We start from the raw sequence: 230,686 nt of genomic DNA, 5'->3' as shown, positions 1-230,686 counted from the left end.
TATATAACTGCATAAAAAAGCTAAACAAATTATTATGAAAGACCTAGAATATAGTATGGTTTAAAAGATGAGATTTTAATATGAATGTATTGGAAATGGCATGATAACATTGTGGGAATGATAAGTTTTCAGTAGTATAGAAGAATAAGTTTAAGGTTTGAAAAGAGGTCTTTTTATGATAACTAATTCCATTTATGGATTAACATTTGAACAGCTTGCGGCATGGCTTTTAGAACATGGACATAAACAATACCGGGCATCACAAGTATGGGATTATCTTTACAGGAAGAGGGTAACAGATTTCTCTCAGATGATTGACGTAAATAAAGATTGTATAGATCTTTTAAAAAAGAGTTTTGTCATTCATACGTTATCGCACCATGTTAAACAAGAAGCATCTGATGGTACGGTTAAATTCCTATTTAAGCTTAAGGACGGCAACTTAATTGAAACAGTCTTGATGAGGCATAAATATGGTTTATCTGTTTGTGTAACAACTCAAGTAGGCTGCAACATTGGCTGCAGTTTTTGTGCAAGCGGCTTATTAACGAAAACTCGTGATTTAACGAGCGGTGAAATCGTAGAACAAATCATGAATGTTCAGCATCATTTGGACGATGCAGGAAAAGGTGAGAAGGTAAGTCATATCGTAGTAATGGGAATAGGTGAACCATTTGATAATTTTGAGAACATGGTAGACTTTTTACAGATTATCATCGATCAAAAGGGTCTTGCTATCGGATCCAGACACATCACTGTCTCGACTAGCGGGATTGTTAACAAAATTTATGAATTTGCCGATACAAAACTCCCTGTTAACTTAGCTATATCCTTGCATGCACCAAACAATGAACTGCGTACTAAGATCATGAAAATTAATCGTGCGTACCCTCTTGAAAAACTCATGGATTCAATCAATTATTACATTGAGAAAACAAACCGCCGTATAACGATTGAATATATCTTGCTTAAAGATGTGAATGATCATATAGAAGAAGCAAATGAACTTGCAGCACTTTTTCAGGATAAAAAGAAAAAAGTTTATATTAACTTAATCCCATATAACCCGGTTGATGAGCACAGTCAGTATCAGAGAAGTGCACAAGAATCCGTTTTAGCTTTCTATGACACACTCAAAAAGAACGGAATCAACTGTAAAATTCGCCAAGAGCACGGAACAGATATTGATGCTGCTTGCGGACAGTTAAGGAGTAAGCAGATAAAAAAGGAAAAAGACAAGTCAATAAATCTTTAATCATGATGAGGATGTCTCTTTTAACGAGGCATCCTCTTTTTATATGTAAAATTTGATTGGCTCGTAGAAGGGTAAGTTTGGCTCATAGAACGTTTATTTAGGCTCATAGAAAAACGAATGACCCATAGAGTTCTCGATTCGGCTCATTGGGAGTCTGGTTTGGCTTATAGACTTACGGTTTTGGCTCATAGGGTATAGCTTTTGGTTCATAGTACCCTTTTCTTTATTGACAGTTTGTAAATTAATTACATATAATGGAGGTATCAATGGAAAGGATGGTGTGTTTGTGAGCGTGAGCGTTCTTAACTAAAACAATTTGGATAAAGGCAAGCGAAAGAAAAATAAGCGGTTTTTACGTTTATTTGTTATGCTCTTTTGTTGCCGCCATTAGTTAAGAACAGCGGTCAGATACAAGCCATCATACACAAATCCTTGATGCTGCCGGACTCTTCTTAGGAGCCGATTTTTTTATGCATTTTTTCAGGGTGAAGTCTATCTATGAGGCAGAAATGACATGTTCATTTCTGTCTTTTTTTATTGGCATGTTCCTGGCCTCTGTTAGAGGAGGGGATTTTTGCTCAAACAGATGAATTTATGTTTTTAAAAATTTTATCATAAAGAAATTGGAGGCAGTTCCATTGAATACACAAACAATAAACATGCTTGAATATAAAAAAATTAAAGAAATTCTAGGTGGTTATGCTGTTAATGCTATAACAAGACGAGTGATTGAAACGTTAGAACCTTCTACAAACCTCTCCATCATTCAATCCTGGATGGTCGACACAACAGAGGCGCGACTTATATTAGAAAAAAGTGCAAGTGTTCCAATAGCAAACTTGAATGGTCTGGAGCACATACTTGAAATTCCGAAAAAAGGACTAAACCTGTCACCTGAACAGCTGACACTAGTTTATGGCCTTCTTGATAATGTCAGCAGAATGCAGCGGTATATGAAGGATAAGCAGTTTCTGGCACCTGCTGTATCTAGTTATGCGTACTCTATGTTTGATCTTCCAGAGGTAAAGGATGAAATCTACCGTTGTATACGAAATGGAAGAGTAGATGATCATGCCAGTAAATCTCTTTTAAAAACGAGAAAGAAGATTGCAGTCATAGAGGAACGAATTAAATCAAAGCTTGATAACATATTAAAATCCGCAGCCTACCGGGATATGATGCAGGAGCAAATCATTTCTATGAGGGATGGCCGTTATGTAATTCCGGTAAAAAGTAAATTCAAAAGAAATATAGATGGACAGATTCTCGATAGTTCATCGAGTGGTGCTACAGTTTACATGGAGCCAAATGATATCCGCAAGCTTCAAACAGAGATTAGTATGCTGCGAGCAGAAGAGGAGATTGAAATCTCTAAAGTTTTAAGTATTTTAACTGGTATGGTAGCGGGATATGAACGTGAACTTGGAATAAACATTGAAGGTATGGCCCATTATGATTTTATCTTTGCTAAAGCGAAGTACAGCAGGTCTTTAGATGCCACAAATGTTGAGCTAAATGCAGATAATAAGATTAAGATCGTAAACGGCAGACATCCTTTATTGGGAGAAAAATGTGTACCTTTACATTTTAGCCTTGGTGAAACTTATCAGGCACTTGTTATAACAGGACCGAATACTGGGGGGAAAACTGTTGCAATCAAGACTGTAGGTCTTTTAACAATGATGGTTCAATCTGGACTTCATGTTCCCGTAGGTGAAGGAAGTGAATTTGCAGTATTTCGTGAGATCTTCGCAGACATTGGTGACGGGCAAAGTATTGAACAATCGTTAAGTACTTTCTCTTCGCACATAACAAATATTATTTCAATAATGAAGCAAGCGGGACCTCAAGATTTAGTCATACTCGACGAGCTTGGAGCTGGAACAGACCCTGCAGAAGGAATGGGGCTGGCAGTAGCTATACTTGAGAAATTATACAGTCAAGGAAGTATGATTTTAGCAACCACTCACTATAGTGAGATCAAAGAGTTTGCAAATGTAACAAAAGGCTTCGAAAACGGATCAATGGAATTTGATTTAGAAACATTGCAGCCGCTTTATCGATTGATAATCGGAAAAGCGGGTAAAAGTCAGGCTCTATCAATAGCACTTAAGTTAGGAATGGAAAACGAGGTTATTAACCGTGCAAAAGAGGTCTCGTACAGCGATGAAGTTTATCCACATGTGGATAAAAATTCGATTCCCTTATCCACAGCAAACAATGAAATGCTTCAGATTTCGAGAGAAAAAGCTCAATCCACAGTAAAAAAGCCGCAAGAAAAACGGATTCCTGTTCAAAAAGAACAAGAAGCAACGTACAAAATTGGAGACCGAGTATATGTAACAAGTTTAAAAACTGCAGGAATCATTTGTGAGTTAGAGAATACACAAGGAGAATATGGAGTGATTGCCGGCGAAACAAAGCATCATATACACAAAAAACGCTTAATTCTTCATATTCGAAGTGAGATGCTATATCCAGAGGACTATGATATGGATATTGTGTTTGAAACAAAAGAGAATCGAAAAAAAGATAAAATGATGAACAAGCGTCACATTGATGGAATGACGATAGAAAGAGAGAACAGTTAAAGCGGGGATCATGCATGCAAAACACGATTATCTGTAAAGTTTTAAGTTTAAATGACTTAACTGATACTTTTTTAAGTGAATTTAATCGTTATCAAGTAACCAATCAGGTTTTGTTTAAGGAAAATCATCAATATAAAATGAAGTCCGATCATTTTATTGATGACTGGGATGAAAACAAAAAAGCTCAAGTCATTCATGATCTGCGTATCTGTTTGGATCAAGGTGGCAGGGCTATAGGAGCTTTTGACGAAGCGGGTCTAGCTGGTTTTGCAAATATAGATGGCTGCTTTTTCGGGTCAAAAATGCAATATTTAGAGCTTCCCTATATTCATATTTCTTCAGAGCGAAGATGCTCTGGGATAGGAAAAATACTCTTTAAAAAATGCTGTGAAGAGGCAAAAAAACTAGGGGCAGGAAAGCTTTATATTGCTGCACATCCATCCGTTGAATCACAGGAATTTTATAAAGCAATGGGATGTGATGAGGCTGTTGAGATTAACGATGTTATATTAAGTAGAGAACCACTTGATATTCAGTTAGAAAAAATTTTATAAACAAGAATAAAAAGAGGCTCCTGTCACTGACAGGAGCCTTTCTCACGCAAAAACTCTAACTTTATCAATCACTGCATTTTTTACATCTGTACCTACTTCGATAGGTGTTGAAAAGTACTTATCGCAGCTTATATTTTGAATCACTATATCATCGGCACGGTGGCTGCCTCCATAGACTTTAATCGCAGGACCGGCCGTCTTAAAGTCTTTTATTGTTACATGATTCAACAAAACGTTGCGTGCGCGATATTGGATAGCGATCACAGGGTTATTCTTATAATCATAAGAAGGATCGCCAATAAGGGTAAAATGATTGATCAATACGTGATTGTATCCTGAAACGACAAGTCCTCGGGGAGTTGAATCCTTGTAAAGATCAGTAAAAACCGGTGCAACAGCACATATATTAGTAGCAGAGATATGAAAAGCAGTTTTCGATTCTGGATCGATATCCTTGTGGTGGCCAATGTGTCTGAAATTATATGATCTATTATCATTCACAGACAAGTGGCCAACGATATGGACATTGGAAGCTGCAGAAGCATTATGATGCGCTTTAATCTCTAGACCTCCAAAGCATCGTGTTGTTGAGTTGTTCAAAAGCCACACGTTCTGGGATCCATCATCGATCTCAATCCCATTGGAGTTAGAAAATCCTTTTTTATGCGATCTTCCGCTAGGATCACACATGTGGGAGTTAGATATTAAAATATGTGAGCTGTGATGAGTTGTTATCCCATCATCTCCGAAGCCATATCCGTTAAGATTATCTAGCCAGATGTATTTACTTCCTCCTCTTGAAAGTGTGCCATCCCCTAAATAGGTATAGATAGAGGAAGATACGTCAAAACAGTGCAGTCCAGGGTTAATGGCTTCTATATCATGCATCCACCCATATATTACGTTTGCAAAAGTAAGACAGCTAGAACGATTGTTTCCTGCACTTGTTTTTTCTTCGTGTCCAAGTCTTTCGATGTTCCAGTCTAGACTCACTCCTTGTACTAAAATGTTGCGGTTGCCCCAAAAATGGTTTTTATTCGTTACAAGCCATTCACTCTTGGGGGAATGATCATGCAATTTTAATACTGATTTTCCCTTTCCTTCCCCTATTATGCATGTCCATGAAGGCAGTTTTATTCCTTTTGTGAGATATGTGCCCTTAGGGATGCGTACTATTACTTTCCCTCTTCCTATAGCTTTCTTAAAAGCTTCTGTATCATCTGCGATTCCATCACCAATTGCTCCATAATCTTTTACGTTTACTTCCTCTTTTACTTCTTTTAATAGTTTCGTATATTGATGATCCAGCTCGTTTTTCCAATTTGGATAGATGGTTTCTTCTGAATCACAGCATATTTGTGTTGTTGATACTTTTTGATAACCGATGTTTTTAACCAGCGTTCTTTTTGTAATTAATTTCATCCAATTAAATAGAGCTTTCTTGTTTTCGTTTCTCTTTATACTGTGGCTGCTCTCATTAAATAAAGCTTCCGTTTCAGATAGAGCTTCCTTAAGTGAAAAATTCTCTTGCTGATGATCTTTTATAAGCTTTGCATTTTTATTAGGATTATGTTTTTTATCTAAATAAATCAATATATTCTCACCTCAGCCTCAAATGAAGAATTTATGCTAATGATTCCCGTTCAGTTAATTTGTAATCAGAAAAGAAAATCGGGGTAGGGTAGGGCATGCAAACAAAAACATTTACTTGTAAACAAATTCGTTTGCATGTTTACGAAAATGTTTGCGGTTGTTTGCAATAAAGTTTGCATGTTTGCGAATATGTTTACACGTTGGTGTGTGAGGGTTTATAGGTAAAACAGTATTTCGTTTACAACAATGTTTGCATGTTTACATTTTTGTTAAAAGAAAAAATAGGCATTGTTTAATTTGCCAATACATTCTAATCTATTAATATAGCAACAAAATAACAATTGAAATATGAAAGGATGAATGCCCGTGAGTAAATCTAGAATTGCAGCAATCGATGTAGGCAATGATTCATTAAAAGGGATATTTGGAAAATTAGATTATGAGCTGAACATACCAAACGTTATCGCAAGAGATATTGAAGACCGTCCTGTTATCGGGATTGAAGAATTAGACAGCAAAGATCCTTTAGAAGGAATACATATTAAAGTCCACTCCCCTGCTCTTAAAGAAAACAATGTAATTTACCGTGTTGGAGAATTGGCAGCTAAAAGTGACAACTCTACAGAATTAGATCCAGGAAGCAGCAAGTCTGAAGAAGATCAGACATTGATCATGCTTTTTGCAGCTCTTGCCCTCGACGCTGTTAGAGACGAAAACGCAAAAACTTTCACTAAAAACAATAATGTACTTGATACAAGCTACATTTTAGGTACAGGATTGCCTCTTCGTGAAGTAAAAGAAGGTAAAGATGCTGGATACCGCTCTAAGTTGTTAGGCTCTGTTCACCAGGTAGAGTTTTTAGTTACACCAAAATATCAGGGGTTAAAAGTAAATATAAAGTTTGAAGAAGTAAAGGTTTATCCAGAAGGATTTGCTGCGTTCATTAACCTTGTAATGGATAACGATTTGAATATCATTAACAAGGATTTAATCGACAAGCCTATTCTTATTCAGGATATTGGCGGATTATCAACTGATATCGCAGTAATCAAAAATAGAAATGTTGATGATGATAAAGCACAAGGCTTTAACCTCGGAGTTTCTGAAGCATTAGAACAGATTAGAGAAGAAATCCGTTCAAAACATGGTGTTGAACTCGACAGCCGACGTGATGTTGTTGACATTATTACGAAGAAGACAAACCGAAACCATATAATGGTGCGCGGAAGCCGTACAAGCGTACACGATATTACAGACCGTATTTTGGTAGACTTAGCTAAAAAGCAATACCGTCTGCTTCGCAATGTGTGGCAAAAGAATTCTCAGACTGAGATCTGCTACTTTGTAGGCGGAGGTTCTGCAGTCTTAAAGGATTATATTAAGACGCTAAATAATAACCTTGATGGATATAACATTGACTTTTTTGAGGATGAAAAAGAGAGCATCTGGATGATGGCGAATGCTTATTATAAGCTGATTTCTGATCACCTTAAGAGGATGACGAAAGACCAAAAGAGTGAGGACAAAGAGAAAAAAGCCGTTAAAGCTTAAGTAGGGTGATGAAATGGATAAAAAAGCTGCCAATGAAATAACCAGAGGCAAAACGATTGCTTTTCGTATACCCTCTGATACCCCTGATCACGTCTTAAAGCAGCTTCAAAAGCTTAAAGAGACGGAGAGACGTAACTTTTCGAGCAGGATTTCAGAGTTCGTCATGCAGGGTGTTGGACAAACCATTCAAAAAGATAGAGAGACAATCACCATCCCGCTCCCAAAAAATCTTAGTAAAATGCAAAGGGATTGGCTTAAGCATGAACATTCTGAAGCCTTATTAGGCAATATTATGTATCAGCTTATATCAAATCCTGTTAGAACCGCTTCATTACTCGCAGCTTTAAACAGCAATTCTACGGATATTGATCAAGCTTTATATCTGCAAGAAGAAGAGCAGAATGATGAAGTTACTATAGACGTTTATGATGATGAAACAGTTAATCTTGATACAATTGATGATTTAGATGATGATGATTTAAGTCAATTTGATTGGGATAACGCTAAACGTGAGGAAGACGAACCAAAAGAGGAACCGAAAGATCCTGAAAAAGAAATGGAAGATTTATTAGGAGATTTCCTCGCACATATGAATAAGTAATGGAAAGCGCAGCTGAGCTTATAGCTGCGCTTTTTTTGCGGAAAATTTCAGTTTGTTAACTGTCTTCGAAGGGAAGGGTTCTTATGTGAAGTTAAAAAACCTACAGAGAGGAACAGTTGAATGAGCGAAAAGAGTAAAATGAGTGGAAACACTAAAGACGAACAACTGGAACAATTTCGTGTAGATGATGAAGGCAAGAAGCTGACGACAAATCAAGGTGTAAAAGTATCGGAGGATGAGTTTTCTCTTAAAGCGGGTGAACGTGGACCAACTTTAATGGAGGATTTTCACTTCCGGGAGAAAATGACACACTTTGACCATGAACGAATCCCGGAAAGAATTGTACATGCCCGGGGCTTTGCAGCTCATGGTGAATTTGAATTATATGAGTCTTTAAAGGAATTTACGAAAGCGGATTTTTTGCAGGATACTTCTAAAAAGACACCAACTTTTGTACGTTTTTCAACTGTTGCTGGGTCACGCGGCTCTGCAGAAACAGTGCGTGATGCACGCGGCTTCGCAACAAAATTTTATACAGAAGAAGGGAATTATGATCTAGTCGGCAATAATATCCCGGTCTTTTTTATACAGGATGCTATTAAGTTTCCAGATTTGGTTCATGCGTTAAAACCAGAGCCTCATAATGAGATGCCGCAAGCAGCAAGTGCTCATGATACGTTCTGGGATTTTGTTGCGAACAATCAAGAATCTGCACATATGGTTATGTGGGCAATGTCTGATCGTGCTATTCCAAGAAGTTTCCGCATGATGGAAGGGTTCGGTGTACATACGTTCCGTCTTGTTAACGACGAGGGTAAAGCACATTTTGTTAAATTCCACTGGAAGCCTGTACTAGGCACACATTCTCTTGTATGGGATGAAGCTCAAAAAATATCAGGAAAGGATCCTGACTTCCACCGCCGTGACCTTTGGGAATCGATTGAAAACGGTGATTATCCGGAGTATGAATTAGGACTCCAAATTATCGCTGAAGAAGATGAGTTTAAGTTTGATTTTGATATTCTTGATCCTACGAAATTATGGCCGGAAGAAGATGTTCCTGTAAAAATAGTTGGGAAAATGACGTTAAACCGAAACGTGGATAATGTATTTGCGGAAACGGAACAGGTCGCTTTCCATCCTGGTCATGTAGTGCCGGGTATCGATTTTTCAAATGATCCTCTGCTTCAGGGGCGTTTATTTTCCTATACAGATACTCAATTACTTCGTCTTGGCGGTCCAAATTTTCATGAACTTCCGATTAACCGTCCAGTTTGTCCGTTTCATAACAATCAAAGGGATGGCTTCGGACGTCAGACCATTAATAGAGGGCAAGTAAGCTACCACAAAAACTCCCTTGCCGTTAACACGCCGTCACCAGCATCCGAAGAAGAAGGCGGCTATGTTCATTACCAGGAAAAAGTAGAAGGCAGAAAGGTCCGCAGCAGAAGTGAAAGCTTTAAAGATTACTTCTCTCAAGCGACTCTTTTCTGGAACAGTATGAGTGAACCAGAGAAACAGCATTTAAAAAATGCGTTTAGCTTTGAACTAGGGAAAGTAAAGAGCAAATCCGTTCAGCAGCAAGTTGTTGATATGTTTGCGAATGTCAGCGTAGAGCTTGCAGCAACGTTTGCTGAAGCAATTGGAGCTGAACCTCCTGCAGGTAAGGAATCCGAAGTTACGAAATCTTCCCCTGCGTTAAGCCAGCTAAATACAAAGAAAAACCCAAGCACACGTAAAGTTGGAGTTATCGTTGGCAATGAAATAAATGGGAAAGAAGTCTCTGCTATACTAAAAACTCTAAAAGCTAAAGGGATTCAGGCAGAAGTTATTAGTGATAAGTTAGGTAAACCAATGGCTGGTGATGGCACTGAATTGGAAGTCATGCATACATTTTTGACAGCATCCTCGGTATTGTTTGACGCGATTTATCTTGCAGGCGGCAGTACGGATGCCAAATTCAAGAAGAATGCATTGCACTTTATAAACGAAGCATACGCGCACTATAAGCCGATCGGCGCTACGCACGAGGGTGCTTTCTTGCTGAAAGAAGCCGAAATAATGGATGATACAGGTGTCGTAAGCAGTGATGACATAAATGATTTTACAGAGCGGTTTACCGATGCTATTGCAGCTCATCGTCATTGGGACAGACAAATTATATAGTTAACAAAAAGTTGCAGCTTCATTTATGAAGTTGCATTTTTTATGTCAAAAGAATGAAATGAAAAGTTTTATCCAAACTACCTATGTAGGATTAAATTTTAAGGAGAGATTTTATGAGGAAAAAAATCATATCTATAATTATGGTGTTAGCAATAGCATTCCCTGTATTTTCAGCACCGCTTCAAGCAGAAGCAAAAGCAAAACGCGACCAGGGACCTTGTTATAGCCAGAATGCGATAAACCTGTATTCGACCCAAAGAAGACTTTGGAAAGATCATGTTTATTGGACAAGAAGCTATATTGAAAGTGCTTTGTCAGGACTTCCAAATAAAGATGCCGTTTTGAAAAGATTATTGCAAAACCAAGCTGACATCGGTAATTCAATTAAACCTTATTATGGCGATGCCGCAGGCAACCAGCTGACTAAATTGCTGACAGAACACATTGTTATCGCAGGACAACTGGTAGATGCTTTAAGTAAAGGCGATAAAGTTAATGCAGAAAAATACAATAAAGAATGGTACCGAAACGCTGATGACATCGCTAAATTTTTAAGTAAGGCAAACCCAAACTGGGCAGAGCAAGAAATGAAAGATTTGCTGTATATACATTTACAGCTTTTAACGGATGAGGTTGCAGCCTTTCTAAATAAAGACTGGGCTGGAGAAATTGTAGCTTTTGATAAAGGGAAAAATCATATCGTAATGCTCGGAGATGAAATTACTAACGGTATTATGAAGCAATTTCCTCATCAATTTAGAAACTAAATCAATAAAAGAAGCCTCTCTTTACAAAGAGAGGCTTTTAAAATTAGGTGAAATAGGTTTTCAAATTAAAATGACCCGCTTAACGATCAAGCGGGTCATTTTATAGTTCGATCAATCTTTTTTCTTTTCTTGTTTTTTCTTTTCATCAATTGTTCCTTGATTAAAGGTGTCATTGATTTGTTCATGGACAGTTTCTAAGTTTTTCTCGGTGTCTGATTTGTTTTTCTTATTAGGCTCATAATTTTCTTCAGCTACTTTTTCGGATTGTTTATTTTTATCACTCATAACATTTTAGCCTCCTTTATAAATAACAAAAAACTCGTGATGATCAGCCGGAAATGGCCGTTATATTTCAATTCCCTATAGTATTAACCTGAAACATAGCAAATATGAAAAAGCCCCATCCTATTCTCGAGGATGAGGCGTGGAAATTATTAAAAGAAATCAATAAAGGCTGCAGGAAGCTTTGTGATGCTCTGTTCGAGTTGGATAACGTCTTCCTTTTTACCTTTAATCTTACCGCATTCATGTAAAAAGGCAGGTTTTTGAGATCCTAGAAAGACTGCAGTCAGCGTTTGTACATCCATGCTGAGCTTACCTTTCTCGCTTGCTGGTTTTGACACAATCCCATTTTGAGAAATGAAATAGGTTCTGTTATTCCACTCCGCTTTTTCATCGATAACCGAAATAGATAGAGAGGACTCTATTGCTTTAAAAGGATACTGTTTTAAAAATCCTTCAACATCCACAATTCGAGCCATAAAATAAGGATAATGCTCTTGATGAATCCTTGGGTTATTCAATAAATAAGGAAGCTGGTCATGTGCTGGTTCAACGATTTTCACTTTATCAACCATTGAATCATGCTGACAGATAAAGTTCCATAGTGCTCGTCTGGCGTCTTCAGTTACATACACAAACTCTTGAACATCCAGCAGTTTGTCTGCAGCCTTACAGCATAAATAGCCTTGAGGCACTCCCTTTTCATCTTTGTAAACGATTCGGTTGTATCCATCTGTAAATACGTGATTATTCCACCAATAGTCAGTACGAATCAATAAATGATTGTATTTCGCAAACCATTTTTCATAAACCGAATTTAAAAGGGAGTTCCCGTCTTCTTGTTTAAGCCTGAATACACTGCCTGGAATATCTTCATAACGATATAAATCATTTTTTTCGATTGTGTACTTATTAACTGAAGCTGTCAGTTCCCACCCGAACCTGCGATAAAACGAAATGTTAAAGGGGTGCAGCAAGCTGATTGTCTGACCTTTATCCTTCATCGCCAATAGTGTTTTATTAAGCAGGCGTGTTACAGAACCTTTTCGTCTATGCTCAGGCCATGTAGCAACTCCCGCTAATCCTCCCATGGCAAATCGACAATTTTCTATGATTATTTCCAGGGAAAGAATATGCACCTTCGATATTAATTCTTCGTTTTCAAATTCTCCCCAAATTTCATGCCGCTTCAGCATCTCATATCGTTTAGGCAGATCCTCTTTTTTTACTTTGTATTGAAATGCGTATTCAGAGAGTTGGATAGCTTTATCAAATTCTTCTTCTTTTATTTTTCGTAATTGCATACTGTACAGCCTCCCATTCACTCTATATTTTACAAGTTTAAGAAGATACTTGGAAAGTTATTTATAGTAATATTCTGATAACAAGTGCTATCCGTAATAGGATATTATAATTAGAGAAAAATATTGGATATTTATAAAAAGTATCGAAAATATATTCAAATACAGTTATAATTATAAACTGTTGTGCATAAAGCAACGACAAAGTGAGGACATTCATGCGAATTCATAAATATATAAGTTTGACAGGATATTGTTCCAGGCGGGAAGTTAAGCGTCTTTTAGAAAACGGCCGTATTACGGTGAATGGCGTTGTTTGCAATAAAGATTCAGAAGTAGATGAAGGCGATACGGTACTAATCGATCATAAGCCAATTCCTAGAAAAAAAATTTCTATATATCTCGCTTTTAATAAACCAGTTGGCATTACATGTACAGCTAACCCTGAGATAAAAGGAAATATTCTGGAGTATGTAAATGTGTCTGAACGTGTTTTTCCGGTTGGACGGTTAGATAAAGCCTCTCAAGGATTGATTCTGCTTACAAATGACGGGGAGCTTGCAAATCGTATCTCCCAATCTGACTTTGGGCATGAAAAAGAGTATGAAGTGACTCTAAATCAGCCTGTAACGGAGCTTTTTCTTCAAAAAATGGCAGAGGGTGTTCCTGTTCTTAACACAATAACAAGTCCGGCAAAAACAAAGTTTGTCAGTAAATATGTGTTTCGAATAACTCTGACTCAAGGGTTGAATCGTCAGATCAGAAGAATGTGCAAGGCACTTGGATATGAAGTAGAGAAACTGGAACGCATACGCATAATGAATATACATCTTCATACATTGGCAGCTGGAAAGTGGAGAGAACTTAAGTCTGACGAGCTTCTAGTGTTAAAAGAGGGCTTAGATCTTCTATAATAACGGGAAATATTCTACGTTTATCGTATACATTTCTATAGTCTTTAGATTATTTATAAATTTGCGAAAACTATTAAAATCTCATATACTTGGTGACGGAAAGTATGTGAAAGCGCTTTACATTTTAGAAAGAGAGGCACTGCATCATGGAATTACAAAAACAGCAAGCTTACAACCAGATGAGACAGAAGAGCTATAGCAAGTTTATCGTTCCATCTTTAATTGGTATCTTCCTATTTATGATCCCCATCTCTTATCAAGGGGAAATTACGATCCCAGTAGCTATACTTGCAGGAATCTTACAAGATGCTATTGGTGAATTTATTCCTCAAATCATGACTGCTATTATTGCAATAACAGTTTTAGGTTCGTTGATTACTTACTTTGCAAAACCAAAAGTGATCGTCAGCAACCCCTTTTTAAACACATTATTTAATGTTAATATCGCATGGCAATTGATCCGTGTTCTTGGACTGATTTTTGCGGTGATGACATTGTTTAAGCTTGGACCGGAAGCAATTTGGTCAGAAAATACAGGACAATTATTGCTGTATGATCTGATCCCTGTGTTATTTTCCGTGTTCTTGTTTGCAGGGTTATTCTTGCCATTATTATTTAACTTTGGATTACTAGAATTTTGCGGAGCATTGCTCGTGAAAATTATGCGCCCCGTGTTTAAGCTTCCTGGCCGTTCGTCTATTGATTGTTTGGCATCTTGGCTTGGAGACGGAACGATTGGTGTTCTTTTAACGAACAAGCAGTATGAAGAAGGGTATTATACGAAGCGTGAGGCAGCGGTAATCGGAACGACCTTTTCGGTTGTATCTATTACTTTTGCGATTGTTGTACTTGCACAGGTAGATTTGGCTCATATGATCGTTCCTTATTATTTAACGGTAGTTTTGGCTGGGTTAGCATGTGCGATTATAATCCCCCGCATCCCTCCGCTATCAAGAAAAGCGGATACGTACTATGAAGGTGCGAAGGAAAACGTTGTAGATGAAGTGATTCCCCACGGGGAAACCCCGTTTAGCTTTGGTCTTAAAAAAGCACTAGATCGTGCACATCAAAACAAAAAAGCAGCACCTTTAGTAAAAGAAGGCATTCAAAACGTTCTCGATATGTGGATGGGAGTTGTTCCGATTGTAATGGCAATTGGTACATCAGCACTGATCGTTGCTGAGTTCACACCATTCTTTTCATATCTTGGAGCTCCTTTCGTACCGATTCTAGAACTTCTGCAAGTTCCGCAAGCATCTGAGGCAGCTCAGACGATTGTTATTGGATTTGCAGACATGTTCCTTCCGTCCATTATTGGTGCGGGTATCGAAAGTGAGTTAACGCGTTTTGTTATTGCGGCAATGTCAGTCGTACAGTTAATCTATATGTCTGAAGTAGGCGGACTGCTATTAGCATCTAAAGTGCCTGTTAACTTTAAAGATCTAGTAATTATCTTTTTCTTGCGTACTTTCGTTTCCCTGCCGATTGTTGTTGGAATAGCACATTTATTGTTTTAAACATAGAAAAGCTGTTCAGAGGAGTTTCCTTTGAACAGCTTTTTCTAACCTCTCTTCATTGGAAAATTGGTTGGAGCGGAAGGTGCGAGACTCCTGCGGGACGAGCGGTCAGGTGGAGACTCCTAATGGCGCAATGCGGCAGGAGGCTCACCGCACGCCCCGCGGAAAGCGGGCAGCCTGGAGCGGAAATCAACCCACTTACAAGAGCAACAAAGATTGCGAAAACAGCCTTTTCTTAAAGCAGCTCTTGTATATCTTTTTCAATAGTTTCAGGTTTGTCAGTGGGTGCATACCGTTTTACCACACGGCCTTCGCGATCTACAAGGAACTTTGTGAAATTCCACTTTATTGCTTTGGAACCTAGAATGCCTGGTGCTTCTGTCGATAAATGTTTAAAAAGAGGATGTGCATCGTCTCCATTCACGTTCACTTTCGCAAACATTGGGAAGTTTACTCCGTAGTTCAACTCACAAAACTCTTGTATTTCATCGCTTGTCCCAGGCTCTTGTGCACCAAATTGGTTACAAGGAAATCCAAGAATAGTGAATCCCTTATCTTTATTTGCCTCATAGATTGATTGAAGCCCTTGATATTGGGGCGTAAATCCGCACTTGCTTGCCGTATTTACAATCAATATAACGTTGCCTTTATAAGGCTCGAGACTTGTTTGATCACCTTTTATCGTTTCAACAGGAAAACCATAGATTGACATTTTAATGTCTCCTTTTCGTTTCATTTCTTATAGTTTAACGGTATTTGTAATGGCTTTCATGAAAAATGCTCTTAATGGTAGAATAAGGATACTTAAAAGGGGGATGCAAAAAATGGATGCAGTGTTTCATGTGGAACATCAGGTTTTTAACTACCGTGTAGCAGGGGTTTTAATTCAAGATGGACATGTATTAATTCACCGTTCAAAGGTAGAAACACACTGGTCATTGCCAGGTGGCAGGGTAAAGCTGGGAGAAGATGCGAGGACTAGCTTGAAGCGTGAGATGGCAGAGGAATTAGCATTAGATGTCGATACTCTTAAACACCTTTGTACAATTGAAAACTTTTTTACATACAACGAAAAAAATATTCATGAAGTTGGACTATACTTTGAAATACTTGCACGCGATCCATTATCTCTTCATAACGGGGAAGAATTTACGGTCGAAGAGGCAGAAAGACTTGTATTTAAATGGGTGCCTTTGAAAGATCTCACAGCTTATCAATTGTATCCAGAAGTATTAGAAAACAAATTAATGACGGGTTCTCTTGAGTCAGATTATTTTTTTGTAAATGATCTGCAGAATGTATAGGTGCATAAAAAGGGTGAAACGAACAGAGAAGGAGAAGCGGCTAAATAAGCTGCTTCTCTTTTTTTGTTTTGTGGGATGGGACAGACCCGGGTCTGTCCCCATCTACGCCTCAAGTCTTATTGGAAAATACAGCCAAGGTCAGTTTTGGGAAATCTTGCAGCGAGGTAAGCTAAAGATACGAAAGGAGGCAGCCGCTATGAAAAAATTAGGCTTGCTTGTTGTAGGAGGAATTGCTGCTATCGTATTGATGGCTAACTTGGGTCCGATGGTTGGACTCGCGATCGGTCTTGCTGTTATGTACTACGCATATAAGAAATGCATAACTGCAGAAACCGGCGGTAAGAAATTTTGGTGGGGAACACTTTCCGTTATTGGACTTTGTGTATCCGTAGCAAACATCCCAGCGATCTTAGGTGCAGTTGCCATTTATGTACTCTATGTGGTGTACAAAAAATGGAACGAAAAAGAATCTATGGAAGAGCACACAGAAAATGATCCATTCACTAACTTTGAAAAAGAATGGGCAAAACTTAAAAACAGCTAAAAAAACAAGTAAACATTATTGCGATTAGTAGATGTTGATTTCCGCTCCAGGATGTTCGCTTTCCGCGGGGCATGCGGTGAGACTCCTCGCGCTTTGCGCCTTTAGGAGTCTCACCTGTCCCGCTGATCCCGCAGGAGTCTCGCACCTTGCTCTCCAATCAACTAGTCAAAGAAGCCTACTGAACAAAAAATGTTAAAAAGCAACAATCTTTTAGAATTGAGCTAAAAACAAAACAAAAAGGAGCTAACAAAAATGAACTTATTTGAAAGAATCAAAAACTCTATCTCAGCAGATGTTCACGAACTTTTAGATCAAAAGGAGAAAAAGAATCCTCTTTCTCTCTTGAATCAATATTTAAGACAATGCGAGCAAGAGGTGAACAAGGCGCGTAAGCTTGTTGAGCGCCAGCAGCTTTTAAAAGATCAATTTGCACGTGAAATTCAAGAAGCAGAGGCAAAAGCAGCTAAGCGCAGTCACCAGGCAGAATTAGCTCAACAAGCTAATGAACAAGAGCTTTACCAGTTTGCTATTCAAGAAAAAGAGCAGCATGAAGCACGTGCGGGCAAGCTGAAAGAATCCGCAGCACAAACGGAAAAAGATCTTACAGAGCTGGAGCAAAAATATGAACAAATGAAACATAAGCTGAAGGATATGCAAATTAAGCGTATGGAATTAATGGGCCGTGAGAATGTAGCTAGAGCTCACCGAAAGATGGATCGTGTAATTGAGCCTGCTAATGTGTTGAAGAATACAGCTTTCAAATTTGATGAGCTTGAAAATTACATGGACCGACTTGAGCAGAAAGTAAACGCTGATTATTATGCGAGCTCTATGGAAGCAAAACTCGCAAAGTTAGAAAAAGATTGGAAAAAAGAAGAAACTCCTACTACCGTTTAATGCAGTATATGATACGATTATGAAAGACAGAGGCGCATATTTCCTGCGCCTTTTACGCCGTTTAATGACAGACAGAAAGTGAGTGAATGCAGATGCCGATTAGGAAGAAAAATGATTTTATCAGCTGGATGCTTTTAATTGCATGTGTCATGGTGCTTTTAGAAGCAACTATTAATGGAGAGGGTATTGTATTCACTCTTATCATCTGTGCAGCCCTTATGTATTTTGGCCGTAAAAGAATGCCGAAACGTTCAGGGAAATTCATGTTCTGGGCTGGAGTAGTCATAGCCATCATTACGATCTTAAGCATGTATACGTTTAAATTATTTTTAGTTGCACTAGTGGTCTATATCATTGTGCAATTCTATCAATCTAAACAGAATCCGTTTGTTATTAAACCGCAAGTGAATGATGAAGTAACGCATTCATCAGAAGATTTATATAAGAAAGAATCTCTTTTGAAAAATATCGCTTTTGGAACGCAGCAGACACCTGATCATGTCTATGAATGGAACGATATTAACATTCAATGCGGTGCAGGGGATACAATCATAGATTTGAGTGAAACTCTTTTGCCTTCAGGGGAATCTGTTATTTTTATTCGTGGACTCATTGGCAATATTACGATTTATGTTCCTTATGAGATAGAAGTTTCCGTAAAACATTCTGTTATTGCAGGCAATACGGTGATCTTTGATTATCAGGATTCCAAGATGTTTAATCAGGCGGTATCGTATCGAACAAAGAACTACAATGAAACTGAGAAAAAAGTAAAAATCATGACAAGCTTATTTGCTGGAAGCTTGGAGGTGAAGCGGGTATGAGTACCGTTTTGCGCCATATGTTTTCTGGTATCTCATTAGCATTTGCTGTAACCATACTTTTAGGCTCTGTCGTGTTTACACTTTTTCCTATCAGCGATTGGAATTTTTTGCTGGAAGAACAATTGCTAGACTTTCCAATAGCGTTTGTTGTTCCATTTCTCGTCTTTATCATGGGAGCATTTTTTGGATTGAACTCTGGCATCACGGCTCGAAAGCAATTAAATCTCATAGACCGGACGTTAAAGTCGATTGAAGACGGCAGGCAAGTCAATATGAAAGAAGTTTCGAACCTGGAGTTAAAAGCGATCACGAAACGCATGGAGGGTATACAGCAGCAATTAGGTGAAAAGATCCGCCAGTCACAAAAAATGGCGACAGAGAAGGCGGTTGATCAGGAGAAACGCATTCAGGAGATCATTTCTCAAGAAAGAAACCGTTTGGCTAGAGAGCTGCATGATTCTGTTTCACAGCAGCTTTTTGCGGCAAGTATGATCATGTCTGCTGTAAATGAAGTGCGGGAAGAATCAGAGACGCGTGAATCGAAGCAATTAAAGCTCGTTGAGGAGACGATTCACCAGACACAGCTAGAGATGAGAGCTCTTCTCTTGCATCTGCGCCCTGCTGCACTAAACGGAAAATCACTCCAAAAAGGGATGGAAGAACTGCTGCAAGAGCTTCTGCAAAAAGTTCCTATCGAACTGAAATGGAAGATCGAAACCATTCCTCTTGATAAAGGAGTAGAAGATCATCTGTTTCGTATTTTACAAGAGTCTGTGTCTAATATACTCAGGCATGCACAGGCAAATAAAGCGCAAATCCTGCTTGTCCAGCGCGATGATCTAATCATTCTGCGCATAGAGGATGATGGTATTGGCTTTAAAATGGAACAGGAAAAAACCGGTTCGTATGGACTGCAGAATATGCATGAACGGGCTGCTGAGATTGGCGGCACGCTTAAAATAGTGAGTTTGCCAGGCGAGGGGACGCGTCTTGAAGTTAAAGTTCCGATTTTATCAGCGGGAGAGGAAAAAGCATGATAAAAGTATTGTTAGTTGATGATCACGAAATGGTCCGAATTGGGGTTTCTGCTTATCTTTCTGCTCAGCCGGATATAGAAGTAACTGCTGAGGCTGAAAATGGGAAGGTTGCAGTTGAGAAAGCTTTAGAAATGAAACCGGATATCATTTTAATGGATCTTGTGATGGACGAAATGGACGGAATTGAAGCAACTCGTTTGATTACACAATCTTGGCCAGAAGCGAGGATTATTGTGGTAACGAGCTTTTTAGATGATGAAAAAGTGTATCCTGCACTCGAAGCGGGTGCCTCAAGCTATATGCTGAAAACGTCCAAGGCAAGTGATATCGCGCAGGCCGTTCGCGACACCTATCACGGAAAGTCTGTATTAGAACCTGAAGTAACAGGCAAGATGATGAGCAAGATGAGGCAAAAACAAACGCGCGAGCCACATGAAGAACTGGCTGCGCGCGAGATGGAAATATTATTACTCATGACAAAAGGAAAAACTAATCAGGAAATCGCTGATGATCTGTTTATCGCTTTAAAGACTGTAAAAGTTCACGTGAGTAATATTTTAAGCAAACTAGACGTACAGGACCGTACGCAAGCTGTTATCTACGCGTTTAATCACTCGCTCGTATAATAGAATCTAATTCGCTTTTACAGAGATATGCTGAAACGTTTTTAAATCAAAAAGTCCTAAGTCGGTGAGTTTAATTTCCGGGATAACAGGCAGTGTCAAAAATGACAGTGTTAGGAACGGATCAAAATCCCCTTTAAAATCAAGTTCTTTCAGCTTATCCTTTAAGAGTATGATCTCTTCATTTACTTTTTCAAAAGGGCGGTCTGCCATTAATCCTGAGATTGGAAGCGGTACTGAAGCAAGTACCTTTCCATCTTTAACGATGACATAACCGCCTTGCATATTTTTGATTGCATCTATTGCACATAGCATATCGTGGTCATTCGTTCCTGCCACAACAAGGTTGTGAGAATCATGGGCAACCGTTGAAGCGATCGCACCACTTTTTAATAAAAGTCCTTTTACAACACCGAGGCCAGTATTTCCAGTTTGATTGTGGCGTTCAATGACTGCCATTTTTAACAGGTCGTCTTCAGATGATGATTTAAACTCTCCGTTTTCCACTTTTGCTCGAAGTATTTTCTTTTTTGTAACAAGCTGGTTTGGTATTAGCTCGATCACATGAATATGATCGCCTTCTTCAAGTTTAATAGACAGTTCTTCACCTTGTATCTCATGAAGATTTACCGACTTCATTAAGTGTTCTGGAGGAGAGGGAGGAACATCTATTTGGCCAGTGAACGTGCCTTTAGAAGCTACTGAAATCCCCTCCACAAAAACCTCTGAAATAGTAATTTCATCTAAATCATCCAGCAAAATAAAATTCGCTTGATATCCAGGTGAAATAGCCCCTTTTTCATGCAGTCCATAGCACTCAGCTGCGTTTATTGTAGCCATTTGAATGGCTTGAAGCGGAGAAATCCCTTCGGAAATCGCGAGTCTTACATTATGGTCAACGCTTCCTTCAGCTATAAGTTCATCTAGATGTTTATCGTCTGTGCAAAATAAGAAGCGGCGGGCATTTACAGGTGTAACAGCCTTAATGAGTGCTTTTAAATCTTTTGCAACAGATCCCTCGCGTATTAAAACGTACATTCCCCGGCGAATGCGATCGAGTGCTTCCTCTGCCGTCGTGCACTCATGATCTGTTGTGATGAGAGCAGACCTATATACATTAATGCCATTTGCGTCGATTCCAGCTGCGTGTCCGTCAATAATAGCGTGATGTCTATCGGCAGAAGCTATCTTCTTAAGCATATCTTCATCCCCTTTAAAAACGGCGGGAAAATCCATAACTTCAGCTAATCCTTTAACACGGGGGTGCTTGTAAAACGCTTCAAGGTCCCGAGCGGTAAGAACAGCTCCTGCATTCTCAAAAGGTGTGGCAGGAACAGAGGAGGGGAGCATGACACGAACATCTAACGGCAAACCTTCTGACTGCTCCAGCATAAATGTGAGCCCATCTTTTCCTGAAACGTTCCCGATCTCATGCGGATCTGCGATAACGGTCGTCACTCCATGAGCGAGAAGGACTTTGCTGAATTCAGCAGGAGTTACCATCGATGATTCAATGTGAACATGACCATCTATAAAAGCAGGGCAAATATAGCGGCCGGCAGCATCGATCGTTTCACGCCCTTCATATTTCCCGATGCCAGCAAAAAAGCCGTCAATAACAGCAACATCTCCACTGATGATTTCAAGATTAAATACATCAATGATCTTGCCGTTCTTGATGACGATATCTGCCGGAACTCTTTTCGTGCTCACATCAATTCGTCGTTTTAGAGAATCTTGGTCCATGATCTGATCTCCTTAAGAGCAAAATATACCAACTAGTATACGAAAATTAGCCGTTTCTTATTTAGTCATGTATCTTATTCATTATAGAAACCAAAAGAAAAACGGTCCCTATTATAAGAGACCGTTTTTGCATTTTATTCACTTAGTATGTCGATCACACGGCCAACCTGACCGTCCTCTAGTCTTACTTTAATGCCGTGCGGATGATTGGGCGAGTTCGTCAGGATATCTTTAACGATTCCTTTTGTTTTCTTCCCGGAACGCTGATCGGCTTTTAAAATAACATTAACTGGAAGTCCCGGAGTGATGTTAGAGCGTTTGCGATGCATTATACGCCTGTTCTCCGTGCCTGATTGTTCGCCTTTTTCGTTTGCTGATTCTTAAGCTGATTTGCTACTTTAACAGGACCTTTATTGAATGATCCGCCTGATTGCTGTGCTTTCTTTTCAGCAAGACGCTGCTTAGCAATTTCTTGAAAGCTTAATTTCTTTTTCTCCTCTGCCATTTTTGTCACCTCTATAATTTATTTTCTCTTTTTAAAGTCTGCTTCTTTTAAATAGCCTTCTGCTTCTGCGTATGTTTCAAATGCTGCCTCAAGTGCATCATCCTCATCAAAGATAAACCACATACCATCTTCACCAACAAGTCTAATTTTTTCATGACTGTGGCTAAACCAGTGTTCTTCTTTGCGTTCACCATCATCTGTACGGTCTTTCTTCGGCTGCTGCCATCCGTGTGTTTTTGAAAGGAACTCCATAGATTCTTTAATAAGCGCGATTAGCTCATCCGCTTCATAGTCACGAATATTTACGTAGCCCTTATCGTTCTTTACGCTTTGCGGAAGATGTCCGCCATATACAAAACCATTGCCGTTTGGGTGAAGGTGGTATACGACGATTTTTTTGTCCTGTACACTTTCCTCATAGTGAAAATTCAAACGGCCAAGTGACACTTCGTGCATGTCCAGCTCTGGGAAATTCTCTTGAATTAAAGCAATTTTATCTTCAAATGAAAGCATATTTTATACTCTCCGTTTCTTTTATTGTGATTGGTTGATTATATCATACCCATTAAGTAAAAAGAAAAGGTGCTTACCCTTTGAATTTAAGGCTATTGCGTTAAAATGCTGTTGCTGTGCGTGGAACGCTGTACATTTGGCGTGAAACTATAGAGTTTTTGCGTGAAAGTCAAGGGAAGTCGCGTGGTACACCCCTCCTTCTGCGTGAACGTGTAATAAAAATAAGAACACGTACCGTAAAAGTATCCTAATGCAGACTGTACATATAAAAAAGGCAAAACGTAAATAAGTTCAGCCTTTTTTTACAAATTTTATAGAGCAGATGCTTCTTTTTTGATGGATCTCTCCAGCTCAAACCAATAATCAGCGAGTGTTTCCATTCCTTTATCGAAGTTTTCCAGATGGAAGTGTTCGTTCGGTGCATGGAAGTTCTCTGTTGAAAGACCGAAGCCCATCAGAACAACAGGGATGTTTAACATTTGATCGAATGTTGCAACGATTGGAATGGATCCTCCGCCGCGAGTGAAGGCTGTCGGAACGCCGTACACTTTTTCATAAGAACGTGCAGCTGCCTGAATTGCAGGGTGGTCAAATGGTGTTACATAAGGTGCTCCTTTATCAAAAAGAGTAACCTTAACATCAATGCCAACAGGCTTATGCTTTTCAATATGTGCTTTTACTTTTTCAATGATCTCGTCTGGCTCTTGGTTTGGCACAAGGCGGCAGCTGATTTTCGCATGGGCTTCTGCAGGGATGACCGTCTTGATGCCCTCACCCTGGAAGCCTCCCCAAACACCGTTAAGCTCCAACGTCGGGCGAGCCCATGTGCGTTCGATGTGAGAATAGCCTTCCTCACCTGTAAGCTCTGTTACGCCAAGCTGCTGTTTAAGCGCTTCTTCTGTTAACGGAAGAGCACGGAACGCTTCTCTTTCTTCCTCTGTTAGCTCTTGAACGTTATCGTAAAAGCCATCAACTAAAATACGTCCGTTATCATCACGGAATGATTGCAGAAGCTCTGTTATCGCATGCAATGGATTTTGAACCGCTCCGCCATAAAGACCTGAGTGAAGGTCGCTGTTTGGTCCTGTTACGTCAACCTGCATCGCACACATGCCGCGCAGTCCGTAGCAGATCGCAGGCTTTCCGCGGTCAAGCATCCCTGTATCGGAGATCACGATCACATCCGCTGCTAAAAGTTCTTTGTTGTTTTCGATGAACTTCGGAAGGCTCGGACTGCCGATTTCTTCTTCTCCTTCAATACAAAACTTAAAGTTAAGAGGAAGTTTCCCTTCTGTTTCTAAAATAGCCTGCAAAACTTTTAAATGCATAAACGTTTGGCCTTTATCGTCAGATGCACCGCGCGCATACAGTTTGTTGTCACGAATCGTTGCTTCATAAGGAGGCGTCTCCCAAAGCTCAAGCGGATCAACAGGCTGAACGTCATAATGTCCATAAACGAGCACAGTCGGTTTTCCTTCTGCTTTCAGCCAGTCCGCATAAACAACAGGGTGTCCGTCTGTCTCGTAAATTTTCACGTTATCCATGCCGATTTTTGATAGTTCGTCTGCGATCCACTCAGCGCCTTTTCGAACGTCTTCTTTATGCTCAGGCAGTGCGCTAACACTTGGTACAGCAAGCCAGTCCGTTAACTCTTTTAAATGGGTATCACGGTTTTCTTTTAAATAACTCTTAATCTGTTCTGTCATCTAAAGTCCTCCTTATGTATGGTTACGCTTTACTTCTTAGTTTAATAGAGTTCAGCTCGGAAATGAAATATTCTTTATCGTCTTTTTTGGCGATGTTTTCAGCGAATTTAGACGCAAGTGAAAAGTACTCCTCCATCTTCGCCTCTTCACCTTTAACCATATACGCCCTGGCAACCGATTCATAAGCAAAAGCTAAGTCAAAATCTCCGAAGTTGTTCTGAAGACAGAGTTCCAGGGATCGTTCACCATGAAGCAAAGCTGAATCACCCATTTTTAAGAGGGAATAGACTCTAGAAATCTGCCATTCGCCGCGTGCGCAGTTCAGCGTGGTTCCGGCTATGCCCCAATGAAAACGGGAAGCGTGTGCAGTATGGATCATTTCGAGGTCTTCCTCTTTCGAACGTTCCTTCTTTTCTATGAGATCCCATGTTTTATTAAAATTTTCCACCGCTTGTTTGCGATGCCATTCATCTTTTGTAAACTTATCCATCCATTTCACACACCTTATGTATTTGTGGTTTACTAAAGGTAAAGCTAACGATAAAGGTATTCTGTATAAGTGAACATTTCCCTCTTAAAAGTTTAGATAGAAAGAAGTGTAGGCGCATTGAATAAAAAAATAGGTTTCATTGGTTTTGGAAAAATGGCACAGGCGATGGCAGGCGGCATGATTCATTCTGGATTAGTCCAAGCGGATCAGATTATGGCGAGCATGCGTACGGAGAAATCAAGAACGCTTGCAGCTGAACAATTTGGAATAGAAGTATCAGCGGTTAACCGTGATGTAGCGGCATTCGCAGATGTTTTGTTCCTAGCGGTTGCTCCTTATACTTATTTTGAAGTGATAGAAGAAATAAAAGAATACATCAAACCTGATGTGATTATAATTACCGTTGCAGCTGGTATTACGACGTCAGATGTAGAGAACGCGTGCGGTAAAAAGGTAAAAGTGGTACGTACGATGCCGAATACGCCTTCCCTTGTAGGAGCGGGTATGACCGCTGTTTCGGTGAACAGTGAAATTACAGATGAAGATCTGGTATCAGCCGAAAAATTATTAAGCAGCTTTGGAAAAGTAGAGATTATTGCCGAATCGCAAATGGATGCGATCCCGGCGATCAGCGGTTCTTCGCCTGCGTATGTTTATATGATGATTGAAGCGATGGCAGATGGCGGGGTAAGGCAGGGTCTCTCGCGTGATCAGTCCTATCGTTTAGCCGCTCAAGCCGTCCTGGGAGCAGCACAAATGGTTCTTGAGACAGGAAAGCACCCTGGCGAGTTAAAGGATCAAGTGACATCACCAGGCGGGGCAACGATCGCAGCGGTTTCGACGCTGGAACAAGAACGCTTCCGAGGGGCAATATTAGCTGCAATGGACAGCTGTACAGCGAAAGTAAAAGAATTGGGGAAAAAATAATGAGCTTTAAAGAATTAGGCATATCAGATGCTCTTGTAGATGTTTTATTACAGAACGGAATAGGGGAACCGACACCGATTCAAAAAGAGACGATCCCCATTATTTTAGATGGAAAAGATGTTGTTGGGCAGGCACAGACAGGAACGGGGAAAACTCTTGCCTTTGTGCTGCCGATACTTCAAAAAATAGATAGTGAGAATTCATACATTCAATGTTTGATTGTAGCTCCGACAAGAGAGCTTGCCATCCAGATTACAGCGGAAGTTAGAAAACTTACTGAGCCTTTAAATGAGATTAACGTCCTTGCCGTTTATGGTGGACAGGATGTTATCGCACAGATGCACAAGCTGGAAGGGAAGGTGCATCTTGTAGTAGGGACGCCTGGCAGACTGCTTGATCATATTCGCCGTGAAACGATCGATTTATCTGAAGTCTCAACATTTGTGCTTGATGAAGCCGATCAGATGCTGCATATCGGTTTCTTAACAGACATTGAAGACATCATGGAACAAGTACCAGAATCTCGCCAGACCTTGCTTTTTTCAGCAACGATGCCAGATGAAGTGAAGAAGCTCGCTCAGACCTACACAAAAAATCCGTTGGATATTCACATTAAAACGAAACAGATTACGCTGAAGGAAATCCGGCAGCGTATTGTTGAAACGACGGATCGAGGAAAGCAGAACGATCTCGTTCAAACCATCCGATTATTGCGTCCTTATTTGGCTATTATATTTTGCAGGACAAAGCGGAGGGTAAGTAAATTAAATGAGGCGCTGCAAAATATGGGGTATAACGCTGATGAACTTCATGGCGACCTTTCACAAGCGAAAAGAGAAGATGTCATGAAACGTTTCCGAGAAGGAGAGATTCAGTTTCTTGTGGCAACAGACGTAGCAGCTCGCGGTTTGGACGTAGAAGGTGTTACACATGTTTTTAACTATGATATCGCCCTTGATACGGAAAGCTACATTCATAGAATCGGCAGAACCGGACGTGCTGGCGGAAAAGGATTAGCTGTAACGTTTGTGGCACAAAAGGATCGCAGAATGCTTCAGATGATCGAACGAGAGACGGATCAGAGATTAAAAGCTCTGAAACTCGAATATTTATAGAATTATTTTTAATGAATTTTTAAAGAGAAAATGATGTAAAAAAGTAATATTTTTTACAAAAACGGGTAATCCTTCAGGGGGGCCCGTTTTTTTGTGGGTATATAATACCAACTATTATTACCTGGTAATAAAAATAGTTGCTTCATAAAATAAACCTTGTTACGATGATGAAGTACATGAATTCAAAAGAGTCAGATTTAGAGGAGTTGAGCAAATGAAAGATCTACAATCGTTTGGCTGGTATGCAGCAAAAATCGCTCCCAAGCTGCCGAAAGAGGCTTTCAAACCGGTACCATCACGGTTATGGGGAGGACTTGTCTACTTATTGATTGCAATCGCCGGTATTTTGGTTATCGGTTTATTAAATAATCTGCATCCTTGGTTAGGAATTGGTATTGCCATAATTTTGGGTACATGTTTCGCAGGGATGGGCTTTTTAGGACATGAAATCTTGCACGGAACTGTAATTCGCAAGCCTTGGCTTCGTGACTTTTTAGGAGCGGTGGCATTCTGGCCGTTAAGTGTTGGACCAAAGCTTTGGCGTAAATGGCATAACACAACACATCATGTTCATACACAAGAAGACGGGGAAGACCCTGATGCGTGGCCGACATTAGAAAACTTGTCACATAAGCCACTCTTACAAAAAGTGTACAAGCTTCCAATGTGGATGCGTTCCATTGTAAGTTTTGCTTTTCTATCGATTTCATTTACAACGCATGGACTTTTCATGTTCAAGCGCTTTATTAAGGAATTTAAACCAAGCAAACGTCCGTCTGTGTGGCTTCAGCTATTACTGCCTTGGGCAACGTGGCTAGGACTCTTAGTATGGCTTGGCCCTGTTAAATGGTTATTTGCGGTATTGCTTCCGCTATTAATTGCGAATGCGATTGTAATGAGCTATATTTCAACAAACCATCGTCTTAATCCAATGACTGACGTGAACGATCCGCTGGCAAACAGCTTAACCGTTACCGTTCCGAAATGGGTGGACGTGCTTCATTTTAATTTCTCTTATCATACGGAACATCATTTGTTCCCGGGTATGAGTCCAAAATATTATCCGCTCGTTAAAAAGCATATTAAAGAAATGTGGCCAGAACGCTATCACGAAATGCCGCATTGGAAAGCATTAGTGACGTTATGGAAAACGCCGCGTGTATACTTCAATCAGCATCAATTCGTAGATCCTGCACCAGGCAATTTATATCAATCGCTTGGACATGGTCTGGATCCTGACCATATATCTTATCAAAAAGGCGAAGCATCAGATCGAGAAATGAATTCTCCAAAAGGAACTCCGAAAAGCATCCATTAATTTGGGTGCTTTTTCTTTTTCCAATTAACTGTAAAACTCATTTATAATGAATGCAGGGGGGAAAGATGTTGAAAAATTTACAGGAAAATATTCGAGAGTTTTTAGAATTTTACAAGGAACTCTTATTAGAAGTTCTGCCTGCTGAACGTGTCCATGGCGTTTATTTGTACGGTTCGTTAGCACTTGATACCTTTGATCCAGACACGAGTGATATTGATTTCGTTACGGTGATTAAAGGGCGGATTGGAAAGAAGACAGAGGAGTTATTGAAACTTGTTCATTTAAGAAGTAATGCACATCCTTTTGGTTCTAAGATGGATGGCTGCTATGTCACAATTGATCAAGCAGGAAAGGTATATCGAGAAATAGAGGAATATCCGTTTTTTGCTGATGGCAAACTTCACAAAGGACACTATGATTTAAACTACATAACTTGGTGGACACTTCAAAATAAAGGTGTCGTCGTTTACGGTGAACCTATTTCTTCTCTAAATTTAGATATTAAGTGGGAAGATGTCCAAAAGACTTTGAACTATAATGTAAATACATATTGGAATGAAAAATTAGATCGTGACATGTGTTTCTTTTATGACGACTGGATTGAATTTGGTATCATTACGTTATGCAGAATTTTATTATCGCTGGAATATCGAAAAATTTTTAGCAAGAAAGAAGCTGTTGGTAAAGCAAGGTCGTTATTACCTGCAAGGTATCATCCGATTTTGCTGGAGGGACTTAGAATAAAAACAAATCCGCAATCCGAATCTTACTATCATTCCAAAGAAGTCCGGAAAGAGGATATGAAGCGGTTTGTTGGGTATGTCATCACGTATTGCAATGAGACCTATCAGCTTCAAAGAGCGTAATAACTAGAGGTTGTTTTCGTAGACAAAGTTGCTGTTCTTGGAAGAAGTTGATTTCCGTTCCAGGTTGCTCGCTTTCCGCGGGGCGGGCGGTGAGCCTCCTGGCGCTTTGCGCCTTCAGAAGTCTCACCTGTCCCACTCGTCCCGCAGGACAAGGAAGGCTTCGACAGCGGTACATCGCACGAAGAAAATGTGATTTTCATTTTCGAGGAGTCTCGCACCTTCCACTCCAATCAACTAGCAAAGAAGCTTTCTCAACAAAAAGTTCATAAGCAATAATCTTTTAGAAATGCCTAACTAGAAATATAGAGTAAGATTGAGGGGATTATTTTTGAAAAAAGAAATGCATTGCGAGAGCTGTTTGATGCCGATTAAGACAAGGGATGATTTAATAACTGTTTGGGCATTTTTTAAAGTTCGGCCCTATCATAGATCCTGTTATGAGAATTCGTTAAAAGGGGCTGCTCTTTTCGTAGGTAACCAGCCGATAAACGGGTTTTCGGGAAATTTCACAGCACTTGTTGCTTTTATATTAGCGTGGATTCCATTGTTTAAGGATGTTACTTGGGAATTAACGGTTGTTTGTGTATTTATTGTACTTATGCGTTTATATTCGTTTATTCGTTTTGAAAAACGGCTGCCCCTGTAAAAAAAGCGTGCTCTCCGCATTCGGAAAGCACGCTTTCTTTATATTAAGCCTTCACTCGGTAAACGCGAGCTTCATAAGGATTTAGTGAAATACTAGTCACATCGCCATGTGCTGCGACTTCTTCATTTGCCAGAAGCAGATTTTCGGAGTTTAATGAAAGCTCTGTTTCAAACTCTGCTTCCACTTTAGAAAGGTTTGTAATGACAACTACTTGTTCTTCACCTAAAGTGCGTGTGTATGCGTAGATTTGCTTGTCGTCTTCGAGCAATAAATCATACGTTCCATACGTAAAGATCTCGTTCTCTTTCTTTAGTGAGATCATCTTTTTGTAGAAGTTCAGGATCGAATTTTTGTCTTGTTCCTGTTTTTCTACGTTAATCTCTGTATAGTTAGGATTTACTTTCATCCAAGGTGTTCCGTTTGTAAATCCAGCATTTTCAGCGCTGTTCCATTGCATTGGTGTACGGCTGTTATCACGGGAAGATGCCCAGATTACGGCCATGATGTCCTCGTGTGAAACACCTTCCTCACGTTTAATACGGTACATGTTTTTAACCGCTACATCATCATAATCGTCAATTGAATCAAACTGAACGTTCGTCATCCCGATTTCCTGGCCTTGATAGATAAACGGTGTTCCTTGCATAAGGAAGTACATCGCACCCATGCTTGTTGCACTTTGATACCAAAATTCTTCGTCGTTGCCCCAAGTGGAAACGACACGAGGCTTATCATGGTTCTCAATGAATAGAGCGTTCCAGCCTTCTTTTTCAAGACCTTTCTGCCAGCGCGTCAGCACTTTCTTCAACTCCACAATATCAAGCTCCGGATTCGTTTCAGCATCCCAAAGACCAAGGTGTTCGAATTGGAAGATCATGTCCATCTTTCCTTGTTCTTTACCAACCCAAAGGTCTGCTTCATCGATTTTTACTCCGTTTGCTTCACCAACTGTCATTACATCGTAGTTCGCGTATGTGCGGTCTTTGAATTCTTGAAGGAACGTATGGATGCCTTTTTGGTTCATATGCATATCGAACGAAGATACATACTTTTCGTTCTTCGGATTCGGCATATCGGGGAAGCCTTCGCGTTTCTTAATATGGCTGATCGCATCGATTCGGAAACCATCGATTCCTTTATCAAGCCACCAGTTTACTGTATCGTAAAGAGCTTCACGAACTTCAGGATTTTCCCAGTTCACGTCAGGCTGTTTTGTTGAGAAAACATGAAGGTAATATTGGTCTGTTTTTTCGTCATATTCCCAAGCAGAACCTGAGAAAATACTTTCCCAGTTGTTTGGCTCTTTACCGTCTTTGCCGTCTCTCCAAATGTACCAATCACGCTTCGGATTATCCTTTGATGAGCGGGACTCGATGAACCATTGATGCTCATCACTTGTATGGTTAAGAACGAGGTCAATGATCAGCTTCATATCACGCTTATGCACTTCGTTTAAAAGCGCATCAAAATCTTCCATTGTTCCGAAGTCTTCCATAATGTCCTGATAGTCTGAGATGTCATACCCATTATCATCATTAGGAGATTTGTACATCGGACAGATCCAGATGACATCAATCCCTAAATCTTTAATGTAATCCAAGCGCTGGATGATTCCTTTTAAATCACCGATTCCATCTCCATTTGAATCTTGGAAGCTGCGAGGGTAAATTTGATAGCCAACGGCTTCTTTCCACCAAACTTTTTCCATAATGTTACCTCCATCATCTCTTAACAACAGGGCAGGGGATACCGAAAAAACGGCTCCCCATAGTCTGTTAGTTTTCTAATTCTAAAGTTACTGTTACACCAGCGTGATCTGAAACCACCGGAGTTTCTTTTCCGTTAAAACGAACGCAAGAACTTTTTACATTAACCGGTTTGCTGCATAAAATATAATCGATTCTTCTTCCGTCTTCTTTACCGTTTTGGTTCCAGCCGGCGATTGCGCCTTTGATGGTTATTCCATCATCTTTTTCTTTAGCCAATTCATACGTATCGTAAAAGCCGTTTGATTTTACATAATCAAACCCTTCATCTCTTACGTTAGCATCATTGTTTAAATCGCCCATTAAGAAGGATAATCCGCTTTCTGGTACATGCTTAAAGAAAGCATCAATTTGTTCTTTAAACGGTGCTGTTTCATCGTTCCACCAGCCAAAGTGGCCAGAGAAGAAGTTAAGTTCACTTCCTTGATAAGAAATCACAGCTGAAATGATTTTTCTTGTTTTCCAGTTATTCATGTCCTGAAGTTCTGTAACAAAAAAGCTATCGTTTGACTTGATCGGATGACGGCTTAAAATGGCCAGACCTTCTTCATACGTTTCAAAACCATAGTGAGCCATGTCCCAAACAAAATCATAATCGTTAACGCCAAGTTCCTGTAACAGCTGAATTAACACCAAAGCATAATTATTTTGTTTAACGTTGCCATTCACAACAGGGGAATCGATTGATTGCATGACTTCCTGAAGCGCGATTACATCATAATGCTCACTCGCAATATCGCGAGCAAGCATCTTTAACTTTTCCATCTGGTTCTCTTCTTGCCAGCCATGGACATTCAACGTAAGAAGTTTCATTGATTACATCCCCAAACGATCTTGAATATCAGATTTCAATACGTCCGCTTTTGGTCCGTAAATCGCTTGAACACCTTTATCTTTGATAATGAGACCAAGTGCGCCGTTATCTTTCCATTCTTTTTCCGTTGCAACACCAGCAGTGTCTTTAACCGTTACACGAAGACGAGTCATACATGCGTCAACGTCTTCAATGTTATCTGCTCCGCCTAACAGTCCGATGATTGCAGATGCTTGAGAGTTGTCTGATCCTGTTGCTGCATCATTTTTAGCAGGTGCAGCAGATTCAGCTTCAGTTGTTTCGATATAATTACCTGCACGGCCTGGAGTAGGCAGGTTGAACTTTTTAATCAATACATAAAAGATTGAGAAATTAAGTCCAAAGAATACGATACAAGTTAGTGCAAAGTTGATTAAGTCTCGAGTTAACCCTGCTTTTACAAGCAATGGTGTACGTGTTAATAACTCAATAAAACCGAATGCATGAACACGCACGTGAATTAAGTCAGCTACTGCAAATGCAAGACCTGTTGTAATCGCGTACACAACATATAGCAATGGTGCAGCGAACATGAACATGAATTCAATTGGTTCTGTAACACCTGTTAAAAATACAGCAAGTGCTGCAGATAAGAACATAGACTTGTACTTCTTGCGCTTGTCTTTATCAACGTTCATGTACATCGCGAGTGCGATTGCAACTAGAGAAGCTGTTGAAAGAACAACTTGTCCCATTTTAAAGCGGGCAGGTACAACATCGTTTAATAGTGCTTGGTACGCTTTTGTATCTCCAGCTTGCAAGAAATTGTTCAAGTCATTGATCCATGCAAGCCATAGAGGATCTTGTCCGGCTACAGAAGAGCCTGCACCAGAACCAGTCATGATTTGGTACGTTCCGCCAAGCTCTGTATAGTTGATCGGCACCGTTAACATGTGATGAAGACCAAATGGCAATAATAGGCGCTCAAGTGTACCGAAAACAAACGGTGCGATAACTGGAGCAGTATTTCGTGATGTTGCGATCCATTTACCAAAGTCATTCAAAAGACCTTGGATAAACGGCCAAACCAATGCAAGAATCAGTGCCGTAATGACAGACCATAAAATAACGGCAAAAGGCACAAAACGCTTTCCGTTAAAGAATGCTAAAGCATTTGGAAGCTTGTTGTAGTTGTAATACTTATTAAATAGAACGGCACCTAGGAAACCGGATATGATACCAATAAAAACACCCATGTTAAGAGCAGGAGCTCCTAGAACAGATGTGAAGTAATCTCCAACGATCAGTTCACTGCCAAAAAGGGATTTTACTTTAGCCCCTTCTTCAAGCATCATTGCACTGTTTACACCAAAGATAGCACCAGTAATACGGTTAATGAGGATAAAAGCGATGACAGCTGCAAATGCACCGCCAGCCCTTTCTTTAGCCCAAGAACCACCAATGGCTACTGCAAATAATATGTGCAGGTTCGTGATGATTGCCCATCCGATGTCTTCCATTACTCGGGCAATCGTTTGCACCAAAGTGATGTCGCCACCTGACATAGCAATAACCTTACCTAGTGATATCATTAAACCGGCAGCTGGCATAACGGCTACTACTACGAGCAGTGCTTTACCAAGCTTTTGCCAGAAATCAAACGAAATGAGTTTTCCACGTTGTTTCAAAACGATTTCCTCCTTTAAGTATATATCTTTCGCTGCGTTTTTGAAATCGCATTCATTAGATTGCAAAAATTATTTATTAATCGCTTACAAATTTGTATATGCAAGTAGGTGCAATCGTTTGCATAAATGGATTGTAAAATAAAACGGTTACATTTACAAGCTATTCATCTAAAAAAGTGGATAAAAGTTTTTCCAGTGAGGATTATAGGGTGATTATAGGAGGGGGGAAGTGGTTTTGAGTTACTTTTGAGCGTAAATAAAGGCTTCTGAGCGTAAGTAGACATAGTTTGAGCGTAGCTAGGTAATCTTGAGCGAAACGGAAAGCATTTTGAGCTTAAACTAAATTTTTTGAGCGAACGTGTAACAAATAAAAGAACACGTACCGTAAAAGTGAAAGAGCAAGCTCAATATTTTGAGCCTGCGCCTTCTTTGAATAAAGAGATGTTTCGTTTTACCGTTTCTAACCTACGCATACCAATCATCGTAGAAAGTATGGTGGGAGTATCCAGAACAAAACGAATCCGTTCATTTAGATTTTGTTCATTTTTTAATCTCCCGCAATCAAGCGGTGCACTCGTGGTTACGTATACTTCTAGTTCATCAGCTGCTTGGAATAAAGTGCGCCATTTGCCTTGAACTTGCTGATTTTGATCGGTTAATACCTTCTGATTATAAAAGTTGAAAGGAGTTTGGATAAAACGGAAATGGTGAGATGAACCCGCTACTTTCTTCGCGGTATTTATCACTTTTCCAAGTGAAATGTAACCAGAAGCACCAGGGTTTTCAGTGAATGCGGTCCAGACTGCCATCCCATAGAAACGAATCGTGCCACGCTCGACTTGGTCTTCATAAAACCTGAATAACCTTTCTAATTCTTTATAAAAATTTTCTTCCCCCAGTACGTGTTTGGAGATTTCAGGGTTATGTATATAGTGGATGTCAATCGTATCGAGATTCAAATGGTTCAAACTTTGTTCAATGGCAAATTCATAATAGGAAGGCTTTAACACATGTTTATGATTATCTATAATTTGTAGGTCTTTTTCTTGAAGTATTCCGGGAGCAATTAGTTTTTCTTTTAAGTAGTTTTCAGGGCGCAGCTGCAGATCGATATCTCCTGGGATGATACCGGCTTTCGTCGAAATAACAATATCATCTCTATTCATTCTATCTTCCTTAAATAATTTAGATAAAACAACTCCAACATCTCTTTCCGATCTCATTCCCCGGTAGTTTAATGCGGTATCAATAAAGTTTATGCCATTGCATAAAGCGAATTCAATAGACTCCTGATATAACGCTGAATCAGCTTCATTCATTTCACCTAGATGTGTTCCAACTGCTATGCGTGAAACGTCAAACCAAGGCGTACTTCGTTTCAAGATACTCAACTCCCTTCAAAATGAACCCACCTGAATTATAACATTTTCGGATTCTGTGATTAAAGAACTATGAGTATTTTCTTATTTTTATACATTATTCAAATTGGCGGAGGCTTTTGGTGAGTGGTTATTGAATAAAGGTGTCTAGAAACAAATGTGTAAAAGAGGATAAACAACAATTGAATAAATATGCATAAATTAGTATAATTACTTTCGAATTGAAGGAAGGGGAGAAAGAAATAAATGAAAAAGCAATGGTTTGCCGGAGTGTTAAGTGTAAGTTTACTAGCTTCGACACCTTATACAGTTACAGCGGAAGCACCGCAGAAACATTGGAAGAATGTAAATGTAAGTGAAGAGGCAGATGGAAGTCCTTTTAACTCCGAGCATTATGATTTTGTAAAGTATTCTAAGTTTGATGAAATACTTAAGAAGATTGATAAGGAAAGTGAACGTGTATCGTTAGAAGTTACAGGGCATTCAGCAGATGGACATCCATTATATGCGATCACCATTTCAAATCCTGAAGACAAAGGAAAGTATGGTCATTATAAAAAACTGCGCAAGCAAATGATCAAAAATCCTGAAAAAGCACAGAAATGGGTAGCGGAGAATTCAGATTTTAAAGTGCCGGTTATGATTAATGGTTCCATTCATGGAACAGAATACATAGGCTCTGATGCTGTTCTTCAGCTGATCGAACGTTTTGCGTTTGAGAACGATGAAACAACAAAAGAAATTCTAGCTAGCAATATATTAATCTTTAATGTTTCTGCAAATCCTGATGGACGTGTGGACGGCACTCGTTTTAACGGTGAGGGAATCGACTTGAACCGTGATTTCATTACGCAATCTCAGCCTGAAACAAAGCAAACAGTAGATCTAATTACAGAATGGAACCCGATGGTCTTCTTAGATCTTCATGGGTACGTAAACTGGATGGAAAATAAGCCAGGCTTGATCGAGCCTTGTACACCGCCGCATAACCCTAACTATGAGTATGATCTTTTTTCAAAGTGGGCGTTAGATCAAGCGGAAGCGATGGAAGCTGAGATCGTAGGAAATAAAGCAGAATATGAAAGTGAAACCTATCAAAATATGAGCGGTACATACATTCCTCAGCGTGATGATAGCTTTGGCTGGGACGATTATCCGCCAATCTTTACCCCTATGTATGCCATGTATCATGGGGCATATGGCTATACACTAGAAGCGCCGACAAATACGTGGGATGGAGTGAAATGGGCGAATGATGCGGTAATGGGAGCTCTTAAGTTTTCAACAGAAAATAAACAGGGTATGCTTACGGATCAGATTGAAATTTTTAAACGCGGAATTAATTTTTACCACCCTTACCATGAAGAAGGGTTCTTCCCGAATGCTTATGTGCTTCCTGTAGATGAAAATGACCCGACAGTTACAGAGAAGGCGGTCAACCATCTCCTTGATAACGACATTTCTGTTGAAAAAGCGAATAAGCCTTTCACAGCAGAAGGAGTAACTTACCCTGCAGGAACTTTTGTTGTACCGATGGATCAGGCTAAAGCAGGACTTGCGAACACGATGCTTTGGAACGGTGAAGACATCACGAATGATACACCTGCAATGTATGACATTTCAGCTTGGAGCTTGCCAGAACTTTGGGGCTTTGAAGCAGTTGAAGTGAAGTCTGAATTAAACGCTAAAACCTCACCAGTAAAGAGCGCTGATTTCCATGGCTCTTTGAATGGAAACGGTCCTTATATGATTGAAAACAGCTCAGTGGAAGCGGTAGAGTTAGTGAATGACTTGCTTCAAGCTGACGCGACAATTTATAAAGGCGAAGACGGCAACTTTTATCTGGAGAACATTCCAGTAAAGAGTAAATCTCTTGTAAAAGAATCAGGATTAAAGGTGGAAACGGCAGCGATCCCGGCAGAAAAAGAAAAGATTTCTTCCATTGAGGTTGCGGTTTTAAAAGATGGCGGTATTAATAAAGCACAAACACATGCTGGCACAAAGCTTGCCTTAGAACGCCTTGGTTTTTCTGTGACGGAAGTAACACCAAAAGAGGTGGCTGAAAACGGCATTTTAAACTTTGATGCGTTTATTTACAGCGGAACAGAAATGATGCTTCAATATGAAAAAGTTAGAGAAGCGAACAAGCCTTTTGTTGTAGGAACAAAAGAAGCGTATGACAAGTTTGCAGAGAATGTTCAAGCTTTTGTAGACGGCGGGGGTAAATTTATCGCTGTAGGTGCAGGCGGTGCAAAGGCATCCAACATGCTTGGACTGACGGATGTTAAAGTAAATACCGGCGGATCTGACAGCAATGGAATCGTGGAAGTTGCATACGGTGAAGACGAGCTAAGCAAAGGCTATAAAGAAAATGATCTAGGTTTTGTCTACAAGCCGGTTTGGTTCACAGAGCTTGGTGACGCTAAAGTCGTTGCTTCCTTTAAATCTGGAGACTTCTTTCTAGCAGGACATTGGAAAAATAATGAGCTTGCAGCAGGACAAGCGGTTATCGTAGAAGAAACAGATGAAGATGTGACACTGATCGGGCTTGAAGCAGGCTTCCGTGACCATACGGACTACTTATTCCGTCTATTATCCAACGCGCTTTATCAATAAAGTGAAACCTTTCTAATTGACATTCATGCAAATGCTGCATTATTTTTATATGTAAAGTTTGCTGAGAGAACTAACAATCAAGAGACCTGAAGAACATCGAAACATTGCTTTCCTTGTTCTATGGTCTTCTTTTATATCGTTATTTTTAAAGTCGAATGTTTTAAAGCGTTCCCACAAGTGTAAATTATAAGATAAGCAGACGGAAAGGTGAGTGAAGTGATATGTTTAATAAATTGTTCGGAAAAAAAGAAGTGAAAAAAGAAGAGACGATTGTTGCTCCTTTAACGGGTAAAATCGTATCAATAGAAGAAGTACCAGACCCAACATTCTCTCAAAAAATGATGGGAGACGGGATTGCGATAGAGCCAACAGAAGGTGTAGTCGTAGCACCTGTTGACGGAGAAATTGTGCAGTTTTTCCACACAAAACACGCGATTGGTATTCAGTCTGAATCTGGCGCTGAAATCTTAATCCATGTGGGGCTTGAGACGGTGAACATGAACGGTGAAGGCTTTGAAGGACACGTCAATGTTGGAGATAAAGTAAAAGCAGGCGATAAACTACTGACTTTTGACTTAGATCTTATTAAAGAGAAAGCAGCAAGCACGGTGACACCGATTGTCATCACAAATGGAGATGCCGTTGAATCTCTGGATAAGCGCGCTGCTTCAGAAGCAACAAAAGGTGAAACGTCTCTGCTGCAGATTAAAATGAAATAGAGAAAAAGATCAGGCTTCTTTTGCCTGATTTTTTTAAAAGGCTCTATTCTGAAAGATTGTTGCTTTTGGTATTTTACGCTCCATTGCCAGGTTGATTGGAGTGGAAGGTGCGAGACTCCTGCGGGCTCACCGCACGCCCCGCGGAAAGCGAGCATCCTGAAACGGAGATCAACTACTTTCCAAAACAACAATGACTGCGCAAACAGCCTTTATCAAATAAGAAAAAGGGGGAGGCAATGATGAAAAAAGGAATTATCTCTTTAGGTGAAGCGCTTGTTGATTTTATTCCAACCGATGAAACGAATTCATTGTATTATAAGCGTCCCGGTGGTGCTCCCGCTAATGTAGCAGTGGGTGTCGCACGCCTTGGGTCAGATGCAGTTTTTTTAGGTAAAGTTGGGGAAGATGTACTCGGTGATTTTTTAATTGATACTTTGAAAAGTTACGGTGTAAATGCGTTTCATGTGTATAAAACCGATGCTGTGCGGACGGGAGCTGTTTTTGTAACCTTATCTGAAAAAGGAGAAAGGTCTTTTGACTTTTACATTGATCCGAGTGCCGATCGCTTCTTAGAAGAAAAGAATATACAGCCTAGTCTTTTCAAAGATAAAAAAATCTTTCATTTCGGCTCTATTTCCTTGATTGCTGAACCATCCAAAAGTGCGACTGAAAAAGCCGTTAAACTCGCAAAAGAGAACGACATGTGGGTTTCCTTTGATCCGAACTTAAGGCTTTCGCTATGGAAGACACCTGCTTTGGCACGTGAAACCATTCTTTCCATGCTCCCTCATGCAGATATTGTTAAACTTTCAGAAGAGGAACTAGAATTTATTACAGGATTAAAAAAGGTTGAGGAAGGTATTAAAGTCCTTCAGCAATACGATATACCCTTACTTTTTATCACCCTCGGAGATGACGGCAGCTATGTGGTAACAAAAGATGGCGGTGAGTATATTCCGGCAAAAGGTGTTGCAGCTATTGATACGACGGGAGCGGGAGATGCATACGTTTCAGGTGTATTGCATCTGTTAAATGAATACCAGGGGACACTTGAAGAACTTACGCTCGACGAAGCAGCAGATATGGCGGTTTTCGGCAGTATTTCAGGTGCGCTTACGGTATCGAGTAAAGGTGCAATGACATCTCTTCCAACATTGGAACAAGTTAAAGAGGAACTTGCACAATTGAAGTAACAAATGCATATAATAGGAAAATATTTTGACTAATGTTTTTGTTTTTTGGTAATATTACTTTATTATAAAACATGATATGCAGCCGTGAAGGATGAATAGTAGCTAATCTGACACTCTTTTAAAGCGAGCCGGGGGCGGTGGAAGCCCGGTAAGAGTCATTAGTGAAACGGCAATCCGGAGCTGTTTTTGAAAAGAGGATTCGTTTTACATACAACGGATCAACTAGGGTGGAACCGCGGGAGATACAACTCTCGTCCCTGGGCATAGCGCCTTGGGACGGGAGTTTTTTATTTTTATAAAAGACGAACTAATCCATAAGGCCAAATCCGAATGGGAGGAATTACAATGTCAAAAAACATGGAAACCATCACAAATCATGCGAAACATCGCGGTTTTGTATTTCCGGGATCTGAAATTTATGGAGGTCTTGCAAACACGTGGGATTACGGTCCGCTTGGTGTTGAACTGAAAAACAACGTGAAAAAAGCATGGTGGAAAAAGTTTGTTCAAGAGTCCCCATATAACGTAGGTTTGGATGCTGCAATCCTTATGAACCCTCGTACGTGGGAAGCATCAGGACATATCGGTAACTTCAACGATCCGATGATGGACTGCAAAAACTGTAAAGCGCGTCACCGTGCTGATAAGCTGATTGAAGATGCAGCAGATCAAGCAGGAAAAGAGATCATCGTAGACGGTCTTCCGTTTGAAAAGATGGAAGAATTAGTGAAAGAGTACAACATTGCGTGTCCTGAGTGTGGAAGTCACGACTTTACAAACATCCGCCAGTTCAACTTGATGTTCAAAACTCACCAAGGTGTAACAGAATCAAGTTCAAACGAAATATACATGCGTCCGGAAACAGCACAAGGGATTTTCGTTAACTTTAAAAATGTTCAGCGCACAATGCGTAAAAAACTTCCCTTCGGTATCGCACAGATCGGTAAGAGTTTCCGTAACGAGATCACGCCAGGTAACTTCACGTTCCGTACGCGTGAGTTTGAGCAAATGGAGCTTGAGTTCTTCTGTAAGCCAGGAAGTGAGATCGAGTGGTTCAATTACTGGAAAGACACTGCTGAAAACTGGCTGAAGTCATTAGGTATGACTGAAGAGAACCTTCGTCTTCGCGATCATAATGAAGATGAGCTTTCTCACTACTCTAACGCGACGACTGACTTTGAATATAAGTTCCCGTTCGGATGGGGCGAACTTTGGGGTGTTGCATCCCGTACAGACTTTGACTTAAAGCGTCACATGGAGTTCTCCGGTGAAGATTTTAACTACATTGACCAAGAAACAAACGAACGTTACATTCCGTATTGCATCGAGCCATCTTTAGGTGCTGACCGCGTAACGCTAGCATTCTTAATCGATGCTTATGAGGATGAGGAATTAGAAGATGGCACAAGCAGAACGGTTATGCACTTGCATCCTGCATTGGCGCCTTATAAAGCGGCAATCCTGCCATTGTCTAAGAAACTATCTGAAGAAGCAACTGAAGTGTTCAGCTCATTAGCTAAAGATTTCAATGTAGATTATGACGAAACAGGATCAATCGGTAAACGTTATCGCCGTCAAGATGAGATTGGTACACCGTTCTGTATCACATACGATTTTGATTCTAAAGAAGATGGCATGGTGACTGTTCGTGACCGCGACACGATGGAACAAACACGTGTAAAGATTGCAGACCTTAAGAGCTTTATTGAGGAAAAAGTACAGTTTTAACAAAAAACTCGTAAATCTTGTTGCTTTTAGATGTAGTTGATTTCCGCTCTAGGATGCTCGCTTTCCGCGGGGCGTGCGGTGAGCCCACTCGTCGCTTTGCGACATTGAATGGTCTCACCTGTCCCGCTGATCCCGCAGGAGTCTCGCATCTTCCGCTACAATCAACTTTCAAAGAAGCATATTCACTAAAATGTTCTAGAGCAACAACCTTTTAGAAATGAGCTTAACAGTAAAATAGAGCACACATTTGCGGAAGTAGATGTGTGCTTCTGTTTTTTTATTGAGGTTTCTACTACAATAGATAGTGAGAGATAATTTCATGCCTATGAGGCTTTTATTGGAGGTATACATATGAACGAAGGACGTATTCAAAAGGTTAAAGATTGGTTAAAAGAAGAAGGTCATTCGTTAGCTTTTATCCATACGACGGCGAATGTATTCTATTTGTCTGGACTCTACACGGATCCGCATGAGCGTGTGCTTGGTGTGGTTGTACTGCCAGAAGGTGAACCGTTCATGGTTTGCCCTGGAATGGAGCGTTCACAAGCAAAAGGCGCAGGCTGGACTTATGAGATCGTGGGATACAGTGATTCTGAAGATCCGTGGGCGAAGGTGCAGGAGACTTTGGCTGGGCGCGGTGTGACAGCAGCAACTTCTATTGCGGTGGAAAAAGAAACACTCCCATATGCACGCGGTGAAAAACTTCTTGGTATGTTTGAAGGTGCTAAATTAGTTGGGGCTGAAGAACTGCTGAACGAGCTTCGTTTAATTAAAGAAGAAGGCGAGCTTGAGACTTTGCGAGAAGCTGCACGTTTGGCGGACTACGGAGTAGAAGTTGGTGTTGCGGCGCTTAAAGAAGGCGTAACAGAAATGGAAGTGCTCGCGAAGATCGAGTACGAACTGAAGAAAAAAGGTATCAGCCAAATGTCGTTTTCGACAATGGTGCTATTTGGCGAGAAAGCAGGACAGCCTCATGGTAAGCCAGGCTTAAGAAAACTGCAGCATGGTGATTTTGTGTTGTTTGACTTAGGTGTTGTTCTGGATGGCTATTGCTCTGACATCACGCGTACGGTAGCGTTTGGTGATCTGGATGAAAAGCGCCGTGAGATTTATGATACAGTGCTTCAGGCACAGTTGAAGGCTTTGGAAGCTTCAAAGCCAGGAACGCGCATCGGCGATCTTGATGTGATCGCGCGCAACCATATTACAGAAGCGGGCTATGGAGATAACTTCCCGCACCGCATCGGACATGGCCTCGGAATCGATGTCCATGAATTCCCGTCCATGAGTGATAACAATGACGGCGTGCTGCGTGAAGGTATGACGTACACGATCGAGCCAGGAATCTATATCGATGACATCGGCGGCGTTCGTATTGAAGATGATGTGGTTGTAACCGCTGATGGGTATGAAACATTGACAAAATACCCGAAAGAACTGCAGATTATAAAATAAAATAGATGAAATAAAGGAGGATGACTCGTGATTGAGTCATCCTTTCCTTTTTAGTGGGTCTTGAGAGGGGCATTTGGCTGTGTGGTAGCTGTTTTCGGCAGTGCTGGGAGATTCAATCCAAAAGTTTTGGACGTGAATCCACAAAAAAGGGTGTTGGATCCACGAGTTTTGCCCCTGAATCCAAAAGTTTTACCCGTTTATCCACGAGTTTACATTCTTAGACATAGTTCGACATTGGTCATGCATGCTAAATCATGTTTTTAAAATTTGTACTTCAATCTGCTCATCTAAATCAGCATCCCACACTCTCTGTACTTCAAAAGTGCCTGCTACAAAGAACAAAGGGAACCTTTCTTTAAACCAGCTTTGCATAGGCAGTTCAGGAGCTTCAGAGATTGGTTCCCACACAAGCTCTCCTTCAGGTGGATCTTCCATCAATTCGCCATAAAACGTATCAGTCCAATAGTTAAACACCATGTACCGTACGTTTTTTTTCGGGTTAACATACTCATCGATTCCTTTAAAAACGAGATTGGAGACATCGAGTCCAGTTTCTTCTTTTACCTCCCTAATCGCTCCATCTACTAAACTTTCAGGAAAATCAATTTTTCCTCCAGGAGCTAGGTAACCAGGAAAACCTCGTTCGTCCGGACGTTTAATCAATAGAACTTTGTCTCCATTTTGGATCATACACATAGTAAAAAGCCGGTGTTCGACACTCATTATAATGTACTCCTTAAAAAGTTGTTTACTAATTTTAACATATCACATATAATAATGATTGATTAACCAATCATTTATAAAAGGGAGATCGTTATTTTGCCTTTATCAGACAAACAAATAAAAACGATGGAACAAAAACGGGAAAAAATTCTGCAACAGGCAATCATCTTATTTGCTGAACAAGGCTATGAAAGTACAACGATTGCAAAAGTCGCTAAAGCATCTGGTGTGAGTTTCGGGAGTGTTTTTACATACTTCGAAAACAAAGACCAACTATTTTACCATGCTGTTACAGAGCCGCTAAATACAGTTTTTAAAGTGGATCTTTTAGAATTTGATCCTGATGCTGAGGATTTATTGGCAGAAATTAAAAGTATGATAGACAAACATATTCGTATTTTTATTGAGATGCGTACGTATCTACAATTAGTAGTACAAGTAATTGGACAGCATACTAAGTTTCCTGAACCATTTAAAGAGCTTGATGATTTTAGCATCGAGTTTATTCAAAAGCTTATTCTAATTATTACAAATGCTCAAAGAAGAGGTATCCTTGAAGAATCTGATGCTGATTTAACAGCAACTGCTTATTTGGGCTTTTTATTAGGAATCAGATTAACTTTTACTGACTATGCTGTGTCACGCATCTGGGAAAAGCTTAAGATTCCGGCTTTTCAATTGCTATATCCGAAACGCTAAATGTGTTTCGGATTACTTTTAATCTAATAATGATTGATTAATCAATCGTAAAAAGGAGATACTTATATGAATTATTTTACGTTTCATCGCAACATTCAATTAAGGCTAGCTCTTCAATTTTTTACAACACTTGCTTCCTCAGCTGTAATCCCGTTCTTAGCGATTTTCTTTTCAAATCAGGTGGGTGAATTTGCAACAGGGCTCATGTACATCGGTGTGATTTTATCAGGAATTTCAGGAGCTTTGTTAGGAGGAAGACGTGCTGATCGGAAAGGACGAAAAAATACAATCTTATTATGTGAAGGAATGATAGGGATAGGTTATCTATTAGCAGGAATTAGTAATCTTATATTTTCGATATCGCCTAACACTAACTTTGTATTATTTATCATTATTTTGTTTTTTACTGGGATGGCAGGACCTGCCTATGGTGCCGTCATTATTGATTCGAGTACAAAGGAAAACAGGAAGGCTGTTTATACGGTCTCCTATTGGCTAAATAATCTTGCTGTCGCAGCAGGAGGTATAATTGGAGCTTTTCTATTTAAAAAATTTCCATATGAAATGTTTATTGGAATTGCACTTGTAGCTTTTCTCTCGTGGATTGTAACGAAAATATTGCTGCAGGACATCCATGTATCCGTAGCTGATACTAAAATCAATCAACAAGAAACTAAAAGTTGGCTTGAGAACTATAAGGAAATTTTATCAAATAAACAATTTATATTTTTCACTGTAGCGGGCTTGTTCCTTGTTTCCTTAGAAGAGAGCCTGACGACGTATATGGGAATTAAGCTTGTTGAAGAAATAAAAGATCCTGTTTCCCTATTTCCACTCACTGCTTTTTTTGAAGTAGATGGCTTCCAGCTGATTGGATTATTGAGAGCAGAAAACACGATTTTAGTCGTTTTGCTAAGCTTAGTGATAGCAGTTTTTTTGAAAAAGTATCAAGATCGTTTATTAATGCTTGGCGGAGGATTTTGTTATGCGTTTGGCTATATTGTCATCAGTTACAGCAGTTTTCCAGTTGTTCTCATAATAGCGATGTTTGTTGCAACAATTGGGGAGCTTGCACATATTCCGGCTAAGCAAGCTTATGTGGCTTCTTTAATACCTGATGATGCAAGAGGGTCGTATATGGCTGTTTATGGTTTATCCTTTCATTTCTCAGGGATTATTGCTGCATTATTCGTGATGTTAAGCGGGTTCCTGTCATCAGGTATGATTACCTTCCTCTTTACCATTATGGGTTCAATTAGTTTAATCATCTATTATGTTTTATTTCAATCTGAACAAGAAGAACAAAGGATCGAAAAAACAACAGCATAAAAAAAGAGCAGAGGTCATCTCTGCTCTTACGATAGTCTCTTCTTTAGCCATTTATAAACTACAAACAATGCAGCAAATATCAATAAAACAACAATCAACGTCAGCGTCCGTTCACCAGGCATCCCGTCTGCCATAAGCACGGGACCAAGACCGAAAAAGGCTACTAGCAAAAAGGCTAAACCAAAAACAATCCTCAGTACGATTTTCATTTTTGTCACCCCTTATCTATTCTATGACAGAGGCAGCACATAAAACATCATAAGAAAATGTAATACACTGCCAGCTAAAACGAACAGATGCCAAACCGCGTGGTGGAAAGGAAAGCTGCGCCATACATAAAAGATACTTCCGAGCGTATAGATGATTCCGCCTGCGACAAGAAGCTGAATTCCTTCAGAAGGCATGTTAGCCGAAATATCTTGAAGTGCAAATGTGATCAGCCAGCCCATTGCTACGTACCCAAGCGTAGACAATACAACAAACTTTTTTGTGAAAAAGACTTTAAAAACAACACCAAAGGCTGCTAGACCCCAGACGACTCCAAACAATGTCCAGCCTAGAGCACCGCCGACAACGATCAGCACGATAGGCGTATACGTACCAGCGATAAACAAATAAATCGCCGCATGGTCCATGATCTCAAATATATCTTTTACCCGTCCTTTAGGAAAAGCGTGTACGAGAGTGGATGCTGTATAAAGCGCCAGCATGGTTCCACCAAATACAGCAAAGCTTACAATATGAACAGCTGTTCCTTTCCAAACTGCAAACACAAGCAGGATGGAAGTTACGGCAACACTAAGCAGGACCCCTATACCATGCGTGATGGCGTTCGCTATTTCTTCACGTTTTGTAAATACATGTGTACTCATTCCGTTCACCTTCCTTTATGTTGTAGTAAGTATAACAGAATTCAATACCCTTTAATCAAATAAAGACTTTAAGATTTTATGAAAAAGAGGGAATCGATTTGTAAAAATTGAAATATATAGGATTACAGACTTTATATATAAAGAGAGGGTCATGGTCATGGAAGTAACACGTTATGAATCTATTCCTGCATTTTATGATGAAGTGGAAACGTTCTTGCTTGATCAGGAAGACCGAGCGCAGATTATGCTGGGGAATTGCCTGCGAAACAGAGATAGAGTGTGGGAGGCAGAAAAGCCATTCTTAGCGACAGTAAAGAAAGACGGAAAGATCATGCTCGCAGCTATGCTGATTCCTCCGTATGCCATCTTGCTTTTAGAAAAAGAAGAAGCAGACGGCGTTGCAGCTGCACCCCATTTAGCCGAATATCTAATAAAAGAAAATTATGCGATTCATAAAGTACATGCACCAAAGGCAGTTGGGAAAGCTTTTTCAAAGCATTGGACAGCAGCACATCAATTGGAAGAAAAAGTGCTTATGGATGTGCGCTTGTATACGCTGCAGTCTGTTATACAGCCGGCGGTACGTCCCGGGAAATTACGGCCAGCAACCGAAAGTGACTTAACGTTTTTACCGCAGTGGATCGTTGAGATGACGGGTGAAATTAATCAGCTGATGACACATGATGAAGCAGAAGAATATGCGAATACAAGAGTACAAGATGGCTTCCTTTTTATTTGGGAAGACGAAGGGAAAGCCGTATCAATGGCTTCTAAAACAAGACCCAATATTAAAGGTGTAGCGGTAAATCTTGTGTATACGCCAAAAGAGTTGAGAGGAAAAGGCTACGCCAGTGCCTGTGTTGCCGCATTAAGCGAATATCTTTTACAAGAGGGATATGAATTTTGCTCTTTATTTACTGATTTAGCGAATCCAACTTCAAATAAAATCTATCAAAATATTGGATATCAACCTGTATGTGATTTTGTTGAATTTAAGTTTAACGAAAAAAGAGCAGAGACACCGGCTTAACTACCGGTACTCTCTGTTCTTTTCTTTTTGTCCGAGATAATCATTTATGTATCGTCTAGAGCTCTTTAATAACCCTTCCGGAAGTCGTTCTACAGGAAAATAGCGAAATTCATAAGATTCCTCTTCATCTATTAAAATATTGCCTTTTACGTCTGTTGCCGTATATACCGCAGTTACGCAATAGAGTTCATCCCCATTTGGAACTTTTAAATAATGATCTGCTCCTGAATATACATGCAGCTGTGTTAGACCATCAATATCGAGACCCGTTTCTTCTTTTACTTCACGAATTGCGGTTTCTTCAAAACTCTCACCTAGTTCCATTAAGCCTCCAGGCAGTCCCCAGCCGCCATCTCTGCGGTGCTGCAGCAATATTTCTTCCTGTTCGTTTACAATGATAACAACCGAACCTGGTAAAATAAGCGGTGCACTTCCTACGTGTTTACGAAGATCCTCATAATATGCCATCGAACCTCTCCTCTCGTTAACCAACATTTTACAGAAATGATGATAAAATTTCACCTAAAAATGGAGACACTGTTAGAAAACAATGAATGAGGAGCAGGATGGATGGAAGCTTATGCAAGACCTAGAGTCGTTGTCAGCAAGTGTTTGGAATTTGACGCGTGCCGTTATAACGGTGATGTCATCTATAACGATGTGATAAAAAAATTAATGGAATACGTAGATTTTGTCCCTGTATGTCCAGAAGTAGAGATTGGCCTCGGAACACCGCGGGAGACGATAAGAATTGTAAAACAAGGAGAAGACCATTTGCTTCTTCAGCCTTCTACAAAAAGAGACGTAACAAAGGAAATGACATCGTTCTCAGAAAACTATTTAGCAGGTGTAAAGGAAACAGACGGTTTTATTTTAAAAACACGTTCCCCGTCATGCGGAATAAAAGAAGTAAAAGTGTATGCGTCAACCGAGAAAGGACCAGCAATCGGGCATGCAAGCGGGCTGTTCGGAGGAAAGGTCACGGAACTTTTTTCGCATCTGGCAGTTGAAGAGGAAGGAAGACTTAATAATTTTACGATCCGGGACCGGTTTTATACGAAACTTTTTACATTAGCTTCGTTTCGGCGTCTACTGCCCAAGGGGTTAAATGCAATAACAGACTTTCATAAGAAGAATTACTACTTACTGATGGCATACAGCAAACCGACTTTAAAGGTGATGAACCGGATTTTAAAAAATGTGAACGAGAATGGTGTGGAGAAGACAGTTGAGTTATATGCAAGAGCACTCCACAAATTGTTTAACCGGGCGGCCAGAAACGATTCAAACAGAAGTGTAGCAAAAGAAATATTCAATCGATTTGAGTCCAAGCTATCCGTAAGAGAAGTGGCTTTTTTTGAAGAGCTCATGCAAAAATACGCCAACAAGAAAGAGCCGTTCTCAAGTATTACCACACTATTAAAATCACACGCTATCCGTTTTGACGATAACGAGGTATTGCAGCAGACATTCTTTGCTCCATATCCTGAAATCCTGCTCGAGATCTCTGATTCAGGCAAGGGACGAGATTACTAAAAGAAAGCTGTATAAAGCCGGAATGGTTATACAGGAAAGAAAAGTGCTTAAAGCAACTCCAGCTGCTGCAAAGGTAGCGTCTTCTCCATATTGCTGAGCGTACATCGAGATCGTCGGGGCTGAGGGCATCCCAGCAACTAAAAAGGCGACCGCGAAAAGCTGAAACGGCAATGAAAAAAGCAGGAAGGGCAGTAATATAAGAGGAAATAGAATTAATTTGTAAAGTGAAGCAATCCAAAGGTGTTTATTTTTCAAAAAGAGCTTTAAATCAGCAAGAGGCATCGCGCCTAGTAAAGAACCGATTAACAGCATGGAAAGCGGCACAGTAGGTTTGCCTGTCAGTTCTAGCGTATTAGTTAAGACGGCGGGAAGAGTTCCTGGCAGAATCATTAATAATAGCCCGGCTAAGGTAGCAATAACCCCAGAATTCAAAAAGACTTTCCGCCATTGGACACTTTCGGCGCTCCTTGCAAACAGGTAGATGGCATATGTCCAGATATATAATAAATAAACGAAATTAAATAGAGTACCATGGAATACTCCCTCTTTTCCAAACAATAAAAAGCAGACAGCGATGCCAAGAAAGCCTTGATTGCCAAATATCATGATGCCTTCTAAGGCATTTTTCCTTCTAACCTCTATGTTCAATTTTTTCACGGTAAAAGAGGAGATCACAGATGAGACGATGAGCACAATAGCTGACAATAAAGAAAGCCAGCCGAATTGAATTAAATTTTCAACTGAAAACGTAACATCCATACCAAATAGAATAAGTGCAGGGAGAGTAACGTTTAATATAACGGCCGTTAAAACTTTTTCACTGCCCTCCGGCAATATTTCTTTTTTTCGAAGCATGTAACCAAACAGGGCAATGCTGTACAATAGTGTTAATTCCTGTGTGAAATAAGCGAACTGGTTCATTTTGTTTCCTCCTCCTATTAAAAGAGTATGGGCATGGGGTGAAATGGGTGAACACGATTGACGCAAAAGGGGGATGAAGTTCTTCATGTTTATAGCAAAAGGAGAAACTTTATTTAGACAAGGGGAAGAAGGACCTTTATTCAAACTTGATAAAGGATTATTAAAAATAGTCAGAGTCCATGAGGATGGAAGCCAGTTATTATTAAATTTGATTGTTCCAGGTGAGATGATTCCGCATCATTCACTTACAAGCCATAAAGAATACAATGGCTCTGCAATTGCACTTTTGCCTTCAGAGGTCACAAGAATTGATCCGGAACAGTGGTACAGGTCTTTAGAGGAAGATCCGAAAGTCTATAAAGAAGTAGCGCATCTTTTAGAAACAAAATTAAGAATGATGCAGCAAAGGATTAATCAGATGTCGACATTAACTCCTGAAGGAAAGGTCGCAAAGCTTCAAAAGTGGTTTGCGAGTTATTTTCCTGAAGTGCCTGTTGAAAAGGTTTTGACTCAGGAGGAAATCGGTCAGTTTGTTGGACTTAGAAGAGAAACAGTCAACCGGGTTTTGAAAAAGCTGAAGTGAAATGTCAAAGAATTTACATACATATGAACGCAAGAAATTCACTCCTTTAACAAATGATACAAGTATAAAAGTTAAGGAGTGATATAGGATGAAAAAGATCTTACCAGCCGCACTGGCTTTTGCTTTATTATCTAGTGGATCTGTAACGGTATTTGCACAACAGGCGGATAACGTTCAGGTTGTAAAAGAGAAAAGGGAACATCATTTCAGGCACATGAAAAACTTTGAAGCCGAGGTACATAAGGCGAATGATCTAAAAATAGAACGGCTGGAAATAAAAAAAGAGATTGTACAAAAGAAGGATAAACTGTTCAGCCTTCATGTAAAAGCTGCTGAAGGTGGCAATAAAGAAAAAAGAAGCGGGAATAAGGCAATCTGGCAGGATATGAAAAAGATTCATGAGGACTTGAAAGCCTTAAAGCAAGAAGCGCACAATACCAAAAAATCTATGCATGAAGCAATGAGAGCTGATGATGAAAAACTCGCAAAAGAAAAAATGATACAGTGGCTGAGCATTAATGAAAAGATAAATAACAAACTTAGTGAAAAATCTCAGAAACTCGATGAGATCATAGAGCAATACAATTAAACAAAAAAGTGTTGAAGCGCCTCTAACGCCTCAACACTTTTCTTTATTCAGCTTTATGTGAAGGAGGATAATCAGGATAATCTGTAATAATACCATCTACACCGGCATCGAGCAGAGGCTGAACTTCTTCTTTTTTACGTACAGTCCAAGCCATGATACCCATGTCACGCTCATGAACTTCATTTACAAGGGAGGAGTTAACGAGGGATTTGCTTGGATTCACATACTCTGCATATGATGCGAATTCATTCAGTTTTTCTTCGCTTAAATCAGTTGCACGTCCTGTAAGCAAACCAACAGGGACGGTTGGCAAAAGCTCGTCCATCTTTTTCATAGATTCAAATTCAAATGACTGAACGATAATTTTCTCGTTGTTAGGAAGATGCATGTTGCGTTCCTTTAATGCTTCAGCCACTTTCTGTTCAATGCCAGGATAATAATAAGTAGCTTTTAATTCAATAAGAATACCTGTCTTACCCCGAAATTCATCAAGTACTTCTTCAAATGTAGGAACTTTTTCTCCAGCAAATTCTGGTGCGAAATAACTTCCAGCATCCAACTGGCGAATCTCTTCGAGCGTATGATCTTTTACATATCCAGTGCCATTTGTTGTACGATCAAGAGTTACATCATGGATGACGACAAGTTCCCCATCTTTTGTCTGCTGTACATCAATCTCGATATAATCAGCTTTCATATCAACACCTTTTTGAAAAGCTGCCATCGTATTCTCTGGCGCATATCCCGACGCACCGCGATGAGCTACTGTCTCCACTTGATCTGATGCTTCATAAGCGAATGTTGCGGTAGTGAATAATGTACCGATAAGTCCCATTGAAAGAAGTGAAGCGGCTGTCATTTTCTTTACGTTCATCTTTCCATCCCCTTTGCACTGGTTGTGTGTGTATCCTGCCTGCCTCATGCAAACAGGCAGGACTCACAAGACTTATGCTATCAAAGGCACTTTGGAAAAGAATGGTCAGATATTCCCTACAATTCTAAAGAAAAAAAGGCCATATAGAGCAGGAATCTTAATAAAACTTACTTTTGTAAAGAGGGGGTGAATGACGTTTCATTTATGTTAAGATGACAAAGACATAAGGGGGTTAAATAAATGCTTGTTGAAGATGAAATTTACGGTGAGTATGAAGTTGAAGCTGTGTTCCAAGACCTTATTCAATCCAAGCCTGTTCAGAGATTGAAAGGCATTCATCAAGGCGGAGCTTCCTATTTGGTTAACTCAAACTGGAATGTAACCCGATATGAACATTCCATTGGTGTTATGCTTTTAATTCGCAGGCTGGGTGGATCGATCGAAGAACAAATCGCTGGAATGCTGCATGATGTATCACATACAGCGTTTTCTCATGTAATCGACTTTGTTTTAGAGAATGAATCCGAAGACTTTCACGAGGAAATCTTTGAAGAGATACTATTGCAGTCTGAGGTGCCGCAGATCTTGAAAAAACATGGCTATTCAATAGATATGATATTTAGGGGAGATTTTCCGCTTCTAGAACAGCTGCTTCCTCTTCTATGCGCTGATCGAATAGATTATACGCTTAGAGACTTAAATCGATACAACTACATAACTAAGGATGAAGTAGAAGTTTTTTTGCCGAGTCTTTATGTGAAGGACGATGTAATTTGTATAAAAGGTATTCACCATGCAGAATGGTTTGTTCAGGCATATTACAAAGAAGTGCAGGACTTTTTTATGAACCCTCTCAACGTTTATGGGTATGATAAATTGATTAAGTTACTGCAGGAAGCTTTGCGGGCAAAAGTGATCACTAAAGATGATTTCCTGCTTACAGATGAAGAAGTTCTAGAAAAAATCAAGCAATCTGGGGAACATGAATTGATTGGACGATATGAGGAAATTATTAAGCCTGTAAATCTTCAAGAAAATGAAAAAGAGTATGAAATTCATTTAAAAGGAAAACCTCGCTTGATTGATCCAACGGTGATTGACAGTAATGGTATTGCAGCAGCATCCGAAATTTCTTCTGCAGTAAAAGAGATGAATGAAAGAGCGAAAGAAAGAGCGCTAAAAGGTAGTTATATAAAAGTGATATAGAAAAAACCAGGCGATTAAATGCCTGGTTTTTGAGTTTCTTCAGTGTGTTTGAAGCCTCTAGCAATATAAATAAATGGAGTAGATGCCGCAGATACAATAAATTTAATCACATACGTTGTGAAGAAGATTTGAAGCCATACGTCCCATGAGAAGACTCCTGCAAATGCAATCATACAAAAGATGAATGTGTCGATAAGCTGACTAACCATTGTACTGCCGTTGTTACGAATCCAAAGCTGATCTGGACGAGAAAACTTCTCTCTTAATTTAGCGAATAGCTTAACATCAAGGTATTGACTGACAAGATAGGCTGTCAAGCTTCCTAGTGCCAAACGCGGCATAAGACCGAAAAGAGCTTCAAGGTGCGGCTGGGCAAAATCACTTTCATGCGGTTCAAATACAAGAACCAGCTGCATGATGATTGTCGTCATAACAAGTGTGAAGAATCCAAACCAAACTGCTTTTTTAGCTTCTTTTTCTCCGTATTTTTCGTTTAGCAAATCCGTTGCTAAATAAATCGTGCCGTAAATAACGTTTCCGAGTGTCATAACAAGACCGAACATCTCGATCGTTTTTACGACCTGCAAATTAGCTAAGATAGTTGCGGCAGCGATCCAAGCGAATAAACCTGCTTTTCCAAACCACTTATAGCACAGTAAGAAAAGCACGAAATTCACAAGTGCAAAACCTACACCAAAATAAAAGTTAAACATAAAATTCCTCCTAGTTTTGTTAACGCGGGAGTTTTCGAACCGCGAAAATACATAAATTACAACAGTTTCCCATTATAAGTCAGTTTATGTTAATAATCAATCACTAGAATGTTCCTGCAGCAGTTTTTAAATAGAGAATAGCAGTTCCGAAAATTCGACAAAAATTTCCCGGAAAATAAAAAAACACCCCAAAAAGGGATGTTTTTTATTTAATTAAAGTTCACCTCAAAAGAAAGGGGATCTGAGATTTTCTTTTTCTCATTGTTTAAGACTTCACTTGACTTAATAGTTATAGTTTTAATACTCTCCGGATCTGTATCCTCTAATATAAAACCTAGACTACCGACTTTTACTTCACCTGGCTTGATTTCGCCGTTCAGCTTTTCTAAATAGAAATCTTCTTTCCAAGTTACTTTCTCGCCTTGGTCGGTCTTGATCTCAGAGACAGGAGCAAAATGAACGGGTTTGTTCCCGTTATTTTTGATTCGGACATTTACTCTCACATACGGAAACTCTTTCTGCTCATGCGTGTAGCTGTGAAAAAAGTCAATTAAGTCTACAGAAGGCTTGTACTGTAATACCTTTACCTCTGATAGGGTAAGAGAGATTAAGTCAGCCTTTTGTTCCTCATCTAATTTCTTGTATTTTTTTAATGTCACAATGCCATCAGGATCTTCAACTGACTTATTTACTTCTGAAAGTTTGGTATCATCAGGAGCTTGAGGGCTGTCTGTGAATGTCATCTTATCCGAGTTTTTTTCAGTATCCTTTTGTTCCGGTTCTTCTTGCTGTGTTTTATCTTCTTTATTCTTTTCTGTATTGTCATCAGAACAACCTGTAATAAGTGCTGCTGTTAAACCCAGTATCATCCAACCTTTAAAAGGCACGGAAAACACCTCCTAATAGATAAGCATCCCGTAGTATAGACAACGGGATGCTTTTTAAATAGAGTACCCAATAAAAATTGAGATTATTTTTTGATAGCAGATTTGCTCTTTTCAAGGATAGCAAAGATTTCTTTAGCTGTATCTGTATTGTCGATCTTACCAGTAAAGTTCTCCATGCCAGGACCATAAGCGTAAACTGTTACGTCTTCACCAGTGTGTCCATCAGTCGTCCAGCCTGTACCAGTACGAAGATCAAAGATTTTCTCAATAGCGTTATCGATTTCTAATACATCGCCGCTCTTTTCTTTCGCGTCTTTTACAGAATGAACTTCTTCTGGTGTAAGTTCAAGATCGATATATTTCTTTAGTGTTTCTTCAACTGGTGCACCTTCTGCAATTTCTTTTGCGATGAAGTCAGGTGTTTTCTTAGCAGCTTTAATCGCTGAAGGATCCCACTTGTATTCACCGTCACGGCCCATTGCCATACCGCCTGTTGAGTGGTCAGCTGTAGCGATAACTAATGTGTGCTTGTCCTTTTTAGCGAATTCAATTGCAGACTGGTAAGCTTGTTCAAAATCTTCCATGTCGCTCATAGCTGCAACTACGTCATTGTCGTGTCCAGCCCAGTCGATCTGACTTCCTTCAACCATTAAGAAGAAACCTTTATCATTCTTGTTTAAACGGTCTAGTGCAGAATTTGTCATTTCTTTAAGTGAAGGCTGTTCTGCCGGACGGTCAATCTTTTTATCCAAGCCTTTAGGAGCGAAAAGACCAAGAATTTGTTCGTTTTTATCATTAAGCATTTCTTCTTTAGATGTTACATAAGAATAGCCGTCTTTTTCAAATTCTTTTGTAATGTCACGGTCTTTACGAACAAAATAGCTCGTTCCGCCACCTAATAGAACATCAACCTTGTGTTTACCATTAATCACATCATCATAGTAATCATTTGCAATTTCATTATAATTCTCACGAGATTCATCATGAGAACCGAAAGCAGCAGGAGTAGCGTGATTGATCTGAGAAGTAGCAACTAATCCAGTTGACTTACCATCTTCTTTCGCTTGCTCTAAAACAGTTTTAACGTCTTGTTTTTCCATATCTACTGCAATGGCCCCATTATATGTTTTGATACCTGCTGACATTGATGTTGCTGCAGCTGCTGAGTCCGTTATACTCTCTTTTTCATCTGAAGAGTATGTTGACTGCATTCCAACCAAATGCTTATCAAACGCTGTGTCTTCCATCATTGGTGTTTTTGGGTCATCTTTAAGTGCGCGGTATCCTGTTGTGTAAGTTGGACCCATACCATCACCGATTAAAAAGATAACGTTACGGATTTCGTTTTCGTCTTTGTTCTCTGCAGAAGCATTATTGAAAGCTAAGCCGCTTACGGCTAGCGTAGATGCAAGTGCAACTGTTAAAGCCTTTTTAGAAAATTGCATATTAGAACCTCCTGAAATGATTTGGTCACTCAAGGAAATTATATTTGGATAATATTAAGAAAAGGTTAGTCAATTGTTAAGGTTTCATTAAATGTAAAAAACCTCCCAAAATAGATGGGAGGTTTGGAAATTAATTATTATACAGTTTGAACCGCTTTTTCTAGAGCTGCTTCAGGAGCTACATAATCGTAGCCAAGGTCAGCTGCAACTGCTTCATACGTTACAAAACCGCCAGCTGTGTTTAGTCCAGCTTTTAGTGATGGGTTATCAGCGATTGCTTTTTGTGCACCTTTGTTAGCGATTTGAAGTGCATAAGGTACTGTTACGTTTGTAAGTGCGATCGTAGAAGTACGAGGCACTGCACCAGGCATGTTCGCTACTGCATAGTGAACAACTCCGTACTTGTCGTAAGTTGGGTTGTCGTGTGTTGTGATGCGGTCAACCGTTTCAAAGATACCGCCTTGGTCGATAGCTACGTCAACAACTACAGATCCTGGAGTCATGGCTTTGATCATTTCTTCTGTTACAAGCTTAGGTGCTTTTGCTCCTGGGATAAGTACAGCACCGATAACTAGATCAGATTCAGCAACTGCTTGTGCGATATTTAATGGGTTAGACATTAATGTTTGGATGCTGTTTCCGAAAATATCATCTAATTGGCGAAGACGATCTGGGCTAAGGTCGATGATTGTAACATCTGCTCCAAGTCCGATTGCTACTTTGGCTGCGTTTGTACCTACAACACCGCCTCCGATGATTGTAACTTTACCGCGGCGAACTCCAGGAACACCTGCAAGAAGAATACCTTTTCCGCCTTTTGGTTTCTCAAGGAATTGTGCACCGATTTGTGCAGACATACGTCCTGCAACTTCGCTCATTGGTGTTAATAATGGAAGAGTGCGGTTAAATTCAACTGTTTCATAAGCGATTGCTGTTACGCCGCTTTCAGTCAGAGCTTTTGCCAATGCAGGCTCAGCTGCTAAGTGAAGGTATGTAAACAGAATAAGATCTGAACGGAAGTACTTGTATTCAGAAGCTAGAGGTTCTTTAACCTTCATTACCATTTCTGCTGCCCATACATCTTTAACATCTTCTAAGATTTGCGCGCCTGCTGCTGCATAATCTTCGTTTGTAAATCCGCTTCCTTCACCTGCATTGTTTTCAACTAATACAGTGTGGCCTGCCGCTGTTAGCGTCATTACACCTGATGGCGTGATCGCAACACGGTTTTCGTTGTTTTTAATTTCTGCTGGAACTCCAATAATCATTTGTGAATCCTCCTATATAAGTAAACTCGTTGAGTGCGTTTTCAATTGTGGTTTCAGTATAAAAGGAGGAGAAAAGCTTTTCATTGTTAGGAAACTAGAAAAACAAAAAAAGCATTTGTGATAATTCACAAATGCTTATTCCCAAGGGGTTCTTTTTGTAAATTTTGATAGTGCTTGGCAGTATTGATTTCCGTTCCAGGATGCTCGCTTTCCTAGGGGCGTGCGGTGAGCCTCCTGCCGCTTTGCGCCTTTAGGAGTCTCACCTGTCCCCCTGATCCCTCAGGAGTCTCGCACCTTACACTCCAATCAACTTTTCAAAGGTGAGTTTTCAAAAACGATTCAATAGCAACAATCTTTTAGAAAAAACTCTTTCAGAACAACCTATTTATTTTAAAATCTAGGTAGATCATGATTTTCTGATGAGGACTTTTCAGATCGATGTTGGTGATTTCACCGATTCGTTTTAACCGGTAAAGCAGTGTATTCATATGGATATGAAGCACTTCTGAGGATTTATTTAAGTTCTCATCCAGTGTCAGATAGGTCTCTAATGTGTGATAAAGCTCTGTCTTATGAAGCCGGTCATATTCCTGCAGTGTTCTAAGCATTTCGTTCTGATAGCCTTGTCTTTGTTGTTTTTCATAAATCGTATCTAAAAATTGGTAAATGCCAAGTTCGTGATAACCGGTTAAAGAAAGTGTTTCGCCACCGAGCTTTTCTTGAACAGCCAAAACACTCGATGCTTCTTTATAGCTTTTCTCTACTTGTGAGAACGATGTAACTAAACTTCCGTAGGCTGCTTTTATTTCCGAGACAGAAAATCGCTCTTTCATATGAGTGAAAAATGACTCAACGAAGGATTTCGCCAGATCGAGCGGCTGTTCTTTCCCGACCGGGGAAGCGAGCAGCAGCATTTGGTTCGAGTCGGCTGCAGATAAAAGGACATTAATTTTTTGATTAACAGCACCCAGATACAAGATATCTTTTTCTAAGGCAGGTGTAATCTCTTCCTCCAGCTGTAATATAAATACGGTAGCAGGGAGAACTGGCAATATATTTAGCTCATGCAGTTTTTCCAGAATGCGTTCCTCTTGAGGAAGGTTGCCGGTCAGCATCTTCCAAAAAAGCTCCTGGCGGTTTTCTTCCTTCTTTTTTGTTCCGATCTGCATTTGAAGAAGCTGGCTTTTAGCGGATACAGCAGCTAACTTTAAGAGATGCATGTCATCGGTGGTTAACTTTTTCTCAACTTCAAGAACCCAAATATACCCGAGGACTTCGCTGTTTTTCCTGATGGATACAGCAACTCGGTCTCCGAGCCCGACTTTTTGAATGGAACTTACCCGAACGGGATCATCACTTTCCTGCAATCGTGGTATCACTCCGTCTTTCCAGAGGCTGTTCACGACTTTTTCAGGAACACGCCGTCCGATAATCGTTGCGATTCGTGCAGGGTCTGTGCCGTCTTCATGCGTACTGTATGCAAGAAGACGATGGTTCTGATCTTCAATGGTAACAGGGCATGACAAGACATCACTGATTTTATCAGCTAAATTTTCGAGACTCCCGAATGTGCCTTTAAAAGGATCTGTTTGAAACTCTTTCATCTGTTCTCCCGCCTTAAACTCTTCTACCTTTATTCTACCGAAAAAGTAAGGGATATTACAGGAGAAAGGGGGCGGTTTGTAGAAATTGGTATAATGCAAAATTTATAGGGGGCATCGACATGAAATTTAGTGAATTTACATATGAAAGACCAAATGTTGAAGAACTGAAAAAAGCTTTTGAAGAAGCAGTGCAGATTTTTCGTGATGCGTCATCAGCCGATGAACAGAACGAAGCAATGAAAAAGGTTGTATCACTTCGCAACAGCTTTGAATCAAAGGCGAGATTAGCGAAGATCCGTCACACGATAAACACAGAGGACGCTTATTATAAAGAAGAACAGGCATTTATGGATGAAAATCTTCCTGTCTATCAAGGCATGGTAACGGCATTTCATGAGGCGCTTGTTCAGTCTCCTTATAAGAATGAGTTAGAAAAGAAGTGGGGCAGCCAGCTGTTTCGTCTGGCCGAATTAAAGGTCAAAACATATTCAGACGCTGTACTTGAAGATTTAAAACTAGAAAATAAATTAAGCTCTGAATATGTAAAGGTAATGGCTTCGGCAAAAATCGAGTTTGACGGAAAAGAACTGACACTCGCTCAACTATCACCGTACAGCCAGTCTTCAGATCGTGAAACAAGAAAAGCGGCCAGCTTAGCTGCAAATGCATTCTTGAAATCGAACGAAGAAAAGTTCGATGCTATTTATGATGAGCTCGTAAAATTGCGTACAGGGATCGCACATAAACTAGGTTATAAAAATTTCACAGAGCTTGCTTATGACCGCATGGGCAGAACTGATTATAGTGCCGCAGATGTAAAGTTGTTCCGTGAACAAGTAAAAGAAATTATTGTTCCGCTTTGCACGAATTTAAGAAAGAAGCAGCAGAAACGTATTGGACTAAATGAACTGAAGTTTTATGATGAGCCGTTCAGCTTCACAACAGGTAACCCTAAGCCACAGGGTGATGCTGGCTGGATTGTTGATAAGGCAAAGCTTGTGTTTGCTGGGCTCGCTCAGGAAACGGGTGCTTTTTTTAACTATATGGCTGAAGATGAGTTAATGGATCTTGAAAGCAAAGCAGGTAAAGCTCCAGGCGGTTATTGTACATATCTTCAGGATTATCAAGCTCCGTTCATCTTTACGAATTTTAACGGATCTGATAACGATGTGCGTGTGCTGCTGCATGAGATCGGCCATGCGTTCCAGATGTACACGAGCCGTGGTTACGAAGTGCCGGAATATCAATTCCCGACACTTGAAGCTTGTGAAATCCACTCAATGAGCATGGAGTTTTTAACGTATCCATGGATTAATGAACTGTTCGGTAAAGATACGGAAAAGTATCTATACTCCCATTTAACAGGGGCTGTGGAATTCATTCCATACGGTGTTGCAGTGGATGAGTTCCAGCATTTTGTGTATGACCAACCAGACGCGACGCCGGCTGAGCGGCGTGCGAAATGGAGAGAACTAGAGAAAACATACTTGCCTCACCGTGATTATGATGGAGTGGAATATTTGGAAAACGGAGGATTCTGGCATAGACAGGGCCACATTTTCCGTTCGCCATTCTATTACATTGACTACACGCTTGCGCAAATTTGTGCACTTCAGTTCTGGAAGCGTTCTGTTGAAAACCGTGAAAGTGCTTGGGAAGACTATTTCGCTCTTTGTCAAAAAGGAGGAAGCCTTCCATTCACGAAGCTTGTTGAAGAGGCAGGATTGATCTCGCCATTTGAAAAAGGCTGTGTTTCGTCAGTTGTAGGAGAAGTAGAGAAGTTCCTTGCCACAATTGATGAGGAGCAGTTTGCAAAAGCTTAAATAAGTATGGGGATGAGAAGAAACCGGCTGAGTGCCGGTTTTTTTCTTTTTATATGAGAGAGTGCAGGGTATGGAGTGTGCGGAACTTGTCGAGGAGTGACATCTCGTGGATAAACAGCAAAAACTTTTGGATTCATGGTCCAAACTCGTGGATAAAGCAGCCAAATTTTTGGATTAAGCACCAAAAATTATGGAATCAACTGCAAAAACCGGTCTGTATACCTAGGGGCGTATCCCGATAAGGTTAGTTTCGGTAACCGAAACTGTACATTATTTGAAGAATTATTGACACTTGCACTGGGTATGCTGTTTTCAGCGGTTATTAAGTTTGGAATTAGAGTGCAGAATGGTAAAATGAAGTTGGAAACGTGTAGAAATGGTATGTGAAACTACATTTTGTTTTGAAAAGGAGTAATACACTATGGCTGAAACGAAACAGCGTAATTATACACCGCTCATAATCGGATTATCGATTGCGATCAATGCACTGGTTGCCGTGCTTTTCTTCTTGCCCGAGTATGAAGGGGAGATCGCGTTTGATGTTACTTTGCTGCCGCGATTGAATGCAATCTTTAACAGCTTTACATTCGTTTTTTTACTGGCTGCTCTTTATTTCATTAAGCAGAAGAACATAACGCTCCATAAACGGTTTATTTTTGCAGCGTTTACGAGTACGACTTTCTTTCTTCTTTCTTATGTGACGTATCACTATCTAACGGAATCGACATCTTATGGCGGAGAGGGTCCGCTTAAGTATATTTATTTCTTTATCTTGATCACACATATTCTGCTTGCGATTGTGATTGTGCCGCTTGCTTTGATTACTGTTACACGCGGATTGAACATGCAAGTGGAGAAACACCGTAAGATCGCTCGCTGGACGATGCCGTTATGGCTTTATGTAAGTTTAACAGGTGTACTCGTCTACTTAATGATTGCACCTTATTATGCATAAAAAGAGGCTTTTGCTGAGAGTTTTTCAGCAAAAGCCTTTTTTATGTCGCTTTATCTTAGTAAGCGATACCGACTCGGGATTCAGAGAAACGCGGCTCTTTTATAAGAGAAAAAGTGAAATGTGCAGTGTCTCCTGTGCTGATTTTGCTGCCGTCTAAAGGCAAGAAATCTTTTTCCACCCGATATGTTCCTGTGATATCACCGTCCGGAAGGTAAGTCGGGCAAACGATCGTCCAGTCCAAACCGCTCTCTTTTAAATGAGTATAAGCTTTGTGATGATCTTCAGCCGCTCTCGTTAATTTTCGCTTTGATTCTGAAGACTGATAGCGCAGCAAATCTGGTTCTGTGCGGCTTTGGAGTATGCCTGCCGTACCGACCGATATAATACGCGATATGCCTTCATTTTTCATTGCCTCTATAATAAACGGCATGCTTTCAGAAAGAACGTTTCCTCCGTCAGTAGACAGAGCACTGACCACCATATCGCTACCCGATATGGCTTCTTCTATCTGCTTTTTATTTAAGACATTTCCATTTGTATACGATATTTTTTCTAACATAGATGAAGGGACTCTTTCTGGGTTTCGAAGTAGAGCGTGCACCTCGATTCCATCTTGAATAGATAGCTCTGCAATCTTTTGTCCGACTCTTCCTGAAGCTCCTAATAGTAATAATTTCATGTGAATACCTCCTGCGGTTAGCCATCTTTATCATATCATTTAAGTTTTCTTAAAAAAATCTAACTAAGTGTAAATTTTTATTAAGCAAATTAAGAGATTAATCATTTCTTCTCATGCTAAGATAGGGAATATTGTTTAGATGGAAGAGGTGAACACAATGGCTGCTGAAGAAGCACGTTTCGGCACAATTCAGGAAAATCGGATTATTCCTTTATGGAGTTTAACGGTGTGGCTGGTTGTCATGAATACAACAATGTTTAATGTTGCTCTTCCGAGTGTCATTTCACAATTTGAATTAAGTCCGACAGCCGGTTCCTGGATTGTATCAGGTTATTCCATTGTGTTTGCCTTATCCACGATTACATTCAGCCGCTTGTCTGATTTTATACCGATTGGCAAGTTGTTGATGACGGGACTAGTGATTTTAGGAATCGCATCGATCATCGGCTATTTTGCTAACAGCTTTGCTTTTGTCCTGGTCAGCCGCATGGTGCAGGCGATGGGAGCAGGAGCGGTTCCTGGACTCGGAATGGTGCTTGCGACAAGGTATATTCCGATCTCAAGACGAGGGCGTGCAATGTCTTTTATTTCGTCAGCTGCATCTCTTGGCTTTGGGCTCGGGCCAGTTATTGGTGGTGGTATCACACAGCTTCTCGGATGGAATTTCTTATTTATCGTAACGGGGCTTGTGCTGTTGCTGCTGCCTGTTTTTAAAATTTATCTACCTGTAGAAAAGAGAAGAGCAGGTTCGTTTGATTTCGTTGGAGCCCTTTTAACCGGTGGAGGAGTCACAACACTTTTACTCTACCTTTCCTCGTTCGCTTTCTGGCAGCTTGGATTGAGTATCTTGTTCTTTACGATTCTTGTATTCTATTCGAAGAAAAAAGTGGAACCTTTTATACGTATTAATCTGTTTAAAAACAGCAGGTATGTGTCTCTTTTGCTTGTTGGACTTATAGCGTTCATGACCCATTTTGCTTTCTTGTTTGTCATGCCTGTAATGCTTGCTAATCTGTTCCAAAAAGAACCGGCTGTGATAGGTCTCGTGATTTTTCCAGGTGCCATGCTTTCAGCGTTTGCTGCAATATATGTCGGGCGCTGGATCGACCGGTTTGGCAATCTTCCTGTAATGCGTGCGGGTCTTCTGTCGCTGCTGTTGTCAGCCGTGCTGTTCTCGCTCCTTGGAACAAAAGCGTTCTATATGACAGCTATCTTTTATATGTTTACGAGCATAGGGTTTTCAAGTCTAACTTCTAGTCTGGCAAACGAGAATTCTAGAATCTTAAATAAAGACGAAGTAGGTTCTGGCATGGGGATGCTCCAGCTTGTGCAATTCTTCGGTGGAGCACTTGGTGTGGCGATTGCGGGGCTCTTGATTGAAGGACAAAGAGCGTTTCCATTAGAAGATGTATACCGCAACGTGTTTATTTTCTATACGATTCTCGTGTGTATAGCGATCCTAATCTATCATTTCAAAATAAAGAAAAAAGTGTGAGTCAGTTCGGTGAATAACCAAACGGCTTACACTTTTTTTATGCGAGATTTTAAAATGACAGTCTGGCAATGTATGAAATGAAGTAAATAGCCTAGGGCAAATCCTTAAAAACCATCTGGGAAATAAATTGTCGGGGGTCAGACCCCCTTTATTAAAAAGTTGTAGAACTTTGTCAGAAAATGCCGATAAATAAGTTGGAAAGATAAACAGGCTAATCATTAAGTGAACCATATAAATGATTGTGAAAGGACGAGGGAAGATTCGTGGAAAGAAATAAAGAACTGATCGATTCATTAATTAAGTTTCAGGAACTATTAACCAAGCACCCAGATACTGTTGATTCCATCCCGGTTTTCACAAACTACATCCGCTCTTTTTTACGTATTAAACCGATGGGCAGAACGCTGCCTACTATTGAGATTATGACTTTATTAAAGAAAGAAAAGCCTCAAATGTTTTATTTATTGAAAAGGCACTCGAAAGACGATATCATGACGATGTTAACGTATTTAAACATGGATTATGATCAAGCACAAATCAAGATTGAACGAATTTTACAAGGTGAAGTCATCGCATAAAAAGCGATGATTTTTTCATTTATTGTTCTTTCGTTATAATGTAGAAAAAAGGAGTGAGAGAATTGAAGACAATTGGATTTATTGGAACAGGTGTTATGGGAAAAAGCATGGCAGGCCACTTGATGAAAGCGGGGCATCCCGTCCATGTTTATACAAGAACGAAAGAAAAAGCGAATGATCTCCTAGAGAGAGGTGCTGAATGGGCCGATACACCGAAGGATATTGCACAAAATTGTGATGTTATCATCACTATGGTGGGCTATCCAACTGACGTAGAGCAAGTATACTTAGGCATTGACGGTCTTATTGAACACGCTACAGAAGGTTCCTATTTAATTGATATGACAACTTCAAGTCCTCAGCTCGCTCAAAAAATTGAAAAAGCTGCAGCGGAGAAAAATCTTGCAGCTTTGGATGCACCCGTTTCAGGCGGAGATATCGGAGCAAGGGATGCTAAATTATCCATTATGGTCGGCGGGGACGAATCAGCTTTTAAGGAGCTTCTGCCAATCTTCTCTAAAATGGGAACAAATGTCGTGTATCAAGGAAAAGCAGGCTCTGGCCAGCATACTAAAATGTGCAACCAGATCGCAATCGCATCTGGAATGATCGGTGTTTGTGAAGCGATTTTATATGCCGAAAAAGCGGGACTGAATCCTGAAACAGTATTGAAGAGCATTGAATCAGGAGCAGCAGGAAGCTGGAATTTAAGCAACCTTGGTCCAAGAATGTTAAAAGGTGATTTTGCACCTGGATTTTATGTAAAACATTTTATTAAAGATATGACGATTGCTTTGAACTCAGCCGAAGAAATGGGATTGATGACGCCAGGCTTATCCTTAGCTAAAAAGCTATATGAAGAATTGGCGGAAATGGGAGAAGAAGATAGTGGAACACATGCATTGTATAAGCGCTTAGCAAACCAGGGTTAAAGAACCCTGGTTTTATTTTTACTCTTTACAAAACGTAATTATTACGATTTAATATAAATGGTTAAATATAAAATTTACTAGATTACATAAAGGGACCAAAATGATAAGAAGGGAGATTTGAGTGATGAGAGATATTGCAACTAGAGATTCTGCAAGAAAAGAAATGATTGGTCTTTTGTTGTTGGCCATATTTATTATTTCTTTTCTATTTATGGAAGAGATTAAGAATGATTCCGTGTTTGAAAATCTCCCTAATTCAATCATGCACCTTAATACAGTATTTTTAAGTATTTTAATAGAGGCAGTGCCATTTATTTTATTGGGAGTTTTCATTTCTGCTCTTATCCAGACCTTTATTACAGAGAACCACATCAGAAAATTAATACCCAAAAATCCTTTTGCAGGTATTGGAGCAGTGATGTTTTTAGGCGTAATCTTTCCAGTTTGTGAATGTGCCATTATCCCAGTGGTTAGGCGTTTAATTAAAAAAGGTATGCCTCTTCATCTAGGTGTTGTTTTTCTTTTGACAGTGCCAATCGTTAATCCGGTGGTTATTCTGTCTACATTTTATGCATTCAGGACCAAAATGACGGTTGTATACGGCCGTGTTGGACTTGCCTTGGCTGTTGCAGTTGTAATTGGTATCATCATTTACTTCCTTTATCGCAACCAAAACCAGCTGAAATCTGAAGTGCTTCAGGCAGGTCATGAACATACTCATGGATTAACACAAAGCCGCTGGAAACAAACTTTATATCATGCTTCCGACGAATTTTTTGATACAGGGAAATTTCTGATCATGGGTGCCTTTTTAGCGAGTATGTTCCAAGTATTTCTGGACCGAAAAGACTTGCTCGCGCTTGGAAGCAATGAATGGATGTCGACAGGTCTGATGATGGGACTTGCTTTCTTGTTATCGATCTGTTCAGAAGCGGATGCCTTTATCGCTGCTTCATTCGGAAGTACGTTTACAGTTGGATCAATCATCGCTTTCTTGGTGTACGGGCCGATGCTAGATGTGAAAAACATGTTTATGATGTTTGCTTATTTTAAAACACGATTCGTTTTTGTTTTGATGGGATTAATTACATTCATGGTGTTTGCGGCAACAATGGTGTTTCAGTATTTTTAGAATGGGAGAGAAGCTGACATGAAAAAGAGTGACCAAGACTTCCATATTTACTTGAGAGGCATTATTTTGATTGGCTTCATGCTGCTGTTGATCGGACTGATCACATCAGGAAAACTTACTTATTATGTAGCTCCCAAAATGCATATCTTTGTTTATTTTGCTGTTGCGATATTTGGAACCTTAGGGGTTATGCAGTTTTTCAGAAGGTCACAGCATCATCATGATGATAGATGCGGGTGCGGCGTGGACCATACACCAAAGGGTTCGCCGATTAAACACTTCTTAATCTATATGTTATTCGTGATTCCCTTGTTAACAGGATTTATGATGCCTGAGAAAGCGATGGACAGCTCTATTGCTGAGAAAAGGGGAATCCGTTACGGCACAGGACTATATGCGAAACCTGCTCAAAAGACTGAGGACGGGAACGTGGTTGCATCTGAGGAAATCGATGTTGAAGCATATCTGGAGGATCCAGAAGGCTATTTAAAAGAAATGGAAGAGAACGTGAAGAAAGAGAATCCCATAGAAACGTATGATGTAACAGAGTACTATGAGAAATATGGAAAAGAGTTATTAAAGAAAGATAAAATTACTGTAACTTCAGAACACTATTTAGATGCAATGAGTGTCTTTAACATTTATCTTGATCAATTTAAAGGCAAAGAAATTGAAACGACCGGATTTGTTTACAGAGAAAATGGCATGGAGGAAAACCAGGCAGTTATTGCTCGTTTCTCTATGAACTGCTGCAGTGCGGATGCAGTCGTATACGGAACAATTGTTGAAGGAGATCAGGTATCAAAGCTAAAAACGGATACTTGGTACACGGTAACAGGCATTATCGATGAAACAGAATTTAATCATATCCGGCTTCCTCTCGTAAAAATAGACTCTTTAAAAAAGATTGAACCTCTTAAAGATCCTTATGTATACCCGAGTGCAGAAAGTTTTGGAACAGAATAAATAAAAAAAGCGGGGGATTAATCCTCCGCTTTTCACGTTTAATATACGTACGTTCCAACGATAAACAACTGGAACAGAACAGTAATTCCAATAAAGTAAGAAACTTGGGCGAAAAGACCCCAATCCTTATTTTTAACGGCTTGCATGACATAAAGCGCTACGATTGAAACGATAATTGGAACGACAAGTGAACTGCCATCGAAGGTTAAATATTCAGGTGCAAGTGTATAGAATCGGTTATTAAACAGTGATTGAATCACATAGAGCTGTGTTAGAACAAAGAGCACAATCGATACCCATTTCACCCACGGTTTTTCTTCTTCAATCACATCAATTCTAACAACATACAGAATACCTAAAAATAAAATGGTCGGTACAATCCAAACAAATGCATTTGTCATTGCGATAAATGAAACAATTGAAGCGGCAAAAGCGTCAAATGAAGCATTGTAGACATCCTGCTTACTGATGGATTGACTGTTCTTCATTATTGCTGGATCCTGACTTGCTGCGTGAACTTGATAATCCTGAACAGACTCAGCTTTTAACCAGAATACAGTTTGATCATCTGCTTTTACAGGGTAGATCGAGAAATCGTTAGTCGTACTGATACGAGTTGCTTCCCAAGTATCATTCTTTAACGAAGCTCTATAGATATTACCCGCATCTTTTTTAGTAGATATTGCTCCTCTAGCAGAGAAAAGAATAGTTGGTGCATTGTCTTCTATGTTCAAATTCAGGTAAGTTGGGTTTTCAATCTCGTAACCTTCAGATACATCTTTAAAATTAACGCTCGTAAATGATAGATCTTTCATTTGGTTTATTGGTGCTGAACTGTAAAAGGTTTTAAATGATTTCGTTCCTTGTTTTGATGAATAGAACGTATAAAGAATATGAACGTCATCACCAGCTTCAGCAAATCTGAAGTTGTAAATTTTATCAGTTGGCGTTTTGCTGTACTTAAGAATAGAGATCGGTTCATATTGTCCGCTTTTTTCAGTTAAATAGAATGCTTCCATTTCAACTTTTTCACCTACAACAGCAATAAAAGAAGTAGATTCTGGATTTGCTGTTAACTCTGCAACTTTTTCTTTAGCTGAAAAAATTAATTTGCTTTTACCGCTCTCAGGTTCATAGGCATAAACTTCATTTCCTTTCGTATAGGCAAATCGGTCTTTTGTATCGGCTAAGAATTCAACGCCTTTATCTAATACAGTTTGCTTACCGCCTTCTTGAATGATTAGATCGCCATGCGATACGTAAGCGATCTGCTTGCCATTCGTCCAAAAGTTTCCTCTCTCATCAATCGGCAGCTTTTCAATTTTCTCGGAAACAACATTCAGCTTCTCATCCAAAATGGTAGCCTTAATACCGTCTTTAAGATGTGTGTAGATATGATATTGATTGTCTTCCTTAAATGCAATCGGTTCTGAGCTTATGGATTCAGCCGATATACTGACAGATCGGCTCCAGTCCTTATTTGGAAGTTTAGTCTCCTGGCGGATGTTGTTCCAAACCACCAATCCTACCAAAAGCAGAACAATTGCAAGAGGAAGAAGATAAGCTTTGCGATTCGAATGATTCTTTTTCTTTTTTACTTTCGAATCTACGTTCATGGTAATGCCCCCTTTTTTCTATAAAAGAACAAGATTATTAGTATTCGATATGTAGACGAATATTCCTGTAAAAATTATTCATTTTTTAACGGAGAATAGATATTTCGTATGGATTGATGCAGGTTAAATAGTCCTAATAACGTTCAGTAAGTGGGAAAAGTGACATTCTGGGTATATGGACTCATTAATATTTTCTGAATATTAAGTAATTATCAGCTTTTTGCTTTTATTATGAAACTATTAACTGAATTTGAATGGAAGATTTTGCGGTTACTTGGACCTATACTGAAAAAATCTTAATATGTTTAAATAACTAAAACTTGCAATATAAAAATAAGCAACAGGTCTGATTTCCTATAACAGGTAATAAAGATAGAATTTGGTTATAAGTCAGATTCATCGACACATCTTGATAAAATCCAACAAAGCACGCTGAATCTCGATAAAGGCAAAGCTGGTGAAAACCAGTGACGCAAAACTACAGGGGCTAAGGTGTACGAACTATTCGATCGTACATTATGCCAGCCAGTTACCGAAAGAGCCCGGGGTGTTTTTCATTTGCCTATAAACCCCATTTTTCGGTAAAAAAGTAAAAATATACATAAATGGAGGTGGGAGACACTTGCTGCTTAACCTGGAAACGGGTGAATTGCTGGCAAGAGAAGTAAGGCCGGCATACCGTTTTTCCAAACGATTAAAAGGGCTCATGTTTACAAAAGAGCTTTCAACTGAGAGTGCTATGCATATCAAACCTTGCCATTCTATCCATACCTTTTTTATGAATTATGCAATCGATGTACTTTATTTAGACAGTGAAAAGCGAATTGTGGCAATGGATGAAGACCTACCCCCAAAACGGTTCGGAAAATTGTACAAGCATGCTGAATCTGTCATTGAACTTCCGTCTGGAACGATCGCCAAAAGCCAGACCAAAGTGGGACACAAACTATTTATTGAAACCAAAAACAAATTTCTAGGAGGAACTAATCATGAAAAACAAATTAATGGGTCTTATTAAAGAAGAGCAAGGACAAGGAATGACGGAGTACGGTTTAGTTTTAGGATTGATTGCAGTTGCGGCTGTTGGAGCTCTTGCATTGTTGCGTAAGGAAATTATTGCTATGTTCGATGGTGTAGTAGATTTAGTACAAAACAGAGAAGATGCACCAACTACAGAAGGATAAAAGGCAATCCCCGGCCTTACGTTACTTAACGTAAGGTCTTTTTCAAAGGCTCTTTTCTAAAAGATTGTTGCTTTTGACTCTTCATTGACAAGTTAATTGGAGCGGAAGGTGCGAGACTCCTGCGGGAGCAGCGGGACAGGTGAGACTCAGTAAGCGCATAGCGCTGAGGAGGCTCACCGCACGCCCTGCGGAAAGCGAGCATCCTGCAGCGGAAATTAACCACTTACAAGAGCAACAAAGATTGCGAAAACAGCCTTTTAAACAAACAGTCTAACTTGGCGGTCAGATGACACGTGTCCTGGCTGCCAAGTTTTAAAATTAAGGAAGACTTTCTTAATTAGAAGGTGATAACAATGTGGTTTGATGCCATTTTAATTTTCGTATTAATCATCTGCGTCATAACAGATTTAAAAAGCCGCAAAATCTATAACAAAGTCATCTTTCCTGCGCTTATGATCGGCGTTTTTTCTCATATAATCGCATCTGGATGGACCGGTTTGTTTTTTTCATTAAAAGGGTTCTTTCTAGGTCTTGGATTGCTGCTCATTCCTTATCTTTTAGGAGGTATGGGTGCAGGTGATGTGAAGCTGCTTGCTCTAATCGGTACCTTAAAAGGTTCTTTGTTTGTTTTTTATACAGCGATCTATATGGGTTTGATTGGCGGAGTAATTGCTCTCGGAATCTTGTTATTCAGAAAGGGATTTATAAAAAGAATAAGAGGCATCCTCTATTCCATGTGTTGCTGGAAATTTGGCATTAGAATTCCTGTTTTTATTGAAAAAGATGCTCTGACCCAAACCTATCCGTATGGCCTTGCCATTGCCGGCGGAGCAGCGGTTTGCCTCGCAATGAAGGGAGTCCTTTTATGATGAAAAACGAAAAGGGACAATCCCTTGTTGAAATGGCTCTTGTTCTACCGCTGCTGCTATTGCTCATTGTAGGCATTTTTGATTTTGGGAAGCTGTTTTACACATATATGCACATGCATCTTGCTACACAGGAAACGGTCAGGCTTGGAGGGCTTGGGAAAGAGGATGAAGAGATCCGTGCATTCGCACGAGATTATGTACAGATAAAAGATCCATCTCTTCTCCAGATTGGAATTACGCCGGACTCCTCAACAAGAGAATCTGGCCAGTATGTGACCGTTACCTTGTCGTATCCGCACAAATTTATTACACCTGGAATGGGAAAGTTGTTTGGAGAAACGATACCTGTTGAAACGGAATCTACTATTCGGGTGGAGTGAGGTGAATAAAGATGAGGCGTCTTATAAAAAAAGAAGAAGGCAATACAATCTTGCTTGTTGCCTTTAGCCTTGTAGCGCTCATAGCGATGACAGGACTCATTATTGATGGCGGAAAGCTGTTTTTAACGAAAACCCATCTGCAAAAATCAGCTAATGCTGCGGTTCTTTCTGGTGCTCAGGAGCTAACACATGAAGAGGAATCGGTTCGCACGATTGTTCATGAAACCCTTGAAAAACATAGTGAGAATCATAGTTTGGAAGATATGAAGATTCAAATGGAAGACAAAGTGAGCGTAGATCTTTCAAGAGAAGTTCCCTTGACGTTTTCACAGCTTTTCGGTTTTGATACGGCACCAGTAAATGTACATGCTGCAGCAGAGCTTGGAACGATGGGGAAAGCCGCGGGCGTCGCGCCGCTTGGCATCGATGAAAGTTTAGGTTTGGAATTCAACAAAGAATATTCGCTGAAAGTCGATCAGACTGGTGTTGAAGCCGGAAACTTCGGAGTTCTAGCCCTTGGAGGAACTGGTGCAGCAACGTATGAAGATAATCTATTAAAAGGATACCAAAACGAACTTGAAGTGGGAGATGTTTTAGATACACAAACAGGTAATATTGCAGGGAAAACACGGGCAGTCATTCAAGAACGAATCAATAGCTGTCCATATCCAGAAGGGGAAACACACCATCGGGATTGTTCCAGAATTATATTGATTCCTGTATATGAAAGGCTTGAAACAGACGGCAACCAGTTAAAAGAAGTGAAAATCACAGGGTTCGCTTACTTTTACATTACGAAGCCTATGGATTCCAAAGACACTTCAATTACTGGCATGTTTATTAAACGCGCAGGAACTGGGTTTGTTAAGCCAGTCGATGTGAACAAAGGTGCATTTAGCATAAGACTAACAGAGTAGGTGAAGACATGAGGGCAAAACTCATTTTAGGAACGGCAATCTTTATGGGACTTATTACAACTTTTTTATTTTATAACTATATGGGTGATTACAATGCGGCAACGGTTCTCTCTGAAAACACGGTTAAAGTCGTAACGGCTAAACGGGATATTAAACAAAACGAAAAAATCACAGCCGAAATGCTGACTGTTGAAAACGTTCCAGAAGCTTCTGTGCACCCAGATTCAGTTAAGAGAATTGAATCAATAGAAAATCACTATGCTACAACAAAAATGGCTGAAGGCGAGGTTTTCTTAACCCATAATGCCCGTACAACGACAGAAGAATCATTGCGTATCAGCCGAAAGGTAAAAGAACAATTCCGGGCTGTATCTGTTGGTGTTAATTTCGTACAGTCGGTTTCGAACTTAATTGAACCAGAAGATTATGTGGATGTTTTTGCTTCTATAAAAAAGGGCGATCAGATGGAAACAAAGATGATTATGGAGAATGTACGAGTTCTTGCCATCGGAAGAAAAATGGTTGAACCGACTGAAGGTGAACCGTATGTGGAATATACTTCAGCCACGTTAGAGATGTTTCCACAAGACGTTTTGAATATTGTAAATGCCGAGGAAAACGGAAATATTCATCTTGCCGTTCGAAGCAAATTAAAAAGAACAAAGTAACGTTTTAGAGTAAAAGAATATGCGGAAAAAGGGGTAGGCAAGCATGGACAGCCAACTGGGAGAACAAAGAGAAGTGAAAAGACAGGTACGGGGCGAGATGATTGCAGTATGCAGTGCAAAGGGAGGGATCGGCCGCACCGTTATGACCGTTAACCTTGCTGTTGCACTGTGTAAAAAGAACATACAGATCGGTGTTGTGGATGCAGACTTTCAATTTGGCGATGTAAGTTTAGCACTGGACCTTCAGACCACTTTTACGATTAAAGATGTTGTTGAAGAAATACAGCAGATGGATCAGCATTCTTTGCTGAGTTATTTGAATCGTCACGAATCTGGAATAAAGGTTCTTGCTGCCCCAGAAAGACCGGAGCATGCAGATTTAATTGGTGAAGCCGCTGTCAGCAAGGTTCTCGACTTATTATTAATGGAGCACCATTATGTTTTAACCGACACTGGAGTAGGTTTGCCTGAGCGAAACTTGCCTATCATTGAAAAAGCTGATCAAATTCTGCTTCTTACAAATCTTGAGATGGCGACGCTGAAAAATACAAAATTAATGCTTGAAACTTTCGATATGCTCGGTTTAAAAGACAAAGTTCAGGTGGTTGTAAACCGTGCAACAATGGAAAGCGTCATTAATGCGTCAGACGTAGCGGATATCTTAGGCATAGAAAACCCTATCTTTATCCCGAATGACTGGCAGGTAGCTACACAATCTTTAAATATTGGAATTCCTTTTGTTGTGAATCAAGGAAAAACAGATATTGCGAAGGCCGTTTTTAAAATGGCTGAGCAGATTTCAACTAGACGAGAAATCACTTTAATACCGGCTGAATCTAAAACAAGCAGCATATTAACAAAACTATTCCGCAAATCAAAAGTAAAAAGTTAAGGAGAGGGACACATGAGTTTATTAGAAAAAATCCAAGCCAAAAATCCAGGTGGAGCCTCTCCGCAAGAAGAACAGTCTGCTGAACAGCAAGCTGCAGCTAAAAAGGATTTGCTGTCAACCTTTCGCCAGCCAAAAAAAACAGATGTGAAAGGAAACGAAAAATCCTCTGAACGCATGGAAAAAGTAACGAAGCATCAGCAGCTTAAAAATCTTCTGCACAAACAAATTTTAGATGAACTAAAAGATATTTCTGTAGAAGAGATTATTCCGAAACTAGATGGCATGGCCATTGATTTTATAAAAGATGATGAAACATTCAGGGGTGCAGTAGACCGCAAAAAGGTTATCGATGAATTGATTAATGACCTGACAGGGTTTGGTCCGATCAATCCGCTGCTTCTTGATGAAAACGTAACGGAAGTCATGGTAAATGGGCCGAATCAGGTATATGCAGAGCAAAAAGGAAAGCTCATATTAACGCCTATTCAATTTAGAGACGATGAACATGTCCTGAATGTTATTGAAAAAATTTGTGCACCAATCGGCAGAAGAATTGATGAAAGCAGTCCGATGGTTGATGCGCGTCTGCCCGATGGTTCGCGTGTAAATGCTATTATTCCGCCGCTGTCTTTGATTGGTCCTACGATAACCATCCGTAAATTTTCTAAAGACCCTTATACGATTGAGAATTTAATAGACTTTGGGACAGTTACGAGAGAAATGGCAGTATTTATTGAAGCCTGTGTAAAGGCCCATTTGAACATTTTTGTCAGCGGCGGAACAGGATCAGGAAAAACGACGACTTTAAATGTACTTTCATCTTTTATTCCAGGTGATGAACGTATTATTACAATTGAAGATGCAGCTGAATTACAGCTCTGGCAGGAACATGTTATATCGCTGGAATCACGCCCGCCAAACATAGAAGGAAAAGGTGCGATTACAATCAGAGATCTAGTTCGAAACTCTTTGCGTATGCGTCCTGACCGCATTGTGATCGGGGAGGTGCGAGGCGGTGAAGCGCTTGATATGCTGCAGGCAATGAATACAGGTCATGACGGGTCACTTGCAACGGGTCACTCTAACTCGCCAAGAGATATGATCGCCAGACTTGAAACAATGGTTTTGCTTGGCGGTGTTGATCTGCCAGTTAAAGCGATACGCGAGCAAATTGCAGGAGCTGTTGATGTAATTATTCAGCAGGCACGCCTTAAAGATGGTACGCGAAGAATCACGCACATAACCGAAGTGCAAGGGCTTGAGGGTGATGTGATCGTCCTTCAGGATATTTTTGAGTATAAACAAGAAGGCGTTGATGAAAAAGGAAAGATCATAGGACGTTTAGTGCCTACTGGTGTGAGACCTAAATTCTTTGAGCGCCTTGAACAATCAGGTATTCACATTCCACCAAGTGTCTTTATGGAAGGGGACTGGCAGTAATGGTTTATTTATTCCTTCTTCTAATTTTACTGACTGCCTTTTTGTTCTTTTATGGATTGCTAAAGCTGATTTTTATGTCAAATAAGCGGTTAGAGCGCCGCATGAAGCATTTTTTAGAATTAAAAAGCGGAAAAAAGCCTAAGACTTCGAACTTCAATGCTTTTGTTCAAGTTCAAATGTATAAGCAAAAAGTGAGAGATGAAGTTCTTTCAAAGGAAAAAAATAAAAAGCTTTCAGTCATGCTTGAGCAAGCTGGTATTCCATTAAAGCCTGAGGAGTATGTGCTTTTTCAATGGATCTTGATCGCACTTTTAGCGATGCTCTTTTTACTGATCACAAATTCTTTCTTCCTATTAATAATTGGAGCGATTATCGGCTTTATAACACCAGGAATGTGGGTTAAGAAAAAGAAGAAACAGAGAATTAAACAATTTAATGAAGGTTTGCCGGATTTAATTACAACCGTTGTGGGTTCTTTGCGAGCAGGGTTCAGCTTTCCACAAGCGTTAATGACAGTGGTTGAAGAGGCGCAATCTCCTGTAAAAGAGGAAATGGAAAGAGTACTGAAAGAAATGCAGTATGGAAGCACGATTGAAGAAGCGTTAAATGAATTAAAAGTACGTATGCCGAGCGAAGACCTTGACCTAATGATTCAGGCGATTATTATTCAACGGACGGTTGGCGGCAACCTTGCAACAGTTCTAGATAAAATTGTAGAAACCATTCGGGACCGGACAAAAATACAGCGGCAGATTACAACATTAACAGCACAAGGGAAACTATCAGGAATAATTATCGGACTATTGCCGCTTATACTTGCGATTCTCTTATATATGATTGAACCCGATTATATTGGAACTCTGTTTGAAAACGTGATTGGCTGGGTGATGATTGCATGCGGCTCTATTTCAGGAATCATTGGCTTTATTTTAATCCGGAAAATCACAACGATCGAGGTGTAGACGGATGATGTATTTTACTTTTTTTGTAACCATTACTTTAACAGCATACGCGGTATATGTTTGGACGAGTGAAAAAAGACAGTTTGTAGAAAGACGGCTTTCAACTGCGTTAGGGAAAAATGGCCAAAAAAGCAACCTTGAAACAGCTGCTGCCTTAGAAGGGACAGTTTCTTTTGGGGATCGATTCATTATGCCGTTATGGAAAGATTTTAAAAGAAGTTTCAAAAGAAAAATGCCAGGTGAAAAAGAAGCAAAGATAGAAAAATTGCTAAATCAGGCTGGAAATCCGTTTGGAATGTCACCTGTAGATTATCGCATGCTGCAGATCGCATTGTTTGTTTTCTTTCCAATCGGTTCTGTACTTTACAGCCAGCTATTGAACGTTTCGTTTGGGGCTGGGTTGTTATTTTTCTTGATAGGGTTTGGAATCGCTGCCTTTTTACCTGGTTTCTATTTAAAACAAAAAATAAAAACGAGAAATTATTTGGCATTGCGTGAGCTTCCAGACGTATTAGATCTTTTAACAGTAAGTCTTGAAGCGGGATTAGGATTTGATGGAGCACTAAGTAAGTTAGTCTCTAAAAAAGATGGCGTTTTGACAGGCGAATTTCATCGCTGTTTAGAAGAAATGAGGCTTGGAAAAACGAGAAGAGAATCATTAGGTAAAATCCGTGAACGGCTTGGCGTTGATGAAGTGAATTATTTTATCAGTGCTATTTTACAGGCGGAAAAACTAGGAATCGGAATGGTTCAGGTACTCCGTGTGCAATCAGCAGAAGTTAGAGACAGAAGAAAGCAGCGTGCAGAGGAAGCTGCCATGAAAGCACCTGTAAAGATGCTTTTTCCACTCGTTCTTTTTATTTTTCCTAGTCTATTCATCGTTCTGCTGGGACCAGCGATAATTGATTTTGTGCAGACATTTACGGAAATGAATAAAAAGTAGTGGTGATTCTATTAAATTAAAACTATGTAACTACAAAAATACCTATAAATAGTAAAAAAAGACTAGTAAAAATCACAAAAATAGTTAAAATTACTCACATTTAATGGAAAATGTTTATGTTAAAATTAAAAAGTCGCAAAAATGCGAAAATTCTGTTAGGGGGAATGTAAGGGATGAAACGAGTTCTTACTAGTTTTGCGGCAGCTTCGGTTCTCGCGGGGACTTTTCTTTGGACAAGCCCAGCATCAGTAGATCCGGTTGCAGCTAAAAAACACAATGAAGACGTGGCACCAGTTGACCTAGGGATAGTCAATCAGGATCGCTTAATCAAGTCATTGACAGAGCGTGGTGTCATCAAAGCGGGGTTAACTCCACAACAGCAAGAGGCAGAACTAAATAAATATTTGAAAAAACGTGCAGGAGGCAGTTCTGTTCACCTACATGAGAAGCATGATGTAGAAGAGACTGCTAAATTCTTAAAGGGAGAAATGAAGTCTTCAACTGACAGTGGTTCTACGACGACTTCTCCTGGCAAAGGCGGTAAGAAATCTGGTACAGCAATTACGTCATCATTAGATAGTGCACAAGCTGAAACATACAGTGGTGATGTACGCAAAGACCAAGTATTAGTTTTATTAATTGACTATAATGACTATAAAGAAGGAAGCATTACATCTTCCGAAACGGATTTCCATTATCCGAAATATACGCAACAGCACTATCGCGATATGATTTTCGGAGATAATGGATATACAGGTCCAAACGGTAAGAACATGGTTTCTATGAAACAGTTCTACCTGCAGCAATCAGGCGGATCTTATACGATTGATGGAGATGTTTACGGTTGGTATACAGCAAAGAATCCTGCAGCTTACTACGGTGGAAACAACGCTTCTGACAATGACTCTAGACCTCGTAATCTAGTAGCAGAAGCTTTAGCAGCAGCTGCAGATAATGGTGTTGATCTAACACTATATGATAAAGAAGATATTTACGACCTTGATGGTGACGGAAACAAGCGTGAGCCAGACGGACTTGTTGACCACTTAATGGTTGTTCACGCTGGTGTAGGTGAAGAAGCAGGCGGCGGAAGCTTAGGAGCTGACGCAATCTGGTCTCACCGTTGGAATCTTGGCGGTGTCTACGCGATTCCTGGTTCAACTGCAACAGTTCCATACTGGGGCGGAGCAATGGCTGCATATGATTACACAATTGAGCCAGAAGATGGAGCAACTGGTGTATTCGCACATGAATTTGGCCACGATCTGAACTATCCGGATGAGTATGATACGGTTTATTCTTCTCCTTACGGTGAGCCGGTTTCTTATTGGTCGATCATGTCTAGCGGTAGCTGGGCTGGTGAGATTCCAGGAACAGAACCAACCGGATTCAGCCCTCTTGCAAAAGAATTCTATCAATCTACTATCGGTGGAAAATGGCTGCAAGGCAAGACTGTAAATGCAAGCTCTCTTGGCAAAAACGGTGTTACAGTTACTCTTGATCAAGCATCTACAAAAGGTACAAACGAAGATGCAGTTCGTATCAACTTGCCTGATCAAGTAAATCAAATTACAACACCTGCATCTGGCTCCTACGCGTATTATGGCGGAAGAGGCGATGAAATCGATCATAAGATGGTAACAAACGTTGATTTGACGGGTGCTGCATCAGCAACGTTAGATTATGACGCTTGGTATAAAATTGAATCAAACTGGGATTATGCGATGGTTCAGGTTTCTACTGATAACGGAGCAACTTGGAAATCCCTTTCTACACCTAACACAAACAGTGATATTGTTTCAGATGGATACCCTGCTATTCAGGAAAATATGCCTGGTTATACAGGGCATTCAAATGGATGGATCCACGAGTCTATTGATTTAAGCCAATATGCTGGTCAAAACATTCAGCTTCAATTCCGTTACATGACTGACTGGGGCAGCAATGAAGAAGGTTTCTTCGTTGATAATGTAAAAGTAACGAAGAATGGGGCAACTGCTTTTGAAGATGGAGCTGAAGGAACACCTAAGTTTGCTTTAGATCATTTTGAAAAACATCAAGGGAAAGAATTGAAGTCTCATTACTATTTAGTTGAATGGCGTAACCATGACGGCGTGGACAATGGTCTTGCGCACTTAAAGCGCGGCAATTCTATCATGTCTTATGATCCTGGTATGGTCATCTGGTATGTGAACAGTGCTTATGACAACAACTGGGTTGGTGCACATCCTGGTAAAGGTTTTGTCGGTGTCGTTGACGCTCACCAAAACGTTCACCGTTGGGGTGGAAATGAAGCAACTGGTGATTTGGCAAGCACACGATACCAAATCTATGATGCGACATTCAGTAAAGTGAAGGGTGCTGCACTTGATGTGGATTATGGACAAGGAAATCACATGTATCAAGCAGCAAAAGCGCCGGTATCATTGTTTGATGATACTGCAAACTATTGGAGTCCATCTAGCCCGTACTCTGGTTTAAAGCTTCCTTCTTACGGTTTAAAAATTGAAGTATTGGAAGAAGCAGCAGACCGCAGTACTGCAAAAATTAAAATTACTAAGTAATAGTAAAAGCCTAAGTAATCCATTTGGATTCTTAGGCTTTTTTCATTTTAACTATTTTTGTAGAATAATGATTATTCCCGCGGAAATAATGTCGATTCCTCTGATATTTTAAACACAAAAAGACCAGAAAGCGAGTACCGCCTTCTGGTTCTTTTTATTAACTACACTATTCTTCTGCGGATATAACCTGAAATAATATCAATCAACGTTACCATCACGACAATACCTAAAAGAATAATCCCTACTCGGTTCCAGTCCCGTGATGTTAAGGCAAAGATCAGTGGTGTACCGATACCTCCAGCACCGATTACCCCCAAGATTGTTGCAGAACGAACATTGATTTCAAAGCGATACAATGTGTATGACAAAAAGTCAGGAAATACTTGCGGAAGCACGGCGAACCAAAGGATTTGGAAGCGGTTTGCACCTGTCGCAAGCAAAGCTTCTGTTGGTCCTAAATCCATGTTTTCAATAGCCTCTGAAAACAGCTTGCCCAACATGCCAATTGAATGAAGTCCTAGTGCCAAAACTCCGGCAAATGAACCTGGACCTACAGCTTTTATAAAAATAATCGCCATAATGATCTCTGGGAATGTACGAACGATACTAAGTGCAAATTTCCCTGTTCCCGAAATCTGCTTAAATTTGCTTATGTTGTTTGCTGCCCAAAAAGCAAATGGTACACATAAAATAGCTGAAATAAAAGTACCTAAAATGGCAATCGCAAGCGTATCGAGTAAGCCCCTGAGCAAATCTTCTCCTTCAGGCAAGTAAACGTAATCCCAATCTGGATTCAGAATTCCTGAGAGAATGGCTTTTGAAATAATACCTGCTGTATCTTTTAATCCATTGAATTCTATTCCAGCAAAAGACCAAACATAGAGGGCGGTCAGCAAAACAAAAATCGTCAGTTTAAAAAAGATTCGTCTAGGCGGTCGTTTAACAGAATACGTACTCATAGCAATTTCTCCCGTATCTTCGTGCTTGTATAATCAATGATCAAAACAATGACGAGCGTGAAAATAATGATAGATGCTACCCGGTCGTATTGAAGGAAGCCGAGTGTTTTTTCATAATAGTGACCGATCCCGCCTGCGCCAACCAGACCAAGAACAGCTGCCGCACGAATATTAACTTCAAATGTATAAAGCGTGTACGACATAAAATGAGCGGAGATCTGCGGTACAATACCGAAAAAGATCCATTGTATCTTATTTGCACCTACTGCGGTCATTGCTTCAAGAGGTCCTTTATCGATCGCTTCTATCGTTTCATATAATAGTTTAGAAATAAGTCCTAGTGAAAAGAAAGTTAATGCTAAAATACCTGGAATTGCACCAAGACCAAAGATCGCTACAAATATAGCTGCTTTCAGCAAATCAGGAATCGTACGGATTAAATTTAAAAACATGCGAGTTGGATAAAAGAGAATTTTACTTTTTACAACGTTCGATGCTGCAAGAAGTGATAATGGAATCGCTAGGATCGCTCCGAATGTTGTTCCAAGGACGGCCATGCGAATGGTTTCGAGCATGGGTTCTATAATCGGTTCAAAGTATGCCCAGTCAGGCGGCAGCATTTGATCCATTAAGACACCCATCTCTGGCAGTCCTGTCAGCAGTTCCTGAAAAGTCGCATCTGTTTTATAAGCACTCGCCCAAAGTAAGCCAATTATAATAAGTGCTGTTAAGTAATGCTTAAATTTACTTGGCGGAGATGGAACGTTACCAAGAGGTTTGAGTGTCTGTTTTTCTTGATTCAATTCCGTGTTCATCATACTGTTTCACCTAGCAGCTCGTCTTCACTGATTTCACGGCCGTAGATTTCTGAGAATTTATCATCTGTAGCTTCAGATACGGGGCCATCAAACACAACTTCACCTGCGCGCAGTCCGATGATTCGTGTAGCGTATTGTCTCGCAAGGTCAATAAAGTGAAGGTTCACGATTGTTGTGATCCCAAGCTCACGGTTGATTCGCTGCAAGTCATCCATAACTTGTACAGTTGTTAATGGGTCGAGTGATGCTACAGGCTCGTCGGCAAGGATGATCTTTGCTTCTTGTGCCAAGGCACGGGCGATAGAAACACGCTGCTGCTGTCCGCCTGAAAGCTCATCTGCACGGGAGTATGCTTTTTCTAAAATATTTACACGCTCTAGAGCGCGAAGAGAAAGGTCAATATCTTCTTTTGGGAACATGCCCAAAACAGTACGCAGTGTTGAATGATAGCCAACACGTCCAGAAAGAACATTCTTCAAAACAGAGGAGCGCTTTACAAGGTTGAAATTTTGGAAAATCATACCGATATCACGGCGGATTTTTAATAGCTGTTTTCCGGTTGCGTTCGTGATGGATTGATTGTTAATGACAATTTCCCCATCTGTAATTTCATGCAGGCGATTAATGGATCGGAGCAGTGTGGATTTACCAGCACCTGAAAGTCCTACAATGACGACAAACTCGCCAGGCTCTATCGTTAAATTAATATTATTTAAGCCGACGGTTCCGTTAGGGTATACCTTTGAGACATTTTTAAACTCGATCATGGTTGTGTGACCAACTTTCTGCTAGATTCGTGTAATACTTGAAAATTTCGATAAATACAGAGAGCATTCCTGCAAAACTTACTGAGATACAAAATCAAAGAAAAAACCGCGAAGAGGGCTGACCTCATGCGGTTTTAACGTTGTGCAGGCAGGATTACTCAGCTACTTTTTCACCGTAATCACGAACGATATCAAAGTTGCTGTCTTGAGACTTTGCATAACCTTCGTGTGAATAGATATCCTTAACAATTTGTTTGCCTTCTTCGCTCTTTGCGATGTTAATGAAAGCTTCTTGGATTTTCTTTTTCCACTCGTCAGTCATATCAGAACGGACAGAAATTGTGTCGTTAGGAATTGGTTCTGTGCGGTGAAGAACACGTACATCTTTAAAGACTGTCGGGTAATCACCAACAACAATGTTACGAGCATCTTCAAACACGGCAGCAGCATCAACATCTCCGTTAATAACAGCTAAAACAGCTTGGTCATGTCCTTTTAATGTAACGGTTTCTACATCAGACATCGGATCTACTCCAGCATCCATCATAGAAACGGCAGGCCATACGTATCCAGCAGAAGAAGTTACGTTTTGGAAACCAACTTTTTTGCCTTTTAAATCTTCTAAACTCTTAATATCAGAGTCAGCTTTTACAATGATCATGGATTTATAGCTATCAACAAGCTCATCAGTCGGTGAGCCGTCTTCTTCATTTACACCATAACGCTGTGCTTGAAGAATTACTTCAGCTGCGTTGTTTTCTTTTGCTAAAACATAAGCTGTTGGAGGAAGGAAACCTACATCAACTTTTTTAGATTTCATTGCTTCAATAATTGTGTTGTAATCAGTGGAAACGCTCACTTTTACGTCAATACCCAGTTCTTCTTTTAATAGCTTCTCAAGCGGCTTAGCCTTTGCTTCCAAAGTATCAGCGTTTTGAGATGGAACGAATTGTACCGTTAATTCTTTTGGTGCGTATCCTTCTCCACTTTTACCAGATTCATTCTCGTCGGAACTACATCCGGCCAAAACAGACCCGGCAAGTAATACGGACATGCCGACTGTTGCTAGTTTTTTAAACATTTGTCGAACCCCCATATAATATGTAAAATTTTACTGCTTTTCCATAATACCATAATTTTTTAAATTAAAAGTAAATTTTTTGTAAATGTGAAAAGAACAGTAAAATAGTATAATACGAGTACTAGGATCATAGAGGGAAGGTCGATGTTTTGGAAGAATCCATCCATATATATGTTACGAGTGACGTACATGGAAACGTGCTCCCATTAACATATGGAAACAACGAAAAAGCTGAATTGGGGCTTGCTAAGGCTGCAGCTCTCATTAAAGAGGAAATGAAAAAGAACGGTAACTGTTTGTTAATTGACAACGGTGATCTCATACAAGGAACACCGCTTACTTATCATTACGCAAGGATGGGTACAGAATCTATTAATCCCATGGCGCTTCTATTGAACGAGCTTGAATTTGATGCAGCTGTGATCGGAAATCATGAATTTAACTACGGGCTGCCTGTTTTACAGAAAACGGTGAATGAATCAAAGTTTCCGTGGCTGTCTGCAAACATAGTATGGGAGGAGTCAGGTCAGCCGCTGTTTGGCGAGCCTTATGTAGTAAAAACATTTAGAAGCGGCTTTAAGCTAGCAGTCCTTGGCCTGACGACACATTACATACCGAATTGGGAGAACCCTGAACATATAAAAGGCATAACGTTTCTTGATGCCGTTGAAACGGCAAAAAAATGGGTTCCGGTCTTAAAAGAAAAGGCAGATATTGTTGTTGTTTCCTATCATGGAGGATTTGAAAGAGACATAGAATCTGGCGAACCTACGGAGACTTTAACCGGGGAAAATCAAGGCTACCAGCTATGTATGGAGGTCGAGGGTATTGATGTCCTTTTAACTGGTCATCAGCATCGTCTAATAGAAAAAAGCGAAATAAATGGTGTAACGGTTATTCAGCCAGGTACACAAGGAACTTCAGTAGGTCATGTAGAAGTAACAATTAGAAATAGTAACGGTTCTTGGGAAGTGATCAGTAAGAAATCCTCTCTTCTTTCTGCAAAAGGCTATGAGCCTGATGAGGTGGTACTGGATTTAATTGTTCCATATGAAGAAAAAGCTCAGGAATGGCTAGATCAGCCGATCGGTGTTATTGAGGGAGATATGGAGATTACCGATCCGATGGAAACGAGATTAAGAGACACCCCTTTGATCGAGTTTATTAATAAAGTACAGATGGATGCTGCGGGTACGGAAATTTCAAGCACAGCTTTATTTGATAATCGGTCAAAAGGTTTTTCTTCCCGTGTTACAATGCGCGATATCGTATCAAACTATATTTATCCAAATACGTTAAAAGTGGTTGAGATCACAGGTAAGGATATGAGAGAGGCTTTGGAGAGATCAGCTTCCTATTTTGTATTGAATGAAGATGGTAAAGTGGCTGTTAATCCGGCATTTTCTGTTCCTAAGCCGCAGCATTACAATTATGACATGTGGGAAGGGATCCGATACACGATCGATCTATCAAAACCATTTGGACAAAGAATTACTGAATTAGCCTTCAAAGGTGAAGAGGTAGATGATAACGCACTGTATCAAGTAGTAATGAATAACTACCGTGCAGGCGGTGGCGGAGACTACCATATGTTTAAAGGAAAGCGTGTTGTAAAAGATATTCCAATCGATGTATCGGAACTGATGGCTAACTATCTGCTAAAAAGAGGTACAATCTCAGCAACGTGTGATCATAACTGGAAAGTCAAAGTATCATCTTCCAAAAAATAAAGGAATGGGTGGGGCGGTTGAATAAGCAGAAGATGTTTGTTTATCTGGTTATAATTGTCTTTCTTGCTGGCTGTTCAAGCAGTGTGCAGGGTACTTTAAATGACAAAAAGTTAAAACTGCTGGACCATATAAAAGGTGCTTACCCGAGATATTATGAACACGTTTCAAAAGAAGAGGCACAAAAGGCTCTTCCGTTTTCTTTAGAACTGCCTGATAAGCTGCCATTCAAAGTGGCTTTATCTACCTTTCAAATTTCGGATTGGGGAGAAAAAAGAAACATACTTCTTGACTCTGTTTTTTATCCAAGGCAGGAAGGCAAGAATGTCTATTTAGCCTACCGGATATCTAACTTTCTTCCGAATGCAGAAAAACTGGAAACGAACGAAAAGGTTAAGCTTGAAAACGGAATAAAAGCTTATTTTTCTGGAAGTTCAGACTTGCCGATTTTAGCATGGGAAGAGGACGGTCTGTATCATAAAATGGAATATTTGAAAGAAGAAGAGACAGACAGCAAGAAGGCAAAATCAAATTTGTTGAAAGCTGCGAGTTCGATTTATGAATAAATAAGAAAGCTGGCTCGAATCGCGGTAAACACGATTACGAGCCAGCTTTTTTGAAATTAGTTTTTTAAAAAAGGATCATTTCTAATAGATTGTTACTTTTGAACATTTTTTGTTCAGTATGCTTCTTTGACTGGTTGATTGGAGCGGAAGGTCGAGACTCCTACGGGATCAGCGTGCCAACCACCTGAGTATACTTCTCGCAAGGCATGACGAGGAAGCACGCTGCAATAGAATTAACTTGCAGACGCAGGAGCACAGATGCTTACTTAGTGAGACCCCGGCAGGCTTGTTTAGCCTAGGAGGCTCACCGCACGCCCCGTGGAAAGCGAGCATCCTGAAGCGGAAATCAACCACTTTCAATAGCAACAATGTTTGCGGAAACGGCGATTAATTAATGCGTTCTGCTCTTACTATAAGACGAAACTCGTCAGAATAAAGAGGTTCACACGTTATTAATGTAATCTCTTCTTCTTTTTTAGCATCTAAGACAGAAAGGTTGTCTGGCTTTACGACTGTTTTTTCATATACTCTGTACAGAATCGATCCAGAAGTGGTTTCAACTTTTACCATATCGCCTTTATCCACTTCATTTAAACGGTGAAAGAACTGGCCGTATGTGTGAGAGCGATGTCCGGCCATTACGGTGTTTCCTTTTTCGCCAGGAAAAGATGTTGTTGTCATCCATCCAATCGCATTTTGGAGGTCTTTTTGAGTAACACCTGGAACCATCATGGATTCTAAATCTATTTTAGGAATCGACATTTTCCCTATAACACCTTTCTCCATCGCTTTTTCCTTAGATGATTCAGATGTGTTTGGATTTTCTTCATTCTTAGTCTCCGGTGCTTTAGCAGCTTTAACGGAAGGAAGAGTAAAAGGATTGCCATAAGAGGTGTTTAGGTCATTCCATTCCTTTTCAAGTGCCTGTTGTTCGCTGCTGGTCTGCCAGCTTGTTATTACCGGAAGAATAAGGAGAGCGATGCCGAGAAGAAAGACCGCAATTCCTCCGCGTTTTAACGTATTTTTATTCATGCCTGCATCCGGGCTGCTTTAGCATACAGTCCGATTCCTAATAGTACAAAAAGTGATCCGAGCATTGACCAAGTTAACTGACTGAAAGGACTTCCTGTCTTTGGAAGGGTGTTCCCTGACCCGCCTGAAGCATTTGTTGGCTTCTCAACTGTGATGACCTCAGTAGTATCACTGTCAGTCGAAGTCATGCCTTTAACGGTTGTTGAGAGTGTTGCTGTAACACCATTTGAGCCTTCTGTCACGATGTCAGTTGATAGATCACTTGAAGAACCTGTGTACGTTCCAGTCAAGCTTACATGAAGGTTAGTCATTCCTGCGTTCAATGAAGGGATGATGATCCAGATTACACCTTCTGTATCCATTTCAATTTTTGCGCCTTCTAATCCAGAAACTTTAAGGTCTTCAATTTTAACCGATTTAGGAAGAAGCAAGCGCAGTTTATACGTTTTTGCAGCAGCAGTGTTTTTGTTGTCGATGTTAAGTTTATAATCTAAGCAAAGCTTACCTTTTTTCATTTCAGCCATAAAATCGCCTTTTGCCATAATCTTAGTCCAGTCGATCTCAGGCATATCTTTTAAAGTGAACGTAAGCGGAGTAAGAGATACATCAGTCATTCCATCCATTCCAATAATTAACGGAAGATGAAGCTTGTCCCATCCTTTCATTTTCTTCATGTTAAAGTGGATGACAATATTTGAATCACCTTTTACCACCTTAGGAAGATAAATAATTGCATAGCCATCTTTGATCGTTACTGTAGCACCTTCAATGCCGGTAATCATTGCATCTTGGATCTCAATTCCTTCAGGAAGTTTTAATTTCAGCATCACTTTTTCCATCATTACGCTGTTTGAGTTGTGCATCATCAGCATCAGTCTTACTTTTACATCCTCTTTAAACCATTCCACGACTTTCGCTTCAGGTTTAATCATTACTTTATGAAGATCTATAACGGTTTCTTCTTCATCATTTTCTAATGGAAGCAAGAAAAACTTTACGTCAAAAGTTAAAATCTCATGCTTTTCCATATCAGGAAGCGTTAGTTTAATGCCTGTTGTAGTATCATAGTCTGCAATGATGTCTTCTTTGTTGCGGTTTTTGTTGGTTTCAGTTATCAGTACTTCAGGAGGGTATGTAGTATCTAGCTGTGTTCCAGGCGGATAAGGGATGTTTACCGTTAAATTGCTCAATGTATCCATCGTTTTATTTTCGAGGTTAAACTTGTATACAGGACGCATTTTATTTTCAGCATCTGGTACATTTCCGTTTAAATTGATGGAGCCGCTTAATTTACGCATAGAATCACTTACGGTAAAATCAGAAAATGCAGTCACATCCGAGTCAATTTCTAGAAGGTTAACCGGCAATGTCTGAGTTTGCGCTTTTGAGGATTCATTTCCTGCAGCCATGGCACTCATAGGAGCCAGCATGACACATACTACAAGTAATGCAAAAAAACATTTTTTCAAATAATTCACATCCCTTTCTAATTTTGGTTATTCGTGCACAAGGAAGATATACCCAAGAAAATTGTCGGATTAACCTCTTTTTATAAAAAAACAAATAAAAATTTGTGATAAGATGAATCGAAAGGGTGATAAACCTTGCAAAAATTGGTATTTGAATCCGCGTGGGACAGAACTTTAGCACAAAAAGACAGACATGAGATTGAGCGTGTTTTTTTTGAAATTAACGGTGAAGGAAAAGAAGGGTACCAAGCTGTTCTTTTAAAAACCGCATTTAATCATAAGCGTGAATTTTTGGTAACGGTTTTATTAAACAATTATTCTAAGATTTCATTGTCACTTTTAGGCAAGAAGGTCGTATACAAAGAGATGGGTGAGTCTTTAGGGGAATTCGAATCTGCTTACACATTAGAGGTTCCGGCCCAAACTAGTATGCCATGGACGTTTATATTTCCAGCGGGAAGTTTGATAGATACACCTAATGGTGATTCTGGTGAATTAATAATTAGTTAAAGGATGAGAATTTTTGAGAACGATTATTTGGTTTGTTTATTTTTGGACGGTATTAATTAAGTTAATACCTGCACTAAATCACGTAAAGAATCTACAGAAATTAGCCAGGATTCAAGAACGTGATGAATTAGCTGATAAAAAAGCGAAAGAATGGGCGCGTTCTTTAGTAAAGCTGACTGGATCAAAAATAACGGTAAGCGGGGAAGAGAACATTCCGAAAGATACGGCAGTCCTGTTTGTAAGTAATCATCAAGGAAATTTTGATATTCCTCTTTTGCTGGGATACATTCAGAAGCCAAAAGCTTTTATATCTAAGATAGAAGTGAAAAAGATGCCTTTTATCGGAACGTGGATGGAGCAGTTGAACTGTCTTTTCATGGACCGGAAGAATGTGCGCCAGTCTGTAAAAGCGATTAATGAAGGTGCACAATTGCTTCAAAACGGTACATCTTTGGTTATTTTTCCTGAAGGGACGAGAAGTAAAGGGGATGACATGTCTGAATTTAAAGCCGGCAGTTTTAAGCTGGCGACTAAATCGGGTGTGCCAATTATTCCTGTTACAATCAATGGTTCTTATAAAATTATGGAGCAGCAGGGATTTTGGATAAAGCCGGCTAGCGTGCATATAGAGGTTCATCCTCCAATTTATCCGCAGCAGCAAGAAGCGAAGGACTTAGCTAGGTTATCGGAACAAGTCATTAAAGAAGGCGTAAAAAAGGCGGTTTCTTAAAATCAAAATACTGTTTTCGTAAACATTGTTGCTTTTGAAAGTGGTTGATTTCCGCTCCAGGATGCTCGCTTTCCGCGGGGCGGGCGGTGAGCCTCCCTATCGCTTCGCACTGACGGGGTCTCACCTGTCCCGCTGATCCCGCAGGAGTCTCGCACCTTGCGCTCCAATCAACTTGTCAATGAAGAGAGGTAACAATAAAGCAACAGTCTTTATATAACAGCTAAATCAATAAATGTTTGTCTGTACGAGCTCTCTTTATTTTTGGTATTATTGGAACATAAGGTAAAAATTTCTAGGAGGAATACTATGACGGGGACAATTTCAGTCATTATGATATTCTCAATTCCAATTATCGCAATCGTATTGGGGCACTTTCAATCACAGACAAAACTGAAGCACAAAATGCTAAAAGATGAGCTTGAACTTGAAAGGCTTAAGCATGATAACTATGTGATCGAAACGCAAAAGATGAGGCTGGAGCTTGAACAGATGAAACTTCTAGATGCCAGCGACAAGAAAGAGTCCGTATAAATGGAGATCAGTTTGCTCTGGATAGGATTAGGGCTGGCGGCACTCGGTTATTTTATCGGGGATGGATTGAAGAATTTTAAGAATCCAGGTAACAGTTTTTCGGAGTATCCGGTGCTAATTAAAGAAAAAGATTTGTGCAATTATGTAGGATTGACGCTTAATGAAGTAGAAGAGCTTCTTCAAAAGTATCCTGATATACCTAAAATTGAACTAAAAGGTACGAGATATTATCAATATCATCATTTTTATGAGTGGCTCTCAACAAAAGAAAATTTCAAACAAAAAGCTTGAGGAGAATAAATTCCTCAAGCTTTTTTATGTTTATCTGTAGTTAATGAACTGCACATCGATCGGCAAGTTTGCTTCTCTTACAAGTGCAATGATCTGCTGAAGATCGTCTCTGCTTTTTGCAGTTACACGAACTTGATCATCCTGTACTTGGCTCTTTACTTTTAAACCGGAATTTTTAATTAAAATGTTGATTTTCTTTGCATTATCTTTATCAATTCCAGTAACAAGCTTTGCACGCTGGCGCACGGTTCCGCCTGAAGCTTGTTCGATTTTGCTGTAATCCAGGTTTTTTGTTGGAACACCGCGTTTAATTAGCTTCGTAATTAATACATCTTTCAGCTGTTCAAGCTTGTATTCATCATCAGAAACTAAAACTAATTCTTCACTTGATTTATCAAGCGTGATTTCACTCTTGCTGCCTTTAAAATCATAGCGTGTTGTGATTTCTTTTGTTGCGATATTAATGGCGTTGTCTACTTCGGATAAATCAACTTGTGAAACAATATCAAATGAACTTTCTTTAGCCATTTTGAAACCTCCTGACCTTACTATCGTTAATATACCTATAGTATAAAGAGAAATACGTCATGTTTCCAGTTTGTACACATTCTTTTGCCCAGATGGGGGTACAAAACATGTATAGTATGGTAAAATGAAGGCTGGAATTTTTCATCGACGTTTAACCAATAGGAGGAGTACTTAGTGCTTCATTACAAAACTTATACACACGAAAAAAATCATCAATGGGTGATTTTTGTCCATGGAGCAGGGGGCAGTTCATCCATTTGGTATAAACAGTTAAGAGAATTCAAACAACACTTTAATATTTTGCTTGTCGATCTAAGAGGTCACGGCAAATCTCAATCTGAGAAATTTTTGTTAAAAAAATACTCATTTAAAGAAGTAAGCCTTGATGTGCTCGAAGTCATGGATCATTTAAAGATCCAAAAAGCGCATTTTGTTGGTATTTCACTTGGTACGATTCTGATTCAGACGATAGCTGAGTTGAAACCGGAACGAGTAGCATCTATGACACTTGGCGGGGCTGTAACGAAAATGAATTTCCGTTCACAGTTTTTGATTGCAATGGGGAATTTATGCAAATCTTTTATTCCTTACATGTGGCTTTACAGCTTATTTGCATGGGTGATCATGCCGAAAAAAAGACACGAAGCATCGCGTTCGCTGTTTATAGGTGAAGCGAAAAAGCTTTGTCAGAAAGAATTTAAGCGCTGGTTCAAGCTAACGCTAAAGATTAATCCGTTTTTGCAAAAGTTAACGAAAAAAGAAATGCCAATTCCTACACTTTACATCATGGGTGAGGAAGATTATATGTTTTTGCCGCCGATCCAGGCATTTATCGATAAAAAGAAACATTCAAAGCTATTGACAATTAGAGATTGTGGACATGTCTGCAACGTCGATCAGCCTGATATCTTTAATAAAAAGTCGATTGATTTTATCAAAAAACAAATTGCAGCAGCACCGACTGCTTCATAATATAGGGAAGCCAGCTAAATTTAGCTGGCTTTTTATTTTTTATGAGGTTCAAAATTACATCATCACATAAAAATAAGAGATTATCACATAAAAAAGGGTCTGCATCACATAAAAAATGCTCTTTATCATAAAAAAGCCGATCGATCACATAATTAACCATTTTATGGAATTGGTTGTATGTGTGAAAAAAACACTTCCCCCTAAAGCGGGAGAAGTGTCTTTGAAATATTGATTTACAAGCTTACTGCACGCGCTATTGTGAACAATCTTGATGCGGGGTGAAAGCCTTTTGTGATCAGGTCTTTGATTATTTCTGCACCTAGCATACTGTACACTGTTCCATTTCCGCCAAAACCTAAGCAATAATATTCGCCTAGGCGGTTAGGGTGTTCACCGATATAGGGGAGCCCATCATGCGATTCACCAAATGTTGCGCACCAGGAATGCGAAATTTCGAGTGACAGGTCTGGAAAGTGTTCCATGATCTTTTGCCTGATTCGCTCTCCGCGTTCTTCAATCAAGCCGTCATTTAATGGTGCCTCTGCCTGATCCTCATCTAAGCCTCCTGCAATGATCCTCCCATCTTTCGTTGTTCGCATATACAAATAGGGGCGCTTCGTTTCCCAGATCATCCATTCTTTGTACCACGTCTTAAGTGATGGGAGAGGTTCCGTTGCAATCGCATAGGAACGGTTAAGGTCAGCACCTAGCTGCTGTGCGAGAAAATCATTTTCATATCCCGTTGCAAAAATGATATGCCTTGCTTGAATCGTTCCATTTTCAGATTCACATGTAAATCCGTGGACTGTTTTTGTTTTTCGCATAAGTGGAGTTTCTTCAAAAATTCTTACGCCAGCGGCTTCAGCATCTTTTAACATGATCTGGACAAATTTATACGGGTTAACATCAGCGTCACCGCTCGTTACCAGTGCAGCTGGTTTTGAAAAAGGAAAACGTGAGGAAACCTCTTGAGGTTCGAGATATTCTACAGGGAAATCAAATTTCTTTAAAGCTTCGTATTCACGGACTAGCTTTGAGGCATCTTCAGCCGTGCTGGCGTAATAGAGGCTTTTTTGTTCTCTGAACTCAGGATCTTCTGATAAATTTTGTGCAATATTTTTTAAGTTTTCTAAAGCATTTTGACAAAGCTGATAAAAATAAACCGCATCTTGCTCCCCTTTTTGTTCAATAAGATCGTGAAGCATTTTATCACTTGAAAACTGTAAGAGACCGGTGTTTGCAGACGAACTGCCATAGCCTGGTTTTCTCCTGTCAATGACGACAACGTCGAGATCGGTCTCTTTGCCTAGCGTATAAGCACAGAGCGCTCCGGACATTCCTCCGCCTACAATCAGTACGTCGCATGTAATATTCTCTTCAAGTACTGGATATTGAACGTCATCTGTATATGTTGAAGGCCAAAACAGCTGGCCGTTGTGTAAATTCATATTTACTCCTCCTCGTCCTCTTTTCATTCCCGGGAAAACCAAAATAGAAACCGCATGAAAGGAAAAATTTTTCAATAGAATAGAAAACAGGAGGGATGCTCATGGTGTTATTGCTATTTACAGGCATTATAATCATTTTATTTATTTTGGTAGCGTTTCTTATTCCAGCCGGTTGGAGGGTAAAAGAAACTGCGGATTTGAACATTTCCCATTTTGAGTTATATGAATCCTTATTGCATCTGAAAAATTGGCCGCGATGGCAGATGGACGAAAATGCAGCTATACCCTTTATGTATGTGGGACCAGAAAGGGGAGAAGGAGCTTCGCAATATTGGGAAACCGATGGTGTTCCGGCAAGTTTAAAAATCGCCCACTGTATCCCGGGAAAAAGCATTCATTATCAGATGCGTATTAATAAAGGCGAAACCATTTTAAGGTTTGGTATTTTCTTTTCTGAGAATCATGGTTCAACAACACTAACATGGATGTGCGAAGGGACCTCTAAGAAAAATCCATTTGAACGGTATATTGCTTTTTTCTATACATGGAAGATGAGGCGAGAAATGAAGGCGGCTCTCTTTAGGCTGAAAAAGATATATGAGCCCCAATTAAAAGAATTAAAGCAACCTGCATAAATGACTAAAAGAGCCGCCAAACCCAAATCGGGTTCAGCGACTCTTTATTTTTCTTATGGCAAGTTCGTTACTTTGTCTTCATCTTTTACAATGAGTAAGATTTTACCCATGTCGAGTCTCTTCTCATATTGATCTGCCTCTACGTCAGATAACCCCATTTCAGTCATCTTCTTGCGCAGCTCATCGCCTCTAGACTCAAATACGTTGCTGAGCGCCGTGCCTAACCCTTCTTCTTTTAATCCGATTGTATTAACATCCGCATTATCTGCTAAATCACGGGTGTCGTCTTTTTCGTGTGACAGGACATAGAGATTGTCTTCATGAATACCTTTTGCTTTCAAATCACTTGCAGCAGCAATCAATTCTTGTTGTGAATTAAATTCATGTACAATTGGTTTAACCATTTTTTATATCCTCTCCTTTAAACGAAGTTATAGTGTGTATTCACGAATTCAGGAGATTCTAAACGTTAAATTCTTTGGCAATAACAGGAGGATTTTACTATCTTTGAATAACGTTTCGTTATATTGTCTAGAAAATCAAAAGGCACCTCACTAGGAGGCGCCTTCTTTTTTATCTATTTAATTATCTGCATCTACAACGTCTAGTTTGCCAGTGGTAGGATCAATTACGAGCCCATGCACTTTGATGCCTTCTGGCAGCAGCGGGTGATTTCTCACTAACTCTACACTGTTTTGCACTGATTCCTCTACACTCTCAAAGCCTTGCACCCATTTTTTTAGATCAAGACCGGAATATTTTAAAGTATCTAGTGTGGAGGGTTCCACACCACGGTCTTGCATTTGGGCAATCAATGCGTCTGCATTTACATTGCTCATCCCGCAGTCATAGTGGCCAATAACCATTACTTCCTCAGCTTTTAGTGCATAGATTGCGACAAGTATGCTTCTCATTACAGAGCCAAACGGATGAGAGATAACCGCTCCAGCGGATTTAATGATTTTCACATCTCCGTTCTTAATGTTCATGGCACTGGGCATTAATTCTGTAAGACGTGTATCCATACAAGAGACGATGACGAGCCCCTTATCTGGAAATTTAGTAGTTTGAAAAGGTTCATATTCTTTGTTTTCAACAAATTTTTGATTGTACGTTATGATTTCGTTAAGTATGGACATGATTTTCCTCCTCGTTTCTACAGAAAATAGTTCACTATTAATGTAATCGTATAGTGTGCGTCTTTTTCTATCATAATCAGCCTGAACTCGCTAACTTATTCAAGCTTATTTTTCCTATTATACAAAAAAGGATGCTCAATCTGCTCTTTTTTGTATGAGAGGCAGTTTTTTTGTTGATAGAAACTTTGAAACAAAAGCACATTATGACAAACATTTTATCATAAGGTACGTATAATCGCAGTTAACACCACATAAATTGGTAAGTTTGAAGGGAGGAAGAAAAACAAATAGCTTGCCAGTTGGTTTTTAAATAGATCGGGAACTTATTATTCTAATTTTGAAAGGGGAAGGGACATGGAAGTTATGACGTACATCCTTTGGGTTCTGCTGCTAATGGGGTCTGTTATGAAGAACTATATGGTTGCTGCTTCTCTGCCGAAATCGGGACAAGCTCTGCCTGCGGTGGGTCATTGGGGCAGATTGCTGCTGGATGAAGAATCGGAAAATGTGATTGCAGCTGATTTTCAGCAAGCAGTTAACAGCACATTCAATAAGCAGGCGTTCAGTTGGGTGGATACGTCATAACAATCGTTTATGGTATATAAAAAATAAAATGAAAAGGGGGAAATCTATTTAAAACTAAAAGATTGTTGCAACTAAGAGATTTTATCGAAATTCTTCATTGAATAGTTAATTGGAGTGAAAGGACGAGACTCCTCGAAAATGAAAATCATATTTTCTTCGTGCGATGTAACGCTGTCGAAACCTTCCTTGTCCTGCAGGATGAGTGGGACAGGTTAGACCACTCAATGTCGCGAGGCGACGAAGGGGCTCACCGCACACCCTGCGGAAAGCGAGTCCTGTAGCGGAAATTAACCTCTTACAAAAGCAACAAAGTTTACGGAAATAGACTAAAAATAAGAAGAATAGGAATTCGTATTTTTAGCATTCACTTGCATGGCTTACGGCCTGGATCACCGTAGGCATGCTTGTTAATGAGGGTTATTGCGCGGATTTGGAGCGGAAAAGGCAGCTTATTTGGAGCTGCCTTTTTCTGCGTCATTTTATTTCTGGTTCCCCGTTTGGTAGAATAAGAAAAAAAGATAGTTGTGGTGAAATAGATGAATATACCAGTAAGCCAGTTTGCGAAAAAAATAGAAAAGCATCTCGCGGAAATCAAGCAATTAGGAGAAAACTCTCCTAAGCTTCGGGAACATGTCACAGCCATCCATACACTGTGTGAATTAATGATGGAAGCGGGAGATGACGATCAGCTTTCAGTAAAAGAGTGGGTTCCTTCGCATCCGGTTCAAAAGCCGGTGAGCATGGTGACTGCTCCGCCAGCTAAAAGCCACAAAAAATCGATGATGGACTATGATATGGAATATGATGATGACGACAACGATGATAATGATGGGAATGGAGATTCCATTTTTGATTTCTAAGTAAGGATTTGGTGAAAACCTGCTCTTTGGAGCGGGTTTTTCTGTTTTAAGGTGCATGGAGTTCATAACCGTGAAAAATCTAGGGGGACGGTACAAGAAAAGCATACGACCGAACAAATATCAAAGATGGCTGAACAAAAATGCAAAGAACGAAGGTTTTCACAACAAAAAAAAACAGCGTTTATTTAAACGCTGTTAGATCGATACGTACGTATGTTGATTTTCCATTCTTTCATCTTTACGTTTTGCGATTTCAATTTTTTCGTTGATCTTTTTATTAGAAAAGTAAACTGCAGCAGCTGTTGCAATTAAACTGAGAGTGGCAAGTCCTAAAATTGTATATATCATCGTAATAATAAGTTCCATTTTGTTGTTCCTCCTTTGTTGTTTGTTCTGTCTTAGTATCTTTATTCCACTATAAAAATTATTTAAACCTATTTTTTGTGTAGGTCTAAGGAATCAAAATTGAAATATGAAAAAGGAATGATGGTAAAAAATTCTCCTTCGTTTTATACTTAATTTACGAACATACGTTCGATTTATGTTCGAAAAAAATGAGGGGTGAAAACAATATGACTCAAGCAAATGATTGGCTTAACTTAGTATATCTCCTCGGTAATGTAGGGTTTCCTATCGTAATTGCAGGATACCTGCTCTTTCAATTTGAAAAGCGGATTCAAAGTCTGGAGGGAATTATTAAAGAACTGCATTCAGAGTTAGTTGAAAAAGAGGAGCTGGAACGAAAGATCGATCAATACGTCCGAATGCTGGATACCGAACGCCAAACTAAACAACGTTAGCGTTCGTCTTTTTTTATCATGGACGAGCTGTCCGCCAAATTCTTTACAATCCTGTGGCAACCTTTTGATTCAGTCAGTTTCAATGGTAAGATAAAAGAAAAACAGGAGTGGAACTATGAAGCTTTTTCTTATATTAGGAGCGGTTAATGCCATGCTTGCGGTTATGCTTGGAGCATTTGGAGCACATGCCCTGGAAGCAAAATTAACAGAACGCAACATGCTGAACGTGTATCAGACAGGTGTTCAATACCATATGTATCATGCTTTGGCGTTAGTTGCCGTTGGGATTCTGCTTGGAAAATGGCCAACGTCTGCTTTATTGAATGGAGCAGGGTGGTCATTCTTTATCGGAATTCTGTTGTTCTCAGGAAGCTTATATGCCCTTTCGAACACAGGCATGAAATTTTTCGGGCCGATTACGCCTCTTGGAGGAGTAGCATTTATCGTTGGCTGGATCTTACTGATCATTTCGGTTGTAAAAGCATAATGAAAAGGCGTTCCTTTTAGCGGGACGCCTTTTTTCTGTATCTGTCTGACCAGACATTTAAAGGATTCTTATCAGCGCGGGCTGTATTGGGAGAGCTGCCCGGATTGCTGCTGTGTTCCATATGGATAGCTGTAATTGATCTCTTCATCGAACGTTACGTAATTTACGTATACCATTAATAATAAATAGCGTTTGCCCGTTTGCGGATCACTTAGGATAATGTGATCGCGGCCAGCAGCTTCAATGATTCCTTTAAAAACTTTAGCATTCCACTTTTCGTTGTTCTCGAAAGTCATATAAACCGTTGCGACCTTGCCTTTGTTTAAACGAAGAATGTTTTCAATATACGACTGCTCGAGCGGAAGCTGTCCTGGTGCAGCCATATCCGCCATAGGACCTCCGCCGACTCCTGGTGCCTGCTGGCTTTGCGCCATATCCTGCGGCACACCCATACCAGCCATGCCTCCCATCATGCCACCCATTCCATTCATGCCGTTCATACCGTTCATACCATTCATGCCATTTTGCTGCCGGTAATAAGGATTAAAATTATTCATCAACAAACCTCCCTAAAAGGTGTTAAACACATTCGGACAATCACTTTGTTTCGGCTGATAAAAGCAGTGAGCTTTAAAGCTTCCGGAATGCGCCTGATTGTACCAGGTCGGCGGACAGGCGCCAGATGGGTCGAAAAACCATAAAGCATACCGGGCTGGATGAAACCGCTGGCCGTTAATTACTCTTCTTGCGAGCCGTCTTTCGTTCTCACGTGCCCCTTGATAAAAATAACCTTTGATCGTTGCCTCGAATCCTCCTGGTCGTTGGAACACCATTTGCTGCATCGTTCGGATATTTTTAAAATCAATACAATTGCCGCGAATTCGATTAACCCCAGTGTTACCCACAAGCAGCATGCCCTGATCGCCTTCACCTTCAGCCTCAGCACGTATTAAACGTGCAAGCAGGTCAATATCCTTACTGTTTGCTTTAATAACTGCCAATTGCCTTCCCCCTCTATGTGTTGATTCTTGGTGTACAAGCAGGGAAACAGAACATTCGATATATGTGTATGAGCCTTTTGGGGAAACTAGACCTTGCCATAATAAAAAAACCTTTGCCTGATAAACAGACAAAGGTTATAAGATGTAATTTTACACTTGCAAGAAAGCAGGCACAGCTTCTTTTGTAAGGATGTTTCCAACATAGAAAGATCCGAATTCGCCGAAGCGGGCGCTTACTTCGTCAAAGCGCATTTCGTATACTAATTTTTTAAATTGAAGCATGTCGTTTGAGAACAGCGTTACGCCCCATTCCCAATCGTCCAAGCCGACAGATCCAGTGATGATCTGCTTCACTTTACCTGCGTATCCGCGGCCGATCATGCCGTGGGAATACATCATCTTTTTGCGCTCTTCCATAGAAAGCATGTACCAGTTATCATCACCATCACGGCGCTTGTCCATCGGATAGAAGCAAACATGCTTCCACTTAGGAAGTTCTGGGAACAGGCGGGCTTTGATCATTGGATCCATCTCGCCGCTCTCGTTTTGCGGATTGTATGTGCTTAGCTCTACAACTGAAACGTAAGAATAAGCTTTAATCGTATATTGAGCAAAAGCTGTTTTATTAAATGCGTTCTCGATCTCGTTTAACTCTTCCATTGTAGGGCGAAGAATCATCATCATAAAATCAGCTTTTTGACCCATGATGCTGTAAAGGGCATGGCTGCCTGTTTTATTTGCTTCTACGTTTTCCCATTTTTCAAGGAAAGTCAGAAATTCATTTATCGCGTATTCGCGCTGGTCACTCGTAAGCGTTTTCCAAGCGGCCCAATCCATCGTACGGAAATCATGAAGACAATACCAGCCTTCTAATGTAATCGCTGCTTCACTCATCGTATAATTCACTCCCTGCTAAAAATAAACACGTCCCTACAAATATACCATAAGTAGGGACGAATCCAAAAAGGGTTAGCTGAATTGACGGAGAGTGTGCTCGATCTTGGCTTTTACGTTAGATGGATTTTGCAGCTCAGCACGTGTAAGGGTCATACGCACCTTCGTTTCATCAAGGTCCATTGCTTCTTCCAGCATGCCGAACAAACCTTTTCCGCGTTTGTCGATCTCCATTAAAAGCTCGATGCTGTCACTTTGCGGAACTAATATGACTTCGAGTTCATCAAGTTTCCCTGCATAAGCACCTGAAGTTGGTACGTACTCGAATTCTTGCAGGAAAGGAAGTCTGCGACGCATGTAGCGCGGTGCAGATCCGCAGTATGCTTTACGAAGTCTGAAACCAAGCTGTTCGATCGCATCGAAAATAGCAGATGTTTCAGCATCAGGGTGTACACGAATCTGATCGTTGTCAGTTGGATCAACTGCCATCTGAATATCGAGACCTGTCTTGATCCAAACAGGAGTGTGTCCAAGTGTATAAGGTGTATCATATGGAAGTTTAAGTGAGAAAGGAATCTCTTGAGAACTTCCTGCTTTTACAACGAGACTTGTGCCAACCGTTGTGTTTTCAATCGCTGCTGTATCACGCACTTTTTTATCATCGACTTCACGGTAAAATTCTGTCATCACGTAAAGGGTGATGTGGTCAATGTTCTGATCCACTTTTCCGCCTTCTATTTTAATCGTACCTGTAATGGTTTCGCCTGGTGAGTAAGTATCCTTATCTAAAATCGTGTCTACCTTTGCTGCTCCAATTCCTACACTAGCCAACATACGGTTAACAAAAGACATGTTGATTCCTCCTCCAAATTTATCTCTCAATTTTACGGAAGGAAAAGGAAAAAGATTCATATGCAAATAAAAAAACTTTCTTCCGATTTGGGGAAGAAAGTTTTCATCGTTTTACGCGACCATTTTTCTGCAAATTTCTGCACATCTGAAGCAGGCTTTCGCACACTCCTGACAGTGCTGGTGATCGTGCTGTTCACATTCTTTCCCGCAAGCTTCACATACTTTAGCGCATAGTTCACAGATCTCGTTGATGAATGGGCTGTTTCGCGCCATCATCTCTGCGGCAAAGCTGCAAATATCCGAGCATTCACGGTCGAGCCTGATACAATTCGCCATCATCTTAACGTCCTCTTCTTGCAAACAAGCATCATAACAATGGTTACACGCCTGCATGCAGCGCAGGCATTCATCGATACATTCTTGATAAGTTTGGTGCATCCTTAAAAACACCTCCTAAAATTAGATTTCAGTAAAAGGTTTCCCTCAAGTATTTGTTTTAAACGAGGTAACTGCAGACGTTTAAAAATTCAAAATAAAAGAACTTCTTCTATCAAGCGCTTACAACTGTATGCATAGGTTTAAAAGGTCATAAAAAAGGAGTAACCTAATAGGGAATGTAAATTGCAGAGTCAGAAACTGATTTATAGGAGGCTATTTTTCATATGAGCGATCTTTTTATAGATTTAAAAAACAAAGTACAAGCAGCGAATCCGATTATCGTTTTTCCTGAAGGTACGGATGAAAGAATTCTAGAAGCAGCAAGCCGTCTAGCTTCTGAAAAAGTTTTGCAGCCTATTCTAGTAGGAGACCAGCTAGAAGTTTCTGCAAAAGCAGAAACGGGTAGATTTTCACTTGATGGAGTAGAAGTTCTTAACCCATCTGAATATCCAGAGTTTGATGCATTGGTTAATGCATTGGTAGAACGCCGTAAAGGGAAAACAACTGAAGAGCAGGCACGCAAGATTTTATTGGATGAAAATTATTTCGGCACGATGCTCGTTTACACTGGAAAGGCTCAAGGACTTGTAAGTGGAGCGGCGCATTCAACAGCTGATACGGTTCGTCCGGCTCTTCAAATCATTAAGACAAAAGAAGGCGTTAAGAAAACGTCTGGTGCGTTCATCATGGTGCGCGGCGATGAGAAGTATGTATTCGCGGACTGCGCGATTAACATTGCACCGTCCAGCCAAGACTTAGCTGAATCTGCGGTGGTTTCTGCTGAAACGGCTCGTGTTTTTGGCATCGATCCTAAGGTTGCGTTGCTATCTTTCTCAACAAAAGGATCTGCTGTTTCGCCTGAGACTGAAAAAGTAGTTGAAGCTTTAGAAGTTCTTAAGGGGATGGACCCGAACTTTACGTATGATGGAGAGCTTCAATTCGATGCAGCATTCGTACCGTCTGTTGCAACGAAAAAAGCACCGAATTCACCATTAAAAGGGGAAGCGAACGTATTTATCTTCCCAAGCCTTGAAACAGGGAACATCGGATACAAGATGGTTCAGCGTTTAGGCGGATTTGAAGCAATCGGACCGATCTTACAAGGCTTGAACATGCCAGTAAACGATCTTTCCCGCGGCTGTAATGCAGAAGACGTTTATAAATTAGCGTTGATCACGGCGATGCAGTCACTAGACGTTAAATAATATGAAAAGCCAGCTCGGTGGAGCTGGCTTTTTTGATTTAAAGAGACGGTTTGTATAGTTAGAAAAACACAATCACATAAAAAATAGTGGTCATCACATAAAAATAGCCCTGCATCACATAAAAAGTGGGCTCATCATATAAGAATGATCTATTATCACATAATTTACCATTTAAAGGGAGTTATAGTCCTTCTGAAAAAGACACCGCCACCTAAAGTGACAGTGCCTTTTCATTTCGATCCCACATTCTCTGTATGTTTCCAGGAAGCAGTTCGCTTTCTTCCGCTGAAAGCTGGCCGCTGTAAAAGAGCTCGCTGTTTTTGTGCAGCACATTCAATAGACGGGCGTGGATATCGGCTACCGTGAGGGGACCGCCGAGCAGCTCGGCTAAACTCGCCATAACATCAGGCTTGATCTCAGGGTATTGAAACTTTGTCGTTTCACCTGCCAAACCTCGCTTGTAGAACTCGCCGATTACCGCCGCGCGCTCAGAACCGCTGCCATCCACACACAAGTAGATCTGCACCGCAACACCGCCGCGCATACGCCGCTGAGAAATGCCGGCGAACTTTTTTCCGCCGATGCTTAAATCATAGCTTCCCGGGCAATAAGAACCGACGATCTCATAGGCTTCAAATGACGCTCCATAAGGTTCAAGGAGCTGCTCCACTAATGCGGTCATCGTGTCATAGCCTTGGTTGATGTCGATTGTCCCTTCTTTTTCAGGGAGAATGAGTGAGATGTTCAATACGCCTTCATCCAGTACAACGGCAAGACCACCGGAATTCCGTACGATCACCCGATAACCGCCAGCCTCCAAGTAATCGATCCCGTCCTTTAGATAGGGAAGCCGTGTATCCTGAATGCCGAGGACAATCGTATTGTGGTGGACCCACGTGCGTGCCGTGGCAGGCGAGTTCCCGCTTCCAATCGATGTGCACAGTGTATCGTCGGTCGCAAATGACTGTCTCGCATCAAATCCCGGTCCGAGCGTTGACTGGTCGATCAGCCGCCAAGCAGGCTGTTCTAACAGATGATTCGTCATTACAGTTTCTCCGCAACGATAATAAAGGATTTTGGAATGCCGCGGTCCAGTTCGTCTGGGTGCGGCTCTTCAACGAGCTGTTTGATCCAAAGACCTTGACTTCCGATTGCCGTAACGATCTCTCCAAGCGTCCATTGGCGGATTTGAACTTGGAACGGAGCTCGTTCTTCAGAAGTTGCATATTGCAGCTCAGGCAGGAATTTGGAGTAAGCAACATCCATCGTTACAAGCTCTTCGCTAAAATAATCACCAGTAACTTTGTGCTTTCTTACGGCTTGACTTTTGCCTTGAGATTCTATCAGTTTTGTAGAAACAGGATGGAAGTCTTGCAGAATCAGATTTCCGCCTTTTTTTAACAAGCTAGCGACTACCGCAAAGTAAGCGTTCAAGTCGGTGAAATAATGCAGAATGCCGTTTTCCATGAAGGCCATATCATAATCACCTGTCATTTCTGATTCTGGCAGGTTTAAAATATCTTCAACAACATAGCGGATGTTTACGTCAGCCGCTTCAGCCAGTTCACGTGCGTATGCAGCGTTTGATTCTGAAATATCGATAACTGTAGCGTCAGCTCCAAGCAAAGACAAAGCGACTGCTTTACTGCCGTGTGATCCTAAAAGGTTGACGATCTTTTTGCCAGACACATCCCCAACATACTGATCGAGTGGCTGAAGCCGTCTTTTTGGATCTTTCAAAATGCGGGATACCGCTTTTTCAGGCGCGCCAAAACGGTTGACCCAAGCCTGATAAGAACTGTTGCTCCATGCCTGTCCATTTTTTAATCTTCGTTCTTGATCCATGAATTGTTCCTCCTGCAATCTATATAAAAATTGAGTACGCTACTTTGATAAGTTGATTGGAGCGTAAGGTGTGAGACTCCAGCGCTAGGAGGCTCACCGCACACCCCGCGGAAAGCAAGCATCCTGGAGCGGAAAATCAACATCCAGCCATATAAAACTATCATTTCCGTTATAAGCTTTATCTAGTATAACTCATATTGAAAGGGGAAGAAAATGGTGGATTTATGGCACCATTTGCCGATATAAATGAGACCAATATAGAAAAAAATAGTGGTTGTTTTGAAAGTTAGTAACACGATACAATAGGGTATATTCTATTAAATAAATCACACATTTTGTTCAGAAAATACCTTCTCAACATGATTATTGAGGAAGGGATTTTTCTTTTTTAAGAGAACTCTTACCTATAAATGCTGGCAGAAGGAGCAGGAAAAAATTCAATGGCGAAACCATTAGGAAAGCTGCATGAAGAAAAAGTGTTTAAAGACCCGGTTCACCGCTATATTCACGTTCGGGATGAACTGATCTGGCGGCTGATCGGCACGCGCGAGTTTCAAAGACTGCGAAGAATCAGGCAGCTGGGTACGACATATTTAACGTTTCATGGAGCAGAACATAGCCGTTTTAGTCATTCTCTCGGTGTTTACGAGATTACAAGGCGAATCATAGATATTTTTCAGGAAAAACAAACGTGGGATCCAGAGCAGCGTCTCCTTGTTCTATCCGCAGCGCTTTTACATGATGTGGGACATGGTCCGTTCTCTCACTCCTTTGAAAAAGTGTTCGGCGTGGATCATGAGGAGTTCAGCCGGGACATCATTTTAGGTGATACAGAAGTGAATAGCGTCCTTTTGCAAATGGGAGAAGATTTCCCTAAGCAAGTTGCAGAAGTGATTGCGAAAACACATCCTGACAAGCTGATCGTCAGTCTGATTTCCAGTCAGATTGATGCTGACAGAATGGATTATTTGCTGCGTGATGCGTATTTTACTGGGGTCAGCTACGGGAATTTTGATATAGAACGGATTCTTCGCGTGATGCGGCCGACTGAGGATGGCGTGGTCATTAAATCCAGCGGCATGCATGCGGTAGAGGACTATATTATGAGCCGTTATCAGATGTACTGGCAGGTTTATTTTCATCCCGTTACGCGCAGTGCAGAAGTGATTTTAAGTAAAATTCTTCATCGGGCGAAGGAACTTTACGAGACAGGTTATACGTTTAAAAGGGAGCTGTCCCATTTTAAAACGCTATTTGAAGGCAATGTGTCGCTTGAGGATTATATATCACTCGACGAGGGCGTCATTCATTATTATTTTCAAGGCTGGATGGATGAAGAGGATCCGATTTTAAGTGATCTTTGCATCCGTTTTATCGACAGAAAATTATTTAAGTATACTGAAATGGTTTCATTTACAGACGGTCATTTATTGTCTGCCTATTTTCAGGAAGCGGGAATCAATCCGAAATATTATCTTGTCGTCGATTCATCTTCTGATCTTCCGTACGATTTTTACCGTCCTGGTGAAAAAGAAGAGCGGCTGCCGATTAATCTGTTGAAACCAAACGGAGAGATCCGGGAGCTTTCAAGGGAATCAGATGTGGTTGAAGCGATATCAGGAAAGCGCCGCACCGATCATAAGCTTTATTTTCCGATGGATTTGATCGAGGGAATTAAGGATGAGTCACTGAAAACGAAGATAAAAGAGATTTTACATAAATAGAACGAAAAGGATGTTAGGGGGAACGTACTGTGTTTGAGGATCATTTAAAGGTTGTCACTCTGATTCAAGAAGCCGGTGAAGTGATAGGCCGAAAGAAGCTTCAAAAAATGGTATATATTGCGAAAAAGTTGAACTTTCCTTTTCAAGAAAAATACCAGTTTCATTTTTACGGACCGTATTCTGAAGAACTGACACTGAAGATTGAAGAGCTTTGCAACATGGGATACATACATGAAGTGAAGGAAAAGGTAAGCGGCTATTCGCAATATCGATATGCGGTGAACGAAGAAGGACAGAAGCTCCTATCTACTTATGGAGCTGAGATCGAGTTGCTGGGTGAATGCGTTCGATCTATGAATGAACAATCGTCCCGCTTCTTGGAACTCGTATCAACGATCATGTATTTCGATAAGTTTGATGCAGATGAGATCAAAGAGAAGGTTCAAACGGTAAAAGCGAAGCAGAAGTATACGGAAGAAGAAATGGATGAAGCTTTTGCTTATATTTCAAATTTAAAAAATAAAGTGCAATAGGAATAAACCTGTTTAAGGGCTGTTTTTGGCCTAAGGACAGGTTTTTTATTTACCATTTAAACTGTAGAGGGTGACCATGATGATACAACCCATAAAAATAGATGAAACCGATAAATAAAGAGAACGGAATAATTAACCCAAGGAGAGTAGTCACAAAACCTAAGAAAATACTTTTTTCGTATAAACGAGTGCCGTAATAACCGATTCCAAGGGCTAAGGACATCAAAAATAAAACAGTAGAAACAAGTACTAAATTCATGCTAGCACCCCTTTATTAACAGCATATCCACCTCTTTACGACTGTAAACGACAGTTTATATGAAACTTTTTAATTCTGATTGCGACTAATAGGAAAAGGAGGGCTTAGTGATGAAAAACGTGAAGCTTATTTTTATGGCATGCCTGCTCGTTCTCCTTGCCGCTTGCGGCAGTAAGCCAGCGCCTGAAGAGGACAAAAAGAGCGGAGCACCTAAAGTAGAAAATGATATGCCAGCAAAAGCAGCTGGTGTGATGGCAGAAGTGAAGCTTGAAGATGGCAGTGAAGAAGCTAAGTTTACGCTGAAAAACAGTTCGGATAAAGAGGTCGGAACAGGAGTCGCTTTTAATCTGGAGAAGTGGGAAGACGGAAAATGGAACAAGGTGAATCCAGATCAAATGTTCACCGAGCAGATGATTATGGTAAAAGCAGGAGAAAATTATGAGCAGCCGATTGAATTAAAGGATCAAGAAGCAGGAACATACCGAGTAGCGAAAACTTTTTTTGAAGAAGAAAAGAAGCATGAGGTAGCGGCTGTGTTTGAGAAGAAATGATAAGTTGTTTTCCCAAACTTTGATGCTCTTGAAAGTAGTTGATTTCCGCTCCAGATGCTCGCTTTCCACGGGGTGTGCGGTGAGCCTCCTAGCGCTCTGCGCTGTTAGGAGTCTCACCTGTCCCACTCATCCCGCTGGAGTCTCGCATCTTGCACTCCAATCAACTAGTCAAAGAAGTGGACACTCAAAACCAACAATCTTATAGAAAACAGCCAAATAAAAAGACCGGTATCAGCTCTAGCAGAAAAGAGCTGACCGGTCTTTTTTATTAGTGAGGCAAAAACGCTAGCTGATAGAAGAACAAGACAGCGAACAAATAGACTAAGAAAGGAACTTCTTTATATTTACCTTTAACAATTTTTAAAATTGGATAAGAAATGAATCCAAGTGCGATCCCTGTAGCGATGCTTGAAGTTAGCGGCATCGTCAAGATGATCAAGAACGCCGGGAATGCTTCGTCAAGCTTGTTCCAGTTAATTTTGCTAAGTGAACCGAGCATCAAGCTTCCAACGATGATCAATGTTGGTGCTGTAATGGCCGCTAGACCTGAAATCGCACTTACGAGCGGTGCGAAGAATGCAGCAACGATAAACAATAAGGCAACGACAACAGAGGTTAAGCCTGAACGTCCGCCTGCAGCTACACCTGACGACGATTCGATATAAGCACTTGTCGGGCTTGTTCCGAAAGCTGCACCGACAGTTGTTGCAACTGAATCTGCTAGAAGCGCTTGGCGTGCACGAGGCATTTTGTTGCCTTTCATCAGACCAGCTTGCTCAGCAACACCGACCATTGTTCCCGTTGTATCAAAGATTGTTACTAGCAAGAAAGAAAATACGACAGCATACAATCCGTATTGGAACACATCTCCGAATGCTGTAATTGGATCGCCAAAAATGAATAGTTCTTTAGGCAAGTTTGGCGCGGCTACAAAGCCATCAAACTTTAGCTGTTTTGTGAAGTAAGCAATAGCACCAGTGATAATCATTCCGAAGAACAATGCACCATTTACGTTAAGAGCCATTAAAATGAGTGTAATCGCAAGTCCGCCAAGTGCGAGCAATACTGTAGGTGAATGCAAGTTGCCAAGTCCTACTAAGTTTTCAGGGTGTGCAACGATAATTCCTGTTAAGCGCATACCGATAAAAGCGATGAAAAGTCCGATACCAGCTGTAATTCCGTGCTTTAAGTTTGCTGGAATCGACTCGATTAATTTTTCACGAAACGGTGTTAGCGATAAAATAACAAATAGGATACCCGCTACAAAAACAGCACCGAATGCGATACGGTAATCAATATTTGTATTGTTTCCTACTACTGAGAATGCAAAATACGCGTTTAAGCCCATCCCTGGAGCAATGGCGATTGGATAGTTAGCGAGTAATGCCATCCATAATGTTCCGACAACGGTAGCAATGATCGTTGCTATAAAGACTGTATCAAAAGGAACGCCAGCTGAATGTAAGATGATCGGGTTAACAATAACGATATAAACCATTGTTAAAAAGGTTGTAATACCCGCCATAATTTCAGTTTTTACTGTTGTACCAAGTTCTTTTAGCTTAAAAAAGGATGAAAGCATATGTTTGGACCTCCAAAATACGAACGATTTATAAGTACATGATATATAATATTCGTTTTTAGGTAATTATTCAACCTATTTATGAGAAGTTTCTTTCTGAGAGTTTTTGCTCTTTTTTGTGATACAATACGTGGTAACAATGAATGTTTAGAGGAGCTGGAAGCATGAAAGATTTTTTCAATTCCAATAACGCCAAAGACGGCGATAAAAAGAAAAAAGGTATGGGGTTCACCATTATTTCAGGTGACTCGACTGACGGTCATGGCGGATACGGCGTTGGAAGTTTAACGCTAGACCACGTTACACCTGTAATTGTAGATGTGGAAGACGCTGTAGCGTATATCGATATGGGCGCTATGCACGCTCGAAGTGATGTTGAAAAGCGTATTAAGTTCACTCCGAATCGAAAAGATACGCCAAACCCAAGATTGTATTGGCTCGTTTGGGTGACGATCAACCGCGGTCCAGAAGGTCCTTATTATTTCGGCTTAACAGCTTGTGAGATGCAAGTAGACGTTGAAGCACGAAGAGGATATAAGAGTTTGCCTGAACACGTGAACCGTATGGATAAATCCATGAAGGGTAAAGTCATCGTCGAGGATATGGATATGAATGCCCGCCGAGTGCTTGGAAACTTCTTAAAAGAGCATGATGAAGAGATGTTCAATCGTTCTGGAGACGAAATCAAGTCTTTAGTGGAATAAAAATGGCAAAGTTATGAACCTTTTTTGAACATTTTTTAAAAAACTTGTGACAAGAAAGCACTTCCATTAAACTAATAGGTAGCATTGTGCACACAATGTTTCTAGGACAATAAAGTGCCCGGGACCCTCGTATAGGTCTCGGGCATTTTATTTTGTGCTGGATTTGTTAAAGGTCTGGACGAGCCAAACGGTATCAACTCGCGGCTTTATTATGAAAACTCGCGGGATTAAAGCGATTTATCGCGGGATTATCATTGAAAGTTGCGGAATTATCATAGAAACTTCCGAGATTATCGGATTACGCTTATAAAAACCCCTTGCAGCTACCCAGCTGACAGGGGTCCAGCGACTCACCAAGAAAAAATCCGCTTGAAAAATCCTTTTTTCTCTTCTTTTTTCTCCAGTTTTTCTTTTATTTCTTTAGAAACACCGTGTTCATCACAAAATTCAACGGGCTCTGTTCCTTTTTCGTAATACGAGATGCGTGTTACCGGGCAGCTTTCCGTTGCGAGCTTTCCATTTTGCGGGTTAATCGTTACCGCGGTTACACCTTCTGGCTGCTCAAAGGATAAAATCTGTTTGTTTTTCAATGCACCTTCCATAAAATACGCCCAGATTCGCTTTGAATATCCTGTATCATTCACATCATGAAGCTCTTCGTTATTATCGTACCCGACCCAAACTCCTGTTACGAGCTGCGGGGCATACCCGACCATCCAGCTGTCGTTTGGTGTGGAGCCAGACTTTCCAGCCATTGGCCGAGTCAAATAATGATTGATGCTTGACCCTGTTACACTCGTATAATCATTCAGTTTTTCATCAAACGTCCCAGCTAAAAGGTCTGTCATGACAAATGCTTTGTTTTCATCAATTACTTGTTCACTCTCATATTCATGTTGATAGAGCACTTCACCTTTTGAATCGGTAATTTTCGTAATGAAAACAGGGTCCGCTTTCTTTCCGCCGTTTGCAAAGACTCCGTATGCATTCGTAAGTTCTAAAACGCCGACCGCTTTTGAGCCAAGTGCCAGGGAAGGGATCCCTGCAAGCTCGCTTTTAATGCCGAATTTCTTTGCTGTTTTTACTAGCTTATCCGGTCCTAAATAAAGGTTTGTTTTTACCGCATAGATGTTGTCAGAAAGAGCGAGTGCTTGTGCCATCGTTATAAAGTCGTTTGCGTAGCGATTCTTAAAATTCTTAGGCTTGTAATTCGTAACTCCGTCTGCCATAGCAAACGTTGTTGGTTCAGACTTGATAGGAGTTGAGGCTGTATACCCGTGTTCCAGGGCTGTGTAATAAAGGAACGGCTTAAATGTTGAACCTGGAGCTCTTCTAGCCTGGAGGGCGCGGTTGAACGAACTTTCTTCAAAATTCCGCCCGCCAACTAAGGCTTTCACATCACCGCTGCGCGGATCCATCGCCACAAGGGCAGTTTGTATATTGCTGTTATCGATAATTCGGTTTTCAATCGTGTGCTCTGCGACCTCCTGCATATGAGGATCGAGTGTTGTATAAATGCGCAGACCGCCGAACTGAATCGAATTTGTATTGATGTTGAGTTCCTTTTTCAGAGTTCGCATGACAGCATCCTGAAAATAAGGGGCAACTGCAGCGATTTCTTCATCCTCTTCCTGAACATAGGTTAATTTTTCAGACACAGCATTCTTAATCTTTCCTTTTTTAATAGAACCGTCTTCAGCCATGCTCGTAAGGATAATCTCCTGTCTCTTTTTTGCGTTTTCCTCATGAAGGATCGGGGAGTAGTAGCTCGGTCCTTTCGGAATGCCTGCGAGCATGCTTGATTCAGCAAGTGTTAGATCCTCAGCATTTTTTCCGAAATAATACCGGGAAGCGGACTGGATTCCGTATGAGCCGTGTCCGTAGTAGATCGTATTTAAATAACCTTCTAAAATCTCATCTTTTGAATAACTCATTTCGAGGCGCAGAGTATAAAAAGCTTCCTGAAATTTTCTGCGCCATGTTTTGTCATGCGTTAAAAAGAGGTTGCGGGCATATTGCTGTGTAATCGTGCTTGCTCCTTGTACTTTAGAGCCGGCTTTAATATCAGCTAATAGTGCACCGGCGATTCTCTTAAAATCAAAACCATTATGTTGGTAGAAACTTTTATCTTCAATAGATATCGTTGCCTTTATCACATCTTTATCAATTTTTTCGAGGGGCATCCAGTATCGGTTCTGTCCTCCGTTGTTGATTTCGCCCATCTTAGAACCGTCGGCTGCGTACATAATCGTCGTTTGCGGTACTAAAAGAGCAGGCGGACCCATGAGTTTGGCTAGCAGCAGAAGTCCGATAAATGATAAAACAAGACTTCCTGAGGTAATAAGTCCCCATTTTTTGATCCAGCGTATTTTTTGCTGTTTCGTAGCTTCTTTATAAATCTGCCAAAACTTCATAATCCGCCCTCCTTAAAATCCACTTTTTCTTATCTAGTATGGTGAAAAAAGGCTTCTCTTAAACGTAGGTTCTTTTCTAGATAGCATCCTTTTGAAAAAGTGATTGGAGTGCAAGGTGCGAGACTCCAGCAGGATCAGTGGGACAGGTGAGACTCCTAAAGTCGCAAAGCGTCAGGAGGCTCACCGCACGCCCCGCGGAAAGCGAGCATCCTGGAACGGAAATCAACTCCTCATAAATGCTATAATGGCAGAAGATGAAGGAGGTACGGGAAATGCTGATACAAAACATTCGTTATATGACGATGGCTGAAGATGGCAAATGGACGGTTAATTCTGGGGATATCCTTATTAAAGAAAACAAGATTGAGGACATAGGAAACTTTACATATGAAGAATCTATCGAAAAAGTGGACGGAAAAGGCATGCTCGCCTTGCCCGGTCTAGTGAATGGTCATCAACATACGCCGATGTCGTTATTGCGCTGCTATAGTGATGATGTACCGCTTATGACATGGTTGAACGAAAAGATGCTTCCACTTGAAATGAAAATGAACGACGAAGACCGTTACTGGGGAGCTCTTTTATCAATGGCAGAGATGATAAAGGGCGGAACGACGGCATATGCAGACATGTATATCAGAATGGATCATGTAGCTGAAGCCGCTGTGGAATCTGGAATCCGGGCAGTCATTGCACGCGGGCTTATCGCGATGGATGATAATTATGAAGTGCGTTTGCGAGAAGCATCTGAAGTCGTTGACCGATGGCACGGGAAAGGCAATGGTAGAGTGACAACGATGATCGCTCCGCATTCCCCGTATATGTGTCCTCCAGACTTTTTGAAAGCTGCAGTTGGTCTTTCTAAAGAGAAAGACGTGCCGCTGCATATTCATCTTGCAGAGACGAAAGACGAAGAACGCATGATTCAGGAAAAATATAAAATGAGACCTGTTCAATATTTGCAGCAGGCAGGTGTTTTCGAACGGCCAGTTCTGCTTGCACACGGTGTTCATTTTAATAATGATGATTATAAAATTCTGGAGTCTGTACAGGGCGGAATTATTCACAATCCGATCAGCAATGCCAAACTGGGATGCGGCATAAGTGATGTTAAGAGACTGCTTGAATCAGGGATCAAAGTGGGGATTGGAACAGATGGGCCGGCTAGCGCAAGTTCGCTTGATCTGTTTTTTGAAATGAAAGCAGCAAGCTGGTTCCAAAAGCTGAAATATGAAGACGCTGCAGTATTGAGTGCCCATGATGTACTAACGATGGCGACACAAAACGGAGCAGATATTTTAGGAATAGGCGAGGAAACAGGTTCATTAACGGTTGGTAAAAAAGCAGATTTGATCCTGATGGATATGAACAAACTGCATCTAACGCCTAGTCATGAAACGGCAAATCTGCTCGTGTATGCAGCGACAGGACAAGATGTTGATACAGTGATCATCGATGGAGAGATCGTGATGCGGGGCCGAGAGCTTAAAACGATAGACGAAGAAAAAGTGATGGCAAACGCGAAAGAGCGGACAAAGGAACTGCTAGCACGACTTTAGAAAATCGAAGACTATAAAATGATTTAAAGGGTCTCTGAATGAGTCCCTTTTTTTATGTACAAAGACTTACACAAAGGATAAGTTCCCACCAGTTATTTTCGGTACCTAGTATCTTTGTATGAATTATCAATAAATGGAAATATCATACGTGTAATCATGTTAGAATGAACATGTGCGTAATCTCATACGCAATATATAAAAAGGAGGCCGACACGTCATGATTATCAAATGGATCAAACTTAGATAATTGAAAGTGCAGGCGGCCAAAACTCCGTAGAGAGATTTCTGTTCTGCGCTTCACAAAAAGCGATAAGAAAATAAAATCACGGAGGACAAAAAGTATGAACCGAAAATTAGTACATGTAAATCAAGTAGATATCTATACAGAAAGTTTCGGAAACCCAAAGGACCCTGCTGTCCTATTAATCATGGGAGCGATGTCATCGCTTGATTGGTGGGATGAAGAGTTCTGTGAGCGTCTTGCTGAAAAAGGCAGGTTCGTGATCCGTTATGATCATCGCGATTTAGGAGAGTCAATCGTTTACCAGCCTGGTACATCCAATTATACGATCGCAGACTTGGCCGATGATGCTTTTGGTATTCTTGAAGCCTATTCTATTGAAAAGGCTCATATCACGGGTATGTCATTGGGAGGGATGATCGGACAGATCATGGCTGTAAAGCATCCGGATCGTGTACTTAGCCTTACCATCATTGCATCCAGTGTCTTTGGTACGGAGCAGGCAAGTCTGCCACAGATGGATCAAAGGATACTAGATTACCATTCTAAGAGTGCTTCGCTTGATTGGTCAGACCGGGAAGCTGCCATTGCTTACTTGGCAGGAGGATGGGAGACACTTTCCGGTTCGAAACCTTTTGAAAAAGAAAGAATGTTTAAGCTTGCCGAAAGAGAACTTAGCCGTGCCAAACAGATTCAGAGCCGGTTTAATTATGTTTTGTTGGGCGGCGGTGAAGAATACTTAGATAGGATGAAGGAAATAAAAGTGCCGGTGACAATTATTCACGGTACAGAAGATCCAGCTCTGCCTTTTGAACATGCTCAAGCTCTCGCAAGAGCTATTCCCCATTCAGAACTCGTTAAGCTAGAGGGAACAGGGCATGAAATTCATAAGGAAGACTGGGATACCATTATTGAAAAGATCGTAACGTTAAGTTCGAGTGTTTCTCATCTCTAACTTGAAAAATAGGAGTAAAGCAGCCAAAACGGTAAGATCGTTCTGGCTGTTTTTTGCTTTTTAGCTTCCTTTGCAAGTTGATTGGAGAGCAAGGCGCGTGCCTACCCCACGTAAATCAACTACTATCGTAGAGCAACAATTTATACGCTAAACAGCCTTTTTTTTACATAATAAAACCTAGGGGAGGGAGTCTAGACTCTATAAGAAAAATCGCCCGTGCAAAATACACGGACGAATGGCGCGCCAGAAGGGACACACGAGCCGGAAAAGCGAGGCCGGGTCATCTAAACGAAAACCCGGGTGCCTTTACACGTGTGACAGAGGCCTATTTATTTTTAGACGTAAGGACAGTAACGATAAGCGAGCTAAAAGCGACCGCAAACATCAACGCCTCAAAGATCGTCAGAGGCATCACCCCCCTTAACTGTAAGCTGCAAATACAGCGAGATGTCCAGCTTCAGTTTAAAAAAGGGAATGCGCCGGCCGTCTGTCCTTCTGAACGCTGTCTTCATTATAACATTTAATGTCAGGTTAAAAGTCAGCCTAAAGAAACAGGGTGAATGTACTATTTTTAGAATAAGCAGAATAGGGAATCATTGAGATTGGGCGGGTTATTAAATGTCATAATTTCTCGGTGTTCATTTCTCTAAAAAAATGAATTGGAATCTTAGGTCCTGGAATGCTATAATCATTTTGTTTGTAAAAGAACGAAACAACGATGCCTGGCATTTCAAATATATATTAGGAGTGAGACCAACATGAGTATTTGGTTTACTGAAAAACAAACAGAAAACTTCGGAATTACAATGAAGATTAACAAAACATACGTATCTGAGCAAACAGAATTTCAAAAGCTTGATATGGTTGAAACAGAAGAATTCGGAAACATGCTGATCCTTGATGGCATGGTAATGACAACACAAAAAGACGAGTTCGTTTACCACGAGATGGTAGCGCATGTACCTCTATTCACGCATCCAAACCCTAAGCACGTTTTAGTAGTTGGCGGCGGAGACGGCGGAGTAATCCGTGAAGTCCTTAAGCACCTATCTGTTGAAAAAGCAGTTCTTGTTGAGATCGACGGAAAAGTAATTGAGTACTCTAAAAAGTACTTGCCTGAAATCGCTGGTGACTTAGAGGACCCGCGTGTTGAAGTAAAAGTGGACGACGGTTTCATGCACATCGCAACAAGCGAGAACGAGTATGACGTTATCATGGTAGACTCAACTGAGCCTGTTGGACCTGCTGCTAAGCTTTTTGAAAAAGGTTTCTATGAAGGAATCTCTAAAGCACTTAAAGAAGACGGAATTTTTGTTGCGCAAACAGACAACCCCTGGTTCACACCTGAGTTGATCTCTCAAGTTTTCAGTGACGTTAGCGAGATCTTCCCGATCACTCGTCTTTACACAGCAAACATCCCGACTTACCCAAGCGGACTTTGGACATTCACGATCGGTTCAAAGAAACACGATCCATTAGAAGTGCCAGCTGAGCGTTTCCACGATATCGAAACTAAATATTGGACACCGCAGCTTCACAATGCTGCATTTGCATTGCCGAAGTTTGTAAGTGACCTATTGAAATAAAAAGTGAGGGGAGCTTTTATAAGAGCTCCCCGTATTTTACATATAAGGAGTGTAAAACTTATGCGTTTTGATGAAGCTTATTCTGGAAATGTATTTATTTTAAGCAAGCCTGATTATAAAACGGCAGATGCAGTACTTTACGGAATGCCGATGGACTGGACTGTTTCGTTCCGCCCAGGCAGCCGTTTTGGTCCTGCTAGAATCCGCGAGGCGTCACTCGGACTGGAAGAATACAGCCCGTACATGGACAAGCATCTTGAAGAAGTGAACTACTTTGATGCAGGAGATATTCCATTGCCGTTCGGAAATCCTCAGCGTTCACTCGATATGATCGAAGAATACGTTTCTACACTTTTAGCCGACAACAAGTTCCCGCTCGGCATGGGTGGAGAACACCTTGTAACTTGGCCTGTTTTTAAAGCATTAAAGCAAAAATATGATGACTATGTAGTAATCCATATTGATGCACATGCTGATCTTCGCGAGCAGTATGAAGGAGAAGTATTATCTCACTCAACACCGATCCGCAAAGTTTGCGATCTAATCGGAGCAGAAAACGTGTATTCTTTCGGAATCCGTTCAGGCATGCGTGAAGAGTTCGAATTCGCTAAAACAAGCGGCATGCATATGTACAAGTTTGATGTTGCTGAGCCCTTAAAAGAAGTGCTTCCGACATTAAAAGGACGCAACGTTTATGTAACGATCGACATCGATGTGCTTGATCCGTCTGCAGCACCTGGAACAGGAACGGCAGAAGCGGGCGGAATCACATCTAAAGAGCTTCTTGAAGCGATTCAGCTGATCGCAAAAGCAGACATCAACATTATCGGAGCAGATTTAGTAGAAGTCGCTCCCATTTATGACCCGTCAGAACAAACACCAATCGCAGCAAGCAAATTTCTTCGTGAAATCTTGCTTGGCTGGGTAAAATAATAAACTCTTTTTCTAGAGAAAGAAGGATGCAGTTCCGTTTTTGGGACTGCATCCTTTTGTTTTAATGAAATAGGTACAGTTTTGGTGATAAAAACTGTTTATTTTTTATACCTTACCGGATATAAAAACGATTAATTCCACGGATAAAAGAATATAACCAGGAGTCGACATTCTGTGACAAATTTCGCACCCCAAATACCCCTCTGCATATTTTACTCAAACAAAAAAGCTACCCCCTACAAAACGGGGTAGCCTTCAACGCTACTACTATTGCGCTAATTCCTGAAGCTGTTCTTGCTTTCTCCCTTTAAAGAACAGAATAGCTTCCACTGCAAAATATACTGATGATGCTACACAAACATAGATCCAAATTTGCTGCAGCTTCGCAATTTGCCACATATCAAGCAGCATGAATAGTGATGGAAGCGTCAATGTTACCCATGACTGAACAAAAGCGACTCTTCCGATGTAAGCTTCATATGGCTTTTTAAGAGCAGATGATAAGTAGAACAAGAACCATAAAAAGGCCCACATCACCCAAATAAGAGCGTTAAGTGCATCGTTTTCTTGAATGTAAAAAACAACTGCATAAACGAGCGCCATCATCGCAACCCAAAGAGAGTACCAGCCAAGGCCGCTCGAATCGTAGCCTTTCAAGATGGTTGCCCCTAAATAAAGATAGGTGAATCCAAATAAAAAGACAGCCCCATTGTTGAACATTGACCAGTTCGATTGGTCAGATGTAATGATTAAATAGATCGGCGTAATGACCTGCAATGCTCCAACTAATATATTAAAAAACGCTACACTTTTTTCTTCTGCTTTGCCAAGCAGCATTAAACTGTTCAAAAATAATGCTGCCCCAGAAAATAGTAATCCGATAGCACCCATAAAATTCCCTCATTACTTTTTAAATTTAATTATAGACAATAAGAGGTCTGACCTCCTACATTCAATAAATATATAGAAAGAATAAAAGTAAATCAATGGGAACTTAAAGAAATATGAGTGTTTTGTATGACATTTTCATTGGAAAATATCAGAAAATGTCGAAATTTGTTATGCATTCCAGTCTTTTTTGCTATAGTTAAGAGTAGATAAATGTCAGTAAAAAGGGGGGAACGGTCGTAATGGAAGCGATTACAAGAGATATGAAATATATACAGGATTTTATAGACCAGCTTTCAGAAGCAGTTGTGCTTGTTGCACCCAGCATGAATATAGCTGCAGTGAATCAGCATTTTCTAGAACTGACAGAAGACGCAGCTTTTTTAAAAGGAAAGTCTGTTGATGAAATCGTTTTGCGTCATAAAGATGGAGAAGATGGAACCCTTTTAACAGCAAAAGGCTTTATAAGTGTGAAGATCAGTGAAGGCTTGCTGCCTGTTAAGGAAGATTTCTACCGGTATTTTATATTGGAAGAGCAGCCTTCGATCGTTCACTCCTGCCAAGAGCCATTATTAAAAACGCTGATGAACATCGTTCCGGATTTTATTGGGATAAAAGATGGAAACGGACGCTTTTTGTTTGCAAACGAATTTGTTGGCAAGCTTTTCGAACTGCCCGGATTTGATTTTACAGAGAAAACAGATGCTGACCTTGCAGAGATTAAGCCTTTCTTTAAAGATGTCTTTCAATATTGCATTGAAACGGATGAACAAGTCTGGCAGGCAAAGGAAATTGTTCGCTGTGAGGAATTTGTACCTGCAAAAGACGGAAGCACGCGCTTTTTTGATGTCTATAAAATTCCCGTGTTTAATCCGGATGGCTCCCGAAAAAACCTGCTCGTTTTTGGCAGGGAAGTAACGGAAAAGATCGAATCACGCGTACTGCTTGAAGAGAGTGAAGCGAGATACAGGCTGCTCGCTGAAAATGCGATGGATATGATCACAACACATACGATGGACGGCACATATACGTATGTATCTCCTGCTTGTGAAACGCTGCTTGGCAGGAAGCAGGAAGAGCTAATTGGTAAAACTGGCTATTGGCTGCTTCACCCCGATGATGAAGAAGCGGCATGGAGAGGCCATGAGCAACTGATACAAGGACCATGCACGGCAACTGTTCAATTCAGGCTGCAGCATAAGGAAGGACATTTCGTCTGGCTCGAAACGTCTTGTAAAAGCATTGCGGATAATACGGGAAAAGTGGTTGAGATTATTGGGGTTACCCGTGATATATCGGAACGTAAAAAGTCTGAAGAAATGCTCCGCCAATCCGATAAACTTTCGATCGTCGGCCAGCTTGCCGCATCAGTAGCACATGAAATCAGAAATCCGTTAACCTCTTTAAAAGGGTTCATTCAGCTTTTTCAGGAATGCGAACAACTCGACGCTGCGAACTATTACAGCATCATGCATAAAGAACTGAACCGCATCGATCAAATCATGGGGCAGCTGTTATTGCTGGCGAAACCGCAAGCGAAGTCTTACAAAAAAACGTCGCTTCGGGAGCTTGTTGAGTTTGTAAAAACATTGCTTCAGCCAGAGGCACTTTTACAAAATGTTGAGATCCAAAGTGACTTATGTGAAAAACTGCCGTTTATTACGGCTGAAGAAAATGAACTGAAGCAAGTATTGATCAATGTTGTTAAAAATGCAATGGACTCTATGGCAAAGGGTGGAATCATCTCCATTGAAGGAAAAATGATAGATGATTGCATTCATTTAACCGTAAAAGATCAAGGGTGCGGAATCCCGCCAGACCGATTAGCAAGACTCGGAGAACCTTTTTACACAACAAAAGAAAAAGGAACCGGTCTCGGCTTGATGGTAAGTTCAAAAATTATGAAAGAGCATAAAGGTGAGCTTAAGTTTCATAGTGAGGAAGGCAAAGGAACGACGGTTAGTATGATACTGCCAGTTTAAATAAGGATAAGGTGGACTGCACTTTTAGGAGTGCAGTCTTTTTAAAGCTATTATTTTTTTGAGTGGTGAACGATGGCGTATTTGTCTACTCGCGGGTATTTAACAAAAATTTGCGGGATTAATTAAGTTTTTCGCGGGATTATAGATAAAACTCGCGAGATTATTGTTAATATTTCAGGAATTATAAACGAAAAGGCTGTTTCCAACCTCTCTTCAGGTTAAAAACAGCCTCCATCATAACGTTTTCTTATAGATTTTCAGGCTCAGCTACTTTTACAAGCTGTTTTCCTGTGTTTTCTCCAGAAAACAGTCCTAAAAAGGCATCTACTGTGTTCTCGAAGCCTTCAACAATGTTTTCGCTGTAAGAAAGCTTGCCTTCTTTTAGCCATTTCGCGAGCTGAACGGCACCCTCTTCAAAATGAGCCGCATAATCACTCACGATAAAGCCTTTCATAAGTGCGCTGTTAATCAGAAGCTGACTCTGGATACGCGGTCCTACGTCAATTTTTTCTAAATTATATAGAGCGATCTGTCCGCAGATGGCGATACGCGCACCTTTATTAATCTGGCGAAGAACATGATCGGAAATCTCGCCGCCAACGTTATCAAAATACACATCCACACCATCAGGGCATGCAGTCTTCAGTGCTTTATAAACATCATCTGTTTTATAATTGATCGCTTCATCAAAGCCTAATTCATCTTTCAAATATGAAATCTTCTCATCAGACCCGGCAATCCCAACAACTCGCGCACCTTTAATTTTAGCGATCTGTCCAACGATTGTTCCTACTGCTCCGGCTGCACCGCTGACAACAACGGTTTCACTTTCTTGCGGGTTGCCGATATCAAGCAAGCCAAAATAAGCAGTTAAGCCTGTCATTCCAAGCACGCCAAGGTTCGCGGTAAGCGGTGCAATAGAAGGATCAAGCTTTCTTACTGAAGCATCACTTACGGCATTGTATTTTTGCCAGCCGAGGTTGCCGATTACAAAATCGCCTTCAGCCAACTCAGCTGAACGAGATTGAATCACCTGGCCAACTACACCTCCTGAGATGACTTCGTTTAATTCAAAAGGAGGCACATAAGATTTTGTATCGTTCATGCGTCCTCTCATATATGGATCTACAGAAAGATAGATTGTTTTTACCAATACTTGATCATTTTCAAGCTCTGGAATTACTGTTTCTTCAAAGCGGAAGTCACTTTTTTCTGGCGTTCCCTTTGGACGGTTCACTAATAAGATTCTTTCGTTTTTCATCATCTTCCTCCTCAAATCTTAATTCATCTTCTCGTTGCCATCATACCTTCAAACAAATCTCAATCCAAAACAAACGCTCATAATATGAAAAAATGTAATCATTTGGTCATAAATGTGACAAGATTTTCTTTCATATATTTTTCCGAATAAAAATATAAGGGTTTCTCCCCCTCATGATGGGGGATTTCCCTGATGTTGAAAAAACCTCTTCTTTCTTACACTAAGAACAAGAGGTTTTTTATTGTTATCTAAGTTTAAGAGGAGGATTCATATGCTCGGAAAGTTGGAGTCCAAAGTGCAAGGCGGTCAAAACCTTAACCACGCATTTGCTTCTAAATTCGCTAAATCCATGTTTATATCTGTCATCTTTTTAGCAGTCTTAACGTTTATTGGTTCAAGAATGTTTACACATATTGATTTAAATCTTTACGGCTATATGGTCGGTACGATTGTTTTTATCGGGGGTTTCTTCTACCGCTTTATTGCGTGGGGTGAGCGGCCGCCAACAAAGTTATTCATCAAAAAAGGAATGAAACTGCTGTTTCGGAAATCAACGCCAAAAACGTCTGTTGAACATCTCGGTACATACAACTTTATCTGGAACCGCGGAATCTATCGATGGACACAGCATATCCTGATCGGCTGGGGCTGCATCCTTTCATGTTTCGTAACGTTTCCATTAGTATTCGGCTGGATGTATTTCACGATGGAGGATAACGGATATTACACCGTCGTTGGAATGGGAGTAAATCTGATGAGAGTAGAAGCAGACGGAATTATCGCTTTCTTCTTCTACAATGCGCTGAATTTTACGGCACTCATGGTAATAGCGGGTGTGTGCATGGCACTATATCGCCGCTTGAAAAACATGCAGGCGAGAGCTGAACAAAAGTTTATGTACGATTTCCTGCCGCTTTATCTTTTGTTGTTTATCAGCATCACAGGACTTTTATTAACGTTTTCCAATGTCTTTCTGCACGGCTGGGGGCATCCGGTTATGTCTCTCATTCATCAATACTCTGTAATCATAACCCTAATCTATCTGCCTTTTGGAAAGCTGGCTCATATTCCTTTCCGGCCGTTGAGTGTTTTCGCAAAAAATTACCGGGAGCATTACGCGGAGGTGGAGACGAAGAAATGCCGTGTTTGCGGCGAGGGATTTGTTTCAGCTGAACAATCTAACGATGTGATTCAAGTGCTTGGCGTGAACGATATCCGCTACGAAATGAATGAGGGCTTCCATCTTGCAGAATTGTGTCTTCCTTGCCGGAGAAAATATCGAATCGCCCAATTTTCAGGTTTTCCTACTCATCAAGTAAAGGTCAAGGAGGCCAATCAAAATGCAAAGGGATAAATTTTTTAAAGAAATAGAGAATCTGGAGCATCCGAATGAAAAACTGATAAAAACACATTGCAGTTATTGCGGGATGCAGTGCGGAATGAATTTGAGAGTTAATACACTGACAAACAAGATCATCGGAGTAGAGCCGCGGTACGACTGGCCAGTTACAGTCGGGAAGATGTGTCCGAAAGGGGTAACAGCTTACCAGCAGACGAACCATAAAGATCGTCTTCTTAAACCGCTGATCCGTGATGATGCTTCTTTAAAAGGAACAAAAGAAGGCTTTCGTGAAGCGAGCTGGGATGAGGCGTACGAACTGATCGCAGAAAAATTTCTAGAGCTGCAGAAAAATTGCGGAAAAGACGCATTATCTGTTTTCAGCGGAGTCTCGATGACGAACGAAAAGTGCTATCTGACAGGGAAATTTGCAAGGGTAGCGCTCGGCACCCGTTACATCGATTATAATGGCCGTTTTTGTATGTCGAGTGCGGCAGGCGGGTTCCTACGCTCGTTCGGTGTAGATAGAGGATCCACTCTTCCTTGGACGGATATTCATGAAACAGACTGTCTTTTTATAGCGGGAAGCAATACAGCGGAATGCCACCCGACATCGATGTTCAGAGTTTGGGCGGTTCAGGAGCGAGGCGGTTATTTAATCGTGGCAGATCCAAGGGAAACACCTCTCGCAAGAAGAGCAGACGTTCATCTTGATCTGAAGCCTGGAACAGATCTTGCACTTGCTAACGGAATCTTGCACCTTCTTCTAAAAGGAAACTATGCCGATAAGGATTTTATTGAAAATCATACGAACGGTTTTGAAGAAACGAAAGAACTTGTATCTGAATTCACACCGGAATATACAAGTTTCATAACAGGGGTTGCACCGGAAAAAATTATTCAGGCTGCAGATATCTACGGAAAAGCACCAAATGCGATCGTGATGTTTGCCAGAGGGATCGAACAGCAGCATAAGGGAGTCGATAACGTTTCAGCTTATGTGAACATGGCACTTGTAACAGGCAAGATCGGCAGACCTAAATCAGGTGTTGCCACATTTACAGGGCAAGGAAACGGGCAGGGAGGAAGAGAGCATGGTCAAAAATCTGATCTTCTCCCAGGATACAGAAAAATAACGAACCCAGAGCATGTAAAGGAAGTTTGCCAGGTTTGGGGAATCACACCTGAAGAAATGCCAAAGCCGGGTGTTTCAGCCTATGAGATGTTCGAGCTCATGGATCAAAAAGAGATTCGAGGGTTATACCTGCTTTGTTCAAACCCTGCTGTGTCAGCGCCAAACTTAAATTTTGTACGCCAGGCGATGAAAAATCTTGATTTTATGGTGTGCTCAGACTTCTATCTTTCTGAATCAGCGGAGTTTGCCGATGTGGTTCTGCCAGCTGTAACGTGGTCTGAAGATGAAGGCACGGTTACAAACCTGGAGGGGCGCATCATCAAGATCAATAAAGCGCAAGAACCGATCGGAGAATCAAAACCAGATTGGCAGATTCAAGTGGAACTTGCAGAACGGCTAGGAAAAGGAAAATATTTTTCACATCTGAAAACAGCAAGAGATGTAGCTGAAGAATTCCGTCTTGCATCAAAAGGCGGATATGCCGATTACTTTGGCGCAACATGGGATAAGATCGATGAACAAGATGGCGTCTTCTGGCCGTGCAGAGATGAAAACGATAAAGGAACACCGCACATGTTTCTGGATAAAAAATTCTATCATCCTGACGGAAAGGCGAAGATCTGTGCGCTTCCTTACCGGCCTCCCGCAGAAGAACCTTGCCATGATTACCCGCTGCGACTTACAACAGGCCGTGTGGTGTACCACTATCTATCAGGCAACCAGACTAGAAGAATTCCATTTCTGCATGATATGTGCCCAGATCCATATGTGGAGGTACATCCAGAAACAGCGAAAGAGTACGGGGTAAAACATGATGAGATAGTCAGACTTTATACGAGGCGCGGTACTGCACATTATAAGGTGAAGATTACAGAAGCCATTCGGGAAGATACGGTGTTTGTCCCTTATCACTTTGGACACGAGGAATCTATCAATCTGCTCACGATCGCAGCACTGGATCCTATTTCTAGAATGCCAGAGTTTAAAGCCTGCGCGGCTCAAATTCAAAAAATAGAAATAAAGAAGGTGCAATAAATGAAAAAGCGATTATATCTTGAGCTTGAAAACTGTATCGGCTGCCGTTCTTGTCTTGCTGCTTGTACACAGTGCGGTGGGCATGAAGAAAGAAACCGCAACTACGTGTATGACGTGAACCCGCTTGTTAACCGTCAGACTATGCCGCTCATGTGTTTGCACTGTGTAAATCCTGCTTGTGCGAGAAGCTGTCCTGCGCAAGCCATTCAAATTCATGAAACAGGTGCAGTACTGTCAGCGCTTGTTGAAAAATGTATCGGCTGCCAAAACTGTACGATCGCATGTCCATACGGTATTCCGAAATTCGATACAGAGCAAAACCTGATGTATAAATGCGATCTATGCATTGATCGTACGAAGGATGGCATTCCACCGATGTGTGCCAGTGTCTGTCCTTCTAACACCTTGCAGTGGCTGACTGATGAAGAGATCGAACAAAAGAAACAGCAGTATAATTTAGATAACGGAAAATGGGTAACGAGTATGCCTTATCTTGAAAATGAAACGAATGTAAAAATAAATCTCCCTGGTATTCTGCAGGGCGTTGAAAAGCTTTTTTAGGGAGTGAGATCATGACGGACCAAAATAACAAAATTCCTTTTGAAGAAGATAATTATACCCATAATATCGACCGCAATAATGAGAGAATGTTAGACCGCAGGGGGTTCATGAAAACCCTGGTTGGTGCTGCTGGGCTGTTTGCTGTTTCCTCCTTGCCTTGGGGAGCGGTAGCTGCAAAAGAATTGATGAACCTTGGAGATAAGGAATATCCGAAAACGAAGATTGCTGATGTAAAGAATGTTGCTATAGGTGACTCAGTAGATTTCAGCTTTCCTTCCGAGCATGACAGCGCGATTCTAATACGTTTGAGCGAAAAAAAATATGTCGCTTTTCAAAATGCATGTACGCACCTTCGCTGTCCTGTTTTTTGGAAGAAGGAAGAGGGCGAGATGATCTGTCCTTGTCACCATGGGAAGTTTGAAGCTCATACAGGTGTACCGACTGCGGGACCGCCTCGCCGTCCGCTTCCTGAAATTGTTGTGAAGATCGAAAATGGTTCCATTTATGCGGTTAGGGTGAAGCGCTATGAAGCGTAGCTGGGTCGGCGTTATTTTATTGAGTTCGATACTGATGATGAATATTGTGTTCACTCAATTTTTAGTTCACCAGTTTTATTATGAAAACTATGAAAGAACGATTCTTTATACGTTTATCAACCTGCTGTTATTTCCCGCAGCCCTCTTCATCTATAAAAAAGAAAAACGGAGGGGCGTTCAAAATGAAGATAAAAAATGAAACGCTGATTGATCTTTGTTTTATCAGGAGTGTGGGTGAGGGGTTCGAAAAAGAAATAGATGAACTTCTTCAATCTATGTTTGTTGAACAACATCTTTATTGGTATCTGGATGGAAAGCAGGCTGAAGGTGCTAATATCGTTGTCGCAGAACTGCGGGGAATGAGTACGTGGGAATCAGAAGAAGACGTTTTGAACTTTTTAGAAAATCAAGCAGTACCTCAATTTTGGGAGTATCTCCAAGGCTATCAGATTCAGGTCTTTGCTGCTAAGAAAGGGAGTGCAAACTGTGGAAGCCGCTGATATTGCATCACTGGAACCGTTTAAATCTGGCAGCGTTTCTGTAGTGGTGCATGGTGAACAAGGTGAGGAAACGCCGCCGACACTAACGAAAAGGATTAAAGAATATAAAGACTGTCCTGATCATACACACCTTCGGATTTATTTTGATTCAGTTAATTTTCTTGCTGTTCCGCTTACTTCTCGAGTGGAATGCACAGAAAAAGTCTGGACTGCCTATGACAAGAACAGCGGGCTTTATTACGTAATTAAAAGGGAGAGTTAATCATGAATAAAACTATTCAGCTGCCGCTCCAAACCTTAAATCTAGTTGCGGGATTTATGGTGTGGGTATTAATATCATCACTGCTGCCTTTTATAAAAGAAGACATCGCGATTCCGGCCAGCCAGCTTGCTATGGTGACGGCGATTCCGGTTGTTTTGGGGTCTCTTTTGAGAATTCCGCTAGGATACTTGGCAAATCTTTATGGAGCAAGAATAATCTTTATGTTCAGTTTCGTCCTGCTGCTCTTTCCTGTTTATTTTCTGAGTGAAGCGGACTCTGTTACAGATTTATTGATCGGTGGATTATTTCTTGGAATAGGCGGGGCAGTCTTTTCAGTAGGGGTTACGTCTCTTCCAAAATATTATGGCAAAGAAAAGCACGGATTCGTTAACGGAGTGTACGGTGCCGGCAACCTGGGAACAGCGATAACGGCATTTTCTGCTCCGGTCGTTGCGACACAGCTTGGCTGGTCTTTGACGATGAAGCTTTATCTTGCACTATTAGGTGCTTTTATTCTCTTAAACTTTGTTTTTGGCGATAAAACGGAAAGAAAAGTGGCAACTCCATTAATGGAACAGATTAAAGGTGTTTATAAGAATGAGAGAATGTGGCTTTTCTGTCTATTTTATTTCATCACATTTGGTTCCTTTGTAGCCTTTACGATCTATCTTCCTAACTTTCTTGTAGCGAACTTTGGGCTTGAAAAGGTTGATGCGGGACTCAGAACTGCGGGCTTTATCGTAGTAGCAACAGCTATGCGTCCTGTTGGCGGATGGCTAGCAGACCGCTTTAACTCACTTGTTTTATTGATGGGCGTGTTTTTTGGATTTACCGTTTCTGCTATTCTATTGTCATTTGCTCCTTCCATCCAGCTTTATACTGTCGGGTGTTTAACAATCGCGTTTTGTGCAGGAATGGGAAATGGTGTGATATTTAAACTTGTACCGATGTATTTTCAGAAGCAGGCAGGTATCGTAAATGGCATCGTATCTGCGATGGGCGGACTTGGCGGCTTTTTTCCGCCGCTGCTGCTGGCAGTTATCTATAACATTACAGGGCACTATGCGATCGGTTTTATGGCTCTGTCGCAAGTTGCGCTTGCCAGTCTCGTGCTTGTGATCTGGGTGTATTATCATGATAAGCTGAGCTTGTCTAATCAGATTATCAAAAATACAGGTGAGGGGATTATGGTTACGGATACGAGCCAAAAGATCATTTCAGTCAACAAAGCGTTCACGAAGCTAACAGGCTATGAGCAGGAAGAAGTGATCGGAAAGAATCCTAATCTATTAAAATCTGGTCTTCAATCAAAAGACTTTTATGACCAGATGTGGAAGTCGATTGAGAAGAACGGCTTTTGGCAGGGAGAGATTTGGAACCGCCGCAAAGACGGGAAAAATTACTTAGAATGGCTTACCATTACAGCGATAAAAGATGATTCTGGCGAGGTTCAGCTCTATGCGGGCATGTTCAGCGATATCACAGATCAGCGTGCAGAATCAGTGTAACGTAGGAGGATTAAGATGGACCCGCTTTTACAAAAAGATAACGTAACTTCCTATCTTCTTCAGTTGCAGGAGCATGAAAATAAACGAATAGCTCTTGAAATGCATGAAGGTGCGGCACAGAATTTATATAGTGTATACACAGGACTCCAATTTATTGAACAGAGTCTGCAGAATGAATCCCTGAAGAAATTTATGAATGAAATGATTCGGTCGATGGAAACGGGTATAGGAGATATCAGAAGGCTGTCTGCTGAGCTATACCCGATTTCCCTCTCCACACTTGGTCTTATGCCGGCTATTAAGCAATATGCCGTCTATTATACTTCTACGTTCGGAATTGTAATCAACGTAAAAGAAACAGGAGATAGCTATATACTTGAAGAAGGTGTTAACCTGGCTGTTTTTCGTGTGTGCCAGGAAGCTCTCGCGAATGCAGCGAAATATGCAGACGTTGAAGAATTGGATATCGTGATTTCTTGGCAAGAAGCAGCAATTCAAGTGGTCATTCTGGACAAGGGCCGCGGCTTTTTAAAAGAAAAGGTTATTGCTGAAAATAGAGCACCTGGGTTACTCGCTATGAAAGAACGTATAAGACTGATAGGAGGAGAATGCTATATCTCTTCCAAAATAAACGAGGGAACAGAAGTGACCGTGATTGTTCCACGGATGAAATAATTATAGTTTTTTCGTTAGCTTTTGAATGTGGTTAATTTCCGCTGCAGGGCTCGCTTTCCGCAGGGCGTGCGGTGAGCCCACTCTGTACTGCGTACATTGAGTGGTCTCACCTGCCCCGCTCGTCCTGCAGGAGTCTCGCCCTTCCGCTCCAATTAACTATTCAATGAAGAACTATTGAAAGTCTCTCAGTAGCAACAGTCATTTAGAAAAGAGCCTTTAAAAAATAAAAAAGGAGGGATTGTGTTGATAAGGATTCTGCTGGTTGATGATCATGCCGTTGTGAGGATGGGTCTGAACATGCTGTTAAATGCCCGGCCAAACATGGAAGTGGTCGGAGAAGCATCTGAAGGCAATGAAGGCATCCAAAAGGCAGAAGAACTCAAGCCCGATGTCGTATTAATGGACTTGAGCATGCCGCATGGAAAGGATGGGTTGTCTGCAACATCTGAGCTGAAGAAAATCCTGCCCGATACTTCTATCCTTATTTTAACGATGCATGACGATGAAGAGTATCTGTTCCGTGCCATACAAGCAGGAGCATCAGGCTGTATTTTAAAAAGTGCTCCGCACGAAGAACTCCTCCAGGCGATTGAATGTGTTGCAAAAGGCAATGCGTATCTATATCCGAGTGCAACAAAACGTTTGATGGAGGAATATTTAAGCCATATGAAACAGGACGTATCGGATTCCTACAGTCTGCTTTCTGACCGTGAAAAGGAAGTTCTTACATTAATCGCAAAAGGGTATTCAAATAAAGAGATAGCTGAAAAGCTTATTATCAGTGTGAAAACAGTTGAGACACATAAAAGCAAAGTAATGGAAAAGCTCCAGATGAAAACAAGACCTGAACTCGTAAGCTATGCTTTGAAAAAAGGACTGATGGGTTATGGAATCTAGCCAAGAGTATGTACATTATGATAGTAACTCTCCCATCCAATCAATCTGTGAAAATGTAAGAAAAGATTGTAAAGTAGATTTTGCCGGAATTGCTTTTGAGGGTAAGAAAAGCAAGAAAATCTGCTGGCATTATGCTGCCGGAAACCGCAATGAAAAGTTTCGCAGGATGGAAGTGCAGTATGGAAAAGGGATTGCCGGACGAGTTATTGCAACAGGAAGGCCGGTGGAGATTCCTTCTTTTCCAAAAGATATTGAAGGCAAGGCAGTTGCTTATCCGATTATGCTTGCAGAACAGCTTGTTTCTGCACGAGCTGTTCCTATTTACAGAGAGGGTCTGCCTAAAGGTGCCTTTCTGATCGGAAGACGTACTTCACGACCTTTTTCAGAAGTAGAACAAAAAATCCTTGAAGATGCTGTGAATAAACTAGAGAGACTGTTTTCTAATAATCTCTTGCCAGATTTGGAAGGTGAATGGAATGAAAACGATCATGCATTCAAAGAAACGGAAAGAGAGTGAAGATGGAACCATCCTTGTTCGAGAGGATGGGCGTATTGAATCGATGAACAGCATAGCAGAAAATCTGTTTGGAACCGCTAGAGAGTGCTATGACGGAGAGCACATCAAGCGGTTTTTGCCCGAGATCCTTTTATCTGAGCTGAGAGAAGGGACCATTATCCAGCAATACGGCAAACATGAACAAGGATGGACGTTTCCGGTTCCGGTAAGGGTGACTTCTTTCCGTTTGCACGACCATAATTACTATTTGTTTATTACACAGGATTTGAAAGATCACGAAAGAATCGGCAGGGAACTTTATCAGCCTTTAAAAGAGCTCGAAGATATGAAATTTGCTCTTGACCGGTCTACGATTGTTGCGATTACGGATGCAAAAGGAAAGATTAAATATGTGAACGATAAGTTTGTTGAGATTTCAAAATATGCTAAAGATGAGCTGATCGGAAAAGATCATAGAATCATTAACTCCGGCTATCATTCTAAGGCGTTTATGCGGGAACTCTGGCAGACGATCTCTCAAGGAAAGGTTTGGAACGGGGAAGTAAAGAACCGAGCAAAAGACGGCACCTACTATTGGGTGGATACGACGATTGTTCCTTTTCTTGATGAAGAAGGCAAGCCTTATCAATACCTCGCTATACGAAAAGAAGTTACAGAATATAAGCGCGTACTTGATGAATTAGAGCGTTCCATGCAGGAATTGGTTGACTATAAATTTGCACTCGATGAATCTTCCATTGTTGCCATTACAGATAATAAAGGCGTAATCCGATATGTAAACGAGCGTTTCTGCTTCATATCAAAGTATACAAAAGAGGAGCTGATCGGCCAGGATCATTCCATCATTAATTCTGGTTATCATCCGAAGGAGTTCTTTAAAAATCTCTGGAAGACAATTGGAAGCGGAAAGGTCTGGAAAGGCGAGATTCAAAACCGGGCTAAGGACGGCAGCATCTATTGGGTTGATACCACGATCGTCCCTTTCTTGAATGAGAATGGGAAACCCTATCAATATGTGGCGATCCGTTCCGAAATCACTGAACGAAAACGAGTAGAACAGGAATTAAAAAATATGACGACAAAGATCCTTAACGTACAGGAAGAAGAAAGAAAAAGTCTTTCTCGCAACCTTCATGATGGGATTGGACAAAATCTTTATAGTCATTTAATCACGATTAACCGGTTAAGTTCAGAAATCGCACACCCGCTCATCGAACAAATGCAAAAGGAAACCGCTGAATTGATCGAAGAGGTTAGGGAAATATCGTGGGAGCTTCGTCCTTCCGTTTTAGACGATCTTGGTCTTCTTCCTGCGATCCGCTCCTTCTTAAACCGATATACGGATCATTACAAAATAGCAGTGAAGTTCGAATGCGTCTTACATAGAAGGCTGGATATGAAGATCGAAACGACGATTTATCGTGTGATCCAGGAAGCTCTTACGAATATAAGAAAGTATGCCTGTGTTGAAGAAGCGATCATTACAATAAGGGAAATGGATGATGTCGTAAGAGTCATGGTTGAAGATAAAGGAAAAGGTTTTGAAGAGAAGAATCATGCTTCCGGTGTTGGTCTGTTCAGCATGGAAGAACGCGCGCGTTCCGTGGATGGGACCCTGCATTTACATTCCTCCCCAGGAGAGGGTACAAGGGTTATTTTAGAAGTTCCTTGTGAGTGCACTTAAAAGCCTGTTTGAAAGGGTTGATTTCGCTCCAGGATGCTCGCTTTCCACGGGGCGTGCGGTGAGCCTCCTGCCGCTTTACGCCATTAGGAGTCTCCACCTGACCGCTCGTCTCGTAGGAGTCTCGCACCTTGAGCTCCAATCAACATTCAGACCGTGTATAGACATTCAATAGTGACAAATTATATTTGTAGGATGATAAGTCGATGATAGGAATAAGTATTGCAACGAAGTGGGAATATGAAGCGACATTGGAATACTTTAGCATAAAAGATAACGAACGTTTCGGTTATCCTTATGGTGAGTATTTCATAAGAACAATTAATGATACTGAACTTGTTTTTTATAGTACAGGTGTAAGAAAAGTAAATGGTGTTGGTGGTAATCAGTATATGATTTCTAAATTTAATCTAACTAAAGTAATCGTTGCTGGAACATGTGCAGGAATAGATGATAAATTCAGTAATTTGGATATTTTTGTACCCGATAAAGCCGTTCAATATGATTGCACAGTAAAAGAAATTGAGCCTCTTATTAAACATTCCTTCATAGTCGATATTGATCTATCAAAATATGGAAATGATTTTTATACTGGAACAATTGCCACCGCTGATAAAGCAGTAGTTATGTGGAAGGACTATTTAGAACTTAAAGAAAACGAAATAACAATAGCCGATACAGAAGCGGGTGCAATTGCTTATATCTGTAAGATGAATGATGTTGAATGCATCATCATTAAAGGAATATCTGATTTTCCAACAGATGAAGGAAACTCTGATAAATTCGAATCGAACATTGAACAAATTAATGTTTATTTAGAAAACACACCCAAAGTTATGAACAAAATATTTGGCGAATATTTAAAAAGATTTATTTAAATAAATTTAAAGTTAATAGAAAGATTATGATTGTTGATGAAACTTGTCTTTTATTGAACTATCGTTCTACGTTAGTTCCAAATCCATTATTTTTTGTGCTTACGGTAAATATATTGTAAGACCATTACACATATCCCCATTATAATAAAGGCAGGAAAGTTGGGGCGGAATACTTTACTTGCAGATAAAAATGGTGAATGGACAAAAAAGATAACTCAACTCTTATTAAGCTAAAGGGGGCTTTAGTTGAATAAGACAATAATTGGTAATAAAAAGACCGACTTATCAAAAGTCGGTCTTTTTTGTGTGAATTACCTTGTGAATTACCAAGTGTTTTGTCAGTGATTACCTATTAGATTTCATATGATATTTGACTGTTTGCACCTCACAAGTAAACCCGTTATTCTGCATCCGTGTGTTTTTCTTTTTCTATTGCTGATGTTCTTCTGCTAATCGCTGAAACAGAACGTTGTTTTCAAGATGGATGTGCTGAAAGAGGTCAGATTCTAATTCATCAAGCTTTAAATAGGTTAGTTTATAAGTCGTGCATGCGTCTTCAGGAATCATATAATCGTTTGTCGCTTCACGTATTTGTCTGAGCAGATCACCAGCATTTTGATGGTCTTCTTCTAGTGATTGATTAAATTCTACGATATCTACTAATAATTGACGCAAGAGGGTATCTTCATATTCTTTTATTTTATTAAAAATTGTATTTTCTTCGAGGATCATATGCTGCTCTAATTCTACTTTTAAGGCAGAAAAAAGATAATTCACTTTTTCTAGTTCGGGATGCGCATGTCCATGTACTCTATATACCTTCTTGATAAATCCTTCAAGCTCGGGAAGCACTTTGTACAAGTAATTATGATGAGTATCCACAATGTGATCAATAAGCTGATGGTAGCTGATTTTTTGCCAGTCTGTAGTAAAATTACCTTGAAGTTCTGTGTGATCATAAAGGTTTTGAAGTTCACTAAGAACCTGTGCTTCATTCAAATTTTTTTCGGATAGGACTTCACCGATTGGACGGTTTCCGCCGCAGCAGAAATCAATCTTATACTTCTTAAACAAGCTGCTTGCACGAGGGAACTTCACAACAATCTCACCAGTAGTTGCTGAACGGTCGAACATGGTTTCCATTTTTACTGCCCCCTTCAATTGATAGTACTGTACATAATAAGTGTACGAACATTTACAATCCCTTTCCGTGATTTAAATCACATATTTCTTGAACTTTTTTGCCTTATTTAAGCTGAATGCGAGCTATTTTTATGTAAATCCGGTCTGAAGGTTGAATGGGAGCAGTGAAATCTTTTATAATAGGTAAGTTAAAGGCAAGGTTACACCAAAAAAGGAAGTGTTGTTCGCATGGATCAAGATACGGAATTGTCTGTTGCGCTTGCAATAAGTTCAGAAGTCCATTTTAGCGGTGAAAAAGAGAAGCATTACACCGAGACAGACGGAAAGCTCTATAAGAGAGGCGACGTGACTTATCTTCAATATAAGGAAGAGATAGAAGGTGCGGGTTCTGTCAATAATGTTATTAAAATCACACACTCTGGAATTCTGATCATCCGCTCAGGCAGTGTATCTATGAAACAGAAATATTTAATCGGTCAGACAACAAAGGGGATGTACGACAGCCCTTATGGCCAGCTTTGGATGGAAACCACCACACACGAAATGAATTTCCGGTGGAATCAGCAAAATCAAACAGGGGATCTCAAACTCGCGTACGAACTGGTTCTGCAGGGTGAACATACAGGAACACATCGGATCAAGATTAATTTTCAGGAGGCAAAAGCATGAATATCCTTGACCAGGTTAAGCACCTGTTAAAAGAAGAGATTGAAGAAGCGGCAGTAAAAGCAGGGCTTGCTAAAAAAGAAGAGCTGCCGGAAGTGGTTCTTGAAGTACCGAAAGATAAAGCGCACGGAGATTTTGCAACGAATATGGCAATGCAGCTTGCGCGTATTGCGAAAAAGGCGCCGCGTATGATCGCGGACGAGCTTGTTGCGAATTTTGATAAAAATAAAGCTTCGATCTCGAAAGTAGAGATTGCTGGTCCTGGATTCATTAACTTTTACATGGACAATTCTTATTTAACGGAGCTTGTGCCTACTGTTTTAAAAGCAGGGAAGGATTATGGGCGTACTGAAATTGGCGGAGGCAAGAAAGTTCAGGTAGAGTTCGTTTCAGCGAACCCGACAGGAACACTTCACTTAGGTCATGCGCGTGGAGCAGCAGTCGGTGACACGATCTGCAATATCCTTGATTATGCTGGCTATGATGTTTCCCGTGAATTTTATATTAATGATGCAGGAAACCAGATCAACAATTTGGCAACATCCATTGAAGCCCGCTACTTCCAGGCGCTTGGCAAGGATAAAGAAATGCCTGAAGATGGTTATCACGGTGCAGATATTATTGAGTTCGGAAAAGATCTTGCTGCGGAATACGGTGATTCTTGGCTTGAAAAAGATGAAGCTGAACGTGTAAGCTTTTTCCGCGAATATGGTCTTAAGCGTGAATTAGAAAAGCTGAAAGAAGACTTGGCTGAATTCCGAGTGGATTTTGATGTTTGGTTCTCAGAAACGTCTCTTTACAAAAACGGAAAAATCGATGCTGCGCTTGAGAAATTAAAAGCAAAAGATGTTGTTTATGAGGAAGAAGGAGCAACATGGTTCCGAACGACAGATTACGGTGATGACAAAAACCGTGTACTGATCAAGAATGACGGTTCTTACACGTATTTAACACCAGATATTGCTTATCATAATGATAAATTTGATCGCGGATTTGAAAAGCTGATCAACATTTGGGGAGCTGACCATCACGGTTATATTCCTCGTATGAAAGCGGCGATTCAAGCGCTAGGCTACGAAAAAGAACAGCTTGACGTGATGATCATCCAGCTTGTTTCTCTTTTCCAAAATGGAGAAAAAGTTCGTATGAGTAAGCGTACAGGGAAAGCTGTTACACTTCGTGAATTAATGGAAGAAGTGGGTATCGACGCCACTCGTTATTTCTTCGCGATGCGTTCAAACGATACTCATCTTGATTTTGATATGGACTTAGCGGTCTCAAAATCAAATGAAAACCCAGTGTTCTACGTGCAATACGCACATGCCCGGGTTTGCAGCATGCTTCGCCAAGGGGAAGAAATGGGTCTTTCTTATAGCGGAGATGTAGATCTATCACAGATCGATTCCGAAAAAGAGTTTGAGTTGCTGAAGAAGATCGGGGAATTCCCAGCGGTTATTAATGAAGCGGCTGAAAAACTATTAACGCACCGTGTAACGAACTATGTATTCGAACTGGCTTCTGCTCTTCATAGTTTCTATAACGCAGAGCGTGTACTCGATCCTGAAAATAAAGCAAAATCAGAAGCACGATTTGCTTTAATGAAAGCTACACAAGTAACAATTGAAAATGCATTGAACATCATCGGAGTAAAAGCTCCAGAGCGTATGTAATACGATCAAAAAACCTGTCTGCCGGCAGGTTTTTTCTTTTTTTTAGAACGGTTTTTGAGATTTACGAGCGGTTATTGGGATTTACGAGCGGTTATTGGGATTTACGAGCGGTTATTGGGATTTACGAGCGGTTATTGAGATTTACGAGCGGTTATTGAAGTTTACGAGCGGTTATAGGGATTTACGAGCGGTTATTGAAGTTTACGAGCGGTTATTGGGATTTACGAGCGGTTATAGGGATTTACGAGCGGTTATAGGGATTTACGAGCGGTTATTGAGATTTACGAGCGGTTATTGAGATTTACGAGCGGTTATTGAAGTTTACGAGCAATTATTGATTTTCACGAGGGTAGCTGGACTCATGGACATTTTACTCTTGAGAAAGGAATTTTCCCTCTTATCTTGAATGTTAAAAGAGCATCTTACAGCATAGGGGGAATAAATATGACAACATCAAGCAAAAGCCCGTTTGTGATCGGGGAGATCGAAGGTTATTCGAAAGATTTTTCAACATTGATCAGTATGATGAACTATACGAGAAGAACAACAATACAAGGGGTTCAAGACTTATCGGTCGAAGCGCTCGATTTTAGAATTAACGGTACAGGGAATTCGATCGGAATGCTGCTCGCCCACCTAGTGGCAGTGGAGAAGATTTATCAGTATTTAACGACTGAGGGGAAAGACTTGCCGGATGAAGAAATTGAACGATATGCAGATACGCTTCAGCCTGCATTGGATTTGGGCGAGGCGGCTACAATCATTTCGGGCAATCCAGCTGAATTCTATCTAGAAGACATGGCGAAAACGCGTGAAAAAACGCTGGAGCTCTTTAGGCAGCTTCCTGATTCATGGCTCTATGAAACCACTCCTTGGTGGGAAGATGAACTCTCAAACAACTACTTTAAATGGTTTCATGTTTTTGAAGACGAACTAAGCCACCGCGGTCAAATACGAATCATTAAAAAGCATTATGAACTGTCAAAAAAACAATAGCACTGTGAATTAGGGATATTGTTTGCACATCGAGCCATATTATAAAGAGATAGATTTGGTAAACTCGATTCGATTAGGGGGTACATATAGATGAAATTAATTCTTTTATCGATCATTACGGGTGCAGTTGTAGGATTTGTGTTTGCGATGTTCAAATTGCCGATCCCAGCACCTCCAGCTCTTCCGGGAATCATGGGGATAGTCGGTATTTATTTAGGATTTCAGCTATACGGATGGGTAGCTGCTACTTTTTTGAAGTGAGGGCATTATGGCTTTAGCAGGACTTACAACAGAGTTTCAAATCTATTATGAAAAGCTTGGAGAGGGGACGCCTATCGTTTTTTTGCATCCACCAGGCATGAGTCATCTGGTGTTTGCCTATCAAAAAAGTCTTTCGTTAGCCTGCCAAACCATTTTTCCTGATCTTCGGGGTCATGGCAGATCTACTGCTAAGGATCCAGGGACTTTTACTATTTATGATCTCGCTGAGGACGTGGCAGATCTTCTCGATCATCTGCTGATCGATCAAGCCGTTATTTGCGGCTACTCTTCTGGAGGATCGATTGCCCAAGCCTTTGCGATTAAATATCCGGAACGCACAAAAGGACTTATTTTAAGCGGAGGGTTTTCGGAAGTCTCCACATTTACGTTAAAAAAGCAGTTTCAAACAGGAATAAGGCTGGCAAAAAGCACACCAGCCCTCTTAAATCAGATTCTTGTAAATACGCATTCCAACACCGAGCACGAAAAGAAAGAAATGTTCTTTTACCATAAACAAACTGATCGAGCAACGTGGGTGCGCTATTATCAGGAGAGCATGTCGTTCAACTGTACAGAAAAAATAAAGGAATGGCAGTTTCCGCTTCTTTTTCTTTACGGAGACCAGGCGGAATATATGCACTATTACAGAAATCTGTATCAAAGAAACGTTCATCAGCGTGCCCAGTTCGTCATGCTGGCAAAAGCTTTGCATCAGCTTCCAATTAAACATTTTGAAAGCTTTAATGCAGAGATCAGACGCTTTGTATCAAGTCTCACATAAGGATCGTTCCGCCGCTCATTCTTTTATAACCGCGTACCTTTTCAAGCTCGCTTATGAGCTGAAGGGCAGCGCGGTCTTTTTGTTTTGCCTCAATCATGACGTCCAGCTCATCGGTGAACGCTGACACCATCTTAAAGAAGGGCAGTACATAATCCAGACTGACAAAGTCATGGTGACTCCTGTATGCTTTCTCATCTTTAGGCGAAGATAGGTGCACTTTCGGCGGCCGTCCTGAATTTTTCCAAGTCTGAACAAATCGGGGAAGCAGCTCTTCTAAAGGTGTGTCGCCAGGATTTGCTTTGTAATGATGGTAATCAAACATGAGCGGAACCCCTTCTTTTTCACACACTTCCAATGTTTCTTCAGTTGTGAACGTCTTATCGTCGTTCTCAAGCGTCATGCGGCTTTTCACGTCTGATGGCAGCATTTTAATATTTTCATAATATCTTTCTAATGCAGCGTCTTTATCTCCATAAGCGCCGCCGACATGAATATTGATGTAGCTCCGGTCCTCAATTCCCATCCCTTTCAAAAGATCGTAATGATATTGCATATCCTTTACGGCATTTACGGTGACTTCAGGACGGGGGCTTGTAAAAAGCGTGAATTGATTTGGATGCATACTCGTTCTAAGGTTATATTTCTTAACGAGTTTTTCGATCTCTTTACATTCCTGTTTTGTCTTCTTCAAATAATCCCACGCTGCTTCCGGATGCGTAGCGAGTGGAACGATAGAAGAGGACATGCGGTATAGCGGCAGTTCGTGCGCGATGCAATAATGGAGAACACGCAGTGTGCGCTCTAAATTGTTTTTTGTGATCGCGAGGAGCTGGGCTTCCCGTTCTTTTTTGTCTCTTTTTTGATATGTAGCAAATGTCATCGTTTTTGCTGGCGAGGCCTCATATAGGTTGAGAGCCGTCGAAACAAAACCAAAGGATGTAAGCATTTTTGGCCCCCTTAAAGCTTTCTTACTGCCTTTTAATTTAGTAACCTCACTGCTGTTGGAAGGAGTAGATTTCCGCTCCACGAGCTCCCTTTCCGCGGGGCGTGCGGTGATCCCGCAGGAGTCTCGCTCCTTACGCTCCAATCAACTTGTCGAAGAAGAAAATTCAAAAAAACTCCTCAATTGAATCTTAAGAGTTAAATTAACTTACAAAAACGGTGAAATAATGAACCCCACAGCTTCTTTTAGGCGCACTTTAAGGGTACGGATTTTTTTAAGTCGTGTCATCGTCAGTTTTTCTGAACGTGCCAGATCAGATTCAATCACCTTTTTTACTTCTTGAATATAATTTTTGTCGGTAAAGATGCAGTTGATTTCATCGTTAAAGAAAAAACTGCGGAAATCAAAGTTAGCTGTTCCAATATCACAAACCTTTTCATCAAACATCAGCACTTTTGAATGATAGAACCCTTCGTGAAATTGATAGATTTCTGCGCCGGCTTCTAAGAGCGGTTTTAAATATATATAAGATGCTTCTTGAACAAGAGCGTGATCGGGATTCATCGGAACGATTAATGTGAGTTTCACACCTCTTTTTAAAGCCCTGAGAAGTGCCCTGTTCATCTTTTTACCCGGAATGAAGTAAGGTGAACCAATTAAGATGCTTTTTTTCGAACGCTGAATCTTTTCATAAAAGAATCGATACACAGCACTTCCGTTAGAATGAACGAGCATAAAATCTTTTTGGGATGAGTCTTGTAAATCAGTGACAGGTGAAGTTTGTAAATCTTCCCCTGAAGCGACATTCCAATCAGTGTTAAATGACTGCTGAAGCGCTCCAACAACAGACCCGTTTAAACGCATATGGTAATCACGCCAATCCCCAAGTTTTGTATCTTTTCCGATATATTCATTCCCGACATTATAACCGCCCGCATATCCGATCTTCCCGTCAATAATGGCGACTTTGCGGTGATTTCGGTGGTTAACCCGATACAAAAAATAAGGAAAACCAGGTTTGTTGCTGTATTGAAAATGAATACCGGCTTTTTTTAGTGACTGAATGGTTTCGTTTTTAACACCATGACTGCCGAGGAGATCGAGCAGCAGCCGGACTTCAACACCTTCTTGTGCTTTTTGGGTTAAAAGGGAACAAAGCTCCTGTCCGAGCTCATCATCACGCAGAATATAGAACTGAATGTGAATATATTTAGCTGCATTCTTAATATCTTGAAAAAGTGCATCAAAAAAATGATAGCCGGTTGATAAAAATTGCATTTCCCCTCTTGTCGTCGATGGAGGCAATTCCAGACTGACTTGTTTCTTATGACCAAAATAAAAATCAATCCATGCCAAAATGCATAGGATTGCTAGTAAAAGAACGATCCACATTTGAAATCTCCTCCTTCTGCAAAACTTTCGTATTAGTATACCCTGCATGAGTTAAACAACTAAAAAAATTTTTTTGGAGTATGGCGACTGAATGCTCATTCATTTATTTTTTATGATATAATGATGTCAGAAAATTATTTTTTATTAGAATAGTTGAAAGAGAAAGAAATAGGGAATAGCAGCATTGGAAGGGAGAGAAAGTGATGGACGGCTTAATGATAGCAAACTGGATTGCGTTTCTTTTTGTAACCGCTTACGCACTGTTTTTGTTCGCATATGTGGTTAAAACAAGGTATGAATTTATAAAGCTTGGTAAAAAAGTAGAATTTGATCATACTGTGCAGGAAAGAATTAAAGCAGTACTAGTCAATGTCTTCGGACAAAAGAAGCTTTTAAAAGATAAAAAAAGCGGAATTATTCACGTTATGTTCTTTTATGGATTTATCTTAGTCCAGTTTGGAGCGATTGATTTTATTTGGAAAGGGCTTGCGCCTGGCTCCCATCTGCCTTTAGGTCCGCTTTATCCTGGGTTTACGTTCTTCCAGGAAATCGTTACAACAATGATTTTAGTTGCGGTCGTTTGGGCTTTCTACAGAAGATATGTTGAAAAGCTTGTCCGTCTAAAGCGCGGTTTTAAATCAGGTCTCGTTCTATTATTTATCGGCGGCTTGATGCTTTCTGTTTTGTTAGGGAACGCTGCTGAAATTATTTGGCACGACCTTCCATATGAATGGACAGCACCGATAGCATCAGGACTTGCGATGGGTCTTGGCTTTCTAGGAAAAACCGGAGCTGCTGTTGTTTTCTTCATCTCCTGGTGGATCCATTTATTGTTCTTATTAACATTCTTAGTGTATGTTCCTCAATCAAAGCACGCACATTTGATCGCTGGGCCACTTAACGTTTGGCTTGGTCGTAAAGATAAGGTTGGTAAATTATCATCCATTAACTTTGAAGACGAAACACAGGAAGTTTTCGGTGTTAATAAAATTGAAGACTTCAACCAGAAACAACTTGTTGACCTGTATGCCTGCGTAGAGTGCGGACGATGTACAAATGTTTGTCCGGCGACAGGCACAGGGAAGATGCTTTCACCGATGGATATGATCGTGAAATTGCGCGATCACTTAACAGAAAAGGGAGCTGCCGTTACTTCCCGCACACCTTGGATGCCGGCATTTGCGTTCACGAACACAAAAGGCAACCAGATCGCATTTGAAGCGAGAGGCAAGGGAGCTCAAGAAACAGCTGCAACAACAGAAGGATCATCTGCACTTTCTTATGATGTTGAGATGATCGGCGAAGTAATGACAGAGGAAGAAATCTGGGCATGTACGACTTGCAGAAACTGTGAAGATCAGTGTCCGGTTATGAATGAGCACGTAGATAAAATTATCGATATGCGCCGTTACCTTGTATTGACTGAAGGAAAGATGGACCCTGAAGCGCAGCGTGCGATTAAGAATATTGAAAAGCAAGGAAATCCTTGGGGAATCTCGAAAAAGGAACGCGAGAATTGGCGCGAACTGAAAGAAGATATCGTGATCCCGACCGTTAAAGAAAAAGAAAAAGCAGGGGAAGAGTTCGAGTACCTGTTCTGGGTAAGTTCGATGGGTGCATATGATAACCGCTCACAAAAAATCGCTCTTTCACTCGCGAAGATCATGAACGAAGCAGGCATCACTTATGCGATTTTAGGAAACAAAGAGAAAAACTCTGGTGATACAGCCCGCCGTCTTGGTAACGAGTTCATGTTCCAGGAGATGGCGAACGCGAACATCGCATTGTTTGAAAAGCATGAAGTGAAGAAAATCATTACGATTGACCCGCATGCTTATAACACATTTAAAAATGAGTATCCTGAGTTTGGTCTGAAGGCAGAAGTGTATCACCATACGGAGCTTCTGGCTGATTGGATCAAAGAAGGAAGAATTAAGCCAAAGTACGAAGTGAATGAAACGATTACTTACCATGATTCATGCTACCTTGGCCGCTATAACGAAGTATACGAACCGCCTCGTGATATTTTAAAAGCCATTCCTGGCGTAAAAGTCGTTGAGATGGACCGCAACCGTCAAAACGGTATGTGCTGCGGTGCAGGCGGCGGAATGATGTGGATGGAAGAAAAAGCAGGATCGCGTGTAAACGTTGCTCGTACAGAGCAGGCACTAGCTGTTAATCCAACCATGATCGGAAGCGGCTGTCCTTACTGCTTAACGATGTTAAGTGACGGGACAAAGGCGAAAGAAGTAGAAGAACAAGTTCAAACGTTAGATGTTGTTGAAATCTTGGAGAAATCTTTGTTTGGTTCACAAAAACAAGAAGTTATTCAGTAATTGAATTTTATATGTGTGAGCTGCCAGGTTCGGTGCCGGCAGCTTCATGCTTGATTTTCAAGTGACTGAGCGTTCGCTCGGCTTGACTTATTTTTGAAAGCGTTTACTAAAAACTCAATAAATACGGGAGGTTTTTGTATGACTAGATCAGTAATCGTCAGCGGGGCACGAACTCCAGTTGGGAAATTTGGCGGCGGGTTAAGCTCTTTGACTGCTTCAGACTTAGGTGGAATCGCGATTAAAGAAGCACTTCAGCGCGGAGGTGTTTCACCTGAATCGGTTGATGAAGTGATTTTAGGATGTGTTCTTCAAGGCGGGCAAGGGCAGATTCCTTCCCGTCAGGCTGCACAAAAAGCAGGACTGCCTTGGGAGACAAAGACAGAGACGATCAACAAAGTATGTGCTTCAGGTCTTCGTTCGATTACGATGGCAGATCAGATCATCCGTGCCGGTGATGAAGAAGTGATCGTAGCTGGCGGAATGGAATCGATGAGCAATGCTCCATATATCTTGCCGAAAGCACGCTGGGGCCTTCGAATGGGAGACAGCTCCGTTAAAGATCTTATGGTGCATGACGGTTTGACGTGTACGTTTACCGGTGTTCACATGGGGATCTACGGAAACGATGTGGCAAACGAGATGGAGATATCGCGTGAGCGCCAAGATGAGTGGGCATACCGAAGTCACAGCCTTGCTGTTAAAGCGGCAGATAACAATGTGTTTGCTGAAGAGATCGTTCCTGTTGAAGTTCCTCAGCGTAAAGGTGATCCAATCATCGTTTCTGAAGATGAATCACCGCGAAAGGATACTTCTGTTGAGTCTCTTGCAAAATTAAGACCTGTTTTTTCACAAGATGGAACGATTACAGCTGGAAATGCGCCAGGAGTTAATGATGGTGCGGCAGCAGTCGTTGTGATGAGTGAAGAACGCGCTGCAAAAGAAGGCAAGGAAGTGATGGCGACGATCTTAGGGCACACAGCGATCGCAGTAGAAGCGAAGGATTTCCCGAAAACGCCAGGTCTTGTCATTACAGAGCTTTTAAAGAAAACAGGAAAAACGTTAGAAGAAATTGACCTTTTTGAAATCAATGAAGCATTTGCTGCTGTCGCTTTAACAAGTGCAGAGCTTGCTGGATTAGATCTTGAAAAAGTAAACGTGAACGGCGGTGCAGTCGCACTTGGACATCCGATTGGGGCAAGCGGCACACGCATCGTTCTTACATTGATTCATGAATTAAAAAGACGCGGCGGCGGACTTGGGATCGCTTCAATCTGTTCAGGCGGCGGTCAAGGTGACGCGATTTTAGTAGAAGTAAAAGCATAAAAGGAGGAAGAGTAAGTGAGCATAAATCAAATTATGGTGATTGGCGCAGGACAAATGGGCTCGGGGATCGCACAAGTTTGTGCCATGGCAGGCTACGACGTAATTTTACATGATATTAAGGATGAATTCGTTCAAAAGGGAATCGGAAATATCCAGAAGAACCTGAATCGTCAAGTTGAAAAAGGGCGCATGGAGGAAAGTGAAAAAGAAACGATCCTATCCCGTCTAACGACATCGGTATCTCTAGAGAATGCTTCAAAAGCAGACCTGGTAATCGAAGCGGTTGTTGAGAACATGGACGTGAAAACGCAGCTGTTTAAGATGCTTGACCAATATGCACCAGACCACACGATTTTGGCATCAAACACATCATCTCTTCCGATTACGGAAATTGCTGCAGCTACAGAACGTCCTGAAAAAGTGATCGGCATGCACTTTATGAACCCAGTTCCGGTTATGAAACTAGTAGAAATCATCCGCGGGCTGCAAACGTCTGATGATGTATACGAAACGATCGAAGCGGTATCAAAGAAACTGCAAAAAGTGCCGGTAGAAGTAAATGACTTTCCAGGGTTTATCTCAAACCGTATTTTAATGCCTATGATCAACGAAGCAATTTTCGCGGTCTATGAAGGCGTTGCAACACCGGAAGCGGTTGACGAGATTATGAAACTCGGAATGAACCACCCGATGGGGCCGTTAACACTAGCAGACTTTATCGGACTCGATACTTGCCTGTATATTATGGAAACGCTGCATGAAGGCTTCGGCGACGATAAGTACCGTCCATGTCCGTTGCTAAGAAAGTACGTAAAAGCTGGATGGTTAGGCAAGAAGACAGGCAAAGGTTTCTACACATACGCATAAGGGGTCTGACCCCAAACAAAGACAAATAGCTATTTTGTCTTTGTGGGAAAGACAGATCGCGGATGGCACAAAAGCTTGTTCCATCTGTGCCAAGCTAGATTTTCAAAAAGGAAATGGGGAGAGACCATGAACCTCGTGTTTACTGAAGAACAAAAGATGATGCAGAAGATGGTACGGGATTTTGCGCAAAAAGAGATAGCACCGGCCATTGAACATATGGAAGAGACGGAAGAGTTTCCGCGTCATCTTATAAAGAAGATGGCGGAGCTTGGGCTGATGGGTATTCCGATCCCTGAAGAGTACGGTGGAGCAGGGATGGATTTTACATCTTACATCATCGCGATCAACGAATTATCAAAAGTGAGCGCGACGATCGGTGTGATTTTATCAGTCCATACGAGTGTCGGAACGAATCCGATCCTTTATTTCGGGAATGAAGAACAAAAGAAAAAATACATTCCTAAGTTAGCGAGTGGAGAGTACCTTGGTGCGTTCGGATTAACAGAGCCAAGTTCAGGTTCTGATGCAGCAAGTCTAAAGACAAGAGCTGTTAAACAAGGTGATCAATATGTTTTGAACGGCTCGAAGATTTTTATTACAAATGCAGGCGAAGCGGATGTGTATATCGTGTTTGCTTCAACGGAACCTGACAAAGGAAGCTATGGGATCTCTGCCTTTATCGTAGATAAAGATACGCCAGGCTTTTCAGTAGGAAAGAAAGAGAAAAAAATGGGGTTAAACGGATCAAACACGTGCGAGATCGTTTTTGAGGATGCGCGTGTTCCTGCTGAAAATCTGCTAGGCAATGAAGGTGAAGGGTTTAAAATCGCGATGAGCAACCTGGATGTGGGCAGGATCGGAATTGCTGCACAATCCTTGGGTATCGCAGAAGCTGCCTTAGAATATGCAACGAACTATGCAAAAGAGAGAAAACAGTTCGGCAAGCCGATCGGGGCGAATCAAGGACTTGGATTCAAACTGGCGGACATGGCGACAGAAGTAGAAGCTGCAAAGCTGTTAACATATCGCGCGGCAGACTTAAAGACAAATAACATGCCATGCGGAAAAGAAGCGTCGATGGCAAAACTATTCGCTTCAGAAACAGCGATGAAATCAGCGATCGAAGCTGTGCAAGTATACGGGGGATACGGCTACACGAAGGAATATCCGGTTGAAAGACTGTTCCGTGATGCGAAAGTGTGTCAGATCTACGAAGGAACAAGTGAAATTCAGCGTATGGTACTCAGCAAACACCTACTAGGGTAAGAGGGAGAGAATAAAGATGCAATTTTTATTATCTGAAGAACATGAAATGATCCGTAAGATGGTGCGAGATTTTGCAAGAAATGAAGTTGAACCGACAGCGGCTGAGCGTGATGAAGAAGAGCGCTTTGACCGTGCGATTTTTGATCAAATGGGTGAACTAGGACTTTGCGGTATTCCTTGGCCAGAAGAGTACGGCGGAATCGGTGGAGATTACCTTGGATACGTTATCGCAGTTGAAGAGCTTTCCCGCGTGTGTGCGTCAGTTGGGGTAACCCTTTCTGCACATACATCACTTGCAGGATGGCCGATCTTCAAGTTCGGTAATGAAGAGCAAAAGCAAAAGTTCCTTCGTCCGATGGCAGAAGGAAAGAAGATCGGTGCTTACGGCTTAACTGAGCCAGGTTCTGGATCTGATGCAGGAAACATGAAAACAACTGCGAAAAAAGATGGCGACCACTACATCATCAACGGTTCTAAAATCTTTATCACGAACGCTGGAGACGCAGAAATTTATGTCGTGTTTGCCCGCACGGATATTGAAGCAGGAACGAGAGGAGTTTCTGCATTTATCGTAGAAAAAGGGACACCTGGATTTTCTTTTGGGAAAAAAGAAAAGAAACTCGGGATTCGTTCATCTCCAACATTAGAGATCATTTTCGAAGATTGCCGCGTGCCAGCTGAAAACCTTCTTGGCAAAGAGGGTGAAGGCTTTAAAATCGCGATGATGACGCTAGATGGCGGACGTAACGGTATCGCTGCTCAAGCGGTTGGTATCGCGCAAGGTGCACTTGATGCATCCGTAAATTACGCGAAAGAACGCAAGCAGTTCGGTAAACCAATCGGTGTAAACCAAGGTATCGGATTCAAACTAGCTGACATGGCAACAAAAGTAGAAGCAGCAAGGCTATTAACCTATCAGGCAGCATGGAGAGAGTCTGAAGGACTTCCATACGGAAAAGAATCAGCAATGTCTAAGCTCTTTGCGGGAGATATTGCGATGGAAGTAACAACAGACGCTGTTCAAGTATTCGGCGGATACGGGTACACGAAGGAATACCCGGTTGAACGCTACATGCGTGATGCGAAAATCACCCAAATTTACGAAGGCACGCAGGAAATTCAGCGCCTCGTAATTTCTAAAATGCTTTTAAAAGATTAAGAGTTAGAAAATTTGCGACACTCTGGCTAGAAAAACTTCCTGCCGAGCCATCTAAAGTCGAGATGCGATTGAGGAATCTTTTGGCTGTTCATCCTCGAAATGGAGTTACTTTTAACAGAAATGTTTCTAAACAGAGTGTTGCTTACAAATAGGTTTTAAAAACACTCTTGCAGTTGATTGGAGAGGAAGGTGCGAGACTCCTGCGGGCTCACCGCACGCCCCGCGGAAAGGGAGCACCTGGAGCGGAAATCAACTACTTCCATAAGATTTTAAAATCACTTTAGGAGGAAATCATGCATCCATTAGCCAAGCGCATCCAGCAAAAAGATGAACGGGCACTTGCAAAAGCCATCACACTTGCCGAGAACAACGGAGCAGATAAACTAGAGCTTCTAAAAAGCATCTATCCGATGCAAAAAGGCGCGCACTGGATCGGCATCACCGGTTCACCCGGTACCGGAAAAAGCTCGCTCGTTAACCGTCTCATTTCCTTTCTGCGAAACAAAGGTTTGACGGTAGCGGTTGTTGCAGTGGATCCGACAAGTCCTTTTAGCGGAGGTTCCATACTTGGAGACCGTGTACGCATGGCCGATCATTTTACCGATCCGGGTGTGTTTATCCGAAGCATGGGAACCCGCGGAAGCTTAGGCGGACTGTCACGTTCTACCAAGGAAACGGTACGGCTCATGGATGCTTATGGTTTTGATGTGATTTTAATAGAAACGGTAGGAGTCGGTCAGTCTGAACTCGATATTATGAAACTCGCAGACTCTGTTGCTGTTGTTCTGAATCCGGGTAGCGGGGACGTCGTGCAGGTATTTAAAGCAGGAATCATGGAAATCGCCGATCTGTTTGTCGTGAATAAGGCGGATATGCCAGGCGTTCCAAAGTTATTAGCAGAGATTGAAGCGATGCTTGACCTTGTAAAACACGACAGCCCTTACCGGCCGCCTGTTGTTCAGACGATTTCTACTGAAAATAAAGGGTTACAAGAATTGTGGGAAGCGCTTCTTGCTCACAAGAAATATTTGATAGAGAGCGGAGAGGGAAGTATTCGAAAGCTTTCCAACCTGAAACGTGAAGTGATGGAAGTTGTTCAGCACGAGATTTTTCAGCAAGTATGGACAGATGAAAAAGAAAATGGATTCTCCTGGCTTGCCGACTTAGAACAAGGCACTACAGACCCTTATACAGCTGCAGAGCAAATCTTGCTACAACGAATTCAGCCGGCAGACAAATAGGAGAAAATGAGTGAGAAATGAGGGAGGCCATTTGGGTAAGAAAGAAGTGCCGTCGCTCGTAAAAGATGAAAAACTCATTCAAAGGCGACGCGAAGAGATGGTAAAAGCTGCGGTGTCTTTATTCAAGAAAAATGGCTTTCACCGCACAACGACCCGTGAGATCGCAAAAGCTTCTGGCTTCAGCATTGGCACACTTTACGAATATATCCGGTCTAAAGAGGATATTTTGTACCTTGTCTGCGACAGCATCTATGATGGCGTTAAGCTGAGACTGCAGCAGGATATCAACTCGGCAGACAGCGGGATTAAAGGTGTCGAGAAGGCGATCACGGCTTATTTTAAAGTGATGGACGATATGCAGGATGAAGTGCTGGTTATGTATCAGGAAGCCAAGTCATTATCTGAGGAAGCACTTCCGTATGTGCTGAAAAAAGAGCTTGAAATGACAGCGATTTTTGAAAAGTTATTATCACAGGCTGTGCTTGAGGGCGAGCTGGATTTAAACGAAAAAGAGATCCAGGCTGCTGCACATAACATTTTGATCATCGGGCAGATGTGGACGTTCAGACGATGGGCGCTTCAAAAGATGTATACCCTTGAAGAATATACAAAATTACAGCTCCAGCAGCTGCTTCATGGCATAAAAGGAGCGTAAGAAAGGATGAAAAAGATGGCTCAAACTGATATTTACCGGCCGAAAAATCCGGTTCGATTTGTAACCGCTTCCAGTCTTTTTGACGGACATGATGCTTCAATCAACATCATGCGAAGAATCATCCAGTCAAACGGATGTGAAGTTATACATCTTGGACATAACCGTTCCGTAGATGAAGTCGTAAGTGCCGCTATACAGGAGGACGTTCAAGGAATCGCGATCTCTTCTTATCAAGGCGGACACGTGGAATATTTTAAATACATGATCGATTTGCTGAAAGAGCGCGGAGCAGGCCACATTAAAGTTTTTGGCGGAGGCGGAGGCGTTATTATCCCGCCTGAGATTAAGGAGCTTCATGCTTATGGCGTAACTCGCATCTTCTCACCAGAAGACGGAAGATTGCTAGGGTTGCAGGGCATGATCAATTTTATGGTAGAAGAGTGTGACTATCCTACGGTTACTTCGTTAACAGATGAGATCGAAAAGGTAAAAGAAAAAGATGTTCGTTCTGTTTCCCGTCTGATTACACTTGCTGAGAACGCGAAGCAAGCACCTGAAGAAATTGCGGCGACTGCAGAACAGACTCTTTCAGCGTTAAAAGGATTGCAGAAGCAAGTTCCTGTTTTAGGGATCACGGGTACTGGGGGAGCGGGGAAAAGCTCGCTTACCGATGAACTTGTACGCCGTTTCTTAAACGAGTGTGAAGATAAAACAATCGCAATAATTTCAATCGACCCGACGAAACAAAAGACGGGCGGAGCTCTTTTAGGCGACAGAATCCGTATGAACGCGATCTACCATCCTCGCGTTTATATGAGATCATTGGCTACTCGCGGATCACGTTCTGAGCTTTCCGATGCGATTAAGGATGCTATCGCGGTAACAAAAGCAGCGGGCTATGACCTGATCGTTGTTGAAACGAGCGGTATTGGGCAAGGTGACGCTGGAATCTCTGAGATTTCGGATGCATCTTTATATGTAATGACAAGCGAATTCGGCGCGCCGTCGCAGCTTGAAAAAATTGATATGATCGATTACGCAGACATCATCGCGATCAATAAATTTGAGCGTAAAGGTTCTGAGGATGCTTTGCGTGATGTGAAGAAACAATATCAGCGTTCTCGCAACTGGTTTGATAAAGACTTAGATGAGATGCCTGTTTACGGTACAATCGCGAGTCAGTTTAATGACGCTGGCACGAACGTATTGTTTTATCACTTGATGAAGGTGATCGAAGAGAAGTCTGGTGTGGACTGGGGCATTCAGCCGGCAGCTGAAGCCATGACTGCAAAGAAGAACGTGATCATTCCAGGTGAGCGTGCTCAATATTTAAACGAGATCGCGCAGACTGTCCGTAAATACCATGAAACGGTGAACGAACAGGCAAAGTTTGCGCGTAAATCGTTCCAGATCAAAGGAACACTTGAAACGGTAAAAGAGTATGACGCAGCGGGCGCTGAAGTTGAAGCAGGTTTAAATAAAGCGTTAGAAAAAGTGGAAGAACAGATTTTGCCGGCAACTTCAAAAATGCTGAAGGAATGGCCAGAGCTTAAAGAAATGTACAGCAAGAAAGAGTTTGTAACGAAGATTCGCGACAAAGAAATCGTGACAGAACTGACGACGAAAAGTCTTTCAGGTCTTGATATCCCGAAAGTGGCTCTTCCTAAGTTTGAAGACTGGGGAGATATCGTAAAGTGGATCATGAAAGAGAACGTTCCTGGATCATTCCCATATACGGCAGGCGTTTTTCCTTTTAAACGTAAAGGGGAAGATCCGAAGCGCCAGTTCGCAGGGGAAGGAACACCTGAAAGAACGAACCGCCGTTTTCACTACTTGTCTAAAGACGATGATGCGAAGCGCTTAAGTACGGCGTTTGACTCTGTAACTTTATACGGTGAAGATCCGGATTACCGTCCGGACATATACGGAAAAGTCGGAGAGAGCGGAGTGAGCATCTGTACACTCGACGATATGAAAAAGCTGTATGACGGTTTTGACTTAATCGCACCTTCTACATCTGTATCCATGACGATCAACGGTCCTGCACCGATCATCCTTGCGATGTTCATGAACACAGCGATTGCTCAGCAAGTAAAAGTTTTTGCAGATGAGAATGGACGTCAGCCGAATGAAGCGGAATTCGCAGAAATTAAAGCGAAGACTCTTGCTTCTGTTCGCGGAACAGTTCAAGCAGATATTTTAAAAGAAGATCAAGGACAAAACACGTGTATCTTCTCTACTGAATTTGCTCTTCGTATGATGGGAGACATTCAGCAGTACTTTATCGATCATCAAGTGCGCAACTATTATTCTGTTTCGATTTCTGGCTATCATATTGCTGAAGCTGGTGCAAACCCGATTACACAGCTTGCGTTCACCCTTGCAAACGGCTTTACGTATGTGGAGTATTATTTGAGCCGCGGGATGGATATTAACGCATTCGCACCGAATCTTTCTTTCTTCTTTTCAAACGGACTTGATCCGGAATACAGCGTAATCGGCCGTGTGGCGAGAAGAATTTGGTCTACTGTAATGCGTGATAAATATAAAGCAAACGAACGCAGCCAAAAGCTGAAGTATCATATCCAAACTTCTGGACGTTCACTTCACGCACAGGAAATTGATTTTAACGATATCCGTACAACGCTTCAGGCGTTGATGGCGCTGTATGATAATTGTAATTCATTGCATACCAATTCTTACGATGAAGCGATCACAACACCGACAGAAGAATCTGTTCGCCGCGCGATGGCGATTCAGATGATCATCACGAAAGAACTTGGTCTTGCACGCAATGAGAATTCGCTTCAAGGTTCGTTCATTATTGAAGAATTAACTGATCTAGTAGAAGAGATGGTTCTTCAAGAGTTTGAGCGTATGAATACGAGAGGCGGCGTACTAGGTGCGATGGAGACTCAGTATCAGCGCGGAAAGATCCAGGAAGAGTCTATGTACTATGAAATGAAGAAGCATGATGGATCACTTCCTATTATCGGAGTTAACACTTACTTAAATCCGAATCCGCCATCTGAAGAAGAGTTCAATATGCAGCTGGCACGTGCTACAAAGGATGAAAAAGAACAGCAGATTACAAATCTCGCGGCTTTCCAGGAAGCGAGCAAGGATCATGCTGGTGAAGCTTTAGCCCGTTTGAAGAGTGTTGCGCTTAACGGCGGAAATATCTTTGAAGAGCTGATGAATACAGTAAAATATGCGAGTCTTGGCCAGATCACGAGTGCGCTCTATGAAGTAGGCGGAAAGTATCGTAGAAACATGTAAGCCGCACTAAACATTTATAACCATGGTCCCTTCTAAAAGAGAGGTACCATGGTTTTTATTTTTGTTCCAAATTCGTTTAGGAGGAATGATTTGAAAATGGTATTCCTATACTAACGGATGTATTTATTAATTTGACTATGTGGAGGTGCCGCCAGTATGTTTATTTATCTAGTCATTTCAATTGTACTTAGTCTTATACTCGCCGTATCCTCTTTTTATACGCGTAAACATTTGCATCCATACGAAATCGTAATGAACTGGATCTTTCCTTCTTCATTATTATTTATTTGTTCAAATATTGTAGAACTCAATGAAAAATGGATTCAAGTCGAACATGCTGCTATTTCCTTCTGGATCTTAACCTTTTATAGGCTGTTTATCATACCAGGCTTAACCCTTTGGCTAGTATTTTTTTATACTTCTAAAAGCATCAATTCTTTGAATAAATTTTTCTTTACAAGTCTTTGGTTTATGATTTTGATAGGTCTTCAATTCTTCAATAACTCTCTCGGTTTAATACACTTTAATAATTGGAATATCTTTTTTTCAATAATTGAGTGGTTTGTTATTTGGTTGTTATCAATCGGCTGTTGGGCCTCTTTTAGATTATTACTAAGAAAAGAGGCGGTCCTTAAATGAGGGCTCCTGAGGTTTTTAACAGTAATGAATGGTTTATTATCTTGGTATGTATTTTTCTCATTATAGTAGCGACCGTTTTAAAAAGAAAAATTTCTTATTCTCAAATTGCTGTTATTTTCACGTTGAATTTCTTTTTAGCAGCAAGTTTAGATCATATACTGGCAGGTCCTCCATATGACCTATACGATATTATGGACATTCCAGATTTCGAAGTGTTTGATTTTGCCATTTATATTTTTATCTACCCGCTCTCAGGATATCTGTTTGTGTATGTCTTTGAGATCTCGGACAAAAAAGGTTTCCCTGCCTTTTTTTATTTGTTAGTATCTTCACTCATTACCCTTGGGCTTGAATGGATTTCAAATCAGTTTCATGTTTTTAAACATAATGAATGGACATACTTTCATTCTTTTGCAGCATATTTTTTTGTTTATAGTGTTAATTTAGGCGTTTATTTTTGGATGAAACGAATAAACACAACCTGCGGGCAAAATGATGATGTTAAAGGTTAGGCTGAGATTCTATAATCTCAGCCTTTTTACATTTCCTTTAAATAATAGTGACTTTATAAGTAAATGATAAAACGGTAGAGAAAGACGGCTGTTAGAAAAAAGAAAGGGGATTCGGATATGAAATGGTTTAAAAAATCTTCGGACAAAGAAGAAGGTTCACTCTATAAAATCATAGAGCATTTTAAAAAGTCTGGTGATTTTATAGACTTTCACAATCCGCAATCGCCTGTACCATTTTGGATATCATACTTTGGTTCACTCGTAGATGCTGAGATTATCCATCGGGATATTCTTCCGTTTTTAAATAATTCATCAATTAAAAAACTCGAAGACCTAAAAGCAGCTTTGCCTATTGAAAACATCTTAATAACAACCGACCTTGAACTTATTCAAAAGATGATGCTAACAGGCTCATTATTAATTCGTTTTAATAAAACTGATAAACAGGGATTACTTGTTAAAGCTGAAATGAATAAAGCGCGGGAAGTTACGATACCTGAAGAAGAGTTTAGTGTCGTAGGTCCGAAAGAATCGTTTGTGGAGTCTTTAACGACCAATTTGAATTTGGTTAGAAAAAGGCTGCCCATCCCTCAATTAGAGATAAAAGAGTTCACGGTAGGCAGCCTTTCGCATACGAGGATAGCAGTGTTATATATAACAGGGATTGCAAATGAAGAAAATATTAATACAGCGCTGCAGAGGGTGGGAGATTTAAAATACCACCAAATTTTAGATAGTTCATATATTTCTCAAATGATTTCAGATAATGATAATTCCCCGTTTCCGCAGCTGATCGACACAGAACGTCCAGACCGGGTAGCAGGTGTTTTGGCTGAAGGAAGCATCGTTATTTTGGTAGATGGGTCCCCGCATGCTCTTATTGGTCCGACTACACTGGTCAAGTTCTTCTCTGCATTGGAAGATTATTTCATCAACTGGCAATTAGCCTCTGTTTTAAGAGTGATTCGTTTATTTGCTGTATCGTTCTCTATCTTAGTAACTCCTGTATATGTAGCGGTACTTAATTATCATTATGAATTAATACCAAAAGACTTAATGGCTACACTCGTTTCATCTAGAAGCTTAATTCCGCTCCCTCCATTTTTAGAAGCGTTAATATTAGAGCTTACGATTGAGCTCTTGCGTGAAGCAGGGGCAAGGCTTCCTACAAAGGTAGGGCAAACAATCGGTATCGTGGGCGGGATTGTTATCGGTACAGCTTCAGTGGAGGCTGGATTAACAAGTAACGTGCTGCTTATCATAGTTGCATTAGCTGCTTTGGCATCATTTACTACACCTGTCTACAAAATGGGCAATGCAATTCGTTTAATCCGCTTTCCTTTTCTTTTGTTTGCTGAGTTATGGGGACTTATCGGCATAGGTATAGCGTTTATTTTTTTAATGGGACATCTGCTTCGCTTAACGTCTTTTGGCCGGCCTTATCTAGAGCCCATTTATCCTCCGCGATTAGAGGATTTAAAGGACGCTTTTGTCCGTCTTCCATTTAAGATGCAAGATAAAAGACCCATTGAACTGCAATCGCCTGATACGATCATGTTTTCTAAAAAGAAGGCTAATGAGAGCAAGGATATCGATGAATAAATTTTGACAAGGAGAAGACTATTTATGAAAGTACCGGTTAAAGAGCAATACCTGATCAATCCATCATTAGTCTTTTTCATTGTTCATAGCATGCAAATTGGGGTTGGGGTACTTGGATTCCAGCGGTATGTGGCGATTTATACGGAACAAGACTCCTGGATTACAGTTTTGATAGCAGGTGCAACCATTCACATTGTGATTTGGCTGATGTACAAAATGCTGAATAAAGAGCAGGGAGATATCATCTCCATCCATGAAAATGCGTTCGGCAAGTGGATGGGGGGTATGCTATCTTTTCTTTTTATGTTGTATTTAATTGCATTAGGGATCACCATCCTTCGTACTTTTATAGAAGTCCTGCAAGTGTGGATGTTCCCGTTAATGAAAACGTGGACGTTCTCTCTCGTATATTTAATTGCCATTTATTACATCATTTCTGGTGGATTCCGTACAGTAGTCGGTGCATGTTTCCTGGGAGTTGTAGTTCCGTTTTATCTTATATTTACTTTTTTGGCGCCGCTTGAATTTGCAAATTTCAGGAATCTGCTTCCCGTATTCGATCATTCCATTAAAGAAATTCTTTCTTCTTTTAAAACAATGACCTTGAGTTATTTAGGTTTTGAACTTCTTTTAGTGTACTATCCTTTTATTAAAAAGCCGGAAACCTCTCAAAAATGGGCACATTATGGCAATCTTTTTACAGTCTTCGTATATCTATATTTAATGTTGATCTCCCTTGTTTACTTTACCCCTGATCACTTAAAAAGAACGATATGGGCCACTTTAACAATGTGGAAAATCATTAAGTTTCCCTTTGTTGAGCGGTTTGAATATATCGGCATCGCCTCATGGGTCGTCGTTATATTTCCTAACCTTTGTTTAGCATTTTGGGCCGCTAGCCGGACAGCAAAGCGGCTATTCAATGTGAAGCAAAAAAAGGTGCTCATCGCCATTTTGACGATTACTTTAGTTGTTAACACGTTACTCAGAGATCGGGCATCGATTGACCTGTTAAACAGCTGGGTTTCAAAAATCGGTCTTTACTTTATATATGGGTATATACCACTCCTTTTTGTCTGTTCTTCTCTTTTAAGTAAAGTGAGGAAAAAAACATGAAAAAAAAGATTATCATGACTCTGCTGGTGTTTATTGTTGTCTCGTATTTCGGAAGAATTGAGAAAGAGATCATCGATGAGCTGGAAGTGTCTACTGCAGTAGGTTTTGACTCTAAAGGCAAGAACAAGATTGAAGCTACTGCAGTAATGCCTCGTATTATGCCGGATAAAACGATATCGAATAAGACTATTTCTACTGTAGGAAATTTAAGTAAGGAAGCTTTAAGTAATGTAAACCATAAATCACACAAGCCGGTAGGGAACGGTAAGTTGGAAGTCGCTCTCTATAGTAAAGAGGTTGCGGAATTAGGAATCCAAGATTTTATTGATACCTTTCATCGGGATCCAAGCGTTGGTTCAAGGCTGCTTTTAACGGTTGTAGATGGTGAAGTAAAAGAGATGCTTCAAAAAAAGTTCGAGGAGTATGACACAGGCAGTTATATCCAAAGACAGCTAAACCATAACATGAATCTTGGTTTGATCCCTACTTCAAACCTGCACCTTTTTTTATCTGCTTATTATACAAAAGGAATGGATCCGGTATTGCCCCTAATTAATCTAAAAGGTGAGGAGATCAATATAAAAGGACTTGCTCTGTTTAAGGGAACGAAAATGGTTGATTCAATTCCTTATCGAAATATGTTCGTTTTTAAATCGCTGTATGAAAATATAAAAATGGCAGGGTATAAGTTGAAAACAAAGGAGAAGGGGGAGACCGAATACTTTTCGATCCAAGGCATCAGTACAAGAAAAGAGTTTGACGTCAGAAATATTCACACTGCTCCCGAAATCACCCTTCATTTAAAGATAAAGGGTTATATCCGTGAATATACAGGGGAAGGAGTAACAGCAAAAACGGTAGAAAAGGCAGAAAAATTGATGGAAGATAAGATAAATAAAGAAGCAGAAATGCTCATAAAAAAGTTCCAAAGAAAGAGTATCGATCCGTTAGCATTTGGAGAGCAAGCAAGAAGCCGTACAAGACACTGGGATGAAAAGAAATGGGATCAGCAATACAAAAATATGAAAGTGAATGTAAAAGTTGATGTGATGATTTCGGAGATCGGTGTTGTAGATGGATTGGAACTGTAAGGATAGTCGGTAAAGACCCTGCAGGTGGCAGGGTCTTTAATTGATTTGATTCTTTATTTCAAGCGGAAGATTAGTTTTGATTAAATGAAATACCCCAATCAGCAGCAAACTGACTAAAGGATATGTAGGGATGGAATATATCAAATTCCAATTACGATAGGTCAGGGCACCGTCCATTCTAAACTTTGAGTATTTGAAATTGTAATCCATCCTAAATCTAAACATAAAAGGGCAGAAAGATTTTGCACGGGAATACCGCAAAAAAGAAATAAGCCGTGATCTCTTGAATATGTAATTCTTTCTTACCGAAAATGAAAAAAAGAAAAACACCGTTAAATTTAAAAGGATAAAAATACTCAAAATCATAAATGCAAATCCTCTTGTTGGAAAAGTTCTTACTAGTATCAGTAATTTTTTTGGAAATTATGTTGAAAATAGTAAGGAATCATTCGATAGCAGAACAAAAGTGAATGGAAAAAGAATGTGAGGTGAAAACAACATATGAACATATTGATTGCAGGAATCGCGTTAATCATTGGATGGAAATGGGGGGACTGGAGAAACTGGGAGAAGTATTACCCGACAATCCTTTTTATGATCATAGGCAATTTTTTATACAATATCCTTACATACAATCATCCCATGTGGCTCTATGAAGAAGCATTGCTGCCAAATCATACATTGATTGAAATGGTTCACTCATTTGTTGTTTTCCCTGTAACAGTACTTGTTTTTCTGCCGCATTTTCCTGAAAATAACCTTTTTAAAAAAATCTTATATATTTTACGATGGGTAGCTATTTTTATTTCTGCCGAGTGGATTTTATCAAAATTAGAGCTCTTCTCCTATCATAATGGATGGAGTATCGGTTGGTCCGTTTTATTTAATATAGGAATGTTCATCTTGTTAAGAATTCATTATAAAAGGCCGTTAATGGCGTGGATTATTTCAGTATTTGTTGTTCTATTTTTAATGCTATATTTTGATGTTCCTATTTATAAAATGAGATAATAGTCATCTCCTATTTATATTGGATACTGTTAAAAGAGGATAAATTTGAAAAAAGATAGATTACTACTGGCATAACCTTATAGGATTTGTTTATAATGAAGAGTATGATTCTTCTAGAGAATGAGCAAAATGTGTTGATATAAATGAGTGTGGAGAAGGAAAGGAAGTGCCGATGTGGCTATGTTGAACACGTATACGAAAGAGCAAGTCGTTGAAATGTCTATGGTCGAAATCGCATTTGAAATTTTGCAGAATGAAAAACAGCCTATTCAATTCTACGATTTAGTTAAGCAGATCGCAGAAGTTAAAGGTTTGTCTAAAACTGCAGTTGAAAACCGAATTGCGTATTTTTACACGGATATGAATATCGATGGACGCTTCGTTTCATTGGGCGATAATAAATGGGGATTAAAAACGTGGTACCCAGTTGAGAGCTCTGAGGAAGAACTAGGTGCTACCAACAAACCTACAAAACGTAAAAAAGCATCTGAAGATGACTATGACTTTGAAGAGGACTTCGATGATGAAGATTTCGATGAGTTAGAAGTAGAAGATGAGTTCGTTGAAGAAGACGATGATCTTGCAGATGATGATGACGACGATGATGAAGATGAAGAATTAGAATTCGATGAAGATGATGAAGAATTCGAAGATGATGACGAAGAAGACGAAGACCTCGCTGATGAGGAAGAGGAAAATCTTTAAGTCATAAGAACCGGTGCCTGAGAGGTGCCGGTTTTTTTTAAGCAAGAGAAAGTTGGGGTCTGTCATATATATGTGACTAAATGTGGATTGAGGAGCAAAACTCGTGGATTAAAGGCCAAAACTTTTGGATTCACCACCAAAATTCGTGGATACATCGGTTGAATTTATGGATTGACGGAGGCTGGTGCAGTATTTAAATTCATTTTTTCTTAAAAAATGATTCCTTCTTAGCATCTTGACACGAGCTTGCGAGTCCGGTAATATTCTTTTTGGGCTATTCCTGTATCTTTTTTTATAAAAGACTAATTATATACGATCACAAAGCAAAAGTGCCCCCTAACCATAGGGGAAGTGTCTTTTGCTTTTTATTTTTTACACGGATTGGACGGTGCTTGTACAAAAATACAAGCCTCTCCCGATAGTAGAAAAATGGTTTAAAGCACATACTTAATTTAGAAAATTTAGGGGGATTGAATCATGGCAAAATATATTTTTGTTACAGGCGGGGTTGTTTCTTCATTAGGAAAAGGGATTACGGCGGCTTCATTGGGCCGATTATTAAAAAATCGCGGAGTGAAAGTTACGACTCAAAAATTCGATCCGTACATTAACGTGGACCCTGGAACGATGAGTCCTTATCAGCATGGTGAAGTATTCGTAACAGATGATGGCGCTGAAACGGATTTGGACTTAGGTCACTATGAGCGTTTTATCGATATTAACTTAAATAAATACAGCTCTGTTACGACAGGGAAAATCTATTCTACTGTTCTTCGCAAAGAGCGCCGCGGCGAGTATCTTGGCGGAACGGTTCAGGTTATCCCGCATATCACAAATGAGATCAAAGAACGTGTTTTCCGTGCTGGCCGTGAAACAAACGCAGATGTAGTTATTACTGAAATCGGGGGAACAGTTGGGGACATCGAGAGCTTGCCGTTCCTTGAAGCGATTCGCCAGATTAAAAGCGATGTCGGTTCTGAAAACGTCATGTACATCCACTGTACGCTCATTCCTTATATTCGTGCAGCGGGCGAGCTGAAAACAAAGCCGACACAGCACAGTGTAAAAGAGCTTCGCAGTCTTGGTATCCAGCCAAACATTATTGTTGTTCGTACGGAAATGCCGGTTCCTCAAGAGATGAAAGAGAAGATCGGATTATTCTGTGACATCGACCCTAAAGCGGTAATCGAAGCAAGAGACGCTGATACTTTATACCAGGTGCCGATTGATCTTCAAGAACAAAAGATGGACGAGCTTGTTTGCAAGCATCTTAAGCTTGAAACGCATGAGCCGGATATGGCGGAGTGGAAAGAGCTGATTAACCGAGTAACGAACCTTAAAGGAAAAGTGAAGATCGCATTAGTCGGAAAATATGTAGCACTTCAAGATGCGTATATTTCTGTTGTTGAAGCGATGCGTCACGCAGGTTACCAATTCGATACGGATATTGACATCGACTGGATCAACTCTGAGATGGTTACACCTGAAAATGTAAACGACCTTTTAAAGGACGCTGACGGTATTTTAGTACCTGGCGGATTCGGTGACAGAGGGGTAGAAGGGAAGATCTTAGCTACTCAATTTGCTCGTGAAAACAAAGTTCCGTTCTTAGGAATCTGCTTAGGCATGCAGCTTGCGTCTGTTGAATTTGCCCGTAACGTTCTTGGACTTGAAGGAGCTCATTCTGCAGAACTTATGCCTGAAACACCGTTCCCGGTAATCGATTTGCTTCCTGAACAAAAGGACATAGAAGATCTAGGGGGAACACTTCGTCTTGGATTGTATCCTTGTAAAATTAAAGAGGATACAAAAGCGTTCGCTGCTTATAATGACGAAGTAGTATACGAAAGACACCGTCACCGCTACGAGTTCAACAATGAATACCGTGAGCAGATGGAGAAGGCAGGATTTATCTTCTCAGGAACATCTCCTGACGGAAGACTTGTTGAGATCATCGAGCTAGAAGATCACCCATGGTTTGTTGCGTCTCAGTTCCACCCTGAATTCACATCAAGACCAACAAGACCACAAGCACTATTCCGTGACTTTATTGGTGCGGTAACACAGTTAAAGAACTAATTAGATGAATGATATGCCGGCAGTTTCCTTTTCGTTGAGGGGGCTGCCGGTTTTTTGTGGTATTGCTGTACATGTCAGGCGGACATTTTCATCCACTTTTTATGTGATTATCTCTATTTTTTATGTGATCGTGTTTTTTGGACCACTAGAATTACTCACCAAAGCTACTTTTTTAACATGAAAAAGCCTGGCACAAAGCCAGGCTTAACCTTATTCCTCATCATATTCTTCTAAAATTTCTTCGGTTGTTAAAAAGAGTGCGTAATAAGCGAATAAAGCCGTTAATCCGGACGGAAATCCTATACGGGATCCATCGTCGAGCGGCACTAAACCGCGAACTGCTTTTGTATCAATCACGATATCTGCCGTCGTCTCTAAATCTGCTTCTTTTCTGCGTCCGCCCATCAAAATAACATGGCAATCTGAACTTTCTTTTACTTTTTTACTGAACGCAACAGTTTCTTCGTCATCTAAGAATCGGGAAGCCACAACAACACTATCAACCGGCAGCAGCCCGTCTAAACTATCATCCATAAACGCTGCACCGCGCCGGAATTTATTTTCACCAAACAGCGCCTCGCTCACAACAGCTTCCATTTCGCCAAATCCCTTAAAATAAACAGTCCCTTCAGACAAAATCGTGTGTGCCAGCAGACGGGAACTCTCCTCGATCGATTGTTCTTCTTTATCGGATATGGCTTTTAATAATCCTGAAACTTGTGTTGAAAATATTTTAAGCATCAAATGTACTCCCTTAATGATTTTCAATTCATCGCAAAATAGTTCTTTAGTTTAGTATACTGAATTTAACATGACATTTCATGGATGGGCAGCAGGAAATTCTTTGGATATATAGAAATTAATACAGACAAATGTTTTGCAAATGAACTCAGATGAGGTGAGCAATAATGAGCGGGAAAATATTAATTGTAGACGATCAATATGGCATTAGAATTCTTTTAAATGAAATTTTTCAAAAAGAAGGTTACAAGACGTATCAGGCTGCTAATGGTGTACAAGCTCTTTCTATTGTGGAGAAGGACCGCCCTGATCTTGTTATTTTAGATATGAAAATTCCAGGAATGGATGGACTGGAGATTCTTCGGCGTGTTAAGAAGCATGACGAAACGATCCAAGTTATCATTATGACAGCTTATGGTGAGCTGGACATGATTCATGAAGCCATGAAACTGGGAGCAATCACTCATTTTGCAAAACCGTTCGACATTGATGAGATCCGCGCTGCGGTCAGGAAAGAACTTCCATTGAATACTCCTTCATAAGAAAAAACTTTAAAAGCCTGGCAGGTCGGCAATGGTAGCGTTTACACCTCGAAAACGTTGATGTGTTGCGGTTTTCGGGCGATATTGGTATGCTATACTAGAATGGAAATGAGCATTATGAAATGTTTAGCAAGACGCCATGAAAGGTAAACTATAATGGCTTCTTTTTGCTGTTTGGACATTTCAGCAATATACAATACAAAACGTAGTTGGTCTGCTCGTGCCAATATCCAAAGGAGGACATGTAACATGCCTTTAGTTTCAATGAAGGAAATGCTTGAAAAAGCAAAAGCGGAAAATTATGCAGTTGGTCAATTCAACTTGAACAACCTTGAGTTCACTCAAGCTATACTTAAAGCTGCACAAGAAGAGAATTCTCCAGTAATTCTTGGTGTATCTGAAGGTGCTGCTCGTTATATGGGTGGATTTAAGCTTACTGTTGCTATGGTAAAAGCACTTATGGAAGAGTACAAAGTAACTGTTCCTGTAGCGATTCACTTAGACCATGGTTCAAGCTTTGAGAAGTGTGCAGAAGCAATTCATGCAGGTTTCACATCTGTCATGATCGATGGTTCTCATCATCCTTTAGAAGAAAACATTGCGTTAACGAAAAAAGTGGTTGAGCTTGCTCACATCCACGGTGTTTCTGTTGAGGCAGAACTTGGCCGTATCGGTGGACAAGAAGACGATCTAATCGTTGACGATGCTGAAGCTGCATACGCTGTTCCATCTGAATGTGATCAGCTTGTTCGTGAAACAGGAGTTGACTGTTTCGCACCTGCACTTGGTTCTGTTCACGGACCATACAAAGGTGAGCCTAACCTTGGATTCGACCGCATGAAAGAAGTTATGGAACTAACTGGTGTACCTCTAGTTCTTCACGGTGGTACTGGTATTCCGACAAAAGATATCCAACAAGCGATCTCTTTAGGAACTGCTAAAATCAACGTTAACACTGAAAATCAAATTGCTTCACATAAAGCTGTTAAAGAATATATCGGAGCTAACCCTGACAAGTACGATCCACGTAAATACTTGACTGCAGCTCGTGATGCGATTCAATCAACAGTAGCAGGAAAAATGCGTGAGTTCGGATCTTCCAACAAAGCGTAAATTTCTGGTCAAAATATACTAATATGAACCTTTCTTTGAAACCGCCTATACATCATAGGCGGTTTCATTTACACTATAATAGTGTGTAACGTGACAGGCCGAACAGCCGACAAATTAGTAGTTGAATTGTTTCTGTGACAGTCATCGTTGATAAGTTAATTGGAGTGGAAGGTGCGAGACTCCTGCGGGTGCAGCGGGACAGGTGAGACCCCACAGGCGCTATGTGCCGAGGAGGCTCAGCGCACGCCCCGCGGAAAGCGAGCTACCTGAAGCGGAAATTAACCGCTCGGAGCATTTGTACGAATAAAAAAATGTAAGCGCACTACTAACGTGTATGAAGAAGTGTGTGTTATAAAAGAATATAAATGAACGAGAAACCTAAAAAAACAGGAGTGATTGTTTTGAAGTTCTTTATTGATACAGCAAACATTGACGATATTAAGGAAGCCTATGACCTGGGCATTTTATCTGGAGTAACAACAAACCCGTCTCTAGTAGCAAAAGAAAAAGGCGTTGATTTCCACGAGCGTTTGAAGGAAATTACAAGTCTTGTACCGGGTTCTGTTAGTGCTGAGGTGATCGGAACTTCTTATAAAGAAATGGTAGAAGAAGGCCGCGAGTTAGCTAAGATCGCGCCTAATATTACGGTAAAAGTGCCAATGACACTTGATGGACTTAAAGCCGTTAAAACTTTTTCTGATGAAAATATCAAAACGAACGTAACGCTTATTTTTAATGCGAACCAAGCATTGTTAGCTGCACGTGCTGGTGCAACATATGTATCGCCATTCTTAGGCCGTTTAGATGATATTGGCCAAGATGGATTGGAGCTTATCTCACAGGTAGCGCAAATTTTTGCGATTCATGAGATCCCGACTGAGATCATTGCAGCATCGATCCGCCATCCTGTTCACGTAACAGAAGCAGCATTACGCGGAGCTCATATTGCTACGATTCCGCCGAACGTTATTAAAGGCCTGGTGAAGCACCCATTAACAGATCAAGGTATTGAAAAATTCCTTGCTGATTGGGAAGCGGCTAATAAAAAGTAATGGCTCTGCTTTAGGATCTGTTCATTCTCTCCATTGACTAGTTGATTGGAGTGGAAGGTGGGAGACTCCTGCAGGACGAGTGGTCAGATGAGACCCCTTAAGGCGCAAAGCGGCAGGGGGCTCACCGAGCGCCCCGCGGAAAGCGAGCACCTGTAACGGAAATCAACCACTTTCAAGAGCAACAAAGGTTTGAGGAAAATGGATAGAACAATACATTAAAAGAAAATATTGGTAAATAATAAAATTAACGAAACTGGTAATATACTCACAATTACGATTGTCTTTGTGACTCTTACTGAAAGGAGTTTACCATGGAAAAACTGATGATTGAAGGGGGCTATCCTCTAGAAGGAACGGTCCAAATAAGCGGAGCAAAAAATAGTGCGGTGGCGTTGATCCCCGCTACGATACTAGCAGAATCTACCGTTACCATTGAAGGTTTACCTAACATATCAGATGTCCGTATTCTGCGTGATTTGTTAGAGGAAATCGGGGGAGACGCTTACCTGGATGAAAATCAGTCGCTTACGGTTAACCCAGAAAACATGATTGCGATGCCTCTTCCGAGCGGAAAGGTGAAAAAGCTTCGTGCTTCTTACTACTTGATGGGTGCAATGCTTGGGCGTTTTAAAAAAGCTGTAATCGGCCTGCCAGGTGGATGTAACCTTGGACCGCGTCCGATTGACCAGCACATTAAAGGATTTGAAGCGCTAGGTGCAAAAGTGACGAACGAGCAAGGTGCGATCTATCTGCGCGCAGATGAGCTTGTTGGTGCACGTATTTACCTGGATGTTGTAAGTGTAGGAGCAACGATCAATATCATGCTTGCAGCAGTAAGAGCAAAAGGGCAGACGATTATTGAAAATGCGGCAAAAGAGCCTGAAATTATCGATGTGGCTACACTCTTAACGAGTATGGGTGCAAAGATTAAAGGGGCAGGTACGGACGTAATTCGTATCGATGGTGTCGAAAAAATGCATGGATGCCGTCATTCTATCATTCCTGACCGTATCGAAGCTGGAACGTATATGATTTTAGCGGCATCGATGGGTCAGCAGGTTTTATTGGATAATGTCATTCCTCTGCATTTAGAGTCATTGATTGCCAAGCTAAGAGAGATGGGCGTTTTCATCGAAACGAAAGACGATCAGGTTCTAGTTTATCGCGGGAAAGACCCATTAAAGAGTGTCGATATAAAAACGCTCGTTTACCCAGGGTTCCCGACAGATCTTCAACAGCCGTTCACATCGCTTTTAACAAGCTCAGAAGGAACGAGCATTGTGACGGACACGATCTACAGTGCACGTTTTAAGCATATAGATGAACTTCGCCGCATGGGAGCGAATGTGAAAGTTGAAGGCCGTTCTGCTATAATAAATGGGCCTGCAAAGCTTGAAGGTGCAAAAGTTAAAGCTTCTGACCTTCGTGCAGGAGCAGCGCTTGTTGTAGCCGGTCTTATGGCTGAAGGTGTAACTGAAATTTCTGGTCTTGAGCATATTGACCGCGGCTATGAATCTTTGGTAGAAAAATTAAAAGGACTTGGAGCTAAAGTGTGGCGTGAAAATATGGACGTAGAAGAAATGGAAGAAATGAAGAACTCATAAGTTTAAAAAGAGAAATCACCCCAACCGGTGATTTTTCTTAAGGATAAATATGTAAGCGTTTTTAAGTATGGGGAGGGAACCACATTATGGAGAGAAGTTTATCAATGGAGCTTGTTCGTGTAACAGAAGCGGCAGCTCTTGCATCAGCACGCTGGATGGGTCGAGGCAAGAAAGACGAGGCAGATGAAGCAGCAACAACTGCCATGCGAAACGTTTTTGACACGGTTCCTATGAAAGGGACTGTTGTAATCGGCGAGGGAGAAATGGACGAAGCTCCTATGCTTTATATCGGTGAAAAGCTTGGGACAGGTTATGGTCCCCGCGTAGATGTTGCTGTTGACCCGCTTGAGGGGACAAACATCGTGGCATCTGGTACTTGGAACGCCCTTGCTGTTCTGGCGATCGCTGACCACGGAAACCTGCTTCACGCACCTGACATGTATATGGACAAGATTGCAGTCGGACGTGAGAGCGTTGGGAAAATCGACATCAATGCACCTGTTATTGATAACTTAAAAGCAGTAGCAGAAGCGAAAAATAAAAATATTGAAGACTTAGTAGCGGTTATTTTAGACCGTCCTCGCCATCAGCAGATCATCCAGGATATCCGTGAAGCTGGCGCGCGAATTAAGCTGATCTCTGACGGTGATGTTGCCGCTGCGATCAATACAGCATTCGATGATACGGGTGTAGATATTTTATTCGGATCAGGCGGGGCACCTGAAGGCGTAATCGCAGCCGTTGCCTTAAAGTGTCTTGGCGGAGAGCTTCAAGGAAAGCTTCTTCCTCAAAACGACGAAGAATTAGAACGCTGCAAACGCATGGGGATCGAAGACGTGAACCGCGTATTGTACATGGACGACCTAGTAAAAGGGGACGATGCCATCTTTGCAGCTACAGGCGTAACTGACGGTGAGCTGTTAAAAGGAGTTCGTTTTGATGGATCAACGGGAACGACTCAATCTGTCGTTATGCGTGCAAAATCAGGTACAGTTCGTTTCATCGACGGAAGACATAGCCTGAAGAAAAAGCCAGACCTTGTAATCAAACCATAATGGGATAAGGGTAAGGAGGCCGGACATTGCGTCCGGTCTTTCCGTTAGGGTCTGCTCTAAAAGATTGATGCTTTTTAGATGGTTTTGTATTGTCACTTCATAGCAAGTTGATTGGAGTGCAAGGTGCGAGACTCCTGCGGGAGTAGCGTGCCAGCTACCTGAGTATTCTTCTCGCAAGGCATGCGACGAGGAAGCAAGCTTCGGCAGGATTTTCTTGTAGACGCAGGAGCAGTTCATGTATCCTTCACCGTGGCTCACCGCACGCCCTGCGGAAAGCGAGCATCCTGAAACGGAAATCAACCTCTTCAAAGAACAGTTGCAAAATCTAGGATTGTATTGTAAATTCACGTTATAGCAGTGGCCGGCAAGTTGTCCTAACTTGATTAAAGACCATTTTTGTGGTTAAAATAAGAAGTATGATTCATTTTGAATAAAAGTTTCTTCAATCCACTAAACCCTTAACTTTCAAGGATCTCCTTCCAATAACCAAAACCAAACCAACATATATAAATCCCAAAATTTTAGAACAAAAGCAAATAGTAAAATAAGAAAAGCGTGGTGTCACTATGGGGATTGATTTAGCTACATTAGAAACAAAAAAATTAAGAGAGCTTTATGAGCTTGCCAAACAATTTAATATTCAATATTACGGAAAACTGACGAAGCGGGAATTGATGTTTTCTATTTTAAAAGCACAAGCAGAACTTGATGGTTATTCATTCATGGAAGGTGTTTTGGAGATCATTCCGAACGAAGGATTCGGCTTCTTGCGTCCGATCAACTATTCTCCGAGCTCACAGGATATCTACATATCTGCGTCACAGATCCGCAGATTTGATCTAAGAAACGGAGATAAAGTATCAGGGAAAGTTCGTCCTCCAAAAGAAAACGAGCGTTATTACGGACTTTTGCAAGTTAACGCAGTTAACGGAGAAGACCCTGAAACGGCTAAGGAAAGAGTGCATTTCCCTGCATTAACAGCCCTCTATCCGGAAAAGAAAATGGTTATGGAGACGACGGGCAACAATATCTCAACACGTATCATCGATATGATGGCGCCTGTTGGTTTCGGTCAGCGTGGATTGATTGTCGCTCCTCCTAAAGCGGGTAAGACAAGCTTGCTGAAAGAGATCGCACACAGCGTGACAACAAACAACCCGCAAGTGGAACTTATTGTTTTACTTATCGATGAGCGACCAGAGGAAGTAACCGATATCGAGCGTTCTGTTAAAGGCGACGTTGTAAGTTCAACGTTTGATGAAGTGCCTGAAAACCACATTAAAGTGGCAGAGCTTGTTTTGGAACGTGCAATGAGACTGGTTGAACACAAAAAAGATGTTGTTATCCTGCTTGATAGCATTACACGTTTAGCTCGTGCGTACAACTTGGTTATCCCGCCGAGCGGACGTACACTATCTGGTGGTATCGATCCGGCTGCTTTCCATCGTCCGAAGAGATTCTTCGGTGCGGCCCGTAACATCGAAGAAGGCGGCAGCTTAACGATTTTAGCAACGGCACTTGTTGATACAGGTTCACGTATGGATGACGTTATTTACGAGGAATTCAAAGGAACAGGAAACATGGAGCTTCACTTAGACCGCAAGCTGGCTGAGCGCCGTATTTTCCCTGCGATCGACATTCGCCGTTCCGGTACGAGAAAAGAAGAGATGCTTATCGCAAAAGATCATCTTGAAGCATTATGGTCGATCCGTAAGACGATGGATGACTCGTTCGATTTCGTAGATAAATTTATGAAACGAATGCGCAAAACAGAAAACAACGAAGAATTTTTCGAGCTTTTTGAGTCGGAAAAAAAAGGCGCACCAAAGCGCGTTAAAACCGTAACAAACTAACGAAAAAGTATGGTTGCAAATGGGATTTGTCCCTGTTATACTGTTTTTATGTGTTTATTTAACTCTGCTTCCGCATAGGAATCAGGGCAGAAGGAGTGAAATTGACATGAAACAAGGAATTCATCCGAATTATAAGAAGGTTATCTTTGTTGACGCTCAAAGCGGATTTAGCTTCCTTTCTGGTTCTACGTTGCATTCAAACGAGACTATGAAATGGGAAGACGGTAACGAATATCCAGTAATTAAAGTGGATGTAAGTTCTGACACTCACCCGTTCTACACTGGACGTCAGAAGTTCTCTGATGTTGGTGGACGTGTTGACCGCTTTAAGAAGAAATACAACCTTAAGTAATTTGTTGCAAGTAAAAGGGCAGGAGTCTTTCTTGCCCTTTTTTTCTTTATAGAGAAATGATTGGAAACTCGGTAGCTGTCCGTAGATGGGCCGGGTTTTTTATACGCTTAGAAAACTTTATTTTGTGCTTTAAAAGGAGTTAGCTGCTCCTGAAAAGAACGTTTTATTTGTAAGAATGAAATACGTACATACTAAGGGAAAGATTGTTGCGAAAGGGGGAGCAAGCCATGTATGTTATGAAACAAAATGGCTGGATCGAATTAATTTGCGGAAGCATGTTCTCTGGGAAGTCAGAAGAATTGATTCGCCGTGTAAGAAGAGCAACGTATGCTAAGCAAAAAGTACAGGTGTTCAAGCCGCTTATTGATAACCGCTACAGCGAGGAATCGGTTGTTTCTCATAACGGAACGGCAGTTTTGGCTGAGCCTGTAGGACGATCTGTTGAAATTTTGAAAAATGTATCACCTGAAACAGAAGTGGTTGCGATCGATGAAGTACAGTTCTTTGATGAAGATATCATTCCAGTCGCTCAAGAGCTTGCTGACCAAGGACTGCGCGTTATTGTTGCTGGTCTTGACCAAGATTTTAAAGGCGAGCCGTTCGGACCTGTTCCAAGAATGATGGCACTTGCTGAGCACGTGACAAAGCTTCAAGCGATCTGCATGTCATGCGGTTCTCCTGCAAGCCGTACACAGCGTTTGATCAATGGCAAACCAGCTTCTTATGATGATCCGGTTATTCTAGTGGGAGCATCTGAATCGTACGAGCCCCGCTGCCGTCATTGTCATGAAGTACCAGGGAAAAAGAGAAACCTCCTTTCAGGCGTAGAGGGCTTGGAAGGGCGTTCTAACTAAATAGATGATTTTATGCAGTCCGGGAGTAGTTTTGCTCCCGGGCTTTTTTTGTTTGATTGTAGGTAATTTGAGCTTATGTGGAATGATTGCAGGCTATTTCTGATTAATTCGTGTCGAAATTTGTTGTTTAATGTCGATTCGTCAATATATCCTGAATTATTTTCAAATTAATGCTAAAATGTTTCAAATTATTGCTAAAAACTTTCAAATTAAGTTTCAAACTTTTGAATTCCCCTCACTAACCGCCAGGCTGGTCTTGTATCAGACCAATTTTGCCAGGCAAATCTGCACTTATTTGTTCATAAACACTTCCCGGTCAGGAAATCCTAATGATATGGGAGGTGTTTGTAATGAAAAAGGCTATTCTTATACCATTTTTAGTGCTGCTTGTTACGGCTTGTTCTCCTATGCAGTCGTATAAGGAGGAAGGTGCCAAAACAGAGCCGGCAGCTCATGATGAAAATGGGGAAATCCGTGACAACATGTTTGGGCACGGAATTATAAATTACCACCTGACCAAAAACGAACCCCGCATCAATTACAGTTATGATACGAATATGAATCCAAGTGATTACAGAAGCATGAATCAATCGCGCTTTGATTTATCTGATGATCAGGATTTGATTCGTCAAACCGTAAAAGATGTTTCAGGGATCAATCCGCAAATGGTGACAATCAATGGGAATTACGCTCACATTCATGTGAACGTACCTGAGGATATGTCAAAAAGCGAACGCTCTGCTTTATATCGAAAAATAACGAATGCAGTTGAACGTGCTGTTCCTCGATACAACTTTTCTCTGAAAATGGATCATTAGCGGGAAATAAAACGGGAAATGGGGTCAGACCCCATTTCCCAATTTATTTCCCGAGTCTTCTCGCTGCTTGCTGTACCGGATCCCACGAACCATTGTATGGTGGAGCATAAGACAAGTCCAAATCTGTCAGCTCTTCCACGTCCATCTCGTGATAAAGTGCTGTCGCAAGAACGTCGATTCGCTTATCAACGCCTTCAGCACCTATGATCTGCCCGCCTAGCAGTTTTTTTGACTCTTTATGATAAGTTATTTTTAATTCAAGTTTTTTAGCATCCGGATAATAGCCGGCATGGCTTTTTGATGTGATTCGAATTTCATCATAAGGAATCCCCAGTTTTTCAGCTTCTTTATTGGAAAGTCCTGTTTTTCCTAAAGTCAGATCCATAAATTGAATAATAGAGGACCCGACGATTCCTTTGAACGTTTTATCCACACCTGCCATATTTAGACCTGCGATTCTGCCTTGCTTGTTTGCTGTCGTTCCTAATGGAATATGGTCGTTCACTTTTTTTATCCTGTGATAATGCGTAGCACAATCTCCTGCTGCATAAACATCCTCAACGTTCGTTTCCATCCGCTCGTTCACTACAATCACGCCTTGTTCATTCAACGAGATTCCTGTATCTTTTAGAAAATCAGTATTTGGCTTAACACCAACTGCTGCGATGACGAGATCAGTCGGATAATCTTTTTTCGCTGTTTTTACAAATTGAACGTGATCATCACCTTTAAAACTGATCACATCCTCTTCCAGGCAAAGTTCAATTCCATGTTTCTCAGCTTCTTCATGAATAAGCGGGGCAAGATCTTCATCAAAGATGCTGCCGAGCTGATTACTGCGCTGGATGATGCGCACTTTTTTTTCGAGTCTTACCACGTTTTCAGCCATCTCCAGGCCTATGTATCCGCCGCCGATGATCGTTACATGCTGAACGTCGTTAAGGCCAGCCATCAGTTCTTCTGCATCAAGAATCGTTTTTAATGGATAGATTCCTTTTAAATGAACACCTGTCCATTCTTTAGGCATGATCGGTCTTACACCTGTAGCAATCAGAAGTTTGTCATAGGTTACCTCAAAAGGTTCACCACTCTTCGTATGGACACCGGAAACGGTTTTAGAAGCTGTGTCTACTGCATTTACTTCATGAAAAGTACGCGCATCCATTCCGTATTTTTCACGGAACGTGTCGATACTTCTTGCAATTAATTTTTCAGTTGAAGGGATCAGCCCGCCAATGACATAAGGGAGACCGCATTGTCCGTAAGAATAGATCCCGCCTTTTTCCAGAACGGTAATGTCGGCATTTTCCGTGTTTCGAACGATCTGCATCGCGGCACTCATCCCGGCTGCGTCTCCTCCAATTATGCAATATTTCATTTGATCAGCTCCTTTCCATGTATCTAACATTATATTATTCCCATCGGCTTTAAAAAAGTAACGTAAAGTATCAAAAGCCTCGCCAATATTAGCAATTGACCAACAAGAAGCAGGTTACAAAAACGAATTATGATAGTAGAAAGAGGTGGTTTGTGTGCTAGAAATCAAATCGAACGGAACGGACTGGAATGCTCCTGTTCAGCCGATACATACATTGCTGAAAAAACTTGATCAGAAACCTTTAGACCCTGTTTATGAAGGAATGGGGAATTTTATTATAAAATATAGAACGGAAAAGCATGTAGATAACCCCCGTTATGTGGGCTGTACGCATTTCTTAGGGCATTTTGCAACAATTCCTTATGTGTTCAATGTGATTACAGATGAAAGAGTGATTATTGAAGAGCTTACAAAAGCGATCAGAATGAATCAGGAGCGCTTGGATTACGAGCAGCTGCGCAAAAATATATTTTCCTATTAATTTCCTTTTGTCCTGTGCTATGCTTTTTTTGAGGTGAGGATTATGAACGGAAAAGTCGTTTCTTTAAATATCAAGCTTCCAGAACAAGTGCAGGCATCGGGCAGATCCTTTTTTACCGGATATAATAAAATTCCTCAGCAGGAACCTGTTTTCCTACATAAAACACATTTTGAGGGCGACGGGGTAGGAGATACCGTTCACCATGGCGGATTCGATCAAGCCGTTTGTGTGTACCCTTATGAATGCTATGAAAAATGGAACGCAGAACTGGAGCTTGATACACCGCTTGTGATTCCTTCGTTTGGCGAAAATATTACACCACTCGGATTTTTAGAAGATGATGTGTATATTGGAGACGTTATTCAGATGGGGGAAGCGGTCGTGCAGATTACACAGCCGAGACAGCCTTGCAATACGCTGGCGTCCATACTGTGTCGTCCTGATATGATAAAAAGAGTCGTGGATACCGGCCGTACCGGATACTATCTTCGTGTATTGAAAGAAGGACTCGTCACAGCAGGGGATGAGATGGTCCGAATTGAAAAACACCCTGCTGGCATCTCGGTTACAGAAGCCAACCAGATTAAATATGGATTTGAAAAAGATCCAGCGAAAATCCAGCGGCTGATCGATGTAAAGGAACTGGCGGAAAATTTCAGGCAGTCTTTGATAAAGAAAACTTAAAACTTTTATTATAACAGCTTTTCTCCTTTTTAGACTTGGGAAAATTGTTCTTTATTAAGGTTGTTCATTTCATATAAAAGAACATCTTTTTCCCAATATTTGAAATCCCCAATCATGTTACAATTATCCAGTAATAGTCAAACAATTCAGAAATATACATACGGGCCCGGGACCTGACCACCAAGAGCACATGGTTTGATTGTTATAAAATCATGATTGGGGGAAAAGAAATGAAAAAAACTGTATTGCGCACGTTTAGTGCTATGCTCAGTTTGTTGTTTGTCCTATCCCTATTGGTAGGAAACCTGCATTTCTCTGCATCCGCTGCAACGGTTGATAAAGGACCGAAAAACTTCCTCGTTGGTTTTAAATCAGATATTCAAACGGCTCAAGTAAATGATGTTAAAAAAATGGGTGGACAGGTTAAGCATCAGTTCAAATTTATGGATACGATGCTTGTTTCTATGCCTGAAGCGGCAGCAGAAGCACTTAAGAAAAACCCGAATGTGTCTTATGTTGAAGAAGACCACATGGCATATGCAACAGCTCAAACAACGCCATGGGGCATTACACATATTAAAGCAAATCAAGTCCATGCGACTGGAAACACAGGTTCAGGTGTAAAAGTTGCAATCTTAGATACGGGAATCGATGCTAGTCACGCAGATCTAAACGTTCGCGGAGGTGCGAGCTTCGTGGCAGGTGAGCCAAATGCACTGACAGACGGCAACAGCCATGGTACACACGTTGCAGGTACAGTTGCGGCTCTTAATAATACAACAGGTGTTCTTGGTGTAGCTTATTCAGCTGACCTTTATGCGGTAAAAGTGCTAGACAGTTCTGGAAGCGGAACATATAGCGGCATCATTCAAGGGATTGAGTGGGCTGTTTCAAACAATATGGATGTCATCAACATGAGCTTAGGCGGAAGCTCTGGTTCAACAGCGCTTCAGCAAGCTTGTGATAATGCATATAACTCTGGCGTTCTTGTAGTGGCAGCTGCTGGAAACTCAGGAACAAAAGGAAAGCGCAACACGATCGGCTATCCTGCGAAATATGCTTCAGTAATGGCAGTTGGTGCTGTGGATTCCAGCAACAACCGTGCTTCTTTCTCAAGCGTAGGTGAAGAACTTGAAGTTATGGCGCCAGGGGTAAACATTTTAAGCAGCGTTCCAGGGAATGGCTACGACAGCTACAACGGAACGTCAATGGCTTCTCCGCACGTAGCAGGAGCAGCAGCGCTTATTATGGCTGGAAACCCAGGACTTTCGAACGTTCAAGTCCGTCAAAAGCTAGTGAATACGGCAAAACCGCTTGGCGACTCATTCTATTACGGTAAAGGCGTAATTGATGTTTACGCAGCGACAAGATAACTTTAATAGGCTCATTTTTTAAGATTGTTACTTTTAAATATGTTTTTTGAGTAATCTTCTTGGACTGATGATTGGAGCGCAAGGTGCGAGACTCCTACGGGATAAGCGGGACAGGTGAGACCACGGCAGGCTTAATTAGCCTAGGGGGCTCACCGCACGCCCCGTGGAAAGCGAGCATCCTGGAGCGGAAATCAACTTCTTCTTATAGCGACTAGATAACTTAAAAAAATGCAAAAAAGAGGTTCCTTTCTGGAACCTCTTTTTTATGCTGGTGATTATTCTATCTTACTTCTAAGTATCTAACCTTCACGTCCAAGTCATCACAAAATACTTTAAATTGATAGTAATCAAAATAAAGCTGGTCATCCTCTTTATGATTCCAGCTGAAGATGGTTGATCCAAATACATAATCTTTTTTTCTGAAAGCCCGTATGGCAGGGGTATGCTGAATCGTTTCAATCAATCCTTTTTCCATACCTCTTTCAAGCTGAAGGATGACCCAAGGCAAGTCCTCTGGATGCACTTTCCTTTTTTCTCCGTTCTTTACGATTCGAATCGTTTTAGACATCGGCAGGTCCCCAATATTTTTATAGTCTTTTCTTATCGTAGTTATTATAATGAGAGTTAGTATCCATACGCAAGAAGGTACATTTTTGTAACTAAGAGAACGAAATGAAACTAAGGGGTGTTTTCGCTTGAGAAAAGAATATTCTCATCCAATTGAAGTGACGATGGATGTGGTATGCGGAAAATGGAAAGGTGTCATTCTATGCCATTTGCAGCAGAACGAGGTTTTAAGATTTGGTGAAATCAAAAAACTGCTTCCTAAAGTGTCACAAAAAACACTGACTCTTCAACTAAGAGAATTAGAAGCTGATGGCTTGATCAATCGTCAAGTATACCCGCAAGTCCCTCCAAAAGTAGAGTATTCTTTAACAGAATACGGAAAAAATTTAGAAGCCACATTAAACCACATGAGTGAATGGGGAAAAAGCCATGTTGAAAAAGTGGAATTAAACGGGTAGAAAATAGTTACAATGATTATGCGAGAGTTATTACCTGAAAAAGATTGAGAGTTTAGCTGATAACGACTATAATTACAATGTTATGCATACAAAGCAGAGGTGAAAAACCATGTTAGAACGTTTAGAAACGATCGAACAGCGATATGATAAATTGAATGAATTTTTAAGTGATCCTGAAGTTATTAATGATACGAACAAACTGCGCGAGTATTCAAAAGAGCAATCTTCTCTTCAGGAAACTGTAGCGGTTTACCGTGAATATAAAGAGGCAAAAGAACAGCTGGACGAAGCAAAGATGATGCTTGAGGAAAAGCTTGATGCCGAAATGACAGCAATGGTAAAAGAAGAAATCTCTGGTCTTTCTGGTCAGATTGAAGAGTTCATAGCCAAGCTGAAGATTTTATTGCTTCCGAAAGACCCGAACGACGACAAGAACGTTATCGTCGAAGTCCGCGGTGCTGCCGGCGGAGACGAGGCAGCATTGTTTGCTGGCGATCTTTACCGTATGTACAGCCGTTATGCGGAAATGCAAGGATGGAAGTCTGAAGTTATCGAGGCTTCTTACACTGAACTTGGCGGTTATAAGGAAATTATCTTTATGATCAACGGTGCTGGCGCTTATTCGAAGCTGAAGTATGAGAATGGAGCACACCGTGTTCAGCGTGTTCCAGCGACTGAATCTGGCGGACGTATCCATACATCTACAGCTACAGTAGCGGTTCTTCCTGAAGCGGAAGAGGTAGAGGTTGAAATCCATGAAAAAGACGTGCGTGTAGATACGTTTACATCTTCTGGTCCAGGGGGTCAGTCTGTAAACACGACTCAATCTGCGGTCCGTTTAACTCATATTCCTACAGGCACGGTTGTATCGTGTCAGGATGAAAAATCACAGATCAAGAACAAAGAAAAAGCTATGAAAGTTCTTCGTGCGCGTGTATATGATAAGATTCAGCAAGAAAAGCAAAAAGAGTACGATGAGACACGTAAGAGCGCGGTTGGATCAGGTGACCGTTCTGAACGTATCCGTACGTACAACTTCCCGCAAAACCGTGTTACCGATCACCGTATCGGCCTGACAATTCAAAAGCTTGACCAGATCCTTCTTGGTAAAATGGATGAGTTTGTAGAAGCGCTCATCACAGAGGATCAAACAAGCAAGATGAAAGCACAGGCGGACGCGTAAAATGAGTACGAAAGTTCATGAAGCCCTCGCCTGGGCTTCTTCTTTTTTAGCAGACCATAATCGGGAAGCCTTTGCTGCAGAGATTCTGATGAGACATGTCTTGGGTGATGTAAGCCGTACGGATATGCTGATGCGTCTTCACGATCCAATAAGCGAAGAGAAGTATGAAGAGCTAAAAGCGGCAGTGGAACGTCATGTTAATGGTGAGCCGGTTCAATACATTACCGGCAGGGAAGATTTTTACGGCCGCACGTTTTCTGTGAATGAAGAAGTTCTGATACCGCGTCCTGAAACAGAAGAGTTAGTGGAGCATATGCTGACACTGATTTCTGAGCATTTTCCTAGTGAAGAGAAAGTTGCTGTTGCAGATATCGGGACAGGAAGTGGTGCAATTTCCGTAACGATGGCGCTTGAGAATAAGGATTTGAAAGTATACACAGTGGACATTGCGAAAGAGTCGATTGAAGTAGCACGTGGAAATGCGAGAAAGCTTGGAACAGATGTTGAATTTCTTCATGGCGATTTGCTGAAGCCTTTTATAGATAGAGGTATCAAGCTGGATGTGGTTGTATCGAATCCCCCATACATCCCTGATCATGAGATCGCAGTTCTCGATACAATCGTAAAAGATAGAGAACCGATGCGCGCGTTGAGCGGCGGGGAAGATGGCTATGACTTTTACAGAAGGTTTATGGAAGAGCTGCCGCTGGTTTTGAAGGAAAGAGCATTAGTTGGCTTTGAAGTGGGCGCTGGTCAAGGTGCAGCGGTAGCCAGCATGCTGAAAGATACCTTTAGAGAAGCGCAAGTGTACGTGAAGTATGACATTAGCGGGAAAGACCGCATGGTGTTTGCAGTGATTGGGAAATAATTTGGGAAAAGGGGACAGACCCGGGTCTGTCCCCCTCTTTCGTTTTAGTGTGTAGGCTCATAAATTTTTTTGAAGGCTCATAAAAAATTTTGAAGGACCATAAAAAATTTTAAAGGCTCATAAAAAAATTTGAAGGCTCATAAATCCGACTGAAGGCTCATAACTGTTTTTCTGAGCGGTTTTCCAACAAAAAAAGGCTGACTCTTAAGCTTAAAGCTATAGAGTCAGCCTTTTTTTATTCCTTCACCATCAATTTAAGCGGTGCGGATATTTTCTTTTCTACTTTTTTGCCTGCTAATACGTCAGATGCTGCTCCAACAGCTAGTTTCCCGATGAGTTCTGGTTGCTGAGCCACTGTGGCAGCTAGTTTTCCAGCTTCTACAGCTTTCACGGCGTCTTCGTTTCCGTCAAAGCCAACGACGATAACATCACGGCCGGAGCTGTTGATTGCTTCGAGTGCTCCTAATGCCATCTCATCGTTATGAGCGAATACGGCTTTGATGTCTGGATTTCCTTGCAGCAGATTTTCCATAACGTTTAAGCCTTTTGTACGGTCAAAGTTAGCGGTTTGTTTTGCAGTCACATCTAACTGTTTATCTGCAATGTTATGGAATCCTTTTCCGCGTTCACGTGTAGCGGATGCTCCTGGTACACCTTCCAGCTCAGCGACTTTAGCACCTTCACCAACTTGTTCTACGATATAATCGGCTGCCATTTGGCCGCCTTTTATGTTATCGGATGCTACGAACGATGCTACATCGCCCTTTTCTGTAGAACGGTCCAAAGTGACAACGGGAACACCGATGCTGTTCGCGGATTGAACAGCTGTAGAAATAGCTGCTGAATCGGTTGGGTTGATCAGTAAGGCATCAACACCTTGCTGCAATAGATCCTCTACGTCATTAACTTGCTTAGCAGAATCGTTCTGTGCGTCGACCACTACAACTTCAGCACCTTGCTTTTTTGCTTCTTTCACAACTCCATTTTTCAATGAAACGAAGAACGGATTGTTTAAAGTAGAAACAGATAAACCGATCTTTATCTTTTCTCCTTCACCTTTTTTCGAAGGTTTTGCCCATGAAGGAGGTTCCATTGAACAAGCTCCTAAAAGAAACACCGACAACGTTAGAATTACGATTAACACTTTTTTCAACTGAAACCCTCCTATGCTGCTTTTTTACGATCAATTAATACTGCGATCAAGATAACGACACCTTTAACAACCATTTGGAAGAAGGAAGAGACACCTAATAGATTCAAACCATTGTTCAGTGTTCCGATGATCAAAGCACCGATCAGTGTACCGATGATAAGACCTCTTCCGCCTGATAGACTTGTCCCGCCTAATACAACCGCAGCGATTGCATCAAGTTCATACGAAGTTCCTGCTGTTGGCTGTGCTGAATTCAAACGAGAAGTTAATATCGCTCCTGCTAGAGCCGCAAGGAGTCCAGCGAGAGAGTAAATCATTACTTTTACTTTTGTTACTTTAATTCCAGAGATGATAGCTGCTTTCTCATTTCCGCCGATCGCGTATGTCTTACGTCCAAATGGAGTTTTGTGCAGAATCACCCAGAACGCTGCAAAGGTAAGCATCATCGTAACGGCTGGTACAGGAATGCCTAAGAAATATCCGCGTCCGAAAAGCTGAAATAAATAATTTTCTCCAAGACCTGTGATTGGGTTTCCGTCCGTATAAACGAGTGTCAACCCGCGGAAAATTGTCATTGTTGCAAGTGTCGCGATAAATGGAGCCATCTTGCCTTTTGTAATTAAAAGACCGTTGATCGCTCCCATAACAGCTCCGAGCAAACAGCCAACTAAAATGGCAAGCATAGGATCCATACCAGAAACGATCATGCCGGCCATTAAAGCGCTGGAGAGGGCGAGTATCGATCCGACCGACAGATCTATGCCTCCTGTTAAAATAACGAATGTCATACCGAATGCAATAAGTGCGTTAATCGCCACTTGCCGCAGCAGGTTTAACAAATTCAGAGGTTCTAAGAAACTTGGATTTAGAACCGATACAATGACGACAAGAATGATTAATCCTAAGAATGGTCCCAGCTTCTGCGTGATATTATCTACATGATTAACTTTTGCAGGTGATGTTTTCATATTACTGTCCTCCCGTTGCAAGCGTCATAATTTTTTCTTGCGATGCTTCGCTCTTTGCCAGCTCACCGCTGATCTTTCCTTCATGAACCACAAGGATCCGGTCACTCATCCCGATTACTTCAGGAAGTTCAGAAGATACCATGATAATCGCGACACCGCGATCGGTAAGCTCGTTCATCAACTGATAGATTTCACGCTTAGCACCAACATCGACACCTCTTGTTGGTTCATCTAAAATTAAAACCTTTGGTCCGATGCCAATCCATTTCGCGATAACGACTTTCTGCTGATTGCCTCCCGAAAGGTCTTTGGCATTCGTTTCACCAGATTGCGTTTTAATACGCAGCCGTTTAATCAATAAATCAACAAATTCATTCTCTGTTTTATCATCAATGAATCCTTTTTTTGAAAAGCTCGTTAAGTTCGGGAGAGCCATGTTATCCCGAATCGAGAAATCGAGCACAAGCCCCTCGGTTTTCCGGTCTTCCGTAATAAAACCAATGCCCAGTTTTACAGCTTCATAAGGATTTTTGATTGCCGCTTTCTTGCCATCCAGCCAGATTTCACCGCTATCCAGCTTATCGAGCCCGAACAGTGCCCGCATGATTTCGGTACGGCCGGCTCCCATAAGACCTGACACCCCGACAACTTCACCAGATTTCACTGAAAAACTTACATTCTCAAACACGCCGTTTCTTGCAGCGTTTTTGACTTCGAGCATCGTTTTGCCGACACTCGGATTTCTTTCAGGAAAACGATCCGTCAGTTCACGGCCAACCATTTTACGGACCACATCATCAAAGTTTGTTTCTGAAATTGTTTTTGTATCGACTGTTTTTCCGTCACGCATCACAGTTATACGGTCGCAGATGGCGAAGATCTCTTCCATCCGGTGCGAGATGTAAACAATAGAAACTCCTTCTTTACGGAGAGCGTTTATGACTTCAAACAGTTTTTCAATTTCACGTTCAGTAAGGGCAGCGGTCGGTTCATCCATGATGATGACTTTTGCGTTTGTCATAAGGGCTTTCGCGATTTCAATCATTTGCTGCTGGCCTACTGAACAAAGCCCTGCATTTCTGTCTAAAGGAATATTTACAGCCAGCTTTTCGAACTGCTTTTTTGCCAGCGCTTTCATTTCCTTTGATTTTAAAAGACCGAACTTCGATCGCAGCTCCTTGCCGATAAATAAGTTTTCAAGCACCGTCATTTCCGGCCAAACGTTCAGTTCTTGATGAATAAATGCAACCCCATGTTTCTCTGCATCTTTCGGATTATCAAAATACTTTTCCTGTCCATCTATCTGAATTGTTCCTGAGTCTCGTTTATGAAGACCCGTTAAAATGTTCATTATGGTAGATTTACCAGCACCGTTTTCACCCATTAGGGCGTGAACTTCGCCTTCTTGGAGTTCAAAATCTACCCCGGATAATACTTGGTTCGTTCCAAATGCTTTGTAAATATCGTTCATTTGGATGTGCATCACAATCACTCCTTTCTAGAAGATTACACCTGCTTTTAAAATGCAGTTGGCATACGGAGTTACTTCACCCGTTCGTATCACAGCTTTCGCGTGTTTTGTCAGTTCTTTAAATTGTTCATGTGACACAAATTCAATGTCTCTTTCTGAAAAAGTCTGATTCAAATATTGAAGCGTTTTTTCGTTCTTTTCCTGAATCTCACTCGCCAAAATTACATGTTCAACAACCATGTCATCGGATACGGCTTTTACTACGTCTTCAAAGCTTGGTACACCGAGTGTCAGTGCTAAATCAATTCGGGGAACGTGAGCGGGAATCGGCAGCCCGGCATCGGCAATGACTATTGAATCTGTATGACCAAGATCTGTTAGGACTTTTGAGATATGACTATTTAGGATTCCGTGCCGCTTCATAACGTTTCCTCCACTTCTTTTCTTAATGGCATACCGCCTTGTGCGCCAAATTTTGTGACAGAAAGGGAAGCGGCCCGGTTTGCAAATCGAAGGCTGTCAGTGATGCTTTTTCCTTCGGCTAACGCAACCGCCAATGCGGCATTAAATGTGTCTCCAGCTCCCGTTGTATCCACTGCCTTCACTTCATAAGAGGGAACAAGCACTTCTTTTTCACCATCAAAATAGCGTACACCTTGTTTCCCTTCCGTAATAAATACTTTGTTTGGATATTGTTTTAATGCTTTTTCTGTTGATAAACCATCAAACAGTACGAACGCTTCATGCTCGTTTGGTGTAATATAAGCGGCATTTTCAATAACTTTTTGCGATATTGGGCGAGAAGGGGCAGGGTTCAAAAGAAGAGGCACCCCATACTCTTTGCAGCGTTCACTTACGTATTCGACCGTTTCCTCAGGGATCTCTTGCTGGATGAGAACCATGTCCGCTTGCTCAATAATTCCTAGCGATTTACCAACATAATCAGGCGTCACATGGTCGTTTGCACCTTTTACAACTACGATGCTGTTGTCACCTTCAGCTAAAATGATATGAGCCGTTCCGCTTTCTGTATCTGTAACCGGTTCCACATTCGTTACATCAACATCATTTTGTGTGAAGTTCTTCAAAATAGCAGATCCGTAATGATCGTCACCGACACAGCCTATCATGGATACGTCTGCACCTAATCGTGCGGCTGCTACAGCTTGATTCGCTCCTTTTCCTCCTGGTACGGTTTTAAATGAAGATCCTAAAACCGTTTCACCCGCACCAGGACGTTTGTCAGAAGTAACGACTAGATCCATCGAAGAACTTCCGATCACTGCAATCTTAACCATTAGTATCAACCTTTCTTGTGGTATGTCTTTCTATAAAAGTAACTGGCATCTGAATGTGCTGCTCATTCACGGATTGTTTATTGATAAGTTTAATTAAAAGCTGAGCCGCTTCCTTTCCCATCTCATAGGCCGGCTGGCGTATGGTTGAGAGGGAGGGGAACAGCAAGCTGCTTTGCGGAATGTCATCAAACCCGATGATCTGAATGTCTTCCGGTATCGCTTTTCCAAGTCTTAGAGCTTCATGCAGGATAGCAGTTGCGACGATGTCGTTGCTTGCCAGCACTCCGTCTGTGTCTGGATACATGGAAAAAAGCTCTTTTGCCCATTTTTCTGCATCTTCAAAGGCAAATGATGTAGTAGACATGACATGAAAATCAATATCCGAGCGGCTTAACTCTTCCAGTGCTCCTTGAAATCGATCTTGCGCCGGCTGTATGTGAGCGGGTCCTTTTAAAAGGGTGATGCGTTTGCTTCCGCGTTTTACGATTTCCTCTGCTGCGATTCTTCCGCCTTTTTTACCGTCTGCATACACGGATGGATAATCGCTCGATGTCCGGTCTAAAAAGACGACGGGGATGGACAAGCCATCATAATTCGTTTTGCTTTTATTATTGGTCGCAGAAATAATACCGACGACATTGTTCTGAATAAAGGTGTTTAAGTAATCCAGCTCTTTTTCTGTGTTTTCATCACTGTTTCCGAAAAGAATCCGATAGCCGCCTTTTTGCAATTCATCTTCCACGCCTCTTGCAAGCTGCGGGAAGAAGGGATTTGTAATATCCGGCAGCAAGAGACCGATCAATTTTGATTTTTTCTTATAAAGGGAGCGGGCCACTTCATTTGGACTGTAACTTAAATTCTTCATCGCTTCCGTTACGCGTTTTCGTGTATCTGCATGAACATATCCTGTTTCATTCAGAACACGGGAAACCGTAGCCACTGATACTCCTGCTTCCTTTGCTACGTCTCGAATTGTAGCCAACAGCGTCGCCTCCCTTCATGTATGTAACCGTTTACACATTTAAATTAACATGGATTTTGACGTAAAGCAAGCTGGTAATTATTTCTTTTGTTGAAGCATCTGTTAGATACTATAAGAAGTAGTTGACTTCCGCTTCAGGTGCTCGCTTTCCACGGGGTGTGCGGTGAGCCCACTCGGTGTTTTTTGCACCATGAGGGGTCTCACCTGTCACACTGATCCCGCAGGAGTCTCCCACCTTACGCTCCAGTCAACTTTTCAATGATGTAAAACTATCGTTAAACAAAACCTTTGTCGAAACAGACAGAAAAGATTTTAGTAGTTTGCTAGTATGTTTTTTTCTCACACTGACCAAACTGTGGTTAGAGACGAAGGGGAGGAAAAAACGATGAAAAAACGCAATCATTTCTTTATTCTTATTCTTATATCTTTAGCGGTGATGTTCTTATTCTTTGAAACACAAACAAAAGTGGCAAACGCGACGATGAATGCCTCTGTTAAGATACCGGAAGAATCGATCAGACTTCGCATTTTAGCAAACAGCAACACGCCAGCCGATCAAAAGCTGAAGCGTGATATCCGTGATGAAGTAAACGCACAGATCACAACGTGGGTAGACGAATTATCAACATTAAGTGAAGCTCGTGAAATCATCCGCGAGCAGCTCCCAGCGATCGAAAAGATCGTTCAGAACAAACTGAGCGAAGCGGGAATCGAAAAGACATTTTCAGTAGAGCTGAACAAGGTGGCGTTTCCTACTAAAATGTATGGCGACTATATTTATCCGGCAGGTCAATACGAAGCAGTACTTATTACGCTTGGAGAAGGCGAAGGTAAGAACTGGTGGTGTGTGCTTTTCCCGCCATTATGTTTCCTCGACTTTGAAAACGGAGATGCTGTAAAAGAAAACAAAGAAGGCAAAAGTGACAAAGCCGAAACAGCTTCTGCTGAAGAGGCGGATGAAACGGAAGAAATTCAAACGAAATTCTTTGTCGTAGAGTTGTTTGATAGCCTTGTAAGTGCAGTAGGATCGTTATTCTCTTAAATTGTGCATAAGTTCCTCCCTATTTTCATAGATTATAGAAAATGAAGAAGGTAAGCCTAAAAGGGTGTGCCTTCTTTTTTTAACTAGGCTGTTTCGCAAAATTTGTAGCTTTTGGAAGTGGTTGATTTCCGTTTCAGGATGCTCGCTTTCCACGGGGCGAGCGGTGAGCCCGCAGGAGTCTCGCACCTTGCACTCCAATCAACTTGCACAGGAAGGGAATCAAAAAAACAGTCCCAAAATAACAATCAATTAAAAAAGAATCTTATATAAAACAGGGGAGAGTTGAAAATGACGATTATTTTAAGGCAGGCTATGCAGCATGAGGCAAAGGATTTATTGCAGCTTGTTGGAAAAGCTGGACTTCAGTCAGAAGGAATCAAAGACAGCATTGAAAACTATCTTGTCGTGGTGAATGATGAAGGGGAGACCATCGGAACAGTAGGGCTTGAACGGATCGGTAACGACGGTTTGCTTCGTTCATTTGTATTGAAGCAGAAATATTCTTCAGAATCCCTTCTCCTTAAACTCATCGATAAAATTTTGGTATACTCAAAAGATAAAGGAGTTGAAACACTTTATTTACTCACAAAGGCTGTGCATATGTTTGAAGCGCTGTCTTTTGAAGTCATTCCGAAAGATAAAGTGCCTCCTCATATTGAAAATGCCGATCATGTAAAAAATAATGCAGCATCAGGAGCAGAACTTTTAGCGTATGCGTTAGATGCATAATGAGTTTGTCAACAACTTGTCCACAATTCGCGACAAATTGTGCATAACTCTGTGGATATAAAAGTTTTGTGGATCGACCTATTAAAAGCGTGTCGACCTGAGTAATAGAAAGGGATTCAAACCATGAAATCATTCCAAACGGAACTCTGGACTGTGGATAACTTTGACGAAAATTTAATAAAACATCCACATGTTATTCAGGCTTCCTTGTGGATAAAACAAAATGAAGTGGTTGCTTTGCCGACTGAAACGGTTTATGGACTGGCAGGTAACGCTCAAAGCGACCATGCGATAGCAAGAATTTTTGAAGCAAAAGGCAGACCGAGTGACAATCCGCTAATTGTCCACATATCAGACCGAAAGCAGCTTAAAGGTCTTGTTTCTTCCTTTCCAGAAAATGCGGAAAAGCTGATGAACACCTTCTGGCCAGGTCCGCTTACGATCGTAATGCCGAAGGGGAATAATGTAAGCGAAAAAGTAACGGCTGGGTTATCCACAGTTGCGGTTAGAATGCCAAACCACGCGATAGCTCTTGCTGTCATAGAAGCTTCAGGTGTACCGCTTGCTGCGCCTAGTGCCAACTTGTCAGGCAAACCAAGTCCAACTACAGCGAAACATGTATACGAGGATCTAAAAGGAAAAATTCCTGGAATTGTGGACGGAGGCTCTACAGGAGTAGGTGTAGAGTCGACCGTGGTTGAGTGTACTAATGAGACAGTGACCATTTTAAGGCCAGGTGGAGTAACATTTGAGGATTTGGAACACATAGTTGGTACCGGAAATGTCATGGTAGACCCAGGCATTCAAAACGAAAAATTGGCTCCACGGTCACCTGGCATGAAATATACACACTATGCACCGAATGCTCCGTTTGTTCTTGTGGATGGAAGTCCTGAATTTTTGCAGCAGCTTGTGGATAAAGAAAGAGCTGCCGGGAAGAAAATCGGAATCCTGACTACGGATGAAAGAGTGGATTTTTATAGAGCAGATTGCGTGATCCCTGCTGGGAGAAGAGAGAATCCAGAAACGGTTGCTCAGCATTTATATGAGGCACTTCGCTCATTTAATGAAGCGGGCGTCGATCAGATTTTTGGGGAAGTGTTCCCAAAAACAGGAGTGGGAGTGGCCATTATGAACCGGCTTGAAAAATCCGCTGGCGGCAACATCATAAAAGAACAATAAGTAAGGGTCAATTCAGCCAATTGAACTTATCTGATGCAATTTTACGGTACGTGTTCTTATATTTATTACACGTTCGCTCAGATTCTTTGAGTTACGCTCAAAAACGTCGAGTTACGCTCAAGATTTTCTAGTTACGCTCAAACTGCCTCTAGTTTCGCTCAGAATCTTCCTTTTTCGCTCAAAGTAACTAAAAACGAAGACAGAACTCTAGGGCGAGGAGGCTCACCGCACGCCCCCCGGAAAGCGAGCATCCTGAAACGGAAATCAACCACCCACTTCTCCTTTTGTTTACGAACAAAAGCCTGTGTCTATTGCGACACAGGCTTGTTTTTATGAATCGGCAGCATGATCGAGAAAGTCGTTCCTTCATCAATTTTGCTGTCTATTAAAATTTTTCCGTGGTGGTTTTCCACAATCTTATAACAGATCATAAGGCCGAGACCTGTTCCTTTTTCCTTTGTCGTATAGAATGGTTCACCGAGTGTCGCTAAGCGCTCTTCAGGAATTCCGCAGCCATGATCGATAAAGGACGCGATTACGTAATTTTCTTGCTTTTGCAGGTGAATATGTACAGAGCCGCCTGTCGGCATCGCTTCTATTGCGTTTTTCAGCATGTTCACAAACACTTGCTTGATCTGATTATCCACACACCAGATTTCAGGAAGATCAGGTGCACTTTCAAAGTAGATCTGAACATTTGTTAGTATGGCTTGGGTATCAAGAATCGAAATGACATGCCTAAGCAGATCCCGCAAGTCTGTTTTCGTAAAATTCATGGCTTGCGGCTTCGCGAGCAGCATGAACTCTCCCACGATACTGTTGATTCTGTCGATTTCTGAAAGCATGATCTCGTAGTAATCCTTGTCTTCTGATGCTTTTGACTGCAGAAGCTGTAAAAATCCTCGAATCGAAGTTAGCGGATTGCGGATCTCATGTGCCACACCAGCTGCGAGCTGCCCAAGTACGGAGAGCTTGTCTGATTTTCTGAGCATTTCTTCGGTTTGCTTCCGTTCAGTAAGGTCACGTGCTACAACAACGCACGATTCTGGCTGTCCCAGATCATTGATGATTGGTGTTGCGTTCGCTTCAAGGGTTACCCAGTGGCCGTGTGCATGCTTGCATCTCACCTCGAATTTTACAGGCTTTAGCGTTTGCACCATCTCGTTGATCGCGAATTTCACTTTAGGTCTGTCATCTGTATGAAAGAATCCTTGAATCTTTTTTCCATCATAAATGGACGGATCGAAGCCGAGCAGCAGCCTGTTAGAAGGCGAGAAGTATTTTACGTTCCCTTCAAGGTCTACAACTCCTATTAAATCCGTCGTGTTCTCAGCGATAATCCGGTACTTTTCTTCGCTTTCTTTTAATGCTTTTTCTTTTAATTTTTTATCTGTAATATCTCTTGAAATAGCGGATAAGGCAACAACATCACCATTTTCTCCGTAAATAGGGCTCAGAGAAAGACTCACATTAATGCGTTTTCCGGACTTCGTCAGTCTGATCGTTTCGACGCCTTTTACGTATCCGCCATGTTTCACGATCGTCATCAGTCTTTCAGATTCTGCCGCTTTGTCTTTTGGAACGACCGGCAGCATATGGGATGAGAGACCGCTGTTGAGCTCTTGCTGTGACCATCCGTAGATCAGCTCGAACGCTGGATTTACTTTTACGTAATAATTCGTTAAATGCACAACTGAGATGGCATCACTTGAATGATAGATAACAGACTCGAGCAGGTCTTTTGTTTCTCTCAGCTCTTTTTCCGCTTCTCTTTTGGCTGTAACATCCTTCGCGATTCCAAATACACCATGGATTTTGTTCAGCACGATGATAGGAGTAAGGGTGAATGTGATCTGCCGTACATCTCCGTTTTTCTGCCGGATGCGTGTTTCATGCATTTTAGATCTGCCTTTTAATGCGTCATTAAACTGATCGATCGCAATCGATTTTCGTTCCGGCATCATAAGAGGATCGAACGTCATGTTGAGAAGCTCTGTTTCGCTGTAGCCCGTCAAATCCGTACAAGCTTTATTGACGGTAGTGAATTTACCGTCCAGATCCAGAGAGAATAAGGCATCGATGTTATGGTCCATCAATGATCTGAATCGCTGTTCACTTTCTGCGAGCTGCGTCTCTACCTGGACCCTTTCGCTCAAATCAACGCAGAACCCGTAAACCTCTGAGACAGCACCATCTTTATAAATCGGACCGATCGCTGCTAAAAAAGGAATGTCGTTCAGCTTCGATTCGTACGTCAGACTTTCTCCGTTTAACGCTCTCTCGTAAACTTCTCTTTTAAAAACGGCCATCTCTGGCGGAAAGATATCTTCTATTCGTTTTTGCAGAACGTTTTCCTGTTTGAGACCGAACATGTCAAAAAGGTCACCCTGACTCTCAGTCATGATAATCTCATCATCCTGCTTTATAAATCGAAAGGTCATGCTTTTTTGGCGGGAAATACCGGTTTTGAACGGAGAAAACCGCCATATGTTTTCCCCTGCTGCCGGAATGGCCGGTGCGTTATGGACCATGCTTGTTCCTCCCTTTTTTCGAACAGGTTTATATCTCTTTTATATACGCTACTCCCTGGCGTTTTCCCTTCCTATGCTGCTGTAAAGTGTGCAATTTTTAAACGTTTAAACAGCTTGTATATTTTTTAGTCTTTTTAAAAGTAGACATGCATAGGCTGAAAGTATGATGGATAAAGGAGTGGGAACTATTTGGCAACGATGGGGGAATGGATGACACTATGGTTTATGTCCATCGCACTCGGTATGGACGCCTTTTCGATCGGGCTGGGAATGGGGATGCTTTCACTTCGAATAAAGCAGATTATGAAAATAGGAATCACGATTGGTCTTTTCCATATGTTGATGCCGCTTGGCGGGATGACGATCGGCAAAGAGATATCTTTCCATTTTGGCGGTATCGCAGGCGTAGTGGGAGGGATCCTTCTCGTTATACTGGGTATGACGATGATCCGCTCTTCTTTTTCAAAAGATGATGAGCCTTTTGTTCGGCCAGTTGGTTTCGGTCTGCTCGTTTTTGCATTGAGCGCTTCTCTCGACAGTTTTTCTGTTGGTCTTAGTTTAGGAATCTACGGCGCAAAAACGTGGCTGACTATTTTTATGTTCGGAATGATGAGCATGCTTCTTACGTGGTGCGGGCTGATGATGGGGAAGAAAGTGCAGAAATGGCTTGGTTCCTACAGCGAGGCTTTAGGCGGCTGCATCCTGCTTGCTTTTGGCGTCAAGATTCTTTTGCCTTTTTAAATCACAGAACGAGAGGATTTATTTCCACGTGAAACCGGTGATATACTAATAAAAAACGTTACTCTCTATAAAAATGGGGAAAGCTAGAATATGAGGTGAACACTCCATGAACGTGTTATTTATTTGTACAGGAAACACTTGCCGAAGTCCGATGGCTGAAGCGATTTTACGGGAAAAAGGAAAGGGAAGATTTCACGTAAAGTCTGCAGGAGTATTTGCTGGAAACGGCGCCGTTATGAGTTCGAATGCAACACAGGCTCTTTCTGAGAGGAAGATCAAAGAGAATCATCAGTCACAGGGTGTTTCAGATTACTTGATCGAGTGGGCAGATCTCATTTTAACGATGACTGAAAATCATAAGCATGCCCTCGTTGGAAGATGGCCGGATGCTGTCAACAAAACATATACATTAAAAGAATACGTGATGGACGACGATGATCTGAAGAAAATTGAAGAGATTTACGAGTTGTATACAGAAATCGAAATGTTAAAGCTGCAATATATGTCCAAAGATCATAATAGTGAAGATGTTAAAAGTGAGTTCGAAAAAGAAGTGAGGCCGCTCGTTGAAAAGCGGATGAAGCTTGAGAGCTCCGTTCCGTCACTAGATATTTCAGACCCGTTCGGCGGTCCTTTGCATCTCTATCAGGAAACAAGAGACGAAATCGAAGCGCTTATTGAAAAATTAGTGAAAAAAGACGATAAGACTAAAGAGTGAATCATATTCGAATGAGGCTGTCCTAAATAGGCGTGAAGCGGCATTGAATAGGGTACTAGTTAAGAATATAATGGAAAAAAGTATGAGAGAGCAGGTGCAGACAACATGAAAGTAGCAATAGGTTCAGATCACGCCGGAGTTGAATTACGTAAAGAAATTATAGCCATGATAGAAGAGCTGGGAATGGAAGTAGAAGATGTTGGCTGTGAATGCACGACATCTGTAGATTACCCGGACTATGCTATTCCTGTAGCAGAAAAAGTAGCAAACGGCGAAGCAGATCGCGGAATCTTAATTTGCGGAACGGGAATCGGTATGAGTATCGCAGCAAACAAGGTTAAAGGAATCCGCTGCGCACTTGTTCATGATCTGTTCAGTGCAAAGGCAACGAGACAGCATAACGACAGCAATGTACTTGCCATGGGTGAACGTGTAATCGGTCCAGGTCTCGCTTTGGAAATTGCAAAAGTATGGCTTACGACAGAATATGAAGGCGGACGCCACGGACGCCGTGTGGGTAAAATCTCTCAATACGAAGGCCAATAGCAATAAACCCATAATATGAAGGGAAGACCATCAAATGAGCGACGAGCTCCAACAAATCGAAGACCAAGTCCTGAATGTTTTGCAAGATCTGCAAAAGCATGCACAATTAAAATCTTCTCAATTATTAGTAGTAGGCGCAAGTACGAGCGAAGTAATTGGTGAACGAATTGGCACATCAGGCACGATGGATACAGCGGGTGCACTATACCGCGGTATCATAGCGTTTCAAGAGGAAACAGGAGTTGCACTTGCAGTCCAGTGCTGTGAACACTTGAATCGCGCCCTCGTCATGGAGCGGGAAGAAGCAGAAAAAAGAGGCTATGAAGAAGTTCGGGTTGTTCCGGCTCGATCGGCCGGCGGTGCATTGGCGACACATGCCTTTCACCATATGAACGAACCCGTGATCGTTGAATATATAAAAGCCGACGCAGGCATCGACATCGGTGACACCTTTATCGGTATGCACCTGAAGCATGTCGCAGTACCGGTTCGAAGCGAAGTTAAGAAGGTTGGCGCGGCGCATGTGACGCTGGCGAAGACGCGCCCGAAGCTGATCGGCGGCGAACGCGCAGTCTATCCGAGCAAAGAAGACATACGGTGTTTTTAATATGGAAAAAGCCCTCTTGGTGAGGGCTTTTTTTGTTTTTTTATTGAGCGGGTGAGGTGGTGGCGGGGCGAAATTTGTCGAGGATTGTAGACTCGTCAATATAATGGCCAAATTGGTGAATATATTGGTTACATTTTTCAATATAAGAGAAAAACTGGTGAAATTATTTGTGCTTTTGGTGAAATTACGTTCGACTAAGCCTTTTCGGCTCTTTTAAGTGCCCTCAAAATCGATGATCTGTAGCTTGGCGCTTGCCAAGCATCCTAATTATGTTCGATCTCGTAATGAATCCACTCAGAGTTGATGTTTTTTCCGCCCATTTTCTTGTAAAGTGCTTGTGCAGACGTATTATCGACTGCTGTTTGCCAAGTCATGTACGCATAGCCTTCATTTTTCGTATATTCTAGGACATGCTGAAACAATTTCTCGCCTAATCCCGATCCGCGATACTCTGAATCTACAAAAAGGTCGTTCAAAATGGCGATTTTCTGCACACGAGTGGTGCTGAACGAGAAATAGAGTGTAGCGAAACCGGCAAGCTCCCCATCATCGGCAACCGCCACAAACTGTGTTCCTGCTTCCTCAGAGTTCAGCAGGTGCAAAATATGATTTTCCAATTGATTATCCTCAGGCTTTCTACCCTTATAAAAATCAACAATATAAGCGAGCATCAAACTTTTCAGGTGCTCGATATCTTCTTTTACGACAGGACGTATTTGAAAAGCGGCCATCTTTTATTTCCCCTTTTTATATTTTTTTATAGAGATAGCATTTCGCATTCTTTGAATAGAATCCTGCACTCTGTCTTTATTTTTTATCATAAAGTTTATAAATAACAGATCAACAATCGTATGCTGTGCGATCCTGGATGACAAAAGATACGCTTCGTTCTTGGACAATAATGGAGACTATTATTGCATTAACTGGATTTACGGTCGTATTTGTATTAGGATTCTTTATACTATAGATAGTGGTTTGATGAGGGAGGGCATACTAATGCTGCTCCCTTTGGTGAACGGTTTGAAAGGAGAATATATTTTGAAAAGTTATGCAATCGGCATTGATATAGGAACGACGAGCACGAAGGTCGTCCTTTTTGATGAAAAAGGAGCGGCAGTTGCTCATCATGCAAAAAGTTATCCTTTGCTTGCAGAGGTACCCGGGGCTGCGGAACAAAATCCTGATGAGATTTATGAAGCAGTCGTCTATTCACTAAGAGAAACGGTAAGGAAGAGCGGGGATCTCGCAGAAAGAATTGGCTTTATCTCATTCAGTACAGCGATGCATTCTCTCATTGCGGTGGATACGGATGGGAAACCGCTGACGAACAGCATCACATGGGCAGACACGCGCAGTGAGTCATATGCTTTTGCGGTAAAATCAAATCCAGACGGATTAGACCTCTATAAAAGAACAGGCGTGCCGCTGCATCCGATGACACCTCTGTTTAAATTGCAGTGGCTAAAGAATGAGCATACAGAGATTTTTCAAAAAGCAACTAAGTTTGTCGGCATAAAAGATTACATACTATATCGCTGGTTTGGTGAATGGGCAACTGATTATGCGTCAGCTGCAGCAATGGGACTTTGGAACATGAACACACTCGAGTGGGATGAAGAGGCTTTACGGATGGCGGATGTTACTCCTGATCAGCTGCCGGTGATCCAGCCTACGACATTTTACTGGGACAACCTTTCGGAAACCTTAGCAAAGATCAGCGGACTCGATTCATCTGTAAAAGTAGTAATCGGAGCGACTGACGGACCTTTATCCAATCTTGGGGTAGGTGCGATTTCGCCTGGTGATGTTGCCGTAACGATCGGGACAAGCGGTGCGATCAGAACGACTTCTAGTACTCCGGTTTTGGATGCTGAGGGAAGAACGTTTTGTTATCCGTTGACCGAAAAGCATTGGGTCTCTGGCGGTCCTGTAAATAACGGAGGAATTGCGTTTCAATGGGTTCACGACCTTTTTACAGAAGAGGAAATGGAAGGTTCTTATGAAGAGCTGTCAAAACGGGCTGAAGCGGCGCTTCCTGGTGCAGAAGGCTTGGTGTTTCTGCCTCATTTAACGGGTGAACGTGCACCTTTATGGGATGCGCAGGCTAAAGGTTCTTTTATCGGTTTGACGCTGCGCCATAAAAAAGATCACATGGTTCGTGCGGTATTAGAAGGTACGATCTTCAATCTGTATCAGGTTTATAGCCTGGTGAAAACACAAGCACAGGAAAAAGCAGACGTTAAGATTTTTGCGACGGGCGGTTTTACGAACTCACCAGCGTGGAAGCAGATTTTAGCCGATGTTTTCCAGAAGGCAGTTAGCATTCCTGAGCATACAGAAAGTTCTTGTCTTGGAGCGGTTCAGCTTGGAAGATTTGCAATTGGTGAAACAGAAGTTTTACAGGAAGTGTCTGAGGAAACAAAGCAATATGGAACGGTGATGCCGAACGCAGAGCATAAAGAGGTATATGGAGAGCTGTTTGAAATCTATCAGAGTCTATCAAAAACGATGGAATCCCAATATAAGGCAATCCATGAGTTTCAAAGCAGAGTTTCAAAATAGATTGATGCTTTTGACGATTTTGTTGAGTACGCTTCATTGACTAGTTGAATGGAGCGCAAGGTGCGAGACTCCTGCGGGATTAGCGGGACAGGTGAGACCACGACAGGCTTGAAAAGCCTAGGGGGCTCACCGCACGCCCCGCGGAAAGCGAGCATCCTGGAGCGGAAATCAACATCTTCTTCCTAACAACATTTGTTTACGAAAACAGCCTAAAGTAAAAAAGAGAGCGGGCAAATGCAGCTAACGGGTTCTCTTTTGGAGGAGAAAATAACAATTCGCAAGCCTTTTAGCAACTGGAATAGCACTATAATTGGTTATGTAAATAACATCAAAAAAGACCAGAAATATATCTGGTCTTTTTTTACTTATTCAGTTACTTTTTCTTTTACGTCTATAACTAAAGTGTCAAATAACTGTTCATCAATATACACGAGCAATGCCCATTTTCCAGATGAAGGTAAAGAAACGTTAGAAGGCATCGTGGCATCTGCCCCGTTCATTGCTCCTCCTGAAAAATCTCTTGTATAACCACTTGTTAATAAGGGCTTTTTCATCGATGTTTCTTGATGATAAGCTACTACGGTTAATTTTCCTTCTGCTTTCCCAAAGAAGTGCCATAACCATTTATCTTTTTTCTTCGCTTGTAAATCGGGTCCTACATAACCGACTTTTTTTGGATTTCCAAGGATATCACTGTTTCCATTTGTCCCTATTTTGGTAACTGTTTTGTCCCAATCAATATTTTTAATATCAGTCTCACTAACAATACTAGACGAATCAGCATTTTGCATAACGGGCTGTGCTTTTTCATCCTTTGTCTCCTCTTTCTCTGAAACACAACCACTTATAATCAAACAACACAAAGAAAACGCAAGCAAAGAAAATTTAACTTTCAACTAAACTCCTCCTTTGTAGTAATCATACTAGTTTTCATATTTAAATATTAACATAAATTCCCATTTGTTCTTTGAAAAATGACTCAGATTAACACATTATTCAGCAAGGTAATTAGCAGGATGACAATAACTATTGTCATCCTGCTAATTTGTATACGAATTCGGGTGCTAGTTTATACATAAAATCGGTAAAAACGTTGATATAACAATAAAAAATAGCATACCAATTCACCTGCGAATTGGTATGCTATTTAAGCTATTATTTAATGTTTTCTCCCTCAAAAGAGAACCCGTTAAAATGCAGCCCGCTCTTTTTCTATTCAATATAAGTAGCGTTGATCAACGAAAGACCTGATTTTGCATCTTTCCCAGTCTTTACATTTCCGTAGACGATGATGTCAGAACCAGGTGCAACTTTACTCATCGTAAAGTTCATAACCTTAAAGTTTGTTTCTCCAACTTTAAGCTCGAAGCTTCCGCCTGTTGCTACTGGAGTCTCGGAATTAACGGTTCCAACCGCTTTAATGATTTTTTCCTCGTAAGCTTTAGGATCTGCTTCTAATGCTTTTGGATCTAATTCAACTGCATTTTCTTGCATGTTTTTAATAATTTTAGCCTGATTGGCTGTTTCATCAGAAGCTGTTTTCTCTTCCGTTTGTTCCTTCTTCGGTTTTTCCTCAGGTTTTGCTTTTTCCTCGCTGCAGCCAGCAAGTGCAAGCACAAGGACAAGAAGACTCGCTCCAAACCACTTTTTCATCATGATGTATGACACCCCTTTTAAATCTACTGTTTCTCTCTATTATGTATCATCATACCATGTTCATCCCTATCAAATAAAATGAATTTTCACACCTTTGTGAAAGATTGTGCATTTCCTCTTACAACTGAAGACATAAATGTGTAAGATAGAAGGGTATGTTACAATCATAATAATTTTTCACATAAGGTAAGGGGGAAGCGAAAATGAACCATTTGAAAACAGCTGATCAAGAAGTCTACCAATCCATCATGGATGAATTGCACCGCCAGCGTACAAAAATAGAATTGATTGCTTCTGAAAACTTTGTTAGCCAAGCCGTAATGGAAGCTCAAGGCTCCGTTTTAACAAATAAATACGCAGAAGGTTACCCGTCAAGACGCTATTATGGCGGATGTGAGCACGTGGATGTTGTTGAGAACCTGGCGAGAGACCGCGCGAAGAAAATCTTCGGTGCAGAACATGCCAACGTTCAGCCGCATTCTGGTGCTCAAGCCAACATGGCCGTTTACTTCACAATCTTAGAGCAAGGTGACACGGTTCTTGGTATGAACCTTTCTCACGGTGGCCACTTAACTCACGGAAGTGCTGTTAACTTTTCCGGAATTCAATACAACTTTGTTGAGTACGGAGTTGATAAAGAAAAGAATGTCATCGATTATGAAGATGTTCGTCAAAAAGCACTTGAACACCGTCCGAAGCTGATCGTAGCTGGAGCGAGCGCGTATCCACGTGCGATCGATTTCGCGAAGTTCCGTGAAATCGCGGATGAAGTGGAAGCTTACCTTATGGTGGATATGGCTCACATCGCTGGACTTGTTGCAGCTGGTCTTCACCAGAATCCAGTTCCTTATGCTGACTTTGTAACGACGACAACACACAAAACGCTTCGCGGACCGCGCGGCGGAATGATTTTATGTAAAGAAGAATTCGCTAAAAAAATTGATAAATCCATCTTCCCAGGCATCCAGGGTGGTCCTTTAATGCACGTGATCGCTGCAAAAGCGGTATCGTTCGGAGAAGTTTTAACGGATGATTTCAAGGTGTATGCTGAGCAGATCGTGAAAAACGCGAAGCGCCTTGCTGAATCTCTTAAAAAAGAAGGACTTACACTTGTTTCAGATGGTACAGACAATCACTTGATCCTGATCAACGTGAGCGAGCTTGCGTTAACAGGAAAAGTTGCTGAAAAAGCGCTTGATGATATCGGAATTACAGTGAACAAAAACACGATTCCATTTGATCAAGAAAGCCCGTTCGTAACGAGCGGAATCCGAATCGGAACAGCAGCCGTTACTTCCCGCGGTTTTGTAGAAGAAGATATGGATGAGATCGCATCGATCATGGCATCAGTTCTAAAGAACATTGAGGATGCAGATGTGCTGAAAGATGCAGAAGCACGCGTTGAGAAACTAGCAGGTAAATATAAGCTTTACGAATAAAATTAAGATTAAGCCCCTTTGCCGGTAGGCAGAGGGGTTTTTTGGTGATTAAAAAGAAATTTAATTTTAAAGGGAACCGTTCTGAAAAAATGTCGTCTGTATCTGTGAAAAGGAGGTACGACTTTGATCAATAATATAAAGTCTGCAGCCGGTAAGCATACCAGCTATGATCTAGTAAAAAGTAAAGAATGTAGCCTTGACAGCCTGATGAAAGAGTACGGGCAAAGTGTTTTGTGGTTAGCCTACTCTTATGTAAAAGATAAAAATCTGGCAGAAGAGATTACACAGGATGTATTCATCAGCTGTTACGAAAAGATGGATACTTTTCGTGAAGAATCATCAATAAAAACATGGATATACCGGATTGCGAGCAACAGATGCAAAGATGTCATGAAATCACGAGCATACAAGTATAAGAAATTCACACAAACTTTATTTGACCACTATTATTCTAATGATCAAACCCCAGAAGCTGCTTTTATCAAGAAGTCAGAAGAAAGTGAACTGTCTACAAAAGTCTTAACTTTGCCGCTTAAATACAGAGAAGTTATTTTTCTATATTACTTTGAAAACCTAAAGCTTGAGGAAATCAGCACCCTCTTATCAATTAAAACAAACACCGTAAAAACGAGATTGCATAGAGGGAGAGATCTATTAAAGCAAATGTTTGAAAGAGGTGCGGGGAATGGATGATAAATTGAAAAAGTTAAAAGAAAGCATGACAAGTACGGTTTTAGCGGAAGTTAAGTTCGATCAAAACCTGGAGCGGAAAATATATGACCGGATAGAAAATCAAAGCTTTAAAAGCAGAAATAGCCATTTTGGAAATAGACTAATCTATCTTACGAGTGCTGCTGTACTTCTTTTTGCATTATTTATTGGATCAGCTTTTGTTTCCCCTGCAATGGCCAAGATGGCTGCGAAGATTCCATATATAGGAAAATACTTCGAATCAGAAAATATCGGTTATGTCATACATGAAGAACTGAGGGAAAAAGGGTACAGCATAAGCGGAGTAGGTGCCTCATATCAAGGAAAAAAAGAAATAATTATTGATATACAAGGTGATGATCAATATTTTGAAAAAGTGAAGAATGAGGTAGAATCGGTTGCAGCAGAAATTCTAAATGCACGAGGCTATGACGCTTATTCCGTTAAGGTAAACAAATTTCAGGAACGGACTTTGAGTGAAGAAGACAAAAAGTTTATGGCAGAGCAGGAAAAACAAGCAGAACAAGATGAGGGAATTCTAACGGCTATTAATGAGATGCGCGAAGAATATCAATTAGAAGGGTTAGGTATTGACCCAAATAAAAAGATAATAGAAATTGAAGTTCCAGACTCGGTTGAAAGAACGGATGAAATTAAACAACAGGTCCAGCAGATTGTAAGTGCTAAAACAGACGAGCCTTACAAGATTAAGATTAAGAAAATAAACATGAAGAAAAGAGATCAGGATTGGAGATGGGGCGAGATCCTTTCAATTGTTGGCGAGGATTTAATGGGCAAGAAAGTCTATAAAGTAACTGGTCTAGCGTATTCTGTCTATCCTTCACCTGAAATTATCTTTAAAACATCTCTCAAAAGCACAGATCCTGATGCAAAAGAGCATGCAGAACAGTTGGAGAAAGTTATTGAAGACTATCTGAAAACAGATGAAATGAAAGAAAAGGTAAAAGACGATTCTTATACGATCACAATTCGCAGCAAAGATAAAAAGAAATTAAATTAGGATATAAGAGGAGATCGCATCGCTGCGGTTTCTTTTTATTTTACAACGAACGAAGATAGAAGATGCTGTGAGGCGGCCACTATAATTGTTTAAATATATTTTTGTACATATAGGTGTGTAGAAGTTGGATCCGATTCTTCTCTTTTTTAATGGTTTCAACCGCCAAAAAGGGGAATAGTAACAAGTGAGCTGAACAAGAAATATTTGGAGTCAAAATTGCATCGATTTAACTGCTAGTTTTCCTTGAAGTGCACCATGTTTTTCTGTACAATGCTAGAGATGCTTTTTTAGAAACGCCAATAAAAGTTACATAAAAGGAGAGGTGCTTTAAACATGAGCAATGTATATGTCCTTGATCATCCGTTAATTCAGCATAAATTGACATACATTCGAGATGAGAGAACGGGTACAAAAGAATTTCGCGAGCTTGTAGATGAAGTAGCTGGGCTAATGGCTTTTGAAATCACGCGTGATCTTCCATTGCAGGAAGTAACGGTAAAAACGCCAGTTGCTGAAGCGACAATGAAAACAATCGCCGGAAAAAAATTAGGGCTAGTACCTATCCTTCGCGCCGGTCTCGGTATGGTAGACGGCATTCTTAAACTTATTCCAGCGGCAAAAGTGGGACATGTTGGTCTTTACCGTGATCCTGAAACGCTGACACCGATTGAATATTACGTAAAGCTTCCTTCTGATGTAGAAGAGCGCGACTTTATCGTGATCGACCCTATGCTTGCGACAGGCGGATCTGCTTCTGCAGCAATCACTTCTATTAAAAACCGCGGTGCGAAAAACATTAAGCTTATGTGCTTAGTTGCTGCTCCAGAAGGTGTAAAAGTGATTCAAGATGAGCACCCAGACGTTGATATCTTCTTGGCTGCTTTAGACGAGAAATTAAACGACCACGGATACATCGTTCCAGGTCTTGGTGACGCTGGTGACCGTTTGTTTGGAACAAAATAAGACGGAAAAATGATAAAACTGACTTGATTGAGGGGGAAAATGTCCCGGTTGAGTCAGTTTTTTTTTTTTTATCTATTTGAAGCCAGTTTTCACGCTGAGAAAGGGCTAACAAAATTGTGTTTGAGCGAAAGTTGCAGTGTTTTGAGCGTAACTTGAAGATTCTGAGCGCAGGAAGACTTTCTTGAGCGTAGCTTGGTGTTTTTGAGTGAAAACCAGTACATCTTGAGCGAACGTGTAATAAATAAAAGAACACGTACCGTAAAATCGTAAAATCCAAAAAAGAAGGCTGACAAACGTCAGCCCTCCTTTGCCGTAGTATTTAACTCATTTCCTCAAACTTCATATCCATCAGCTTGTTATCATCATGCATGACGCCGACTTTTACCAAACGCTTCGTATTATCCTGATAAACCGTAAAGTCGAAGTAGTCGGTGATGGTCCCATCTGGGGCTACTCTGCGGGTATCATATTGATAATCGCTGACACGGCTGTTCGGATACTTCTTTTTTGTTTCTTCCAAGGCCATTTTACCCCATTTTGCATAATCAACTTGGGTCATGTTCGTTGGCGTCTGATCGTTATACTGAACATTCAATGGTTTGTCTCGATCCTGCTCGACATTATTTCTCATATCGCGTGACTCTTCTACCGGTTTTTTGTCGTTGTTCATGCAACCTGCCGCAAGAACACCAATAATGACTATCAAAATTAATACTTTTTGTTTCATTTTGACCAAGCTCCTTCCATATATTTAATGTAAGTATTTATCAAATGGGTGGAATTATTCGGATTCTTGGAAAATGAAGGGAAAGATAGTACACAATGTTAACTATAAACCTTTGAAACAAGCCACAAAATTTCCACAATTTATTTAATAAACCGTCCCGGAAGTCGTTGACATAGAAATGTCACTATTGTATTCTTACAAAGGGAATATGGTAAGGTTTACATTCTTGTCTTTTCAAGGGTTTTTTAAGAAAAAATTACCTGTTTCCAGAAGGAAGGAGTCCACATCTATGAGCAATGGGAAACGCCCTTATAAAGCAATGGCTTTAATGTCTGGCATTCTCTCTCAGCTTGTTGGCTGCATTTTGATCGGACTTTTTGGAGGCAAATGGCTTGATGCGTACATCGGCAATGAATTTCCAATCTTCCTCATCATCGGGTTGTTTCTTGGTCTTGGAGCAGGTGTTTACGGGATGATCCGCTTAATATCGAAGTTTTCAGGGGACGGGCAATGATGAATGAGTACAAATCGGTGTTTTTTAAATACATAAAGTACACATTGTATCTGCTCTCGCTTCTATTCGTCGGTTATGCTGTTACTCCTTATAAAACAATCTTTTTAGGACTGGCTCTAGGTACTGTGTTCAGTCTCTATAATCTTTGGAGCATGTATTCGAAGATTGAAAGAATGGGACAAGCAGTGATCCAGCAAAAAAGGGTAAAAACACTCGGTTCTCTTTCCAGACTCCTCTTTGCAGGGTTAGCGGTGCTCATCGCAATGAAATACCCGGAACATTTTCATTTATTAAGTGTGGTAGTGGGATTGATGGCAGTCTACATTATCATGTTAATAGATTCACTAACTCAAAGCTTTAGCACTCCAAAGGAAAAGAGGTGAACATAGGTGGAACATGGTGCAGTTACTAAAGATTTTCTCGGTTTGACGTTTAATATGTCGAACGTACTGATGATCACAGTTTCATCCGTTATTGTTTTCCTAATTGCGGTACTCGCTACTCGAGCCTTGTCAATGCGACCAGGAGGAATGCAAAACTTCCTTGAATGGGTAGTCGATTTCGTAAAAGGAATCATAGGCAGCACAATGGACTGGCATACTGGCGGACGTTTTCTTGCTTTAGGACTTACGCTTATCATGTATATTTTCGTGGCCAACATGCTGGGATTACCTTTTGCAGTAGTAGTCGACCATAATTTATGGTGGAAATCACCTACTGCAGACCCGACCATTACATTGACACTAGCGGTTATGGTAGTGGCGCTTTCACACTATTACGGTGTGAGAATGAAGGGGTTCAAAGAATATGGAGCTGAATTCTTCAAGCCAATGAAGTTCTTGTTCCCGTTGAAGATTATTGAAGAGTTTGCAAACACTCTTACGCTTGGTCTTCGTCTTTACGGAAACATTTTTGCTGGTGAGATGCTCCTCGCTTTATTAGCAGGACTTGGTACAAGCGGTATTTTCCAAGGAGTATTCGCATTGTTGCCGATGATGGTATGGCAAGGGTTCTCGATCTTTGTCGGTGCGATCCAGGCGTTTATCTTCACAATGCTGACAATGGTTTACTTGGCACATAAAGTAAGCCACGATCACTAATTATCGGGAAAAATCAAGCTTCTATACATAGGAGCCAATTTTCATAAAAATTTTAAGGGAATTCAGAAGGGAGAAATTTTATCATGAATCTTATTGCAGCTGCAATCGCGGTAGGTCTAGCGGCACTTGGTGCTGGTATTGGTAACGGTTTAATCGTAGGACGTACAGTTGAGGGGATCGCTCGTCAACCAGAACTACGTGGTACTCTTCAAACAACAATGTTCATCGGGGTTGCGTTAGTTGAAGCACTTCCAATCATCGGTGTAGTTATCGCGTTCATCGCTCTTGGCGCTGAGTAATCATAACAACCATTGTTTATTACGATTTTTATAATGGCGAAGCAAGTTTCCGAATAGGGACTACCCTTCGCCATTCCTTATGTATGATCGATTGAAGGGAGGAAATGCTGTGCAATCCTTAATTCTAGGTGCTGCTACAGGTGGAATTAACACTGGAGATATCCTTTTCCAGTTAGTATCATTTATCATCCTATTAGTATTGCTGCGCAAATACGCATGGGGCCCATTAATGGGAATCATGAAAGAGCGCCAATCACATATCAACAGCGAAATTGATGCGGCTGAACAATCCCGTCAAGAAGCTAAGACTTATCTTGAAACTCAAGTTGAAGAGTTAAAGAAAGCGCGCGAAGAAGCGAAAGCTATTATCGACAATGCGAAAAAGCAAGGCGAAGCTCAAGGTGAAGCGATTATTAAAGCATCCCGTGACGAAGCTGAGCGCGTGAAAGAAGCTGCATTGGCTGAGATCGCTTCTGAAAAAGAAAAAGCAGTTGCTACACTTCGTCAAGAAGTTGCTGCTCTATCCGTTAAGATCGCTTCTAAAGTTATTGCAAAAGAACTTGACGAAAGCTCTCAGGAGAAGCTCATTAACGAATACCTTCAAGAGGTAGGCGAGTCTCGATGAGCAAAGATCAAGCAATCGTAGCAAAACGTTATGCATTGGCACTATTTGAAGTAGTTGGTGTTACGAAACTTGAAGAAACAGTTTCAGAATTGCGTCTTGTAAAAAACGTTCTGGAGATCAACAAAGATCTTCAAAAAGTTTTAGCACATCCAAAAGTATCTAAAGATCAGAAGAAAGAATTGATCAAAGAGAGTGTTGGAGCTGACCTTTCTCTTGCTGTAATGAACACAGTTTACTTAATGGTAGACCGCAATCGTTACACGTATATCACAGAAATGGCTGCGCAGTTCATTGAATTAGCAAATGAGGCACAAGGCATTGCTGATGCAAATGTATTTTCTGTTCGTCCTTTATCAGACGCAGAAATACAGAAGCTGGAGCAGACGTTTGCTGCCCGAGTCGGCAAAAAAGCGTTGCGCATTAATAATATTGTAGATCCTTCACTTGTTGGAGGAATTAAGATCCGCATTGGCAACCGTATTTTTGACGGAAGCATCAGCGGAAAGTTGAATCGAATGGAACGTCAATTAGCTTCTAACGGAAGCTGAGAGGATAGGGGTGAAATTCATGAGCATTAAAGCTGAAGAAATCAGTGCTTTAATAAAAAAGCAGATTGAAAACTATCAATCTGAGATAGAAGTAAATGATGTGGGTACAGTTATCCAGGTCGGTGACGGTATTGCCCGTGCCCATGGATTAGATAACGTAATGGCTGGTGAGCTAGTTGAATTTTCTAACGGTGTAATGGGTATGGCCCAAAACCTTGAGGAAAACAACGTAGGTATCATCATTCTTGGGCCATACCAAGAAATTCGTGAAGGTGACGAAGTAAAACGTACAGGACGCATCATGGAAGTTCCTGTAGGTGAAGAGCTTCTTGGTCGTGTAGTTAACCCTCTTGGACAGCCTATTGACGGCAAAGGTCCAGTTGCTACTACTAAGACTCGCCCAATCGAGCAAAAAGCACCAGGTGTAATGGCTCGTAAATCAGTACATGAGCCGCTTCAAACGGGTATTAAAGCGATTGACGCACTTGTGCCAATCGGACGCGGACAGCGTGAGCTTATCATCGGTGACCGTCAAACAGGTAAAACAGCTGTAGCGATCGATACGATCCTTAACCAAAAAGATCAAGATATGATCTGTATCTATGTAGCGATCGGACAAAAAGAATCAACAGTTGCGGGCGTTGTAGAAACACTTCGTTCACACGGAGCGCTTGATTACACAATCGTTGTATCAGCATCTGCTTCTCAGCCTGCACCAATGTTGTTCCTTGCTCCTTACTCTGGAGTATCTATGGCTGAAGAGTTCATGTGGGCTGGCAAGCACGTATTGATCATCTATGATGATCTTTCTAAGCAAGCTGCTGCATACCGTGAACTTTCCTTGCTGCTTCGCCGTCCTCCAGGCCGTGAAGCTTATCCAGGGGACGTTTTCTACCTTCACTCACGCCTTTTAGAGCGTGCAGCGAAGTTGAACGACGAGTTGGGTGGCGGTTCAATCACAGCGCTTCCGTTCATCGAAACGCAAGCATCTGATGTATCTGCATACATCCCGACAAACGTTATCTCTATCACAGACGGACAGATTTTCTTACAATCTGACTTGTTCTTCTCCGGTGTTCGTCCGGCGATCAACGCAGGTATCTCCGTATCTCGTGTAGGGGGAGCAGCACAAATTAAAGCGATGAGTAAAGTATCCGGTACACTTCGTCTGGATCTTGCTTCATACCGTGAGCTTGAAGCATTTGCTCAGTTCGGTTCTGACCTTGATAAAGCAACTCAAGCAAAACTTAACCGTGGTGCACGTACTGTAGAAGTACTTAAGCAAGGACTTCACAAGCCGCTAAAAGTTGAGCACCAAGTTGCCATCCTATATGCATTGACTCGCGGATACATTGATGATGTAGCTGTTGAAGATGTAAGCCGCTTTGAAGAAGCGCTTTACGCACACATGGAAGCTAACTCTAAAGACGTTCTTGATGCAATCAAGACATCTGGAAAACTTCCTGGCGACGACAGCCTAGACGAAGCGATCAAAGCATTCAAGAAGACTTTTGCGTAAATTTTTATAGATAAAAATTAAGTACGGTTCTAAGACAGTAAAAAGCTTAGAACCGTGCAACCAGCTTACTATGTTTAAAATGAGGATTACCGATTTTTAAACTACCAATAAAGGTGGTGAATTGAATGGCATTAAGAGATATCAAAGCACGTATTGATTCTACGAAAAAGACAATGCAGATCACGAAAGCAATGGAAATGGTTTCAGCTGCAAAGCTAAATCGTGCTGAGCAAAATGCAAAATCTTTCGGCCCTTACGTGGATAAAATCCAAGAAGTGGTTGGAAGCATTGCATCTGGCAGCAACGCTAAACATTCCATGCTTTTAACACGTCCAGTGAAGAAGACAGGTTACTTCGTCGTTACAGCTGACCGTGGATTAGCAGGAGCTTATAACTCAAATATTTTGCGTCACGTTTACCGTACGATTCAACAGCGTCACAAGTCACCTGATGAGTACGCATTGATCGTCATCGGTAAAGTCGGTGTAAACTTTTTCAAAAGCCGTAAGATGTCTATATTGGACAGCATCACAGGTGTGGCAGACCAGCCATCCTTTGCTGAAATTAAGGCAATCGCATCGAAGGCAGTCAGCCTTTATGCGGACGGTACATTTGATGAGCTTTACATGTATTACAACCATTTTGTAAGTGCCATTCAGAGCGATCTTACGGAGAAGAAGCTTCTTCCGTTAACTGATATCGCTGCAACAAAATCAAAATCTTCTTATGAGTACGAACCTTCAGAGGATGAGATCCTTGAAGTGCTTCTGCCTCAATATGCAGAGAGCTTGATTTATGGTGCTTTACTTGATGCGAAAGCAGCCGAGCATGCTTCTCGTATGACTGCAATGAGAAATGCAACCGATAACGCTAATGAACTGATCGGCCAATTGACACTTTCTTATAACCGTGAGCGTCAAGCAGCTATCACTCAGGAAATTACGGAAATCGTCGGCGGTGTAGCAGCACTTGAATAGACTTTTCTAAAAAGTGATTCAAATGCATCATGTGCAAAGTAAGATAGGAGGGAAACCGATGAATAAAGGCTATATTACTCAAATTCTAGGGCCGGTCGTTGACGTTAAGTTTGAAGGCCAGCTTCCAGAATTGCTTAACGCTTTAACTGTTAGCACTGAGGGTGTTGATTTAACACTAGAAGTAGCACTTCACCTTGGTGATAACATGGTTCGTACAATCGCAATGGATTCAACGGATGGTCTTGTTCGTGGGATGGAAATCGCTGACTCAGGTAAGCCGATTTCAGTACCAGTAGGTGAAGCAACACTTGGACGTGTATTTAACGTAACAGGTGATCACATTGACCTTGGTGAGGCAGTACCGGCAGATGTTCGCCGTGATCCAATTCACCGTTCAGCGCCTTCTTTTGAAGAATTAACAACAAAAACTGAGATTCTTGAGACAGGAATCAAGGTAGTTGACCTTATCGCTCCATACGTAAAAGGTGGAAAAATCGGTCTTTTCGGTGGTGCGGGTGTAGGTAAAACAGTTCTTATCCAGGAGTTAATCAACAACATCGCACAAGAGCACGGTGGTATCTCCGTATTCGCAGGTGTTGGTGAGCGTACTCGTGAAGGTAATGACCTTTACCACGAGATGAGCGACTCTGGTGTTATCAAGAAAACGGCAATGGTATTCGGACAAATGAACGAGCCGCCTGGAGCACGTGCACGTATCGCTCTTTCTGGTTTGACAATGGCTGAATTCTTCCGTGATGAACAAGGACAAGACGTTCTTTTCTTCGTAGATAACATCTTCCGTTTCACGCAAGCAGGTTCTGAAGTATCTGCCCTTCTTGGCCGTATGCCATCAGCGGTAGGTTACCAGCCAACTCTTGCAACTGAAATGGGTCAATTGCAAGAGCGTATCACATCTACGAAAAAAGGTTCTGTAACATCTATCCAAGCGATCTATGTACCTGCCGATGACTATACGGATCCGGCTCCAGCTACAGCGTTTGCTCACTTAGATGCAACAACAAACCTTGAGCGTAAACTAACAGCTATGGGTATCTATCCAGCGGTAGATCCTTTGGCATCAACTTCTCGTGCACTTTCTCCTGAGATCGTTGGAGAAGAGCATTACGAAGTAGCACGTAAAGTACAGGCGACTTTACAGCGTTACAAAGAACTTCAAGATATCATCGCGATCCTTGGTATGGACGAGCTTTCTGAAGATGACAAGCTAGTTGTACACCGTGCGCGTCGTATCCAGTTCTTCTTATCTCAAAACTTCCACGTTGCAGAACAATTTACAGGACAAAAAGGTTCATACGTTCCTGTTAAAGAAACAGTTCGTGGATTCAAAGAAATCCTTGAAGGAAAATACGATGATCTTCCGGAATCAGCGTTCCATCTCGTAGGCTCTATTGAGGATGCTATTGAAAAAGCAAAAACTTTGGCCTAATGCCTGAAAGGGGTAAGATTGGATGAAAACCATTCAAGTCAGCGTAGTAACCCCTGATGGTCCTGTGTTTGAAGGAAATGCGAAAATGGTCAGCGCGAAAGCAAAAAGCGGGGAGCTTGGAGTTCTTCCAGGCCATATCCCTCTTGTAGCTCCTTTAACGATCAGCGCCGTGCGTGTTCACGACGTTGATGGGAAAACACAATACGTGGCCGTTAGCGGTGGATTTATTGAAGTGCGACCTGAAAAAGTCACAATTTTAGCAGAAGCTGCTGAAGTTGCTGGCGACATCGAAGTGGATCGCGCACGTGCAGCAAAAGAACGTGCCGAGAAGCGTCTTGCAGGCAACAAGCAAGATACGATCGATGCAACTCGTGCGGAATTTGCACTTAAACGTGCAATCAACCGTATCGACATTGCAGCAAAACGTTAATTTTCAAAGCCTTTCAGCTCTTTATGAGCTGGGAGGCTTTTTTTGTTGTTCTTTAATGTGGGGTGAGGGTATACGAAGGGATGGAATTTGTCGAGGATTGTAGACTCGTCAATATATTACTAATTTTGGTGAAAATAAGGGTGATCTTTTTCAAAATAACACCCTAATTCGTCAATATATAGCGCTTATTCTTCAAATTATTTGGTCGGCTAGGGTTAAACACCCCGTAAGGTATCTATTAAAAATGGAAAAATCCCTTCTGAATTCAGAAGGGACTCACATCACGATCATTTCTTGAGGGAGGTTGAAATGAAAACGACTAGTTTGAGAAAAAAATTTACGATCTGCCGAAAATAGGAAGCAAATTAGTTCCTAACCTAAAGCATGTCTGATATTCGTTTTCATCAACAACTATTAAAGTTTCTTTTCTCAGAACCTTCTCTGTCACTTCGTCTCCAAAAGGTTCTGGAAAACATCCATAAGGAGCGATTTGATTCTTTATTTGTTTCTTTATCATCTAAAATCATCTCCTTAAAGAAAAGTACTGCTTTTGTAGTAGCCATAACACATTAAATGCTCGTCCCTGGCAGTTGGTATGTGTTATTATCACAGAATATAAAAAAGGGCTCAGCAACCCAATAAATTTGCTGCTTTTTGAAAATGATAAGAAGTAAGAGGAGTGTGCATGATGAGCTTTCACGGTCAAAAGGTTTTACCTGCTGCCAGGAAAATGAAAGATTTTGAGAAGTTGCTTAAAAGCAAATATACATACATCGTTTGTTTAGATACGCATATCAGCCAGCTGAAATTTATGATTTCCATGGCAAACGAGCGAAATAAAAAAGTCCTTGTTCATCTTGATCTGATCAATGGCCTGAAAGCAAACGAATACGCCGTGGATTTTCTAGCTCAGGAAATGAAGCCGGCTGGCATTATATCGACACGCTCAAACTGCATCATTCGGGCAAAAAAGAAGAACATGATCGCTGTACAACGCTTATTTTTATTAGATTCACTAGCGCTAGAAACAAGTTATAAAGTAATCGAACGTGCTCAACCTGATTATTTAGAGGTTTTACCGGGCATCATGCCGGAAATAATTAAAGAAGTGAGACAGCAAGCTCAAATACCAATAATTGCTGGCGGTCTTATTCGTACAAAGGAAAATGTCATACAAGCCCTTGAGGCAGGTGCAGAAGCAGTAACGACCTCTAATCCAGATTTGTGGATCTAATATTTTTCCTGAATAACGTTTGACAACGTTTACATCCTTGCTATAATAGAGACAAGTTCATAAACGTGACGGAGAACATGGAGATCCACAAGGGGTAACTTATAGCAAAACTATAGGTATCTTTTGCTGGGTCTCTTTTTGTTTGCTTCCTTCACGGTACCAAAAGCTATTATACAAAAATCATCTTGTCAGTTTAGCATAAAGGAGGAAAAATGATGTCTACATTTATGGGAGAATTAATCGGTACTATGATCCTAATTATTTTTGGAGGGGGCGTTGTTGCAAACGTTTCCTTAAATAAATCCAAGGCACAAGGCGGTGGTTGGATTGTTGTTGCATTAGCCTGGGGACTTGCCGTATCAGTAGCGGTTTACGCCGTCGGAGGTTTCAGCGGTGCACATATCAATCCGGCTGTTACGCTTGGACTTGCTGCAATCGGTGAATTTGCGTGGAGCGATGTGCCGATGTACATTGTCGCTCAGGTAATCGGAGGAATGCTTGGTGGAATCGTTGTATACTTCCACTTCCTGCCGCACTGGAAAGCAACTGATGATAAAGCGGTAAAGCTAGGAGTATTCTCAACTGACCCGGCAATCCCGCACACGTTTTCGAACTTGCTCTCAGAATTTATCGGAACAGCTGTTTTGCTGGTAGGATTATTATCGATTGGAGCGAATAAATTTTCAGAGGGACTTAATCCGCTGATCGTCGGATTCCTGATTGTCGCAATCGGTTTATCACTTGGTGGTACTACTGGTTACGCGATCAACCCTGCACGTGACCTCGGACCAAGAATCGCACACGCGATCTTACCGATTCCAGGAAAGGGCGGTTCAAACTGGACGTATTCATGGATTCCTGTTGTAGGTCCAGTACTTGGAGGAATATTCGGAGCATTATTCTATCAAGCTGTTTTCACTGGTAAAGTTACTTCGTTATTTTGGATCTGGACAGCCGTATGTGCAGGAGTTTTGGCAATAACGTTCATGTTAGGACAAAAAGGCACACACGCAATACCGCACGGAGATAAAATCGAAAACTAAAAAATAAATTAGATACTCGGGAGGGTTTTTGAAATGGCAAAAAAATATATTATCGCACTCGACCAGGGAACAACAAGTTCAAGAGCTATTCTATTCGATCAAGCTGGAGAAATAGTTGAAATCTCTCAAAAGGAATTCAAACAGCATTTTCCTAAGCCGGGCTGGGTGGAGCATGATGCACAGGAAATCTGGGGAACGATTTTAGCGGTTGTTGCAGAAGTCCTTCATAAAACAGATACAGATCCTGCTGAGATTGCGGCGATCGGAATCACGAATCAGCGTGAAACAACGGTTGTATGGGACAAGAACACAGGAAAACCCGTTCATAATGCGATTGTTTGGCAATCACGCCAGACAGCTGAAATTTGTGATGAACTGAAGAAACAAGAGCTTAATGACAAGTTCCGCGACAAAACTGGACTTTTAATCGACGCCTATTTTTCTGGAACAAAAGTAAAGTGGATACTTGATAACGTTGACGGAGCAAGAGAAAAAGCGGAAAACGGTGATCTGCTTTTCGGAACGATCGATACATGGCTCGTTTGGAAGCTGACTGGCGGTAAGTCTCACGTAACTGATTATTCAAATGCATCACGAACACTCATGTATAATATTTATGATTTAAAATGGGACGACGAATTGCTCGACATTTTAGGTGTTCCAAAATCAATGCTGCCAGAAGTGAAATCTTCTTCTGAAGTATATGGAGAAACGATTGATTATCATTTCTTCGGTCAAAACATTCCGATTGCAGGAATCGCCGGTGACCAGCAGGCTGCTCTTTTCGGACAAGCATGCTATGAAAAAGGAATGGCGAAAAACACGTACGGTACTGGATGCTTCATGCTCATGAACACTGGCGAAAAAGCAGTTCCGTCAGAACATGGACTGCTTACAACAATCGCTTGGGGCATAGACGGAAAAGTAGAATACGCCTTAGAAGGAAGTATTTTTGTGGCAGGTTCTGCGATTCAATGGCTGCGTGATGGATTGCGCATGCTGAAAGATGCAGCAGACAGTGAAAAATATGCTGATCGCGTCTCCTCAACAGACGGTGTGTATGTGGTGCCAGCTTTCGTGGGTCTTGGCACACCTTACTGGGATTCTGAAGCGCGAGGGGCTATCTTCGGCTTAACGCGCGGTACAGAGAAAGAGCACTTTATTCGTGCAACGCTTGAATCACTCGCATATCAGACGAGAGACGTACTCACTGCGATGGAAGCAGACTCTGGGATCGAGCTGAAAAAGCTGCGTGTTGATGGCGGAGCGGTTAAGAATAATTTCTTGATGCAATTCCAAAGTGATATTCTAAATGTTCCTGTTGAACGTCCAAAGATTAATGAGACGACGGCACTTGGAGCGGCGTATCTTGCAGGCCTTGCAGTAGGTTTCTGGAGTGACCGCCAAGAAATCGCAGAAAAGTGGAAAGTGGACAAAGATTTCGACGTAAACATGAAAGAAGAAGAACGCAACGAACTTTATGGTGGCTGGAAAAAAGCTGTTGAAGCAACGATTGCTTATAAACCGAAAGCATAACCCTTTAAAAAAGTTAAAACATAAGCTATACTAAAAACAAGTTGATATTGAACCGGTTGGAGATCAGGAGAGACCACAAAACCTCGTAAACAGTTGCGGGGTTCTTGTGGTCTTTTTTTGCGTAATGAAAACGCACTAAACGTAAAATCTGCGTGTTGCAGCGCAAATTTACGGGAAAACTACCCATAGCCTTACGTGTCCGGCGGTTCTAACAGAAGGAGTGAGAGGAAAATGACAGCAACATTTTCAACCTATAATAGAGAAGCAATCATTGAAAATATGAAAAAACAAAAGCTGGATCTGCTCGTAATCGGCGGCGGTGTTACAGGAGCTGGTATTCTGCTCGATGCCCAGACACGCGGAATGAAAGTCGGGCTCGTCGAGATGCAGGATTTTGCAGCCGGAACATCCAGCCGTTCAACGAAACTCGTTCACGGCGGATTGCGCTATCTAAAGCAGTTCGAAGTGAAACTAGTTGCCGAAGTCGGGAAAGAGCGCGCGATCGTTTACGAGAACGCACCGCATGTAACAACACCAGAATGGATGCTTCTGCCGATCTATAAAAATGGAACTTTCGGTAAATTCTCCACTTCGATCGGTTTAAAAGTGTATGACTTTTTAGCAGGCGTAAAAAAACAAGAACGCAGAAAAATGCTCTCGGCCTCAGACACATTGAAACACGAACCACTTTTGAAAAAGAGCGGACTTCAAGGCGGCGGTTACTATGTGGAATACAAAACGGATGACGCCCGTCTGACTCTTGAAATAATGAAGGAAGCCGTTGCCCGTGGTGCATCAGCTGTTAACTATTTGAAAGTAACAAGTTTTATCTATAACGGAAAAAAAGCAGTCGGCGTAAATGTAGAAGATCAGCTGACTGGCGAAGTTCATGAGATTTATGCGAAGAAAATCGTGAACGCAACTGGTCCTTGGGTAGATGAGCTCCGCGAAGAAGACCGTTCGAAAACAGGTAAAGAGATTCACCATACAAAAGGAATCCACCTCGTTATCGACCAGTCGAAGTTCCCGCTCAAACAGGCTGTTTATTACGACACAGAAGACGGTCGAATGGTGTTCGCGATCCCGAGAGCTGGCAAAACGTATGTGGGAACGACAGATACGGATTATAAAGGAGACCTCGCAAACCCTGGCATGACTGAGGAAGATCTGAATTACGTCCTAAACACCATTTCCTTTATGTTCCCAGAAGTGAAGATCACACGTGATGATGTTGAGTCCTCATGGTCAGGACTGCGTCCGTTGATTCACGAGCCGAAAAAAGGGCCATCTGAAATTTCGAGAAAAGATGAAGTCTTCCACTCACCGTCTGGTCTATTGACGATTGCAGGCGGAAAGCTTACCGGTTACCGCAAAATGGCTGAAAAAGTAGTGGATATCGTTCGCGACCAACTGGCAGACGAAGAGGATGCGAAGTTCCGAGACTGCAGTACGCAGCATCTGGAACTGTCAGGCGGTAAAATGGGCGGAAGCGAAAACTTTGGAGACTTTTTACGTACGAAAGTGCAAGAAGGCTTAGCGTTAGGACTGGATGATGCCAAAGCAAGAGAGCTTGTTCAGCGTTACGGAACTAATATTGATGTTGTTTATGGATTTATGAAAGAGCGCGGTGAAGAAGCGAAGAGCTACAACTTGCCGAAGAGCCTTTACGCATCACTTCTCTATGCGCTGGAATACGAGATGGCTTCGACTCCATCTGACTTCTTGATCCGGAGAATTTCCGCTCTATATTTTGACATCGATACGGTGTACAAATGGAAGGAAAACGTCATCAGCTGCATGGCGGATAAATTGGGCTGGGATGAAGAACAAAAGCGTGATTACGCAGCAGAATTTGAAGAACAGCTGAGATTGTCGGTTGAACCGGTTAATGAATAAAATGAGAGCTATCCCGTTTTGGTTTTGGTACGGGGTAGCTTTTTTGTTTGTAGGTGTCGTCGTTTAGGTAGCGGGAGGGTACATGGCGGGGCAAAATCTGTCGCGGGGTGTCGACTTGTGGTATTTTCAAATTACCATGCGATTATTTCAATTAACGTGGGAAAAAGTCAATTTAATGTGGGATAATCCGATTTAACGTGAGATAACTTGTCCAGATACCTCCTAAGGTATAGAACATGAACAGTTTCGGCCACCGAAACTTCTCCATTTTTAAACCAAATTAAAAGGATGCGACCCAAAACGCCGGGCTGCATCCTCACTATTTTATAAAAGTAGATTGTTTTAAGTAGTCAGACGGGTATTTTTGCAGCAGATAATGCAAGTACAGCTGAAATTCATAAGGAATCTCATCAAAATGTTCATCCTCAACTCGCTTCAACTCATCCAGCAGTGAAAAAAACTGCTTTTTATCGTCTTCTTCAGCCTCTTTTTTTAAATAACCCCAGACATGTTCCAATGTATTTATGAGTGCTTTTTTATCGTAAGGTTTTTGTTTATAATCGGCGATTAAACGTTGAATTTCATAATAATCTTCTGCAGATTGTGCTTCTCTCATTTTACCCTGAATATCTTTATAGAAGTTATACCCCTTGGCCATCACAGAATACTTTTCACTAGCCCAAAGCAGTTCGGTCTCTTTTTTCAAGTAGAGATCACTTCCTCTTTTTTAGGCATTTTATTAAATATAAACGTACAGAGCAAGCGCCACTAATGAAACAAGAATCAATACAGCGTAAATGGCTGTTAAACGAACGAGGTTCTGTTTTGTGGAACTTCCGTATTTTTCATCCTGCGTTCTGGAGATCATGATTGTTCCTACTAAACCTGCTATTGAAATTACAACAATTAAAAAATAAGCAATCCACCAAAAGTCCATATCCTATCAACCTCCCCTTTACACTACTATCATACTCCTAACTTCCTGATAATCACATGTAAAAATTTACAGGATTATGAACATTTCTATAGAAAAATAAGGATAGAACATTAATTTAGTACATGTTTCTAGACAAAAAGGCATCATCGACACAAAAATTGGAATTTGTTATAATTAAAGCGGTTACACAATTTGAAAAATTCTGAGTTTTTATGGGGGTAGTCAGAATGGATTTTTACAATTTATATCAGAACAATTACCTCATCGTGGCTGTATTTCTTTTTTTAGGGATCCTTTTGCCGGTTGTCGCTTTGACAGCGGGTCGTCTGCTGCGTCCTTATAAGCCGTCGGCAGAAAAATACACCACTTACGAAAGCGGGATCGAACCTTTTCACCAAAGCTGGGTTCAATACAATGTCCGCTATTATTTGTTTGCGCTTATGTTCGTTATTTTTGATGTTGAAACGGTGTTTTTATATCCATGGGCAGTGGCTTATGAAGAGCTAGGTGTTTTTGCCCTGATTGAAATGGGAATTTTCGTTGTTCTTTTAACGTTAGGTCTCGTATACGCTTGGAAAAAGAAGGTGCTTAAATGGACATAAAATGGGAGCTTACGGCTGAAGAACGTTCAGAACTGGAACGCAACGTCTTTATGGTAACACTCGAACAAGTAAAAGCTTGGGCGAGAAGCAACTCGCTCTGGCCGCTCACATTCGGACTCGCATGCTGTGCGATCGAAATGATGGGAACGGGTTCCTCGCATTATGACTTAGACCGCTTCGGAAGCATTTTCCGAACATCACCAAGGCAGTCAGATGTCATGATCGTTTCAGGAACGGTTACAAAAAAAATGGCACCTGTTTTAAAAAGATTGTATGAGCAAATGCCTGAACCAAAGTGGGTCATTGCAATGGGTTCTTGTGCAACTGCAGGCGGTCCATATATCAAATCATATGCCGTTGTAAAAGGAGTCGATCAAATCGTCCCTGTTGACGTGTACATACCAGGCTGCCCGCCGAATCCAGCAGCGCTTATTTACGGCATCAACAAGCTTCAGGAAAAAATCCGTTATGAAGCGAAGACCGGCAAGAAGGTGATGAGCGAATGACAAAAGAACATGATGAATCCAATGAAGGTTTATCCATAGAAGATCAGAAGAAAAAAGCAGCTGCAGAAGCGAAGGCGAAAGCACTAGAGCTAGCGAAGCAGCGTCAGGCAGAAAAGGTAAAAGCGGCGGAAGCATCAGAGCCAGCGGCAGAACCTGAATTAACAAAAGAAGAGCTAAAAAAGAAGGCTGCTGCAGAAGCAAAGGCAAAGGCTCTTGAGCTAGCGAAGCAGCGCCAGGCTGAAAAGGCGAAAGCGGAGGAAGCGTCAGAACGAGCTGCAGAACCAGAATTAACAAAAGAAGAGCTGAAAAAGAAGGCTGCTGCTGAAGCGAAAGCGAAAGCGCTTGAACTTGCGAAACAGCGTCAGGCTGAAAAGGCAAAAGCAGTGGAAGCAACAGAACCCGCAGCAGAACCAGAATTAACAAAAGAAGAGCTGAAAAAGAAAGCAGCTGCTGAAGCGAAGGCAAAGGCGCTTGAGCTCGCGAAACAACGTCAGGCTGAAAAAGCCCAAGCTACCACTGAATCAACTGAGCCAGCGGGGGATGACGAAAAAGCAAAAGCTGCAGCAAAAGCAAAGGCCGCTGCCGCTGCGAAAGCGAAAGCAGCCGCTGCCGCGAAAGCTAAAGCAGCAAGAGAAGCGGGCGGAGATGTTCCAGCCAGTGACGATGAAAAAGCGAAAGCAATCGCCGCCGCTAAAGCAAAGGCTGCAGCCGCTGCAAAAGCGCGTGCCGCAGCAAACGCAAAAGGTGCTGCAGCTGAACCAGCAGAAGAAGAGAAACCATCTCCAAACCAGCCGATCCTCGATACCTACATAAAAGTCATCAAAGAGCACTTAGGAGAAGATGTTTTAGAAGATGCTTATATTAACAGACTCTCAAAAGACGTGCCGACATTAGTCGCGAAACCAGATACCTATTACAAAGTCGCTGAGTTTTTAAAACACAACGATCAGCTTCGTTTTGACTATCTGTCTGAAATGCATGGGACAGATTTTGAAACGCATTTTGAAGTATATAACCATTTATATTCGTATGTAAATAGCCAGTCCGTTGCATTAAAAGTAAAAATAGACAGAAATAGTGCCGTTACCCACTCTATTACCCCGTTATGGGCAGGAGCAAACTGGCCTGAGCGTGAAACATATGATCTCTTAGGAATCCAATTTGAAGGTCATCCGAATTTAACACGCATCATGCTACCGGATGACTGGGTAGGTCATCCGCTCAGAAAAGATTACGAACCGCATGACGTGGAGGTGTAGAGAATGATCAGAACAGAAGAGATGCTCCTCAACGTTGGACCTCAGCATCCGAGTACACACGGCGTTTTCCGGATCGTACTAAAAATTGACGGTGAAACGATTATTGAAGCGACACCTGTAATCGGTTATCTGCACCGCGGGACTGAAAAACTCGCTGAAAATTTACAATATACGCAGATCATCCCGTACACAGACCGTATGGATTATTTGGCTGCGATGACGAACAACTACGTGATCTGCCACGCCGTGGAAACGATGATGAGTCTCGAGATTCCGGAACGTGCGGAATACTTGCGCGTTATTGTGATGGAGCTTGGACGAATCGCGAGTCACCTCGTTTGGTTCGGTACATATTTACTCGATATTGGTGCGATGAGCCCGTTTTTATACGCGTTCCGTGAAAGAGAAGCAATCATCAACATGCTGAACGAAATTTGCGGCGCGCGCCTCACGTTCAACTACATGCGTGTCGGCGGCGTGAAGTGGGATGCGCCAGATGGATGGATTGAAAAGGTTCGTGATTTTGTTCCTTATATGAGAGAAGAGCTTGCGGGCTATCACGATCTCGTGACAGGAAATGAAATCTTCTTGAACCGTGTAAAAGGAATCGGCTATTACTCGAAGGAAGAAGCGCTCAATTACTCATTGAGCGGTGCTAACTTAAGATGTACCGGCACGAGCTGGGATCTCAGAAAAGATGAGCCGTACTCAATCTATGACCGCTTTGATTTTGATGTGCCGGTCTTTCATACAGGCGATGCATGGGCGCGCTATCAGTGCCGCATGCAGGAAATCGAGGAATCATTAAAAATTTTAGAACAAGCTGTAGAGCAGTTTCCTGAAGAAGGACCTGTAATGGCAAAAGTGCCAAGAATCATCAAGCCCCCAAAAGGTGAGGCGTTTGTCAGAATCGAGTCCCCGCGTGGCGAGATCGGCTGCTACATCGCATCAGAAGGAAAGAAAGAGCCTTATCGCTTAAAGTTCCGCAGACCGTCTTTTTATAACCTGCAGATCTTGCCTAAGCTTTTAGTTGGCGAAAACATTTCCAACTTGATTACGATTTTAGGTGGAATCGACATTGTGCTCGGGGAGGTTGATGGCTGATGATGGAGGATCTTTTATACGCACAGCCTGGCTGGATGCATGTAGCCATCTTCTTCGCACTTGGGGCAGCCTTGCTCGTTACGGTACTCGGCTTCGTAACATACGCGATCTTAGCTGAGCGTAAAGTACTCGGTTTCATGCAGATGCGTACAGGACCGAACCGCGTTGGAGGAAGATTCGGTCTCCTGCAAACCGTCGCTGATGTATTTAAACTTTTAATAAAAGAAGATACCATTCCAAAGCTTGCTGACCGTCCGCTATTTATTCTAGCTCCGGTCATAGCGTTTGCTCCAGCATTCATGGTGCTTGCGACGATTCCGTTCTCAGAAAACATGCAGTTCGCAGACCTTGGTGTCGGCCTGCTCTATTATGTAGCTATCTCAGGGATTTCGACGATCGGCATCCTGATGGGCGGCTGGGCTTCTAACAATAAATACTCGCTTTTAGGCGGAATGCGTGCTGCGGCACAGATGATATCTTATGAGATTCCGCTCGTCATTTCCGTGATCGGCGTTATCCTTTTTGCGGGTAGCCTGAACTTGAACGACATTGTAAGAGGACAAGAAAATATCGCATACATCTTTTTAACACCGATCGGGTTTTTCGTCTTTTTGATCTCCTCGATCGCCGAGCTGAACCGTACGCCGTTCGACTTGCCAGAAGCAGAATCAGAGCTTGTTGCCGGTTATCATGTTGAATACTCCGGTTTCCGCTGGGCGTTCTTCATGCTGACAGAGTACGTGTACCTGTTCGCGATGGCGTCGCTGACAACGGTCTTGTTCCTCGGCGGATGGATGCCAATACCGTTCTTAGGGTTCATTCCAGGCATGCTGTGGTTCGGACTGAAGTTCAGCCTTGTTGTATTTTTCATGATCTGGATTCGCGGAACACTTCCTCGTCTGCGTGCTGATCAGCTGATGGGCTTTGCATGGAAAGTACTTCTACCGCTCGCACTTCTAAATATCTTTGTCAGTGCAGCAGTGAAAGAACTATTTTTATAAAAGGTGTTTTCTTAAACTTTGTTGTTTTTGGAAGATGTTGATTTCCGTTCCAGGTTGCTCGCTTTCCGCGGGGCAGGCGGTGAGCCACATTCGTACGTTTCACTTTTAAGTGTCTCACCTGACCGCCAGTCCCGCAGGAGTCTCGCAACTTCCACTGCAATCAACTTTTCAATGAAGAACTTCAAATCTCCCTGTAGCAACAATCTTTTAGAATAGAGCCTTATAAAATAACTCGAGGAATTGCTTAGTTGTTTGGTTGAAGCTAGCAAATTTACATACAATCTAGTTTTTTATAACTACTTCATTGAATAGTTGATTGAAGCGCAAGGGGCGAGACTCCTGGGGGATCAGCGGGACAGGTGAGACCATTCAATGTCGCAAAGCGACGAGTGGGCTCACCGTACGCCCCCCGGAAAGCGAGCATCCTGGAGCGTAGATCAACACTTTCACGAACAGCGAAGCATCTTCTAAACTAAATTTAAAAGCCCAGTCAATAGATAGACCAAAGCATAAGGAGCGTGATCTCAGGATGAAAGGTCTTGTGAAAGGTTTAGGCTATACCGTTAAGAACTTGACGAAGCAAAACGTGACGACAAGTTATCCGGACGTGCCGATCCAAATGCCCGACCGTTTCCGCGGTATCCAAAAGTTTTATCCGGAAAAGTGCATCGTGTGCAACCAGTGCGCGCAGATTTGCCCGACAGACTGCATCCAGTTAACGGGTAAGCCGCATCCGGATCCAGCGAAAAAAGGGAAAATCATTGATACGTATGATATCAACTTTGAAATATGTATTTTGTGCGACCTCTGTACGGAAGTGTGCCCGACAGAAGCGATCGTTATGACAAACCAGTTTGAACTCGCCGAATACAGCCGGGACGATTTGTTTAAAAACCTGGAATGGCTGGACGAAAACGATGAGAACGTCAGAAAGGAGAACAAAGCATGACCGGTGAAATGATAGCTTTTTTCCTGCTAGCGCTGACAGCGATTACCGGCGGTGTTCTTCTGATCAACCTGACAAATATCGTACACATGGTTGTCGCTCTTATTTTTACATTTATAGCGATTGCAGGTATTTACATTACGTTGTCTGCTGAATTCGTAGCGGTTGTTCAAGTGCTCATCTATTCAGGCGCGATTACAATTATCATGCTGTTCGGAATCATGCTGACAAGGCATCAGGAAAAAGAGAAGCGTGCACCTCGGCTGAAAATTATACTGACAGGCCTTTCGATCGGTCTTTTCTTTTTGATTATGTACGGAAAGATCAAAGACTTGAACTTTGGTCAGCAGAACGCGGAACTGCACATTGATAACACGAAAAAGATTGGGATCGAGCTGTACTCTCATTATGTGATCCCTTTCGAATTAACATCAGTACTGCTCTTGGTAGCACTGATTGGCTCCATCATCCTGGCAAAACGCGACGATGATGAAAAGGAGGCAAAAAAATGAGCTCTGTACCTTTAACGGCTTACTTGATGCTTGCCTTGATCCTGTTCTGCATCGGTTTGTTCGGTGCACTCACAAAGCGAAATGCGGTTATTGTGCTGATTTCAATTGAATTGATGCTGAATGCCGTAAATATTAATTTAGTAGCTTTTGCGAAATACTCAATTAATCCGGGACTCACCGGACAGATTTTCTCCCTGTTCACCATTACGGTAGCGGCTGCAGAAGCGGCAGTGGGACTCGCGATTTTGATCGCGTTGTATCGCAACCGTCAAACGGTAAATGTGGATGAAATGGATACGATGAAGCGATAAGAGAGGAGATGGACAATATGATGTTGCAGATGAGTTGGCTTATACCGTTGTTCCCGCTTTTATCCTTCATTCTTTTGCTGCTGTTCAGGAAATCCAAAAGTGAAAGCACCGCTTGGATTGGAGTGCTTTTAACAGGAATTTCACTCGTCATGTCCGTTGGCGTATTTTTCGCCGTCTGGCAGGGTGAGGGGATAAAGACAGAGGGAACGTGGTTTCAGATCGGAGAACGGGCGATCACGATGGGCTTTGAGGTGAATCCTCTTAATGCGCTCATGCTCGTAATCGTGTCACTCGTAAGTTTTTTAGTACACCTTTATTCAAAAGGGTACATGCACGGTGACGAACGATTCCCGGTATTCTTCGCCTATTTAGGATTGTTTTCATTCGCGATGCTCGGGCTGGTTCTTTCTCCTAATCTATTACAGCTGTATATGTTTTGGGAGCTTGTAGGACTGGGTTCTTTTCTATTAATCGGATTCTATTATTTTAAGCCTGAAGCAAAGGCCGCTGCGAAAAAAGCCTTCGTCATGACCCGTATCGGCGACGTTGGTTTGTTTATCGGTATGGTTTTGCTATTTTGGCAGGTTGGCAGTTTCGAGTATGATGAGATTTTTGCTTCTGTAAAAAATGGCGATATCTCTGATGAGATGTTGACACTCACGGCGCTTTGTATCTTTGTCGGAGCGGTCGGAAAATCAGGTCAGCTGCCGCTTCACACATGGCTTCCGGATGCGATGGAAGGTCCTACGCCAGTATCTGCACTCATCCACGCTGCAACGATGGTAGCAGCAGGGGTGTACTTGGTAGCGGCGATGTATCCGCTCTTTCAAGCATCAGAAGCAGCATTGACGGTTGTTGCAGTTGTCGGGGGATTGACTGCGATATTCGCAGCATCGATCGGCCTCATGCAAAAAGATATTAAACGCGTTTTAGCGTACTCCACTGTCAGCCAGTTAGGATACATGATGCTCGCGCTTGGTGCATCAGGCTATGTGGCAGGGATTTTTCACCTGACGACACACGCCTTCTTTAAAGCATTGCTGTTCTTAGCGGCCGGAAGTGTAATTCATGCCGTACATACACAAAACATCGAAGAAATGGGCGGACTTTGGAAAAAACTTCGGATCACAGGGCCGCTCTTCTTGATTGGGGCACTCACGATTTCAGGCGTTCCGCTTTTATCAGGATTCTTCTCAAAAGATGAAATTTTGGCAAGCACATATGCAGACGGCAAGTACGGACTGTTCTGGCTCGCTGTCATCGCAGCATTCATGACTGCGTTCTATATGTTCCGTTTGTTTTTCCTCGTGTTTACAGGGAAGGCGCGCGGCAACGAGAAAGGTGTTCACGAATCACCAGGCGTGATGACATTCCCGATGATCGTTCTTGGCGTGTTAGCGGTCGTTGCGGGTTACTTGAACACAACGTGGTTTGGGACATTTTTATCCGATTACCTGGCTCAAGGCCCGGTTGAACTGCCGCACGGCGATCACCATGGACCTGCGTGGATCCCGCTTGTGGCAACGGCGGCTGCTCTTTTAGGAATCGGTCTAGCTTATTTGATCTATCAAAAAGGAACGCTTTCAAGAGACTGGATTACTCGATCGTTCCCTAGTCTCGCTGATGTCATCTACAACAAGTGGTATATCGATGAAGGCTATGATCAAACCGTTGTAAAAGGAACAAGAGGATTGAGCAAGCTTGGTGTTCTCTTTGACCGCTATGTTGTGGATGGACTCGTAACAGCTGTAACGAACGGTGTTCAAGGACTTAGCAAGATCGGCTCGCGTCTGCAGAACGGCCAAGTGCAGTCCTACGGAACAGCGGCTATCTTTGGAATCGTCATCTTATTGCTTATCGTGGCATTGACAGGGGGGTATTTCTCATGAACGCTTGGCTTCTTTCCATCTTGATCTTTTCCCCTTTGTTAGGAGTGCTGGTACTCATGTTTGTACCATCTCACGACGAAAAATCGATTAAATGGCTTGGTGTTTTAGGAACACTTTTCCCATTAGGCATCGCACTTGTCGTCCTCTCAGCTTTTAAAATGGGAGGAGAAGGGCTGCAGCTGGCGGTAAAATTCAGCTGGATCTCTTATGAAGTTTTTCAGTCTAAAGGTCAGGTAAGCTATCCAATCTTTTATGAATTAGGGGTTAACGGACTTTCGATGGTGCTGATCCTCTTGACAGCTGTCGTTTCCGTGCTTGCAGCAATCGCTTCTTTCTCCATCAAACAAAACTGGAAAAGCTACTTCATATTGTTTTTCCTTCTGGAGATGGGAATGCTCGGCGTATTTGCAGCTCAAAATCTGTTTTTGTTCTTTATTTTCTTTGAAATCACGCTCATTCCAATGTTTTTCTTAATCGGACGCTGGGGTTACTTAGAAAAAGAAAAAGCGGCTTACAGTTTTTTGATCTATAACGGTGTTGGTTCAGCTATTTTGCTTATCGTGTTCGTTGCGCTTTTCATGAAAACAGGCACGATGAACTTCGAACAGCTCACTTACACGTTTTCACTGCCGCAAGCTGAGTTGAACCAGCTGTTTATTACGAAAGGTTTTAAAATGGGGATGCTGATTGCTCTTCTGGTCGCATTTGCCGTAAAGCTGCCGGTTTTCCCTCTGCATTCTTGGATGGTCCGTGTGCACGTTCAGGCACCGCCAGCGATTGTCATGATTCACTCAGGCATTCTTTTGAAAATCGGAGCGTACGGAGTCATCGTGTTTGGAGCTGGCATGTTCCCTGATCAGTTCAAGTCACTCGCATTTATTATCGGACTATTCGGTGTGATCAACCTGCTTTATGGAGCGTTTTTAGCATTAACCCAAACCGATGTAAAACGCGTACTCGCTTATTCTTCCGTTTCACATATGGGAATCGTGTTGATCGGTCTTGCTGCCGGCAATGAATCAGGCATGACGGGAGCCGTTTTCCAAGTGGTCTCTCACGGACTGATCTCAGCGCTACTGTTTTTCTTAGTCGGTGCTTTATATGAACGGTCCGGCAGTTCTGAGTTAAGTGCATTTGGCGGAGTGGCAAAAAGGATGCCGATTCTGGCTGGTGTGTTCTTAGCCGGCGGTCTCGCATCACTTGGTCTACCGGGTATGTCCGGCTTCATCAGCGAGTTCATGGCGTTTTTAGGATTATTTGAAAAAATGCCAGTGTTAGCTGCAGTGGGAACCATTGGCCTTATTTTAACAGCGGTTTATGTATTGAGAGCCGTACTGGCTATCACGTTTGGAGAAGAAAAAGAACTTCATAAAGAGGACGATCTTTCTTCGTCAGAGCGAATTCCGGCATTCGTACTGCTTGCAGCGATTCTTTTTATCGGAATCTATCCAGCGTGGTTAAGTGATATGCTCCGACCAACATTAGATGCCATTCTGCTAGGGTTAGGGGGCTAATCGATGGATCTAGATACGTTATTATCCTTTAAATGGAGCGTCATGGCTCCGGAATTTATCATACTTGGTGTTGCGACGCTGCTATCTGTGATCGACCTTTTTATGAAAAAAGAATCCAGCCGCAAACCTTTAGCATGGCTTGCCGGGGCAGGTGTGCTCGGTGCACTTGCTGCGATCTTCATGCAGCTGGATACAGAAGTAACGTCCATTCTTTACGACACATACCGACTTGATTCCTTTTCAAAAGCATTTAAGATCTTGCTTTTGCTTGGAACAGTGCTGGTCTTGGTCTTAGCATCTAATTACAAGAAGGAAGACATAGAAGAGAACCGCGGAGAATTTTATTACTTGCTGCTGTCTGCTCTATTAGGGGCAATGATGATGGCTTCAAGTGCAGACTTAATCACCTTGTTCGTCGGTCTTGAACTTCTCTCTCTTTCTTCTTATATCATGGCAGGACTTGAAAGACGCAATAATCGAAGCAACGAATCAGCGTTTAAATATGTGGTTTCTGGCGGAATTGCAACGGCGATCACCTTGTTCGGAATGAGTTATGTTTTCGGACTGACAGGTGAAACAAATTTGTTCATGATCGCTCAAAATATGCAGGACCCAGAATTACTGAAGCACGGATTTCTATTGATGTTTGCATTCCTTATCACGTTTGCCGGACTTACGTTTAAAATTGCAGCAGCACCTCTACACATGTGGGCACCAGATGTGTACGAAGGAGCGCCGGTTCCGGTCACCGCATTTTTAAGCGTTGTTTCAAAAACAGCGGGATTTGTAATCTTGCTGCGTTTTATCATCATCACGTTTATCGCAGCTCCTGGAATCGACAGTGAATCATTGCTGCTTGAAGTTCAGCCATATGTCATGATTCTGGCAGCTGCTACAATGATCATCGGGAACGTAACGGCACTGAGACAGAGAAATATTAAGCGGATGTTCGCCTACTCATCCATTGCACAAGCTGGTTACATTTTAGTTCCGTTTGTATCGAATTCGTCATTATTATTTGAACTGATCTGGTTCTATCTTTTAGCGTATCTGTTCATGAATATTGGAGCATTTACGATTATTCAGGTGTTAACCGTTCAGGAAAAATCAAACGACATCAGTATTTTCAGAGGTTTGTTTAAACGATCACCGTGGCTTGCGGTACCGATGACGTTTTTCCTTTTATCTCTGGCAGGGATACCGATCACCGCCGGATTCGTTGGGAAGTTCGGAATCTTTATGGGAGCGCTTGGCCTGGAGCCCGCTCATTATTGGCTGGCAGCCGTGATGATGGCAACCACGCTCGTCTCTTATGTGTACTACTTTAATGTCATCGCGGTAATGTTTTTCCGGGATGGTGAAGGGGCTGCGAAGGTTTCAGTGCCATCCGGTTTGGCAGCGGTACTTGCATTTTGCGCCGTATCAACGGTCATCCTTGGAGTGATGCCAGATCTTGCACTGGATTTCTTTTATGGAAACTTCGATATTAATGAGTTTTTCATGAATATCGAAGCGGTTGATACTCATACGCATGATCATTAAAAAATTCTAAAACTGACACGTTAAGGTTAACTCCTTAGCGTGTTTTTTGATTTTTCGTGAAATTAATCTTGTTATATGTGGAATTAATCTCTTTATCTGTGGAATTATTTTGGATTACCCTGTAATCTTTCTCCGAGCGGTGATAACACTAATCTATTTAGTACAGTTCGTATGCAAGTGTGCGCTCGTCGCAGAAAATAATCATATTGTCAGTTTCAAAAGGACACTTTCGCACAGAAATATTATATGAGCGGAAAATGAGCCGAAACTCCCGTAACTCCACCCATTTTTATACGACTATATAAGAGGAAGTAAATTTTTAAATAAATAATCGTTACAACTTTTTGAACGATTGAAAAGTAAGGGCTTTCATAAAACAAAAGTAGGGATAAAGTATCTTTTTTTAATGAGAAGAAAGAATTATGCTTAAAGTTGTCGAAATATGTAATAGGGGGTAAGTTGATTTATGATTCCAGTAGGACAACAGGCTTTATTACATATAATCGTACATTTATTGTTTCTTGTCATAGCTTGGTGGGCGATGCAGGCGATTCACTTTGACAAATGGATCAAAAAAGGCAAGGTTATGCAGGCGAGAGTGCTTTACATTTTAATGGTCATCAGCCTTGCAAGTCTATCCAGTGATTTCTTCTTAAAGTATCTACAGTATTCCACCAATCTAAGTCAATTATTTGGATAATTCCGAGACACAATTCCATTAACGGAATTGTCGGAATATGACTACAAGTTCCACGGATATCCTTTCTCTCTTTGGCAACAATGAGAAATAGAGAGGATGTGCTGGGGAATGAACAAATGGACAATGACGATTACAGCAATTTTGCTTATTATTATGGTTTCATCTGGATACGCAAAAGACGATCAAACAAATGAAGTAGCACATATAATAGATGTTTTAAAAGAAAAAGGTGCAGAACCTGACAAATGGACCATGTATTTTAATGGAGAATTAGGTTTTACATCTAAAGGACTAGGGTATTTAAAACAAGCAGAAGAGCTTAAGCGTAATTATCCTGAATTTAGCTGGGCGGCAAGTGAAGATGAGGCCGGACATTACAAAATGACCGGGAAGTTTCAGCATGATGAACTTGGTCTAACTGAGAAGGTCACCATCATCACATACCCCCAGAAACAACAAACTGCATCGTATTTTATTTATGCGGTTGAAGGACTTGTAAATACAAATCAGAATTGGAAAGAAATTCGACGCTTGTTGGATGACCGTATTAAAGATTCTGTAGGAGGAAATCCCAAAATTTTCTCTTGTGTTACCGGTACATACGGTGATAAAATGGTGGTTGATTTGTATTCGCAAGCAAATGAATTGGTACAAGCTTTTTCTGGAGTTTCTGTTGAGGAATTAAAGGAAGAGACGTTTGTGTCACTATCTGCATATACTGAACAGTGGGAACAAGCGATTTATACCGGTCATCAAAATAAAATGAATCTTCAGGTGGCGTTAAGATCTGAAGGATTGGGCAGTAAAACTACTGTCACAATTGGCACACCAATAATTACGTCTGAATATTAATATACAAATTGGACGCGGAGGGGAATATCGTTGGAAAAAATCATTGTCCGTGGTGGTAGGCGGTTAGAGGGCTCTGTACGAGTTGAAGGAGCTAAGAATGCCGTACTTCCTGTCATCGCAGCATCCATTTTAGCCAGTAGAGGCACGAGTACTATAAAAGAGGTGCCCACTCTTGCTGATGTTTTTACGATTAATGAAGTATTACGCTATTTAAATATTGATGTAGCTTTCGAAAATGGGCAGATCCATGTAGACGCTACAAGTGAATTAAAGACTGAAGCACCATTTGAGTATGTCCGTAAAATGAGAGCATCATTCCTAGTTATGGGACCTTTGCTTGCTCGTGTAGGACTATCTCGTATTGCACTTCCTGGTGGATGCGCAATCGGATCACGTCCGATCGATCAGCATCTTAAAGGTTTCGAAGCAATGGGTGCTACAGTTAAAATCGGCAACGGCTTTATCGAAGCAAAAATCGACGGCCGCTTGCAAGGTGCGAAAATTTATTTAGACTTCCCAAGTGTAGGTGCTACTGAGAACATCATGATGGCAGCAACACTTGCAGAAGGAACAACGGTTATTGAAAACGCAGCAAAAGAACCAGAAATCGTTTGTTTAGCAAACTACCTAAATGCGATGGGTGCTACTGTAATCGGTGCAGGTACAGGCACAATCCGCATCGTAGGTGTAGAAGAGCTAGCTGGTGCTGAGCATACTGTTGTACCAGACCGTATCGAAGCAGGAACTTATATGGTAGCTGCAGCAATTACACAAGGTGACGTGTTAATTGAGAATGCTATCGCAGAACACTTACGTCCTTTGATCGCAAAAATGGAAGAGATGGGTGTTCAGATTCATGAAGAAGGCCAAGGACTTCGTGTTCGCGGACCTCGTGAATTAAAGCCTGTTGATATTAAAACAATGCCTCACCCAGGATTCCCGACTGATCTTCAGTCGCAAATGATGGCACTATTGCTTCGTGCAAACGGAACGAGTGTTATTACGGAAACTGTGTTTGAAAACCGCTTCATGCACGTGGAAGAATTCCGCCGCATGAATGGTGACATTAAAATTGAAGGCCGTTCTTCTGTAATTAACGGACCTGTAAATCTTCAAGGTGCTGAGGTTGCTTCAACTGACCTTCGCGCAGGTGCTGCTTTAGTACTTGCTGGGCTTGTTGCAGAAGGTTACACACGCGTAACTGAATTGAAGCACATTGACCGTGGATACGTTGATTTTACTGGAAAACTGGCTGCATTAGGTGCTGACATCGAGCGTGTAAACGAAGGTGTGGAAACAACACCAGCGAAAGAGCAATCATTAAAAAGTAATTTAGCATAATATTTTTAATCCAAGAACCCTCGATGAGAGGGTTCTTTTCATTTGGCTATACTTTGTTGCTTTTGAAAGAGGCTGATTTCCGCTGCAGGACTCGCTTTCCGCAGGGTGTGCGGTGA

The 230,686-nt window shown here is 41.3% G+C and carries 230 protein-coding genes and 2 riboswitches; of the genes, 160 read left to right on the top strand and 70 right to left on the bottom strand.

All coding sequences use genetic code 11. The features are described from left to right. Positions 1 to 175: 175 nt before the first annotated feature. From rlmN to ACFQ4X_RS16215, 3 genes are all read left to right on the top strand, one after another. Positions 176 to 1,255, top strand: coding sequence for a 23S rRNA (adenine(2503)-C(2))-methyltransferase RlmN (gene rlmN, locus ACFQ4X_RS16225; RefSeq protein WP_379836878.1), 1,080 nt, complete (start codon positions 176 to 178; stop codon positions 1,253 to 1,255). 638 nt (positions 1,256 to 1,893) lie between these two features. Beyond that, positions 1,894 to 3,846 (top strand): endonuclease MutS2, encoded by a 1,953-nt coding sequence (locus ACFQ4X_RS16220; protein ID WP_379836876.1) that lies wholly within the window; start codon positions 1,894 to 1,896, stop codon positions 3,844 to 3,846. 14 nt (positions 3,847 to 3,860) lie between these two features. Next, positions 3,861 to 4,400: a GNAT family N-acetyltransferase gene (locus tag ACFQ4X_RS16215; protein ID WP_379836874.1), complete on the top strand. Its 540-nt coding sequence runs from the start codon at positions 3,861 to 3,863 to the stop codon at positions 4,398 to 4,400. Positions 4,401 to 4,442: 42 nt separating this feature from the next. On the opposite strand, the gene ACFQ4X_RS16210 is transcribed toward ACFQ4X_RS16215, so the two are convergent. After that, the gene (locus ACFQ4X_RS16210; protein ID WP_379836872.1) at positions 4,443 to 5,993 is read right to left on the bottom strand and encodes a glycosyl hydrolase family 28-related protein; all 1,551 of its coding nucleotides are present in this window, start codon (positions 5,991 to 5,993) and stop codon (positions 4,443 to 4,445) included. Between the two features lie 366 nt (positions 5,994 to 6,359). Here ACFQ4X_RS16210 and ACFQ4X_RS16205 point away from each other — a divergent pair, with 366 nt between their 5' ends. The 4 genes from ACFQ4X_RS16205 (at position 6,360) to ACFQ4X_RS16190 (ending at position 11,078) form a co-directional block, all read left to right on the top strand. Further along, positions 6,360 to 7,544 (top strand): hypothetical protein, encoded by a 1,185-nt coding sequence (locus ACFQ4X_RS16205; RefSeq protein WP_379836870.1) that lies wholly within the window; start codon positions 6,360 to 6,362, stop codon positions 7,542 to 7,544. A 13-nt stretch (positions 7,545 to 7,557) separates the two neighbouring features. After that, positions 7,558 to 8,145, top strand: a complete 588-nt coding sequence (locus ACFQ4X_RS16200; RefSeq protein ID WP_379836868.1) for a hypothetical protein — start codon at positions 7,558 to 7,560, stop codon at positions 8,143 to 8,145. A 120-nt stretch (positions 8,146 to 8,265) separates the two neighbouring features. Next, a complete protein-coding gene (locus ACFQ4X_RS16195) occupies positions 8,266 to 10,311 on the top strand; it encodes a catalase (RefSeq protein WP_379836866.1) in 2,046 nt (681 codons plus the stop codon). Between the two features lie 113 nt (positions 10,312 to 10,424). After that, on the top strand, positions 10,425 to 11,078 hold the full coding sequence (locus tag ACFQ4X_RS16190; protein ID WP_379836864.1) for a glycosyltransferase: 654 nt from the start codon (positions 10,425 to 10,427) through the stop codon (positions 11,076 to 11,078). A gap of 111 nt (positions 11,079 to 11,189) precedes the next feature. Here ACFQ4X_RS16190 and ACFQ4X_RS16185 read toward each other — a convergent pair whose 3' ends face one another. Together ACFQ4X_RS16185 and ACFQ4X_RS16180 are read right to left on the bottom strand one after the other, a co-directional pair. Further along, positions 11,190 to 11,363, bottom strand: coding sequence for a DUF4025 domain-containing protein (locus tag ACFQ4X_RS16185; protein WP_379836862.1), 174 nt, complete (start codon positions 11,361 to 11,363; stop codon positions 11,190 to 11,192). A 149-nt stretch (positions 11,364 to 11,512) separates the two neighbouring features. Next, on the bottom strand, positions 11,513 to 12,664 hold the full coding sequence (locus ACFQ4X_RS16180) for a GNAT family N-acetyltransferase (RefSeq protein WP_379836860.1): 1,152 nt from the start codon (positions 12,662 to 12,664) through the stop codon (positions 11,513 to 11,515). 215 nt (positions 12,665 to 12,879) lie between these two features. Here ACFQ4X_RS16180 and ACFQ4X_RS16175 point away from each other — a divergent pair, with 215 nt between their 5' ends. Next, positions 12,880 to 13,575, top strand: a complete 696-nt coding sequence (locus ACFQ4X_RS16175) for a pseudouridine synthase (protein WP_379836858.1) — start codon at positions 12,880 to 12,882, stop codon at positions 13,573 to 13,575. 146 nt (positions 13,576 to 13,721) lie between these two features. Continuing rightward, positions 13,722 to 15,092: a YjiH family protein gene (locus ACFQ4X_RS16170; protein WP_379836856.1), complete on the top strand. Its 1,371-nt coding sequence runs from the start codon at positions 13,722 to 13,724 to the stop codon at positions 15,090 to 15,092. A 235-nt stretch (positions 15,093 to 15,327) separates the two neighbouring features. Here ACFQ4X_RS16170 and ACFQ4X_RS16165 read toward each other — a convergent pair whose 3' ends face one another. Beyond that, on the bottom strand, positions 15,328 to 15,804 hold the full coding sequence (locus tag ACFQ4X_RS16165; RefSeq protein ID WP_379836854.1) for a glutathione peroxidase: 477 nt from the start codon (positions 15,802 to 15,804) through the stop codon (positions 15,328 to 15,330). Between the two features lie 112 nt (positions 15,805 to 15,916). Here ACFQ4X_RS16165 and ACFQ4X_RS16160 point away from each other — a divergent pair, with 112 nt between their 5' ends. The 6 genes from ACFQ4X_RS16160 (at position 15,917) to ACFQ4X_RS16135 (ending at position 20,324) form a co-directional block, all read left to right on the top strand. Further along, complete coding sequence (locus tag ACFQ4X_RS16160; RefSeq protein ID WP_379836852.1) at positions 15,917 to 16,396, top strand: NUDIX hydrolase; 480 nt, start codon at positions 15,917 to 15,919, stop codon at positions 16,394 to 16,396. 196 nt (positions 16,397 to 16,592) lie between these two features. Then, positions 16,593 to 16,940: a flagellar basal body rod protein gene (locus ACFQ4X_RS16155; protein WP_379836850.1), complete on the top strand. Its 348-nt coding sequence runs from the start codon at positions 16,593 to 16,595 to the stop codon at positions 16,938 to 16,940. Between the two features lie 252 nt (positions 16,941 to 17,192). After that, the gene (locus tag ACFQ4X_RS16150) at positions 17,193 to 17,837 is read left to right on the top strand and encodes a PspA/IM30 family protein (protein ID WP_379836848.1); all 645 of its coding nucleotides are present in this window, start codon (positions 17,193 to 17,195) and stop codon (positions 17,835 to 17,837) included. A gap of 86 nt (positions 17,838 to 17,923) precedes the next feature. Next, the gene (liaF, locus tag ACFQ4X_RS16145) at positions 17,924 to 18,661 is read left to right on the top strand and encodes a cell wall-active antibiotics response protein LiaF (protein WP_379836846.1); all 738 of its coding nucleotides are present in this window, start codon (positions 17,924 to 17,926) and stop codon (positions 18,659 to 18,661) included. After that, on the top strand, positions 18,658 to 19,698 hold the full coding sequence (locus ACFQ4X_RS16140; protein ID WP_379836844.1) for a sensor histidine kinase: 1,041 nt from the start codon (positions 18,658 to 18,660) through the stop codon (positions 19,696 to 19,698). The genes liaF and ACFQ4X_RS16140 overlap by 4 nt, the downstream gene beginning before the upstream one ends. Continuing rightward, positions 19,695 to 20,324 carry a response regulator gene (locus ACFQ4X_RS16135; RefSeq protein ID WP_379836842.1) on the top strand — a complete coding sequence of 210 codons (630 nt, stop codon included), beginning with the start codon at positions 19,695 to 19,697 and terminating at the stop codon, positions 20,322 to 20,324. Before ACFQ4X_RS16140 ends, ACFQ4X_RS16135 begins: the two co-directional genes overlap by 4 nt. 6 nt (positions 20,325 to 20,330) lie before the next feature. Here the strand turns inward: ACFQ4X_RS16135 and ade are convergent, their stop codons facing one another. The 6 genes from ade to ACFQ4X_RS16105 form a co-directional block, all read right to left on the bottom strand. Then, positions 20,331 to 22,067: an adenine deaminase gene (gene ade, locus ACFQ4X_RS16130; RefSeq protein WP_379836840.1), complete on the bottom strand. Its 1,737-nt coding sequence runs from the start codon at positions 22,065 to 22,067 to the stop codon at positions 20,331 to 20,333. A gap of 134 nt (positions 22,068 to 22,201) precedes the next feature. Next, complete coding sequence (locus ACFQ4X_RS16125; RefSeq protein WP_130292825.1) at positions 22,202 to 22,399, bottom strand: YwbE family protein; 198 nt, start codon at positions 22,397 to 22,399, stop codon at positions 22,202 to 22,204. Continuing rightward, on the bottom strand, positions 22,396 to 22,572 hold the full coding sequence (locus tag ACFQ4X_RS16120) for a hypothetical protein (RefSeq protein WP_251322084.1): 177 nt from the start codon (positions 22,570 to 22,572) through the stop codon (positions 22,396 to 22,398). The genes ACFQ4X_RS16125 and ACFQ4X_RS16120 overlap by 4 nt, the downstream gene beginning before the upstream one ends. Before the next feature lie 18 nt (positions 22,573 to 22,590). Then, positions 22,591 to 23,085 carry a hypothetical protein gene (locus ACFQ4X_RS16115; protein ID WP_077360890.1) on the bottom strand — a complete coding sequence of 165 codons (495 nt, stop codon included), beginning with the start codon at positions 23,083 to 23,085 and terminating at the stop codon, positions 22,591 to 22,593. Between the two features lie 311 nt (positions 23,086 to 23,396). Continuing rightward, positions 23,397 to 24,791 carry a dipeptidase gene (locus tag ACFQ4X_RS16110; RefSeq protein ID WP_379836837.1) on the bottom strand — a complete coding sequence of 465 codons (1,395 nt, stop codon included), beginning with the start codon at positions 24,789 to 24,791 and terminating at the stop codon, positions 23,397 to 23,399. A gap of 22 nt (positions 24,792 to 24,813) precedes the next feature. Continuing rightward, the gene (locus tag ACFQ4X_RS16105) at positions 24,814 to 25,281 is read right to left on the bottom strand and encodes a hypothetical protein (protein WP_379836835.1); all 468 of its coding nucleotides are present in this window, start codon (positions 25,279 to 25,281) and stop codon (positions 24,814 to 24,816) included. Positions 25,282 to 25,398: 117 nt separating this feature from the next. On the opposite strand from ACFQ4X_RS16105, the gene proC reads away from it, so the two are divergent. The 5 genes from proC (at position 25,399) to ACFQ4X_RS16080 (ending at position 30,153) form a co-directional block, all read left to right on the top strand. After that, a complete protein-coding gene (gene proC, locus ACFQ4X_RS16100) occupies positions 25,399 to 26,208 on the top strand; it encodes a pyrroline-5-carboxylate reductase (protein ID WP_379836833.1) in 810 nt (269 codons plus the stop codon). Further along, positions 26,208 to 27,323 carry a DEAD/DEAH box helicase gene (locus tag ACFQ4X_RS16095; RefSeq protein ID WP_379836831.1) on the top strand — a complete coding sequence of 372 codons (1,116 nt, stop codon included), beginning with the start codon at positions 26,208 to 26,210 and terminating at the stop codon, positions 27,321 to 27,323. Before proC ends, ACFQ4X_RS16095 begins: the two co-directional genes overlap by 1 nt. Before the next feature lie 214 nt (positions 27,324 to 27,537). Further along, positions 27,538 to 28,641 (top strand): fatty acid desaturase family protein, encoded by a 1,104-nt coding sequence (locus ACFQ4X_RS16090; RefSeq protein WP_379836829.1) that lies wholly within the window; start codon positions 27,538 to 27,540, stop codon positions 28,639 to 28,641. 65 nt (positions 28,642 to 28,706) lie between these two features. Then, positions 28,707 to 29,507, top strand: a complete 801-nt coding sequence (locus tag ACFQ4X_RS16085) for an aminoglycoside adenylyltransferase domain-containing protein (protein WP_379836827.1) — start codon at positions 28,707 to 28,709, stop codon at positions 29,505 to 29,507. A gap of 328 nt (positions 29,508 to 29,835) precedes the next feature. Beyond that, complete coding sequence (locus ACFQ4X_RS16080) at positions 29,836 to 30,153, top strand: hypothetical protein (RefSeq protein ID WP_379836825.1); 318 nt, start codon at positions 29,836 to 29,838, stop codon at positions 30,151 to 30,153. 43 nt (positions 30,154 to 30,196) lie between these two features. Here the strand turns inward: ACFQ4X_RS16080 and ACFQ4X_RS16075 are convergent, their stop codons facing one another. The 4 genes from ACFQ4X_RS16075 to ACFQ4X_RS16060 all read right to left on the bottom strand — a co-directional run bounded on the left by ACFQ4X_RS16075 (position 30,197) and on the right by ACFQ4X_RS16060 (position 35,782). Then, positions 30,197 to 31,861: a glycoside hydrolase family 13 protein gene (locus tag ACFQ4X_RS16075; RefSeq protein WP_379836823.1), complete on the bottom strand. Its 1,665-nt coding sequence runs from the start codon at positions 31,859 to 31,861 to the stop codon at positions 30,197 to 30,199. Between the two features lie 67 nt (positions 31,862 to 31,928). Further along, a complete protein-coding gene (locus ACFQ4X_RS16070; protein WP_379836821.1) occupies positions 31,929 to 32,732 on the bottom strand; it encodes an endonuclease/exonuclease/phosphatase family protein in 804 nt (267 codons plus the stop codon). A gap of 3 nt (positions 32,733 to 32,735) precedes the next feature. Beyond that, positions 32,736 to 34,400, bottom strand: a complete 1,665-nt coding sequence (locus ACFQ4X_RS16065; protein WP_379836819.1) for a PTS transporter subunit IIBC — start codon at positions 34,398 to 34,400, stop codon at positions 32,736 to 32,738. 404 nt (positions 34,401 to 34,804) lie between these two features. Then, positions 34,805 to 35,782, bottom strand: a complete 978-nt coding sequence (locus tag ACFQ4X_RS16060) for an aldo/keto reductase (RefSeq protein ID WP_379836817.1) — start codon at positions 35,780 to 35,782, stop codon at positions 34,805 to 34,807. Positions 35,783 to 36,025: 243 nt separating this feature from the next. Here ACFQ4X_RS16060 and ACFQ4X_RS16055 point away from each other — a divergent pair, with 243 nt between their 5' ends. The 5 genes from ACFQ4X_RS16055 to ACFQ4X_RS16035 all read left to right on the top strand — a co-directional run bounded on the left by ACFQ4X_RS16055 (position 36,026) and on the right by ACFQ4X_RS16035 (position 43,490). Further along, positions 36,026 to 38,395 carry a M14 family zinc carboxypeptidase gene (locus ACFQ4X_RS16055; RefSeq protein WP_379836815.1) on the top strand — a complete coding sequence of 790 codons (2,370 nt, stop codon included), beginning with the start codon at positions 36,026 to 36,028 and terminating at the stop codon, positions 38,393 to 38,395. A gap of 221 nt (positions 38,396 to 38,616) precedes the next feature. After that, entirely contained in the window at positions 38,617 to 39,114 is a 498-nt protein-coding gene (locus ACFQ4X_RS16050; protein ID WP_379836813.1) for a PTS sugar transporter subunit IIA, read from the top strand. A gap of 239 nt (positions 39,115 to 39,353) precedes the next feature. Beyond that, positions 39,354 to 40,307 carry an aminoimidazole riboside kinase gene (locus ACFQ4X_RS16045; protein ID WP_379836811.1) on the top strand — a complete coding sequence of 318 codons (954 nt, stop codon included), beginning with the start codon at positions 39,354 to 39,356 and terminating at the stop codon, positions 40,305 to 40,307. Positions 40,308 to 40,652: 345 nt separating this feature from the next. Beyond that, positions 40,653 to 42,035 carry a glycine--tRNA ligase gene (locus ACFQ4X_RS16040; RefSeq protein WP_379836809.1) on the top strand — a complete coding sequence of 461 codons (1,383 nt, stop codon included), beginning with the start codon at positions 40,653 to 40,655 and terminating at the stop codon, positions 42,033 to 42,035. 351 nt (positions 42,036 to 42,386) lie between these two features. Beyond that, positions 42,387 to 43,490: a M24 family metallopeptidase gene (locus ACFQ4X_RS16035; RefSeq protein WP_379836807.1), complete on the top strand. Its 1,104-nt coding sequence runs from the start codon at positions 42,387 to 42,389 to the stop codon at positions 43,488 to 43,490. Positions 43,491 to 43,742: 252 nt separating this feature from the next. Here ACFQ4X_RS16035 and ACFQ4X_RS16030 read toward each other — a convergent pair whose 3' ends face one another. Continuing rightward, positions 43,743 to 44,213, bottom strand: coding sequence for an 8-oxo-dGTP diphosphatase (locus tag ACFQ4X_RS16030; protein ID WP_379836805.1), 471 nt, complete (start codon positions 44,211 to 44,213; stop codon positions 43,743 to 43,745). A gap of 96 nt (positions 44,214 to 44,309) precedes the next feature. Between ACFQ4X_RS16030 and ACFQ4X_RS16025 the strand changes: the two genes are divergently transcribed. Beyond that, the gene (locus ACFQ4X_RS16025) at positions 44,310 to 44,912 is read left to right on the top strand and encodes a TetR/AcrR family transcriptional regulator (protein WP_379836803.1); all 603 of its coding nucleotides are present in this window, start codon (positions 44,310 to 44,312) and stop codon (positions 44,910 to 44,912) included. 66 nt (positions 44,913 to 44,978) lie between these two features. After that, positions 44,979 to 46,241 (top strand): MFS transporter, encoded by a 1,263-nt coding sequence (locus ACFQ4X_RS16020; protein WP_379836801.1) that lies wholly within the window; start codon positions 44,979 to 44,981, stop codon positions 46,239 to 46,241. 26 nt (positions 46,242 to 46,267) lie between these two features. Here the strand turns inward: ACFQ4X_RS16020 and ACFQ4X_RS16015 are convergent, their stop codons facing one another. Both ACFQ4X_RS16015 and trhA read right to left on the bottom strand, forming a co-directional pair. Beyond that, positions 46,268 to 46,450: a DUF6954 family protein gene (locus tag ACFQ4X_RS16015; protein ID WP_379836799.1), complete on the bottom strand. Its 183-nt coding sequence runs from the start codon at positions 46,448 to 46,450 to the stop codon at positions 46,268 to 46,270. Positions 46,451 to 46,471: 21 nt separating this feature from the next. Beyond that, positions 46,472 to 47,113, bottom strand: coding sequence for a PAQR family membrane homeostasis protein TrhA (gene trhA, locus ACFQ4X_RS16010; RefSeq protein ID WP_379836797.1), 642 nt, complete (start codon positions 47,111 to 47,113; stop codon positions 46,472 to 46,474). A 157-nt stretch (positions 47,114 to 47,270) separates the two neighbouring features. Between trhA and ACFQ4X_RS16005 the strand changes: the two genes are divergently transcribed. Next, positions 47,271 to 48,143 (top strand): GNAT family N-acetyltransferase, encoded by an 873-nt coding sequence (locus tag ACFQ4X_RS16005; RefSeq protein WP_379836795.1) that lies wholly within the window; start codon positions 47,271 to 47,273, stop codon positions 48,141 to 48,143. On the opposite strand, the gene ACFQ4X_RS16000 is transcribed toward ACFQ4X_RS16005, so the two are convergent. Then, on the bottom strand, positions 48,144 to 48,611 hold the full coding sequence (locus tag ACFQ4X_RS16000; protein WP_379836793.1) for an NUDIX hydrolase: 468 nt from the start codon (positions 48,609 to 48,611) through the stop codon (positions 48,144 to 48,146). A gap of 102 nt (positions 48,612 to 48,713) precedes the next feature. Between ACFQ4X_RS16000 and ACFQ4X_RS15995 the strand changes: the two genes are divergently transcribed. Beyond that, positions 48,714 to 49,679 carry a YbgA family protein gene (locus ACFQ4X_RS15995; RefSeq protein ID WP_379836791.1) on the top strand — a complete coding sequence of 322 codons (966 nt, stop codon included), beginning with the start codon at positions 48,714 to 48,716 and terminating at the stop codon, positions 49,677 to 49,679. On the opposite strand, the gene ACFQ4X_RS15990 is transcribed toward ACFQ4X_RS15995, so the two are convergent. Then, positions 49,656 to 50,600, bottom strand: a complete 945-nt coding sequence (locus ACFQ4X_RS15990) for an AEC family transporter (protein ID WP_379836789.1) — start codon at positions 50,598 to 50,600, stop codon at positions 49,656 to 49,658. The genes ACFQ4X_RS15995 and ACFQ4X_RS15990 overlap by 24 nt on opposite strands. Before the next feature lie 85 nt (positions 50,601 to 50,685). Between ACFQ4X_RS15990 and ACFQ4X_RS15985 the strand changes: the two genes are divergently transcribed. Together ACFQ4X_RS15985 and ACFQ4X_RS15980 are read left to right on the top strand one after the other, a co-directional pair. Beyond that, the gene (locus tag ACFQ4X_RS15985; RefSeq protein ID WP_379836787.1) at positions 50,686 to 51,183 is read left to right on the top strand and encodes a Crp/Fnr family transcriptional regulator; all 498 of its coding nucleotides are present in this window, start codon (positions 50,686 to 50,688) and stop codon (positions 51,181 to 51,183) included. 88 nt (positions 51,184 to 51,271) lie between these two features. Continuing rightward, on the top strand, positions 51,272 to 51,772 hold the full coding sequence (locus ACFQ4X_RS15980; RefSeq protein WP_379836785.1) for a hypothetical protein: 501 nt from the start codon (positions 51,272 to 51,274) through the stop codon (positions 51,770 to 51,772). Between the two features lie 43 nt (positions 51,773 to 51,815). Here the strand turns inward: ACFQ4X_RS15980 and ACFQ4X_RS15975 are convergent, their stop codons facing one another. Next, positions 51,816 to 52,646 carry a glycerophosphodiester phosphodiesterase gene (locus ACFQ4X_RS15975; protein WP_379836783.1) on the bottom strand — a complete coding sequence of 277 codons (831 nt, stop codon included), beginning with the start codon at positions 52,644 to 52,646 and terminating at the stop codon, positions 51,816 to 51,818. A gap of 240 nt (positions 52,647 to 52,886) precedes the next feature. Here ACFQ4X_RS15975 and ACFQ4X_RS15970 point away from each other — a divergent pair, with 240 nt between their 5' ends. Further along, positions 52,887 to 53,852 (top strand): HD domain-containing protein, encoded by a 966-nt coding sequence (locus ACFQ4X_RS15970; protein WP_379836781.1) that lies wholly within the window; start codon positions 52,887 to 52,889, stop codon positions 53,850 to 53,852. Positions 53,853 to 53,866: 14 nt separating this feature from the next. Here the strand turns inward: ACFQ4X_RS15970 and ACFQ4X_RS15965 are convergent, their stop codons facing one another. The 5 genes from ACFQ4X_RS15965 to ACFQ4X_RS15945 all read right to left on the bottom strand — a co-directional run bounded on the left by ACFQ4X_RS15965 (position 53,867) and on the right by ACFQ4X_RS15945 (position 59,769). Next, positions 53,867 to 54,565, bottom strand: coding sequence for a queuosine precursor transporter (locus tag ACFQ4X_RS15965; protein WP_379836779.1), 699 nt, complete (start codon positions 54,563 to 54,565; stop codon positions 53,867 to 53,869). A gap of 4 nt (positions 54,566 to 54,569) precedes the next feature. Beyond that, positions 54,570 to 54,614, bottom strand: a riboswitch (PreQ1 riboswitch). Positions 54,615 to 54,774: 160 nt separating this feature from the next. Next, positions 54,775 to 55,452 carry a DUF4352 domain-containing protein gene (locus ACFQ4X_RS15960; protein WP_379836777.1) on the bottom strand — a complete coding sequence of 226 codons (678 nt, stop codon included), beginning with the start codon at positions 55,450 to 55,452 and terminating at the stop codon, positions 54,775 to 54,777. Between the two features lie 83 nt (positions 55,453 to 55,535). Then, positions 55,536 to 56,897 (bottom strand): alkaline phosphatase, encoded by a 1,362-nt coding sequence (locus ACFQ4X_RS15955; RefSeq protein ID WP_379836775.1) that lies wholly within the window; start codon positions 56,895 to 56,897, stop codon positions 55,536 to 55,538. 137 nt (positions 56,898 to 57,034) lie between these two features. Further along, the gene (gene ald, locus ACFQ4X_RS15950) at positions 57,035 to 58,165 is read right to left on the bottom strand and encodes an alanine dehydrogenase (protein ID WP_379836773.1); all 1,131 of its coding nucleotides are present in this window, start codon (positions 58,163 to 58,165) and stop codon (positions 57,035 to 57,037) included. Between the two features lie 371 nt (positions 58,166 to 58,536). Continuing rightward, complete coding sequence (locus ACFQ4X_RS15945; protein ID WP_379836771.1) at positions 58,537 to 59,769, bottom strand: PucR family transcriptional regulator; 1,233 nt, start codon at positions 59,767 to 59,769, stop codon at positions 58,537 to 58,539. A 119-nt stretch (positions 59,770 to 59,888) separates the two neighbouring features. Between ACFQ4X_RS15945 and ACFQ4X_RS15940 the strand changes: the two genes are divergently transcribed. Then, entirely contained in the window at positions 59,889 to 61,592 is a 1,704-nt protein-coding gene (locus ACFQ4X_RS15940) for a M3 family oligoendopeptidase (protein ID WP_379836769.1), read from the top strand. Between the two features lie 421 nt (positions 61,593 to 62,013). Beyond that, the gene (locus tag ACFQ4X_RS15935; protein ID WP_379836767.1) at positions 62,014 to 62,547 is read left to right on the top strand and encodes a DUF420 domain-containing protein; all 534 of its coding nucleotides are present in this window, start codon (positions 62,014 to 62,016) and stop codon (positions 62,545 to 62,547) included. A 55-nt stretch (positions 62,548 to 62,602) separates the two neighbouring features. Here ACFQ4X_RS15935 and ACFQ4X_RS15930 read toward each other — a convergent pair whose 3' ends face one another. After that, the gene (locus ACFQ4X_RS15930) at positions 62,603 to 63,226 is read right to left on the bottom strand and encodes an NAD(P)-dependent oxidoreductase (RefSeq protein WP_379836765.1); all 624 of its coding nucleotides are present in this window, start codon (positions 63,224 to 63,226) and stop codon (positions 62,603 to 62,605) included. A 157-nt stretch (positions 63,227 to 63,383) separates the two neighbouring features. Between ACFQ4X_RS15930 and ACFQ4X_RS15925 the strand changes: the two genes are divergently transcribed. From ACFQ4X_RS15925 to ACFQ4X_RS15905, 5 genes are all read left to right on the top strand, one after another. Continuing rightward, positions 63,384 to 64,721, top strand: coding sequence for an MFS transporter (locus ACFQ4X_RS15925; protein ID WP_379836763.1), 1,338 nt, complete (start codon positions 63,384 to 63,386; stop codon positions 64,719 to 64,721). A 263-nt stretch (positions 64,722 to 64,984) separates the two neighbouring features. After that, positions 64,985 to 65,299, top strand: a complete 315-nt coding sequence (locus tag ACFQ4X_RS15920) for a hypothetical protein (RefSeq protein ID WP_066294130.1) — start codon at positions 64,985 to 64,987, stop codon at positions 65,297 to 65,299. Positions 65,300 to 65,352: 53 nt separating this feature from the next. After that, on the top strand, positions 65,353 to 66,231 hold the full coding sequence (locus ACFQ4X_RS15915; RefSeq protein ID WP_379836761.1) for an NAD(P)-dependent oxidoreductase: 879 nt from the start codon (positions 65,353 to 65,355) through the stop codon (positions 66,229 to 66,231). Between the two features lie 124 nt (positions 66,232 to 66,355). Then, complete coding sequence (locus ACFQ4X_RS15910) at positions 66,356 to 67,363, top strand: permease (RefSeq protein WP_379836759.1); 1,008 nt, start codon at positions 66,356 to 66,358, stop codon at positions 67,361 to 67,363. Between the two features lie 18 nt (positions 67,364 to 67,381). After that, a complete protein-coding gene (locus tag ACFQ4X_RS15905) occupies positions 67,382 to 68,329 on the top strand; it encodes a TIGR03943 family putative permease subunit (protein WP_379836757.1) in 948 nt (315 codons plus the stop codon). Between the two features lie 38 nt (positions 68,330 to 68,367). On the opposite strand, the gene ACFQ4X_RS15900 is transcribed toward ACFQ4X_RS15905, so the two are convergent. Then, a complete protein-coding gene (locus ACFQ4X_RS15900) occupies positions 68,368 to 69,945 on the bottom strand; it encodes a hypothetical protein (protein WP_379836755.1) in 1,578 nt (525 codons plus the stop codon). A gap of 437 nt (positions 69,946 to 70,382) precedes the next feature. After that, positions 70,383 to 70,482, top strand: a riboswitch (cyclic di-GMP riboswitch). A gap of 85 nt (positions 70,483 to 70,567) precedes the next feature. Here ACFQ4X_RS15900 and ACFQ4X_RS15895 point away from each other — a divergent pair. The 11 genes from ACFQ4X_RS15895 (at position 70,568) to ACFQ4X_RS15845 (ending at position 80,764) form a co-directional block, all read left to right on the top strand. Continuing rightward, positions 70,568 to 70,963 carry a DUF192 domain-containing protein gene (locus tag ACFQ4X_RS15895; protein ID WP_379836753.1) on the top strand — a complete coding sequence of 132 codons (396 nt, stop codon included), beginning with the start codon at positions 70,568 to 70,570 and terminating at the stop codon, positions 70,961 to 70,963. Continuing rightward, a complete protein-coding gene (locus tag ACFQ4X_RS15890; protein ID WP_379836751.1) occupies positions 70,935 to 71,129 on the top strand; it encodes a Flp family type IVb pilin in 195 nt (64 codons plus the stop codon). The genes ACFQ4X_RS15895 and ACFQ4X_RS15890 overlap by 29 nt, the downstream gene beginning before the upstream one ends. A 353-nt stretch (positions 71,130 to 71,482) precedes the next feature. Next, positions 71,483 to 71,998, top strand: a complete 516-nt coding sequence (locus ACFQ4X_RS15885) for an A24 family peptidase (protein WP_379836749.1) — start codon at positions 71,483 to 71,485, stop codon at positions 71,996 to 71,998. Then, a complete protein-coding gene (locus ACFQ4X_RS15880; protein WP_379836747.1) occupies positions 71,995 to 72,378 on the top strand; it encodes a TadE/TadG family type IV pilus assembly protein in 384 nt (127 codons plus the stop codon). The genes ACFQ4X_RS15885 and ACFQ4X_RS15880 overlap by 4 nt, the downstream gene beginning before the upstream one ends. 11 nt (positions 72,379 to 72,389) lie before the next feature. Then, a complete protein-coding gene (locus ACFQ4X_RS15875) occupies positions 72,390 to 73,295 on the top strand; it encodes a TadE/TadG family type IV pilus assembly protein (RefSeq protein WP_379836745.1) in 906 nt (301 codons plus the stop codon). A gap of 8 nt (positions 73,296 to 73,303) precedes the next feature. Beyond that, positions 73,304 to 73,963 carry a Flp pilus assembly protein CpaB gene (gene cpaB, locus ACFQ4X_RS15870; protein WP_379836743.1) on the top strand — a complete coding sequence of 220 codons (660 nt, stop codon included), beginning with the start codon at positions 73,304 to 73,306 and terminating at the stop codon, positions 73,961 to 73,963. A gap of 43 nt (positions 73,964 to 74,006) precedes the next feature. Further along, positions 74,007 to 74,855: an AAA family ATPase gene (locus ACFQ4X_RS15865; protein ID WP_379836741.1), complete on the top strand. Its 849-nt coding sequence runs from the start codon at positions 74,007 to 74,009 to the stop codon at positions 74,853 to 74,855. A 12-nt stretch (positions 74,856 to 74,867) separates the two neighbouring features. Next, positions 74,868 to 76,295, top strand: coding sequence for a CpaF family protein (locus ACFQ4X_RS15860; RefSeq protein WP_379836739.1), 1,428 nt, complete (start codon positions 74,868 to 74,870; stop codon positions 76,293 to 76,295). Beyond that, a complete protein-coding gene (locus tag ACFQ4X_RS15855) occupies positions 76,295 to 77,257 on the top strand; it encodes a type II secretion system F family protein (protein WP_379836737.1) in 963 nt (320 codons plus the stop codon). Before ACFQ4X_RS15860 ends, ACFQ4X_RS15855 begins: the two co-directional genes overlap by 1 nt. Before the next feature lie 4 nt (positions 77,258 to 77,261). Next, positions 77,262 to 78,200, top strand: a complete 939-nt coding sequence (locus tag ACFQ4X_RS15850) for a type II secretion system F family protein (RefSeq protein ID WP_379836735.1) — start codon at positions 77,262 to 77,264, stop codon at positions 78,198 to 78,200. Between the two features lie 173 nt (positions 78,201 to 78,373). Further along, the gene (locus ACFQ4X_RS15845) at positions 78,374 to 80,764 is read left to right on the top strand and encodes an immune inhibitor A domain-containing protein (protein WP_379836733.1); all 2,391 of its coding nucleotides are present in this window, start codon (positions 78,374 to 78,376) and stop codon (positions 80,762 to 80,764) included. Positions 80,765 to 80,925: 161 nt separating this feature from the next. Here the strand turns inward: ACFQ4X_RS15845 and phnE (ACFQ4X_RS15840) are convergent, their stop codons facing one another. From phnE (ACFQ4X_RS15840) to ACFQ4X_RS15825, 4 genes are all read right to left on the bottom strand, one after another. Continuing rightward, on the bottom strand, positions 80,926 to 81,723 hold the full coding sequence (phnE, locus tag ACFQ4X_RS15840) for a phosphonate ABC transporter, permease protein PhnE (RefSeq protein ID WP_379836731.1): 798 nt from the start codon (positions 81,721 to 81,723) through the stop codon (positions 80,926 to 80,928). Next, complete coding sequence (gene phnE, locus ACFQ4X_RS15835) at positions 81,720 to 82,538, bottom strand: phosphonate ABC transporter, permease protein PhnE (RefSeq protein WP_379837200.1); 819 nt, start codon at positions 82,536 to 82,538, stop codon at positions 81,720 to 81,722. Before phnE (ACFQ4X_RS15835) ends, phnE (ACFQ4X_RS15840) begins: the two co-directional genes overlap by 4 nt. Beyond that, positions 82,538 to 83,308 carry a phosphonate ABC transporter ATP-binding protein gene (gene phnC, locus ACFQ4X_RS15830; protein WP_379836729.1) on the bottom strand — a complete coding sequence of 257 codons (771 nt, stop codon included), beginning with the start codon at positions 83,306 to 83,308 and terminating at the stop codon, positions 82,538 to 82,540. Before phnC ends, phnE (ACFQ4X_RS15835) begins: the two co-directional genes overlap by 1 nt. A 154-nt stretch (positions 83,309 to 83,462) precedes the next feature. Next, positions 83,463 to 84,389, bottom strand: a complete 927-nt coding sequence (locus tag ACFQ4X_RS15825) for a phosphate/phosphite/phosphonate ABC transporter substrate-binding protein (RefSeq protein WP_379836727.1) — start codon at positions 84,387 to 84,389, stop codon at positions 83,463 to 83,465. A 149-nt stretch (positions 84,390 to 84,538) separates the two neighbouring features. Here ACFQ4X_RS15825 and ACFQ4X_RS15820 point away from each other — a divergent pair, with 149 nt between their 5' ends. Together ACFQ4X_RS15820 and ACFQ4X_RS15815 are read left to right on the top strand one after the other, a co-directional pair. Continuing rightward, positions 84,539 to 86,119 carry a bifunctional metallophosphatase/5'-nucleotidase gene (locus ACFQ4X_RS15820; protein ID WP_379836725.1) on the top strand — a complete coding sequence of 527 codons (1,581 nt, stop codon included), beginning with the start codon at positions 84,539 to 84,541 and terminating at the stop codon, positions 86,117 to 86,119. Positions 86,120 to 86,136: 17 nt separating this feature from the next. Next, the gene (locus tag ACFQ4X_RS15815) at positions 86,137 to 86,682 is read left to right on the top strand and encodes a lipoprotein (protein WP_379836723.1); all 546 of its coding nucleotides are present in this window, start codon (positions 86,137 to 86,139) and stop codon (positions 86,680 to 86,682) included. Between the two features lie 387 nt (positions 86,683 to 87,069). Here the strand turns inward: ACFQ4X_RS15815 and ACFQ4X_RS15810 are convergent, their stop codons facing one another. Further along, complete coding sequence (locus tag ACFQ4X_RS15810; RefSeq protein WP_379836721.1) at positions 87,070 to 87,714, bottom strand: sortase; 645 nt, start codon at positions 87,712 to 87,714, stop codon at positions 87,070 to 87,072. Next, the gene (locus tag ACFQ4X_RS15805) at positions 87,711 to 89,183 is read right to left on the bottom strand and encodes a hypothetical protein (protein WP_379836719.1); all 1,473 of its coding nucleotides are present in this window, start codon (positions 89,181 to 89,183) and stop codon (positions 87,711 to 87,713) included. The genes ACFQ4X_RS15810 and ACFQ4X_RS15805 overlap by 4 nt, the downstream gene beginning before the upstream one ends. Before the next feature lie 135 nt (positions 89,184 to 89,318). On the opposite strand from ACFQ4X_RS15805, the gene ACFQ4X_RS15800 reads away from it, so the two are divergent. The 4 genes from ACFQ4X_RS15800 (at position 89,319) to ACFQ4X_RS15785 (ending at position 91,245) form a co-directional block, all read left to right on the top strand. Continuing rightward, entirely contained in the window at positions 89,319 to 89,693 is a 375-nt protein-coding gene (locus ACFQ4X_RS15800; RefSeq protein WP_379836717.1) for an SLAP domain-containing protein, read from the top strand. A gap of 13 nt (positions 89,694 to 89,706) precedes the next feature. Beyond that, positions 89,707 to 90,423, top strand: a complete 717-nt coding sequence (locus tag ACFQ4X_RS15795) for a lysophospholipid acyltransferase family protein (RefSeq protein WP_379836715.1) — start codon at positions 89,707 to 89,709, stop codon at positions 90,421 to 90,423. A gap of 306 nt (positions 90,424 to 90,729) precedes the next feature. Further along, a complete protein-coding gene (locus tag ACFQ4X_RS15790) occupies positions 90,730 to 90,954 on the top strand; it encodes a hypothetical protein (RefSeq protein WP_066294104.1) in 225 nt (74 codons plus the stop codon). Then, positions 90,955 to 91,245, top strand: coding sequence for a DNA-binding protein (locus ACFQ4X_RS15785; protein WP_379836713.1), 291 nt, complete (start codon positions 90,955 to 90,957; stop codon positions 91,243 to 91,245). A gap of 30 nt (positions 91,246 to 91,275) precedes the next feature. Here the strand turns inward: ACFQ4X_RS15785 and ACFQ4X_RS15780 are convergent, their stop codons facing one another. After that, positions 91,276 to 91,773: a YajQ family cyclic di-GMP-binding protein gene (locus ACFQ4X_RS15780; RefSeq protein WP_379836711.1), complete on the bottom strand. Its 498-nt coding sequence runs from the start codon at positions 91,771 to 91,773 to the stop codon at positions 91,276 to 91,278. Between the two features lie 174 nt (positions 91,774 to 91,947). On the opposite strand from ACFQ4X_RS15780, the gene ACFQ4X_RS15775 reads away from it, so the two are divergent. Next, the gene (locus ACFQ4X_RS15775) at positions 91,948 to 92,745 is read left to right on the top strand and encodes an alpha/beta fold hydrolase (protein ID WP_066294101.1); all 798 of its coding nucleotides are present in this window, start codon (positions 91,948 to 91,950) and stop codon (positions 92,743 to 92,745) included. Positions 92,746 to 92,978: 233 nt separating this feature from the next. On the opposite strand, the gene ACFQ4X_RS15770 is transcribed toward ACFQ4X_RS15775, so the two are convergent. Further along, a complete protein-coding gene (locus ACFQ4X_RS15770) occupies positions 92,979 to 94,193 on the bottom strand; it encodes an NAD(P)/FAD-dependent oxidoreductase (protein WP_379836709.1) in 1,215 nt (404 codons plus the stop codon). A 101-nt stretch (positions 94,194 to 94,294) separates the two neighbouring features. Here ACFQ4X_RS15770 and ACFQ4X_RS15765 point away from each other — a divergent pair, with 101 nt between their 5' ends. After that, positions 94,295 to 94,828 (top strand): hypothetical protein, encoded by a 534-nt coding sequence (locus ACFQ4X_RS15765; protein ID WP_379836707.1) that lies wholly within the window; start codon positions 94,295 to 94,297, stop codon positions 94,826 to 94,828. Positions 94,829 to 94,881: 53 nt separating this feature from the next. Here ACFQ4X_RS15765 and ACFQ4X_RS15760 read toward each other — a convergent pair whose 3' ends face one another. After that, positions 94,882 to 95,232 (bottom strand): general stress protein, encoded by a 351-nt coding sequence (locus tag ACFQ4X_RS15760; protein ID WP_379836705.1) that lies wholly within the window; start codon positions 95,230 to 95,232, stop codon positions 94,882 to 94,884. A gap of 177 nt (positions 95,233 to 95,409) precedes the next feature. Next, positions 95,410 to 95,967: a beta-class carbonic anhydrase gene (locus ACFQ4X_RS15755; RefSeq protein ID WP_379836703.1), complete on the bottom strand. Its 558-nt coding sequence runs from the start codon at positions 95,965 to 95,967 to the stop codon at positions 95,410 to 95,412. 354 nt (positions 95,968 to 96,321) lie between these two features. On the opposite strand from ACFQ4X_RS15755, the gene ACFQ4X_RS15750 reads away from it, so the two are divergent. Both ACFQ4X_RS15750 and ACFQ4X_RS15745 read left to right on the top strand, forming a co-directional pair. Continuing rightward, the gene (locus tag ACFQ4X_RS15750) at positions 96,322 to 96,552 is read left to right on the top strand and encodes a hypothetical protein (RefSeq protein WP_379836701.1); all 231 of its coding nucleotides are present in this window, start codon (positions 96,322 to 96,324) and stop codon (positions 96,550 to 96,552) included. A 536-nt stretch (positions 96,553 to 97,088) separates the two neighbouring features. Continuing rightward, positions 97,089 to 97,412: a DUF5327 family protein gene (locus ACFQ4X_RS15745; RefSeq protein ID WP_379836699.1), complete on the top strand. Its 324-nt coding sequence runs from the start codon at positions 97,089 to 97,091 to the stop codon at positions 97,410 to 97,412. A gap of 195 nt (positions 97,413 to 97,607) precedes the next feature. On the opposite strand, the gene ACFQ4X_RS15740 is transcribed toward ACFQ4X_RS15745, so the two are convergent. Further along, on the bottom strand, positions 97,608 to 97,778 hold the full coding sequence (locus ACFQ4X_RS15740; RefSeq protein ID WP_156774322.1) for a hypothetical protein: 171 nt from the start codon (positions 97,776 to 97,778) through the stop codon (positions 97,608 to 97,610). A 206-nt stretch (positions 97,779 to 97,984) separates the two neighbouring features. Between ACFQ4X_RS15740 and ACFQ4X_RS15735 the strand changes: the two genes are divergently transcribed. Both ACFQ4X_RS15735 and ACFQ4X_RS15730 read left to right on the top strand, forming a co-directional pair. Continuing rightward, positions 97,985 to 98,212 carry a YvrJ family protein gene (locus ACFQ4X_RS15735; protein WP_379836697.1) on the top strand — a complete coding sequence of 76 codons (228 nt, stop codon included), beginning with the start codon at positions 97,985 to 97,987 and terminating at the stop codon, positions 98,210 to 98,212. 115 nt (positions 98,213 to 98,327) lie between these two features. Next, positions 98,328 to 98,699 (top strand): DUF423 domain-containing protein, encoded by a 372-nt coding sequence (locus tag ACFQ4X_RS15730; RefSeq protein WP_379836695.1) that lies wholly within the window; start codon positions 98,328 to 98,330, stop codon positions 98,697 to 98,699. Positions 98,700 to 98,770: 71 nt separating this feature from the next. Here the strand turns inward: ACFQ4X_RS15730 and gerQ are convergent, their stop codons facing one another. The 5 genes from gerQ to ACFQ4X_RS15705 all read right to left on the bottom strand — a co-directional run bounded on the left by gerQ (position 98,771) and on the right by ACFQ4X_RS15705 (position 101,884). Continuing rightward, complete coding sequence (gene gerQ, locus ACFQ4X_RS15725) at positions 98,771 to 99,181, bottom strand: spore coat protein GerQ (RefSeq protein ID WP_379837198.1); 411 nt, start codon at positions 99,179 to 99,181, stop codon at positions 98,771 to 98,773. Positions 99,182 to 99,268: 87 nt separating this feature from the next. Beyond that, positions 99,269 to 99,700 carry a cell wall hydrolase gene (locus ACFQ4X_RS15720; RefSeq protein WP_379836693.1) on the bottom strand — a complete coding sequence of 144 codons (432 nt, stop codon included), beginning with the start codon at positions 99,698 to 99,700 and terminating at the stop codon, positions 99,269 to 99,271. 150 nt (positions 99,701 to 99,850) lie between these two features. Beyond that, positions 99,851 to 100,594: a hydrogen peroxide-dependent heme synthase gene (gene hemQ / locus ACFQ4X_RS15715; protein ID WP_379836691.1), complete on the bottom strand. Its 744-nt coding sequence runs from the start codon at positions 100,592 to 100,594 to the stop codon at positions 99,851 to 99,853. 75 nt (positions 100,595 to 100,669) lie between these two features. Continuing rightward, positions 100,670 to 101,446: a sporulation protein gene (locus ACFQ4X_RS15710; protein WP_379836689.1), complete on the bottom strand. Its 777-nt coding sequence runs from the start codon at positions 101,444 to 101,446 to the stop codon at positions 100,670 to 100,672. A gap of 111 nt (positions 101,447 to 101,557) precedes the next feature. Then, on the bottom strand, positions 101,558 to 101,884 hold the full coding sequence (locus ACFQ4X_RS15705) for a four-helix bundle copper-binding protein (RefSeq protein ID WP_379836687.1): 327 nt from the start codon (positions 101,882 to 101,884) through the stop codon (positions 101,558 to 101,560). Positions 101,885 to 102,108: 224 nt separating this feature from the next. Here ACFQ4X_RS15705 and pta point away from each other — a divergent pair, with 224 nt between their 5' ends. Then, positions 102,109 to 103,089 carry a phosphate acetyltransferase gene (pta, locus tag ACFQ4X_RS15700; RefSeq protein ID WP_379836685.1) on the top strand — a complete coding sequence of 327 codons (981 nt, stop codon included), beginning with the start codon at positions 102,109 to 102,111 and terminating at the stop codon, positions 103,087 to 103,089. A gap of 211 nt (positions 103,090 to 103,300) precedes the next feature. Here pta and ACFQ4X_RS15695 read toward each other — a convergent pair whose 3' ends face one another. After that, positions 103,301 to 104,134, bottom strand: coding sequence for a lipoate--protein ligase family protein (locus ACFQ4X_RS15695; RefSeq protein ID WP_379836683.1), 834 nt, complete (start codon positions 104,132 to 104,134; stop codon positions 103,301 to 103,303). After that, complete coding sequence (locus tag ACFQ4X_RS15690) at positions 104,134 to 104,934, bottom strand: class I SAM-dependent methyltransferase (protein ID WP_379836681.1); 801 nt, start codon at positions 104,932 to 104,934, stop codon at positions 104,134 to 104,136. Before ACFQ4X_RS15690 ends, ACFQ4X_RS15695 begins: the two co-directional genes overlap by 1 nt. Positions 104,935 to 105,374: 440 nt before the next feature. Between ACFQ4X_RS15690 and ACFQ4X_RS15685 the strand changes: the two genes are divergently transcribed. Both ACFQ4X_RS15685 and ACFQ4X_RS15680 read left to right on the top strand, forming a co-directional pair. Further along, on the top strand, positions 105,375 to 106,658 hold the full coding sequence (locus ACFQ4X_RS15685; RefSeq protein WP_379836679.1) for an HD domain-containing protein: 1,284 nt from the start codon (positions 105,375 to 105,377) through the stop codon (positions 106,656 to 106,658). A 29-nt stretch (positions 106,659 to 106,687) separates the two neighbouring features. After that, positions 106,688 to 107,191, top strand: coding sequence for a YwgA family protein (locus ACFQ4X_RS15680; protein ID WP_379836677.1), 504 nt, complete (start codon positions 106,688 to 106,690; stop codon positions 107,189 to 107,191). Between the two features lie 49 nt (positions 107,192 to 107,240). Here ACFQ4X_RS15680 and ACFQ4X_RS15675 read toward each other — a convergent pair whose 3' ends face one another. Further along, positions 107,241 to 107,450 (bottom strand): hypothetical protein, encoded by a 210-nt coding sequence (locus tag ACFQ4X_RS15675; RefSeq protein ID WP_379836675.1) that lies wholly within the window; start codon positions 107,448 to 107,450, stop codon positions 107,241 to 107,243. 110 nt (positions 107,451 to 107,560) lie between these two features. On the opposite strand from ACFQ4X_RS15675, the gene ACFQ4X_RS15670 reads away from it, so the two are divergent. Then, entirely contained in the window at positions 107,561 to 108,001 is a 441-nt protein-coding gene (locus ACFQ4X_RS15670) for an immunoglobulin-like domain-containing protein (protein ID WP_379836673.1), read from the top strand. Positions 108,002 to 108,269: 268 nt separating this feature from the next. On the opposite strand, the gene ACFQ4X_RS15665 is transcribed toward ACFQ4X_RS15670, so the two are convergent. Then, positions 108,270 to 109,583, bottom strand: a complete 1,314-nt coding sequence (locus ACFQ4X_RS15665) for an NCS2 family permease (RefSeq protein ID WP_379836671.1) — start codon at positions 109,581 to 109,583, stop codon at positions 108,270 to 108,272. A gap of 164 nt (positions 109,584 to 109,747) precedes the next feature. On the opposite strand from ACFQ4X_RS15665, the gene ACFQ4X_RS15660 reads away from it, so the two are divergent. Then, entirely contained in the window at positions 109,748 to 110,287 is a 540-nt protein-coding gene (locus ACFQ4X_RS15660; protein ID WP_379836669.1) for a YwhD family protein, read from the top strand. Between the two features lie 350 nt (positions 110,288 to 110,637). Here ACFQ4X_RS15660 and ACFQ4X_RS15655 read toward each other — a convergent pair whose 3' ends face one another. Beyond that, on the bottom strand, positions 110,638 to 112,701 hold the full coding sequence (locus tag ACFQ4X_RS15655; RefSeq protein WP_379836667.1) for a transglycosylase domain-containing protein: 2,064 nt from the start codon (positions 112,699 to 112,701) through the stop codon (positions 110,638 to 110,640). Positions 112,702 to 112,973: 272 nt separating this feature from the next. Here ACFQ4X_RS15655 and ACFQ4X_RS15650 point away from each other — a divergent pair, with 272 nt between their 5' ends. The 4 genes from ACFQ4X_RS15650 (at position 112,974) to speB (ending at position 117,975) form a co-directional block, all read left to right on the top strand. Beyond that, positions 112,974 to 114,260, top strand: a complete 1,287-nt coding sequence (locus tag ACFQ4X_RS15650; protein ID WP_379836665.1) for an amidohydrolase — start codon at positions 112,974 to 112,976, stop codon at positions 114,258 to 114,260. A gap of 341 nt (positions 114,261 to 114,601) precedes the next feature. Further along, positions 114,602 to 115,456: an alpha/beta fold hydrolase gene (locus ACFQ4X_RS15645; RefSeq protein ID WP_379836663.1), complete on the top strand. Its 855-nt coding sequence runs from the start codon at positions 114,602 to 114,604 to the stop codon at positions 115,454 to 115,456. 758 nt (positions 115,457 to 116,214) lie between these two features. Next, positions 116,215 to 117,042, top strand: a complete 828-nt coding sequence (gene speE / locus ACFQ4X_RS15640) for a polyamine aminopropyltransferase (protein ID WP_379836661.1) — start codon at positions 116,215 to 116,217, stop codon at positions 117,040 to 117,042. Positions 117,043 to 117,102: 60 nt separating this feature from the next. Next, positions 117,103 to 117,975, top strand: a complete 873-nt coding sequence (speB, locus tag ACFQ4X_RS15635) for an agmatinase (RefSeq protein ID WP_066294038.1) — start codon at positions 117,103 to 117,105, stop codon at positions 117,973 to 117,975. A gap of 267 nt (positions 117,976 to 118,242) precedes the next feature. Here the strand turns inward: speB and ACFQ4X_RS15630 are convergent, their stop codons facing one another. Next, positions 118,243 to 118,866, bottom strand: a complete 624-nt coding sequence (locus ACFQ4X_RS15630; protein WP_379836659.1) for an AmiS/UreI family transporter — start codon at positions 118,864 to 118,866, stop codon at positions 118,243 to 118,245. Positions 118,867 to 119,105: 239 nt separating this feature from the next. On the opposite strand from ACFQ4X_RS15630, the gene ACFQ4X_RS15625 reads away from it, so the two are divergent. Beyond that, positions 119,106 to 120,845, top strand: coding sequence for a PAS domain-containing sensor histidine kinase (locus tag ACFQ4X_RS15625; protein WP_379836657.1), 1,740 nt, complete (start codon positions 119,106 to 119,108; stop codon positions 120,843 to 120,845). A gap of 247 nt (positions 120,846 to 121,092) precedes the next feature. Here the strand turns inward: ACFQ4X_RS15625 and ACFQ4X_RS15620 are convergent, their stop codons facing one another. Continuing rightward, positions 121,093 to 122,109 carry an NADP-dependent oxidoreductase gene (locus ACFQ4X_RS15620; protein ID WP_379836655.1) on the bottom strand — a complete coding sequence of 339 codons (1,017 nt, stop codon included), beginning with the start codon at positions 122,107 to 122,109 and terminating at the stop codon, positions 121,093 to 121,095. 268 nt (positions 122,110 to 122,377) lie between these two features. Here ACFQ4X_RS15620 and ACFQ4X_RS15615 point away from each other — a divergent pair, with 268 nt between their 5' ends. The 13 genes from ACFQ4X_RS15615 to ACFQ4X_RS15555 all read left to right on the top strand — a co-directional run bounded on the left by ACFQ4X_RS15615 (position 122,378) and on the right by ACFQ4X_RS15555 (position 133,630). Then, entirely contained in the window at positions 122,378 to 123,460 is a 1,083-nt protein-coding gene (locus ACFQ4X_RS15615; protein ID WP_379836653.1) for a hypothetical protein, read from the top strand. Further along, positions 123,447 to 125,615 (top strand): molybdopterin oxidoreductase family protein, encoded by a 2,169-nt coding sequence (locus ACFQ4X_RS15610; RefSeq protein ID WP_379836651.1) that lies wholly within the window; start codon positions 123,447 to 123,449, stop codon positions 125,613 to 125,615. Before ACFQ4X_RS15615 ends, ACFQ4X_RS15610 begins: the two co-directional genes overlap by 14 nt. Next, entirely contained in the window at positions 125,616 to 126,176 is a 561-nt protein-coding gene (locus ACFQ4X_RS15605) for a 4Fe-4S dicluster domain-containing protein (RefSeq protein ID WP_379836649.1), read from the top strand. Positions 126,177 to 126,187: 11 nt separating this feature from the next. Beyond that, complete coding sequence (locus ACFQ4X_RS15600; protein ID WP_379836647.1) at positions 126,188 to 126,712, top strand: Rieske 2Fe-2S domain-containing protein; 525 nt, start codon at positions 126,188 to 126,190, stop codon at positions 126,710 to 126,712. Then, a complete protein-coding gene (locus tag ACFQ4X_RS15595) occupies positions 126,702 to 126,911 on the top strand; it encodes a hypothetical protein (protein WP_379836645.1) in 210 nt (69 codons plus the stop codon). Before ACFQ4X_RS15600 ends, ACFQ4X_RS15595 begins: the two co-directional genes overlap by 11 nt. Continuing rightward, positions 126,895 to 127,212, top strand: a complete 318-nt coding sequence (locus ACFQ4X_RS15590; RefSeq protein ID WP_379836643.1) for a hypothetical protein — start codon at positions 126,895 to 126,897, stop codon at positions 127,210 to 127,212. Before ACFQ4X_RS15595 ends, ACFQ4X_RS15590 begins: the two co-directional genes overlap by 17 nt. Continuing rightward, positions 127,199 to 127,474 carry a hypothetical protein gene (locus tag ACFQ4X_RS15585; RefSeq protein ID WP_379836641.1) on the top strand — a complete coding sequence of 92 codons (276 nt, stop codon included), beginning with the start codon at positions 127,199 to 127,201 and terminating at the stop codon, positions 127,472 to 127,474. The genes ACFQ4X_RS15590 and ACFQ4X_RS15585 overlap by 14 nt, the downstream gene beginning before the upstream one ends. A gap of 2 nt (positions 127,475 to 127,476) precedes the next feature. Then, on the top strand, positions 127,477 to 128,982 hold the full coding sequence (locus tag ACFQ4X_RS15580) for an MFS transporter (protein ID WP_379836639.1): 1,506 nt from the start codon (positions 127,477 to 127,479) through the stop codon (positions 128,980 to 128,982). Positions 128,983 to 128,997: 15 nt separating this feature from the next. After that, the gene (locus ACFQ4X_RS15575; RefSeq protein ID WP_379836637.1) at positions 128,998 to 129,657 is read left to right on the top strand and encodes a sensor histidine kinase; all 660 of its coding nucleotides are present in this window, start codon (positions 128,998 to 129,000) and stop codon (positions 129,655 to 129,657) included. 243 nt (positions 129,658 to 129,900) lie between these two features. Continuing rightward, a complete protein-coding gene (locus tag ACFQ4X_RS15570) occupies positions 129,901 to 130,554 on the top strand; it encodes a response regulator (protein WP_379836635.1) in 654 nt (217 codons plus the stop codon). Then, positions 130,544 to 131,071 carry a GAF domain-containing protein gene (locus ACFQ4X_RS15565; protein WP_379836633.1) on the top strand — a complete coding sequence of 176 codons (528 nt, stop codon included), beginning with the start codon at positions 130,544 to 130,546 and terminating at the stop codon, positions 131,069 to 131,071. The genes ACFQ4X_RS15570 and ACFQ4X_RS15565 overlap by 11 nt, the downstream gene beginning before the upstream one ends. After that, positions 131,031 to 132,755, top strand: a complete 1,725-nt coding sequence (locus ACFQ4X_RS15560; RefSeq protein WP_379836631.1) for a PAS domain S-box protein — start codon at positions 131,031 to 131,033, stop codon at positions 132,753 to 132,755. The genes ACFQ4X_RS15565 and ACFQ4X_RS15560 overlap by 41 nt, the downstream gene beginning before the upstream one ends. Positions 132,756 to 132,958: 203 nt before the next feature. Further along, positions 132,959 to 133,630, top strand: a complete 672-nt coding sequence (locus tag ACFQ4X_RS15555) for a permease (protein ID WP_379836629.1) — start codon at positions 132,959 to 132,961, stop codon at positions 133,628 to 133,630. 429 nt (positions 133,631 to 134,059) lie between these two features. Here ACFQ4X_RS15555 and ric read toward each other — a convergent pair whose 3' ends face one another. Beyond that, the gene (gene ric, locus ACFQ4X_RS15550) at positions 134,060 to 134,773 is read right to left on the bottom strand and encodes an iron-sulfur cluster repair di-iron protein (protein ID WP_379836627.1); all 714 of its coding nucleotides are present in this window, start codon (positions 134,771 to 134,773) and stop codon (positions 134,060 to 134,062) included. Between the two features lie 228 nt (positions 134,774 to 135,001). On the opposite strand from ric, the gene ACFQ4X_RS15545 reads away from it, so the two are divergent. The 5 genes from ACFQ4X_RS15545 (at position 135,002) to ACFQ4X_RS15525 (ending at position 139,147) form a co-directional block, all read left to right on the top strand. Beyond that, the gene (locus ACFQ4X_RS15545) at positions 135,002 to 135,442 is read left to right on the top strand and encodes a DUF1934 domain-containing protein (protein ID WP_077360708.1); all 441 of its coding nucleotides are present in this window, start codon (positions 135,002 to 135,004) and stop codon (positions 135,440 to 135,442) included. Beyond that, entirely contained in the window at positions 135,439 to 137,109 is a 1,671-nt protein-coding gene (gene argS / locus ACFQ4X_RS15540; RefSeq protein WP_379836625.1) for an arginine--tRNA ligase, read from the top strand. Before ACFQ4X_RS15545 ends, argS begins: the two co-directional genes overlap by 4 nt. A 444-nt stretch (positions 137,110 to 137,553) precedes the next feature. Beyond that, the gene (locus tag ACFQ4X_RS15535) at positions 137,554 to 138,105 is read left to right on the top strand and encodes a DinB family protein (protein WP_379836623.1); all 552 of its coding nucleotides are present in this window, start codon (positions 137,554 to 137,556) and stop codon (positions 138,103 to 138,105) included. 90 nt (positions 138,106 to 138,195) lie between these two features. Then, positions 138,196 to 138,366, top strand: coding sequence for a XapX domain-containing protein (locus ACFQ4X_RS15530; protein ID WP_066294023.1), 171 nt, complete (start codon positions 138,196 to 138,198; stop codon positions 138,364 to 138,366). A gap of 7 nt (positions 138,367 to 138,373) precedes the next feature. Then, positions 138,374 to 139,147, top strand: a complete 774-nt coding sequence (locus tag ACFQ4X_RS15525; protein ID WP_379836621.1) for an alpha/beta fold hydrolase — start codon at positions 138,374 to 138,376, stop codon at positions 139,145 to 139,147. Here ACFQ4X_RS15525 and uvsE read toward each other — a convergent pair. Both uvsE and cls read right to left on the bottom strand, forming a co-directional pair. Next, positions 139,140 to 140,093: a UV DNA damage repair endonuclease UvsE gene (gene uvsE / locus ACFQ4X_RS15520; RefSeq protein ID WP_379836619.1), complete on the bottom strand. Its 954-nt coding sequence runs from the start codon at positions 140,091 to 140,093 to the stop codon at positions 139,140 to 139,142. The two genes, ACFQ4X_RS15525 and uvsE, sit on opposite strands and share 8 nt — an antisense overlap. Positions 140,094 to 140,297: 204 nt before the next feature. After that, a complete protein-coding gene (gene cls / locus ACFQ4X_RS15515) occupies positions 140,298 to 141,482 on the bottom strand; it encodes a cardiolipin synthase (protein ID WP_379836617.1) in 1,185 nt (394 codons plus the stop codon). 203 nt (positions 141,483 to 141,685) lie between these two features. Between cls and ACFQ4X_RS15510 the strand changes: the two genes are divergently transcribed. The 15 genes from ACFQ4X_RS15510 to ACFQ4X_RS15440 all read left to right on the top strand — a co-directional run bounded on the left by ACFQ4X_RS15510 (position 141,686) and on the right by ACFQ4X_RS15440 (position 162,363). After that, complete coding sequence (locus ACFQ4X_RS15510; RefSeq protein ID WP_379836615.1) at positions 141,686 to 143,818, top strand: heterodisulfide reductase-related iron-sulfur binding cluster; 2,133 nt, start codon at positions 141,686 to 141,688, stop codon at positions 143,816 to 143,818. A 138-nt stretch (positions 143,819 to 143,956) separates the two neighbouring features. Continuing rightward, entirely contained in the window at positions 143,957 to 145,141 is a 1,185-nt protein-coding gene (locus ACFQ4X_RS15505; protein WP_379836613.1) for an acetyl-CoA C-acetyltransferase, read from the top strand. Positions 145,142 to 145,174: 33 nt separating this feature from the next. After that, positions 145,175 to 146,008 carry a 3-hydroxybutyryl-CoA dehydrogenase gene (locus ACFQ4X_RS15500; protein WP_379837196.1) on the top strand — a complete coding sequence of 278 codons (834 nt, stop codon included), beginning with the start codon at positions 145,175 to 145,177 and terminating at the stop codon, positions 146,006 to 146,008. A gap of 126 nt (positions 146,009 to 146,134) precedes the next feature. Next, a complete protein-coding gene (locus tag ACFQ4X_RS15495; protein WP_379836611.1) occupies positions 146,135 to 147,274 on the top strand; it encodes an acyl-CoA dehydrogenase in 1,140 nt (379 codons plus the stop codon). Between the two features lie 16 nt (positions 147,275 to 147,290). Continuing rightward, complete coding sequence (locus ACFQ4X_RS15490) at positions 147,291 to 148,433, top strand: acyl-CoA dehydrogenase (RefSeq protein ID WP_379836609.1); 1,143 nt, start codon at positions 147,291 to 147,293, stop codon at positions 148,431 to 148,433. Between the two features lie 293 nt (positions 148,434 to 148,726). Continuing rightward, positions 148,727 to 149,674, top strand: a complete 948-nt coding sequence (meaB, locus tag ACFQ4X_RS15485) for a methylmalonyl Co-A mutase-associated GTPase MeaB (RefSeq protein WP_379836606.1) — start codon at positions 148,727 to 148,729, stop codon at positions 149,672 to 149,674. 31 nt (positions 149,675 to 149,705) lie between these two features. Beyond that, on the top strand, positions 149,706 to 150,329 hold the full coding sequence (locus tag ACFQ4X_RS15480; protein ID WP_379836604.1) for a TetR/AcrR family transcriptional regulator: 624 nt from the start codon (positions 149,706 to 149,708) through the stop codon (positions 150,327 to 150,329). Positions 150,330 to 150,344: 15 nt separating this feature from the next. Continuing rightward, positions 150,345 to 153,608: a fused isobutyryl-CoA mutase/GTPase IcmF gene (gene icmF / locus ACFQ4X_RS15475; RefSeq protein WP_379836602.1), complete on the top strand. Its 3,264-nt coding sequence runs from the start codon at positions 150,345 to 150,347 to the stop codon at positions 153,606 to 153,608. Between the two features lie 635 nt (positions 153,609 to 154,243). Beyond that, entirely contained in the window at positions 154,244 to 154,759 is a 516-nt protein-coding gene (locus ACFQ4X_RS15470; RefSeq protein WP_379836600.1) for a hypothetical protein, read from the top strand. Positions 154,760 to 154,876: 117 nt separating this feature from the next. After that, positions 154,877 to 156,361, top strand: coding sequence for a spore germination protein (locus ACFQ4X_RS15465; RefSeq protein ID WP_379836598.1), 1,485 nt, complete (start codon positions 154,877 to 154,879; stop codon positions 156,359 to 156,361). 24 nt (positions 156,362 to 156,385) lie between these two features. Further along, the gene (locus ACFQ4X_RS15460; protein WP_379836596.1) at positions 156,386 to 157,477 is read left to right on the top strand and encodes a spore germination protein; all 1,092 of its coding nucleotides are present in this window, start codon (positions 156,386 to 156,388) and stop codon (positions 157,475 to 157,477) included. Next, entirely contained in the window at positions 157,474 to 158,568 is a 1,095-nt protein-coding gene (locus tag ACFQ4X_RS15455) for a Ger(x)C family spore germination protein (RefSeq protein WP_379836594.1), read from the top strand. The genes ACFQ4X_RS15460 and ACFQ4X_RS15455 overlap by 4 nt, the downstream gene beginning before the upstream one ends. A gap of 501 nt (positions 158,569 to 159,069) precedes the next feature. Next, positions 159,070 to 159,579 carry a CBO0543 family protein gene (locus ACFQ4X_RS15450; protein ID WP_379836592.1) on the top strand — a complete coding sequence of 170 codons (510 nt, stop codon included), beginning with the start codon at positions 159,070 to 159,072 and terminating at the stop codon, positions 159,577 to 159,579. A gap of 180 nt (positions 159,580 to 159,759) precedes the next feature. Beyond that, the gene (gene rpoE, locus ACFQ4X_RS15445) at positions 159,760 to 160,284 is read left to right on the top strand and encodes a DNA-directed RNA polymerase subunit delta (protein WP_379837194.1); all 525 of its coding nucleotides are present in this window, start codon (positions 159,760 to 159,762) and stop codon (positions 160,282 to 160,284) included. Between the two features lie 477 nt (positions 160,285 to 160,761). Further along, positions 160,762 to 162,363 carry a CTP synthase gene (locus ACFQ4X_RS15440; protein ID WP_379836590.1) on the top strand — a complete coding sequence of 534 codons (1,602 nt, stop codon included), beginning with the start codon at positions 160,762 to 160,764 and terminating at the stop codon, positions 162,361 to 162,363. A 210-nt stretch (positions 162,364 to 162,573) separates the two neighbouring features. Here the strand turns inward: ACFQ4X_RS15440 and ACFQ4X_RS15435 are convergent, their stop codons facing one another. Continuing rightward, positions 162,574 to 163,104 carry a DUF2529 family protein gene (locus ACFQ4X_RS15435; RefSeq protein ID WP_379836588.1) on the bottom strand — a complete coding sequence of 177 codons (531 nt, stop codon included), beginning with the start codon at positions 163,102 to 163,104 and terminating at the stop codon, positions 162,574 to 162,576. 164 nt (positions 163,105 to 163,268) lie between these two features. On the opposite strand from ACFQ4X_RS15435, the gene ACFQ4X_RS15430 reads away from it, so the two are divergent. The 9 genes from ACFQ4X_RS15430 (at position 163,269) to ACFQ4X_RS15390 (ending at position 172,347) form a co-directional block, all read left to right on the top strand. After that, complete coding sequence (locus tag ACFQ4X_RS15430) at positions 163,269 to 163,646, top strand: response regulator (protein ID WP_171978822.1); 378 nt, start codon at positions 163,269 to 163,271, stop codon at positions 163,644 to 163,646. 249 nt (positions 163,647 to 163,895) lie between these two features. Then, complete coding sequence (gene fba / locus ACFQ4X_RS15425; RefSeq protein ID WP_379836586.1) at positions 163,896 to 164,759, top strand: class II fructose-1,6-bisphosphate aldolase; 864 nt, start codon at positions 163,896 to 163,898, stop codon at positions 164,757 to 164,759. 401 nt (positions 164,760 to 165,160) lie between these two features. Continuing rightward, complete coding sequence (gene fsa / locus ACFQ4X_RS15420) at positions 165,161 to 165,811, top strand: fructose-6-phosphate aldolase (protein ID WP_379836584.1); 651 nt, start codon at positions 165,161 to 165,163, stop codon at positions 165,809 to 165,811. Between the two features lie 311 nt (positions 165,812 to 166,122). Further along, a complete protein-coding gene (locus ACFQ4X_RS15415; protein WP_379836582.1) occupies positions 166,123 to 167,415 on the top strand; it encodes a UDP-N-acetylglucosamine 1-carboxyvinyltransferase in 1,293 nt (430 codons plus the stop codon). An 86-nt stretch (positions 167,416 to 167,501) separates the two neighbouring features. Further along, entirely contained in the window at positions 167,502 to 168,470 is a 969-nt protein-coding gene (glpX, locus tag ACFQ4X_RS15410) for a class II fructose-bisphosphatase (protein ID WP_379836580.1), read from the top strand. Between the two features lie 566 nt (positions 168,471 to 169,036). After that, positions 169,037 to 170,323 carry a transcription termination factor Rho gene (gene rho / locus ACFQ4X_RS15405; protein ID WP_379836578.1) on the top strand — a complete coding sequence of 429 codons (1,287 nt, stop codon included), beginning with the start codon at positions 169,037 to 169,039 and terminating at the stop codon, positions 170,321 to 170,323. A gap of 106 nt (positions 170,324 to 170,429) precedes the next feature. Continuing rightward, the gene (locus tag ACFQ4X_RS15400; protein ID WP_066293975.1) at positions 170,430 to 170,675 is read left to right on the top strand and encodes a type B 50S ribosomal protein L31; all 246 of its coding nucleotides are present in this window, start codon (positions 170,430 to 170,432) and stop codon (positions 170,673 to 170,675) included. 227 nt (positions 170,676 to 170,902) lie between these two features. After that, complete coding sequence (locus ACFQ4X_RS15395; RefSeq protein WP_066293973.1) at positions 170,903 to 171,529, top strand: thymidine kinase; 627 nt, start codon at positions 170,903 to 170,905, stop codon at positions 171,527 to 171,529. A gap of 350 nt (positions 171,530 to 171,879) precedes the next feature. Next, entirely contained in the window at positions 171,880 to 172,347 is a 468-nt protein-coding gene (locus tag ACFQ4X_RS15390; RefSeq protein ID WP_379836576.1) for a hypothetical protein, read from the top strand. Between the two features lie 43 nt (positions 172,348 to 172,390). On the opposite strand, the gene ACFQ4X_RS15385 is transcribed toward ACFQ4X_RS15390, so the two are convergent. Next, on the bottom strand, positions 172,391 to 173,725 hold the full coding sequence (locus ACFQ4X_RS15385) for a CoA-disulfide reductase (RefSeq protein ID WP_379836574.1): 1,335 nt from the start codon (positions 173,723 to 173,725) through the stop codon (positions 172,391 to 172,393). A 154-nt stretch (positions 173,726 to 173,879) separates the two neighbouring features. On the opposite strand from ACFQ4X_RS15385, the gene ACFQ4X_RS15380 reads away from it, so the two are divergent. From ACFQ4X_RS15380 to ACFQ4X_RS15370, 3 genes are all read left to right on the top strand, one after another. Continuing rightward, positions 173,880 to 174,206 (top strand): hypothetical protein, encoded by a 327-nt coding sequence (locus ACFQ4X_RS15380; RefSeq protein WP_379836572.1) that lies wholly within the window; start codon positions 173,880 to 173,882, stop codon positions 174,204 to 174,206. 42 nt (positions 174,207 to 174,248) lie between these two features. Then, positions 174,249 to 174,890 (top strand): MOSC domain-containing protein, encoded by a 642-nt coding sequence (locus ACFQ4X_RS15375; RefSeq protein WP_379836570.1) that lies wholly within the window; start codon positions 174,249 to 174,251, stop codon positions 174,888 to 174,890. 245 nt (positions 174,891 to 175,135) lie between these two features. Next, positions 175,136 to 176,263, top strand: coding sequence for a S8 family peptidase (locus ACFQ4X_RS15370; protein WP_379837192.1), 1,128 nt, complete (start codon positions 175,136 to 175,138; stop codon positions 176,261 to 176,263). Positions 176,264 to 176,543: 280 nt separating this feature from the next. Here the strand turns inward: ACFQ4X_RS15370 and ACFQ4X_RS15365 are convergent, their stop codons facing one another. Continuing rightward, complete coding sequence (locus ACFQ4X_RS15365; RefSeq protein ID WP_379836568.1) at positions 176,544 to 176,831, bottom strand: hypothetical protein; 288 nt, start codon at positions 176,829 to 176,831, stop codon at positions 176,544 to 176,546. A 163-nt stretch (positions 176,832 to 176,994) separates the two neighbouring features. On the opposite strand from ACFQ4X_RS15365, the gene ACFQ4X_RS15360 reads away from it, so the two are divergent. From ACFQ4X_RS15360 to prmC, 3 genes are all read left to right on the top strand, one after another. Next, complete coding sequence (locus ACFQ4X_RS15360) at positions 176,995 to 177,288, top strand: winged helix-turn-helix transcriptional regulator (RefSeq protein WP_379837190.1); 294 nt, start codon at positions 176,995 to 176,997, stop codon at positions 177,286 to 177,288. A 109-nt stretch (positions 177,289 to 177,397) separates the two neighbouring features. Then, positions 177,398 to 178,471, top strand: coding sequence for a peptide chain release factor 1 (gene prfA, locus ACFQ4X_RS15355; protein WP_379836566.1), 1,074 nt, complete (start codon positions 177,398 to 177,400; stop codon positions 178,469 to 178,471). A gap of 1 nt (position 178,472) precedes the next feature. Continuing rightward, positions 178,473 to 179,339 carry a peptide chain release factor N(5)-glutamine methyltransferase gene (gene prmC / locus ACFQ4X_RS15350; protein WP_379836564.1) on the top strand — a complete coding sequence of 289 codons (867 nt, stop codon included), beginning with the start codon at positions 178,473 to 178,475 and terminating at the stop codon, positions 179,337 to 179,339. Positions 179,340 to 179,574: 235 nt separating this feature from the next. Here prmC and rbsB read toward each other — a convergent pair whose 3' ends face one another. From rbsB to ACFQ4X_RS15320, 6 genes are read right to left on the bottom strand one after another with little or no spacing between them, the layout of a single operon-like run. Beyond that, the gene (gene rbsB, locus ACFQ4X_RS15345; RefSeq protein ID WP_379836562.1) at positions 179,575 to 180,492 is read right to left on the bottom strand and encodes a ribose ABC transporter substrate-binding protein RbsB; all 918 of its coding nucleotides are present in this window, start codon (positions 180,490 to 180,492) and stop codon (positions 179,575 to 179,577) included. An 11-nt stretch (positions 180,493 to 180,503) separates the two neighbouring features. Further along, on the bottom strand, positions 180,504 to 181,460 hold the full coding sequence (rbsC, locus tag ACFQ4X_RS15340) for a ribose ABC transporter permease RbsC (RefSeq protein ID WP_066293953.1): 957 nt from the start codon (positions 181,458 to 181,460) through the stop codon (positions 180,504 to 180,506). A 1-nt stretch (position 181,461) separates the two neighbouring features. Further along, a complete protein-coding gene (locus ACFQ4X_RS15335; RefSeq protein WP_379836560.1) occupies positions 181,462 to 182,943 on the bottom strand; it encodes a sugar ABC transporter ATP-binding protein in 1,482 nt (493 codons plus the stop codon). 15 nt (positions 182,944 to 182,958) lie between these two features. Continuing rightward, positions 182,959 to 183,354: a D-ribose pyranase gene (gene rbsD, locus ACFQ4X_RS15330; RefSeq protein ID WP_379836558.1), complete on the bottom strand. Its 396-nt coding sequence runs from the start codon at positions 183,352 to 183,354 to the stop codon at positions 182,959 to 182,961. Beyond that, positions 183,351 to 184,229: a ribokinase gene (gene rbsK / locus ACFQ4X_RS15325; protein ID WP_379836556.1), complete on the bottom strand. Its 879-nt coding sequence runs from the start codon at positions 184,227 to 184,229 to the stop codon at positions 183,351 to 183,353. The genes rbsD and rbsK overlap by 4 nt, the downstream gene beginning before the upstream one ends. Further along, a complete protein-coding gene (locus ACFQ4X_RS15320; RefSeq protein ID WP_379836554.1) occupies positions 184,222 to 185,211 on the bottom strand; it encodes a LacI family DNA-binding transcriptional regulator in 990 nt (329 codons plus the stop codon). The genes rbsK and ACFQ4X_RS15320 overlap by 8 nt, the downstream gene beginning before the upstream one ends. A gap of 385 nt (positions 185,212 to 185,596) precedes the next feature. Between ACFQ4X_RS15320 and spoIIR the strand changes: the two genes are divergently transcribed. The 3 genes from spoIIR to ACFQ4X_RS15305 all read left to right on the top strand — a co-directional run bounded on the left by spoIIR (position 185,597) and on the right by ACFQ4X_RS15305 (position 188,164). Continuing rightward, positions 185,597 to 186,253 carry a stage II sporulation protein R gene (spoIIR, locus tag ACFQ4X_RS15315; protein WP_379836552.1) on the top strand — a complete coding sequence of 219 codons (657 nt, stop codon included), beginning with the start codon at positions 185,597 to 185,599 and terminating at the stop codon, positions 186,251 to 186,253. Positions 186,254 to 186,541: 288 nt separating this feature from the next. Next, the gene (locus ACFQ4X_RS15310; RefSeq protein WP_379836551.1) at positions 186,542 to 186,982 is read left to right on the top strand and encodes a GNAT family N-acetyltransferase; all 441 of its coding nucleotides are present in this window, start codon (positions 186,542 to 186,544) and stop codon (positions 186,980 to 186,982) included. Positions 186,983 to 187,105: 123 nt separating this feature from the next. Then, the gene (locus ACFQ4X_RS15305; protein WP_379836550.1) at positions 187,106 to 188,164 is read left to right on the top strand and encodes an L-threonylcarbamoyladenylate synthase; all 1,059 of its coding nucleotides are present in this window, start codon (positions 187,106 to 187,108) and stop codon (positions 188,162 to 188,164) included. Between the two features lie 308 nt (positions 188,165 to 188,472). Here the strand turns inward: ACFQ4X_RS15305 and ACFQ4X_RS15300 are convergent, their stop codons facing one another. Then, positions 188,473 to 190,695, bottom strand: a complete 2,223-nt coding sequence (locus ACFQ4X_RS15300) for a PAS domain S-box protein (RefSeq protein ID WP_379836548.1) — start codon at positions 190,693 to 190,695, stop codon at positions 188,473 to 188,475. Between the two features lie 198 nt (positions 190,696 to 190,893). On the opposite strand from ACFQ4X_RS15300, the gene ACFQ4X_RS15295 reads away from it, so the two are divergent. The 4 genes from ACFQ4X_RS15295 (at position 190,894) to ACFQ4X_RS15280 (ending at position 193,307) form a co-directional block, all read left to right on the top strand. After that, positions 190,894 to 191,436, top strand: coding sequence for a manganese efflux pump MntP family protein (locus tag ACFQ4X_RS15295; protein ID WP_379837188.1), 543 nt, complete (start codon positions 190,894 to 190,896; stop codon positions 191,434 to 191,436). Between the two features lie 106 nt (positions 191,437 to 191,542). Then, a complete protein-coding gene (locus tag ACFQ4X_RS15290) occupies positions 191,543 to 192,154 on the top strand; it encodes a low molecular weight protein arginine phosphatase (RefSeq protein WP_379836546.1) in 612 nt (203 codons plus the stop codon). Positions 192,155 to 192,259: 105 nt separating this feature from the next. After that, entirely contained in the window at positions 192,260 to 192,700 is a 441-nt protein-coding gene (gene rpiB / locus ACFQ4X_RS15285) for a ribose 5-phosphate isomerase B (RefSeq protein WP_130293084.1), read from the top strand. A gap of 34 nt (positions 192,701 to 192,734) precedes the next feature. Next, entirely contained in the window at positions 192,735 to 193,307 is a 573-nt protein-coding gene (locus tag ACFQ4X_RS15280) for a TIGR01440 family protein (RefSeq protein ID WP_379836544.1), read from the top strand. 263 nt (positions 193,308 to 193,570) lie between these two features. On the opposite strand, the gene ACFQ4X_RS15275 is transcribed toward ACFQ4X_RS15280, so the two are convergent. Continuing rightward, positions 193,571 to 194,038, bottom strand: a complete 468-nt coding sequence (locus tag ACFQ4X_RS15275; protein WP_379836542.1) for a GNAT family N-acetyltransferase — start codon at positions 194,036 to 194,038, stop codon at positions 193,571 to 193,573. Positions 194,039 to 194,345: 307 nt separating this feature from the next. On the opposite strand from ACFQ4X_RS15275, the gene ACFQ4X_RS15270 reads away from it, so the two are divergent. Further along, complete coding sequence (locus ACFQ4X_RS15270; protein ID WP_379836540.1) at positions 194,346 to 195,869, top strand: gluconokinase; 1,524 nt, start codon at positions 194,346 to 194,348, stop codon at positions 195,867 to 195,869. A 365-nt stretch (positions 195,870 to 196,234) separates the two neighbouring features. Here ACFQ4X_RS15270 and ACFQ4X_RS15265 read toward each other — a convergent pair whose 3' ends face one another. Beyond that, positions 196,235 to 196,765: a DUF4871 domain-containing protein gene (locus ACFQ4X_RS15265; RefSeq protein WP_379836538.1), complete on the bottom strand. Its 531-nt coding sequence runs from the start codon at positions 196,763 to 196,765 to the stop codon at positions 196,235 to 196,237. Between the two features lie 316 nt (positions 196,766 to 197,081). Then, the gene (locus ACFQ4X_RS15260; protein WP_379836536.1) at positions 197,082 to 197,525 is read right to left on the bottom strand and encodes a hypothetical protein; all 444 of its coding nucleotides are present in this window, start codon (positions 197,523 to 197,525) and stop codon (positions 197,082 to 197,084) included. A gap of 203 nt (positions 197,526 to 197,728) precedes the next feature. Between ACFQ4X_RS15260 and glyA the strand changes: the two genes are divergently transcribed. The 4 genes from glyA (at position 197,729) to upp (ending at position 201,659) form a co-directional block, all read left to right on the top strand. Beyond that, positions 197,729 to 198,964: a serine hydroxymethyltransferase gene (gene glyA, locus ACFQ4X_RS15255; RefSeq protein ID WP_226536975.1), complete on the top strand. Its 1,236-nt coding sequence runs from the start codon at positions 197,729 to 197,731 to the stop codon at positions 198,962 to 198,964. 123 nt (positions 198,965 to 199,087) lie between these two features. Beyond that, positions 199,088 to 199,657 carry a sigma-70 family RNA polymerase sigma factor gene (locus ACFQ4X_RS15250; protein WP_379836533.1) on the top strand — a complete coding sequence of 190 codons (570 nt, stop codon included), beginning with the start codon at positions 199,088 to 199,090 and terminating at the stop codon, positions 199,655 to 199,657. Continuing rightward, a complete protein-coding gene (locus tag ACFQ4X_RS15245; RefSeq protein WP_379836531.1) occupies positions 199,650 to 200,696 on the top strand; it encodes a DUF4030 domain-containing protein in 1,047 nt (348 codons plus the stop codon). Before ACFQ4X_RS15250 ends, ACFQ4X_RS15245 begins: the two co-directional genes overlap by 8 nt. A 333-nt stretch (positions 200,697 to 201,029) precedes the next feature. Next, positions 201,030 to 201,659 carry a uracil phosphoribosyltransferase gene (gene upp / locus ACFQ4X_RS15240; protein ID WP_066293906.1) on the top strand — a complete coding sequence of 210 codons (630 nt, stop codon included), beginning with the start codon at positions 201,030 to 201,032 and terminating at the stop codon, positions 201,657 to 201,659. Positions 201,660 to 201,978: 319 nt separating this feature from the next. Here the strand turns inward: upp and ACFQ4X_RS15235 are convergent, their stop codons facing one another. Then, positions 201,979 to 202,386: a DUF3889 domain-containing protein gene (locus tag ACFQ4X_RS15235; RefSeq protein WP_379836529.1), complete on the bottom strand. Its 408-nt coding sequence runs from the start codon at positions 202,384 to 202,386 to the stop codon at positions 201,979 to 201,981. A gap of 289 nt (positions 202,387 to 202,675) precedes the next feature. Between ACFQ4X_RS15235 and ACFQ4X_RS15230 the strand changes: the two genes are divergently transcribed. The 10 genes from ACFQ4X_RS15230 to ACFQ4X_RS15185 all read left to right on the top strand — a co-directional run bounded on the left by ACFQ4X_RS15230 (position 202,676) and on the right by ACFQ4X_RS15185 (position 209,845). Next, the gene (locus tag ACFQ4X_RS15230; RefSeq protein WP_066293897.1) at positions 202,676 to 202,900 is read left to right on the top strand and encodes an AtpZ/AtpI family protein; all 225 of its coding nucleotides are present in this window, start codon (positions 202,676 to 202,678) and stop codon (positions 202,898 to 202,900) included. Beyond that, positions 202,897 to 203,283 (top strand): ATP synthase subunit I, encoded by a 387-nt coding sequence (locus ACFQ4X_RS15225; protein WP_379836527.1) that lies wholly within the window; start codon positions 202,897 to 202,899, stop codon positions 203,281 to 203,283. Before ACFQ4X_RS15230 ends, ACFQ4X_RS15225 begins: the two co-directional genes overlap by 4 nt. A gap of 6 nt (positions 203,284 to 203,289) precedes the next feature. Beyond that, complete coding sequence (gene atpB / locus ACFQ4X_RS15220; RefSeq protein WP_130293107.1) at positions 203,290 to 204,000, top strand: F0F1 ATP synthase subunit A; 711 nt, start codon at positions 203,290 to 203,292, stop codon at positions 203,998 to 204,000. An 83-nt stretch (positions 204,001 to 204,083) separates the two neighbouring features. Further along, positions 204,084 to 204,299 carry a F0F1 ATP synthase subunit C gene (gene atpE, locus ACFQ4X_RS15215; protein ID WP_130293109.1) on the top strand — a complete coding sequence of 72 codons (216 nt, stop codon included), beginning with the start codon at positions 204,084 to 204,086 and terminating at the stop codon, positions 204,297 to 204,299. 109 nt (positions 204,300 to 204,408) lie between these two features. After that, the gene (gene atpF / locus ACFQ4X_RS15210) at positions 204,409 to 204,924 is read left to right on the top strand and encodes a F0F1 ATP synthase subunit B (RefSeq protein WP_245801966.1); all 516 of its coding nucleotides are present in this window, start codon (positions 204,409 to 204,411) and stop codon (positions 204,922 to 204,924) included. Continuing rightward, complete coding sequence (locus ACFQ4X_RS15205; protein ID WP_379836525.1) at positions 204,921 to 205,472, top strand: F0F1 ATP synthase subunit delta; 552 nt, start codon at positions 204,921 to 204,923, stop codon at positions 205,470 to 205,472. Before atpF ends, ACFQ4X_RS15205 begins: the two co-directional genes overlap by 4 nt. Positions 205,473 to 205,491: 19 nt before the next feature. Further along, positions 205,492 to 206,991, top strand: a complete 1,500-nt coding sequence (gene atpA, locus ACFQ4X_RS15200; protein WP_066293888.1) for a F0F1 ATP synthase subunit alpha — start codon at positions 205,492 to 205,494, stop codon at positions 206,989 to 206,991. A 125-nt stretch (positions 206,992 to 207,116) separates the two neighbouring features. Further along, positions 207,117 to 207,968, top strand: coding sequence for an ATP synthase F1 subunit gamma (gene atpG, locus ACFQ4X_RS15195; RefSeq protein WP_379836522.1), 852 nt, complete (start codon positions 207,117 to 207,119; stop codon positions 207,966 to 207,968). Positions 207,969 to 208,026: 58 nt separating this feature from the next. Further along, a complete protein-coding gene (atpD, locus tag ACFQ4X_RS15190; RefSeq protein ID WP_379836520.1) occupies positions 208,027 to 209,415 on the top strand; it encodes a F0F1 ATP synthase subunit beta in 1,389 nt (462 codons plus the stop codon). 22 nt (positions 209,416 to 209,437) lie between these two features. Next, a complete protein-coding gene (locus ACFQ4X_RS15185) occupies positions 209,438 to 209,845 on the top strand; it encodes a F0F1 ATP synthase subunit epsilon (RefSeq protein ID WP_379836518.1) in 408 nt (135 codons plus the stop codon). Between the two features lie 337 nt (positions 209,846 to 210,182). Here the strand turns inward: ACFQ4X_RS15185 and ACFQ4X_RS15180 are convergent, their stop codons facing one another. Beyond that, a complete protein-coding gene (locus tag ACFQ4X_RS15180; RefSeq protein ID WP_379836516.1) occupies positions 210,183 to 210,362 on the bottom strand; it encodes a hypothetical protein in 180 nt (59 codons plus the stop codon). A 171-nt stretch (positions 210,363 to 210,533) separates the two neighbouring features. Between ACFQ4X_RS15180 and ACFQ4X_RS15175 the strand changes: the two genes are divergently transcribed. The 4 genes from ACFQ4X_RS15175 (at position 210,534) to ACFQ4X_RS15160 (ending at position 215,554) form a co-directional block, all read left to right on the top strand. After that, positions 210,534 to 211,079, top strand: coding sequence for a glycerol-3-phosphate responsive antiterminator (locus tag ACFQ4X_RS15175; RefSeq protein WP_379837186.1), 546 nt, complete (start codon positions 210,534 to 210,536; stop codon positions 211,077 to 211,079). 215 nt (positions 211,080 to 211,294) lie between these two features. Then, on the top strand, positions 211,295 to 212,122 hold the full coding sequence (locus ACFQ4X_RS15170) for an MIP/aquaporin family protein (RefSeq protein ID WP_379836514.1): 828 nt from the start codon (positions 211,295 to 211,297) through the stop codon (positions 212,120 to 212,122). A 33-nt stretch (positions 212,123 to 212,155) separates the two neighbouring features. Continuing rightward, a complete protein-coding gene (glpK, locus tag ACFQ4X_RS15165) occupies positions 212,156 to 213,658 on the top strand; it encodes a glycerol kinase GlpK (protein WP_379836512.1) in 1,503 nt (500 codons plus the stop codon). Positions 213,659 to 213,889: 231 nt separating this feature from the next. Then, on the top strand, positions 213,890 to 215,554 hold the full coding sequence (locus tag ACFQ4X_RS15160; RefSeq protein ID WP_379836510.1) for a glycerol-3-phosphate dehydrogenase/oxidase: 1,665 nt from the start codon (positions 213,890 to 213,892) through the stop codon (positions 215,552 to 215,554). Positions 215,555 to 215,873: 319 nt separating this feature from the next. Here ACFQ4X_RS15160 and ACFQ4X_RS15155 read toward each other — a convergent pair whose 3' ends face one another. Both ACFQ4X_RS15155 and ACFQ4X_RS15150 read right to left on the bottom strand, forming a co-directional pair. Further along, positions 215,874 to 216,260, bottom strand: coding sequence for a DUF1722 domain-containing protein (locus tag ACFQ4X_RS15155; protein WP_379836508.1), 387 nt, complete (start codon positions 216,258 to 216,260; stop codon positions 215,874 to 215,876). Positions 216,261 to 216,293: 33 nt separating this feature from the next. Further along, positions 216,294 to 216,491, bottom strand: coding sequence for a hypothetical protein (locus ACFQ4X_RS15150; protein WP_130293132.1), 198 nt, complete (start codon positions 216,489 to 216,491; stop codon positions 216,294 to 216,296). Between the two features lie 227 nt (positions 216,492 to 216,718). Between ACFQ4X_RS15150 and ACFQ4X_RS15145 the strand changes: the two genes are divergently transcribed. The 14 genes from ACFQ4X_RS15145 to murA all read left to right on the top strand — a co-directional run bounded on the left by ACFQ4X_RS15145 (position 216,719) and on the right by murA (position 230,570). After that, positions 216,719 to 217,093 (top strand): NADH-quinone oxidoreductase subunit A, encoded by a 375-nt coding sequence (locus tag ACFQ4X_RS15145; RefSeq protein ID WP_066293866.1) that lies wholly within the window; start codon positions 216,719 to 216,721, stop codon positions 217,091 to 217,093. Further along, positions 217,084 to 217,599 (top strand): NuoB/complex I 20 kDa subunit family protein, encoded by a 516-nt coding sequence (locus ACFQ4X_RS15140; RefSeq protein ID WP_066293864.1) that lies wholly within the window; start codon positions 217,084 to 217,086, stop codon positions 217,597 to 217,599. Before ACFQ4X_RS15145 ends, ACFQ4X_RS15140 begins: the two co-directional genes overlap by 10 nt. Next, complete coding sequence (locus tag ACFQ4X_RS15135) at positions 217,596 to 218,858, top strand: NADH-quinone oxidoreductase subunit C (protein WP_379836505.1); 1,263 nt, start codon at positions 217,596 to 217,598, stop codon at positions 218,856 to 218,858. The genes ACFQ4X_RS15140 and ACFQ4X_RS15135 overlap by 4 nt, the downstream gene beginning before the upstream one ends. A gap of 3 nt (positions 218,859 to 218,861) precedes the next feature. Then, positions 218,862 to 219,962, top strand: coding sequence for an NADH-quinone oxidoreductase subunit D (locus tag ACFQ4X_RS15130; RefSeq protein WP_379836503.1), 1,101 nt, complete (start codon positions 218,862 to 218,864; stop codon positions 219,960 to 219,962). Further along, positions 219,962 to 220,963, top strand: coding sequence for an NADH-quinone oxidoreductase subunit NuoH (gene nuoH, locus ACFQ4X_RS15125; protein ID WP_379836501.1), 1,002 nt, complete (start codon positions 219,962 to 219,964; stop codon positions 220,961 to 220,963). The genes ACFQ4X_RS15130 and nuoH overlap by 1 nt, the downstream gene beginning before the upstream one ends. A 529-nt stretch (positions 220,964 to 221,492) precedes the next feature. Continuing rightward, positions 221,493 to 221,912 carry an NADH-quinone oxidoreductase subunit NuoI gene (nuoI, locus tag ACFQ4X_RS15120; RefSeq protein ID WP_066293850.1) on the top strand — a complete coding sequence of 140 codons (420 nt, stop codon included), beginning with the start codon at positions 221,493 to 221,495 and terminating at the stop codon, positions 221,910 to 221,912. Next, positions 221,909 to 222,421 carry an NADH-quinone oxidoreductase subunit J gene (locus ACFQ4X_RS15115; RefSeq protein WP_379836499.1) on the top strand — a complete coding sequence of 171 codons (513 nt, stop codon included), beginning with the start codon at positions 221,909 to 221,911 and terminating at the stop codon, positions 222,419 to 222,421. The genes nuoI and ACFQ4X_RS15115 overlap by 4 nt, the downstream gene beginning before the upstream one ends. Beyond that, entirely contained in the window at positions 222,418 to 222,732 is a 315-nt protein-coding gene (gene nuoK / locus ACFQ4X_RS15110; RefSeq protein ID WP_066293845.1) for an NADH-quinone oxidoreductase subunit NuoK, read from the top strand. Before ACFQ4X_RS15115 ends, nuoK begins: the two co-directional genes overlap by 4 nt. Positions 222,733 to 222,752: 20 nt before the next feature. Further along, positions 222,753 to 224,621: an NADH-quinone oxidoreductase subunit L gene (nuoL, locus tag ACFQ4X_RS15105; RefSeq protein ID WP_379837184.1), complete on the top strand. Its 1,869-nt coding sequence runs from the start codon at positions 222,753 to 222,755 to the stop codon at positions 224,619 to 224,621. Beyond that, entirely contained in the window at positions 224,618 to 226,135 is a 1,518-nt protein-coding gene (locus ACFQ4X_RS15100; RefSeq protein ID WP_379836497.1) for a complex I subunit 4 family protein, read from the top strand. Before nuoL ends, ACFQ4X_RS15100 begins: the two co-directional genes overlap by 4 nt. A gap of 3 nt (positions 226,136 to 226,138) precedes the next feature. Then, positions 226,139 to 227,677 carry an NADH-quinone oxidoreductase subunit NuoN gene (gene nuoN, locus ACFQ4X_RS15095; RefSeq protein WP_379836495.1) on the top strand — a complete coding sequence of 513 codons (1,539 nt, stop codon included), beginning with the start codon at positions 226,139 to 226,141 and terminating at the stop codon, positions 227,675 to 227,677. Positions 227,678 to 228,143: 466 nt separating this feature from the next. Continuing rightward, entirely contained in the window at positions 228,144 to 228,377 is a 234-nt protein-coding gene (locus ACFQ4X_RS15090; protein ID WP_379836493.1) for a DUF1146 family protein, read from the top strand. A 108-nt stretch (positions 228,378 to 228,485) separates the two neighbouring features. Further along, positions 228,486 to 229,229, top strand: coding sequence for a YwmB family TATA-box binding protein (locus ACFQ4X_RS15085; protein WP_379836491.1), 744 nt, complete (start codon positions 228,486 to 228,488; stop codon positions 229,227 to 229,229). Positions 229,230 to 229,259: 30 nt separating this feature from the next. Then, positions 229,260 to 230,570, top strand: a complete 1,311-nt coding sequence (murA, locus tag ACFQ4X_RS15080; protein ID WP_379836489.1) for a UDP-N-acetylglucosamine 1-carboxyvinyltransferase — start codon at positions 229,260 to 229,262, stop codon at positions 230,568 to 230,570. Positions 230,571 to 230,686 lie beyond the last annotated feature (116 nt).

It is taken from the genome of Fictibacillus halophilus, assembly GCF_042680145.1.
Lineage (GTDB): Bacteria > Bacillota > Bacilli > Bacillales > Fictibacillaceae > Fictibacillus > Fictibacillus halophilus_A.
Note: the sequence above shows the minus strand (reverse complement) of the source record. Positions and strands in the feature narration are given on the sequence as shown.

Bases quoted from the DNA above. Each gene is read 5' to 3' on its own strand.
- rlmN (WP_379836878.1), top strand. From the start codon at position 176: ATGATAACTAATTCCATTTATGGATTAACATTTGAACAGCTTGCGGCA.
- ACFQ4X_RS16215 (WP_379836874.1), top strand. From the start codon at position 3,861: ATGCAAAACACGATTATCTGTAAAGTTTTAAGTTTAAATGACTTAACT.
- ACFQ4X_RS16200 (WP_379836868.1), top strand. From the start codon at position 7,558: ATGGATAAAAAAGCTGCCAATGAAATAACCAGAGGCAAAACGATTGCT.
- ACFQ4X_RS16195 (WP_379836866.1), top strand. From the start codon at position 8,266: ATGAGCGAAAAGAGTAAAATGAGTGGAAACACTAAAGACGAACAACTG.
- ACFQ4X_RS16190 (WP_379836864.1), top strand. From the start codon at position 10,425: ATGAGGAAAAAAATCATATCTATAATTATGGTGTTAGCAATAGCATTC.
- ACFQ4X_RS16185 (WP_379836862.1), bottom strand. From the start codon at position 11,363: ATGAGTGATAAAAATAAACAATCCGAAAAAGTAGCTGAAGAAAATTAT.
- ACFQ4X_RS16180 (WP_379836860.1), bottom strand. From the start codon at position 12,664: ATGCAATTACGAAAAATAAAAGAAGAAGAATTTGATAAAGCTATCCAA.
- ACFQ4X_RS16175 (WP_379836858.1), top strand. From the start codon at position 12,880: ATGCGAATTCATAAATATATAAGTTTGACAGGATATTGTTCCAGGCGG.
- ACFQ4X_RS16170 (WP_379836856.1), top strand. From the start codon at position 13,722: ATGGAATTACAAAAACAGCAAGCTTACAACCAGATGAGACAGAAGAGC.
- ACFQ4X_RS16165 (WP_379836854.1), bottom strand. From the start codon at position 15,804: ATGTCAATCTATGGTTTTCCTGTTGAAACGATAAAAGGTGATCAAACA.
- ACFQ4X_RS16160 (WP_379836852.1), top strand. From the start codon at position 15,917: ATGGATGCAGTGTTTCATGTGGAACATCAGGTTTTTAACTACCGTGTA.
- ACFQ4X_RS16155 (WP_379836850.1), top strand. From the start codon at position 16,593: ATGAAAAAATTAGGCTTGCTTGTTGTAGGAGGAATTGCTGCTATCGTA.
- ACFQ4X_RS16150 (WP_379836848.1), top strand. From the start codon at position 17,193: ATGAACTTATTTGAAAGAATCAAAAACTCTATCTCAGCAGATGTTCAC.
- liaF (WP_379836846.1), top strand. From the start codon at position 17,924: ATGCAGATGCCGATTAGGAAGAAAAATGATTTTATCAGCTGGATGCTT.
- ACFQ4X_RS16140 (WP_379836844.1), top strand. From the start codon at position 18,658: ATGAGTACCGTTTTGCGCCATATGTTTTCTGGTATCTCATTAGCATTT.
- ACFQ4X_RS16135 (WP_379836842.1), top strand. From the start codon at position 19,695: ATGATAAAAGTATTGTTAGTTGATGATCACGAAATGGTCCGAATTGGG.
- ade (WP_379836840.1), bottom strand. From the start codon at position 22,067: ATGGACCAAGATTCTCTAAAACGACGAATTGATGTGAGCACGAAAAGA.
- ACFQ4X_RS16120 (WP_251322084.1), bottom strand. From the start codon at position 22,572: ATGGCAGAGGAGAAAAAGAAATTAAGCTTTCAAGAAATTGCTAAGCAG.
- ACFQ4X_RS16115 (WP_077360890.1), bottom strand. From the start codon at position 23,085: ATGCTTTCATTTGAAGATAAAATTGCTTTAATTCAAGAGAATTTCCCA.
- ACFQ4X_RS16110 (WP_379836837.1), bottom strand. From the start codon at position 24,791: ATGACAGAACAGATTAAGAGTTATTTAAAAGAAAACCGTGATACCCAT.
- ACFQ4X_RS16105 (WP_379836835.1), bottom strand. From the start codon at position 25,281: ATGGATAAGTTTACAAAAGATGAATGGCATCGCAAACAAGCGGTGGAA.
- ACFQ4X_RS16095 (WP_379836831.1), top strand. From the start codon at position 26,208: ATGAGCTTTAAAGAATTAGGCATATCAGATGCTCTTGTAGATGTTTTA.
- ACFQ4X_RS16090 (WP_379836829.1), top strand. From the start codon at position 27,538: ATGAAAGATCTACAATCGTTTGGCTGGTATGCAGCAAAAATCGCTCCC.
- ACFQ4X_RS16085 (WP_379836827.1), top strand. From the start codon at position 28,707: ATGTTGAAAAATTTACAGGAAAATATTCGAGAGTTTTTAGAATTTTAC.
- ACFQ4X_RS16075 (WP_379836823.1), bottom strand. From the start codon at position 31,861: ATGGAAAAAGTTTGGTGGAAAGAAGCCGTTGGCTATCAAATTTACCCT.
- ACFQ4X_RS16070 (WP_379836821.1), bottom strand. From the start codon at position 32,732: ATGAAACTTCTTACGTTGAATGTCCATGGCTGGCAAGAAGAGAACCAG.
- ACFQ4X_RS16055 (WP_379836815.1), top strand. From the start codon at position 36,026: ATGAAAAAGCAATGGTTTGCCGGAGTGTTAAGTGTAAGTTTACTAGCT.
- ACFQ4X_RS16050 (WP_379836813.1), top strand. From the start codon at position 38,617: ATGTTTAATAAATTGTTCGGAAAAAAAGAAGTGAAAAAAGAAGAGACG.
- ACFQ4X_RS16045 (WP_379836811.1), top strand. From the start codon at position 39,354: ATGAAAAAAGGAATTATCTCTTTAGGTGAAGCGCTTGTTGATTTTATT.
- ACFQ4X_RS16040 (WP_379836809.1), top strand. From the start codon at position 40,653: ATGTCAAAAAACATGGAAACCATCACAAATCATGCGAAACATCGCGGT.
- ACFQ4X_RS16035 (WP_379836807.1), top strand. From the start codon at position 42,387: ATGAACGAAGGACGTATTCAAAAGGTTAAAGATTGGTTAAAAGAAGAA.
- ACFQ4X_RS16030 (WP_379836805.1), bottom strand. From the start codon at position 44,213: ATGAGTGTCGAACACCGGCTTTTTACTATGTGTATGATCCAAAATGGA.
- ACFQ4X_RS16020 (WP_379836801.1), top strand. From the start codon at position 44,979: ATGAATTATTTTACGTTTCATCGCAACATTCAATTAAGGCTAGCTCTT.
- ACFQ4X_RS16015 (WP_379836799.1), bottom strand. From the start codon at position 46,450: ATGAAAATCGTACTGAGGATTGTTTTTGGTTTAGCCTTTTTGCTAGTA.
- trhA (WP_379836797.1), bottom strand. From the start codon at position 47,113: ATGAGTACACATGTATTTACAAAACGTGAAGAAATAGCGAACGCCATC.
- ACFQ4X_RS16005 (WP_379836795.1), top strand. From the start codon at position 47,271: ATGGAAGTAACACGTTATGAATCTATTCCTGCATTTTATGATGAAGTG.
- ACFQ4X_RS16000 (WP_379836793.1), bottom strand. From the start codon at position 48,611: ATGGCATATTATGAGGATCTTCGTAAACACGTAGGAAGTGCACCGCTT.
- ACFQ4X_RS15995 (WP_379836791.1), top strand. From the start codon at position 48,714: ATGGAAGCTTATGCAAGACCTAGAGTCGTTGTCAGCAAGTGTTTGGAA.
- ACFQ4X_RS15990 (WP_379836789.1), bottom strand. From the start codon at position 50,600: ATGAACCAGTTCGCTTATTTCACACAGGAATTAACACTATTGTACAGC.
- ACFQ4X_RS15985 (WP_379836787.1), top strand. From the start codon at position 50,686: ATGTTTATAGCAAAAGGAGAAACTTTATTTAGACAAGGGGAAGAAGGA.
- ACFQ4X_RS15980 (WP_379836785.1), top strand. From the start codon at position 51,272: ATGAAAAAGATCTTACCAGCCGCACTGGCTTTTGCTTTATTATCTAGT.
- ACFQ4X_RS15975 (WP_379836783.1), bottom strand. From the start codon at position 52,646: ATGAACGTAAAGAAAATGACAGCCGCTTCACTTCTTTCAATGGGACTT.
- ACFQ4X_RS15970 (WP_379836781.1), top strand. From the start codon at position 52,887: ATGCTTGTTGAAGATGAAATTTACGGTGAGTATGAAGTTGAAGCTGTG.
- ACFQ4X_RS15965 (WP_379836779.1), bottom strand. From the start codon at position 54,565: ATGTTTAACTTTTATTTTGGTGTAGGTTTTGCACTTGTGAATTTCGTG.
- ACFQ4X_RS15955 (WP_379836775.1), bottom strand. From the start codon at position 56,897: ATGCAATTTTCTAAAAAGGCTTTAACAGTTGCACTTGCATCTACGCTA.
- ald (WP_379836773.1), bottom strand. From the start codon at position 58,165: ATGATTATTGGAGTTCCAGCAGAAATTAAAAACAACGAAAACCGTGTT.
- ACFQ4X_RS15945 (WP_379836771.1), bottom strand. From the start codon at position 59,769: ATGAAAGAGTTTCAAACAGATCCTTTTAAAGGCACATTCGGGAGTCTC.
- ACFQ4X_RS15940 (WP_379836769.1), top strand. From the start codon at position 59,889: ATGAAATTTAGTGAATTTACATATGAAAGACCAAATGTTGAAGAACTG.
- ACFQ4X_RS15935 (WP_379836767.1), top strand. From the start codon at position 62,014: ATGGCTGAAACGAAACAGCGTAATTATACACCGCTCATAATCGGATTA.
- ACFQ4X_RS15930 (WP_379836765.1), bottom strand. From the start codon at position 63,226: ATGAAATTATTACTATTAGGAGCTTCAGGAAGAGTCGGACAAAAGATT.
- ACFQ4X_RS15925 (WP_379836763.1), top strand. From the start codon at position 63,384: ATGGCTGCTGAAGAAGCACGTTTCGGCACAATTCAGGAAAATCGGATT.
- ACFQ4X_RS15910 (WP_379836759.1), top strand. From the start codon at position 66,356: ATGAGAGATATTGCAACTAGAGATTCTGCAAGAAAAGAAATGATTGGT.
- ACFQ4X_RS15905 (WP_379836757.1), top strand. From the start codon at position 67,382: ATGAAAAAGAGTGACCAAGACTTCCATATTTACTTGAGAGGCATTATT.
- ACFQ4X_RS15900 (WP_379836755.1), bottom strand. From the start codon at position 69,945: ATGAACGTAGATTCGAAAGTAAAAAAGAAAAAGAATCATTCGAATCGC.
- ACFQ4X_RS15890 (WP_379836751.1), top strand. From the start codon at position 70,935: ATGAAAAACAAATTAATGGGTCTTATTAAAGAAGAGCAAGGACAAGGA.
- ACFQ4X_RS15885 (WP_379836749.1), top strand. From the start codon at position 71,483: ATGTGGTTTGATGCCATTTTAATTTTCGTATTAATCATCTGCGTCATA.
- ACFQ4X_RS15880 (WP_379836747.1), top strand. From the start codon at position 71,995: ATGATGAAAAACGAAAAGGGACAATCCCTTGTTGAAATGGCTCTTGTT.
- ACFQ4X_RS15875 (WP_379836745.1), top strand. From the start codon at position 72,390: ATGAGGCGTCTTATAAAAAAAGAAGAAGGCAATACAATCTTGCTTGTT.
- cpaB (WP_379836743.1), top strand. From the start codon at position 73,304: ATGAGGGCAAAACTCATTTTAGGAACGGCAATCTTTATGGGACTTATT.
- ACFQ4X_RS15865 (WP_379836741.1), top strand. From the start codon at position 74,007: ATGGACAGCCAACTGGGAGAACAAAGAGAAGTGAAAAGACAGGTACGG.
- ACFQ4X_RS15860 (WP_379836739.1), top strand. From the start codon at position 74,868: ATGAGTTTATTAGAAAAAATCCAAGCCAAAAATCCAGGTGGAGCCTCT.
- ACFQ4X_RS15855 (WP_379836737.1), top strand. From the start codon at position 76,295: ATGGTTTATTTATTCCTTCTTCTAATTTTACTGACTGCCTTTTTGTTC.
- ACFQ4X_RS15850 (WP_379836735.1), top strand. From the start codon at position 77,262: ATGATGTATTTTACTTTTTTTGTAACCATTACTTTAACAGCATACGCG.
- ACFQ4X_RS15845 (WP_379836733.1), top strand. From the start codon at position 78,374: ATGAAACGAGTTCTTACTAGTTTTGCGGCAGCTTCGGTTCTCGCGGGG.
- phnE (WP_379836731.1), bottom strand. From the start codon at position 81,723: ATGAGTACGTATTCTGTTAAACGACCGCCTAGACGAATCTTTTTTAAA.
- phnE (WP_379837200.1), bottom strand. From the start codon at position 82,538: ATGAACACGGAATTGAATCAAGAAAAACAGACACTCAAACCTCTTGGT.
- phnC (WP_379836729.1), bottom strand. From the start codon at position 83,308: ATGATCGAGTTTAAAAATGTCTCAAAGGTATACCCTAACGGAACCGTC.
- ACFQ4X_RS15825 (WP_379836727.1), bottom strand. From the start codon at position 84,389: ATGTTTAAAAAACTAGCAACAGTCGGCATGTCCGTATTACTTGCCGGG.
- ACFQ4X_RS15810 (WP_379836721.1), bottom strand. From the start codon at position 87,714: ATGAATAAAAATACGTTAAAACGCGGAGGAATTGCGGTCTTTCTTCTC.
- ACFQ4X_RS15790 (WP_066294104.1), top strand. From the start codon at position 90,730: ATGACGGGGACAATTTCAGTCATTATGATATTCTCAATTCCAATTATC.
- ACFQ4X_RS15785 (WP_379836713.1), top strand. From the start codon at position 90,955: ATGGAGATCAGTTTGCTCTGGATAGGATTAGGGCTGGCGGCACTCGGT.
- ACFQ4X_RS15780 (WP_379836711.1), bottom strand. From the start codon at position 91,773: ATGGCTAAAGAAAGTTCATTTGATATTGTTTCACAAGTTGATTTATCC.
- ACFQ4X_RS15770 (WP_379836709.1), bottom strand. From the start codon at position 94,193: ATGAATTTACACAACGGCCAGCTGTTTTGGCCTTCAACATATACAGAT.
- ACFQ4X_RS15765 (WP_379836707.1), top strand. From the start codon at position 94,295: ATGGTGTTATTGCTATTTACAGGCATTATAATCATTTTATTTATTTTG.
- ACFQ4X_RS15760 (WP_379836705.1), bottom strand. From the start codon at position 95,232: ATGGTTAAACCAATTGTACATGAATTTAATTCACAACAAGAATTGATT.
- ACFQ4X_RS15755 (WP_379836703.1), bottom strand. From the start codon at position 95,967: ATGTCCATACTTAACGAAATCATAACGTACAATCAAAAATTTGTTGAA.
- ACFQ4X_RS15750 (WP_379836701.1), top strand. From the start codon at position 96,322: ATGGAAGTTATGACGTACATCCTTTGGGTTCTGCTGCTAATGGGGTCT.
- ACFQ4X_RS15745 (WP_379836699.1), top strand. From the start codon at position 97,089: ATGAATATACCAGTAAGCCAGTTTGCGAAAAAAATAGAAAAGCATCTC.
- ACFQ4X_RS15740 (WP_156774322.1), bottom strand. From the start codon at position 97,778: ATGGAACTTATTATTACGATGATATATACAATTTTAGGACTTGCCACT.
- ACFQ4X_RS15735 (WP_379836697.1), top strand. From the start codon at position 97,985: ATGACTCAAGCAAATGATTGGCTTAACTTAGTATATCTCCTCGGTAAT.
- ACFQ4X_RS15730 (WP_379836695.1), top strand. From the start codon at position 98,328: ATGAAGCTTTTTCTTATATTAGGAGCGGTTAATGCCATGCTTGCGGTT.
- gerQ (WP_379837198.1), bottom strand. From the start codon at position 99,181: ATGGGTGGCATGATGGGAGGCATGGCTGGTATGGGTGTGCCGCAGGAT.
- hemQ (WP_379836691.1), bottom strand. From the start codon at position 100,594: ATGAGTGAAGCAGCGATTACATTAGAAGGCTGGTATTGTCTTCATGAT.
- ACFQ4X_RS15710 (WP_379836689.1), bottom strand. From the start codon at position 101,446: ATGTCTTTTGTTAACCGTATGTTGGCTAGTGTAGGAATTGGAGCAGCA.
- ACFQ4X_RS15705 (WP_379836687.1), bottom strand. From the start codon at position 101,884: ATGCACCAAACTTATCAAGAATGTATCGATGAATGCCTGCGCTGCATG.
- pta (WP_379836685.1), top strand. From the start codon at position 102,109: ATGAGCGATCTTTTTATAGATTTAAAAAACAAAGTACAAGCAGCGAAT.
- ACFQ4X_RS15695 (WP_379836683.1), bottom strand. From the start codon at position 104,134: ATGACGAATCATCTGTTAGAACAGCCTGCTTGGCGGCTGATCGACCAG.
- ACFQ4X_RS15690 (WP_379836681.1), bottom strand. From the start codon at position 104,934: ATGGATCAAGAACGAAGATTAAAAAATGGACAGGCATGGAGCAACAGT.
- ACFQ4X_RS15685 (WP_379836679.1), top strand. From the start codon at position 105,375: ATGGCGAAACCATTAGGAAAGCTGCATGAAGAAAAAGTGTTTAAAGAC.
- ACFQ4X_RS15675 (WP_379836675.1), bottom strand. From the start codon at position 107,450: ATGAATTTAGTACTTGTTTCTACTGTTTTATTTTTGATGTCCTTAGCC.
- ACFQ4X_RS15670 (WP_379836673.1), top strand. From the start codon at position 107,561: ATGAAAAACGTGAAGCTTATTTTTATGGCATGCCTGCTCGTTCTCCTT.
- ACFQ4X_RS15665 (WP_379836671.1), bottom strand. From the start codon at position 109,583: ATGCTTTCATCCTTTTTTAAGCTAAAAGAACTTGGTACAACAGTAAAA.
- ACFQ4X_RS15660 (WP_379836669.1), top strand. From the start codon at position 109,748: ATGAAAGATTTTTTCAATTCCAATAACGCCAAAGACGGCGATAAAAAG.
- ACFQ4X_RS15655 (WP_379836667.1), bottom strand. From the start codon at position 112,701: ATGAAGTTTTGGCAGATTTATAAAGAAGCTACGAAACAGCAAAAAATA.
- ACFQ4X_RS15650 (WP_379836665.1), top strand. From the start codon at position 112,974: ATGCTGATACAAAACATTCGTTATATGACGATGGCTGAAGATGGCAAA.
- ACFQ4X_RS15645 (WP_379836663.1), top strand. From the start codon at position 114,602: ATGAACCGAAAATTAGTACATGTAAATCAAGTAGATATCTATACAGAA.
- speE (WP_379836661.1), top strand. From the start codon at position 116,215: ATGAGTATTTGGTTTACTGAAAAACAAACAGAAAACTTCGGAATTACA.
- speB (WP_066294038.1), top strand. From the start codon at position 117,103: ATGCGTTTTGATGAAGCTTATTCTGGAAATGTATTTATTTTAAGCAAG.
- ACFQ4X_RS15630 (WP_379836659.1), bottom strand. From the start codon at position 118,866: ATGGGTGCTATCGGATTACTATTTTCTGGGGCAGCATTATTTTTGAAC.
- ACFQ4X_RS15625 (WP_379836657.1), top strand. From the start codon at position 119,106: ATGGAAGCGATTACAAGAGATATGAAATATATACAGGATTTTATAGAC.
- ACFQ4X_RS15620 (WP_379836655.1), bottom strand. From the start codon at position 122,109: ATGATGAAAAACGAAAGAATCTTATTAGTGAACCGTCCAAAGGGAACG.
- ACFQ4X_RS15615 (WP_379836653.1), top strand. From the start codon at position 122,378: ATGCTCGGAAAGTTGGAGTCCAAAGTGCAAGGCGGTCAAAACCTTAAC.
- ACFQ4X_RS15610 (WP_379836651.1), top strand. From the start codon at position 123,447: ATGCAAAGGGATAAATTTTTTAAAGAAATAGAGAATCTGGAGCATCCG.
- ACFQ4X_RS15605 (WP_379836649.1), top strand. From the start codon at position 125,616: ATGAAAAAGCGATTATATCTTGAGCTTGAAAACTGTATCGGCTGCCGT.
- ACFQ4X_RS15600 (WP_379836647.1), top strand. From the start codon at position 126,188: ATGACGGACCAAAATAACAAAATTCCTTTTGAAGAAGATAATTATACC.
- ACFQ4X_RS15595 (WP_379836645.1), top strand. From the start codon at position 126,702: ATGAAGCGTAGCTGGGTCGGCGTTATTTTATTGAGTTCGATACTGATG.
- ACFQ4X_RS15590 (WP_379836643.1), top strand. From the start codon at position 126,895: ATGAAGATAAAAAATGAAACGCTGATTGATCTTTGTTTTATCAGGAGT.
- ACFQ4X_RS15580 (WP_379836639.1), top strand. From the start codon at position 127,477: ATGAATAAAACTATTCAGCTGCCGCTCCAAACCTTAAATCTAGTTGCG.
- ACFQ4X_RS15575 (WP_379836637.1), top strand. From the start codon at position 128,998: ATGGACCCGCTTTTACAAAAAGATAACGTAACTTCCTATCTTCTTCAG.
- ACFQ4X_RS15565 (WP_379836633.1), top strand. From the start codon at position 130,544: ATGGAATCTAGCCAAGAGTATGTACATTATGATAGTAACTCTCCCATC.
- ACFQ4X_RS15560 (WP_379836631.1), top strand. From the start codon at position 131,031: ATGAAAACGATCATGCATTCAAAGAAACGGAAAGAGAGTGAAGATGGA.
- ACFQ4X_RS15555 (WP_379836629.1), top strand. From the start codon at position 132,959: ATGATAGGAATAAGTATTGCAACGAAGTGGGAATATGAAGCGACATTG.
- ric (WP_379836627.1), bottom strand. From the start codon at position 134,773: ATGGAAACCATGTTCGACCGTTCAGCAACTACTGGTGAGATTGTTGTG.
- ACFQ4X_RS15545 (WP_077360708.1), top strand. From the start codon at position 135,002: ATGGATCAAGATACGGAATTGTCTGTTGCGCTTGCAATAAGTTCAGAA.
- argS (WP_379836625.1), top strand. From the start codon at position 135,439: ATGAATATCCTTGACCAGGTTAAGCACCTGTTAAAAGAAGAGATTGAA.
- ACFQ4X_RS15535 (WP_379836623.1), top strand. From the start codon at position 137,554: ATGACAACATCAAGCAAAAGCCCGTTTGTGATCGGGGAGATCGAAGGT.
- ACFQ4X_RS15530 (WP_066294023.1), top strand. From the start codon at position 138,196: ATGAAATTAATTCTTTTATCGATCATTACGGGTGCAGTTGTAGGATTT.
- ACFQ4X_RS15525 (WP_379836621.1), top strand. From the start codon at position 138,374: ATGGCTTTAGCAGGACTTACAACAGAGTTTCAAATCTATTATGAAAAG.
- uvsE (WP_379836619.1), bottom strand. From the start codon at position 140,093: ATGCTTACATCCTTTGGTTTTGTTTCGACGGCTCTCAACCTATATGAG.
- cls (WP_379836617.1), bottom strand. From the start codon at position 141,482: ATGTGGATCGTTCTTTTACTAGCAATCCTATGCATTTTGGCATGGATT.
- ACFQ4X_RS15510 (WP_379836615.1), top strand. From the start codon at position 141,686: ATGGACGGCTTAATGATAGCAAACTGGATTGCGTTTCTTTTTGTAACC.
- ACFQ4X_RS15505 (WP_379836613.1), top strand. From the start codon at position 143,957: ATGACTAGATCAGTAATCGTCAGCGGGGCACGAACTCCAGTTGGGAAA.
- ACFQ4X_RS15500 (WP_379837196.1), top strand. From the start codon at position 145,175: ATGGTGATTGGCGCAGGACAAATGGGCTCGGGGATCGCACAAGTTTGT.
- ACFQ4X_RS15495 (WP_379836611.1), top strand. From the start codon at position 146,135: ATGAACCTCGTGTTTACTGAAGAACAAAAGATGATGCAGAAGATGGTA.
- ACFQ4X_RS15490 (WP_379836609.1), top strand. From the start codon at position 147,291: ATGCAATTTTTATTATCTGAAGAACATGAAATGATCCGTAAGATGGTG.
- meaB (WP_379836606.1), top strand. From the start codon at position 148,727: ATGCATCCATTAGCCAAGCGCATCCAGCAAAAAGATGAACGGGCACTT.
- icmF (WP_379836602.1), top strand. From the start codon at position 150,345: ATGGCTCAAACTGATATTTACCGGCCGAAAAATCCGGTTCGATTTGTA.
- ACFQ4X_RS15470 (WP_379836600.1), top strand. From the start codon at position 154,244: ATGAGGGCTCCTGAGGTTTTTAACAGTAATGAATGGTTTATTATCTTG.
- ACFQ4X_RS15465 (WP_379836598.1), top strand. From the start codon at position 154,877: ATGAAATGGTTTAAAAAATCTTCGGACAAAGAAGAAGGTTCACTCTAT.
- ACFQ4X_RS15460 (WP_379836596.1), top strand. From the start codon at position 156,386: ATGAAAGTACCGGTTAAAGAGCAATACCTGATCAATCCATCATTAGTC.
- ACFQ4X_RS15455 (WP_379836594.1), top strand. From the start codon at position 157,474: ATGAAAAAAAAGATTATCATGACTCTGCTGGTGTTTATTGTTGTCTCG.
- ACFQ4X_RS15450 (WP_379836592.1), top strand. From the start codon at position 159,070: ATGAACATATTGATTGCAGGAATCGCGTTAATCATTGGATGGAAATGG.
- rpoE (WP_379837194.1), top strand. From the start codon at position 159,760: ATGTTGAACACGTATACGAAAGAGCAAGTCGTTGAAATGTCTATGGTC.
- ACFQ4X_RS15440 (WP_379836590.1), top strand. From the start codon at position 160,762: ATGGCAAAATATATTTTTGTTACAGGCGGGGTTGTTTCTTCATTAGGA.
- ACFQ4X_RS15435 (WP_379836588.1), bottom strand. From the start codon at position 163,104: ATGCTTAAAATATTTTCAACACAAGTTTCAGGATTATTAAAAGCCATA.
- fba (WP_379836586.1), top strand. From the start codon at position 163,896: ATGCCTTTAGTTTCAATGAAGGAAATGCTTGAAAAAGCAAAAGCGGAA.
- ACFQ4X_RS15415 (WP_379836582.1), top strand. From the start codon at position 166,123: ATGGAAAAACTGATGATTGAAGGGGGCTATCCTCTAGAAGGAACGGTC.
- glpX (WP_379836580.1), top strand. From the start codon at position 167,502: ATGGAGAGAAGTTTATCAATGGAGCTTGTTCGTGTAACAGAAGCGGCA.
- rho (WP_379836578.1), top strand. From the start codon at position 169,037: ATGGGGATTGATTTAGCTACATTAGAAACAAAAAAATTAAGAGAGCTT.
- ACFQ4X_RS15400 (WP_066293975.1), top strand. From the start codon at position 170,430: ATGAAACAAGGAATTCATCCGAATTATAAGAAGGTTATCTTTGTTGAC.
- ACFQ4X_RS15395 (WP_066293973.1), top strand. From the start codon at position 170,903: ATGTATGTTATGAAACAAAATGGCTGGATCGAATTAATTTGCGGAAGC.
- ACFQ4X_RS15390 (WP_379836576.1), top strand. From the start codon at position 171,880: ATGAAAAAGGCTATTCTTATACCATTTTTAGTGCTGCTTGTTACGGCT.
- ACFQ4X_RS15385 (WP_379836574.1), bottom strand. From the start codon at position 173,725: ATGAAATATTGCATAATTGGAGGAGACGCAGCCGGGATGAGTGCCGCG.
- ACFQ4X_RS15375 (WP_379836570.1), top strand. From the start codon at position 174,249: ATGAACGGAAAAGTCGTTTCTTTAAATATCAAGCTTCCAGAACAAGTG.
- ACFQ4X_RS15365 (WP_379836568.1), bottom strand. From the start codon at position 176,831: ATGTCTAAAACGATTCGAATCGTAAAGAACGGAGAAAAAAGGAAAGTG.
- ACFQ4X_RS15360 (WP_379837190.1), top strand. From the start codon at position 176,995: ATGGATGTGGTATGCGGAAAATGGAAAGGTGTCATTCTATGCCATTTG.
- prfA (WP_379836566.1), top strand. From the start codon at position 177,398: ATGTTAGAACGTTTAGAAACGATCGAACAGCGATATGATAAATTGAAT.
- prmC (WP_379836564.1), top strand. From the start codon at position 178,473: ATGAGTACGAAAGTTCATGAAGCCCTCGCCTGGGCTTCTTCTTTTTTA.
- rbsC (WP_066293953.1), bottom strand. From the start codon at position 181,460: ATGAAAACATCACCTGCAAAAGTTAATCATGTAGATAATATCACGCAG.
- ACFQ4X_RS15335 (WP_379836560.1), bottom strand. From the start codon at position 182,943: ATGCACATCCAAATGAACGATATTTACAAAGCATTTGGAACGAACCAA.
- rbsD (WP_379836558.1), bottom strand. From the start codon at position 183,354: ATGAAGCGGCACGGAATCCTAAATAGTCATATCTCAAAAGTCCTAACA.
- rbsK (WP_379836556.1), bottom strand. From the start codon at position 184,229: ATGGTTAAGATTGCAGTGATCGGAAGTTCTTCGATGGATCTAGTCGTT.
- spoIIR (WP_379836552.1), top strand. From the start codon at position 185,597: ATGAAAAAACGCAATCATTTCTTTATTCTTATTCTTATATCTTTAGCG.
- ACFQ4X_RS15310 (WP_379836551.1), top strand. From the start codon at position 186,542: ATGACGATTATTTTAAGGCAGGCTATGCAGCATGAGGCAAAGGATTTA.
- ACFQ4X_RS15305 (WP_379836550.1), top strand. From the start codon at position 187,106: ATGAAATCATTCCAAACGGAACTCTGGACTGTGGATAACTTTGACGAA.
- ACFQ4X_RS15300 (WP_379836548.1), bottom strand. From the start codon at position 190,695: ATGGTCCATAACGCACCGGCCATTCCGGCAGCAGGGGAAAACATATGG.
- ACFQ4X_RS15295 (WP_379837188.1), top strand. From the start codon at position 190,894: ATGGGGGAATGGATGACACTATGGTTTATGTCCATCGCACTCGGTATG.
- ACFQ4X_RS15290 (WP_379836546.1), top strand. From the start codon at position 191,543: ATGAACGTGTTATTTATTTGTACAGGAAACACTTGCCGAAGTCCGATG.
- rpiB (WP_130293084.1), top strand. From the start codon at position 192,260: ATGAAAGTAGCAATAGGTTCAGATCACGCCGGAGTTGAATTACGTAAA.
- ACFQ4X_RS15280 (WP_379836544.1), top strand. From the start codon at position 192,735: ATGAGCGACGAGCTCCAACAAATCGAAGACCAAGTCCTGAATGTTTTG.
- ACFQ4X_RS15275 (WP_379836542.1), bottom strand. From the start codon at position 194,038: ATGGCCGCTTTTCAAATACGTCCTGTCGTAAAAGAAGATATCGAGCAC.
- ACFQ4X_RS15260 (WP_379836536.1), bottom strand. From the start codon at position 197,525: ATGATGAAAAAGTGGTTTGGAGCGAGTCTTCTTGTCCTTGTGCTTGCA.
- glyA (WP_226536975.1), top strand. From the start codon at position 197,729: ATGAACCATTTGAAAACAGCTGATCAAGAAGTCTACCAATCCATCATG.
- ACFQ4X_RS15245 (WP_379836531.1), top strand. From the start codon at position 199,650: ATGGATGATAAATTGAAAAAGTTAAAAGAAAGCATGACAAGTACGGTT.
- upp (WP_066293906.1), top strand. From the start codon at position 201,030: ATGAGCAATGTATATGTCCTTGATCATCCGTTAATTCAGCATAAATTG.
- ACFQ4X_RS15235 (WP_379836529.1), bottom strand. From the start codon at position 202,386: ATGAAACAAAAAGTATTAATTTTGATAGTCATTATTGGTGTTCTTGCG.
- ACFQ4X_RS15230 (WP_066293897.1), top strand. From the start codon at position 202,676: ATGAGCAATGGGAAACGCCCTTATAAAGCAATGGCTTTAATGTCTGGC.
- ACFQ4X_RS15225 (WP_379836527.1), top strand. From the start codon at position 202,897: ATGATGAATGAGTACAAATCGGTGTTTTTTAAATACATAAAGTACACA.
- atpE (WP_130293109.1), top strand. From the start codon at position 204,084: ATGAATCTTATTGCAGCTGCAATCGCGGTAGGTCTAGCGGCACTTGGT.
- ACFQ4X_RS15205 (WP_379836525.1), top strand. From the start codon at position 204,921: ATGAGCAAAGATCAAGCAATCGTAGCAAAACGTTATGCATTGGCACTA.
- atpA (WP_066293888.1), top strand. From the start codon at position 205,492: ATGAGCATTAAAGCTGAAGAAATCAGTGCTTTAATAAAAAAGCAGATT.
- atpG (WP_379836522.1), top strand. From the start codon at position 207,117: ATGGCATTAAGAGATATCAAAGCACGTATTGATTCTACGAAAAAGACA.
- atpD (WP_379836520.1), top strand. From the start codon at position 208,027: ATGAATAAAGGCTATATTACTCAAATTCTAGGGCCGGTCGTTGACGTT.
- ACFQ4X_RS15185 (WP_379836518.1), top strand. From the start codon at position 209,438: ATGAAAACCATTCAAGTCAGCGTAGTAACCCCTGATGGTCCTGTGTTT.
- ACFQ4X_RS15180 (WP_379836516.1), bottom strand. From the start codon at position 210,362: ATGATAAAGAAACAAATAAAGAATCAAATCGCTCCTTATGGATGTTTT.
- ACFQ4X_RS15175 (WP_379837186.1), top strand. From the start codon at position 210,534: ATGAGCTTTCACGGTCAAAAGGTTTTACCTGCTGCCAGGAAAATGAAA.
- ACFQ4X_RS15170 (WP_379836514.1), top strand. From the start codon at position 211,295: ATGTCTACATTTATGGGAGAATTAATCGGTACTATGATCCTAATTATT.
- glpK (WP_379836512.1), top strand. From the start codon at position 212,156: ATGGCAAAAAAATATATTATCGCACTCGACCAGGGAACAACAAGTTCA.
- ACFQ4X_RS15160 (WP_379836510.1), top strand. From the start codon at position 213,890: ATGACAGCAACATTTTCAACCTATAATAGAGAAGCAATCATTGAAAAT.
- ACFQ4X_RS15150 (WP_130293132.1), bottom strand. From the start codon at position 216,491: ATGGACTTTTGGTGGATTGCTTATTTTTTAATTGTTGTAATTTCAATA.
- ACFQ4X_RS15145 (WP_066293866.1), top strand. From the start codon at position 216,719: ATGGATTTTTACAATTTATATCAGAACAATTACCTCATCGTGGCTGTA.
- ACFQ4X_RS15140 (WP_066293864.1), top strand. From the start codon at position 217,084: ATGGACATAAAATGGGAGCTTACGGCTGAAGAACGTTCAGAACTGGAA.
- ACFQ4X_RS15135 (WP_379836505.1), top strand. From the start codon at position 217,596: ATGACAAAAGAACATGATGAATCCAATGAAGGTTTATCCATAGAAGAT.
- ACFQ4X_RS15130 (WP_379836503.1), top strand. From the start codon at position 218,862: ATGATCAGAACAGAAGAGATGCTCCTCAACGTTGGACCTCAGCATCCG.
- nuoH (WP_379836501.1), top strand. From the start codon at position 219,962: ATGATGGAGGATCTTTTATACGCACAGCCTGGCTGGATGCATGTAGCC.
- nuoI (WP_066293850.1), top strand. From the start codon at position 221,493: ATGAAAGGTCTTGTGAAAGGTTTAGGCTATACCGTTAAGAACTTGACG.
- ACFQ4X_RS15115 (WP_379836499.1), top strand. From the start codon at position 221,909: ATGACCGGTGAAATGATAGCTTTTTTCCTGCTAGCGCTGACAGCGATT.
- nuoK (WP_066293845.1), top strand. From the start codon at position 222,418: ATGAGCTCTGTACCTTTAACGGCTTACTTGATGCTTGCCTTGATCCTG.
- nuoL (WP_379837184.1), top strand. From the start codon at position 222,753: ATGTTGCAGATGAGTTGGCTTATACCGTTGTTCCCGCTTTTATCCTTC.
- ACFQ4X_RS15100 (WP_379836497.1), top strand. From the start codon at position 224,618: ATGAACGCTTGGCTTCTTTCCATCTTGATCTTTTCCCCTTTGTTAGGA.
- nuoN (WP_379836495.1), top strand. From the start codon at position 226,139: ATGGATCTAGATACGTTATTATCCTTTAAATGGAGCGTCATGGCTCCG.
- ACFQ4X_RS15090 (WP_379836493.1), top strand. From the start codon at position 228,144: ATGATTCCAGTAGGACAACAGGCTTTATTACATATAATCGTACATTTA.
- ACFQ4X_RS15085 (WP_379836491.1), top strand. From the start codon at position 228,486: ATGAACAAATGGACAATGACGATTACAGCAATTTTGCTTATTATTATG.